The sequence below is a fragment of the Curtobacterium sp. ISL-83 genome, from assembly GCF_018613895.1.
In the GTDB taxonomy this organism is placed as follows: Bacteria; Actinomycetota; Actinomycetes; order Actinomycetales; family Microbacteriaceae; genus Curtobacterium.
Window position 1 is genome coordinate 1 of the sequence record NZ_JAGGPH010000007.1, and the last position, 227067, is coordinate 227067.

The 227067-nt window shown below is 70.5% G+C and carries 224 protein-coding genes, 2 tRNA genes and 1 riboswitch; of the genes, 77 read left to right on the top strand and 149 right to left on the bottom strand.

Annotated elements, in window-relative coordinates; all coding sequences use genetic code 11:
- Positions 1 to 128: 128 nt before the first annotated feature.
- The 6 genes from groL to J7E22_RS04460 all read right to left on the bottom strand — a co-directional run bounded on the left by groL (position 129) and on the right by J7E22_RS04460 (position 4884).
- Entirely contained in the window at positions 129 to 1751 is a 1623-nt protein-coding gene (groL, locus tag J7E22_RS04435; protein ID WP_214979364.1) for a chaperonin GroEL, read from the bottom strand.
- Positions 1752 to 1969: 218 nt separating this feature from the next.
- Positions 1970 to 2173 carry a cold-shock protein gene (locus J7E22_RS04440; RefSeq protein ID WP_017888049.1) on the bottom strand — a complete coding sequence of 68 codons (204 nt, stop codon included), beginning with the start codon at positions 2171 to 2173 and terminating at the stop codon, positions 1970 to 1972.
- A gap of 155 nt (positions 2174 to 2328) precedes the next feature.
- Entirely contained in the window at positions 2329 to 2934 is a 606-nt protein-coding gene (locus tag J7E22_RS04445) for a LytR C-terminal domain-containing protein (RefSeq protein ID WP_214979366.1), read from the bottom strand.
- On the bottom strand, positions 2931 to 3230 hold the full coding sequence (locus J7E22_RS04450) for a DUF3263 domain-containing protein (RefSeq protein WP_308159151.1): 300 nt from the start codon (positions 3228 to 3230) through the stop codon (positions 2931 to 2933). Before J7E22_RS04450 ends, J7E22_RS04445 begins: the two co-directional genes overlap by 4 nt.
- Positions 3231 to 3341: 111 nt before the next feature.
- The gene (locus tag J7E22_RS04455; RefSeq protein WP_214979370.1) at positions 3342 to 4388 is read right to left on the bottom strand and encodes a DUF2332 family protein; all 1047 of its coding nucleotides are present in this window, start codon (positions 4386 to 4388) and stop codon (positions 3342 to 3344) included.
- Between the two features lie 28 nt (positions 4389 to 4416).
- A complete protein-coding gene (locus tag J7E22_RS04460) occupies positions 4417 to 4884 on the bottom strand; it encodes a GNAT family N-acetyltransferase (RefSeq protein WP_214979372.1) in 468 nt (155 codons plus the stop codon).
- A 65-nt stretch (positions 4885 to 4949) separates the two neighbouring features.
- Here J7E22_RS04460 and msrB point away from each other — a divergent pair, with 65 nt between their 5' ends.
- Both msrB and J7E22_RS04470 read left to right on the top strand, forming a co-directional pair.
- Positions 4950 to 5351, top strand: a complete 402-nt coding sequence (msrB, locus tag J7E22_RS04465) for a peptide-methionine (R)-S-oxide reductase MsrB (protein ID WP_214979374.1) — start codon at positions 4950 to 4952, stop codon at positions 5349 to 5351.
- Positions 5352 to 5441: 90 nt separating this feature from the next.
- Positions 5442 to 5514, top strand: a tRNA-Thr gene (locus J7E22_RS04470).
- 121 nt (positions 5515 to 5635) lie between these two features.
- Here the strand turns inward: J7E22_RS04470 and J7E22_RS04475 are convergent.
- From J7E22_RS04475 to J7E22_RS04485, 3 genes are all read right to left on the bottom strand, one after another.
- Positions 5636 to 6343 (bottom strand): DUF3800 domain-containing protein, encoded by a 708-nt coding sequence (locus J7E22_RS04475; RefSeq protein WP_214979376.1) that lies wholly within the window; start codon positions 6341 to 6343, stop codon positions 5636 to 5638.
- A 218-nt stretch (positions 6344 to 6561) separates the two neighbouring features.
- Positions 6562 to 7593, bottom strand: coding sequence for an aldo/keto reductase (locus J7E22_RS04480; RefSeq protein WP_214979378.1), 1032 nt, complete (start codon positions 7591 to 7593; stop codon positions 6562 to 6564).
- An 87-nt stretch (positions 7594 to 7680) separates the two neighbouring features.
- Complete coding sequence (locus tag J7E22_RS04485) at positions 7681 to 8460, bottom strand: alpha/beta fold hydrolase (RefSeq protein WP_214979381.1); 780 nt, start codon at positions 8458 to 8460, stop codon at positions 7681 to 7683.
- Here J7E22_RS04485 and J7E22_RS04490 point away from each other — a divergent pair.
- Complete coding sequence (locus J7E22_RS04490) at positions 8459 to 9265, top strand: NAD(P)H-hydrate epimerase (RefSeq protein WP_251008736.1); 807 nt, start codon at positions 8459 to 8461, stop codon at positions 9263 to 9265. The genes J7E22_RS04485 and J7E22_RS04490 overlap by 2 nt on opposite strands.
- Positions 9266 to 9315: 50 nt before the next feature.
- On the opposite strand, the gene J7E22_RS04495 is transcribed toward J7E22_RS04490, so the two are convergent.
- Positions 9316 to 10233 carry a thioredoxin domain-containing protein gene (locus J7E22_RS04495; protein WP_214979383.1) on the bottom strand — a complete coding sequence of 306 codons (918 nt, stop codon included), beginning with the start codon at positions 10231 to 10233 and terminating at the stop codon, positions 9316 to 9318.
- 243 nt (positions 10234 to 10476) lie between these two features.
- Here J7E22_RS04495 and J7E22_RS04500 point away from each other — a divergent pair, with 243 nt between their 5' ends.
- Both J7E22_RS04500 and J7E22_RS04505 read left to right on the top strand, forming a co-directional pair.
- A complete protein-coding gene (locus J7E22_RS04500; RefSeq protein WP_214979385.1) occupies positions 10477 to 11577 on the top strand; it encodes an ABC transporter ATP-binding protein in 1101 nt (366 codons plus the stop codon).
- Positions 11578 to 11758: 181 nt separating this feature from the next.
- On the top strand, positions 11759 to 13057 hold the full coding sequence (locus J7E22_RS04505) for a DUF4032 domain-containing protein (protein WP_214979387.1): 1299 nt from the start codon (positions 11759 to 11761) through the stop codon (positions 13055 to 13057).
- 101 nt (positions 13058 to 13158) lie between these two features.
- Here J7E22_RS04505 and rlmB read toward each other — a convergent pair whose 3' ends face one another.
- From rlmB to J7E22_RS04525, 4 genes are all read right to left on the bottom strand, one after another.
- The gene (rlmB, locus tag J7E22_RS04510) at positions 13159 to 14169 is read right to left on the bottom strand and encodes a 23S rRNA (guanosine(2251)-2'-O)-methyltransferase RlmB (RefSeq protein WP_214979388.1); all 1011 of its coding nucleotides are present in this window, start codon (positions 14167 to 14169) and stop codon (positions 13159 to 13161) included.
- 91 nt (positions 14170 to 14260) lie between these two features.
- Positions 14261 to 15670 carry a cysteine--tRNA ligase gene (gene cysS, locus J7E22_RS04515; RefSeq protein WP_214979390.1) on the bottom strand — a complete coding sequence of 470 codons (1410 nt, stop codon included), beginning with the start codon at positions 15668 to 15670 and terminating at the stop codon, positions 14261 to 14263.
- 118 nt (positions 15671 to 15788) lie between these two features.
- Positions 15789 to 16967 carry a 2-C-methyl-D-erythritol 4-phosphate cytidylyltransferase gene (ispD, locus tag J7E22_RS04520; protein ID WP_214979392.1) on the bottom strand — a complete coding sequence of 393 codons (1179 nt, stop codon included), beginning with the start codon at positions 16965 to 16967 and terminating at the stop codon, positions 15789 to 15791.
- Positions 16968 to 17046: 79 nt separating this feature from the next.
- Positions 17047 to 17529: a CarD family transcriptional regulator gene (locus tag J7E22_RS04525; RefSeq protein ID WP_214979394.1), complete on the bottom strand. Its 483-nt coding sequence runs from the start codon at positions 17527 to 17529 to the stop codon at positions 17047 to 17049.
- Between the two features lie 140 nt (positions 17530 to 17669).
- Here J7E22_RS04525 and J7E22_RS04530 point away from each other — a divergent pair, with 140 nt between their 5' ends.
- Positions 17670 to 18377 carry a hypothetical protein gene (locus J7E22_RS04530; protein ID WP_214979396.1) on the top strand — a complete coding sequence of 236 codons (708 nt, stop codon included), beginning with the start codon at positions 17670 to 17672 and terminating at the stop codon, positions 18375 to 18377.
- 193 nt (positions 18378 to 18570) lie between these two features.
- Here J7E22_RS04530 and J7E22_RS04535 read toward each other — a convergent pair whose 3' ends face one another.
- The gene (locus J7E22_RS04535) at positions 18571 to 19251 is read right to left on the bottom strand and encodes a response regulator transcription factor (protein ID WP_214979398.1); all 681 of its coding nucleotides are present in this window, start codon (positions 19249 to 19251) and stop codon (positions 18571 to 18573) included.
- Positions 19248 to 20414, bottom strand: a complete 1167-nt coding sequence (locus J7E22_RS04540) for a cell wall metabolism sensor histidine kinase WalK (RefSeq protein ID WP_214979400.1) — start codon at positions 20412 to 20414, stop codon at positions 19248 to 19250. Before J7E22_RS04540 ends, J7E22_RS04535 begins: the two co-directional genes overlap by 4 nt.
- Positions 20415 to 20560: 146 nt before the next feature.
- Between J7E22_RS04540 and phoU the strand changes: the two genes are divergently transcribed.
- The 3 genes from phoU (at position 20561) to J7E22_RS04555 (ending at position 22743) form a co-directional block, all read left to right on the top strand.
- Complete coding sequence (gene phoU / locus J7E22_RS04545) at positions 20561 to 21223, top strand: phosphate signaling complex protein PhoU (protein WP_214979402.1); 663 nt, start codon at positions 20561 to 20563, stop codon at positions 21221 to 21223.
- 163 nt (positions 21224 to 21386) lie between these two features.
- Positions 21387 to 21929, top strand: a complete 543-nt coding sequence (locus J7E22_RS04550; RefSeq protein ID WP_214979404.1) for an ATP-binding protein — start codon at positions 21387 to 21389, stop codon at positions 21927 to 21929.
- A gap of 121 nt (positions 21930 to 22050) precedes the next feature.
- Positions 22051 to 22743 carry a hypothetical protein gene (locus J7E22_RS04555; protein WP_214979406.1) on the top strand — a complete coding sequence of 231 codons (693 nt, stop codon included), beginning with the start codon at positions 22051 to 22053 and terminating at the stop codon, positions 22741 to 22743.
- Positions 22744 to 22825: 82 nt separating this feature from the next.
- On the opposite strand, the gene J7E22_RS04560 is transcribed toward J7E22_RS04555, so the two are convergent.
- Positions 22826 to 23572: a phosphoglyceromutase gene (locus J7E22_RS04560; protein ID WP_214979408.1), complete on the bottom strand. Its 747-nt coding sequence runs from the start codon at positions 23570 to 23572 to the stop codon at positions 22826 to 22828.
- 44 nt (positions 23573 to 23616) lie between these two features.
- Between J7E22_RS04560 and J7E22_RS04565 the strand changes: the two genes are divergently transcribed.
- Positions 23617 to 24393 carry a class I SAM-dependent methyltransferase gene (locus tag J7E22_RS04565; RefSeq protein WP_214979410.1) on the top strand — a complete coding sequence of 259 codons (777 nt, stop codon included), beginning with the start codon at positions 23617 to 23619 and terminating at the stop codon, positions 24391 to 24393.
- Between the two features lie 158 nt (positions 24394 to 24551).
- Here J7E22_RS04565 and J7E22_RS04570 read toward each other — a convergent pair whose 3' ends face one another.
- The 3 genes from J7E22_RS04570 to J7E22_RS04580 all read right to left on the bottom strand — a co-directional run bounded on the left by J7E22_RS04570 (position 24552) and on the right by J7E22_RS04580 (position 26657).
- The gene (locus tag J7E22_RS04570) at positions 24552 to 25637 is read right to left on the bottom strand and encodes a folate-binding protein YgfZ (protein ID WP_214979412.1); all 1086 of its coding nucleotides are present in this window, start codon (positions 25635 to 25637) and stop codon (positions 24552 to 24554) included.
- Complete coding sequence (locus tag J7E22_RS04575; RefSeq protein ID WP_214979414.1) at positions 25637 to 26239, bottom strand: FABP family protein; 603 nt, start codon at positions 26237 to 26239, stop codon at positions 25637 to 25639. Before J7E22_RS04575 ends, J7E22_RS04570 begins: the two co-directional genes overlap by 1 nt.
- Positions 26240 to 26375: 136 nt before the next feature.
- Positions 26376 to 26657, bottom strand: a complete 282-nt coding sequence (locus J7E22_RS04580) for a hypothetical protein (RefSeq protein ID WP_214979416.1) — start codon at positions 26655 to 26657, stop codon at positions 26376 to 26378.
- A gap of 236 nt (positions 26658 to 26893) precedes the next feature.
- On the opposite strand from J7E22_RS04580, the gene J7E22_RS04585 reads away from it, so the two are divergent.
- The 8 genes from J7E22_RS04585 (at position 26894) to pstB (ending at position 36168) form a co-directional block, all read left to right on the top strand.
- Positions 26894 to 27577: a response regulator transcription factor gene (locus tag J7E22_RS04585; protein WP_214979418.1), complete on the top strand. Its 684-nt coding sequence runs from the start codon at positions 26894 to 26896 to the stop codon at positions 27575 to 27577.
- A gap of 26 nt (positions 27578 to 27603) precedes the next feature.
- On the top strand, positions 27604 to 28395 hold the full coding sequence (gene mshD, locus J7E22_RS04590) for a mycothiol synthase (RefSeq protein WP_214979419.1): 792 nt from the start codon (positions 27604 to 27606) through the stop codon (positions 28393 to 28395).
- Positions 28396 to 28480: 85 nt separating this feature from the next.
- Positions 28481 to 30646 (top strand): RNA degradosome polyphosphate kinase, encoded by a 2166-nt coding sequence (locus J7E22_RS04595; protein WP_214979420.1) that lies wholly within the window; start codon positions 28481 to 28483, stop codon positions 30644 to 30646.
- The gene (locus tag J7E22_RS04600) at positions 30643 to 31590 is read left to right on the top strand and encodes an NUDIX hydrolase (RefSeq protein ID WP_214979421.1); all 948 of its coding nucleotides are present in this window, start codon (positions 30643 to 30645) and stop codon (positions 31588 to 31590) included. The genes J7E22_RS04595 and J7E22_RS04600 overlap by 4 nt, the downstream gene beginning before the upstream one ends.
- A gap of 362 nt (positions 31591 to 31952) precedes the next feature.
- The gene (locus J7E22_RS04605) at positions 31953 to 33062 is read left to right on the top strand and encodes a phosphate ABC transporter substrate-binding protein PstS (protein ID WP_214979422.1); all 1110 of its coding nucleotides are present in this window, start codon (positions 31953 to 31955) and stop codon (positions 33060 to 33062) included.
- A 245-nt stretch (positions 33063 to 33307) separates the two neighbouring features.
- Positions 33308 to 34255, top strand: a complete 948-nt coding sequence (gene pstC / locus J7E22_RS04610; RefSeq protein WP_214979423.1) for a phosphate ABC transporter permease subunit PstC — start codon at positions 33308 to 33310, stop codon at positions 34253 to 34255.
- 13 nt (positions 34256 to 34268) lie between these two features.
- A complete protein-coding gene (pstA, locus tag J7E22_RS04615; protein WP_214979424.1) occupies positions 34269 to 35354 on the top strand; it encodes a phosphate ABC transporter permease PstA in 1086 nt (361 codons plus the stop codon).
- A 34-nt stretch (positions 35355 to 35388) separates the two neighbouring features.
- The gene (pstB, locus tag J7E22_RS04620) at positions 35389 to 36168 is read left to right on the top strand and encodes a phosphate ABC transporter ATP-binding protein PstB (RefSeq protein ID WP_214979426.1); all 780 of its coding nucleotides are present in this window, start codon (positions 35389 to 35391) and stop codon (positions 36166 to 36168) included.
- A gap of 262 nt (positions 36169 to 36430) precedes the next feature.
- Here the strand turns inward: pstB and J7E22_RS04625 are convergent, their stop codons facing one another.
- The 3 genes from J7E22_RS04625 to J7E22_RS04635 all read right to left on the bottom strand — a co-directional run bounded on the left by J7E22_RS04625 (position 36431) and on the right by J7E22_RS04635 (position 39108).
- Positions 36431 to 37342: an anti-sigma factor domain-containing protein gene (locus tag J7E22_RS04625; protein WP_214979429.1), complete on the bottom strand. Its 912-nt coding sequence runs from the start codon at positions 37340 to 37342 to the stop codon at positions 36431 to 36433.
- Complete coding sequence (locus J7E22_RS04630; RefSeq protein WP_214979431.1) at positions 37339 to 37935, bottom strand: sigma-70 family RNA polymerase sigma factor; 597 nt, start codon at positions 37933 to 37935, stop codon at positions 37339 to 37341. The genes J7E22_RS04625 and J7E22_RS04630 overlap by 4 nt, the downstream gene beginning before the upstream one ends.
- Positions 37936 to 38478: 543 nt before the next feature.
- A complete protein-coding gene (locus J7E22_RS04635; protein WP_214979432.1) occupies positions 38479 to 39108 on the bottom strand; it encodes a DNA-directed RNA polymerase subunit beta in 630 nt (209 codons plus the stop codon).
- A gap of 133 nt (positions 39109 to 39241) precedes the next feature.
- On the opposite strand from J7E22_RS04635, the gene J7E22_RS04640 reads away from it, so the two are divergent.
- The 3 genes from J7E22_RS04640 to J7E22_RS04650 all read left to right on the top strand — a co-directional run bounded on the left by J7E22_RS04640 (position 39242) and on the right by J7E22_RS04650 (position 40835).
- Positions 39242 to 39317, top strand: a tRNA-Lys gene (locus tag J7E22_RS04640).
- Between the two features lie 215 nt (positions 39318 to 39532).
- The gene (locus J7E22_RS04645; RefSeq protein ID WP_214979433.1) at positions 39533 to 40342 is read left to right on the top strand and encodes an SGNH/GDSL hydrolase family protein; all 810 of its coding nucleotides are present in this window, start codon (positions 39533 to 39535) and stop codon (positions 40340 to 40342) included.
- 172 nt (positions 40343 to 40514) lie between these two features.
- Positions 40515 to 40835 (top strand): hypothetical protein, encoded by a 321-nt coding sequence (locus J7E22_RS04650; RefSeq protein ID WP_214979434.1) that lies wholly within the window; start codon positions 40515 to 40517, stop codon positions 40833 to 40835.
- Between the two features lie 9 nt (positions 40836 to 40844).
- Here J7E22_RS04650 and J7E22_RS04655 read toward each other — a convergent pair whose 3' ends face one another.
- Together J7E22_RS04655 and J7E22_RS04660 are read right to left on the bottom strand one after the other, a co-directional pair.
- On the bottom strand, positions 40845 to 41780 hold the full coding sequence (locus J7E22_RS04655) for an aldose 1-epimerase family protein (RefSeq protein ID WP_214979435.1): 936 nt from the start codon (positions 41778 to 41780) through the stop codon (positions 40845 to 40847).
- Positions 41777 to 42673, bottom strand: coding sequence for a DeoR/GlpR family DNA-binding transcription regulator (locus J7E22_RS04660; protein ID WP_308159152.1), 897 nt, complete (start codon positions 42671 to 42673; stop codon positions 41777 to 41779). Before J7E22_RS04660 ends, J7E22_RS04655 begins: the two co-directional genes overlap by 4 nt.
- A 63-nt stretch (positions 42674 to 42736) precedes the next feature.
- Between J7E22_RS04660 and galT the strand changes: the two genes are divergently transcribed.
- Together galT and galK are read left to right on the top strand one after the other, a co-directional pair.
- Positions 42737 to 43834: a galactose-1-phosphate uridylyltransferase gene (gene galT, locus J7E22_RS04665; RefSeq protein ID WP_214979436.1), complete on the top strand. Its 1098-nt coding sequence runs from the start codon at positions 42737 to 42739 to the stop codon at positions 43832 to 43834.
- The gene (gene galK / locus J7E22_RS04670; protein ID WP_214979437.1) at positions 43831 to 44967 is read left to right on the top strand and encodes a galactokinase; all 1137 of its coding nucleotides are present in this window, start codon (positions 43831 to 43833) and stop codon (positions 44965 to 44967) included. Before galT ends, galK begins: the two co-directional genes overlap by 4 nt.
- A gap of 146 nt (positions 44968 to 45113) precedes the next feature.
- Here the strand turns inward: galK and J7E22_RS04675 are convergent, their stop codons facing one another.
- The 3 genes from J7E22_RS04675 to glyA form a co-directional block, all read right to left on the bottom strand.
- Entirely contained in the window at positions 45114 to 45557 is a 444-nt protein-coding gene (locus J7E22_RS04675; protein WP_214979438.1) for a hypothetical protein, read from the bottom strand.
- Between the two features lie 71 nt (positions 45558 to 45628).
- Complete coding sequence (locus tag J7E22_RS04680) at positions 45629 to 46564, bottom strand: tetrahydrofolate dehydrogenase/cyclohydrolase catalytic domain-containing protein (protein ID WP_214979440.1); 936 nt, start codon at positions 46562 to 46564, stop codon at positions 45629 to 45631.
- Positions 46561 to 47862: a serine hydroxymethyltransferase gene (glyA, locus tag J7E22_RS04685; protein WP_308159179.1), complete on the bottom strand. Its 1302-nt coding sequence runs from the start codon at positions 47860 to 47862 to the stop codon at positions 46561 to 46563. The genes J7E22_RS04680 and glyA overlap by 4 nt, the downstream gene beginning before the upstream one ends.
- Positions 47863 to 47939: 77 nt before the next feature.
- Positions 47940 to 48023, bottom strand: a riboswitch (ZMP/ZTP riboswitch).
- Between the two features lie 39 nt (positions 48024 to 48062).
- Here glyA and clpS point away from each other — a divergent pair.
- The 7 genes from clpS (at position 48063) to nagA (ending at position 53416) form a co-directional block, all read left to right on the top strand.
- Positions 48063 to 48350 (top strand): ATP-dependent Clp protease adapter ClpS, encoded by a 288-nt coding sequence (clpS, locus tag J7E22_RS04690; RefSeq protein ID WP_214979442.1) that lies wholly within the window; start codon positions 48063 to 48065, stop codon positions 48348 to 48350.
- The gene (locus J7E22_RS04695; RefSeq protein WP_214979444.1) at positions 48347 to 48823 is read left to right on the top strand and encodes a DUF2017 family protein; all 477 of its coding nucleotides are present in this window, start codon (positions 48347 to 48349) and stop codon (positions 48821 to 48823) included. The genes clpS and J7E22_RS04695 overlap by 4 nt, the downstream gene beginning before the upstream one ends.
- 192 nt (positions 48824 to 49015) lie before the next feature.
- Positions 49016 to 49438, top strand: a complete 423-nt coding sequence (locus J7E22_RS04700; RefSeq protein WP_214979446.1) for a MarR family winged helix-turn-helix transcriptional regulator — start codon at positions 49016 to 49018, stop codon at positions 49436 to 49438.
- 118 nt (positions 49439 to 49556) lie between these two features.
- On the top strand, positions 49557 to 50864 hold the full coding sequence (locus J7E22_RS04705; RefSeq protein ID WP_285439849.1) for an MFS transporter: 1308 nt from the start codon (positions 49557 to 49559) through the stop codon (positions 50862 to 50864).
- Between the two features lie 79 nt (positions 50865 to 50943).
- Positions 50944 to 51804 (top strand): formyltetrahydrofolate deformylase, encoded by an 861-nt coding sequence (gene purU / locus J7E22_RS04710; protein ID WP_214979450.1) that lies wholly within the window; start codon positions 50944 to 50946, stop codon positions 51802 to 51804.
- 8 nt (positions 51805 to 51812) lie between these two features.
- The gene (locus J7E22_RS04715; RefSeq protein WP_214979452.1) at positions 51813 to 52217 is read left to right on the top strand and encodes a YrdB family protein; all 405 of its coding nucleotides are present in this window, start codon (positions 51813 to 51815) and stop codon (positions 52215 to 52217) included.
- Complete coding sequence (nagA, locus tag J7E22_RS04720) at positions 52214 to 53416, top strand: N-acetylglucosamine-6-phosphate deacetylase (protein ID WP_214979454.1); 1203 nt, start codon at positions 52214 to 52216, stop codon at positions 53414 to 53416. The genes J7E22_RS04715 and nagA overlap by 4 nt, the downstream gene beginning before the upstream one ends.
- 38 nt (positions 53417 to 53454) lie before the next feature.
- Here the strand turns inward: nagA and J7E22_RS04725 are convergent, their stop codons facing one another.
- Positions 53455 to 55902, bottom strand: coding sequence for a GH92 family glycosyl hydrolase (locus J7E22_RS04725; RefSeq protein ID WP_308159153.1), 2448 nt, complete (start codon positions 55900 to 55902; stop codon positions 53455 to 53457).
- A gap of 121 nt (positions 55903 to 56023) precedes the next feature.
- Here J7E22_RS04725 and J7E22_RS04730 point away from each other — a divergent pair, with 121 nt between their 5' ends.
- Positions 56024 to 57193, top strand: coding sequence for a MalY/PatB family protein (locus J7E22_RS04730; protein ID WP_214979456.1), 1170 nt, complete (start codon positions 56024 to 56026; stop codon positions 57191 to 57193).
- A gap of 464 nt (positions 57194 to 57657) precedes the next feature.
- Here the strand turns inward: J7E22_RS04730 and nagB are convergent, their stop codons facing one another.
- Positions 57658 to 58443 (bottom strand): glucosamine-6-phosphate deaminase, encoded by a 786-nt coding sequence (gene nagB / locus J7E22_RS04735; RefSeq protein ID WP_308159154.1) that lies wholly within the window; start codon positions 58441 to 58443, stop codon positions 57658 to 57660.
- A gap of 61 nt (positions 58444 to 58504) precedes the next feature.
- Here nagB and J7E22_RS04740 point away from each other — a divergent pair, with 61 nt between their 5' ends.
- Positions 58505 to 58984, top strand: a complete 480-nt coding sequence (locus J7E22_RS04740; protein ID WP_214979458.1) for an NUDIX domain-containing protein — start codon at positions 58505 to 58507, stop codon at positions 58982 to 58984.
- A gap of 133 nt (positions 58985 to 59117) precedes the next feature.
- Here J7E22_RS04740 and J7E22_RS04745 read toward each other — a convergent pair whose 3' ends face one another.
- The 4 genes from J7E22_RS04745 to J7E22_RS04760 all read right to left on the bottom strand — a co-directional run bounded on the left by J7E22_RS04745 (position 59118) and on the right by J7E22_RS04760 (position 63362).
- Entirely contained in the window at positions 59118 to 60188 is a 1071-nt protein-coding gene (locus tag J7E22_RS04745; RefSeq protein WP_214979460.1) for an ABC transporter ATP-binding protein, read from the bottom strand.
- Positions 60185 to 61018, bottom strand: a complete 834-nt coding sequence (locus tag J7E22_RS04750) for an ABC transporter permease (protein ID WP_214979462.1) — start codon at positions 61016 to 61018, stop codon at positions 60185 to 60187. Before J7E22_RS04750 ends, J7E22_RS04745 begins: the two co-directional genes overlap by 4 nt.
- Before the next feature lie 107 nt (positions 61019 to 61125).
- Complete coding sequence (locus J7E22_RS04755; RefSeq protein WP_308159155.1) at positions 61126 to 62217, bottom strand: ABC transporter permease subunit; 1092 nt, start codon at positions 62215 to 62217, stop codon at positions 61126 to 61128.
- 5 nt (positions 62218 to 62222) lie between these two features.
- Positions 62223 to 63362: an ABC transporter substrate-binding protein gene (locus J7E22_RS04760; RefSeq protein WP_214979464.1), complete on the bottom strand. Its 1140-nt coding sequence runs from the start codon at positions 63360 to 63362 to the stop codon at positions 62223 to 62225.
- 226 nt (positions 63363 to 63588) lie between these two features.
- Here J7E22_RS04760 and J7E22_RS04765 point away from each other — a divergent pair, with 226 nt between their 5' ends.
- Entirely contained in the window at positions 63589 to 64026 is a 438-nt protein-coding gene (locus J7E22_RS04765) for a YdeI/OmpD-associated family protein (RefSeq protein ID WP_214979466.1), read from the top strand.
- A gap of 374 nt (positions 64027 to 64400) precedes the next feature.
- Here the strand turns inward: J7E22_RS04765 and J7E22_RS04770 are convergent, their stop codons facing one another.
- The 9 genes from J7E22_RS04770 to J7E22_RS04810 all read right to left on the bottom strand — a co-directional run bounded on the left by J7E22_RS04770 (position 64401) and on the right by J7E22_RS04810 (position 76071).
- Positions 64401 to 65261 (bottom strand): NAD(P)H-hydrate dehydratase, encoded by an 861-nt coding sequence (locus tag J7E22_RS04770; RefSeq protein WP_214979468.1) that lies wholly within the window; start codon positions 65259 to 65261, stop codon positions 64401 to 64403.
- On the bottom strand, positions 65251 to 65991 hold the full coding sequence (locus J7E22_RS04775; RefSeq protein ID WP_214979470.1) for a histidine phosphatase family protein: 741 nt from the start codon (positions 65989 to 65991) through the stop codon (positions 65251 to 65253). Before J7E22_RS04775 ends, J7E22_RS04770 begins: the two co-directional genes overlap by 11 nt.
- Before the next feature lie 51 nt (positions 65992 to 66042).
- A complete protein-coding gene (locus J7E22_RS04780) occupies positions 66043 to 66993 on the bottom strand; it encodes an endonuclease domain-containing protein (protein ID WP_214979472.1) in 951 nt (316 codons plus the stop codon).
- Between the two features lie 284 nt (positions 66994 to 67277).
- Positions 67278 to 70397: a glycoside hydrolase family 38 C-terminal domain-containing protein gene (locus tag J7E22_RS04785; RefSeq protein ID WP_214979474.1), complete on the bottom strand. Its 3120-nt coding sequence runs from the start codon at positions 70395 to 70397 to the stop codon at positions 67278 to 67280.
- Between the two features lie 87 nt (positions 70398 to 70484).
- Entirely contained in the window at positions 70485 to 71315 is an 831-nt protein-coding gene (locus J7E22_RS04790; RefSeq protein WP_214980605.1) for a carbohydrate ABC transporter permease, read from the bottom strand.
- Between the two features lie 68 nt (positions 71316 to 71383).
- The gene (locus J7E22_RS04795; RefSeq protein ID WP_214979476.1) at positions 71384 to 72334 is read right to left on the bottom strand and encodes a carbohydrate ABC transporter permease; all 951 of its coding nucleotides are present in this window, start codon (positions 72332 to 72334) and stop codon (positions 71384 to 71386) included.
- A 125-nt stretch (positions 72335 to 72459) separates the two neighbouring features.
- Complete coding sequence (locus J7E22_RS04800; RefSeq protein ID WP_214979477.1) at positions 72460 to 73815, bottom strand: extracellular solute-binding protein; 1356 nt, start codon at positions 73813 to 73815, stop codon at positions 72460 to 72462.
- Positions 73816 to 73973: 158 nt separating this feature from the next.
- Positions 73974 to 74813, bottom strand: a complete 840-nt coding sequence (locus J7E22_RS04805) for a PhzF family phenazine biosynthesis protein (RefSeq protein ID WP_214979478.1) — start codon at positions 74811 to 74813, stop codon at positions 73974 to 73976.
- Positions 74814 to 74829: 16 nt separating this feature from the next.
- Entirely contained in the window at positions 74830 to 76071 is a 1242-nt protein-coding gene (locus J7E22_RS04810; RefSeq protein WP_214979479.1) for an ROK family transcriptional regulator, read from the bottom strand.
- An 86-nt stretch (positions 76072 to 76157) separates the two neighbouring features.
- Here J7E22_RS04810 and J7E22_RS04815 point away from each other — a divergent pair, with 86 nt between their 5' ends.
- The gene (locus J7E22_RS04815) at positions 76158 to 76613 is read left to right on the top strand and encodes a GNAT family N-acetyltransferase (RefSeq protein ID WP_214979480.1); all 456 of its coding nucleotides are present in this window, start codon (positions 76158 to 76160) and stop codon (positions 76611 to 76613) included.
- Positions 76614 to 76642: 29 nt separating this feature from the next.
- Positions 76643 to 76966: an MGMT family protein gene (locus J7E22_RS04820; RefSeq protein ID WP_214979481.1), complete on the top strand. Its 324-nt coding sequence runs from the start codon at positions 76643 to 76645 to the stop codon at positions 76964 to 76966.
- 28 nt (positions 76967 to 76994) lie between these two features.
- On the opposite strand, the gene J7E22_RS04825 is transcribed toward J7E22_RS04820, so the two are convergent.
- From J7E22_RS04825 to sucC, 11 genes are all read right to left on the bottom strand, one after another.
- Positions 76995 to 77420 carry a DUF805 domain-containing protein gene (locus J7E22_RS04825; protein WP_214979483.1) on the bottom strand — a complete coding sequence of 142 codons (426 nt, stop codon included), beginning with the start codon at positions 77418 to 77420 and terminating at the stop codon, positions 76995 to 76997.
- 37 nt (positions 77421 to 77457) lie between these two features.
- A complete protein-coding gene (locus tag J7E22_RS04830) occupies positions 77458 to 79407 on the bottom strand; it encodes an ABC transporter ATP-binding protein (protein ID WP_251008739.1) in 1950 nt (649 codons plus the stop codon).
- On the bottom strand, positions 79404 to 81242 hold the full coding sequence (locus J7E22_RS04835; RefSeq protein WP_214979484.1) for an ABC transporter ATP-binding protein: 1839 nt from the start codon (positions 81240 to 81242) through the stop codon (positions 79404 to 79406). Before J7E22_RS04835 ends, J7E22_RS04830 begins: the two co-directional genes overlap by 4 nt.
- 322 nt (positions 81243 to 81564) lie before the next feature.
- Positions 81565 to 81753 (bottom strand): hypothetical protein, encoded by a 189-nt coding sequence (locus J7E22_RS04840; RefSeq protein WP_214979486.1) that lies wholly within the window; start codon positions 81751 to 81753, stop codon positions 81565 to 81567.
- Between the two features lie 196 nt (positions 81754 to 81949).
- A complete protein-coding gene (gene purH, locus J7E22_RS04845) occupies positions 81950 to 83587 on the bottom strand; it encodes a bifunctional phosphoribosylaminoimidazolecarboxamide formyltransferase/IMP cyclohydrolase (protein WP_214979488.1) in 1638 nt (545 codons plus the stop codon).
- Positions 83584 to 84177 (bottom strand): phosphoribosylglycinamide formyltransferase, encoded by a 594-nt coding sequence (gene purN / locus J7E22_RS04850; protein ID WP_214979490.1) that lies wholly within the window; start codon positions 84175 to 84177, stop codon positions 83584 to 83586. Before purN ends, purH begins: the two co-directional genes overlap by 4 nt.
- Before the next feature lie 29 nt (positions 84178 to 84206).
- The gene (locus J7E22_RS04855; RefSeq protein WP_214979492.1) at positions 84207 to 86255 is read right to left on the bottom strand and encodes a DUF6350 family protein; all 2049 of its coding nucleotides are present in this window, start codon (positions 86253 to 86255) and stop codon (positions 84207 to 84209) included.
- 79 nt (positions 86256 to 86334) lie between these two features.
- Entirely contained in the window at positions 86335 to 86850 is a 516-nt protein-coding gene (locus J7E22_RS04860; protein ID WP_214979494.1) for an SRPBCC domain-containing protein, read from the bottom strand.
- Positions 86847 to 87173 carry a helix-turn-helix transcriptional regulator gene (locus J7E22_RS04865; RefSeq protein WP_214979496.1) on the bottom strand — a complete coding sequence of 109 codons (327 nt, stop codon included), beginning with the start codon at positions 87171 to 87173 and terminating at the stop codon, positions 86847 to 86849. The genes J7E22_RS04860 and J7E22_RS04865 overlap by 4 nt, the downstream gene beginning before the upstream one ends.
- A 128-nt stretch (positions 87174 to 87301) precedes the next feature.
- On the bottom strand, positions 87302 to 88192 hold the full coding sequence (gene sucD, locus J7E22_RS04870; RefSeq protein WP_214979498.1) for a succinate--CoA ligase subunit alpha: 891 nt from the start codon (positions 88190 to 88192) through the stop codon (positions 87302 to 87304).
- A gap of 14 nt (positions 88193 to 88206) precedes the next feature.
- Positions 88207 to 89376, bottom strand: coding sequence for an ADP-forming succinate--CoA ligase subunit beta (sucC, locus tag J7E22_RS04875; RefSeq protein ID WP_214979501.1), 1170 nt, complete (start codon positions 89374 to 89376; stop codon positions 88207 to 88209).
- 312 nt (positions 89377 to 89688) lie between these two features.
- Here sucC and J7E22_RS04880 point away from each other — a divergent pair, with 312 nt between their 5' ends.
- From J7E22_RS04880 to J7E22_RS04925, 11 genes are all read left to right on the top strand, one after another.
- Positions 89689 to 90156 carry a DUF2087 domain-containing protein gene (locus tag J7E22_RS04880; protein WP_214979503.1) on the top strand — a complete coding sequence of 156 codons (468 nt, stop codon included), beginning with the start codon at positions 89689 to 89691 and terminating at the stop codon, positions 90154 to 90156.
- Positions 90157 to 90257: 101 nt separating this feature from the next.
- Positions 90258 to 90386: a hypothetical protein gene (locus tag J7E22_RS17855; protein ID WP_285439840.1), complete on the top strand. Its 129-nt coding sequence runs from the start codon at positions 90258 to 90260 to the stop codon at positions 90384 to 90386.
- Positions 90387 to 90987: 601 nt separating this feature from the next.
- The gene (locus J7E22_RS04885; protein WP_214979505.1) at positions 90988 to 91929 is read left to right on the top strand and encodes a YcaO-like family protein; all 942 of its coding nucleotides are present in this window, start codon (positions 90988 to 90990) and stop codon (positions 91927 to 91929) included.
- Positions 91930 to 91932: 3 nt separating this feature from the next.
- Positions 91933 to 93087, top strand: a complete 1155-nt coding sequence (locus J7E22_RS04890) for a hypothetical protein (protein WP_214979507.1) — start codon at positions 91933 to 91935, stop codon at positions 93085 to 93087.
- Between the two features lie 110 nt (positions 93088 to 93197).
- Entirely contained in the window at positions 93198 to 94829 is a 1632-nt protein-coding gene (locus J7E22_RS04895) for a RecQ family ATP-dependent DNA helicase (protein ID WP_214979509.1), read from the top strand.
- A gap of 220 nt (positions 94830 to 95049) precedes the next feature.
- Complete coding sequence (locus J7E22_RS04900) at positions 95050 to 95337, top strand: hypothetical protein (RefSeq protein WP_214979510.1); 288 nt, start codon at positions 95050 to 95052, stop codon at positions 95335 to 95337.
- An 89-nt stretch (positions 95338 to 95426) separates the two neighbouring features.
- Positions 95427 to 96218, top strand: a complete 792-nt coding sequence (locus tag J7E22_RS04905; protein ID WP_214979511.1) for an oxygenase MpaB family protein — start codon at positions 95427 to 95429, stop codon at positions 96216 to 96218.
- A gap of 5 nt (positions 96219 to 96223) precedes the next feature.
- Entirely contained in the window at positions 96224 to 96835 is a 612-nt protein-coding gene (locus J7E22_RS04910) for a hypothetical protein (RefSeq protein ID WP_214979512.1), read from the top strand.
- Entirely contained in the window at positions 96832 to 97425 is a 594-nt protein-coding gene (locus J7E22_RS04915) for an FHA domain-containing protein (RefSeq protein ID WP_214979513.1), read from the top strand. Before J7E22_RS04910 ends, J7E22_RS04915 begins: the two co-directional genes overlap by 4 nt.
- Positions 97426 to 97455: 30 nt before the next feature.
- Positions 97456 to 97875 (top strand): hypothetical protein, encoded by a 420-nt coding sequence (locus J7E22_RS04920; RefSeq protein ID WP_214979514.1) that lies wholly within the window; start codon positions 97456 to 97458, stop codon positions 97873 to 97875.
- Positions 97876 to 97878: 3 nt separating this feature from the next.
- Positions 97879 to 98424 carry an RNA 2'-phosphotransferase gene (locus J7E22_RS04925; protein ID WP_214979515.1) on the top strand — a complete coding sequence of 182 codons (546 nt, stop codon included), beginning with the start codon at positions 97879 to 97881 and terminating at the stop codon, positions 98422 to 98424.
- Here J7E22_RS04925 and J7E22_RS04930 read toward each other — a convergent pair.
- Positions 98421 to 102836: an FtsK/SpoIIIE domain-containing protein gene (locus tag J7E22_RS04930; protein ID WP_214979516.1), complete on the bottom strand. Its 4416-nt coding sequence runs from the start codon at positions 102834 to 102836 to the stop codon at positions 98421 to 98423. The genes J7E22_RS04925 and J7E22_RS04930 overlap by 4 nt on opposite strands.
- 108 nt (positions 102837 to 102944) lie before the next feature.
- Here J7E22_RS04930 and J7E22_RS04935 point away from each other — a divergent pair, with 108 nt between their 5' ends.
- The 10 genes from J7E22_RS04935 (at position 102945) to J7E22_RS04980 (ending at position 111580) form a co-directional block, all read left to right on the top strand.
- Positions 102945 to 103241, top strand: coding sequence for a WXG100 family type VII secretion target (locus J7E22_RS04935; protein ID WP_214979518.1), 297 nt, complete (start codon positions 102945 to 102947; stop codon positions 103239 to 103241).
- 104 nt (positions 103242 to 103345) lie between these two features.
- Entirely contained in the window at positions 103346 to 103675 is a 330-nt protein-coding gene (locus tag J7E22_RS04940) for a DUF6507 family protein (protein WP_214979519.1), read from the top strand.
- Positions 103676 to 103677: 2 nt separating this feature from the next.
- Complete coding sequence (locus J7E22_RS04945; protein ID WP_374193253.1) at positions 103678 to 105591, top strand: putative T7SS-secreted protein; 1914 nt, start codon at positions 103678 to 103680, stop codon at positions 105589 to 105591.
- Between the two features lie 107 nt (positions 105592 to 105698).
- Entirely contained in the window at positions 105699 to 106445 is a 747-nt protein-coding gene (locus tag J7E22_RS04950) for a hypothetical protein (protein ID WP_214979523.1), read from the top strand.
- A 16-nt stretch (positions 106446 to 106461) separates the two neighbouring features.
- Positions 106462 to 107124: an SseB family protein gene (locus tag J7E22_RS04955; protein ID WP_214979525.1), complete on the top strand. Its 663-nt coding sequence runs from the start codon at positions 106462 to 106464 to the stop codon at positions 107122 to 107124.
- 130 nt (positions 107125 to 107254) lie between these two features.
- A complete protein-coding gene (locus J7E22_RS04960) occupies positions 107255 to 107749 on the top strand; it encodes a hypothetical protein (RefSeq protein WP_214979527.1) in 495 nt (164 codons plus the stop codon).
- Positions 107750 to 107796: 47 nt separating this feature from the next.
- Positions 107797 to 108663: a phosphoribosyltransferase family protein gene (locus tag J7E22_RS04965; protein WP_214979529.1), complete on the top strand. Its 867-nt coding sequence runs from the start codon at positions 107797 to 107799 to the stop codon at positions 108661 to 108663.
- Complete coding sequence (locus J7E22_RS04970) at positions 108660 to 110228, top strand: nicotinate phosphoribosyltransferase (protein WP_214979531.1); 1569 nt, start codon at positions 108660 to 108662, stop codon at positions 110226 to 110228. Before J7E22_RS04965 ends, J7E22_RS04970 begins: the two co-directional genes overlap by 4 nt.
- The gene (locus tag J7E22_RS04975; RefSeq protein ID WP_214979533.1) at positions 110225 to 110926 is read left to right on the top strand and encodes an NUDIX domain-containing protein; all 702 of its coding nucleotides are present in this window, start codon (positions 110225 to 110227) and stop codon (positions 110924 to 110926) included. The genes J7E22_RS04970 and J7E22_RS04975 overlap by 4 nt, the downstream gene beginning before the upstream one ends.
- A gap of 18 nt (positions 110927 to 110944) precedes the next feature.
- Positions 110945 to 111580, top strand: coding sequence for a pyridoxal 5'-phosphate synthase (locus tag J7E22_RS04980; RefSeq protein ID WP_214979535.1), 636 nt, complete (start codon positions 110945 to 110947; stop codon positions 111578 to 111580).
- 89 nt (positions 111581 to 111669) lie between these two features.
- Here J7E22_RS04980 and J7E22_RS04985 read toward each other — a convergent pair whose 3' ends face one another.
- Entirely contained in the window at positions 111670 to 114129 is a 2460-nt protein-coding gene (locus tag J7E22_RS04985; RefSeq protein ID WP_214979537.1) for an ATP-dependent helicase, read from the bottom strand.
- A 109-nt stretch (positions 114130 to 114238) separates the two neighbouring features.
- Complete coding sequence (locus tag J7E22_RS04990; RefSeq protein WP_214979539.1) at positions 114239 to 115249, bottom strand: glycerophosphodiester phosphodiesterase family protein; 1011 nt, start codon at positions 115247 to 115249, stop codon at positions 114239 to 114241.
- Positions 115250 to 115413: 164 nt separating this feature from the next.
- Between J7E22_RS04990 and J7E22_RS04995 the strand changes: the two genes are divergently transcribed.
- Both J7E22_RS04995 and J7E22_RS05000 read left to right on the top strand, forming a co-directional pair.
- Entirely contained in the window at positions 115414 to 116439 is a 1026-nt protein-coding gene (locus tag J7E22_RS04995; protein ID WP_214979541.1) for a DUF817 domain-containing protein, read from the top strand.
- A 36-nt stretch (positions 116440 to 116475) separates the two neighbouring features.
- Positions 116476 to 117333 (top strand): Bax inhibitor-1/YccA family protein, encoded by an 858-nt coding sequence (locus J7E22_RS05000; protein WP_214979543.1) that lies wholly within the window; start codon positions 116476 to 116478, stop codon positions 117331 to 117333.
- Positions 117334 to 118252: 919 nt separating this feature from the next.
- Here J7E22_RS05000 and guaA read toward each other — a convergent pair.
- The 14 genes from guaA to J7E22_RS05070 form a co-directional block, all read right to left on the bottom strand.
- Positions 118253 to 119833 carry a glutamine-hydrolyzing GMP synthase gene (gene guaA / locus J7E22_RS05005; protein ID WP_214979545.1) on the bottom strand — a complete coding sequence of 527 codons (1581 nt, stop codon included), beginning with the start codon at positions 119831 to 119833 and terminating at the stop codon, positions 118253 to 118255.
- Positions 119830 to 120276 carry a DUF3817 domain-containing protein gene (locus tag J7E22_RS05010; protein ID WP_251008741.1) on the bottom strand — a complete coding sequence of 149 codons (447 nt, stop codon included), beginning with the start codon at positions 120274 to 120276 and terminating at the stop codon, positions 119830 to 119832. The genes guaA and J7E22_RS05010 overlap by 4 nt, the downstream gene beginning before the upstream one ends.
- Before the next feature lie 10 nt (positions 120277 to 120286).
- Positions 120287 to 121087 carry an SURF1 family cytochrome oxidase biogenesis protein gene (locus J7E22_RS05015; protein ID WP_214979549.1) on the bottom strand — a complete coding sequence of 267 codons (801 nt, stop codon included), beginning with the start codon at positions 121085 to 121087 and terminating at the stop codon, positions 120287 to 120289.
- Between the two features lie 5 nt (positions 121088 to 121092).
- On the bottom strand, positions 121093 to 122556 hold the full coding sequence (locus J7E22_RS05020) for a cation:proton antiporter (protein WP_214979551.1): 1464 nt from the start codon (positions 122554 to 122556) through the stop codon (positions 121093 to 121095).
- A 3-nt stretch (positions 122557 to 122559) separates the two neighbouring features.
- Positions 122560 to 123090: a cation:proton antiporter regulatory subunit gene (locus tag J7E22_RS05025; protein WP_214979552.1), complete on the bottom strand. Its 531-nt coding sequence runs from the start codon at positions 123088 to 123090 to the stop codon at positions 122560 to 122562.
- Positions 123091 to 123237: 147 nt separating this feature from the next.
- Positions 123238 to 125088: a glycerol-3-phosphate dehydrogenase/oxidase gene (locus J7E22_RS05030; protein ID WP_214979554.1), complete on the bottom strand. Its 1851-nt coding sequence runs from the start codon at positions 125086 to 125088 to the stop codon at positions 123238 to 123240.
- Between the two features lie 62 nt (positions 125089 to 125150).
- Positions 125151 to 126272, bottom strand: a complete 1122-nt coding sequence (locus tag J7E22_RS05035) for a GuaB3 family IMP dehydrogenase-related protein (RefSeq protein ID WP_214979556.1) — start codon at positions 126270 to 126272, stop codon at positions 125151 to 125153.
- A 9-nt stretch (positions 126273 to 126281) separates the two neighbouring features.
- Positions 126282 to 127442: an ATP-grasp domain-containing protein gene (locus J7E22_RS05040; RefSeq protein WP_214979558.1), complete on the bottom strand. Its 1161-nt coding sequence runs from the start codon at positions 127440 to 127442 to the stop codon at positions 126282 to 126284.
- Positions 127439 to 128632 (bottom strand): alanine racemase, encoded by a 1194-nt coding sequence (gene alr / locus J7E22_RS05045; protein WP_214979560.1) that lies wholly within the window; start codon positions 128630 to 128632, stop codon positions 127439 to 127441. The genes J7E22_RS05040 and alr (J7E22_RS05045) overlap by 4 nt, the downstream gene beginning before the upstream one ends.
- Positions 128633 to 128713: 81 nt before the next feature.
- Positions 128714 to 128911 (bottom strand): hypothetical protein, encoded by a 198-nt coding sequence (locus J7E22_RS05050; protein ID WP_214979561.1) that lies wholly within the window; start codon positions 128909 to 128911, stop codon positions 128714 to 128716.
- Positions 128912 to 129322: 411 nt separating this feature from the next.
- A complete protein-coding gene (locus tag J7E22_RS05055) occupies positions 129323 to 130114 on the bottom strand; it encodes an ABC transporter ATP-binding protein (RefSeq protein ID WP_214979563.1) in 792 nt (263 codons plus the stop codon).
- Positions 130111 to 131013 (bottom strand): ABC transporter ATP-binding protein, encoded by a 903-nt coding sequence (locus J7E22_RS05060; protein WP_214979566.1) that lies wholly within the window; start codon positions 131011 to 131013, stop codon positions 130111 to 130113. The genes J7E22_RS05055 and J7E22_RS05060 overlap by 4 nt, the downstream gene beginning before the upstream one ends.
- Positions 131006 to 131992: a branched-chain amino acid ABC transporter permease gene (locus J7E22_RS05065; protein ID WP_214979568.1), complete on the bottom strand. Its 987-nt coding sequence runs from the start codon at positions 131990 to 131992 to the stop codon at positions 131006 to 131008. Before J7E22_RS05065 ends, J7E22_RS05060 begins: the two co-directional genes overlap by 8 nt.
- A gap of 11 nt (positions 131993 to 132003) precedes the next feature.
- Complete coding sequence (locus tag J7E22_RS05070) at positions 132004 to 133356, bottom strand: branched-chain amino acid ABC transporter permease (RefSeq protein ID WP_374193263.1); 1353 nt, start codon at positions 133354 to 133356, stop codon at positions 132004 to 132006.
- Positions 133357 to 133726: 370 nt separating this feature from the next.
- Between J7E22_RS05070 and guaB the strand changes: the two genes are divergently transcribed.
- Together guaB and J7E22_RS05080 are read left to right on the top strand one after the other, a co-directional pair.
- Positions 133727 to 135229, top strand: a complete 1503-nt coding sequence (guaB, locus tag J7E22_RS05075) for an IMP dehydrogenase (protein WP_214979570.1) — start codon at positions 133727 to 133729, stop codon at positions 135227 to 135229.
- 352 nt (positions 135230 to 135581) lie between these two features.
- Positions 135582 to 136463 (top strand): hypothetical protein, encoded by an 882-nt coding sequence (locus J7E22_RS05080; protein WP_214979572.1) that lies wholly within the window; start codon positions 135582 to 135584, stop codon positions 136461 to 136463.
- A gap of 383 nt (positions 136464 to 136846) precedes the next feature.
- Here J7E22_RS05080 and J7E22_RS05085 read toward each other — a convergent pair whose 3' ends face one another.
- Entirely contained in the window at positions 136847 to 137647 is an 801-nt protein-coding gene (locus J7E22_RS05085; RefSeq protein WP_214979574.1) for an SDR family oxidoreductase, read from the bottom strand.
- Positions 137648 to 137861: 214 nt separating this feature from the next.
- Here J7E22_RS05085 and J7E22_RS05090 point away from each other — a divergent pair, with 214 nt between their 5' ends.
- Complete coding sequence (locus J7E22_RS05090) at positions 137862 to 139190, top strand: ABC transporter substrate-binding protein (protein WP_214979576.1); 1329 nt, start codon at positions 137862 to 137864, stop codon at positions 139188 to 139190.
- 324 nt (positions 139191 to 139514) lie between these two features.
- On the opposite strand, the gene rarD is transcribed toward J7E22_RS05090, so the two are convergent.
- A complete protein-coding gene (gene rarD / locus J7E22_RS05095) occupies positions 139515 to 140495 on the bottom strand; it encodes an EamA family transporter RarD (RefSeq protein WP_308159157.1) in 981 nt (326 codons plus the stop codon).
- A 157-nt stretch (positions 140496 to 140652) separates the two neighbouring features.
- Entirely contained in the window at positions 140653 to 140949 is a 297-nt protein-coding gene (groES, locus tag J7E22_RS05100) for a co-chaperone GroES (RefSeq protein WP_214979578.1), read from the bottom strand.
- Positions 140950 to 141109: 160 nt separating this feature from the next.
- On the opposite strand from groES, the gene J7E22_RS05105 reads away from it, so the two are divergent.
- Positions 141110 to 142312, top strand: a complete 1203-nt coding sequence (locus J7E22_RS05105) for a class I SAM-dependent methyltransferase (protein ID WP_214979580.1) — start codon at positions 141110 to 141112, stop codon at positions 142310 to 142312.
- A 14-nt stretch (positions 142313 to 142326) separates the two neighbouring features.
- Here J7E22_RS05105 and J7E22_RS18115 read toward each other — a convergent pair whose 3' ends face one another.
- The 4 genes from J7E22_RS18115 to tsaB form a co-directional block, all read right to left on the bottom strand.
- The gene (locus J7E22_RS18115) at positions 142327 to 143088 is read right to left on the bottom strand and encodes a DUF4190 domain-containing protein (RefSeq protein ID WP_214979582.1); all 762 of its coding nucleotides are present in this window, start codon (positions 143086 to 143088) and stop codon (positions 142327 to 142329) included.
- 143 nt (positions 143089 to 143231) lie between these two features.
- On the bottom strand, positions 143232 to 144287 hold the full coding sequence (tsaD, locus tag J7E22_RS05115) for a tRNA (adenosine(37)-N6)-threonylcarbamoyltransferase complex transferase subunit TsaD (protein ID WP_214979584.1): 1056 nt from the start codon (positions 144285 to 144287) through the stop codon (positions 143232 to 143234).
- Positions 144274 to 144837, bottom strand: coding sequence for a ribosomal protein S18-alanine N-acetyltransferase (rimI, locus tag J7E22_RS05120; protein ID WP_308159158.1), 564 nt, complete (start codon positions 144835 to 144837; stop codon positions 144274 to 144276). The genes tsaD and rimI overlap by 14 nt, the downstream gene beginning before the upstream one ends.
- The gene (gene tsaB, locus J7E22_RS05125; RefSeq protein WP_214979585.1) at positions 144834 to 145460 is read right to left on the bottom strand and encodes a tRNA (adenosine(37)-N6)-threonylcarbamoyltransferase complex dimerization subunit type 1 TsaB; all 627 of its coding nucleotides are present in this window, start codon (positions 145458 to 145460) and stop codon (positions 144834 to 144836) included. The genes rimI and tsaB overlap by 4 nt, the downstream gene beginning before the upstream one ends.
- Positions 145461 to 145527: 67 nt before the next feature.
- Here tsaB and J7E22_RS05130 point away from each other — a divergent pair, with 67 nt between their 5' ends.
- Complete coding sequence (locus J7E22_RS05130; protein ID WP_214979586.1) at positions 145528 to 145830, top strand: putative quinol monooxygenase; 303 nt, start codon at positions 145528 to 145530, stop codon at positions 145828 to 145830.
- Between the two features lie 31 nt (positions 145831 to 145861).
- Here J7E22_RS05130 and tsaE read toward each other — a convergent pair whose 3' ends face one another.
- The 5 genes from tsaE to glmS all read right to left on the bottom strand — a co-directional run bounded on the left by tsaE (position 145862) and on the right by glmS (position 150958).
- Entirely contained in the window at positions 145862 to 146350 is a 489-nt protein-coding gene (gene tsaE, locus J7E22_RS05135; protein ID WP_374193254.1) for a tRNA (adenosine(37)-N6)-threonylcarbamoyltransferase complex ATPase subunit type 1 TsaE, read from the bottom strand.
- A gap of 29 nt (positions 146351 to 146379) precedes the next feature.
- Positions 146380 to 147543, bottom strand: a complete 1164-nt coding sequence (gene alr, locus J7E22_RS05140) for an alanine racemase (protein ID WP_214979587.1) — start codon at positions 147541 to 147543, stop codon at positions 146380 to 146382.
- On the bottom strand, positions 147540 to 148643 hold the full coding sequence (gene alr / locus J7E22_RS05145) for an alanine racemase (protein ID WP_214979588.1): 1104 nt from the start codon (positions 148641 to 148643) through the stop codon (positions 147540 to 147542). Before alr (J7E22_RS05145) ends, alr (J7E22_RS05140) begins: the two co-directional genes overlap by 4 nt.
- Positions 148644 to 148710: 67 nt before the next feature.
- Entirely contained in the window at positions 148711 to 149103 is a 393-nt protein-coding gene (locus J7E22_RS05150) for a holo-ACP synthase (RefSeq protein ID WP_214979589.1), read from the bottom strand.
- 7 nt (positions 149104 to 149110) lie between these two features.
- Positions 149111 to 150958, bottom strand: coding sequence for a glutamine--fructose-6-phosphate transaminase (isomerizing) (glmS, locus tag J7E22_RS05155; protein WP_214979591.1), 1848 nt, complete (start codon positions 150956 to 150958; stop codon positions 149111 to 149113).
- 70 nt (positions 150959 to 151028) lie between these two features.
- Here glmS and J7E22_RS05160 point away from each other — a divergent pair, with 70 nt between their 5' ends.
- A complete protein-coding gene (locus J7E22_RS05160; RefSeq protein ID WP_214979592.1) occupies positions 151029 to 151514 on the top strand; it encodes a glutathione peroxidase in 486 nt (161 codons plus the stop codon).
- Between the two features lie 146 nt (positions 151515 to 151660).
- Complete coding sequence (gene coaA, locus J7E22_RS05165) at positions 151661 to 152605, top strand: type I pantothenate kinase (protein ID WP_214979593.1); 945 nt, start codon at positions 151661 to 151663, stop codon at positions 152603 to 152605.
- 123 nt (positions 152606 to 152728) lie between these two features.
- Here coaA and glmM read toward each other — a convergent pair whose 3' ends face one another.
- From glmM to truA, 6 genes are all read right to left on the bottom strand, one after another.
- On the bottom strand, positions 152729 to 154105 hold the full coding sequence (gene glmM, locus J7E22_RS05170) for a phosphoglucosamine mutase (RefSeq protein ID WP_214979594.1): 1377 nt from the start codon (positions 154103 to 154105) through the stop codon (positions 152729 to 152731).
- A gap of 22 nt (positions 154106 to 154127) precedes the next feature.
- A complete protein-coding gene (gene rpsI, locus J7E22_RS05175; RefSeq protein WP_017885499.1) occupies positions 154128 to 154613 on the bottom strand; it encodes a 30S ribosomal protein S9 in 486 nt (161 codons plus the stop codon).
- A 38-nt stretch (positions 154614 to 154651) separates the two neighbouring features.
- A complete protein-coding gene (rplM, locus tag J7E22_RS05180) occupies positions 154652 to 155098 on the bottom strand; it encodes a 50S ribosomal protein L13 (protein WP_214979595.1) in 447 nt (148 codons plus the stop codon).
- A gap of 339 nt (positions 155099 to 155437) precedes the next feature.
- Positions 155438 to 158224 carry an ExeM/NucH family extracellular endonuclease gene (locus tag J7E22_RS05185; protein ID WP_214979596.1) on the bottom strand — a complete coding sequence of 929 codons (2787 nt, stop codon included), beginning with the start codon at positions 158222 to 158224 and terminating at the stop codon, positions 155438 to 155440.
- A 79-nt stretch (positions 158225 to 158303) separates the two neighbouring features.
- Positions 158304 to 159071, bottom strand: coding sequence for an MBL fold metallo-hydrolase (locus J7E22_RS05190; protein WP_214979597.1), 768 nt, complete (start codon positions 159069 to 159071; stop codon positions 158304 to 158306).
- Entirely contained in the window at positions 159068 to 159979 is a 912-nt protein-coding gene (gene truA / locus J7E22_RS05195; protein WP_214979599.1) for a tRNA pseudouridine(38-40) synthase TruA, read from the bottom strand. Before truA ends, J7E22_RS05190 begins: the two co-directional genes overlap by 4 nt.
- 152 nt (positions 159980 to 160131) lie before the next feature.
- On the opposite strand from truA, the gene J7E22_RS05200 reads away from it, so the two are divergent.
- A complete protein-coding gene (locus J7E22_RS05200; protein ID WP_214979601.1) occupies positions 160132 to 161115 on the top strand; it encodes an ATP-binding cassette domain-containing protein in 984 nt (327 codons plus the stop codon).
- Positions 161112 to 161954: an ABC transporter permease gene (locus J7E22_RS05205; protein ID WP_214979603.1), complete on the top strand. Its 843-nt coding sequence runs from the start codon at positions 161112 to 161114 to the stop codon at positions 161952 to 161954. The genes J7E22_RS05200 and J7E22_RS05205 overlap by 4 nt, the downstream gene beginning before the upstream one ends.
- Before the next feature lie 141 nt (positions 161955 to 162095).
- Here J7E22_RS05205 and J7E22_RS05210 read toward each other — a convergent pair whose 3' ends face one another.
- From J7E22_RS05210 to infA, 7 genes are all read right to left on the bottom strand, one after another.
- Positions 162096 to 165299, bottom strand: a complete 3204-nt coding sequence (locus J7E22_RS05210) for a BTAD domain-containing putative transcriptional regulator (RefSeq protein WP_214979605.1) — start codon at positions 165297 to 165299, stop codon at positions 162096 to 162098.
- 205 nt (positions 165300 to 165504) lie between these two features.
- Complete coding sequence (gene rplQ / locus J7E22_RS05215) at positions 165505 to 166089, bottom strand: 50S ribosomal protein L17 (RefSeq protein WP_214979607.1); 585 nt, start codon at positions 166087 to 166089, stop codon at positions 165505 to 165507.
- Positions 166090 to 166152: 63 nt separating this feature from the next.
- Positions 166153 to 167148, bottom strand: coding sequence for a DNA-directed RNA polymerase subunit alpha (locus J7E22_RS05220; protein ID WP_214979610.1), 996 nt, complete (start codon positions 167146 to 167148; stop codon positions 166153 to 166155).
- A gap of 205 nt (positions 167149 to 167353) precedes the next feature.
- Positions 167354 to 167752, bottom strand: coding sequence for a 30S ribosomal protein S11 (gene rpsK, locus J7E22_RS05225; RefSeq protein WP_017885507.1), 399 nt, complete (start codon positions 167750 to 167752; stop codon positions 167354 to 167356).
- A 9-nt stretch (positions 167753 to 167761) separates the two neighbouring features.
- A complete protein-coding gene (gene rpsM / locus J7E22_RS05230; RefSeq protein ID WP_058728274.1) occupies positions 167762 to 168136 on the bottom strand; it encodes a 30S ribosomal protein S13 in 375 nt (124 codons plus the stop codon).
- Positions 168137 to 168333: 197 nt separating this feature from the next.
- Positions 168334 to 168450, bottom strand: coding sequence for a 50S ribosomal protein L36 (gene rpmJ, locus J7E22_RS05235; protein WP_022903266.1), 117 nt, complete (start codon positions 168448 to 168450; stop codon positions 168334 to 168336).
- A 70-nt stretch (positions 168451 to 168520) separates the two neighbouring features.
- Positions 168521 to 168742 carry a translation initiation factor IF-1 gene (gene infA / locus J7E22_RS05240; protein WP_017885509.1) on the bottom strand — a complete coding sequence of 74 codons (222 nt, stop codon included), beginning with the start codon at positions 168740 to 168742 and terminating at the stop codon, positions 168521 to 168523.
- A 290-nt stretch (positions 168743 to 169032) separates the two neighbouring features.
- Here infA and J7E22_RS05245 point away from each other — a divergent pair, with 290 nt between their 5' ends.
- Positions 169033 to 170373 (top strand): LCP family protein, encoded by a 1341-nt coding sequence (locus tag J7E22_RS05245; protein ID WP_214979612.1) that lies wholly within the window; start codon positions 169033 to 169035, stop codon positions 170371 to 170373.
- 271 nt (positions 170374 to 170644) lie between these two features.
- On the opposite strand, the gene map is transcribed toward J7E22_RS05245, so the two are convergent.
- From map to J7E22_RS05465, 44 genes are all read right to left on the bottom strand, one after another.
- Positions 170645 to 171478, bottom strand: a complete 834-nt coding sequence (gene map, locus J7E22_RS05250) for a type I methionyl aminopeptidase (RefSeq protein WP_214979614.1) — start codon at positions 171476 to 171478, stop codon at positions 170645 to 170647.
- 7 nt (positions 171479 to 171485) lie between these two features.
- Positions 171486 to 172076: an adenylate kinase gene (locus tag J7E22_RS05255; RefSeq protein ID WP_214979616.1), complete on the bottom strand. Its 591-nt coding sequence runs from the start codon at positions 172074 to 172076 to the stop codon at positions 171486 to 171488.
- Entirely contained in the window at positions 172073 to 173395 is a 1323-nt protein-coding gene (secY, locus tag J7E22_RS05260; RefSeq protein ID WP_214979618.1) for a preprotein translocase subunit SecY, read from the bottom strand. The genes J7E22_RS05255 and secY overlap by 4 nt, the downstream gene beginning before the upstream one ends.
- Before the next feature lie 144 nt (positions 173396 to 173539).
- Positions 173540 to 174004, bottom strand: a complete 465-nt coding sequence (rplO, locus tag J7E22_RS05265) for a 50S ribosomal protein L15 (protein WP_214979620.1) — start codon at positions 174002 to 174004, stop codon at positions 173540 to 173542.
- A complete protein-coding gene (rpmD, locus tag J7E22_RS05270) occupies positions 174001 to 174186 on the bottom strand; it encodes a 50S ribosomal protein L30 (protein ID WP_214979622.1) in 186 nt (61 codons plus the stop codon). Before rpmD ends, rplO begins: the two co-directional genes overlap by 4 nt.
- Complete coding sequence (rpsE, locus tag J7E22_RS05275; RefSeq protein WP_374193255.1) at positions 174186 to 175055, bottom strand: 30S ribosomal protein S5; 870 nt, start codon at positions 175053 to 175055, stop codon at positions 174186 to 174188. The genes rpmD and rpsE overlap by 1 nt, the downstream gene beginning before the upstream one ends.
- Positions 175052 to 175423, bottom strand: coding sequence for a 50S ribosomal protein L18 (gene rplR / locus J7E22_RS05280; RefSeq protein ID WP_214979623.1), 372 nt, complete (start codon positions 175421 to 175423; stop codon positions 175052 to 175054). The genes rpsE and rplR overlap by 4 nt, the downstream gene beginning before the upstream one ends.
- 2 nt (positions 175424 to 175425) lie before the next feature.
- Positions 175426 to 175962, bottom strand: a complete 537-nt coding sequence (gene rplF / locus J7E22_RS05285) for a 50S ribosomal protein L6 (protein ID WP_214979624.1) — start codon at positions 175960 to 175962, stop codon at positions 175426 to 175428.
- 6 nt (positions 175963 to 175968) lie between these two features.
- Positions 175969 to 176367 carry a 30S ribosomal protein S8 gene (gene rpsH, locus J7E22_RS05290; protein WP_214979625.1) on the bottom strand — a complete coding sequence of 133 codons (399 nt, stop codon included), beginning with the start codon at positions 176365 to 176367 and terminating at the stop codon, positions 175969 to 175971.
- A gap of 154 nt (positions 176368 to 176521) precedes the next feature.
- Positions 176522 to 177112 carry a 50S ribosomal protein L5 gene (gene rplE, locus J7E22_RS05295; RefSeq protein WP_214979626.1) on the bottom strand — a complete coding sequence of 197 codons (591 nt, stop codon included), beginning with the start codon at positions 177110 to 177112 and terminating at the stop codon, positions 176522 to 176524.
- On the bottom strand, positions 177112 to 177471 hold the full coding sequence (rplX, locus tag J7E22_RS05300) for a 50S ribosomal protein L24 (RefSeq protein ID WP_214979627.1): 360 nt from the start codon (positions 177469 to 177471) through the stop codon (positions 177112 to 177114). Before rplX ends, rplE begins: the two co-directional genes overlap by 1 nt.
- 3 nt (positions 177472 to 177474) lie before the next feature.
- A complete protein-coding gene (gene rplN / locus J7E22_RS05305; RefSeq protein ID WP_111083462.1) occupies positions 177475 to 177843 on the bottom strand; it encodes a 50S ribosomal protein L14 in 369 nt (122 codons plus the stop codon).
- 31 nt (positions 177844 to 177874) lie between these two features.
- Positions 177875 to 178159 carry a 30S ribosomal protein S17 gene (rpsQ, locus tag J7E22_RS05310; protein ID WP_092091219.1) on the bottom strand — a complete coding sequence of 95 codons (285 nt, stop codon included), beginning with the start codon at positions 178157 to 178159 and terminating at the stop codon, positions 177875 to 177877.
- On the bottom strand, positions 178159 to 178479 hold the full coding sequence (gene rpmC / locus J7E22_RS17860) for a 50S ribosomal protein L29 (RefSeq protein WP_022903278.1): 321 nt from the start codon (positions 178477 to 178479) through the stop codon (positions 178159 to 178161). The genes rpsQ and rpmC overlap by 1 nt, the downstream gene beginning before the upstream one ends.
- Positions 178479 to 178898, bottom strand: coding sequence for a 50S ribosomal protein L16 (gene rplP, locus J7E22_RS05320; RefSeq protein WP_214979630.1), 420 nt, complete (start codon positions 178896 to 178898; stop codon positions 178479 to 178481). Before rplP ends, rpmC begins: the two co-directional genes overlap by 1 nt.
- 2 nt (positions 178899 to 178900) lie before the next feature.
- Complete coding sequence (gene rpsC / locus J7E22_RS05325) at positions 178901 to 179713, bottom strand: 30S ribosomal protein S3 (RefSeq protein ID WP_214979632.1); 813 nt, start codon at positions 179711 to 179713, stop codon at positions 178901 to 178903.
- Positions 179713 to 180105, bottom strand: coding sequence for a 50S ribosomal protein L22 (rplV, locus tag J7E22_RS05330; RefSeq protein WP_214979634.1), 393 nt, complete (start codon positions 180103 to 180105; stop codon positions 179713 to 179715). The genes rpsC and rplV overlap by 1 nt, the downstream gene beginning before the upstream one ends.
- 25 nt (positions 180106 to 180130) lie before the next feature.
- A complete protein-coding gene (gene rpsS / locus J7E22_RS05335; RefSeq protein WP_214979636.1) occupies positions 180131 to 180412 on the bottom strand; it encodes a 30S ribosomal protein S19 in 282 nt (93 codons plus the stop codon).
- Between the two features lie 11 nt (positions 180413 to 180423).
- Complete coding sequence (gene rplB, locus J7E22_RS05340; RefSeq protein ID WP_214979638.1) at positions 180424 to 181263, bottom strand: 50S ribosomal protein L2; 840 nt, start codon at positions 181261 to 181263, stop codon at positions 180424 to 180426.
- Positions 181264 to 181281: 18 nt separating this feature from the next.
- A complete protein-coding gene (gene rplW, locus J7E22_RS05345) occupies positions 181282 to 181581 on the bottom strand; it encodes a 50S ribosomal protein L23 (protein ID WP_214979640.1) in 300 nt (99 codons plus the stop codon).
- A complete protein-coding gene (gene rplD / locus J7E22_RS05350; RefSeq protein ID WP_214979642.1) occupies positions 181578 to 182237 on the bottom strand; it encodes a 50S ribosomal protein L4 in 660 nt (219 codons plus the stop codon). The genes rplW and rplD overlap by 4 nt, the downstream gene beginning before the upstream one ends.
- Before the next feature lie 2 nt (positions 182238 to 182239).
- Positions 182240 to 182893, bottom strand: coding sequence for a 50S ribosomal protein L3 (rplC, locus tag J7E22_RS05355; RefSeq protein ID WP_214979644.1), 654 nt, complete (start codon positions 182891 to 182893; stop codon positions 182240 to 182242).
- A 13-nt stretch (positions 182894 to 182906) separates the two neighbouring features.
- A complete protein-coding gene (gene rpsJ / locus J7E22_RS05360; protein WP_022903286.1) occupies positions 182907 to 183215 on the bottom strand; it encodes a 30S ribosomal protein S10 in 309 nt (102 codons plus the stop codon).
- Positions 183216 to 183739: 524 nt separating this feature from the next.
- Positions 183740 to 184534 (bottom strand): DarT ssDNA thymidine ADP-ribosyltransferase family protein, encoded by a 795-nt coding sequence (locus J7E22_RS05365; protein WP_214979646.1) that lies wholly within the window; start codon positions 184532 to 184534, stop codon positions 183740 to 183742.
- Positions 184535 to 184615: 81 nt separating this feature from the next.
- Positions 184616 to 185593 carry a DNA topoisomerase IB gene (locus tag J7E22_RS05370; protein ID WP_214979648.1) on the bottom strand — a complete coding sequence of 326 codons (978 nt, stop codon included), beginning with the start codon at positions 185591 to 185593 and terminating at the stop codon, positions 184616 to 184618.
- Between the two features lie 154 nt (positions 185594 to 185747).
- Complete coding sequence (tuf, locus tag J7E22_RS05375; protein WP_214979650.1) at positions 185748 to 186935, bottom strand: elongation factor Tu; 1188 nt, start codon at positions 186933 to 186935, stop codon at positions 185748 to 185750.
- Positions 186936 to 187084: 149 nt separating this feature from the next.
- On the bottom strand, positions 187085 to 189202 hold the full coding sequence (gene fusA, locus J7E22_RS05380; RefSeq protein ID WP_214979652.1) for an elongation factor G: 2118 nt from the start codon (positions 189200 to 189202) through the stop codon (positions 187085 to 187087).
- 100 nt (positions 189203 to 189302) lie between these two features.
- Positions 189303 to 189773 carry a 30S ribosomal protein S7 gene (rpsG, locus tag J7E22_RS05385; protein ID WP_056121395.1) on the bottom strand — a complete coding sequence of 157 codons (471 nt, stop codon included), beginning with the start codon at positions 189771 to 189773 and terminating at the stop codon, positions 189303 to 189305.
- A 5-nt stretch (positions 189774 to 189778) separates the two neighbouring features.
- Positions 189779 to 190147 (bottom strand): 30S ribosomal protein S12, encoded by a 369-nt coding sequence (gene rpsL / locus J7E22_RS05390; protein ID WP_017885540.1) that lies wholly within the window; start codon positions 190145 to 190147, stop codon positions 189779 to 189781.
- A 273-nt stretch (positions 190148 to 190420) separates the two neighbouring features.
- Positions 190421 to 191635, bottom strand: coding sequence for a hypothetical protein (locus J7E22_RS05395; RefSeq protein ID WP_214979654.1), 1215 nt, complete (start codon positions 191633 to 191635; stop codon positions 190421 to 190423).
- Between the two features lie 37 nt (positions 191636 to 191672).
- Complete coding sequence (locus J7E22_RS05400) at positions 191673 to 192119, bottom strand: DUF6121 family protein (RefSeq protein WP_214979655.1); 447 nt, start codon at positions 192117 to 192119, stop codon at positions 191673 to 191675.
- A 67-nt stretch (positions 192120 to 192186) separates the two neighbouring features.
- Positions 192187 to 192747, bottom strand: a complete 561-nt coding sequence (locus J7E22_RS05405) for a hypothetical protein (protein WP_214979657.1) — start codon at positions 192745 to 192747, stop codon at positions 192187 to 192189.
- Between the two features lie 234 nt (positions 192748 to 192981).
- Entirely contained in the window at positions 192982 to 193827 is an 846-nt protein-coding gene (locus J7E22_RS05410; protein WP_214979659.1) for a hypothetical protein, read from the bottom strand.
- 3 nt (positions 193828 to 193830) lie between these two features.
- Positions 193831 to 194454 carry a hypothetical protein gene (locus J7E22_RS05415; RefSeq protein ID WP_214979660.1) on the bottom strand — a complete coding sequence of 208 codons (624 nt, stop codon included), beginning with the start codon at positions 194452 to 194454 and terminating at the stop codon, positions 193831 to 193833.
- Between the two features lie 134 nt (positions 194455 to 194588).
- Positions 194589 to 195641 (bottom strand): type IV pilus assembly protein PilM, encoded by a 1053-nt coding sequence (gene pilM / locus J7E22_RS05420; protein WP_214979662.1) that lies wholly within the window; start codon positions 195639 to 195641, stop codon positions 194589 to 194591.
- Positions 195642 to 195690: 49 nt separating this feature from the next.
- The gene (locus J7E22_RS05425; RefSeq protein WP_214980632.1) at positions 195691 to 196518 is read right to left on the bottom strand and encodes an A24 family peptidase; all 828 of its coding nucleotides are present in this window, start codon (positions 196516 to 196518) and stop codon (positions 195691 to 195693) included.
- 11 nt (positions 196519 to 196529) lie between these two features.
- Positions 196530 to 198323, bottom strand: coding sequence for a hypothetical protein (locus J7E22_RS05430; RefSeq protein WP_214979664.1), 1794 nt, complete (start codon positions 198321 to 198323; stop codon positions 196530 to 196532).
- A gap of 47 nt (positions 198324 to 198370) precedes the next feature.
- Positions 198371 to 199078 (bottom strand): prepilin-type N-terminal cleavage/methylation domain-containing protein, encoded by a 708-nt coding sequence (locus J7E22_RS05435; protein WP_214979666.1) that lies wholly within the window; start codon positions 199076 to 199078, stop codon positions 198371 to 198373.
- On the bottom strand, positions 199075 to 200448 hold the full coding sequence (locus tag J7E22_RS05440) for a prepilin-type N-terminal cleavage/methylation domain-containing protein (protein WP_214979668.1): 1374 nt from the start codon (positions 200446 to 200448) through the stop codon (positions 199075 to 199077). Before J7E22_RS05440 ends, J7E22_RS05435 begins: the two co-directional genes overlap by 4 nt.
- Positions 200449 to 200529: 81 nt before the next feature.
- A complete protein-coding gene (locus tag J7E22_RS17865) occupies positions 200530 to 200994 on the bottom strand; it encodes a type II secretion system protein (protein ID WP_285439842.1) in 465 nt (154 codons plus the stop codon).
- Positions 200995 to 201186: 192 nt separating this feature from the next.
- Positions 201187 to 202410, bottom strand: coding sequence for a type II secretion system F family protein (locus J7E22_RS05450; protein ID WP_214979670.1), 1224 nt, complete (start codon positions 202408 to 202410; stop codon positions 201187 to 201189).
- Positions 202410 to 204083 carry a type IV pilus twitching motility protein PilT gene (locus J7E22_RS05455; protein ID WP_214979673.1) on the bottom strand — a complete coding sequence of 558 codons (1674 nt, stop codon included), beginning with the start codon at positions 204081 to 204083 and terminating at the stop codon, positions 202410 to 202412. Before J7E22_RS05455 ends, J7E22_RS05450 begins: the two co-directional genes overlap by 1 nt.
- A 19-nt stretch (positions 204084 to 204102) precedes the next feature.
- Positions 204103 to 205773 carry a GspE/PulE family protein gene (locus J7E22_RS05460; RefSeq protein WP_214979675.1) on the bottom strand — a complete coding sequence of 557 codons (1671 nt, stop codon included), beginning with the start codon at positions 205771 to 205773 and terminating at the stop codon, positions 204103 to 204105.
- 181 nt (positions 205774 to 205954) lie between these two features.
- A complete protein-coding gene (locus J7E22_RS05465) occupies positions 205955 to 206977 on the bottom strand; it encodes a GNAT family N-acetyltransferase (RefSeq protein WP_214979677.1) in 1023 nt (340 codons plus the stop codon).
- Between the two features lie 89 nt (positions 206978 to 207066).
- Between J7E22_RS05465 and J7E22_RS05470 the strand changes: the two genes are divergently transcribed.
- Positions 207067 to 207432 carry a VOC family protein gene (locus J7E22_RS05470; RefSeq protein WP_214979679.1) on the top strand — a complete coding sequence of 122 codons (366 nt, stop codon included), beginning with the start codon at positions 207067 to 207069 and terminating at the stop codon, positions 207430 to 207432.
- Between the two features lie 33 nt (positions 207433 to 207465).
- Here J7E22_RS05470 and J7E22_RS05475 read toward each other — a convergent pair whose 3' ends face one another.
- The 7 genes from J7E22_RS05475 to J7E22_RS05505 all read right to left on the bottom strand — a co-directional run bounded on the left by J7E22_RS05475 (position 207466) and on the right by J7E22_RS05505 (position 219156).
- The gene (locus tag J7E22_RS05475) at positions 207466 to 207720 is read right to left on the bottom strand and encodes a hypothetical protein (RefSeq protein WP_214979681.1); all 255 of its coding nucleotides are present in this window, start codon (positions 207718 to 207720) and stop codon (positions 207466 to 207468) included.
- 267 nt (positions 207721 to 207987) lie between these two features.
- A complete protein-coding gene (rpoC, locus tag J7E22_RS05480; RefSeq protein WP_214979683.1) occupies positions 207988 to 211869 on the bottom strand; it encodes a DNA-directed RNA polymerase subunit beta' in 3882 nt (1293 codons plus the stop codon).
- A 47-nt stretch (positions 211870 to 211916) separates the two neighbouring features.
- Positions 211917 to 215405: a DNA-directed RNA polymerase subunit beta gene (gene rpoB, locus J7E22_RS05485; protein WP_214979685.1), complete on the bottom strand. Its 3489-nt coding sequence runs from the start codon at positions 215403 to 215405 to the stop codon at positions 211917 to 211919.
- Positions 215406 to 215838: 433 nt separating this feature from the next.
- Positions 215839 to 216396 carry a hypothetical protein gene (locus J7E22_RS05490; protein ID WP_214979686.1) on the bottom strand — a complete coding sequence of 186 codons (558 nt, stop codon included), beginning with the start codon at positions 216394 to 216396 and terminating at the stop codon, positions 215839 to 215841.
- A 380-nt stretch (positions 216397 to 216776) separates the two neighbouring features.
- On the bottom strand, positions 216777 to 217418 hold the full coding sequence (locus tag J7E22_RS05495) for a response regulator transcription factor (RefSeq protein WP_214979687.1): 642 nt from the start codon (positions 217416 to 217418) through the stop codon (positions 216777 to 216779).
- Positions 217415 to 218635: a histidine kinase gene (locus tag J7E22_RS18120; protein WP_214979688.1), complete on the bottom strand. Its 1221-nt coding sequence runs from the start codon at positions 218633 to 218635 to the stop codon at positions 217415 to 217417. The genes J7E22_RS05495 and J7E22_RS18120 overlap by 4 nt, the downstream gene beginning before the upstream one ends.
- Positions 218632 to 219156: a hypothetical protein gene (locus J7E22_RS05505; RefSeq protein ID WP_214979689.1), complete on the bottom strand. Its 525-nt coding sequence runs from the start codon at positions 219154 to 219156 to the stop codon at positions 218632 to 218634. Before J7E22_RS05505 ends, J7E22_RS18120 begins: the two co-directional genes overlap by 4 nt.
- 131 nt (positions 219157 to 219287) lie before the next feature.
- On the opposite strand from J7E22_RS05505, the gene J7E22_RS05510 reads away from it, so the two are divergent.
- The 6 genes from J7E22_RS05510 (at position 219288) to J7E22_RS05535 (ending at position 224596) form a co-directional block, all read left to right on the top strand.
- Positions 219288 to 220130 carry a spermidine synthase gene (locus J7E22_RS05510; protein ID WP_214979690.1) on the top strand — a complete coding sequence of 281 codons (843 nt, stop codon included), beginning with the start codon at positions 219288 to 219290 and terminating at the stop codon, positions 220128 to 220130.
- Between the two features lie 234 nt (positions 220131 to 220364).
- Positions 220365 to 221117 carry a hypothetical protein gene (locus tag J7E22_RS05515; protein ID WP_214979692.1) on the top strand — a complete coding sequence of 251 codons (753 nt, stop codon included), beginning with the start codon at positions 220365 to 220367 and terminating at the stop codon, positions 221115 to 221117.
- Between the two features lie 114 nt (positions 221118 to 221231).
- Positions 221232 to 222065 (top strand): hypothetical protein, encoded by an 834-nt coding sequence (locus tag J7E22_RS05520; protein ID WP_214979694.1) that lies wholly within the window; start codon positions 221232 to 221234, stop codon positions 222063 to 222065.
- A complete protein-coding gene (locus tag J7E22_RS05525) occupies positions 222062 to 222538 on the top strand; it encodes a SprT-like domain-containing protein (protein ID WP_214979696.1) in 477 nt (158 codons plus the stop codon). The genes J7E22_RS05520 and J7E22_RS05525 overlap by 4 nt, the downstream gene beginning before the upstream one ends.
- A 47-nt stretch (positions 222539 to 222585) precedes the next feature.
- A complete protein-coding gene (locus J7E22_RS05530; protein WP_214979698.1) occupies positions 222586 to 223281 on the top strand; it encodes a CGNR zinc finger domain-containing protein in 696 nt (231 codons plus the stop codon).
- A 49-nt stretch (positions 223282 to 223330) separates the two neighbouring features.
- Positions 223331 to 224596 carry an Nramp family divalent metal transporter gene (locus J7E22_RS05535; RefSeq protein ID WP_214979699.1) on the top strand — a complete coding sequence of 422 codons (1266 nt, stop codon included), beginning with the start codon at positions 223331 to 223333 and terminating at the stop codon, positions 224594 to 224596.
- Between the two features lie 101 nt (positions 224597 to 224697).
- Here the strand turns inward: J7E22_RS05535 and J7E22_RS05540 are convergent, their stop codons facing one another.
- Positions 224698 to 225000, bottom strand: coding sequence for a DUF427 domain-containing protein (locus tag J7E22_RS05540; protein WP_214979700.1), 303 nt, complete (start codon positions 224998 to 225000; stop codon positions 224698 to 224700).
- A gap of 66 nt (positions 225001 to 225066) precedes the next feature.
- Complete coding sequence (locus tag J7E22_RS05545) at positions 225067 to 225678, bottom strand: 2-phosphosulfolactate phosphatase (protein ID WP_251008742.1); 612 nt, start codon at positions 225676 to 225678, stop codon at positions 225067 to 225069.
- Positions 225679 to 225773: 95 nt separating this feature from the next.
- Here J7E22_RS05545 and J7E22_RS05550 point away from each other — a divergent pair, with 95 nt between their 5' ends.
- Positions 225774 to 226406 (top strand): GNAT family N-acetyltransferase, encoded by a 633-nt coding sequence (locus J7E22_RS05550; RefSeq protein ID WP_214979702.1) that lies wholly within the window; start codon positions 225774 to 225776, stop codon positions 226404 to 226406.
- A gap of 83 nt (positions 226407 to 226489) precedes the next feature.
- Complete coding sequence (locus tag J7E22_RS05555) at positions 226490 to 226972, top strand: hypothetical protein (protein ID WP_214979703.1); 483 nt, start codon at positions 226490 to 226492, stop codon at positions 226970 to 226972.
- The last annotated feature ends 95 nt before the right edge of the window (positions 226973 to 227067 follow it).

Here is a 227067-nt window from a genome sequence, read left to right on the forward strand (position 1 = left end):
CACGCGCGGCGAAAAGTGCCCGGCCCCCCCCCCCCCCCCCCCCCCCCCCCCCCCCCCCCCCCCCCCCCGCACGCAGAAGGGCCCCCGCACGCCGCAGCGTGCGAGGGCCCTTCTCTGACCAACCGGGACTAGAAGTCCATGCCACCCGTGGGGTCGCCGGCCGGCATGGCCGGGTTCTTCTCCGGCTTGTCGGCGACGACGGCCTCGGTCGTGAGGAACAGACCGGCGATCGACGCAGCGTTCTGCAGCGCCGAACGCGTGACCTTGGCGGGGTCGATGATGCCAGCGGCGATCAGGTCGACGTACTCACCGGTCGCGGCGTTGAGGCCCCAACCAGCTTCGAGCTCGCGGACCCGTGCGGCCACGACCCCCGGCTCGAGACCGGCGTTGAGCGCGATCTGCTTGAGCGGAGCGTCGATGGCGACGCGGACGATGTTCGCCCCGGTCGCCTCGTCACCCGTGAGCTCGAGCGACTCGAGCGCGACCTTGCCGGCCTGGATGAGCGCGACGCCACCACCCGCGACGATGCCCTCTTCGACAGCAGCCTTCGCGTTGCGGACGGCGTCCTCGATGCGGTGCTTGCGCTCCTTGAGCTCGACCTCGGTCGCGGCACCCGCCTTGATGACGGCCACGCCACCGGCGAGCTTCGCGAGGCGCTCCTGGAGCTTCTCGCGGTCGTAGTCGGAGTCGGTCGCCTCGATCTCGGAGCGGATCTGACGGACGCGGCCGGCGATCTGCTCGGCGTCGCCGGCACCTTCGACGATCGTGGTCTCGTCCTTGGTGATGACGACCTTGCGGGCACGACCGAGCAGGTCGAGCGTCGCGTTCTCCAGCTTGAGGCCGACCTCTTCCGAGATGACCTGGCCACCGGTGAGGATCGCGATGTCCTGCAGCATGGCCTTGCGGCGGTCGCCGAAGCCCGGCGCCTTGACGGCGACGGACTTGAAGATGCCGCGGATCTTGTTCACGACGAGGGTCGCGAGCGCTTCGCCGTCGACGTCCTCGGCGATGATCAGGAGCTGCTTGCCCGCCTGGATCACCTTGTCGACGACCGGCAGGAGGTCCTTGATGTTCGAGATCTTCGAGTTGACGATCAGGATGTAGGCGTCCTCGAAGACGGCTTCCTGACGCTCGGGGTCGGTGACGAAGTACTGCGACAGGTAGCCCTTGTCGAAGCGCATGCCCTCGGTGAGCTCGAGCTCGGTGCCGAAGGTGTTCGACTCCTCGACGGTGACGACGCCTTCCTTGCCGACCTTGTCGATCGCCTCGGCGATGAGCGCGCCGATCGTGGGGTCGGCGGCCGAGATCGACGCGGTGGCGGCGATCTGGTCCTTGGTCTCGATCTCCTTGGCGTCGGCGAGCAGCTGTGCGGAGACGGCCGCGACGGCCTTCTCGATGCCGCGCTTCAGGGAGATGGGGTCAGCACCGGCGGCCACGTTGCGGAGGCCTTCACGGACGAGCGCCTGGGCGAGCACCGTCGCGGTGGTCGTGCCGTCACCGGCGACGTCGTCGGTCTTCTTCGCGACCTCCTTGACGAGCTCCGCACCGATCTTCTCGTACGGGTCGTCGAGCTCGATCTCCTTGGCGATGGAGACACCGTCGTTCGTGATCGTGGGGGCCCCCCACTTCTTCTCGAGGACGACGTTGCGGCCACGCGGGCCGAGCGTCACCTTCACGGCGTCGGCCAGCTGGTTGAGGCCGCGCTCGAGGCCGCGTCGGGCCTCTTCGTTGAAAGCAATGATCTTTGCCATAGTGAGTTTCTCGTCCCTCCCGGACGTCGTGCATGGGGGTCGTGCTGGCACTCAGCGTGAACGAGTGCCAACGCCGATTCTGGCACTCGACGGGTGCGAGTGCAACACGATCGGGAGGCGCGGCCCGACTTCCCAGGACACGTCGCCCCCGCGGGCACGCACCGGACACAGCGAACGCGCCGCCCCTGAGGGGACGGCGCGTTCGCTGTGGTTCCGGCTCAGGCGGGTCGGACGGACTCGGCCTGCGGGCCCTTCGACCCGGTGCCGACGTCGAACACGACGGCCTGGCCCTCCTCGAGGACCTTGTAGCCCGACATGTCGATGGCCGAGTAGTGCACGAACACGTCCTGGCCACCCCCATCGACGGTGATGAAGCCGAAGCCCTTCTCGGCGTTGAACCACTTCACGGTTCCGTTGGCCATGTTCCTTGCTCCTTGCGGTACTGCTGATGCGATCGGCGGAGTCGCCTTTGTGTGACTCTTGCCCAACAACGCCCGCAGGGCAAGGGCTGTGACGCCGAATCCCGCAGAAATCAACGCGTTGGAAACACGCCCGTCACATTCGACGCCGACAGGCCTCAGCCGGCGTAGTCCGCACCGAGCACGACACTGACGGCGGCGTTCGGGAACGCGGCCGACTGCCGCACCGTCGCGACACCGAGCTGCTTGGCGATCCCCTGCGCCACGGCTGCCTGCGATGCCTGCTGGTAGTACACGATCGTCGCGGTCGCCCCGGTCGTGCCGGCGTCACCCGTCGAGGCCACCTTCCACCCGGCCGTGGTCAACGCACCGCTGGCCTTCGCCGCCAGCCCGGCCCGCGTGGTGCCGTTCAGGACCACGACGGTCGTGGTGCCCTGCTGGGCCGGCGTCGCGGCCGCTGGAGCCTGCGCCGCGCCGCCGCCGGTGGAGCCCGAACCCGAACCCGAGCCGGTCGACCTGGACGGGGATGCCGAGGAGGACGCCGGCGCGGACGCTGAGGACGACGGCGTCGTGCTGGTGAAGGAGTAGCTGCCGTTCAGCAGCGCGAGGACGAGCACCCCGATGCCCACGAGCACACCGGTGGCGAGGGCCGCCCACGCGAACGCGATCCAGCCACGACCGCGGCGCCGTGCCCCACGGTGCGCACCGACCCGTGGGCCGTCGGCGACGTCGTCGAACCGGTCTCGGGGGAATCTCGTGCTCATCGTTCCTCTTCACGTCCTTCGAGTACTGCGCCGGACGCCACGAAGCTCCGGGAAGCCCGGGCAGCAGTCCGTGCGCGGCGCAGTCGCTGCAGCCGGGTGACGAGCTGCGGGTCGTACGCGAGCGCCGCCGGCGAATCGATCACGCGGTTCAACACCTGGTAGTAGCGCGCCGCCGACATGTCGAACTCGACCCGGATCTCCGCTTCCTTCGTCCGGTCGTGCCGCGCCCGCTCGTGCTCGAACGCGAGCACGTGCTTGTCGAGCTCGCTGAGCTCGTCGGTGGGGAGGGCGGTCACTGCGGTTCCGATCGTGGAGGACACCGGCACAGCCGGGCTACGGGTCTCGCACATCGTAGGGGTGCGGGTGATCGGGACCCTGGCACGGTGCTGGACTGTCGTGAACTCCGGTCACAGGTTCGGGTCGCGGAGCCACCGGACGCGGGTCCCGAACGGATCGGAGACGGCCATCGCGACACCGTCCAGCGAGGCCGTCGCGAAGGCGTCGGGGTCGGACGGGTCGACGCCGTCGGGCAGCGTCGCCGCGACACCGGACAGGATGCCGGTCCGCTCGAGGGCGATCCAGTGCACGCTACGCTCGCGGATCCGGTCCACGAACCGCTGGCGGTCGGCACCTGGCACGTACACCAGCGTCCCGGTGGTCAGGACGACCGGCTCGCAGCCGTCCGGCAGGGCGTCCAGTGCGCGGTCCAGGTCACCCGGCAGCGTCCCGCGGATGCGGTCGGGAGGCTCGGCGAGCGCCGCGCGGGCCGCCTCGCGCATCAGGGCGGTGCGGTCCGTCGCCTCGGGCGGGACCGCCTCGACGAGCCGGTCGAACGCCTCCGGTGCCGCGAGGTCGATCGGGTTCGGATCGAGCAGCACGCGCGACCCGATCCGGATCGGTGCGCTGGCCGGGGGTGGCACCCGACCGCCGACGTCGGCGACCAAGCCGACCGCGGGCTCCGCCACCGCGGTGTGCATCCGCAGGACGGTCTCCGGTCGGGTGGTCTCGCTGACTCCGTCGGCTGTTCGGACGCCGTCCACGATCCGGTAGTCGAGCGTCACCCGGTCCGGGATCGAGCACAGCCCTGCCGCGCCGCCGGCGTCGACGAGGCCGAGCGGGCGCGACACCCGCGCGGCGAGCGCGGCGAACAGCGGGACGACGGGGGCGAGCCGACGGGGGTCGTTGGCCTGCACCGTGGCGGTGGTGAGGGCCGCGACCAGGGTGGGCCCTGCCTCCCGGCCGACGGTGCGGAGCGCACCCGGGTCCGACGGGTCCGCACCGAGCCGGCGCGCGACCGCGAAGAGCAGTTCCGGTTGCCGCTGCTGCTCCGGGACCTGGGCCAGGAGCGCGAGCAGGCCGTCGTCCACCGATCGCGCCCAGGCCGCGTAGGAGGGCGACTCCGGTGCGATGCGCTCGGCGTAGGCGGCGTACCGCGCGGCGGTGTCCGTGCTCATGGCGTCCGTTCTCGTGGGCGAGTGGCGCTCACGGGCGGTACATGCCGACGTGGCGGATGCCGGCCTCCACGTACGGTGCGCCGAACCGGACGAAGCCGTGCCGTTCGTAGAGGCCGGCGACGTACTCCTGCGCGTGCAGGACGATCGGCTCGTGCCCGTGCTCCGCCAGCACCGCCGCGACCAGGCCGTCGGCGATCCCATTCCCACGGTGGTCGGGGTCCGTCGCGACACGACCGATCACCCACGACGGCCCAGCGCTGTCGGCCGGGTGCACCTCGGCTGCGCCGGGCCGCAGGAGCCGCAGGTACCCCACCGGATCCGCGTCCGTTCCGAACCACCAGTGCTCCGTGTCCGGGTCGCGGTCACGGCCGTCGAAGTCCTCGGCGGTGACCCGCTGCTCGAGCGCGAACACCCGGTTCCGCAACCGCACGATGCCGTACAGTTCGTCCGTCGTCAGACGGTCCCAGCGGGCGCGGTGCACGGAATGCTCGGACATCGTCACGAGTTTAGTGAAGTGGTCGGAACCGCCCAGATCATCCCGACCGGAAGCAGGAGGAACACATGGCATACAACGTCGACAAGTCCGACGCCCAGTGGCGCGAGGAGCTCTCCCCGGACCAGTACGCCGTCCTGCGTCAGGCCGGCACCGAGCGTCCGTGGACCGGTGAACTCCTCGACGAGGAGCGCGCCGGCATCTACACGTGTGCGGCCTGTGGCTCGGAGCTGTTCAAGAGCGGCACGAAGTTCGACTCCGGCTGCGGCTGGCCGTCGTTCTACGAGTCGGTGGACCCCGACGCGGTGCAGCTCATCGAGGACAAGTCCCTCGGTATGGCCCGCACCGAGGTCCGCTGCGCGAACTGCGGCTCGCACCTGGGGCACGTGTTCCCGGACGGGTTCGGGACGCCGACGGGTGACCGCTACTGCATGAACTCGATCTCGCTGAACTTCTCAGCGGCCGAGTGATCCCTGGCGCACCCCGGTAGGCAGGGTGCGCCACGGTCGACGGGGCACACCCCGGGAGACCCGGCGCGTCCCGGTACACTGGGCGCGTCAGCCGGCATGGCGCAATTGGTAGCGCACCGTACTTGTAATACGGGGGTTGCGGGTTCAAGTCCCGCTGCCGGCCCGGTAAGATCGACCCGCAGGCCGCGGTTCTCCGCCGCCCGCACCGCCTTCAGCCTCGCCCCGCGCGGGGCTGTCGTGCGTCTGGCGCGTCTCGGCTGCCTTCCCACTCCGCGGCCGGCGACTCATGGCCACACGCCTGGCCGGTACGCCATGCGCTCGATCTCGCCGACGAGCGCCTCCATCACCCGGGCCTGCCGAGGGTCGGTCTCGACGACGGTGCGAGCCCGCACCCAGACGTACGCGAGGACATCGGCCGCTTGCAGCATGCGCGAGTGGTGGCTCGGCGCGAAGTGCACGGTGTCCAACAAACGGTCGAGTCGCGTGCGCATGTACGGGCCCGGGGTGCCGTAGGTCTGGTAGAGCGCGAACCGTTCGCGGTGCCGTTCTCGATCGTCGCGCTCATCGGCGATCACGAGGGCGCGGGTCGCACGGGTGGCCGCGAGTTGGTCCAGCCGCTGCAGGAGGTGCTGGAACGCGACCTGCTCAGGTGGAAACCGATCCGGGAGGGCTCGCGTCTCCTGGTAGCGGGCGAGTGCAGCCGGCGGTACCGCCCGCAGCAGGACCGTCGCGCCGGCAGCACGCACCGCGTCGACCACGTCGATGAAGACCTTCACGCGCGCCCGCGGCGGCACGGCGTCCCACCGTCCCTTGCCGTGGAAGATCGGGTGCGCGTGGATCTCGGTTCGTCCGTCGATCCCGAAGGCAGCGAGGGGCGCGACGACCTCGTGCAGTCGCTGGGTCAGCCAATGGGTCTGGTCGGCGTCCGCGACGATCGCGCCGAACCCGTAGAGGTCGTCCTTGAACGATTCGTCGACGAAGCAGAGCAGCACACTGGAATACTGCCGTACGCGCCGCACGATGGCGGTGAAGACGGAGCCCCGGGCGAGTGATCGCCCGGGGCTCCGGCGTCGCGGAACACGGATCAGGGAGTGTTCCCCGCGCTCGACGCGGTAACCAGCCGGTCGTGCGACGAGGATGGCACCGCTTCGACACGGATGTCCACGGTGCAGCCCAGATCCGCGGAAACCCGCACACCCGTGCAGCGGGTTCAGCGCCCGCCGGTGATCTTCCGCTCGCGCTGTGCGACACCGGCGGTGCCGTACGGGTAGTCGTCGATCCGCGGCGCGCTGGCCTTGTCCAGGGCGGCGAGCTCATCGGCGCCGAGGACGAGGTCCGCTGCACCCAGGTTGTCGCGGAGCTGCTCGACGGTGCGCGCACCGAGGATGACGCTCGTGACCGCCGACTGTGCGAGCAGCCACGCGAGGGCGACCTGCGACCGGGACGCCTCGTGCGCGTCCGCCGCTGCCGACACCGCGTCGAGGACGGCCCAGGTGCGCTCGTCGTTGTTGCGCGCCTCCCAGGCCTCCATGCCGCGCTGGGGGTTCTCGCCGAGGCGGGTCGCTCCGGTCGGGGCCTGGTCGCGCTGGTACTTGCCGGACAGCCACCCGCCGGCGAGGGGCGACCACGGGAGCAGCCCGATGCCGGCGTCGAGGCACGCCGGGACGACCTCGTGCTCGATGTCGCGCACGAGCAGGTTGTACTGCGGCTGCAGGGTGACGGGCGGTGCCCATCCGTGCGCCTTCGCCTCGTAGACCGCCTTCGTGATCTGGTAGCCGAGGTAGTTCGAGAACCCGTACGAACCGATCTTGCCGGCGGACACGGCGTCGTCGAGGAAGCGCAGGGTCTCCTCGATCGGCGTCAGGGCGTCCCACGCGTGCATCTGGTACAGGTCGATGGTCTCGACGCCGAGCCGGTCGAGCGAGGCATCGAGTGCACGGGCGAGGTGGCGGCGGGAGAGCCCGACGTCGTTCGGCCCGTCGCCCTGGGGGAAGCGCCCCTTGGTCGCGATGACGACCTGCTGCGCTTCGGTCGGGTGGTCCGCGAGCCACCGACCGATGATGCGCTCCGACTCGTTGCCGGAGTACACGTCCGCCGTGTCGATGAGGGTGCCACCCGCTTCGACGAACGCGTCGATCATGGCGTGGGAGGTGGGTTCGTCGGCTTCGCTGCCGAACGTCATGGTGCCGAGGGTCAGCGTCGACACCGATGTCCCGCTGTTTCCGAGGAGTCTGTAGTCCATGGCGGGGACGCTACGCCCGGGCCCCTCGGGCAGAGGGGACCTGCGAGTACCGGTCAGCGCTGCCTGGACAACGCCACGGCAGTCCCGTCAGGACCGCAGGAACGCGATCGCCGCGTCCCGGAAGGCGCGCGACGTCGGCGCGTTGAAGTGGTTGCGCCCCGGGATCTCGAAGAACGACGCGTTCGGGGCCGCCGCGGCGAGCCGGACGGCGCTGTCCCGGATGCCGTCCTCGCTGCCGGCAGCCATCAGGATCGGCTGCGCGGGCGCGTTCGCCGGGGTCGGCTCGACGCTGTCCCGCATCCCCTCGACCATCGCGACGAGCGCACCGAGGTCGTTGCCGTCGACGCTGGCCGCCATGGTGAGGTAGCCGTTCGTCACCCGGTCCTCCACCGGGGTCCCGTCGGCGATGTAGGCCTTCGCCTGGTCGACCCGCACGCGGCGCATCGGGTCGGCGTCTGGGATGCCACCGAGCACGGCGCGGGAGATCCGGTCGGGCAGCTGCTCTGCGGTGTGCCACCCCACGCGGGCCCCGAGCGAGTACCCGAGGAAGGCCACGTCGTCGAGCAGGTAGGTGTCGATGACGGTGGTGACGTCGGCGACGAGCAACTCCATCGAGTACGCGGTCGGGTCGTGCGGCTTCGACGAGGCCCCGTGCCCGCGCTGATCGAGCGCGACGACCCGGTAGCCCGCACGCACGAGGTCCCGCGTCCACCCGGAGGCGTGCCAGTTCAGGACGGCGCCGGAGGCGAACCCGTGCACCGCGATCACGACGGGTGCGTCCGGCTCGCCGAAGTCGTACGTCGCGAGCCGCAGTCCGTCCGGGGACATCACGGCACGGGGGCGGGGCGCTTCGGGGACGAGGGACATGACCTCACAAGCGTATCGGGGCAGTGTGGTGGGCATGGACGGGTACGGCGGCGATCAGATCCGGGCGGCGGAACGACCCCACCTCGAGGCGGGCGAGCCGCTGATGCAGCGTGCGGCCGAGGGACTCGCAGCGGTCGTCTCCGGGCTGCTCGACGACCCGGCGGTCCGGCCCGGCGAGGGCCCGGGCTCGGTCCTGCTGCTGGTGGGCAGCGGCGACAACGGCGGCGACGCCCTGTTCGCGGGCGCGCGCCTCGCCGCGGACGGGAGGCACGTCACGGTCCTGCGCGTCGGCTCACGTGTCCACGGGGCGGGCCTGGCAGCGGCGCTGGCTGCGGGGGCGACCCTGCTGGACGACCCGGACGACGACCGGTCCGCCGACGACCTCGCCGGTGCGGCCGACATCCTCCGGGCGGCGGAGGCGCACGGGAGTACCCGGCTCGCGGCCATCGCAGCCGAGGCGGCGCTCGAGGCCGACCTGGTGCTCGACGGGATCCTCGGCATCGGGGTGCACGGCGCAGCACCGCTGCGCTCTCCCGCTCGGGAGGTCGTCGGCGCCGTCCGCGAACTCGCTCGCGACCAACGCGCCCCGTTCGTCGTGGCCGTGGACGTCCCGAGCGGCATCGACGTGGACACCGGTGGCATCGCGGACGACCACGTCCTGCAGGCCGACGTCACCGTGACGTTCGGTGGCGTCAAGGCCGGGCTGCTCCGCGGGCCGGGTGCGACGCTCGCGGGTCGGATCGAGCTCGTCGACGTCGGCATCGGCGCCGAGCTGGCCGCGATGGAGCCCCTCGTGCGCAGTTGAGCGCCGGCGGGGTACCCGGCCGCTCGCACGGTCGGGCCCCGCAGCAGTGCTCAGGTGGCGGGCGTCGCGGAGGCCTTCGCGGACGGGCTCGGCGTCGGGGTCCCCGTCGGGGCGGTGGCGCCGGCAGCCGAGACCACGAACGTGCGGAAGTCGTCGTTCGTGATCGGGCTCGTCAGCTCGTAGCGCTGGCCGTTCACGAGCACGAGCGGCGTCCCGGGGAACGTCGACAGCTTCGTGCCGGGGATGTCGCCTCCGGACACCGCCGTGGTCCGGTCGTCGATCCAGCGGCCGAACGTCTGGTCCGCGATGCAACTGCGGATGGCCGCCTGGTGCTGCACGCCGGAGACCCCGGTGACGATGCTGGTGAGCTGCGCGTCCGTCAACCCCGCGGTGCCCTCGGCCGGCTGCTTCGCGAAGAGCGCCTTGTTCACGGCGAAGAACTGGTCGGGTGACTTGTCCGCGACGCACGCAGCGGCGTTCGCGGCACGCAGCGAGTACTTGGTGCCCTGGGACTTGTTCGCCAGGACCGCGATCGGGTGGATGTCGACCGTGGCCGCCCCGGAGTCGACGAGACTCTCGATGTAGTCGCCGTTGGCCTGCTCGAACGCCCCGCACGTCGGGCACAGGTAGTCGACGAAGAGCGAGATGCGGACCGTCCCCGCACCCTCGGGGCTGGTCGGGGCCGGCGACGACACCGTGACCGCCTTGAGGCCCTGACCGATCGTGATGCCGCCCTGCGAGGTGTTCTGCGGCCCGGGGCCGGTCGGCTGCCGGATCGTGTTCACCAGGACGAGCGTCACGATCGTCGCCGCGGCGAGCAGGACGACCCCGAGACCGATCTGGATCCCGAGTCGCACCCCCCGCTGCCGTCGCTTCTGCTGGGTCCGTGCTCGCTGCGCTCGCTGCCTGGCGGCTTCGCGGCGCTCGTTCCGCGCGGCGCGGGCGTCACCGTCGGGGCGGTGGGTCATCGAGTGTCGTCCTCCTGGTTCGGGCGTCCGCTGCACCTCACCCCCGTGCGGCGGACGGACCCGGCGATTGTAGTGGGGCGCTCTGGGAACCAGCCAACCAGGCGGACAGCACTGGCGTCGCGGCCCGAACTCGTGTTGTATGAACCACGGTGGTCGATGATGACCGCTCGGCGCCCTCGCGGGCTGCCGCTTCCACTACGGATCGTCCGGCACGTACCTGCCGGTGGAAAGGACTGAACGCTCATGGCGTCCGTCACCTACGACAAGGCAACCCGTCTCTACCCGGGCGGCAACCGCCCCGCGGTGGACTCCCTCGACCTGGACGTCGCCGACGGCGAGTTCCTCGTCCTCGTCGGCCCCTCCGGCTGTGGCAAGTCGACATCCCTCCGCATGCTCGCCGGCCTCGAAGAGGTCAACTCCGGCGCGATCCGCATCGGCGACCGCGACGTCACCGACGTCCCGCCGAAGGACCGCGACATCGCGATGGTGTTCCAGAACTACGCGCTGTACCCGCACATGACCGTCGCCGAGAACATGGGCTTCGCGCTCAAGATCGCCGGCGTCGGCAAGGAAGAGCGTGCGACCCGCGTGCAGGAAGCCGCGCGACTCCTCGACCTCGAGGACTACCTCGGCCGCAAGCCGAAGGCGCTCTCCGGTGGTCAGCGTCAGCGCGTCGCGATGGGCCGTGCGATCGTCCGTCAGCCGCAGGTGTTCCTCATGGACGAGCCGCTGTCGAACCTCGACGCCAAGCTCCGCGTCCAGACCCGCACGCAGATCGCGTCGCTGCAGCGTCGTCTCGGCGTCACCACGGTCTACGTCACGCACGACCAGACCGAGGCCCTGACCATGGGTGACCGCATCGCGGTGCTCAAGGACGGCATCCTGCAGCAGGTCGGCACCCCGCGCGACCTGTACGAGAAGCCGAACAACGTGTTCGTCGCCGGCTTCATCGGTTCGCCGGCCATGAACCTCCTGCCGGCCAACGTGGTCGAGGGCGGCATCCGCTTCGGGTCGCTCAACCACCCGATCGACCGCGACACGCTGTCGAACGCGAAGTCCGCACAGATCACGGTCGGCGTCCGCCCCGAGGACATCGTCGTCGCCCACTCGGGTGAGGGCCTGCCCGTCACGGTCGACGTCGTCGAGGAGCTCGGCGCCGACGGCTACCTCTACGGTCACGCCGACGTCAACGGCTCGCGCGTCGACATCGTCGCCCGTGTCGACGGCCGCGCCCACCCGTCGATCGGTGACACGATCGTCGTCTCCCCGAAGGAAGGCCACGTGCACGCCTTCGACACCGAGTCGGGCGAGCGCCTCAACGACAAGGTCGCGATCGGCGCCTGACGTCGCCAGATCCCCCGGGAGCCCGCCCCGCCTCACCAGGCGGGTGCGGGCTTCCGCCGTTCGCGTCCAGAATGAAGGCGCGTCCTGACGGGAGGCGCGGGGCGGGCCCGTCCCGCGCCTCCCGTCCGAACCCACCCACCGCCGCGACCGTGCGCTCCGCACGCCCCCAGAGGAACCAACCGTGTCCGACTCCCTGTCCATCACCGCAGCCACCGTCGACCCCGGACTCCTCGACCTGCCCTGGGACATCCCCCTCGAGGACTGGCCGGACGACACGATCGTCGCGCTGCCCAAGGGCATCTCGCGGCACCTCGTGCGGTTCGTGCACCTGAGCGGGTACGTCGCCGCCGTGAAGGAGACCGGCGAGGAGGTCGCACGATCGGAGTACGACATGCTCCGCACCCTGCAGCGCATGGACGTGCCGTGTGTCGACCCGGTCGCGGTCATCACGAACCGCATGGACGCCGACGGTGAACCCCTGCACCCCGTGCTCGTCACCCGGCACCTGCGGTTCTCGCTGCCGTACCGCGCCCTGTACTCGCAGACCCTGCGGCCGGAGACGGCGACCCGCCTCGTCGACGCCCTCGCGCTCCTGCTCGTGCGCCTGCACGTGATCGGGTTCTACTGGGGCGACGTCTCGCTGTCGAACACGCTCTTCCGCCGGGACGCCGGTGCGTTCGCCGCGTACCTGGTGGACGCCGAGACCGGCAAGCTCTACCCGGGCGGCCTGTCGAACGGGCAGCGCGAGAACGACCTCGAGGTCGCGCGGGTCAACATCGCCGGGGAGCTCCTCGACCTGGAGGCCGGCGGTCGCCTCGACGAGAACGCCGACGCGGTGGACGTCTCGAACCGGATCGTGGCGCAGTACCGGACGCTCTGGAAGGAACTCACCGGCACCGAGCAGTTCGACATCCGGGAGCGCTGGCGCATCAACGACCGCGTCGAACGCCTCAACGCGCTCGGGTTCGACATCGAGGAGCTGTCGATCCACACGACCGAGGGCGGGTCGCAGGTACGCATCCAGCCGAAGGTCGTCGACGCCGGGCACCACCAGCGGCGGCTGCTGCGCCTGACCGGCCTCGACGCCGGCGAGAACCAGGCCCGACGGCTGCTCAACGACCTGGACTCGTACCGGGCGCGCAACGGCCGCGACCTGCTGGACGAGGAGATGGTGGCGCACGAGTGGGTCTCTCGGGTGTTCGAGCCCGTGATCCGGTCGATCCCGCGGGAGCTCCGCGGGCGTCTGGAACCGGCCGAGATCTTCCACGAGCTGCTCGAGCACCGCTGGTTCATGTCGCAGCAAGAGGAGCGCTCGGTCTCGCTGCCGGAGGCCACGACCGCCTACGTGAACGACGTGCTGCGACACCGCCGCGACGAGAAGCTGCTCATCAACCCGCCGACGTCGTCGTTGAGCCTGCCGCTCACGGACGATGACGACGAGTCGGTGGACGACGTCGAGGACTGGCGCGCCTCCGTCTGACCGACGACTCTGCTCGCGCGGAACGGCCTTGCTCGCGCAGAACGGCCCCCGGGCTCCCAGCAATGTGGGGCCCGGGGGCCGTTCGCGACAGGCGGTGCGGACTACTCGGCGCGTCGGCGCCGAGCGACCTCCCACAGGGTGACACTCGCGGCGATGCCCGCGTTGAGGGACTCGGTCGCGCTCGAGATCGGGATCGACACGATGGCGTCGCAGGTCTCGGTGACGAGCCGCGACAGGCCCTTGCCCTCGGAGCCGACGACGATGACGATCGGACGGTCCGCCAGCTCGAGTGCATCGAGCTGCACGTCGCCGTCGCCCGCGAGCCCGAGGACGAAGAGGCCCATCGACTTGAGCGACTTGAGCGTCTGGGTCAGGTTCGGCGCCATCGCGACGGGGGTGCGGGCGGCGGCACCGGCGGAGGTCTTCCACGCCGAGGCCGTCACGCCGACCGAGCGACGCTGCGGGACGACGACACCGTGGCCGCCGAACGCCGCGGTCGACCGGATGATCGCACCGAGGTTGCGCGGATCGGTGATGCCGTCGAGCGCGACGAGCAGCGGGACCTCGTCCTTCGCGAACGCGCGCTCGACGATGTCCTCGGCCACGGAGTACTCGTACGTCGGGACCTTGAGCGCGACGCCCTGGTGCACGCTGTCGTGGCCGGTGATCCGGTCGAGCTCCGGACGCATGATCTCGACGATCGGCAGCCCGCGGTGGTTCGCGAGCGCCAGGATCTCCTTGACGCGGTCGTCGACCTCGATGCGCGACGCGATGTAGAGCGTCGACGACGGGGTCTTCGTGCGGAGGGCCTCGAGCACGGAGTTGCGGCCGGTCACGATCTCGGAGTCGTCCGACTTCCGTGTCGGCGGGCGGCTCGTCCGGCCCTGGGGCGTGCTCGAGGCGCCGTGGCGACCCTTGGCCGCCTCGAAGCGTTCCTTCGCCGCCTTGCGCTTGCCGGCGGGGTGGTAGGGACGGTCCTCGGCCTTCGGGGTCGGCTTCCGGCCCTCGAGCGCCTGCGCGCCCTGGCCGCCGGAGCCGACCTGCTTGTTGCCCTTGCGTCCGGAGCGGACGGCGCCGGGACGGCCCTTCCGGCTCCCAGAGACGTTCTTCATGCGGTTCTCCTGTTCGGCACTGCCGTGGTCAGGCGATGCTGCGATGTGTTCGCCGGAACGTTCACTGTGGTGTGGCCTCGATGACCGGTGGTCATGCGAGGCTCCAACGTGTTCCGGACGGGGTGTCCTCGATCGTGATGCCCGCGGCGGCGAGGTCGTCGCGCACGCGGTCGGCTGCTGTGAAGTCCCGTGCCGCCCGTGCGTCCGCACGTTCCTGCACGAGCCGCTCGACGAGCGCGGCGAGCGGTGCGGCCGACGCATCGTGACCACCGCCCGACCAGTGGGCGGCGCGCGGGTCGATGCCGAGCACCTCCACCATCGCAGCCACCTGATGGTACGCGGTCCCGAGGGAATCCGCATCGTCGGCGTCCAACGCGGCATTGCCGGCGCGGACGGTCTCGTGCAGGACGGCGAGGGCCTGCGGCACCGCGAGGTCGTCGTCCATGGCCGCGGCGAAGGCATCCGAGACGGCCGGGGCCTCGCGCGCGGGCACGCCGACGAGTCGCTCGGTGGCCCGCTCGAGGAAGCCCGCGATCCGGTCGTAGGCCGCTTCGGCCTCGGCGAGGGAACCGTCGTGGTGGTCGATCGAGGATCGGTAGTGCGCCGCGCCGAGGAAGTACCGGACGACGGCGGGACGAGCGGCACCGAGCAGATCGGCTGCGAACACCGAGTTGCCGAGCGACTTCGACATCTTCTGGCCGCCGACCGTGACGAGTCCGTTGTGCAGCCAGTACGAGGCGAACGGGTCACCGGCGGCCGTCGACTGTGCGAGTTCGTTCTCGTGGTGCGGGAACCGGAGGTCGAGTCCGCCGCCGTGGATGTCGAACGCCGGGCCGAGGTAGCGCCGGGACATCGCGGAGCACTCGATGTGCCAACCCGGGCGGCCGGGGCCCCACGGGCTGTCCCAGTTCGCGGAGGCCGGCTCGCCGGGCTTCTGGCCCTTCCAGAGCGCGAAGTCACGCGGGTCGCGCTTGCCCCGGGGGTCGGCATCCGCGGCGTCGACCATGTCCTCGCGGCGCTGACGCGTCAGGTCGCCGTAGTCGGGCCAGCTGCCCGTGTCGAAGTAGACGTCGCCCGAGTCGTCCGCGGCCGCGTAGGCGTGCCCCCGCTCGATCAGCCGGGCGATGATCTCGTGCATCTGCGGCACGCTCGCGGTCGCGCGGGGCTCGTAGGTCGGCGGCAGGATGCCGAGCGCGTTGTACGCCGCCGTGAACTCGAGCTCGACGCGGTAGGCGCGGGCGAACCAGGGCTCGTCGGTCCGGGCGGCCAGGTCGAGCACCTTGTCGTCGATGTCCGTGACGTTCCGCACGAGGGTGACTCGGAACCCGCGGTAGGTGAGCCACCGGCGCCAGAGGTCGTAGACCAGCGCGGAACGGAGGTGTCCGATGTGCGGCGACGACTGCACGGTCGGACCGCACACGTACACGCTCACCTGTCCGTCGACCAGGGGCACGAGGTCGACGACGGCTGCGGCACGGGAGTCGTACAAGCGAACGGTCACGGTCCCAGACTAGAGGGCACGACGCACCCGGGGCAGGTCCGTGACCCAGCGCACGCAGCCGCTCCGGGTCGCACGGTCGGGGCGGCCTGGGCGGTAGGAGCCGTCGGAGCCGTCCGCGTCAGGCTGGACGGACGAGCGCCGTCGCGATCGCCGCGAGGCCCTCACCGCGGCCGGTGAAGCCGAGGCCGTCCGTGGTCGTGCCGGACACCGCCACGGGAGCACCGACCACGGCGGCCAGCGCGTCCTGCATCTCGGCCCGACGAGCACCGATGCGCGGACGGTTCCCGATGACTTGCACGGTGACGGACACGGGCACCAGTCCGGCCTCGGCGAGCAGCGACACGGCGCCCCGGACGAACACGTCGCCGCCAGCGCCGGCGTACCGCGGGTCGGCGGTCCCGAAGCGACCGCCGATGTCGCCGAGCCCGCCGGCGGAGAGCAGAGCGTCGCACACCGCGTGCGCGACCGCGTCCCCGTCGCTGTGGCCGGACAGACCCGGTTCCCCCGGGAAGTCGAGCAGGCCCACGCGGCAGGCCGACGCAGGGTCGAACGCGTGCACGTCCACCCCGAGCCCGATGCGCGTGCCCTCGACGCGCGTGGTCCCGACCGGCCCGGCCGTCCGGGCGCGGACGATGGACTCGGCACGGCCGAGGTCCCACGGGGTCGTGATCTTGAAAGCGTCGGCATCGCCGGGGACGACCAGCACCGTGCCACCGGCCGCCTGGAACACCCCGGCGTCGTCGGTCTCGGGCCGCGCGGACCGCCGGTAGGCGTCACGGAGCGCGGCGAGCGGGAAGCCCTGCGGGGTCTGGACCCCGACGAGCGCCGACCGGTCCACCGTCTCGACCACGTGGTCGCCGTCCACGCGCTTGACCGTGTCGGTCACGGGGAGCGCTGGCACCACGCCGCCGCCCGACGCGGACACCGCGGTGAACACGCGCTCGAACTGGCTCGACGGCGTCAGACAGCGTGCGGCGTCGTGCACCAGAACGGTGTCGACGGAGTCCGGCAGGACGTCGAGGCCGGCCTGGACCGAACCGTGGCGATCCGCGCCTCCGGCAACAACGGCCGTGTACGCGACCGCGGCACCGGCGACCGAGGCGACCACGTCGCGACACGCGTCGAGGTGCGAGGCCGGCGCGACGACCACCACCAGGGTCGGCGTCGACAGCGCGAACAACGGGGCGAGCGCACGGGCGAGCACGAGCTCCCCGGCGACCGGCACGAACGCCTTGGCCGTGCCGAGGCCGAGGCGTGTGCCGGACCCCGCCGCAACGACGACGACCGCCCGGCCCACCCCGGAGGGGAACCGTGCGGTCGTCGTCGTGTCCAGTGCTGTTGCGTTCAGTGGTTCAGCGCGCTCAGTGGTCCCGCGCTCAGGACGCGAGGACCTCGTCGAGGACGGTCGATGCGCTGTCCTCGTCGGTCTTCTCGGCCAGGGCGAGCTCGGAGATCAGGATCTGCCTGGCCTTCGCCAGCATCCGCTTCTCGCCGGCGGACAGGCCGCGGTCCTGGTCGCGGCGCCAGAGGTCGCGGACGACCTCGGACACCTTGATGACGTCCCCGGAAGCGAGCTTCTCGAGGTTCGCCTTGTAGCGGCGTGACCAGTTGGTCGGTTCCTCGGTGAACGGTGCCCGCAGGACCTCGAACACCTTGTCGAGGCCTTCCTTGCCGATCACGTCGCGGACGCCGACGAGGTCGACGTTGTCCGCCGGGACCTCGATCGTCAGGTCACCCTGCGTGACGCGCAGCTTCAGGTAGACCTTTTCCTCGCCCTTGATGACGCGCGTCTTGACTTCAGAGATGGTTGCCGCCCCGTGATGGGGGTAGACGACGGTCTCGCCGACCTCGAATTGCATGTATCAGGCTCCGTTCCCAGACCTCCAGTTTACCACAAGCCCTGATCCGGTAAGGGGTGCTGGGCACGACCCCTCCCGGGTGATCGCTAGGATGGGGCCCGGGCCGTCTGGTCCGCATCGTGATCTTCCGGAGGAATCTCTTGCGAGCTCGGGTACTCGTGTCCGTCGCCGTTGCGGCATCCATCGCGCTCGGCGCCACCGGGTGCGAGTTCATGTCGCCCGCCCAGACCAAGGAGATCAAGCAGATCACCGACGGCGTGAACGTGACGACCGGGAAGCTCGACGTCCGGAACGCGCTGCTCATCTCCGACGACGGCACCGGAGCCCGGTTCGTCGGCACGCTGGTCAACTCCTCGGACTCGACCGACCTCACCGTCTCGATCGAGGTCGGCGACGACACCCAGACCGTCCAGGTCCCCTCGAACTCGCACGTGGACCTCGCGATGCCGTCGGCTACCCCCTCGGCCTCGCCGTCGGACGGTGCCGGCTCGAGCGCCGGCTCGAGCGCCAGTGCCGGCTCAAGCGTCGAACAGGGCACGACGGAGCAGGGCACCACGACCGCGCAGTCGACCGACGTCGTCTTCCCCAAGGCCCGCACCACGCCGGGCTCGCTCGTGAAGGTCTACTTCTCGTACGACGGCGCCGAGGGCGTCTCGGCACGGGTGCCGGTCCTCACCAGCACGCAGGAGGAGTACGCCACCCTCGCCCCGTCCCCGACCCCGTCCAGCACCGCGACCTCGCCCTCCGAGACCGGCACGCAGCCGACCGGCAAGGCCACGGCCCCGGGGACGCAGCCGAGCGGATCGTCGAACGGCCCCTCGAGCGGCAAGTCCGGCACGAACGGCTAGCACCCGACGGTCGCCGCGGTAGCGCGTCGACCAGCAGACCACCGGAGGCCCGGTGCCGGTTCCTGGAACCGGCACCGGGCCTCCCGTCTGTGCTCACAGGGCTGCGCCCAACGGGGCACACAGGGCTGCGCCCACCGGGCACACAGGGCTGCGCCCGCCGGTGGCGGGCCCGCCGCCGGCCCCGCGCAGGGCCTCAGGCCTCGATGCGGTAGCCGAGCCCCCGGACGGTCACCAGGATCTCCGGTGTGCTCGGCACCCGCTCGATCTTCGACCGAATCCGCTTGATGTGCACGTCCAGCGTCTTGGTGTCCCCGAAGTAGTCGGAGCCCCACACCCGGTCGATGAGCTGCCCACGGGTGAGCACCCGCCCGGCGTTCCGCAAGAGCAGTTCGAGCAGCTCGAACTCCTTGAGGGGCATCGCCGTCTCCGAGCCGTCCACCGACACCGTGTGGCGCTCGACGTCCATCCGGATGCCGCCGACCTGCAGGATGCCGGAGTCGGCCGGGTCGTCCTCCGTCCGGCGGCGGAGCACCGCACGGATGCGGGCGAGGAGCTCCCGCGTCGAGTACGGCTTCGTGACGTAGTCGTCGGCGCCGAGCTCCAGCCCGACGACGATGTCCACCTCCGAGTCCTTCGCCGTCAGCATGATGATGGGGGCGCTCGACCGCGTGCGGATCTGCCGGCAGACCTCGGTGCCGGACAGGCCGGGCAACATCAGGTCGAGCAGCACGAGGTCGGGGTTCTCGGCGTCGAACTTCGACAGCGCGGTCACGCCGTCGGCAGCGACGGAGATGTCGTACCCCTCGCGCTGCAGCAGGAACTCCAGGGGCTCGCTCAGGGCCGGCTCGTCGTCGACGATGAGGATCTTGGTCACGATTGCTGCTCTTCCAGTTGCTCTTCGAGTGCGGTGGTCAGTTCGGGATCCGCCTCGGGCAGGCGGATGGTGAAGGTGGAACCCTTGCCGGGCTGGGACCAGACACGGACGTCGCCGCCGTGGTTGCCGACGACGTGCTTGACGATCGCCAGCCCGAGGCCGGTGCCGCCCGTGGCTCGGGCGCGTGCGGGGTCGACGCGGTAGAACCGCTCGAACACGCGGTCGAGGTCCGCCTCCGGGATGCCAACACCCTGGTCGGTGACCGCGATCTCCACGAACCCCTTGGTCGACCGGACGCCGACGCCGACGCGGGTGTGGTCCGGGGAGTACTTGACCGCGTTCGCGATGAGGTTCGACACCGCGATCTGCAGCAGGCCCGGATCGCCCATCACCCGGAGCTTCGACTTCTTCGCCCGGACCAGTTCGATGTCGCGGGCACGGGCGACGACCTCGTTCGCGTCGATGGCGGCCTGCACGATCTTGTCGATGCCGGTCTCCTCGCTGTTCTCGAGCGTGTCGACCGACTGCAGCCGCGAGAGCTCGATGATGTCCTTCGTCAGGGCACCGAGCCGCTCCGACTCGGTGATGAGCTGCGAGGCGAACTTCCGGACGTGCTGCGGCTCGTCGGCCGCCGCCACGAGGGTCTCGGACAGCAGGCCGATCGCGCCGATCGGGGTCTTCAACTCGTGCGAGATGTTCGCCACGAAGTCGCGCCGGACCTCGTCGATGCGGCGACTCTCGGTGAGGTCGTCCGCCGTGACCAGGACGTACCGGTTGCCGAGCTGCGCGGCCCGGAAGCTCAGGTAGCCGATGAGCTCGCCCCGACGACCGCGCGGGAGCTCGAGGTCCTCCGCCCCCATCTCACCGCTCTGCCGGACCCGGTCGACCAGGTCGACGAGCTCCTGGTGCACGAGCCGGCGCCGCACCACGAGACCGACGGTGAGCGCCTGCGGGGACGCGGCGACCACGGTGTTGGACGGGTCGACCACGACGGCCGGGTTGTGCATGGTGGCGATGACCGCGGCGACGCCGTCCGGCAGCGTCCGCTCCGCCACGTCGGCGGCACGTGCCGTGCGCTCGGCGGTGATGATCAGCACCACGACGCCAGCGCCGAACACCCCGCCGAGGAGCATCGACAGTGGCACGAGCCACGCGTTGTCCATGCCGTCAGTGTAGGAGTGGTCACGCGGGGTTCGGGCACCGTTCACCCCCGCTGATGAGCCGGATCGCGAAGCGTTCAGCGGCACGTCACCGTTCGTTCACCTGGGCTGACGACACTCGTCCGGTACGCAGAGAGAGGTACTCCCCCATGCGCGAAGTGTTCCAGCAGGAACTCCAGGACGTCCAGGAACGGCTGACCGAGATCGCCGGTCTCGTCGAGTCCGCGATCACCCGAGCGACCCAGGCGTTCACCGAATCCGACGTCACCCTCGCCGAGGACGTCATCGCCGACGACGCGAAGATCGACGCCGCCGCGCAGGAGCTGGACGAGGTCGCGATCGACATCCTCGCCCGCCAGGCGCCGGTGGCCCGCGACCTGCGCGTCGTCGTCACCGCACTGCGGGTCAGCTCGTCGCTGGAGCGCATGGGCGACATGGCCGAGCACATCGCGCAGCTGACGCGGCAGCGCTTCCCCGAGAAGGTCGTGCCGAAGGGGCTCCGCAGCACCTTCAAGCAGATGGGCGCGCACGACGTCTCGATGGCGCAGAAGCTCACCCGCCTGCTCGCGACCGAGGACATCGCGCTGTCCGCGGAGATCCGTGACGAGGACGACGCCGTCGACGAGCTGCACGCGAGCGTCTTCGACTTCGTGCTCGGCGAGACCTACAAGGGCAACCCGGTGATCACCGTCGACGCGACCCTGGCGTCGCGGTACCACGAGCGCTTCGCCGACCACGCGGTGTCGATCGCGAAGAAGGTCGAGTACCTGGCGACGGGCGACTGGGCCAGCTCGGCGAGCGTCACCGCCTGACCCGACCGCTGTCGGTCCCCGACGCCCCGCGCTGCTCCGGCAGCGTGGGGCGTCGTGCTGTCGGTGCGTCGTGCCGTCGGAGCGTCGAACCGTCGGTGCGTCGCGCCCTCAGAACGTCGCGCCGTCGGAGCGTCGGGCCTCGGCCGGATGGGAGGATCGTGGCATGGCTCAGGTCGCGATCGTCGTCAACGGGATGCCCGGTTCGGGCAAGAGCACGGTGGGGGCCGCCCTCGCCGAGGTGCTCGGCTGCCCCTTCCTGTCGAAGGACCGGATCAAGGAACCGCTCGCGGACATCGCGGGCCCGATGATCGACTCGCGTGCACTCGGCGGGATCGCGATGGACACGATGTGGTCCATGGCGCGGGCCGTCGAGAACGGGGTGGTCCTCGACGCCGTCTGGCTGCCGTCGCGGGACCGGGACCGCCTGGAGGCAGGGCTCGCCACCGCCGGGTCGCCGCGCGTCGTCGAGGTGTGGTGCGACGTCGACCGCGCGACCGCCGAGGACCGGCTACGGGATCGCTACGACCCCGGTACCGTGCCGCTGCGACACGAGGTGCACGGAGAGCTGGCCGACGTCCTCGCGTTCTGGGACGAGCACGGTGTCGACGCCGGCCCCATCGGTGTCACGCCCGTGGTGCGCGTCGACACGACGCAGCCGTACGACGTCGGGGTGCTCGTGCAGGAGATCGCTGCGCACTTCGTCTGACCGCTGCGCCCGCGCGGAGGCACCGTGACACCGCGGCGAAACATCACACTCCGAATGTTTTGCAGCCGACCAGGCACACTCCTCGCTGCGGCACATCGCCGCAACGAGAAGGAGCACACCCATGAAGACCCCTCGACCCATCCTGGCCGTCCTCGCCGGTGGGACCCTCGCCGGTGCGATCGCCCTCGGTTCCGCCGTGCCCGCCTCCGCTGCCACCCTGTCCCTCGGGGCCGCGGGCATCGTGAACACCGCGAGCACCGGCACCAGCACCACGCCGACCCCGGGCATCACCGGCATCGACCGCAGCGGCGGCACCGTGGCGCTGGTCGGCACCGGCATCCCCAAGGCCTCGATCGCCATCCAGTACGGCGGCTCCACGGGGGCCATCGCCCTCGTGCAGGCGGACGGCTCGTGGCGCGCCACCTTCCGGAACGCCACGCCGAACCAGTTCACCGTGCAGCAGGGCGTCGGCGGGGTCCGCTCGCAGCCCGTCACGTGGCGCGTCGGCGACGCACCGATCGCCGCCGGCACCGTCACCACGCCCCCGGTCGCACCGCCGGAGACGTCCGCGCCGGCCGCGCCGGTCGTCGACGGCATCGTCCGCGAGGGCGGCCGCACGTACCTGGTGGGCTCCGGCATCGCCAACGGCTGGGTGACGGTCCGCACGACCTTCACCGGCGGCGTGATCAACGCGATCGCGGCCGACGGCACCTGGAAGGTCGACGTCACCACGGCGCGCGTCGACCTGTTCGAGGTGAGCCAGGCGGTGAACGGCAAGCGGTCCGCCTGGACGTCGTTCGACACGCGCGCCTGACCACGAGCGCCCGGAACGCGAGCGCGCCCCGTCACCGATCGGTGGCGGGGCGCGCTCGCGTGCGTCTGGCGGGGAGGGCTCGTTACTTCTTCGCGCCCTGGGCGGCGACGGCCGCGGCACCGGCCGCAGCGGCCTCCGGGTCGAGGTAGTACGACGGCTTCGTCGGGCGGAACTCGTCGTCGAGTTCGTACACGAGCGGGATGCCCGTCGGGATGTTGAGGCCCGCGATGTCCTCGTCCGAGATGCCGTCGAGGTGCTTCACGAGCGCACGCAGCGAGTTGCCGTGCGCGGTGACGAGGACGGTCTTGCCGGCGGCGAGGTCCTTCGTGATGTCGGACTCCCAGTACGGCAGCAGTCGCTCGATGACCAGCTTGAGCGACTCCGTCCGGGGCAGCTGGTCGCCGAGGTCGGCGTACCGACGGTCACCGGCCTGCGACCACTCGGCGTCGTCGGCGATGGGGGGCGGCGGCACGTCGAACGAGCGACGCCACTCCATGAACTGCTCTTCGCCGTACTGCTCGAGCGTCTGGGCCTTGTCCTTGCCCTGCAGGTCGCCGTAGTGCCGCTCGTTGAGGCGCCAGTCGCGCTTGACCGGCAGCCACGCCAGGTCGGCCTCGAGCAGCGCGATGTCCGCCGTCTGGATCGCACGGGTGAGGAGCGACGTGTACAGGACGTCCGGCACGATGCCCGAGCCGGAGATGAGCTCGCCGGCGCGCTTGGCCTCTTTCTCGCCGAGCTCGCTGAGTCGGACGTCGACCCAGCCGGTGAACAGGTTCTTCTGGTTCCAGTCACTGTTGCCGTGACGGAGCAGGACGAGCGTGGAGGTCATGCCGGGAGTCTACCGAGGCCCACCCGGCCCGTACCCTGGTCAGCATGCCCATCGGGAACGTGACACGCGGCACGACGGGCCACAACCGCCTCCGTCGCGTGGACCGGTGGATCGCGTCACTCCCGGTGCTCCGGGGCACCGACGACCCGCTCGTCGCGGACGTCGGCTACGGTGCCTCCCCGACCACCACGCTCGAGTTGCGGGACCGCCTGGCGCGCGTCCGACCCGACGTCGAGGTGACCGGGATCGAGATCGAACCGTCGCGGGTCGCGGTGGCGAACGCCGGGACGCGCGACGGCGTGACCTTCCGCCTGGGCGGGTTCGAGACACCCACCCCCGGAGGCCGCCGGCCCGCGGTGATCCGCGCCTTCAACGTCCTGAGGCAGTACGACGAGTCCGAGGTGGTCGCGTCGTGGCGGGTCATGCAGGACCGTCTGCAGCCGGGTGGTGCCCTGGTCGAGGGCACCTGCAACGAGGTCGGCCGGGTCGCCTCGTGGGTGACGCTCGACGACGTCGCGCCGCGGACGTTCACCGTCTCGCTGCGGCTCACCGGGCTCGACGTCCCCTCGGTCGTGGCCGAGCGGTTGCCGAAGGCGTTGATCCACCGGAACGTGCCCGGGGAGCGGGTGCACGCGTTCCTCCGCGACCTCGACCTGGCGTGGGCGGTGGCGGCGCCGCTCGGCACGTACGGCCCGCGGCAGCGGTGGATCGCGGCCGTCGGTGGGATGCGCGAGCGCGGGTGGCCGGTGCTGCACGGGGTGGGCCGGTGGCGGCTCGGGGAGCTCAGCGTGCCGTGGGAGGCCGTCGCCCCGTCGTCGTGACGGGCCCGGGGGTGGGGCGGGCTGGGCTGACACGCCCCCGTCTCCGCGGAACACGTTCGAGTCCCCGAGACGCACCCGAATACGGCGGCGTCTCACACGGAACACGGCGTCTCACCGAGACGGGGGCGTCTCGCCGAGACGGGGGCGTCTCGGCCGGACTACGAGCGGCGGACGGCGCCGAGCCGCGGCAAGCGCGGGACGTTGGCGGTCGCGCCGGCCTCGGGCGGGACGATGACCTCTTGCGTCGCGGCCACGACCACGTCGTCCGCGAGCAACTGCAGCGTCGCCGTCGGGTCGAGGGAACGCTTCACGACCGCGAGACCGATCGGACCGAGCTCGTGGTGGACGGCCGAGGCGGACAGCCGCCCGACCTCCTTGTCGTCGAGCAGCACCGGCGTCCCGGGGGCAGGCAGCACCGCGTCGGAGCCGTCCAGGTGCAGCATCACCACGCGACGCGGCGGGTGGCCGAGGTTGTGGACCTTCGCGACGGTCTCCTGCCCGCGGTAGCAGCCCTTCGACAGGTGCACGGCGGAACGGAGCCAGTCGAGCTCGTGCGGGATGGTCCGCTCGTCGACGTCACCCAGTGCCGGACGCCACGCGGCGATCCGCAGCGCCTCGATCGCGAGCAGCCCCGCGGCCGGTTCGTCGGACGCCGCGATCGCACCCGCGGTGCCGGGGGTGACCACGGCGATGCGGAGGGTCCAGTCGGAGCCGGGATGGGCCTCCAGGTCGGCGTAGCCCCACCCGCCGGGCGTGACGGACGACCAGGGGTCGACCCACTCGGTGAGTGGCGCGTCGGGCAGGTCGACCGCTGCGAACGGCGCCGCGGCGCCGAACCAGCCGAGCGTCACGAACTCCGAGGAGCGGTCCGTGACCTCCACCCGGAGCATGAAGCGCATCGAGTCGAGCCACGCGGCGAGCGGTGCGGCGTCGGTCGGCTCGGTGAGCAGCCACGTCGTCGACCCGTCGTCGACGACGCGTGCTGCGTGTTCGACCCGGCCGGACTGGTCGAGCACGAGCGTCTCGGTCGAGACGCCCGGCGCGAGACCGAGCAGCAGTTGCGACGTGATCGAGTTGAGCCAGGACAGCCGGTCCGGCCCGGAGACCGTCACGACGCCCAGGCCGAGTTCGACGACGGCGCGGCCCCGCGCGAGCAGTCGCTGCTCGCCGAGCGGGTTGCCGAAGTGTGCGGCGGGACCGAGATCGGACGCCACGAACCCGTCGCGAGCTGCGAACGCCGACATCAGTCGACCTTCGCGAGCTGCCCCGAGGCGTGCGAGGTGAGTTCCCGGCCGAGCGCGGCGATGTCCCACGCCCAGAAGAGCTTGCCCTCGACCAGGCCGTACAGCCGGGTCGCGGCCGAGTAGTCCTTGGCGTTCGGCGAGCGGAGCACGGCGTCGGTGGCCAGGTCGATGCGGCCCTTGAGCACGCGCCCGACGTACAGCTCGTTGACCCCGGTCGGGTGGATGATCGCGGCCTCGACGTCGAAGCCGTCCGCCGCGTTCCGCAGGGACTCGACGCTCGCGGTCGTGCTGAAGGGCGCAGGGCCCTCGCCGAGGAGCATCCCCGGGCCCCGGTCACCCGGCTCGACGGGACGGTCGATGCGCCAGTAGCCCATCTCCGCCGCCAACGGGGTGTGCTCGTCGTCGAGCAACCACGTCGTGGACGAGTAGTTCAGGTACGGCAGGCCGTCGTGGCTGAAGCTCACGCGCTGGCCGAACTCGTACTTGCGGGGTTCTTCGTCGTCGCCGACGGGGTACTCGACGACACCGGTGCCTTCCCAGACGCCGACGAGCCAGGAGAGTGGGACGAGTTCCGGGGCGAGGCCCTCGGGCAGTTCGATCAACGCTGGCCCTTGAAGAGCTTCACGACGACGGTCACCGAGACGAAGGCGATCGCGAGCGACGCCAGGCCCAGGAGACCGACGTAGAACAACTCGAGCGGGAGCAGCGAATCCATGCCCCGAGTCTACGCGGCTCGGCTCAACGCACCAGGAGCACCACGGCGGTGACCAGCACGACGACGAACGCTCCGGACGCGGCGGTGCTGATCCGTTCCACCAGACCGTCCTTCGTCGCGGTGATGAGCTGGAGCACGAAGCTCACGAGCACGCAGAGGACGAACACGAGCAGGAGCCAGGCGAACGAGTTGCGCTGGGTGAGTGCGAGGACGAGCACTGCGCCGACGACGGCCAGCACCCAGACCGGCAGGACGGACGTCAGCCGGAGGCGGCGCTGGTCGGTGGGCTGCACGGGCTCGGTCACGCGCTCCATCATGACAGCAGCACGTCCGGAGCGCCCCGCTCGCCGGTGGGACCGCCCGGAGCCGGGACCGCCCGCGGTGGGCGCCGTCCGTCGGGTCGGCGCCGGGCCACGTCCGACTGGTCCGCGCGGGGCACCGTCCGCCTGGTCCGCGGGGTGCACCGTCCGCCTGGTCGGCAGGGCCGTTCCCGAGCATCACTAGGATGTGTGCACGACGTCCCCCACGTTCTGGAGGTCCTGTGGCCCAGCTCCTGGTACTCACCTCTGCCGCGCCCGGCGACGTCCTGCCGAGTCTCGGACTCCTGAGCCACCGGATCCGCCACGTCCCCGCCGAGGCCGCCCAGCTCATCAACGCTCCGCAGAGCGACCTGATGTTCGTGGACGCCCGCACGGACCTCGCGAGCGCGAAGGCCCTCTGCAAGATCCTCGCGTCGAGCGGCTCGACCACCCCGATCATCCTCGTCGTCACCGAAGGTGGGCTCACCGCGGTGACGAGCGAGTGGAACGTCGAGGACGTCGTGCTCGAGACCGCCGGGCCTGCCGAGGTCGACGCCCGCATCCGGCTGAGCGCGGGTCGCGCCACGAAGAACCAGTCCAGTCCGAAGATCCAGGCCTCCGGCGTCGTCATCGACGAGGCCAGCTACTCGGCGAAGGTCCGCGGGCGGCCGCTCGACCTCACCTTCAAGGAGTTCGAACTCCTCCGCTTCTTCGCCACGCACCCGTCGCGGGTCTTCACGCGCGAGCAGCTGCTCAGCGAGGTCTGGGGGTACGACTACTTCGGCGGCACCCGCACGGTCGACGTGCACGTCCGCCGGTTGCGCGCCAAGCTCGGCGACCTCGAGTCGCTCATCGGCACGGTCCGGAACGTCGGCTACCGCTTCAACGTCTACGACGACGAGGCCGACCGGCTGTCGGCCCAGTAGTGGTCGCGCTCGAGCAGTTCACCGTCATGGGTGAACCGCGCGCCTTCTCCGACCAGACCCTGGTCGACGTGCGCGCGGGTCGCGCCACCGTCATCGGAGACGACCGCGGTGTCGCCGTGGTGCGCGGCGGGGAGCTCGAACTGGTCGTCAGCCTGGAGGCGCGTGGCCAGGGCCTCGGGACCGCGCTCGTCACACGGGCGCTCGGCCCGGACGACGCGCCCGGCGTTGCGCCGACCCTCGCGTGGGCACACGGGGACCACCCCGCTGCCCGGGCACTGGCGGCACGCTTCGGTTGGTCGCCTGTCCGCACGCTCCTGCAGCTCCGCGCCCCGATCGCCACCGTCGCCCCCGACCCCGCAGCGCCCGACGGGTACGCCCTGTCGTCGTTCCGCGCCGGCGACCCCGCGGACGAAGCAGACTGGCTCGCGCTCAACGCCGCCGCCTTCGCCCATCACCCGGAGCAGGGCCGGATGACGTTGGAGGACCTGCGCGCCCGCGAGGCCGACGCGTGGTTCTCCGGGGACGACCTGCTCCTGCTCCGCGATGCCGCGGGCGACCTGGCGGGGTCGTGCTGGCTCAAGGTCGAGGACGGCATCGGCGAGTTCTACGCCGTGGCCGTGCGGCCCGACCTGCAGGGGCACGGACTCGGCGGCGTGCTCATGCGTGCCGGGGCCGCGCGGTTGGCCGGTCGCGGCCTGTCGGCGGCGGCGCTCTACGTCGAGGGGGACAACGAGCCGGCGCTGGCGCTGTACCGGCGGTCCGGGTTCGAGCAGTACGCGATCGACGTGCAGTACGCCGCGCCGCCGGCTGGTTCGTAGTCCACACGGCACCCGTTCACCTCCGGTTTCCACAGGAGCCACCTCCTGCCCGCCTGTCGGAGGGACCGGGTGGCAGGATGTGGGGATGGACACCGAACCGCAGCTCGACGGCGAATCCGTCGCACCCGACCTGGACGACTTCGACGAGGTCGTCGAGATCGAGCACGAGTCGCTGCCGTCGGACCGCTACTTCGACCGCGAACTCAGCTGGCTCCGCTTCAACCAGCGCGTGCTGGAACTGGGCGAAGACCGCACGCAGCCGCTGTTGGAGCGCGCGAACTTCCTGGCGATCTTCGCGTCCAACCTCGACGAGTTCTTCATGGTCCGGGTCGCCGGCCTCAAGCGCCGCATCGACACCGGCATCGCCGTCCCGACCAACGTCGGCCGTGCACCGAGCGACGTCCTGCAGGACATCGCGAAGAAGGCGCACGAGCTGCAGGACCGTCACGCGCAGGCGTTCATCGGGTCGCTGAAGCCCGACCTCGACGCCGCGGGGCTCCACATCGAGCACTGGTCCGACCTGGACGAAGCCGACCGCCTGCGGATGCGCGAGTACTTCAACGAGCAGATCTTCCCGGTGCTCATGCCGCTTGCGGTCGACCCCGCGCACCCGTTCCCCTACATCTCCGGCCTGTCGCTCAACCTGGCGGTGCGCGTGCGGAACCCGAAGTCGCAGCGGCAGGAGTTCGCGCGCCTCAAGGTGCCGCAGAACTTCTCGCGCTTCATCAAGCTGCCCGACGACGGCTCGGGCCGCCAGCGCTTCATCCCGCTCGAAGACCTCATCGCGAACCACCTCGCCGACCTGTTCCCGGGGATGGAAGTGCTCGAGCACCACGTCTTCCGCGTGACCCGGAACGAGGACGTCGAGATCGAGGAGGACGAGGCCGAGAACCTCATCCAGGCCCTCGAGCGCGAACTGCTCCGTCGTCGGTTCGGCCCGCCCATCCGCCTCGAGATCACCGAGGACATGGACGCGGTCACGCTCGACCTCCTGGTGCGCGAGCTCGACATCACCGAGCAAGAGGTCTTCCGTCTCCCCTCGCCGCTCGACCTCGGCGGCCTGTTCGAACTCTCGAAGATCAACCGTCCCGACCTGCACTACCCGCGGCACGTCCCGACGACCCCCGTGCAGTTCCAGCCGGGCGAGCCGAACACGAAGCCCGACCTGTTCCGGGCGATCGCGTCGCGGGACGTCCTCGTCCACCACCCGTACGAGTCCTTCGCGACGAGCGTGCAGGCGTTCCTGGAGCAGGCCGCGGCCGACCCGAACGTGCTCGCGATCAAGCAGACCCTGTACCGCACCTCCGGCGACAGCCCCATCGTCGAGGCCCTGATCGACGCGGCGGCCGCCGGCAAGCAAGTCCTGGCGCTCGTCGAGATCAAGGCGCGCTTCGACGAACAGAACAACATCGGCTGGGCGCGCAAGCTCGAGAAGGCCGGCGTGCACGTCGTCTACGGCCTGGTCGGGCTGAAGACCCACTCGAAGCTGGTGCTCGTCATCCGGCAAGAGGGCGGGACCCTCAAGCACTACAGCCACATCGGGACGGGCAACTACAACCCGAAGACCTCGCGCATCTACGAGGACATGGGCCTGTTCACCTCGGACGACGTCGTGGGCAAGGACCTGACGCGCCTGTTCAACGAGCTGTCCGGGTACGCGATCGAGAAGAAGTTCAAGCGCCTGCTCGTCGCGCCGCTCCACCTGCGGAAGGGCCTGCTCAAGCGGATCCAGACCGAGGCCGACAACGCCCGAGCCGGCAAGCCCTCCGGCATCCGGATCAAGGTCAACTCGATGGTCGACGAGCAGATCATCGACGCGCTGTACCTCGCGAGCCAGGCCGGCGTCCCGATCGACATCTGGGTGCGCGGTATCTGCTCGCTGAAGCCCGGGATGGAAGGCGTGAGCGACACGATCCGCGTCCGGAGCGTCGTCGGGCGGTACCTCGAGCACTCCCGCACGTTCGCGTTCGCCAACGACGGCGACCCCGCCGTGTTCATCGGCAGCGCCGACATGATGCACCGGAACCTCGACCGCCGTGTCGAGGCCCTCGTGCGGCTGTCCGCGCCCGAGCACATCGCCGAGGTCCAGGAGATGTTCGACCTGGCGATGGCCGACACGTCGAGCTCGTGGCACCTGGAGTCCGACGGCGAATGGACGCGTCATTCGACCGATGCGGACGGGCGCCCGCTCGACGACGTGCAGAATGTCACCATGCGGAAGATCTCGGCGCGGAAGCGCTCGACTCGGTGAGCGGCGGTTCATCCGGCCCCGTCGTCGCAGCGGGCGCGGTCGTCTGGCGCGAGCAGGACGGCGTCCCCCTCGTGTTGCTCATCCACCGTGAGCACCACAAGGACGTCTCGTTCCCGAAGGGCAAGGTCGACGCGGGCGAGGCCGTCCCGACGGCCGCGGTCCGCGAGATCGACGAGGAGACCGGGTACCGCGTGCACCTCGGAGCGCCGCTCGGTGCCGCGGAGTACGTCCTGCCGAACGGCCGCGACAAGATCGTGCACTACTGGACCGCCCGGGTGTCGAGCAAGGAACTCGAACGAGCCGGAACGTTCCAGCCCAACGACGAGGTCGCCTCGCTGGAGTGGGTGACGATCGACGACGCCCGCAACCGGCTCACGTACTTCCGCGACGTGGCGATCCTCGAGCGGTTCGCCGAGCGCGCCGCCGTCGGAGAACACCGCACGTTCGCCCTCATCGCGCTCCGGCACGCGAAGACCGTGCCCGGCTCGGACTGGGACGGTCCGGACGCGACCCGCCCGCTGCTGCCCGTCGGCCGTTCCCAGGCCCGGGAGGTCGCTGCTCCCGTCGCCGCCTTCGGCCCGAAGAAGATCATCAGCAGCACGGCGGCCCGTTGCCTGGCGACCGTCGAGCCGCTGTCGGCACAGACCCACATCGGTGTGCAGAGCTCACCGGACATCAGCCAGGAAGCCCACGACCGCGGCGCCGCGGACGTCAAGGGCGTCGTCCGGAAGCGGCTCGACAAGGCGAAGAGCACCGTGCTCTGCTCCCACGGCCCCGTGCTGCCGGACATCATCGCCCGCATCGCCACGGCGACGGCGGACGACAGCGGGCGCTTCGACCTCCGTCGCGCGGCCATGCTGTCCGTCGGTGACTTCGCCGTGATGCACATCGCGGACGGCAAGCTGGTCGCCGTCGAAACGCACCGGAACGCCGTCGCCGCCTGACACGAGGCCGCGATCGACGTGACCCGCCCTGCGGACCCGACCCGAGCCTCCAGGCCGGCCTGACCGACCAGCCACGCGCCGGGCTGCGGCGGGTGTCGGTGTCGGTGGTGCCGGCACGGGTGTCCGCGTCGGTTCCGACCTCGACGTCGACGTCGACGGAATGCAGGCATGACGCCTCAGATCTTGCTCCTCGACCCGCTCCTCCGCGCGGTGAACCGTGCAGGACTCCCCCCACGTTCACCTTCCGTTCACCAAAGCGGGTCATTCGCGTCACCTCTCGTCCCTACAGTCACTCCCGGGTCGGCACCGGCCCAGGGACCCGCAGCGGTCCACCCTGCAATGACATTCCCGAAGGGACCCCTGTGAACATCAAGCGAATCGGTTCGATCGCAACAATCGCGATCGCCGGCGCAGTCGTGCTCTCCTCCTGCGCGGCGAACGAGGGCAGCACCGGCGCCAGCACGCCGACGTCCTCCTCCGGCACCGACTACTCGAAGCTCTCGGGTACGCTGACCGGCTCCGGCTCGTCGGCGCAGCAGACGGCCGAGGCCACCTGGGCCGCCGGCTTCCAGAACGTCGCCTCCGGCGTCACGGTCAACTACTCGCCCGACGGTTCGGGCGCTGGCCGCAAGAACTTCATCTCGGGTGCCGCGGACTTCGCTGGCTCCGACGCCGCGCTGAAGGACGAGGAGCTCTCGAGCACCTTCGCCCTCTGCAAGGCGGGCACGAAGGCCATCGACATCCCGGTCTACATCTCCCCGATCGCGATCGCCTACAAGGTCGACGGCGTCAAGGACCTCACCCTCGACGCGAAGACGATCGCCGGCATCTTCTCCGGCAAGATCACGAAGTGGAACGACCCGCAGATCGCGTCGCTCAACAAGAGCGCCAAGCTCCCGGCGTCGAACATCACCGTCGTGCACCGTTCGGACGACTCGGGCACCACGCAGAACTTCTCCCAGTACGTGTCGGCCAACGCCGGTGACGTCTGGACGCAGGCTCCGAGCCAGACCTTCCCGTACCAGGTCGGCGACAGCGCCAAGGGCACCTCGGGCGTCGCGTCGGCCATGGCCAGCGCGTCGAACGCGATCACCTACATCGACGACTCCGGTGCGGGCACGCTCGACAAGGCGAAGCTCGTCGTCGGCAGCGACACGACCGAGATCTCGGCCGAGGGCGCCGCGCAGGTCGTGACGGACTCCAAGGTCGTCGCCGGCCGCGCGGACAACGACCTCGCGATCGACATCAACCGCAAGGACACCGCGAAGGGTGCGTGGCCGCTGGTCCTCGTCTCCTACGCGATCGCCTGCCAGGAGTACAAGGACGCCGCCAAGGGCACGCTCGTGAAGGGCTACCTGGACTACGTCGTCTCGAAGGACGCGCAGGACGCGGCCGCGACGCAGGCCAAGTCGGCCGCGCTCTCGTCCGACCTGCAGACGAAGGCCGCGAAGGCCGTCGCCTCCATCAAGTAACACCCCCTGAGCGCCCGGACGCCGATCCCACCTGACCGGTCGGCGTCCGGGCTCTCGCCCGTCCAGGACGGACGGGCAGCACCACCCAACGCATCACAGCACCACCGCATCACAGCACCACCGCACCACTGCACCACCCGGCGCCCCACCACCCGGCGCCGCAGCACCACCGCTGCCCGAGTCGGGCGGCACCCGACAGACCCGAACCCGTCCGCCTCCCCCGGCGATCCTCCGACAGGAGTCCCATGACGACCGCTCCGGCCCAGCAAGGGGTCACCGTCATCCAGAAGCCGAAGCCCGTCGTGCGCATCGGTGACCGGGTGTTCTCCGCCGCTTCCGTCATCGCCGGCGGCCTCATCCTGTTCGTCCTCGTGCTCGTCGCCGCGTTCCTCGTGTGGCAGAGCATCCCGGCCTTCAGCGCCAAGGTCGGCGAGCTGCCGAACAACGCGACGAACTTCTGGGACTACGTCGGCCCGCTCGTCTTCGGCACGGTGTGGTCCGCGATCATCGCCCTCGTGATCGCCGTGCCGCTGTCCCTCGGGATCGCGCTCTTCATCTCCCACTACGCACCCCGCCGGGTCGCACCGGTGCTCGGGTACGTCATCGACCTGCTCGCCGCGGTGCCGTCGGTCGTCTACGGCCTGTGGGGCATCGTGGTGCTCGCCCCGTTCGTGAAGCCCTTCTACGGGTTCCTCAACGAGTACCTCGGCTGGGTCCCGCTGTTCTCCGGGCAGGTGTCCGGCACGGGTCGCACCATCCTCACGGCCTCCATCGTCCTGGCGGTGATGGCCATCCCGATCATGACGGCCGTCATGCGCGAGATCTTCCTGCAGGCGCCGCGCCTCAACGAGGAGGCCGCCCTGGCCCTCGGCGCGACCCGCTGGGAGATGATCCGCCTGTCGGTCCTGCCGTTCGCGAAGTCCGGCATCGTGTCCGCGATCATGCTCGGCCTCGGCCGCGCGCTCGGCGAGACGATGGCGATCGCCCTGGTCCTGTCGGTGTCGACGAACATCACCTTTCAGATGCTCACGTCGCTCAACCCCTCGACGATCGCCGCGAACATCGCGCTGCAGTTCGCCGAGGCCTCGGGCACGGCCCTGAACGCGCTGATCGCGTCCGGCCTGATCCTGTTCGTCATCACCCTGGTCATCAACATGCTCGCGCGGTACATCGTCCGCAACCGAGTCAGCTGAGAGGTACGCCCCGATGTCCCTCGCATTGCGCCAGTCCGGCGTCGCCGGCAACGTCTACGCCAACGGCAAGCTCCCCCGCTCCGTCCCGTGGCTGCTCCTGATCGGCAGCTGGGTCGCCCTGATCCTGATCTTCGCCCTGCTGAACGCCGGCGGGTCGGTGAAGGACTTCAACGTCGTCGCCGCGCTCTTCCTCGGCACGGTGCTGTTCGACGTGCTCATCGTGGTCGTCTCCCGGATCGTGGAGGGCGGTCGCAAGGCCGTCGACCGCCTGATCACGTCGCTCGTCGTCACCGCGTTCGTCGTGGCGGTGCTGCCGCTGGTGTCGCTGCTGTGGACGGTCCTCGCCGACGGGCTCGCCCGCTTCGACGCCGCCTTCTTCTCGTACTCGATGCGCGGGGTCATCTCCACCGGCGGCGGCGCCGTGCACGCCCTCATCGGAACGCTCGAGATCACCCTGTTCGCCGCGCTCATCTCGGTGCCGATCGGTCTGCTGACCTCGATCTACCTGGTCGAGTACGGCAAGGGTGCGCTCGCGAAGGGCATCACGTTCTTCGTCGACGTCATGACGGGGATCCCCTCGATCGTCGCCGGTCTGTTCGCGTACTCGCTCTTCGCGCTGTTCCTCGGCCCGGGCGCCCGCTTCGGGCTCGTCGGGTCGATCGCCCTCGCGGTGCTGATGATCCCGATCGTGGTCCGCTCCACCGAAGAGGTCCTGAAGATCGTCCCGATGGAACTCCGCGAGGCCTCGTACGCCCTCGGGGTGCCGAAGTACCTGACGATCCTGAAGATCGTGCTGCCGACGTCCCTCGCGGGCATCACGACCGGCGTGATGCTGTCGATCGCCCGCGTCATCGGCGAGACCGCTCCGCTGCTCGTCACGGCCGGGTTCACGACGAGCATGAACTACGACCTGTTCTCCGGCCCGATGATGACCCTGCCGGTGTTCGCCTTCACGCAGTACTCGCAGCAGGGCGCCAACCCGGTACCGTTCGTGGACCGTGCGTGGACAGCGGCGCTCGTCCTCATCCTGATCGTGATGGTGTTGAACCTGCTGGCCCGCTTCATCAGCCGTCTCTTCGCCCCCAAGCTCGCGCGCTGACGCGCGTCCGACCACCCAACCCAGAAGGATCCCCGTGTCCAAGCGCATCGAGGTCGACGGCCTCAACGTCTACTACTCGAAGTTCAAGGCGGTCGAGGGCGTCGACATCACGATCGAACCCCGCACCGTCACCGCGTTCATCGGCCCGTCGGGCTGCGGCAAGTCCACGTTCCTCCGCACGCTGAACCGCATGCACGAGGTCATCCCCGGCGCCTACGTCGAGGGGTCCGTCAAGATCGACGGCGACGACCTGTACGGCGCCGGTGTCGACCCGGTGCTCGTCCGCCGTCAGGTGGGCATGGTCTTCCAGCGTCCGAACCCGTTCCCGACGATGTCCATCAAGGACAACGTGCTCGCCGGCGTCAAGCTCAACAACAAGCGCCTCTCCCGCTCCGAGTCCGAGGACATCGTCGAGCGCTCCCTGCATGGCGCGAACCTCTGGAACGAGGTCAAGGACCGCCTCGACAAGCCCGGCATGGGCCTGTCCGGCGGCCAGCAGCAGCGCCTGTGCATCGCGCGGGCCATCGCGGTCCAGCCCGACGTGCTGCTGATGGACGAGCCGTGCTCCGCCCTCGATCCGATCTCGACGCTCGCGATCGAGGACCTCATCGAGGAGCTGAAGAAGGAGTACACGATCGTCATCGTGACCCACAACATGCAGCAGGCGTCGCGCGTCAGCGACAAGACCGCGTTCTTCAACATCGCGGGCACCGGGCACCCGGGCAAGCTCATCGAGTACGACGACACCGCCACGATCTTCTCGAACCCGTCGGTGCAGGCGACCGAGGACTACGTCTCGGGTCGCTTCGGGTGATCACCGCACGTCGCCCCGAGTGAGTCGCCCCGAGTGACGAACGGGAGGCCCGGGGCACGTCCGCCACGGACGGCACCGGGCCTCTTCCGGTATGCGCCTGCACCCATCGACCAACCACGCGTCGATCGTCGAGCGGATCGTCGAAGCATGCGCACGCAACGGATGAGCGCGCATCGAGCGACAGTGCACGAGTCGATCACCGGGTGCATCGTCGAACCATGCACACGCAGCCGGTGCGCCGGCGTGCAGCGACGCCGCCGGGTCAAGCGTTGGTCGGAACCGCCATCACCGGAGTGGTCGTGGGCTGCTTCGATCCACCCGCGGGCTCGACGGTCATCCCGATCGTCGCACCCTTCGCCATCGTGCCGGCCAGGACCGCGGAGTGGACGCCGTTCGACGCCTCGTCCACGAGCCCGGCACCGATGATCTTGTTCCCGGTGCCAGCCGAGTCGATGTACCAGAGCTGGTAGGTCTTGCCCGACGGCGGCTGCTGCACACCGTTCAGGATCACCGCGGACTTGCCGAGCCGGTTCGACCAGACGACCGTGGCCGTCCCGCCGCCGGAGACCTTGGCGGTGCTCCGCTGGAAGTCGGACGCCGCGTAGATGCGGTCGAGACCGCTCGACGCCTGCGAGGTCCCCGGTCCGGGCTCGTGGGACGGGGAGAACGCGCCGCCGACACCCAAGCCGACGCCGAGGAAGACAACGGCGACCGCGGCTGCGGCGGAGAGGGCTGCTGCAGGTCGCGTGAACCAGCGGCGACGAGCGGCTGCCGCAGCCGTTCCCTCGTTCGGGGCAGCGGCGGAAGCGGGCACGTGAGCCGGAGCGGTCGACGTGAACGGGGCAGGCTCGGCGACCCGGGTCTCGGACGCGAGGTCCGAGGCGGGGGCAGGGCGGGCCTCCAGGCCGGGGTGGGCGACCACGTCGCCTGCCGGAGCAGCCTGCGGGGTCCGCGCGATCTGGGCCATCAGCGACGCCTTGAGCGACGCGGGCGGCTGGATCGGCTGCACCGCGTAGGCGAGCTGCAGGGCCGTCTCGCGCAGGGAGTCGGTTTCGGACTGGAGCTCGGGCGAGGTCGTCAGGGCGTCTTCGAGGAGCGAGCGTTCCGTCTCCGAGAGGGCGTTCAGCGCGGCCGAACCGGTGAGCAGGGCCGGGTCGTCGTGGTGTTCCGTCATGACGTCACCCCCATCTCGTCTCGGAGTCGGATCATCCCGTCACGAAGGCGGGTCTTGACGGTGCCGATCGGGACACCGAGTTGTTCGGCCATCTCGCTGTGCGAGAAGCCGCCGTAGTAGGCGAGCTGCACGGCCTGGCGCTGGAACTCGGTGAGCTTGGCGAGGGCGCGGGTGACCCGCTCGTGTTCGATGCGGATCTCGACGGACTCGGAGACCTGGTCGAAGCCGGACTCGAAGTCACGGATGCCGATCTTCGTGTCACGGTCGTGGGAGGCCTGCGAGGCGCGGATGCGGTCGACGGCGCGGCGGTGCGCCATCGTCAGGATCCAGCTGGCCGCGGTGCCGCGCTTGCGGTCGAAGCGAGCGGCCTGCTGCCAGACCTCGAGGAAGATCTCCTGCGTCACTTCTTCTGACTGCGCACGGTCGCGCAGGAGGCGCGTCACAAGGCCGAGCACTCGTCCGGAGAGTTCGTCGTAGAGATCCGAGAAGGCTGCCTGGTCTCCGGTCGCCACGCGGCCGAGGAGTTCGTCAGCAGACACGGGTGCTGGTGCCGAGGAGGTCCAGCCGGTGTCGCGTTCCACGATGGCAAGCATTGCAGGTTTCCCTCCTCTCTGTGTCAGCGGACCGACACACGCGTCGGGGTCGCGTACCGGAGTGTGGCGAGGACCCCGCGTGACCCGCAGGGAATTGACCGCCAGGGAGCGGACCGGGTCGCACAGGACCCTCGCCTTCGTGACGGCTTTTCACGTCCGTCACGCTGATGATTCGGCGCCCTCGCCCCGATGGATTGGAGGGATGCGCACGGCATCCTCACAGCGCTGCCGGTCCGCCTGCTCTGTCGCCCGCCGGGACTGTCCGCGGCACGCCCGACGACGGTCCTTGTCCACCGTCAGTGAACACGGGTCGTGCGCCCAGCCGCGGTCTCGTACACTCGTACTCGCCGGGCCGCAGCAAGCCCCGGGCTCCAAAATTCGCCGCTCCGAGCGGCCTCGCGCCGAGAGGCGCTTCTGCGGCCCGGTTTTTCTCTGCCCGGATTCGGTGGCCAGCGCCCGTCCCGGTCTGGAGGCGCGGATCGCCTCCGCCAGAGAGCGCGCGCTCGCGCGGTCCGGTCCGGGTTCCCGTCCGGGATCCTCGGTTCAGTCGAGGCTGTCCCGACGCCACAGCGCTGCGGCTTCGGTGAGCTCCGCGGCGAGTTCGGTGAGCCGGAGTGCGCGCGTGGTCAGCTCGGACGCCCGCTCGTCCGCGATGGAGTCCGACGCGTCCGCCATCGCGGTGGCGCCCGCAGCCGTCAACCGGCAGAACGCCGCACCGCGATCGAGGGCGACCGCGAAGTCCCCCGTGTAGAGCCCGTGCAGGATGCGATCCGCCAGCGTGAGGATCTCCGCGGGGCCCGTCGGCTGCTCCGCGCCGGCGACGGCCTGGTCGATCGTGCCGATACGCTCGGCACCGCGCTCGAACAGGTAGGCGATCTCCTCCGGGTTCTGCCGGATGAGCGTCCGCACCAGGTAGATCCGCCACAGCGCCCCCGGCAGGGTGTGCGCGCCGACGCGGGCCCACAGCTCGGCGATGGCGTCGATGCCGTGCACGTCCGTGTACGTCACGAGACGCTCGACGACCTCGGGGTCCGGGTCCTCGCGGACGCGGTGCAACAGGGCGTGCGCGGTCTCGTGGGCGACACGGTTGACGACTGCCGGGTCCTCGCCGCCCTGGATGGCGGCGAACTCCTGGTCGGTGAAGTGGACGGGACGGTGGTGATCGCGAGGCACCGCGACAGTGTAGGCACGACGGGTGACGTCCGGGGGCGTCGGGAGCCGAGAACAGCGGGAGCCGTCCGGGGGTAGTGCGGTGGCGCCGTGCGCTGACGCCCGGGAGGCCTCCACCCGCTAGCCTTGATCGCGAGGGCCTCTAGCTCAGTTGGTAGAGCACCGGACTTTTAATCCGAGGGTCGTGGGTTCGAGCCCCACGGGGCCCACCACCTTCCTGAACACCGGCTTTTCATCCGAGGGTCGTGGGTTCGAGCCCCACGGGGCCCACCACCTTCCTGAACACCGGCTTTTCATCCGAGGGTCGTGGGTTCGAGCCCCACGGGGCCCACCATCTTCCTGAACACTGTCCCGCAGGCCCACCGGCCGCCGGGGCCTCGCTGCGCTCCGGAGCTTCGGCTCAGCGCCGGTCCCGTACGATTCCGTGGTGCCCCGCCGACCTCCCCACGAGCGAACGAGCACACCCCGATCGTTGCCCGCCCGGTGGCGGCCTCGACACTGGCTCCCGGCCATCGCCCTCGGAGCGATGGCGCTCGGTGTCGCCGGGCTCCTGGCCGTGCTCCCCGCCGTCTCCAACGCCTGCCAACCCGTCCCGGACCCGGCTCGTGTCTCGTCCTCCCGGATGGCCGCCGCCGTCGCCCCGGGCTCCCGGGTGCTCATCGTCGGCGACTCGTACACGGCGGGCAGCGGTTCGACGCGCAGCCAGCACAGCTGGGCCCGAGACCTGGTGGACGCGCGGGGATGGGACGCCGTCATCGACGCCGGGCCCGGCACGGGGTACGTGAACACCGGCCCCATGCGCGCATCGCACCTGACCTTCGGGTCACGGATCGCCCAGGACGCGACCCTCCACCCCGACCTGGTCATCGTGCAGGGCAGTCAGAACGACTGGGTCGTCCCGGAACCCCAACTGCAAGCGGCTGCCGAAGCGACGCTCGACCGAGCACGTCGGCAGTGGCCGAACGCCGTGGTGGTCGCGTTCGGCCCCTCCGCCCCGCAGCCCCGGGCCGAGTCGACGAAGGGAATCTCCGACGCCGTGGCCGCCGGTGCACGGGCCGCCGGTGTGACGTACATCGACCCGCTCGCAGAACAGTGGTTCACCGCGATGAACAGCGGTTCCTTCGCGACACCGGACGGCCAGCACCTGAACGACGCCGGGTACCGGTACCTGGCGGACAAGGTCGGGCGCGCGCTGGACCGACTCGCGGAGCCACGCCCGCACGAACAGTGCCGGTGACCTGATCAGCACGGTGCCGGGGTACAACCTCTCCACAGGCTCCTCTTGGTCTCTCTCCTCCATCGGACAGGTTCCCCCCAGCGGACTGCTGGCTTCCCGCGGATAGTGTCATCCCCGGATCCGACCACCGGATCCTGCAGCACCGCACCGCCAGGAACGAACGGGGTACACCGTGACCGAGCCCACCGACGCCACGCCGACCAGCACCACCGTGGACGCGCGTCACATCGTCGAGCTCGCCGCCGTGACCCACACCAGCATGAGCGACCAGCTGCTGCTCGACACGCTCCGCCGGAACGCGCAGGTCACGACCCGGCACATCCGCAAGGACTTCGTCGAGGTCTCGACCGCCACGACGGTGCTCGGCTACGTGTGCCGGCAGCGCAAGGACTTCATCGCGCTCCGCGGGGACGACCCCGCCTGGGCGCAGGAGGTCGGCCGGTACGCCACCGAGTCCCTCGCGGTCGAAGCACTCCGCATGCGCCGCCGCTGACGGTCCCGGTCAGGACCAGACGCGGCGGATCCCCCACGTCCCGGTCCAGGTCTCGTCGGGCTCGAGCCAGCGCAGGCCCTCGCCCGAGTTGAGGGCGTTCGCGGGCGCCGTCATTGGCTCGACCGCAACTGCCAGCCCCTTGCCGTCCCCGCGCGGGAACTCGCGGGAGGTGAACACCTGCACGTACGGGAACGACTCGTCCTGCCAGAGCTCCACACCGTCCCCCTCCGGCCCGTGCAACGTCGTCCGCCGCACACCCTCGGCGTCGGGGGTGACGTCCCGGTAGGCGGTGTCGAGGTCGGAGTCACCGGCGCGACGGCCGGCACGGAGGTCGTACTCGGTCCCGTCGACGGCCACCGTGCCGTTCGGGATCTTCTGCTCGTCGACCGTGAAGGCGGTCGCGGCGTCGAGCGTCACCACGAGGTCCTCCGCGGGGGTGTCGCCGGCACGGAGGTACGGGTGCGCTCCTACCGCGAAGGGCGCGCGGATGCCGGAGCGGTTCGTGATCTCGTGCGTCACGCGGATGCCGTCGTCGACGAGTTCGTGGTGGACCCGGGTCTCGAGGGTGAACGGCCAGCCGTGCTGCGGGTGCACGGTCGCCTCCTGCACCAGGCCGGTCTCCGTCTGCGAGACGAGTCGGTACGGCGCGAACCGGAGCAGACCGTGCGAGGCGTTGCCGTACTTCGGCTCCGAGATGTCGAGCTGCTGTCGCTTGCCGTCGAGTTCCCAAGCACCGCCGGCGACCCGGTTCGGCCACGGCACGAGCACGATGCCGTCAGCACCCGGGGGCTGCTCCGAGACGGGGAACGGCTCGGTCAGGTCGAAACCGGCCACACGCAGCTCGCGGATGCCTGCGGCGACCTCGGTGACGACGGCCTCGACGACCCCGTCCGGTCCGGCGTGGCGGAGGTGGTACTGGCCACCGGTGGGTGCTGCTGCGGTCATGGGGTGTGGTTCCTTCCGGGTCTGTCCGTGCGGTCCGTTCCCGGGGCCCCGGGGATGTCCGTGGCCGCCGGCGCGTCCGAGCCGTCTGCCACCACGACCTCGACCCCGGCCGCACGGATCGTGGCGACCGCGTCCGCCGAGGCCTCGGCGGTGACGACGACGTCGATGTCCTCGAGCGCGCGGACGACCCCGATGTGGGCCCGGCCGAACTTCGACCCGTCCGCCACGACGACGGTACGCCGAGCGGAGTCCGCGAGCATCCGTTTCGCCTCGGTCTCGGGCAGGTTGACGTTCGTCAACCCGTGGCGGACGTCCAGCCCTGTCCCGCCGAGGAACACGACGTCCGCGGCGATCATCGACAGCACCGTGCCGTTGAAGGGCGCCACGAGCGAGTGCTGCAGGGGGCGGAGGGTGCCCCCGGTCACGATGACGGTGAACCGCGGGACGGCTCGTTCGAGGGCGAGCGCGGTCGTCAGCGAGTTGGTGACGACGGTGACGTCGACGAGTTCGGTGCGGGCGACGAGCGCTTCGGCGACGGCTGCGGGGGTCGTCCCGACGTCGAGCACGACGCACTCCCCGGACCGCACGAGGGCCGCGGCCGCACGCCCGATCGCGGCCTTGGCGACCTGGTGCTCGACGGCGGTCTCCTCGAACGGCCGTTCGCCGGAACCGGCCCCGAGGCGGACGGCACCACCGCGCACCCGACGGATCCGGGCCTCCAGGTCGAGGGTGGCGAGGTCCTGCCGGACCGTGACCTCGCTGGTGCCGAGCGCCGCCGCCAGGGCGGCGGTGCGGACCGGGCCCGGCGCACCCTCGACGATGGCGACGATGCGGTCCTGCCGAAGCGGCGCTGGCAGCGATCCGGCCAGGAAGGAGAGGTCAGCATCGGTCACTCCCTCAGTTTCGCGCACTTGCGAAGACTTTCGCAACGCTTCGATCGGGGCTAGGCTTGTCCGGTGATCACCAAGCGCGTGACGAAGCTCGCCGACGGCCGCGAGCTCATCTACTTCGACGACGCGGACACGACGCTGCCCGCAGAGCGCCGCATCGACGAGCGCATCCTCGACCCCCGACCGGCCACCGCGACGATGCGGCAGGACGTCCTGACCGGCGAGTGGGTGTCCATCGCCGCGTCGCGGCAGAACCGCGTGTTCCTGCCGCCCGCCGACCAGGACCCCCTCGCTCCGCAGACGCCCGCGAACCCGTCCGAGATCCCCAGCACCTACGACGTCGCCGTCTTCGAGAACCGGTCGCCTTCCTTCGGGCCGTTGCTCGAGGCGGACGACGCTCCCGAGTCGCTCGAGTCCCTGAGCGACGTCGGCCTCAACCGCCAGCTCCGGAGCGTCGGCCGCTGCGAGGTCGTCTGCTTCTCCCCCGAGACCGCGGGCTCGTTCGCCTCGATCTCCGAGTCGCGCGCACGCACCGTGGTCGAGGCCTGGGCCGACCGCACCGCCGCACTGTCCGCGATGCCCGGGATCCAGCAGGTGTTCCCGTTCGAGAACCGGGGCGAGGCGATCGGCGTCACGTTGCACCACCCGCACGGGCAGATCTACTCGTACCCGTACATCACCCCGCGCACGCAGCGACTCCTGGCGAGCATCGAGCGGTTCGGACCGGACCTGTTCGAGCGGCACCTCGCGAACGAACAGGACTCCGACCGGGTCGTCCTGCGTGGTGAGCACTTCACCGCCTTCGTCCCGTTCGCGGCGCGCTGGCCCATCGAGATCCACATGCTGCCGCACCGGCACGTCCCCGACTTCGCCGGGCTGACCGATGCCGAGAAGGACGAGCTCGCGCACATGCACCTGCGGCTCACCCGCGGGCTGGACGCCCTGTACGGCGACCCGACCCCGTACATCGCCGCCTGGCACCAGGCGCCCGTGCACACCGCGCGCGACACCGTGCGGCTGATGCTGCAGATCACGTCGCCGCGGCGTGCGGCGGACAAGCTGAAGTTCCTGGCCGGCAGCGAAGCCGCCATGGGTGCCTGGATCGGGGACCTCGTCCCCGAGAAGGCCGCCGAGTTCATCCGAGGAGGGATCGAGCGCGCATGACGTTCCAGCAGGTCTACGGGTACGAGCCGTCCGTCCGGTACTCGGCGCCCGGTCGCGTCAACCTCATCGGCGAGCACACCGACTACAACGACGGCTACGTCCTGCCGTTCGCGATCGACCGGCGCACCACGGCGTCGATCGCCCCGCGTGCCGACCGGGTCATCCGGGTCGCGTCGGCGTTCGACGAGGCCGGGGGCATCGTCTCCCTGTCGCTGGACGAACTGTCGCCCGAGGCCATGGACGGCTGGTCGGCGTACGTCTTCGGCATCGCCTGGGCCCTCCGCGAACAAGGATCCGACCTGACCGGCAAGACGGGCTTCGACGTCTTCATCGAGTCGGACGTGCCGGTCGGCGCCGGCCTTTCCTCCAGCGCCGCGATCGAGTGCGGCGTCGCACTCGCCTTCAACGACCTGTGGGAACTCGGTCTCGACCGCAAGACCCTCGCCCGGGTCGGTCAGTACTCCGAGAACCACGCGGTCGGCGCCCCGACGGGCATCATGGACCAGTCGGCGTCGCTGCTCGGGGAACGGGACGCCGTCGTGTTCCTCGACTGCCGAACCCTCGACACCGCGGTCGTCGACCTAGCACTCGAAGCGAACGGGCTCGAGGTGCTGGTGATCGACACCCGGGTCGAGCACGCCCACGCGACCGGCGGGTACGCAGCGCGTCGCGCGTCGTGCGAGAAGGGCGCGCGGGTGCTCGGGGTCGAGGCCCTCCGCGACGTCTCGATCGAGGACCTGCCGCGCGCGCAGGAGCTGCTCGACGACGAGACGTTCCGCCGGGTGCGGCACATCGTCACCGAGGACCAGCGTGTCCTCGACACCGTGCGGACCCTGCGCGAGCACGGACCGCGGGCGATCGGGTCGCTGCTCGTCGCATCGCACGAGTCGATGCGTGACGACTTCGAGATCTCGGTGCCCGAGCTCGACCTCGCGGTCGCCACCGCCATGGAGCACGGCGCCGTCGGCGCGCGGATGACCGGCGGCGGTTTCGGTGGTGCGGCGATCGCGCTGGTCGACCGGGAGGCCCGTGATGCGGTCGCCGCGGCCGTCACCTCCGCCTTCGCTGCGGCCGGGTTCCGCGAGCCGAACACGTTCACGGTGCGAGCGGCGCAGGGCGCTCGTCGGGACTGACCGCTCCGCGCGCCTGCGCCTGCGTGCGCGCGCCTGCGTGGCCGAGACTCGCGCTCGGCGACAGTGTCCGCGCCCGATGCTGCGAGGACTGTCGCTCACTGTGAAACTCGGGCCACCCCAGCGCGCGAGCCGGGTTCACCGCCGATTCAGGGGGTGAAGCGCTCGATCGTCATCGCGACGTCCCCGATCGTGAACGGGTGCAGCACCCCGTGCTCGACGGCCCAGCCCACCCAGAAGAACTGGGCCAGCCCGACGGCCCACACGAACGCGGTCAGTCCACTCACGACGCCGAGGGTCAGCGCCAGGACGCGGTCCTGATCCCACCGTGCGGCTCCGCGTCGGGCGACTCCGACCAGGAACCCGGCGACGACGATCGCCACCGTGAGCAGGACCCAACCGGACCACGGCGTCGCGTGGAAGGAGACCTGCCCGGCTGGAGCCGCCGCGGTGCCACCCGGCAGGCGGGTCCCTGTCGACCAGTTCTGACCGATGGTCTGCAGGACGAGGCACAGGATCGTGATCCCGACGAGCTTGCGGCTGTCACGCGTGAACAGCGACTCTCGCGGACGATCGGGCGCGGTGGTGGTCACCGTCGAACCGTAGCGGACCGACGACCCGGGCGGCAGGTCCCCGTCCACGAGGTCCTGCCGCCCGGAGCACGTCACTTCAGGTGCCGCTCCGCCGCCTCGACGACGTTCTTCATGAGCATCGCGCGGGTCATCGGTCCGACGCCGCCCGGCGTGGGCGACAGGAAGCCTGCGACGGAGGCGACCTCGGGGTCGACGTCGCCGTGCAGCTTCGCCTTCCCCGTCTCCTCGTTCACAACGCGGGTGATGCCGACGTCGATCACCGCCGCGCCCGGCTGCACCCAGTCCGGTTTGACCAGCCCGGCCACCCCGGCAGCGGCGACGATGATGTCCGCGCGCCGGCACTCGGCCGCGACGTCCGCCGTGAGCGAGTGCGTGAGCGTCGCCGTGGCCTCGAGACGGGTGAGCAGCAACCCGAGCGGTCGACCGACCGTGAGCCCCTGCCCGATGATCGTCACGTGGGAGCCCCGGATCGGGACGTCGTACGCCTCGAGCATCGCGACGATGCCGCGCGGGGTGCACGGCAGCGGGGCGTCGATCGTGCCGGCACCACCGGGGACGGCGAGCACGAGCTCACCGAGGTTCGTCGGGTGCAGGCCGTCCGCGTCCTTCGCCGGGTGCATCAGCTCGAGCATGGGCGTCGGGTCGATGCCCTGCGGGAGCGGGAGCTGCACGATGAACGCGGTGACCCGGGGGTCGTCGTTCATCTGCAGGATCGCTGCCCGGATGTCCGCGGCGGAGGCCGTCGACGGCAGGTCGATCCGGTAGGAGTCGAGCCCGATCTGCGCCGAGTCGCGGTGCTTGCCCGCGACGTAGGACAGCGAGCCGGGGTTCTGCCCGACCAGGATCGTGCCGAGACCCGGACGGAAGCCGTGGTCGTGCAGTCGATCGATGCGGACCTTGAGGTCGTCGAGCGTGCGGGCGGCCAGGGCAGTGCCGTCGATGCGGATGGCCGAGCCCTCGCCCGCCCACCGCTCACGAGGGAGCGGTGGGAGCGCTGCGAGCGTCACGCGTAGAGCGGGAACGCGTCGGTCAGGGCCTTCACCCGCGCCGACAGGGCCGCGACGTCCGGGTTCGGCATGAGCGTCAGCGCGATGATGTCCGCGACCTCGGCGAACTCGGCGTCGCCGAACCCGCGGGTGGCGAGCGCCGAGGTGCCGATGCGCACGCCGGAGGTGACCATCGGCGGACGCGGGTCGAACGGCACGGAGTTGCGGTTCACGGTGATCCCGACGTCGTGCAGCAGGTCTTCGGCCTGCTTGCCGTCGACCTCGGACGTGCGCAGGTCGACGAGCACGAGGTGCACGTCGGTCCCCCCGGTCAGGACGTCGATCCCGGCGGCCTTGGCGTCCGGCTGCGTGAGCCGGGCGGCCAGCGCCTGGGCACCGCGGATCGTGCGCTCCTGGCGGTCCTTGAACTCCGGCGTGCCGGCGAGCAGGAACGCGGTGGCCTTGGCCGCGATGACGTGCATGAGCGGGCCACCCTGCTGCCCAGGGAACACCGCCGAGTTCAGCTTCTTGAACAGGGTCTCGTCGTTCGACAGGATCAGCCCGGAGCGGGGACCGGCGAGCGTCTTGTGCACCGTCGACGACACGACGTGGGCGTGCGGGACGGGCGACGGGTGGAGGCCCGCGGCGACGAGCCCGGCGAAGTGGGCCATGTCGACCCAGAGCTTCGCGCCGACCTCATCCGCGATCTCGCGGAACTTGGCGAAGTCGAGCTGGCGCGGGTAGGCGGACCAGCCGGCGATGAGGACCTTCGGCTGGTGCTCGATGGCCTTCGCGCGGATGTCGTCGTAGTCGACCTCGAAGGTCTCCGGGTCGACGCCGTACGACACGGCGTTGTAGATCCGGCCGGAGAAGTTCAGCTTCATGCCGTGGGTCAGGTGGCCGCCGTGTGCGAGCTCGAGGCCGAGGATCGTGTCACCGGCGGAGGCGATGGCGTGCAGGACCGCAGCGTTGGCCGTCGCGCCGGAGTGCGGCTGGACGTTCGCGTACTCGGCGCCGAACAGCTTCTTGGCTCGCTCGATGGCCAGGGACTCGGCGATGTCGACGTACTCGCAACCGCCGTAGTAGCGCTTGCCCGGGTAGCCCTCGGCGTACTTGTTCGTCAGGACGGAGCCCTGCGACTCGAGGATCGCGCGCGGCACGAAGTTCTCGGACGCGATCATCTCGAGGAAGTCGCGCTGACGACCGAGCTCCTGCTGGAGCACGGCGGCGATCTCGGGGTCGACCTCGCTGAGCGGGGCGTTGAAGGCGGCGCGGTCGCCGGCGGCCGGCGATGCGGTCACGGGGGGCAGATCGGTGATGGACACGGGACTCCTCGTTGTCTGGCCGCGCCGGAGCGCGACACCGCCAGCGCTCGCGCACGACGGGGTGGACGGGTGGTCGCGGCCCAGGCGTACGGCCGCGCACCGTGTCAGGTGTCGCTCCCCGATGGTGACCCATCCAACGCCAGTCGCGACCTGTCGATCGTACCGAGCGTGCCGGTTCGTGTCACCCTGGTTGCATGACGCTGGCCCACCCCGAACTCGACGAACGGACGGAGACCCGCGCCGACGTGCCATGGGTCGCCGTGGTGTGGGACGACCCGGTCAACCTGATGTCGTACGTCACCTACGTGTTCCAGCAGCACTTCGGGTTCACGCGGGCGACCGCGGAGCGCCTGATGCGTCAGGTGAACGACGAGGGCCGGGCCATCGTGGCGACCGGTCCACGTGAGTCGATGGAGGCCCACGTCGAAGCCATGCACGGCTACGGCCTGCAGGCGACGGTCGACCGGGCCCCGGCGCCGTGATCCCGTTCACCCGACGGTCCGACGGCATCCACCTCGGGATGTCCTCCGGCGAGCGCTCCGTCCTCACGTCGCTCACCGAGCAGCTGCAGCAGGTGCTCGGCGGTGACCTGTCCTCCGACCCGGTCTCCGGTCGCATGTTCCCGGACGCCTACCCCGACGACGTCGACGCCAGCGCGGAGTTCCGCCGGTGGACCGAGTCGGACCTCGTCACCCAGAAGACGACGAACGCCTCGACGGTGCACGAGTGGCTGACGGGGACCCGTGACGGCGCCTTCACCCCGGAGGACGAGCAGGCGTGGCTCCGGTGCCTCACGGACCTGCGGCTGACGATCGCGGACCGCCTGGGGATCGTGGACAGTGCCACCGAGGAAGCCTCGTACGGTGCCGACGCAGGTGTCGGCCTGCGCGATGTCTACGACTGGCTGGGCTACGTGCAGGAGCACCTGGTCACGACGCTGACGGGACGAGCGTGAGCGACGCGCCCGACGGTCGCATCGACGACTGAACGGCGGACGGGAGGCGCGTGGCGGCGCCGCCACGCGCCTCCCGTCGTCGGTCGATCACGCCGGTGACCGGTGGGGCAACACGGCGGAGGCGCGCGCATGCCGGACCGCGATCGACAGGATGCCTTGCAAGGTGACCTGGCGAAGGAGTACCGTCGCGGTGTGGAAGCACCGTCCGAGGACCTCGCCGAAGCGCTCCTCGCGCTCTACGGCCGGATCCGTCGCACCCTGCTGACGGGCAAGTCCGACGAGGTCACGGCGTCCCAGACCGCGGCGCTCGGTCGGCTCCTCCGGTACGGCGAGACGACCGTGGCCGACCTCGCCCGCGCCGAGGGCGTCCGACCGCAGTCGATGGGCGCGACGGTCCAGGCCCTCGTGGACCTCGGGTTCGTCGAACGTCGCCAGGACCCCACCGACGGGCGCCGGGCACTCGTGCGCGCGACGACCGAGGGTGCGCGCGCCCGGCAGGACGCCTGGTCTGCCCGCACGCACGTCCTGGCCGACCGGCTGGCGGCACTGCCCGAAGCGGACCGCGACACCGTCGCTCGCGCGGTCGCCGTCCTCCTGCCCATCACCGAAGCCTGAGCCCGGAAGAAGAAGCACCACCACGTCCACTGCAACCTCCGCCACCCCGACGACGACCGACGACGACTCCGGCAGCGGGTTCGGGCCGAAGCTGCTCATCCCCGTCCTCGTCGGCCCGCTGCTCAACCCGATCAACACGACGATGGTGTCGGTCGCCCTCGCGCCGATCTCCCACGACCTCGGGATCGGTGCGGCGCAGGCGATCTGGCTGGTCGCGGCCCTCTACCTGGCGAGTGCGATCGCACAACCGACGATGGGCAAGCTCGCCGACCGGTTCGGGCCGAAGAAGGTCTTCCTGACGGGGCTCGTGATCGTCGGCGTCGCCGGCGTCGTGCCCGAGTTCCTGACCGGCTTCGGCGGGGCCGTGTTCGCCCGGGTGCTCATCGGGATCGGGACGTCGTCGGCCTACCCCGCCGCGCTGACCACGCTGCGGCAGCACTCGGCACGGATCGGGAAGCCCACGCCGTCACTGGTGCTCGGCGCCCTGTCGATCACGTCGCTCGTGTCCGCCGCCGCCGGGCCGCCTCTCGGCGGTGCGCTCATCGCGGCCTTCGGGTGGCACGCGATCTTCCTGGTGAACGTCCCGCTCGCCGTGTTCGGCATCGTCGTCGCCGCGATGTGGTTGCCGTCCGACCGCTTGCGGCCGCGTGACGACGAGGGCGTGCCCGTCCTCACCGCGCTCGACCCGCTCGGCATGGTGCTGATGACCGGGTTCGTGTCCGCGCTGCTCGTGTTCCTGCTCGACCTCTCCGCCGGGCTCTGGTGGCTGCTCGGCGTCGCCGTCGTGCTGCTCGTGGCGCTCGTGCTCTGGGAGCTCCGGGCGACGAAGCCGTTCGTCGACGTCCGGCTGCTCGTCCGGAACGGCGCACTGTCGCGCACGTACATGCGGCTGTTCCTCACCTACCTGATGGCGTACACGATGACGTACGGGTTCTCGCAGTGGGTGCAGGACGTCGCGGGCTACTCGAGCGACGTCGCCGGGTACATGCAACTACCGGCAGCGGTCGTGGCCGGGGTGGCGTCGTTCCTCGTGGCGCGGAAGACCGCCGTGCGCGGGCCGCTCGTCGTGGCCGCGGTCGTCCCGATCGTCGGGGGCGCGCTGCTGCTGTTCCTCGGGGTCGGTTCGCCGTGGTGGCTGCTCGTGCTCGCACCGGCCCTGTTCGGGGTCCCGCAGGCACTGGCGTCGGTGTCGAACCAGGCGGCCCTCTACCGGGTCGTGCCCTCGTCGTACATCGGCACCGCCGCCGGGCTGTCCCGGACGGCCGTGTACACGATCGCGGCTTCCTCCCTGATCGGTGGTGTGTTCGGTCAGGCGCCGACGACCCCGGACCTGCACGTCCTGGCGTGGGTGATCCTCGGCGTCGCGGTGCTCCTCACCGTCCTGACGCTCGCCGACCGGGCCCTCGCCCGGCCGGCCGCCCGTTGACGCGACCGAGCGCACAGCGCGAGCCGGAGGCCGGGGCCGCACCGCGCCTCCAGACCGACGTGCCCGGTAGCCTGATCGGGTGACCGACCCGACCTCCACGCACTGGACCCTGACACTCGTCTGCGACGACCAGCCGGGGATCGTGCACGCCGTCTCCGGCGCGGTCGTCTCGGCCCACGGCAACATCACCGAGTCGCAGCAGTTCTCGAGCCGCGACACGAACACGTTCTTCATGCGCCTGCAGGTGATGGCGCCGGTGGACCGCGAGACGTTCGAGCTGGCGCTCGCGCCCGTCGTCGAACGGTACGACGCCCGCGTCCAGCTGGACGTCGTCGGACGGCCGATGCGGACCCTGGTGCTCGTGTCGAAGGCGGGGCACTGCCTGAACGACCTGCTGTACCGGCAGCGCGGTGGGCAGCTGCCCATCGAGGTGCCGCTCGTGCTCGCGAACCACGCCGACCTGTCCGAGCTCGCCGCGTTCTACTCCGTGCCGTTCGAGCACCGGCCCGTCAGCGACACGGAGAGCAAGCACGCGATGGAGCAGCGCATCCTCGAGGCGGTGGACGAACACGACATCGAGCTCGTCGTCCTCGCCCGGTACATGCAGATCCTGTCGCCCGGACTGTGCGCAGCGCTCGAGGGACGCGCGGTGAACATCCACCACTCGTTCCTGCCCGGCTTCAAGGGGGCGAACCCGTACCGGCAGGCACACGCCCGCGGGGTGAAGCTCATCGGTGCGACCGCGCACTTCGTGACGAGCGACCTCGACGAGGGGCCGATCATCGAGCAGAACGTCGTCCGGGTCGACCACACGAAGGACCCGGCCGAGCTCGTCTCGATCGGACAGGACGAAGAGTCCCGCACGCTGACCCAGGCGGTCCGTTGGATCGCCGAGGACCGTGTCCTCCGCGACGGCGCCCGCACCATCATCTTCAAGTAGGCACCACCATGACGAACCACCCGCAGTCCCCCGTCGACTGGGGAGACGTGCCGGACCCCGCCGCCGTGCGCGGTCGCCCGCGTGTCGACGCCTGGTCGGTCCTCCGCGTCCTGGTCTGCGCGTTCGGGTTGTTCTCGCTGGCGAACTGGGGCTACTGGTCGTGGCCGTTCCCGATGCCCGCGATCGTGTTCATGGTCGCTGCGCCGGCGTTCGCGGCGGTGGTCTGGTACTTCTTCCGCTCGCCGAGGTCGCCGATCGAGACCGACGTCGTCGGCAAGACCATCGTGGAGGTGGCGCTGGTCATCGCGGCCGGTGGCTCCTGGATCTCGATCGGGCACCCGGTCGTCGGGTTGGTCTTCATCGTGGTCGCGGCGTTGTCCGGCGTCGTCACCGCCCGGCGGGAGAGCGCATGACCGGCAGCGGGCCCGGCCTGGAGGCACGGCGCACCCTGATCCGGTCGGCCCGCGTCGTCGACGCGGCCGGCTCCACCTCGGACGGGTGGGTCCTCGTCGCCGGTGACACGATCGGGGCGGTGGGCTCGGGCTCGGGCTCGGGCTCCGGGCTCCCCGCTGCCGACGAGGTCGTGGACCTCGGCGACGCGGTGCTCACGCCCGGGTTCATCGACCTGCACGGGCACGGCGGCGCGGGTCAGGCCTACGAGGACGACGTCGTCTCCGCCGCGCTCGCCGTCCACCGGGCGCACGGTACGACCCGGTCCGTCCTGTCACTCGTCGCGAACCCGGTGCCGACGCTCGCTGCGTCGCTCGAACGGGTCCGCTCGCTGATGGCGTCGGACCCGCTCGTGCTCGGCGTGCACCTCGAGGGGCCGTTCCTCTCCCCGCACAACAAGGGCGCGCACAACGCGTCGTTCCTGGTCGACCCGTCGCCGGACCCGGTGTCGTCGCTGCTCACGGCGGGCGAGGGGGTCATCCGCCAGGTCACCGTGGCGCCCGAGCTGCCGGGGGCGCTCGACGCGGTCCGGCGCTTCGTCGAGGCCGGCGTCGTCGTGGCCGTCGGGCACACCGTCGCCACCTACGACCAGGCCCGGGCGGCGTTCGACGTCGGCGCGACGCTGCTCACGCACGCGTTCAACGCCATGCCGGGCCTGCACCACCGCGCGCCCGGGCCGATCGGTGCCGCCGTGGCCGACGACCGCGTGACCCTCGAACTCATCCTCGACGGGGTGCACGTGCATCCGGTCGTGGCCGAGACGCTGTTCCGTGCTGCCGCTGGACGGGTCGCGCTCGTGACCGATGCCATGGGTGCGGCCGGAGCTGCCGACGGTGCTTACCGGCTCGGTTCGCTCGACGTCACCGTGACGGACGGGGTCGCGCACGTCGCCGGGACGGACACCATCGCGGGGTCGACCCTCACGCAGGACGTGGCGTTGCGGAACGCCGTGACGCTCGCCGGGCGGTCGCTGCCCGAGGCCGTCGCCGCCCTGACGAGCGTGCCCGCGGCGGCGCTCGGGCTCGGCGAGCGCCTCGGGAGGATCGCGCCGGGGTTCGCCGCGGACCTGGTGGCGCTGTCGCCGTCGCTCGAGGTGCAGCGCGTGTGGGGTGGCGGGCGTGAGCTGCGCTGCGGCGCGGTCGGCAGCGACGAACTGATCTGAGCGGTCGAGACGAACCGTTCGCCGCGGTCGCGACGAGGTCAGCGGTCGACCGGACGCGCGTCCTCGCCGCTCGCCCACGACGGATCCGCCGTGGCTCCGACACGGAACGACAGCGTCCCGCCGCGCGTGACGAACGACGCCGGCACCCACGACCTGTCGAGCCGCCGCCCGTCGAGCGTCGTGCGCTGGACGTACGGATCGGTGCCCGACGACCGGATGACGATCCGCTGCCCGCTCGATCGTCGGATGTCGACCGTCCGGAAGGTCGGGCTGCCGATGAGCATGTCAGCCCGCCCCGGCGTCTGCGGGTAGAGGCCGATCGACGCGAACACGTACCAGGCGCTCATCGTCCCGAGGTCGTCGTTGCCCGGCAGGCCACCGGGGCCGGTGCCGTACGCGTCGTCGACGACCTGGCGCACGGTCTCCTGCGTCTTCCACGGCTGCCCGAGCGCGTTGTACATCCACGGCGTGTGGATGTCGGGCTCGTTCGTCGGGTCGAACTTCGTCGCGTCGCCGCCGGTGACCGCCCAGTTGCCCGAGGCGTCGTGGAAGAAGGCATCCAAGCGCGACACCGCTGCCGCGTCCCCGCCGAGCGCGGTCGACAACCCGCTGACGTCCTGGGGCACGAGCCACGTGTACTGCGCGCTCGTCCCCTGGGCGAAGCCGACGCCGGTGGACGGCGACCACCCGGGCGTCCAGGTACCGTCCGCCTGGCGCGCGGCCTGGTACCCGACGGCCGGGTTGAACGTGTTCTTCCAGTACGTCCCACGCTCCGCGAACACCCGGGCATCCGACCGCAGCCCGAGTGACGCGGCCCAGGACCCGAGCGCGCTGTCGGAGATCGAGTCCTCGAGCGTCTCGGCCGCGCCGCCCCAGCAGTCACAGTCGTCGTTCGCCGCGTAGTGGCGCTGCAGGTACTGGTCGAGCGCGGGCCGCTGTGCGACGCACTGTCCCGGGCACCCGACGTCGCTGAGCGCGTCGGCGTTCTGGACCGTGGCCTGCTTGCGGAGCGAGTCGTAGGCCGCCCGCACGTCGAAGTTCCGGACCCCCATGGCGTACCAGGTCGCGAGGGTCGCCGCCGAGGGGTCCCCCGTCATCACGTGGGTCGGCGCCCCGAGGTGGAGCCACCGGTCCCACACGCCACCGTTCTGCTCGGCGAAGCGGAGCATCGACTGTGCCATGTCCCCCGCGACGTCGGGCCGCAACAGCGCGAGCAGCTGGATCTGCGCGCGGTACTGGTCCCATCCGGAGTACGTGCCGTAGACCGCGGCGTGGCCGCGATCGATGTGGTGCACCCGCATGTCGGACCCGAGGTAGCGCCCGTCGAGGTCGTTCAGCGTGTTCGGCTGCATGAGCGCGTGGTAGACGGCCGTGTACAGCTGGGTGGTCCGGTCGGTGGTGCCGCCACCGACCCGGATGCGGGAAAGCTCCCGGTTCCAGGAGGCACGTGTCGCCGCCGCCACGCTCGTCACGGACGAGCGCTTCGTCAGCTCGCCGTCGCGGTTCGCCACCGCGCCTGCCGCGCTGACGTACGAGATGCCGATCCGCGCGTGCACCGTGGCTCCGTGCCGCGCGTCGAACCCGACCCACGCGCCGGAGCCGCGTCCGGCGCGGTCCGCGCCGGTCAGGTACCCCTCCCCACCGGAGGCGGACGTGCCTCCAGGCTGGACCGCACCGTCCTTCCAGGTGCCGGTGCTCGTGAAGTCACGGTCGAAGGTCGCCGTGAAGTACAGGCGGTAGTAGCTGCGCCGATCCGGGTTGGAGGCTCCCCCGCCGTTCGCACGTCGGCTGCAGAACCCGCCGGTCAGGACACTTCCACTCACCGTCCGCGTGCGGGCGTCGATGGTGGTGGTGGCGTCCTCGCTGCCGTTGATGGAGTTCGACGTGCGGAAGAGCAGATTCGCCGCCGGTCCGGCCGGGAACGTGAACGCACCGATGCCGGCGCGGGTGGTGACGGCGAGGTCGGTGTGGACCCCGTTGTCGAGCCGGACGCTGTACCTGCCGGGGCTCGCGGACTCCTGGTCGTGCGAGTAGCCCGCGGCGTAGACGGCGTCGGTGGTGTCGGCGGACGGCGAGGTCGTGACGGGGACGGTCACGGGCATGATCGGCACGTCGCCAGCGGCTCCCGGGGCGCATCCGGCGCCGTTCAGGTGCGTGAGGCTGAAGCCGCGCAGGCGGTTCACGTCGTAGGAGTAGCCGTTCGCGACCGGGGTCGACGTCTGGTCTCCGGCGGTGCCCGTGGGGCTCCACTGGACCATCCCGAAGGGTGCGGTGGCCCCGGGCCAGGTGTTGCCGCCGTTGCTCGTGCCGATGAACGGAACGACGTGCGCTGCGGGGTCGGTGACGGTCCGCGCGGTGGCCGGAGTTGCCACCGCGGTTGCCGGCGAGGCGACCACCGCGCTCCCGAGGAGGGCGGCGACCGTGGCCGCTGCAGCGAGCGGGACGGGTCGGAGGAGCGGGCGACGGTGCACGCGGGTTCGCTTCACGAGTGCGACGGTAGACCGCTCGGGCGACCGGCGTGCGGCGGGTCACCGAGGGGTCCGCCGTTGTTCACCTGTCGGCAGTCGATCCGGCCGGAGCACGCGGATCGCTGCGATGATGAGGCGCATGAGCGTCATGGTCTCCCTGTTCGATGCGCACCGCTCGCGGACGAGCGAGAAGTACACGGCGTTCCCGCCCGACGTCCTGCCGATGTTCGTCGCCGAGATGGACTGCATGCTCGCCGAGCCGGTCCGGGACGCCCTCGTCGCCGCCGTCACCGCGGGCGACACCGGGTACGTCGGACACGGGCGGGCACTGCCGGAGGCGTTCGTCGACTTCGCGTCGAGCCGCTGGGGATGGGCGGTCGACCCGGACCTCGTGCGCACGACCACGGACGTCTCGGTCGCCGCGGTCGAGGTGCTCCGCCGCATCATCGACCCCGGGGGCCAGGTCGTCATCATGCCGCCGGTGTACCCGCCGTTCTCGGAGTACGTGACCGAGGCCGGCGGCTCCGTGACCGAGGTTCCGTTGCTCGCTCCGGACGGTCCCGCCGACCCGTTCGACACCACCGCCGGATGGCGGATGGACCTGGACGGCATCCGGCAGGCGTTCGCGGACGGGGCCCGCACCGTGCTGCTCTGCAACCCGCACAACCCGCTCGGGCTCGTGCACGACCGGGAGTCGCTCGTCGCGCTCGCGCGGCTGGCCGCCGAGTGGGACGCCGTGGTGGTCTCGGACGAGATCCACGCCCCGCTCGTGCACGCGGACGCGGTGTTCACGCCGTTCCTCGACTCCTGCCCCGATGCCGCTGCCCTCGGGGTGGCACTGACGAGCGCGAGCAAGGCGTGGAACCTCGCCGGGACCAAGTGCGCGCTGATGGTCGGCGCCTCGGATCGCGCTCGCGCGTGGTTCGACGGCATGCCGACCGAGGTGGTCGAGCGGACCGGCATCCTCGGCTACACCGCGAGCGTCGCCGCGTTCAGCGAGGGCGGTCCCTGGTTGGCGTCGCTGCTCGCGGAACTCGCGGCGAACCGGCGGATCCTCGCGGAGGAGCTCGGTGGCGCGCTGCCCGGGGCGGGGTACCGGCAGCCGCAGGCGTCGTACCTGGCGTGGCTCGACCTGCGGGCGATGCCGTGGGGCGACGACCCGGCGCTGGCGCTGGTGGACACGGCGAAGGTCGCGCTGACGAACGGGCGGGACTTCGGGCGGCCGGGCATCGGGCACGCCCGGTTGAACTTCGGGTGCTCGGAGGAGACCCTGCGCGAGGGACTCGGTCGGCTGGCCGCCGCGCGCTGAGCGGCGGCCGCGGGGCGGGGGCCGCGGGGCGGGGGTGGGGCGCGCCTCCCGGCCGGGTCTGTGTGACAGGTGCTGGGTGCCGGGCGTCGGGTGTCGGGCGCCCGGATGCTGTGTCGGCTGAGGTGCAGCGGGGGCGGGTCGTCAGGACGACGCCGTCTTCCGGAGACACCTCGAGATGGGCGAGACGCCGCTGAATGCTGCAGCGTCTCGAGCGCTCGGCGGCGTCTCACGGGGACGCGCGCGTCTTTCGGAGACGGGGGCGTCCCGGGGTCACTCCGCCCCGGTCGCGAGACGCCTTCGGAAGTGCGAGACGCCGCCGAATGCTGCGGCGTCTCGAGCACTCAGCGGCGTCTCGTGTGCACGGCGGCGTCTCGTGTGCACGGCGGCGACTCGGGCGGACGCGCGCGTACCGCTGAGACGGCGGCGTCTCGGGCAGGATGGGGCTCGCGCCCGCAGCCGCACTCCTACTCGAAGCGCTGCCACTCCGGCTTGTTCTCGTACGTGTAGCGGTAGTAGTCGGCGAGCTGCAGGCCGGCCGCGGCTTCCTCGTCGATGACGACCGTCGCGTGCTCGTGCAGCTGCAGCGCGGAGCCGGGCACGAACGAGGACAACGGGCCCTCGACCGCGGCGGCGATCGCGTCGGCCTTCGCGGAGCCCTGCGCCACGAGGACGAGGTCACGGGCCTCGAGGATGGTGCCGAGCCCCTGGGTCATGCAGTGCGTCGGGACCTGGTCCGGCGAGTCGAAGAAGCGTGCGTTCGCCTCACGCGTGGAGGGCGCGAGGGTCTTGATGCGGGTCCGCGACGCGAACGACGACGTCGGCTCGTTGAACCCGATGTGACCGTTGGCCCCGATGCCGAGGATCTGGACGTCGACACCGCCGGCAGCGCGGATGGCGGCGTCGTACTCCTTCGCGGCGAACTCCAGGTCACCGGCGCGGCCGTCCGGCACGCGCACGCGATCGGCGTCGAACCCGAGCGGCGCGATGACGTCACGGGCGATGACCGATGCGTACGACTCCGGGTGGTCGAGCGGGATCCCGACGTACTCGTCGAGCGCGAACCCGCGGGCCTGGGCGAACGAGATGTCGCCGGCGTCGACGCGACGCTTGAGGTCGGCGTAGATGCCCTGCGGGCTGGACCCGGTCGCGAGACCGATGACGGCGGACGGCTTCTTCGCCACGACGGAAGCGATCTTGGCCGCAGCGACGCGACCGACCTCAGCCGGCGTGGGCATGATGATGATCTCCACACCCCCATCGTACTGGTCATGACCAGTCCGTGACAGGGGATTCGGGCGGTAGCGTGGCGACATGCCGACCCCCGACTTCGTCCTGTCCCTGCGCTCGAAGGTCGGGACCGACCCGCTGTGGCTGACCGGGGTGACGGCCGTGGTCACCCGCGGGGACGGACCGGACCGCGAGCTGCTGGTCGTCCGTCGCGCCGACACGGGGGCGTTCACGCCGGTGACCGGCATCGTCGACCCGGGCGAGGAGCCGGCCGTCGCCGCCGAACGCGAGGTCCTGGAGGAAGCGGCCATCGTCGCCGTCGCCGAACGCCTGGCGTGGGTGCAGGTCGTGCCGGAGATCACCTACCCGAACGGTGACCGGGCGCAGTACCTCGACGTGGTGTTCGCGTGCCGGTACGTCTCGGGGACCGCGCACCCGGCCGACGGCGAGAACACCGAGGCGTTCTGGGCACGGCTCGACGCGCTGCCCGAGATGGCGGCGAACATGCGTGCGCGGGTCGCAGCGGCGCTGGCCGACGAGTCGGCGGCGCGCTTCCAGCGCTGACGCGCGGCGCCGGACGGGCACGGCCGGCCGGGCAGTGCGGGGCCAGCCGGCCCACAGGTGGGCCGCTGGCCACGGGGCGGACGGGAGGCACGGCGCGCGTCCGCCACGCGCCTCCCGCCCACTGCGGGCCGCGCTACTCGATCGGGGCGACGGCCACGGGGGCGCCGAGCAACCGCACGGCCACGGCCTCACCCGCGGCGCGGCGGTCGCCGACCTCGTGCTGGACGGTGATCACCGTGTCGTCGTCGAGCCGGACCGTGGTGCGCCGGATCGACCCGAGGAAGCTCGAGGCCACGACGGTGCCGGTGACGCCCTCGGCCGCGAACGCGATGTCCTCCGGGCGGACGTAGGCGAGCACGGGGCCGTCTGGCACCGCTCGGTCGAGCACGGGAACGCGGAACCCGTACACGAAGACGTCGCCGTCGCGCAGGTCGCCCCGGAGCCGGTTCGACTGTCCGACGAAGTCCGCGGTGAACGCCGACGACGGGGAGCGGTAGAGCTCCTCGGGGGTGCCGATCTGCTCGATGTCACCCGCGTTCATCACGGCGATGCGGTCCGAGACGGCGAGTGCTTCCTCCTGGTCGTGGGTCACGAACACCGTCGTGATGCCGAGGTCGCTCTGGATGCGCCGGATCTCGTCGCGGAGTGAGACGCGGACCTTCGCGTCGAGCGCCGACAGCGGCTCGTCGAGCAGGAGCACGCGGGGCCGCGTCACGAGGGCACGGGCGAGTGCGACGCGCTGCTGCTGGCCGCCGGAGAGCTGGTGCGGGTACCGGTCCGCGAACTCGCCGAGGTGCACCATGTCGAGCGCCTCGACGACCCGCGTCCGCCGTTCAGCCGATGGCACACGGCGCATCTCCAGACCGAACGCCACGTTCTGCCGCACCGTCATGTGCGGGAACAGCGAGTACTGCTGGAAGACCATCCCGATGTCGCGACGGTTGACGGGGGTGGTGGCCACGTCCTCACCGTCGATGCGGATGGCTCCGGCGTCGATGGCCTCCAGGCCCGCGAGCGCCCGGAGCGCGGTCGTCTTGCCGCACCCGGACGGACCGAGGAGCGACAGGAACTCCCCCGGCGCGACACGGAGCGACAACCCGGCGAGGGCGCGGTGGGGTCCGTAGGACTTCTCGACCGCCACGAGTTCGACGAGCGCGCCGGTGGAGGACAGGGACGCGGGGGCGACCGGGGCGGTGGTGGTCATGCGGACTCCTTGGGGGCGGCGGTGCGACGGGGGCGTCGGACACCGGTGCGGCGCAGGCCGATCCGGCCGATGGCGACGAGCAGCAGGAACCCGAACACGAGCGCGCCGAGCGAGAAGATCGCGGCCACGTACGGGTCGGTCCCCTGCACGAGCAGGAGCGCCGTCTGGAACGTCGTGCGGGAGAGGAACGAGGCGAGCGTGTACTCGCCGAGGACGACCGTGATGGTGAGGAAGCACGCGGCCGTGATGCCACGACGGAGGTTCGGCAGCAGGATCCGCCACGTCACCGTCCACCACGAGGCACCGAGCGAGCGAGCGGCCTCGGACAGCACGATCATGTCCATCGCGGTGATGGCGGCGGCGATCGGGCGGAACGCGAACGGCAGCGAGACGATGCCGATCGCGAAGGCCAGCGTCCACGCGTCCGACCCGAAGACCTGCGCCACCACCTGGTACACGGGGATGAACCCGACGACCAGGACGACGACCGGCACGGTGATCGGGATGATGCAGACGAACTCGAGCACGCGACGCAGGCGCGGGTGGTGCAGCGCCGTGATGATCTGCGCCGGCAGCAGGACCAGCAGCACGATCGCCACCGTGATGAGCGCGATGAGGAGCGAGGCACCGAGTCCGTCGAACACCGGCTGGTAGGTCGCGGCGTTGACCGGGTCGGCGATCGCGCGGTAGTGCGCCGTGGTGAGGCCGCCGTCGGTGCCCTGGCGGAACGTGAACTGGGCGAGGGCGACCAGCGGGACGGCGAACACGAGGCCGACCACGATGAGCACGATCGCGGCGGTGCCCCGTGACGGGGCGACGCCGAAGTGCATGGGGCGAGCCGAGCCTCCAGGCCCGGACGGGCGGGACGCAACGGACCGAGCCGACTCCGACGGACTCGCCGGAGCGGCGGACGGCCGTCCCGCCGCGGGGACCGCGCTCATCGCTGCCACCTCGCGGCACGACGCTGGAGCAGCGAGTACCCGCTCATCACGACCGCCATCACGACGACCATGCCGAAGGCCAGCACGCCGGCCACGTTCTGCAGGCCGATGATCGTCTCACTCGTGAGCTGCGTGCGGATCGTCAGCGGCACGATCCCGCCCTGCGAGATGAGCGCGGCGGCCGTCGCGAACGACGAGAAGCCGTTCGCGAACAGCAGCAGGAGCGATCCCCAGAACGCGGGCGCCAGGACGGGCAGCCCGATGCGTCGCCAGTACGTGAGGCGGGAGGCGCCGAGGGTCGCGGCTGCCTCGCCCCACTGGGTCTTCACACCCTCGAGGGCGGGCATGAACGTGAGGACCATGAGCGGCACCTGGAAGTAGACGTACGGGATGACGAGCCCGGGGACGGTGTACAGGAACGTCCCGTTCGCGTTGAGGTCCCAGTGGAAGGTCGATGCGAGCCACGCGGTGACGAGGCCCTGGGTGCCGATCGTGGCGATGAACGCGAAGGCGAGCATGACGCCACCGAACTGGGCGAGGACGCTCGCGGCCGAGTCGATCATCGAGCGGATGAGCCCGTCCGGCCGGAGGGCCGAGAGCGACCAGCACACGATGGCGCCCACGACCGCGCCGATGACGGCGGAGACCGCGGAGATCCCGAAGGACCCGACGAAGGCGCGGAGGACGGAGGGGTCGGTGAACGCGGCGAGGTTCGCCAGCGTGAACGCACCGGTGTCGGTGAAGAACCCGCTGCCGACGGCGATGACGCCGGGGACCGCGAGGAACAGCAGCACGTAGGCCGCGAAGGGCGTGAGGCCGAGCCACGCCAGGCCGGGGCGGCGCCGGACACGGGGTCCGGCGCCGCTCGCGGTGGTGGCATCGGCAGCGGCAGGTGGGGCGCTGGTGACCGCGGGAGCGACGCTCGTCGCGGCGGGGGCGACGGTCGTCGCCGCGTTCGCGACGCTCGTCGCCCCGGGCCCGGCGCTGACCGGTCCGGCGCTGACCGGTCCGGCGCTGACCGGTCCAGCGCTGACCGGTCCGGCGCTGACGGGCCCGGACGCTCCGCCCGGTGCCGATGCTGTCGTCATGCTGGTCAGGAGCCCATCGTCGAGGACCACTTGGCGGCGAGCACCTTGGCGGCAGCGGTGACCTGCGCGTCGGTCAGCTCGACGTAGTCCTTCGGGGCACCACCGGCGGCGTCGAGGGCGGCCTTGTCGACCTTGCCCGACTGCTCCATCGCGGCGAGGGTCGCGGGGAACGCGCCGGCCTGCAGGTACAGGTTCTGCACTGTGGGGCTGGCGATGTACTCCTGCCACAGCCGGGCCGCCGCGGGGTGCGGGGCGTCCTTGTTGATCGCCTGCGAGTAGTACGAGCCGAGGGCCTGGCCCTCCGGGACGATCGTCTTCCAGTTCTTGTTGCCGCTCGCACCGGCGGCAGGGCCCCAGGCGAGGTTGTTGTACGACCACTGGACGACGACCGGCGTCTCACCCGAGGCGACCGTGGCCTGCGTCGGCAGCACGTTCTGGAAGTTGCCGGCCTTCTTGAGCTTGCCGAAGTAGTCGACGCCCTTCGTGATGTCGTCCGCGGAGCCGCCGTTCTCCAGCGCCGCCAGGTACACCGCGCTCGCGGCCTGGTTCGCCTGCGTCGGGTCGCCCGCGATGGAGACCTTGCCCTTGTACTCGGAGCCGAGCAGGTCGTTCAGGTCCTTCGGCGCGGTCGTCACCTTGCTCGAGTCGTACCCGATCGACATGAGGCCGGTGTAGTCGCGGGTCCACGCGCCGCCCTTGTCCTTCAGGGCGTCGGGGATGTCGCTCCAGTTCGCGACCTTGTAGTCGGTCAGCAGACCGAGGTTCTGCTGCAGGACCGCGTTGCCGAGGTCGAGCACGTCGGGAGCGGTCGCCTGCCCCTTCTGGGACTTCACCGCGGCGACCTCGTCGGCGCTCGAGCCGTTCGGGTTCGCGGAGTTGACCTTGATGCCGTACTGCTTCGTGAAGCCGTCGATGATCTTGCCGTAGTTGGCCCACGACGGCGGCAGCGCGATGACGTTCAGCTGACCTTCCGCCTTCGCGGCCTTCACGAGGGCGTCCATGCCGCCCGCGGACTGGGCGCTGGTGGCCGTCTTCCAGTCGGTGTCGCTCTTGGTGGCGGCGCTGCTCGTGGCGGAGCAGCCGGCGAGGGTGACGATCGCGGCGGCGGCCAGGGCGAGGCCGGCCAGGGTGCGCTTCTGCTGCACTGGGTGTGCCTTTCGGGTGGGGAGTCCCGGGGTTCGGGTTCTGGATGATCGTGGCGCCGGCCGGTTTCCGCTCCGTACTCCGGCGGTGAACGGTGGCGGAACAGCGGGTGCGGCGGTACGGTCGGGGGCGGTCGTGCAGCTGGGATCGGTTGGACGATCGGGATCGGCCCGCTTCGGGCGCCGCCCCTCCGGGCGCGGTGCGCCCACCACCTGCCTGGAGGCACGGATGCAGTTCAGGACGACGGTTCTGCAGGCACGGAAGACGGCCACCGGATTGCCCGTCCCGCCGGAGGTCATCGAGGCACTCGGCTCCGGGAAGCGCCCCGCGGTGATCGTCACCGTGAACGGGACCTACACGTACCGCTCGACCGTCGGCGTCATGAACGACCAGTTCCTGGTGCCGCTGTCGGGCGAGCACCGTGCGGCCTCGGGCATCGCGGGCGGGGACACCGTCGAGGTCACGATCGAGGTGGACACGCTCCCCCGGGTCGTCGACATGCCGGCTGACCTGGCGTCGGCGATCGAGGCCGCTGGCGTTCGGGCGGCGTTCGACGCGCTGTCGAACTCGCGGCAGCGGGCGCTCGTGGACCCGGTGGGGCAGGCGAAGGCGCCGGAGACCCGCCAGCGCCGGATCGACAAGGCCGTCGAGACCCTGCGGGGGTAGGGCGGGGTGGCGCTTCCGCGCGTACCCAGCGCTTCCGCGCCTACTGGGCCCGTCCGCGCGTACCCGGCACTTCCGCGCGTACCCAGTGCTTTCGCGCGTACTGCCTTCGACCGGCGCACTCAGTACGCGCGATTCCGCCTACCACCGCACCCGTTATGGGACGAAACGAGCGGGGCGGACGTGGGCGCGCCTCCCGAGCGAGAGCGCGCGAGCCGGGCGTACCGCGCTCATGGGTCCGCACCGAGCGTTGCCGGCGCTTTCGCGCGTACTGCCCGGGAACGGCACGCTCGGTACGCGCGATTCCGCGTACCATCGCCCCCGTCTCGGGGAGGACGCGCTGACCGGCGGTGAGCGCGAGTGCGGGACGCGACGGACTAGCCGCCGAGCTCGACCAGGACGCGCGGGATCTCGCCGAGCAACTCGCTCGCGAGGTAGCCCAGCGGCCCGACCTGCACTGCGAGCCGGTCCCCCGCAGCCGCGTGCACGTACGACGCCCATGCGGCCGCCTGCGCCGGGCCGGCTCCGCGCGCGAGCAACCCCACCACGGTGCCGGAGAGCACGTCGCCGCTGCCGCTCGTCCCGAGGCCGCCGGTCCCGGTCCCCTTCACCCACGACCGACCGTCGGGCGTCGCGATCACGTCGCCCAGCGAGACCACGGCGCCGAAGCGCTCGGCCACGGCCCGGGCGTCGGACTCGTCGTCGGTGCTGTCGCGGCCGAGGAGCCGTTCCGCCTCGCCACTGTTCGGCGTCATGACCAGACGCCCGCGCAGCGGTTCGAGTTCGCTGAGGACGTCTGCGGCGACCCCGAGCGCGAACGCGTCCAGCACGACGAACGCCTCGTCGCTGACGATCCCGGCGATCCCGCGGACGAGGTCCCGCGTGCCGTCCGGCGCGTCGAGGCCGGGTCCGATCAGCACCGCGTCAGCGCTCCCGGCGTCGGTCGCCAGGCCCTCGATCGCCCCGACCGCCACGTGTCCGTCGGCGTCCTCGTCCAGGGGTTCGACGCCGGACTCCGGGACGGCGACGGCGACCTCGTGGGCGACGCTCCGCGCGACGGCGAGGGTGAGCCGGCCCGCTCCGACGCGGAGGGCAGCGTGGGCCGACAGCATCGCGGCGCCGGGGGTGCGGGCAGCACCGCCGACGACGAGGACCTGGCCGCGGCCGTACTTGCTGCCCCCGGGCGCAGGGAGCGGCCACCCGCGCAGGAGGTTCGGGGTAATGGCCTCAGCTGACATGGACGTCGTCCTTCCGGCCGCTGTGCTCGGTGACCTCACTGTCGTCGAGGTGCCCGATCGCGGAGAACTCCTCGAGCGACCACGCCTCGCCCAGTCCGTCTCGCCGCAGTCGGGTGAGGGAGGCGTTCGCCACCGTGTGCGTGCCGGCGAAGTCCATCAGCGTCGGTTCGTCCAGGTCAAGGCAGACCGCGATGGCGAGCATGACGACGGCGTCGTGGGCCGCGACGACGAGCCGATCAGTCCCCTCGATCCGGTCGACATCGACCATCAGGGAGCGGAGCCGGAGCATGACGTCTGCCCACGACTCCCCACCGGCCGGCCGGTGGTAGTACTTGCCGAGCCACGCTCGGCGACGTTCTTCGTCCGGGTAGCGGTTGCGGACGCCCTGCCGCGTCAGCAGGTCGAGCACACCGAGCTCCCGGTCACGAAGCCGCTCGTCCACGCGCTTCGGCGGCTCCGGCAGGTCACCGGCGGCGAGCGCGATCGCGATCGTGTCCTGCGCCCGGCGGTACGGGGACGTCCACAGCGCGACGGCGACGTCGTCGACCCCACGGTCCGCCAGCTCGCGCCCGAGCGCGCGGGACTGCTCCTCACCCAGTGGGCTCAGCGGGACGTCAGCGTCCCGGTACCCCGCATCGATCACGTCGTCGCCCGCGGCTTCGGCACGGGCAGCCGCGACGTTCGCGACGGACTCCCCGTGACGCACGAGCCAGATCTCCCTGACAGCCATGCGGCCACCGTAACCACGCGCCCCTGGTGCCGTTCAGAACTGCCGCACGGTTCATCCGCGAGCACTCCGCACCGGACGGACGACACACGGCAGGCCAGCGCTCCGGAGCCGCAGTGCGAGGGCGTCGAGGTCCCAGAGGTCGCGCCATTCCAACCGGATGATGCGTCGGACGCCCGGCACGGTCAGGAGCAGTTCGTGCCGGCGCTTCTCGTCCAGGAAGACCTGCGTGGGCGTCCGCCCGTTCCGGTACCGGGCTTCGTCGTACTTCACCCGGCCGTCGACCTCGATGACCACGCCCTGCTCCGGGAACCAGAAGTCGACCGCGAACCGTCGGCCCGCCACCACGAACTCCTGCTGCAGCACCGGGACGGGTAGCCCGAGCTCACGGAAGACGACCCGGGCGAGGGACTCTGCCGGCGAAGCCGCTCTGCCGTCCGCGAGGTCGAGGACCAGCCTGGCGGTGCTCCTCGTCCGCGCATGCTGGTCCAGGGCCTCGTCGAGTTCTGCGCGACGCGTGCCGTTCCGGAGCGCAGCATCAGCCACCATGACGGCGCTCCGGACGTCGCCGGTCAGGGCGATGTCGATCACGGTCCTCGGCACGGTCGTGACGCTGATCGTGCCGGCCGGACGGCGCTCTGCGGGAGGGACGGGTCGGGTGTGCAGCACGAGTCCGGGCGTCCGTGTGCGGTACATGGACGCGGGGACCGACGCGTGCACGGGACCGAGCCAGCCGTGCAACGACGGCAGCCCGTGGATGGCGAGCGCTGACGTGTGCGACGCGACCGCGCGGGTGGAGAGCCGCCCGAGCCTGGCGTACACCCGGGTGACGTACCGGCGTCGTGGGGTGGCCGCGTCCCAGTCGGCACCACGGACGAAGGCGTTGGGACCGACTCGCACCAGTCGCCCGGGACCGTCGCTGCCCACCCGCCGTCGGAGCGCGGAGCCGCTGAGGCCGGCTTCTCGCATGGTGGAGGCCCGCAGGACGGGGAGCGCTTCGTACATGCTCCGATGGTGCCGACCGAACCATCCCGGAACGGGACTGATCCGACGAACTGTGGACGAGCCTCCAGGCGGGCCAGCCTGTGGAGGAACGCGATCCTTCCCAAAACGGCCGCGATGCAATGTGGTTCCGCGCGTACTCGGTGCGGGCGTTCCGCCGGGTACGCGCGATTCCGCCCGCTACGCGCGATTCCGCCAGGCACGCGCGAAACACCCCCCACCCCCGACACGGCGCCGGGCGGGACGCACCCGTGTCCCGCCCGGCGCCGCGGCCTCCCGGCCCGGCCTCAGGCCCGCCGCACCCGCAGCGTCACGATCTCGAACGGCCGCAGGGTGAGCACGACCGGCTCCCCCGACTCCCACTCCGACTCGTCCACCGCACGCTCGAGCAGGTCCACACGCGTGACCCCGGCCACGTCGAACCCGAAGTCCACGCCGACGTCCGACGCGCGCCCACCGGACGCCTCGTACAGCCGGACGACGACGTCTCCCGAGCGGTCCTCGGCGAGCTTCACCGCCTCGACGAACACCTGCGGTGACGACACCGTCACGAGCGGAGCCACCGGCGTCGACCCGGCAACGGCCCGGACCGGCAGGTTCAGCCGGTAGCCCGAGTCGGCGGCGTCCAAAACAGACGGCCCGACCCGCAGCACGGTCTGGAACACGTGGTGTCCCTGGTCGGCGTTCGGGTCCGGGAACGTCGGACCGCGCAGCAGCGACTCCCGGACCAGCGTCGTCGTGCCCCCGTCCGGTCGCGTCGCACGGGTGATGTCGTGCCCGTAGGTGGAGTCGTTCGCCACCGCGACCCCGAACCCCGGCTCACCGACGTGCACCCAGCGGTGCGCGGCGGTCTCGAAGCGCGCGATGTCCCACGACGTGTTCTGGTGCGTGGGCCGGTCGATGTGGCCGAACTGGATCTCGCTCGACGCGGTCGAGGCCCGGACGTCCAGCGGGAACGCGAGCTTCAGCAGCTTCTGGTGCTCGTGCCACTCGACCTCGGTCTCGATCCGGAGCTCGGGCTCGCCCGCGACGGCCGTGTACCGGGTGGTGAGGGTCGACGACTGGAAGGACCGCTCGACGACGAGTGCGTCGCCCTCGATCGTGACCGACGTCGCCTCGAGCACGGTGCCGCTCCGCTGGTACGCGCGGTCGATGTCCCACGCCTCCCACTGGTTCGGTGTGTCCCGGAACACGGTGTACTCGGCGGCCGCCGCACCCGGTGCGATGGCGTCGCGACCCGACGACGGGTCGACGAGCGACACGACGTGGCCGGCCGCGTCGATGGTCGCCACGACCGCGCCGGTGTCGAACACGACGTGGTCGCCGTTCCGGACGGGAGGCACGGCTCGCGGTGCGTCGACCGGCGCACCGCCCAGGGCGGTCACTCCCTCGGCCGCGACCGGGGACGCGTTGAACCGCACGACGGTCCCGATGTCGGCGCGGCCGCCGAGGGCATCGGCCGTCGGGGCGTCGAGCAGGGCGGAGCCGCCGGCGCCTCCTGCCAACGATGTGGAGGACGACGCGACCCCGGCGAGCGCCGCGGCGCCCCCGTTCGCGAGCGCTGTGGTCGCGTTCCCGATGAGGCCCTCCAGCACACCGGCGACCCGGGCGTAGTGCTCCTCGGCCACCTCGTAGACCCAGGCGATCGACGACCCCGGCAGGATGTCGTGGAACTGCTGGAGCAGCACCGTGTGCCAGGCCTCCTCGAGTTCTTCGTACGGGTAGTCGAGCCCGAGACGGACGGCGGCGGTGGCGGCCCAGAGCTCGGCCTCGCGCAGCAGGTGCTCGGAGCGACGGTTGCCCTGCTTCGTGCGGATCTGGGACGTGTAGGTGCCGCGGTGGAACTCGAGGTACATCTCCCCGGACCACACGCCGGGCGTCGGGAGCTCCCGTTCGAGCTGCTCGAACACCTGGGCCGGCGTGCCGAGGTCGACGCGGGGCGAGCCATCGAGGTCGTGCTGCCGTCGGGCGGCCGCGACCATCTCACGGGTGGGACCGCCACCGCCGTCGCCGAAGCCGTAGAGCAGCATCGAGGTGTTCGCGACGCCGCGCTCCTTGTTCCCGCGTTCGCCCCGGTGCAGGTCGGCGGGCGAGACGTCCGAGTTGTAGGTGTCGGCCGGGGGCAGGTGCGTCAGGATTCGGGAACCGTCGATGCCCTCCCAGTGGAACGAGGTGTGCGGGATGACGTTCGTCTCGTTCCACGACGGCTTCTGCGTGACGAACCACTTCGACCCGGCGGCGCGCACGATCTGCGGCAGGGCCCCGGAGTACCCGAAGGAGTCGGGCAGCCAGGCCTCGGGGGTGTCGATGCCGAACTCCTCGAGGAACAGGCGCTTCCCGGCGACGAACTGCCGGGCGAGGGCCTCGCCACCGGGCAGGTTCGTGTCCGACTCGACCCACATGCCGCCGACGGGGATCCAACGGCCCTCGGCGACGCGCTGCTTGATGCGCTCCCAGATCGTCGGGTAGCCGTCGCGGATCCAGGCGTACTGCTGGGCGCTCGAGCACGCGAAGGTGAAGTCGGGGTCGCGGTCCATCAGGTCGAGCACGTTCGAGAACGTCCTGGCGCACTTGCGGATCGTCTCGCGCACCGGCCAGAGCCACGCGGAGTCGATGTGCGCGTGGCCGACCGCGATGGCCCGGTGCGCGGCGGCGCTGGCGGGGACGGCGAGTGCCGGTGCCAGGACCTCCCTGGCGGCTGGGGCGGTCCCGGCGACGTCGTCGGGGTCGACTGCGTCGGCGGCACGTTCGAGCACGCGCAGGATGTCCGCACCGCGGGTGCCGTCGGTGGGGAGCTCGGCCATCAGACCGCGGAGGACCCAGAAGTCCTGCTGGAGCTCCCACACGGTGTCGTCCCGCTCGGCGAGCTCGATGGCCTGCACGTGGTAGATCGGCGTCGTGCCCGCCGTCGCCTTCGACCCGAGCGGGGTGGCGCCCTGGAAGTGGTCGCCGCCGATGTCGGGGTTCGCGGCGGCCTCGACGTAGACCTCGAACGACTCGCCCGGCCCGACCTCGAGCGGGAGGGTGTCGTTGAGCGGCTCGATGCCCTTGATCGTGGAGCCGTCCGGTCGCCAGGCGAGCCCTTCCGCCTGGAAGCCGGGCTGACGCTTCGTGAAGCCGAGGTCGACGAGCAGTTCCGCCGTGGTGCCCTCGGCCGTGCCGAAGTTGGACGGCACGGTCCCGCGGATCCGGAACCACGTGGTCCCCCAGGGCTTGCCGCCCCAGGCGTCGCCGACGTGGAAGGGCGTGTACTCGGCGTCGACGGCGACCGCGAACGGCACCGGTTCGTCGGGCACCTGCCACGCGTCGATCGTGACGGGGGCGGAGCGACGGTGCACGGCCGGGTCGATGCGGTCCCGGACGAGGCGGGCGATCCGGGCCTCGACGAGGGGTTCGTCGTGGTGCATGGAGGTGGTTCCTTTCCAGCAGGGGGCGAGCGTTCCAGCAGGGGGGCGAGCGTTCCAGCAGGGGGCGAGCGTTCCGGCGGGGAGCGGTCAGCCCTTGATGCCACCAGCGAGGGCACTGCCGCCGCCGAGGCCTCGGGACACGATCACGTAGAGGGCGATGACGGGCACGGAGTAGATGATCGAGAACGCGGCGAGCTGCCCGTACGCGACCGCCCCGTACTGCCCGAAGAAGTTGAAGATGCTCACCGCGGCGGGCACCTTCTCGGGCGAGAGCAACAGGACGAACGGGACGAAGAAGTTCCCCCACGCCTGGATGAACACGAAGATGAAGACGACCGCGATGCCCGGACGCATGAGCGGCACGACGATGCGCCACAGCGTGGTGAGCATCGAGGCCCCGTCGGTCCAGGCCGCTTCCTCGAGGGAGATCGGTACGGAGTCCATGAAGTTCTTCGCCATCCAGATCGCCATCGGCAGCGAGGTGGCGGCGAGGAAGAAGATGCAGCCCCACACGTTGTCGATCAGGTTCAGCGACACGAAGAGCGCGTAGACGGGCACCATCATCGCGGTGATCGGCAGGCCGGTCCCGAACAGCACGCTGTACAGGAACGGCTTGTTGACGCGCATCTTGTAGCGGGACAGCGGGTAGGCGGCCAGGATCGCGACGACCACGGTGATGACCGCGGTGCCGCCGGACAGCAGCAGGCTGTTGCCGAGCGGGATGAACGCCAGGTCTGGGGTGAGCACCTTGGTGAAGTTGTCGAGCGTGAACTGCGACGGCGCCTTCACCGACAGCGACGCCTGGGGGTCGACGGACGCGAGCACGAGCCAGAGCAGCGGCACCGCGAAGCACGCGGCGATGACGAGCAGCACGATGTTCGACACCCAGCGCATGGTCCGTCCCCGCGGGGAGGTCATGTGCAGGGAACCGGGAGCCGTGACGGCCCTGGTCGTGGTCGTGTCGGGACGAGCGGTGGCGAGTGCCATCAGTCAACCTCCGGCTTCAGTGCCCTGATGTAGATGATCGAGAAGACCGCACCGACGACGAGCAGGATCGTGGCGATCGCCGTCCCGAAGCCGAGCTGCGAGAACTTGAACGCCTCCTGGTACGCCAGGATCGGCAGCGTCGACGAGTCGGTGCCCGGGCCGCCGGCGGTCATGACGTAGATGAGCGTGAACACCGACAGGGTCTGCAGCGTCGTGAGCATCAGGTTCGTCGAGATGCTCCGACGGATGACCGGCAACGTGATGAAGACGAGCCGCTGCCATCCCGTGGCACCGTCGACCTCGGCCGACTCAGTGATCTCCTCGGGGACCTCCTGCACGGCGGCGGAGTAGACGAGCATCGAGAACGCGGTCCCGCGCCAGATGTTCGCCAGGATCACGGAGATCATCGGGAACGTGTACAGCCAGTTCGGCCCGCTGACCCCCACCGACGCGAGGATCTCGTTCAGAGTGCCCTTGTCGTTGAAGAACGCGTACGCCGCGAACGACGCCACGATCTCGGGCAGGACCCAGGCGGCGACGACGAACGTGCCGACGATCGCGCGGACGACGCGGTGGGCGCTTCGCATCAGGAGCGCGAGGCCGAGTCCGAGCACGTTCTGCCCGACGACGGCCGACGCCAGCAGGAAGACGATGGTCAGGACCACGGACTTCGGGAAGTCCGGGTCGGCGAACAGGGAGAGGTAGTTCTTCAGGCCGACGAACTGCTGGTTCGCCGCCCCGGCTCCGGTGAGCGCCGAGTTCGTGAACGATCCGTAGAACGACGACAGGACCGGCCCGAGCAGGAAGATGACGAGGAGCACCACGGCGGGCAGCAGCGGGACGGCCCGGCCCACGTTCCGCAGGGGGCGCCGCTTGCGCGGCGTGGGGGGATCGGTGTGCTTCGGCGCACCGGGCGCCGACAGCGTCGGCGCGAGGGGGGTTGTGGACACGGTGGATGCCTTCCGGGTGCGGAGGGGGTTTCCGAAGGTGGGCAGAGCCGGACGGGAGGCGCGGTGCGGGCGTGCACCGCCCCTCCCGTCCGTCAGTGGGTTGCGTTCCGAGGAACGGCCGGACGTCAGCCGGAGACGGTGTTCTTCTGGCCGACGATGCCGACCACCGACTTGTCGTAGGCGTCCGCCGCCTGCTTCGGCGACTCCTGCCCGGTCATCACGGATTCCATGGCGACCTGGATGGCGTTCGAGATCTGCGAGTAGTCACTCGTCGCCGGGCGGAAGTTCGTGTGTTCCACGAGCCCGGAGAAGAACTTGAACGTCGGGTTGGACGCGTCGTACGTCGGGTCCTCGGCGACGTCCTTGCGGACCGCGATCTGGCTGTTCTCGATGTCGTACTTCAGCGAGCCCTTCTGGTTCAGGAAGGTCGAGATGAAGTCGAACGCGGCCTGCGGGTTCTTCGAGTTCTTGCCCACCGCGAGCGTCCAGCCACCGGACATGCTGGTGTAGCCCGGGTCCTGGCCGTTCTGCGTCGGCATCGGCGCCTGCCCCATCGTCTTGGACCAGTCGGCCCACGGCGCGGTGCCGGACTTCAGCCACGTGCCGGACTGCCACGAACCGTCGAGGTCGATCGCGAGCTGCCCCTTCGGCAGCCACGTCTGCGCGATGGTCGTGCCGACGTTCGTGTCGAGCGCCTGCTGCGGTGTCGGGCCGAGACCGCCCTGGTACACGTCCTTGATGAACTTCAGCGAGTCCTGGAACTGCTTCGAGCCCGTGACCCACTTCTTGTCCTTGTAGAGCGTGTTGCCCGAGCCCTCCGCGCCGTACAGGAGCATCTCGAAGCCCTGCATCGTCGACGCCTCGCCCTGCGGCTTGCCGGAGTAGACGTTGAACGGGATGACGCCGGGCTTCTTCTGCTTGATGGTCTTCGCTGCCGCGAGGACGTCGGCCCAGGTCTTCGGCTGCCACGGCACGGGCAGCCCGACCGACTTGAAGATGTCCTTGTTGTACCAGAGCGCTCGGGTGTCGGTGCCCATCGGGACGCCGTAGACCTTGCCGTCGTCACCCTGCCCGGCCTGCTTGGCGTTGTCGTAGAACTGCGACCAGTCCTTCCACTTCGCCGTGTACTTGTCGAGCGGCAGCAGGTATCCGGCTTCGGCGTCGGCCTTGACCAGGAACGTGTCCTCGTACATGACGTCGGGGGCCGTCGCGGGCGCCTTGTTCATGAGCGCGAGCTTCGTGTAGTAGTCGTTCTCCTGCGCCTGGATGGGCACGAGTTGGACCTTCTTGCCCGGGTGCGCCTGCTCGTACTCCTTCTTGACGACCTTCATCTGGGCGTCGAGCTGCTGGAAGGAACCGAACTTCTGGTACGCGATCTTGATCGTGTCGCTCGAGGCGGACCCCGAGCTCGAGCAGCCGGACAGGCCGACGGCGGCGACTGCCACGGCTGCGAGTCCGGCGATGATGCGGGTGCGTTTCATCGGTGCTCCTTTGCACGGGTGACGTCCGCGGGCTCCGTCGCCCGCGCGCAGGATTAGTCCACCGTATTGACTTAACCGTGTCAAGGGTGTTTCCGGAGCAGATCGCTCACGTTCGCGATGGGACGATGCGGCGGTGCGGCGAGACGTGCCGCTGGCCGTCAGACCGGGGTCGCGCCGCCCGTGACCGTGATGCCGCCCACGGCCGGCACGTCGACGAGCAGCACGCTCGGACGCCCGACGTGCCGCCCCTGCCGGATCACCACGCGGTCACCCGCCGTCACGGCACCGACCTCACGCAGGTACGCGCCGGTCGCCGCCGCTGCCGAACCGGTCGCCGGGTCCTCGGTGATGCGGCCCACGGGGAACAGGTTGCGCGCCTCGTACTCGAGCGGCGCCGTCCCGTGCAGCACCGTGACGGTCCCGGTCCAGCCGGCCTCGAGCATGAGCTCGGCGAGGGGCGCCGGCGCGAACCGGAACTGGTGGAAGAGCTCCTCGTCGGCGAGCACCACGATCGGGTGCCAGTTGCCCGCGAAGGACTCCCGGACGCCGAACCCCTCGGCGACGTCGGCGGCCGTCAGCCCGAGCAGGGCGAACAGGCGGTCGAGCAGCCCCGGGTCGACCGCCCGCGATCGGGGTTCGACACTCGTCATCGCCACCTGGACCGTGCCGTCCGGCAGTGCGGTGGCATCGAGGGCCACGTCGCCCGCGGCGGTCGTGAACACCCGCTTCCCGAGACCGTCCCGCTCCGCCAGGACCACCGCGGTGGCGATCGTGGCGTGCCCGCAGAACGGGACCTCCGCGCCCGGGGAGAAGTACCGGACCCGCGGGCCAGCCGGGGTCTGCCCGACGACGAACGCGGTCTCGGGGTAGGCGACGTCGCGGGCGATGGCGAGCATCTCGGCGTCCGACAGGTCGGTGGCGTCGAGGACGACGCCCGCGGGGTTGCCGCCGCCCGGCTCGGAGGCGAAGGCGGTGTACCGGAGGATCTCGACGCGCATCCTGCGACCGTAGTCCTCAGCGTCGGATCAGCAGTCCGCTCGCCCGGGGCGACAGCGCCGCGTCGAGCACCAGGCACGCGGCACCGACCGCGGCGACGTCCGACCCACGGTCGCTCTCCACGACCGCGATCGGGTGCTTCGGCACGAGGAGCGGCGACCCGACGATCGCGGCGCGCGCCGCCGGCAGCGCCGCCGACGCGATCCGCGACCAGAACGGCCCGCCGAACACGACCCGGTCCATGTCGAGCAGGTTCACGATCAGCACGACGGCGTGGCCCATCACGGCGCCGGTCTCGGCGGCCAGCGCGACGGCGGTCTCGTCCCCGGCCTCGATCGCGGCCGCCAGGACGTCCCACGCGCGGTCCACGGCCTCCACGTCCGAGCGGTCGCCGAGCTGCAGGCCGCGGTCCGCCGCGATCTGCACGAGCCGCTCCGGCGCCACGGTCGCGCCGACCTCACCACGGGACCCCGAGCCCTCCGGCGTCCCGGCGAGGGCGCCCTGCTCCACCATGATGTGCCCGGCGTCCCCGGCGTTCGACCCCACCCCGCGCACGGGTTCGTGGTCGACGACGAGCCCCACGCCGAAGCCGGTGCCGAAGTACACGAAGGCGAAGTTGCGGGCCGAGGACTCCCCCGCCAGGAACATCTCGCCGACGGCGGCCGCGGTCACGTCCTTCTCGAGCAGCACGGGGTAGCCGGTGGCCTCGGCGACCGCGTCCCGGAGCGGCACGTCCCGCCATCGCGGCAGGAACGGTGGGTCCACGACGATGCCGGCGTCCACGTCGATCGGCCCCGGGCTCGCGATCCCGATGCCGAGCACCGCGTCGACGTCCACGTCCGCGTCGGTCACGAGCCGGTCGACCGCGGTGGCGATGGTCCGGATGACCCCGGACGGGTCGTCGGCGGTCGGCGTGGAGGTCGTCGTCTGCGCCACGACGTTCCCGGCGAGGTCGAGCAGGACGTACGTGACGACGGCCGGGTCGACGTGGACCCCGACCGCGTACCGGCTCCCGGGCTCGAGCCGCAGGATCGTTCGGGGTTTGCCGCGGCCCGACACGATCGTGCCAGACTCGGCGATCATCCCGGCCTCGATGAGGAACCGGGTGACGTTCGACACGGTCTGCGCGCTGAGGCCCGTCCGCGCCGCGAGCTCGACCCGGCTCAGCCCGTCGGGCGACCGCCGGACGGCGTCCAGGACGACGGTTCTGTTGAAGCCGCCGATCGACGGCAGGTTCGCCCCGCGCCGATGCTCTGCCATGTCGAGACGATACCGCGGCAACGGAGCGGTATCGGTCTCGTCATCTCCCTGGCCCCCACACGGGGAGCACCGTTACCCTGAGCGACATGACGGACCTCCGCCTCGAAGAACTCTCCGCGACGACCGCCGCTGCGGCCAACTCCCTGACGCTCAAGCCGGGGCAGGAGCAGTTCGTGCAGCCGACGACCTACGGGGTCGCCGAGTCCGACGTGAAGCCGAGCTCGGCCTGGACCCGGGTCGTGCTCGACGGGGACGAGGTCGTCGGTCTCATCATCGGCACCTTCGACACCGAGAACGCCGAAGAAGAACTGCGCAGCGCGATCTGGCGCGTGAACGTCTCCGCCTCGGCGCAGGGCCGGGGCGTGGGTCGGTTCGCGGTGCACGGGCTCGCCGACGAAGCACGGAACCGCGGGCTCGAGCGCCTGACCGTCGTCTACGAACCCGGCGGCGACGACAGCCCGGAAGCCTTCTTCCGCGCCGTCGGCTTCGAGGTCGTGCGCGAGACGCAGTACGGCGACCACTTCGCCGTCCTGACGCTCTGACCGGTCCCGGCATCCCCGGGAGCACGACCGTGGACGACGACTTCGGTGCAGCCGTCGCCGAGGTGGTGCGGCGCATCCCGACGGGGCACGTCATGACCTACGGCGACGTCGCCGCAGCACTCGGCTCCCGAGCGTCCCGCGCGGTGGGCAAGGTGATGGCCCACGAGGGCTCCGACCTGCCCTGGTGGCGGGTCGTCCGCGCGGGCGGACTGCCGCCGGCCCGGCACGAGGCCCGGGCGCTCGAGCACTACCGTGTGGAGGGCACACCGCTCGTGCAGGGCGCGTCGGTCTGGAGGATCGACATGCGTCGTGCGCGCTGGTCACCCGCCACGGACGCGGACGACCCGTTCTGACGCCACGCCGTCGGCGCCGAGCACGCCGTCACAGGTCGAAGCGCGTCCCCTTCGGGTTGGCGGGCAGCAGGAACATCACGAAGAGCACGAGCGACCCGATGCCGGGGAGCACGTGCAGGAACTGCCAGAACCCGGACAGGTTCACGTCGTGCAACCGCCGCGCACCGAGCGCGAGCGACCCGACGAGCGTCACCACGATCCACAGCACGAACAGGTACGAGCCGACCGGGTTCTCGAGCACGGGGGTGTCCGGCGTGAACACCTGCGGGACGAGCTGCAGCACCAGACCGATCGCGAACGACGTGATCCACCACCACCAGAACTCCGCCCGCGACGCCCGGCCGGTGAACACGGTGTACTTCCGCCAGAACCGCCGGACGGCCTCGGCGAAGGGCGCGCCGTAGAAGGGGTCGCGCAGGGCGACGCCGCCGGGCTGCACGCTGTCGTTGCTCATGGCACAAGCCAACCACGGCGCGCAGCCCGGAACGGCACTACACGAGCGAGTCGCGCCAGGCCGCGTGCAGCTGGGCGAACCGCCCGGTGCCGCCGATCAGGTCGGCGGGCGTGCCGTCCTCGACGATCCGACCGTGCTCCATCACGAGCACCCGGTGGGCGATCGCCACGGTCGACAGCCGGTGCGCGATGATCACCGCGGTGCGGTCGGCGAGCAGGGTCTCCAACCCCTCCTGCACGAGCCGCTCCGAGGGGATGTCGAGCGATGCCGTCGCCTCGTCGAGGATGAGCACCTTCGGGTCCGCGATGAACGCCCGCGCGAACGAGAGCAGCTGCCGCTGGCCGGCCGAGACCCGCCCGCCGCGCTTGTTCACGTCGGTGTCGTACCCGTCGGGCAGCGCCATGATGAACTCGTGGGCGCCGACCGCCTTCGCCGACTGCACGATCTCGTCGCGGGACGCCCCTGGCTTGCCGAGCGCGATGTTGTCCGCGACAGTGCCCGAGAACAGGTACGCCTCCTGCGTCACCATGACGATCGCGCGACGCATGTCCTTCGCGTCGAGGTCGCGCAGGTCCACGCCGTCCAACCGCACGGACCCCTGGGACGGGTCGTAGAAGCGCGCCATCAGCTTGGCGAGCGTCGACTTCCCCGCGCCCGTGGACCCGACGAGTGCGATGGTCTGCCCGGCCGGGATGTGCAGGTCGAACGCGGGCAGGACCACCTTGTCGTTGTTGTACGCGAACGAGACCCCGTCGAAGTCCATCCGCCCGGTGGCGTCCGGCAGCTTCGTGGGCCGTGCGGGGTCCGGCACGCTCGGCTGTTCCTCGAGGACGCCGGAGATCTTCTCCATCGCCGCCGACGCCGACTGGTACCCGTTGTAGAACATCGCGAGTTCCTGGGCCGGGTCGAAGAACCGCTTGGCGTACAGCGCGACCGCGAGCAGCGCACCGACCTCCAGCGACCCGCCGACCACCCGGAAACCGCCGACGACGACGACCGCGGCCAGCGTGGCGTTGCCGATCAGCACGAGCACCGGGTCGAACGTCCCGAACAGGTTGAACACGCGGGCGTTCGCCTGGCGGTAGTCCTCGACGTAGCCGCCGTACTCGTCCCGGTTCCGTGACTCCTTGCGGAACGCCTGGACCGCGCGGATGCCCGTCATCGTCTCGACGAAGTGCACGATCACCCGTGCCGAGGTGACCCGGGTGGAGCGGAACAGGGTCTGCGAGTTCGTCTGGAACCAGCGGATCAGGAACCACAGCGGCACGAGCGACACCGCGAGCACGATCCCGGACGTCGGGTCGAGCAGCACGAGCGCCACCGCGGTGAACACCATGTAGAGCACGCCCTGGATGAGCTGGTTCAGGCCGGAGTCGAGCAGCTCGCGGATGGAGTCGAGGTCACTCGTCTGGCGCGAGATGATCCGGCCCGACGTGTAGGTCTCGTGGAACTCCAGGGACAGCCGCTGCGTGTGCAGGAAGACCCGCTTGCGCAGGTCGAACAGGATCGCCTGGCTGATCCGCGCCGCGAGCACGGTGTACCAGGCGGTGAGCACCGCGCCGGCGATCGCCACGACGATGTACGTCCCGACGACCGTGTACGCGGGGACCCAGTCGTGGTGGTCGATCACCCGGGGCAGGGCGTTGTCGATGCCCCACGCGATGAGCGCCGGGCCGGCGACCGTGCCCGCGGTGGAGACCACGACCACGATGCCGAGCAGCACCAGCCGGGCCTTCAGCGGAGCGGCGAGCGACCCGAGCAGCGCGAGCGACCGCCGACGGAGGCGCTTGCTCTCCGCCTTGGTGAAGTCCTCGCGCTCCTCGCCGCGCACACCGAGGGTGGTGATCGAGGCCGTGACCGGCTCGGCCGGTCCACCAGCGGTGGTGGCTGCCGCGGCAGACTGCGTGCCGGGCGTCTCCTCGATGTCGGGATCCGCGCCTCCCGGCAGGTCGGCGGTGCCGACTGGACGGTTGTCCTGCTGGGTCATGCCATCGCCTCCTCTCGGGCGGGCGCGTCGTCCTCGTCGAGCGACGAGATGACGTAGCGGTAGTGGTCGTTCGTGGCCATCAGCTCCGAGTGGGTGCCGACGGCGGTGATGCGACCGTTCTCCATGAGCGCCACCCGGTCGGCGAGCGTCACGGTGGACGGCCGGTGGGCGACGATGAGCGACGTCGTCTCGGCCAGGACCCGGCGGAGTCCCGCCTCGACCCGGGCCTCGGTGTCGACGTCGAGAGCCGACAGCGGGTCGTCGAGCACGAGCACCGACGGCCGCGCCGCGATGGCACGGGCCAACGCGAGACGCTGTCGCTGCCCACCGGAGAGCGACAGTCCCTCTTCGCCGACGCGGGTGTCCACGCCGTTCGGCAGGTCGTCCACGAAGGACGCCTGCGCGATGTCGAGGGCCTCGCGCATGATCCGCTCGGCCTCGTCACCGGTCAGGTCCGGCCGACCGAGCAGCACGTTCTCGCGGACGCTCGACGAGAACAGGGTGGCGTCCTCGAAGGCGACCCCGACGTGGCGCCGGAGCTCCTCGCGCGTCAGGTCGCGGATGTCGACCCCGTCGATCGTCACCGTGCCACCGGTCACGTCGTACAGCCGGGGGACGAGCGACAGCAGCGTGGTCTTGCCGCAACCGGTCAGGCCGACGAGCGCCATGGTCTCGCCGGGCTGCAGGTGCAGGTCGACGCCGTTGATCAGGTCGGGGAACTGCGGCGGCGAGTCCTGGTACCGGAAGTGCGTCGCGTTGAACGACAGCGCACCGTGCGGCTCCGCGATCGTCTTCGGCTCCGCCGGGTCCTGGATGGTGTTCTCGGAGTCCATGACCTCGAAGAAGCGGTCGACGGCGGTGCGGGTGTCGAACGTCATCGAGAGCAGGAAGCCGATCGACTCGATCGGGAACCGCAGCACGGTCGCGGTCGCGAAGAACGCGAACAGCTGCCCCACCGAGAGCTCACCCTGCGATGCGAGCCAGATGCCCGCGAGCAGGCACAGCGCGAACGCGACGTCGGGCACGAGCAGCAGCCACAGCCAGATGCTCGCGATCGCCTTCGCCTTCTCGATCTCGGTGCCGCGGAGGGCCTCGGCCTGCTCGCTGAACTCGTCCAGCTTGTAGCGACCGCGGCCGAAGGCCTTGAGCACGCGGATGCCGTGCACCGACTGCTCGACGCTCGTGGCGAGGTCACCGACCTGGTCCTGCGAGCGCCTGGCGACCACCGAGTAGCGACGCTCGAACAACAGCCCGTTGATCCAGAGCGGGATCGAGGCGATCAGGAAGATCAGGCCGAGCAGCCAGCCGAAGGTGAACAGCACGACGAAGCCGACGATGATCGTGACGACGTTCACCACGAGCAGCACGACCCCGAAGGCGAGCCACCGGCGGATCAGGGACAGGTCCGACACCGAGCGGGACAGCAGCTGCCCGGACTCCCAGCGGTCGTGGAAGGCCACGGGCAGGTCCTGCAGCTTCGCGTACAGCGCGTTGCGCATCCCCGTCTCGATGCGGGTGGAGGGCCGCATCACCATCCGGCGGCGTGAGGCGATGAAGAACGCCTCGAGCAGCCCGAGGGCGAGGACCGCGAACCCGGCGGGCCAGATCTGTGCGGAGTCACGCGACGACAGCGGGCCGTCGACGAGCCACTGCAGCACGTAGGGGATCGCGAGCGCCACGAGCGAGGCGCCCATGGCTGCGCCCATGCCGCCGATGATGCGCCAGCGGTAGGGCTTCACGTAGGGGTAGATGCGTGCGATCGCGCGCACCGTGGAGGGTCGGTCGGTGGAGTGTCGGTCGGTGGACGGGCGCGCCTGGTCTGGCGTCTTGGACATGCGGTTGCGTCCTCGTGCATCGTGCCGGGTCCGTCGACCGGGTCCGTCGCGTGGTGCTGCGACAGGCCGGCCGGGAGGCCCGGTGTGGCGTTGCGTGGTGGTCGTCGGCCGAGCGGTCGGTCGCGTCTCGAGCCGTCCGCACCCTGGTCGGGTGCGTCCGGTCCGGTCGCGGTCGGCCGCCGCCGCTGGTCGCGGCGTCGGGTCGGTCGGAGTGCACCAGGGGACACGTGTCCCCTGGGTTCAGGCGTGGGCTCGCGCGGGCCCGTGGTCGGTGCCGCCGGCGGAGCCGACGGTCATCGTCCGGTGGCTGTGGGAGACAGCCCTACGCGGACAGCGGTGCCGCGACGGCGGGCGTACCCGTGAACAGGTACGGCGCGACGGGAGCGGTTCGCCGTCGAGCGCCCTGCTTCCGTGCGTCGGGAGCGGTCCCCACGAAGGACACGAGACCTGCACGGGCATCCGTCGCCGCGGTTCCGGTCGTCGTGTTCATCGTCACTCCAGTCGTCGTCATCGTCACCGTTGTGTCCGCGGTGCCGCCGACCCGGGTGTTCCTGTGGTGCGGGGTCGTCGGCGTGCCTGTCGCGGAGCCTTACAGACTATTCACAGTCACTCGTGGTGCGCAATGGCCCGGAGCAACTTGGCCGCGGATAGGTGGTGCTGGGCGCAGACGGTCGTGTTGCTGGGCGCAGATGGTCGTGTTGCTGGACTCAGTGGAAGAAGTGCCGCTCACCCGTGAAGTACATCGTCACGCCAGCGGCCTTCGCCGCCGCGATGACCTCGTCGTCCCGGACGCTGCCACCGGGCTGGGCGACGGCGCGGACACCGGCGTTGAGGAGCACCTGCAGGCCGTCGGCGAACGGGAAGAACGCGTCCGACGCCGCCACGCTGCCCGCCGCACGGGCACCGGCACGGTCCACCGCCAGGTGGCACGAGTCGACCCGGTTGACCTGGCCCATGCCGACACCGACGCTCGCGCCCTGGTTCGCGAGCAGGATCCCGTTCGACTTGACCGCCCGGGACGCCTTCCACGCGAACGCGAGGTCGGCCAGGGTGGCCTCGTCCGCGGGCGCACCGGCGACGAGGGTCCAGGTGGACTGGTCGAACGCCGTGAACCGGTCGGCGTCCTGCACCAGGAACCCGCCGGAGATCTGCTTGACCTCCCGCGCGGCCAGCGCGAAGTCCGCCGGCAGCGTGAGCAGGCGGATGTTCTTCTTGCGGGACAGGATCTCGAGCGCCTCGGGGTCGAACGCCGGGGCGACGATGACCTCGGTGAAGATGTCCTTGACCGTCTCGGCCATCGCGACCGTCACCGTCCGGTTCGCGGCGATGACCCCGCCGAACGCCGAGAGCGGATCGCACGCGTGGGCGGCTGCGTGTGCTGCGGCGATCGCGTCGGCCGCGTCCGCCGGGGCCGTGGCGATGCCGCAGGGGTTCGCGTGCTTGATGATCGCGACGGCCGGGGTGTCGAAGTCGTACGCGGCCCGGACCGCGGCGTCGGCGTCGACGTAGTTGTTGTACGACATCTCCTTGCCGTGCAGCTGCGTCGCCTGGGCGATGCCCGCGCCGCCGTCGCTCGTGTAGAGCGCCGCCGCTTGGTGGGCGTTCTCGCCGTACCGGAGCGTGGCGGCGAGCGTCCCGCCGAGCGCGAGCGTCGTGTCGAACGAGCCGGGCGTCGCGATGTCGCCGGCGACGGTCGGAGCCGAGGCCTGCGCGGCGACCACGTCGCTCGCGAAGTACGCCGCGACGGCGGTGTCGTACGCCGCGGTGTGCGCGAACGCCTGGGCGGCGAGCCTCTTGCGGAGCTCGAGCGTGGTGCCACCGGCCCGCACGGCCTCGACGACCTCGGCGTAGGACGACGGCGACACGACGATCGCGACGTTGGGGTGGTTCTTCGCCGACGCGCGGACCATCGCCGGCCCACCGATGTCGACGTTCTCCACCACGGTCGCGGCGTCGGCGCCCGAGGCCACCGTCTCGACGAACGGGTACAGGTTCACGACGACGAGTTCGAACGGTGCGATGGCCAGGTCGGCGAGCTGCTGCTCGTGCGACTCCAGGCGCAGGTCGGCGAGCAGCCCCGCGTGCACAGCGGGGTGCAGGGTCTTCACACGTCCGTCGAGGGACTCCGGGAAGCCGGTCACGCTCGCGACGTCCGTCACCGCGTACCCGGCGTCACGGATCGTCTGGGCGGTGGAACCGGTCGAGACGATCTCGACCCCCGCGTCGGCCAGGGCACCGGCGAGCTCGAGCAGGCCGGTCTTGTCGCTCACGGAGACGAGCGCGCGACGCACGGGCACGACGTCCCGGTCACGGTAGAGGCTGGGGTCGGCTGCGTGCACGCTCATGCGCTCGTGGTGCCCTTCAGTTCGGTGGTGCCGTTGGCGATGTCGAGGATGGTCTGGATGAGCAGCCGTCGCTCGACCGGCTTGATGCGGTCGTGCAGCGTCGACTCGGTGTCGTGCGGGAGCACGGGGACGCGTTCCTGCGCGAGGATCGGGCCGGTGTCGACGCCGTCATCGACGGTGATGACGCTCGCTCCGGTCTCGGTCACGCCCGCCGCGAGGGCGTCGCGGACACCGTGGGCGCCCGGGAACTCCGGCAGGTACGCCGGGTGGGTGTTGATGATCGCGGGCCCGAACTCGGACACGACCGCGGGCGGCAGGAGGCGCATCAGCCCGGACAGGACGAGCAGGTCGGGCGTCCACGGACGGATCTGCGCCGCGAGCTCGGCGCCCCACTCGGCGCGCGAGTCGAAGTTCGAGAACGGCACCGTGAAGGTGGGGATCGAGTACTCCTCGCCGAGTGCGAGCCCCTCGGCGTCGCGGTCGGCACCGATGGCGACGACCCGCGCCGGGTACTCCGCATCGAGGGTCGCCTCGAGCAGGGCTCGGAGGTTCGACCCGGTACCGGAGATCAGGACGACCAGTTCGAGCACGGGACAACCCTACCGGCGACCGGGCGGTGCTACGCCTGGCCGTCGTGCTTCGGTCGGCGCCACCACGGCAACTCGTCGTCCGGGATCTGGTCCGTCGCGTCCCAACGGGGTGCCGACGGCGCCGGTGCAGCGGCCCTGGGCTCGACCGGCGGCTGGCCGACGCGTTCGTCGTCGGCGTCGTCCCGCCCGGCGACGAACTCCTCGGTGCTCCACGGGAACGCCGGTTGGCCCTCGGTGCGGGACCCGGGCGCCACCGACGTGCCGGATCCCGGAGCGGACCCGATCAGACCCGCATCGTTCCGGGCCGCGTCCGACCCGCCGGTGCCGGTCCGCCCTGGTGCCGTGCCGTCGCCGGCACCTGTCACCCGGTCGCGCAGGTCTCCGGCACGGTCGCGGACGCCGTCCGCCGCACCCCGGAGACGCGCACGCAGCCCGGTGCCCCGTCCCCGGTCCGTGTGGTCGGGGATGCCCGTGACCCGCTCCGCCGCCACGGCGTCGGTCCGTGCCCACGCCGGCAGGTCGACGTCGGTGTGATCAACGTCGGTGTGGTCGAGGTCGGCGTGGTCGAGGTCGGTGTGGTCGAGGTCGGTGTGGTCGACGTCCGTGTGGTCGACCGGCGCCGTCGCGGCGTCGCTCGAGGGGCTGGTGACGTCCACGTCGCGTCCGTCCCGAGCGTCGCGAGCGTCGCGAGGACCTGCGGTCGAGCTGCCGGCGTGCGCTTCCTCGACGACGAAGCGGTGGACGTCGGTCGTGCGACCCGCTCCGGCCTGGTCGAGTGCGGCGAGCAGCGAGCCCTCGCGGTCGACGGGACCGGTCTCCGGAGACTCCGTCCAGCGGTCGCGCGGCCACGACCGCTCCGGCATCCGGACCAGGTCGCTCCCCACGGCCAGGGCGACGATGGCGGGGACACCGATCTCGAGCGCGGCGAACCCTCCGACCGCCAGCGCGTGCGGCCCGACGTCGGCCAAGCGGCCCGGACCGAACGACCCGGACGACACCCAGGCGACGAACCCCATCAGGACGCCGCCGACCAGTCCGGTCGCGACGCCCCCGAGCGCGCGGTGGAGGGCAGAGTCCGCGGTACCGAGGGCACGGACCAACCGCGGACGCAACAGGCCACCGGCGGCGAACCCGGCGAGCACCGGGACGAGCACCCAGACGAGGCCGAACGCGTGTCCCGCGCTCGGCAGCGCTCCGAACACCGGCAGCGCGGGGATCGGCCCGAGGACGGTCGCGACGGGCGACACGCTCGAGCCGGTCCCGATGGCGAAGCCCGGGCCGATGATCCACGAGGTCGCCCACCCGACGAAGTCCGGCAGGAACGCGAGCTGCCCGACGGTCAGCGCGATGCCACCGACGACACCGGCGTGCGACCGCTCGTACAGGGTGATGACCTCGGCGAAGGAACTGAAGAGCAGGAGCGTCACGAGGACGCCGGCGACCGCGACCACCATCGCGCTGGCGGCCGTCCCGGCACGCAGCCCGAACGCGGCGATGTCCCGCCACACCGCGGGGATGCGTCCGGTCAGTGCGAGGACCCGCTCCGCGACGGGGCCGTCAGCCTGCCCACGGCGGTGCCGGCAGACCTCGGACGCGGCGAGCGCGGGGATCCCGAACCACAGCGCGGGCAGGACGATCGCCTGCCAGAGCGTCGGCGAGGTGACCGCGGAGGTGGCCGAGAGCGCGACCGCGAGCCCGAGCAGCGCCACGACGGCGGTTCCGACGAGCAGGCCAGTGGTGCGGTGCTCGGTCTCCGCGAACCGCCGGCCGGCGCGGGCCCCGAGCCAGGCGGTGACGAGCGCGAAGCCGAGCGCGGCGAGCGTCACGTGGACGGGAGCCGCAGCGCCGCTCACCCCGGACGACTTCGCGAGCGCCGGACCGAGCAGGAACGAGACGTCGACGCCGTGCCCGACGAGCCAGACGCTGCCGGTCGCCTTCCAGAAGACGTCCCAGTCGATCTGCAGCCCGTACTCGAACCCCCACAGCAGGGTGAGCGGCACGAGGGCGATCCCGACGCCCACGCCGACCGTCACGATCCCCTCGACGGCGGCGAGCAGTGCGGTTCCCAGGCGGTTCATCGGAGCGAGGATACGTGCCGCCCCGCCCATCGCGGGCCAGCCGCGCGGCTCCTGTGGAGAGTTCCCCGGCCCGGGCCGGTCAGACCGCGGTGCTGGTCCCGCCGGGTACCGCAGCCAGGTACCCGGGGCGGAGCGCCCGCCACCGCGGCTCCCACGGCTCGGGCTCCCCGCCGTCGAGCACCGTCGCGAGGTCCTCCACGTGCACCTGCCACCCCGCCCCGTGGTCTGCGACCTCGTCCGCGCGGAAGCCCCGTTCCTCGAGCACCAGGCGGGTGTGGTCGGCATCGACGGCCGTCAACCAGGCCTCGGTGACCGTGGTGTCCTGATCGTCGAGCATCGTCACCCGCAGGTGCGCGGGCCGATCGCACTCGTCGATGCGGACGGACCCGTCCCAGCTGCTGGTGAACGCCGCACGGACGGTCTTGCCCACGGCGGGCACACCGTCGAGCTGCACCACGAGCCACCGGGCCAACCGCTCGGGCGTGGTGACCGCGTCCCAGAGGTCGTCGATCCCGGTCGGGTACACGCGGTCCATGTGCACCGTCCCGCTGCCGTCCGCTTCGATCCGGACCGTGCCGGTCGTCTCCGTCGTCATCGTCGTACCTTCCGTTCCCGGCGGCCCCGAGCGACCTCGGTGGCGAGCGCGTCCAGGCGCTGGTCCCACTGGTCCCGGTACGGCCGCAGCCACTCGTCGATCTCGGTCAGGGGCTCGTTCCGGAGCCGGTACACCCGGCGCTGCGCGTCCTGCTCGGACTCCACGAGTCCGGCCTCACGCAGCACCCGGAGGTGCCGGGACACACCCGGTCGCGCGATCGGCACGAGCTCGGCGAGCTCGTTCACCGTCCGCGGCCCCTCGCGCAAGGCGGCGAGCATCGTCCGGCGGTGTCCGTCGGCCAGCGCTCCCCAGATCGCGTCCATGCGTCGTGTGTACCACGATGGGTACGTAACCACAAGGGTACGAAAGGACGGCGGGAACGACGGGAGGCACGGTGCCAGCTGGCACCGTACCTCCCGTCCGCCTGCCGGTCACCCGGCGACGTGTGCCGCTACTTCGCGGCCGCGACCACCTCGCGCAGCAGCGCCGCCGTCTCGGACGGCGTCTTGCCGACCTTGACGCCGGCCGCTTCGAGCGCCTGCTTCTTGGCCTCGGCGGTGCCGGCGGACCCGGACACGATCGCGCCCGCGTGGCCCATCGTCTTGCCCTCGGGAGCCGTGAAGCCCGCGACGTACCCGACGACCGGCTTCGTGACGTGCGCCTTGATGTACTCGGCCGCACGCTCCTCGGCGTCGCCACCGATCTCACCGATCATCACGATCGCCTCGGTCTCGGGGTCGGCCTCGAACGCGGCGAGCGCGTCGATGTGCGTCGTCCCGATGACCGGGTCGCCACCGATGCCGATGGCGGTCGAGAAGCCCAGGTCACGGAGCTCGTACATCATCTGGTAGGTCAGGGTGCCGGACTTCGACACCAGACCGATCGGGCCCTTGCCCGTGATCGTCGCCGGCGTGATGCCGACGAGGGACTCGCCCGGCGTGATGATGCCGGGGCAGTTCGGGCCGATGATGCGGGTCTTGGCGCCGAGTGCCTTGGCGTGCGCCCAGAACTCCGCGGCGTCCTGCACGGGGATGCCCTCGGTGATGACGACGACGAGCGGGATCTCGGCGTCGATGGCCTCCATCACGGCGTCCTTCGCGAACGCCGGCGGGACGAACACGATCGAGACGTCGGCACCGGTGGTGTCGATGGCCTCGCGGACCGTGCCGAAGACGGGGAGTTCGACGTCGCCGTGGGTGACGGTGGTGCCGGCCTTGCGGGCGTTGACCCCGCCGACGACCTGCGTGCCCGCCTTGAGCATCAGGGCGGTGTGCTTGGTGCCCTCGCCGCCGGTGATGCCCTGGACGATGACCTTGGAGTCCTTGTTGAGGAAGATCGACATGTTCTTGGTGCCCCTTACGCCGCGGCCGCGGCGAGTTCGGCGGCCTGCTCGGCCGCGTCGTCCATGGTCTCGGCGATCGTGACGAGCGGGTGTGCCGCCTCGGTCAGGATGCGTCGGCCCTCGTCCACCTTGTTGCCGTCGAGACGGACGACGAGCGGCTTCGTGGCCGCGTCACCGAGGATCCCGAGGGCAGCGACGATGCCGTTCGCGACGGCGTCGCAGGCGGTGATGCCGCCGAAGACGTTCACGAAGACGCTCTTCACCTGCGGGTCGCCGAGGATGACGTCGAGCCCGTTGGCCATGACCTCGGCCGAGGCGCCACCGCCGATGTCGAGGAAGTTGGCGGGCTTCACGCCGCCGTGGCGCTCACCGGCGTAGGCGACGACGTCGAGCGTCGACATGACGAGCCCCGCACCGTTGCCGATGACGCCGATCTCACCGTCGAGCTTGACGTAGTTCAGGCCGTGGGCCTTCGCCTTGGCCTCGAGCGGGTCCTCGCTCGCGGTGTCCTCGAGGTCCGCGTGCCCCGGGTGCCGGAAGTCGGCGTTCTCGTCGAGCGAGACCTTGCCGTCGAGCGCGAGGATCTGCCCGTCGCCCGTGCGCACGAGGGGGTTCACCTCGACCAGGGTGGCGTCCTCGCCCTTGTAGACGTCGTAGAGCTTCGCGAAGACGTCCGCGACCTGCTCCTGCAGCGCCTCGGGGAAGCCGGCCTGCTGCGCGAGCTCGAGGCCCTTCGCGTGGTCGATCCCGGTCACCGGGTCGACCTCGACGCGGGCGAGCGCCTCGGGCTTCTCGACCGCGAGCTGCTCGATCTCCATGCCGCCCTCGACGCTGACGAGCGACAGGTAGCTGCGGTTCGCCCGGTCGAGCAGCACCGAGAAGTAGAACTCCTCGGCGATGTCCGCGCCCTGGGCGATCATGACGCGCTTGACCGTGTGGCCCTTGATGTCGAGGCCGAGGATCGCCTGCGCGTGCTCGAACGCTTCGTCAGGGGTCTTCGCGACCTTCACGCCGCCCGCCTTGCCGCGACCGCCGACCTTCACCTGCGCCTTCACGACGACGACGCCGCCGATCTTCTCGGCGGCGGCCCGGGCTTCTTCCGGGGTGTCCGCGATGATGCCCTGGAGGACGGGGACGCCGTAGGACTCGAAGAGGTCCCTGGCCTGGTACTCGAAAAGATCCACGCTGTTCTTCTTCCCGCACGGTTCGTGCGATCGGCATCGGTTTCCCGGTCGCGCTCTCCACATCGAGGGTCGCTCGATGTCGAGACAACGGCCGCGGGCCAGCCTAGCGCCGTCACATGGGCGCCGGTTCCGGCGGGTGGCACGCATCGGTCCGGCCGGGAGGCGCGACCCGGCTCCGCCACGTCGCCTCGCCGCGCACGTGCGCGGCGTTCGAGTGTCGTTCCGGCCGCCGCACCCTCGTCTCCACGTTCGGTACGGTGGCCGCCGAACCCGGCGACGTCGAACAACAGACCTCACGAAAGGCGCGAACGATTGAGCACACACGCTGGTCTCCGCCGTGCCAGGCAAGTCCTGGCCGCCGTCATCAACCCGAAGATGCGTCAAGCGCTTGGCGGCAGCGGCAGCGGCAGCGGCGGCCGGGGCGGGCTCGAACGATTCGACTGGGTTGATCCCGATGGACGAGTGGACGTCCCACAACTGCGCGAATCGATGGCCGTGATCGAGTCGCTGCTCGACGACACAGCGATCCTCCGGTTCGACCGCGTGTCCCAGCTCCCCAGCGACGACAGCGCACGCCGGAACCTGTCCCTCGAGATCGTTGCCCTCGTGCTCCGCCGTCTGGGGTCTCCACCCCGAGTCTCGGAGGAGCGACTCAACGCCGCGCTCGCGATGGTCGTGGAGGACTTCTCCGTGGTGCGACGCGACGCCGTCGACGCAGGCCTCCTCGATCGGACACCGGACGGCCGGACGTACTCGCTGCGACGCACGGCGCCCGAGTGACCCCAGGTGCGGCGCCCCGCTTGCCATACCGGAATTTCAGTGACTAGCATTCCAACGGGAGTCGCCCGGTTGTCGGGGGACCACGTTGAAAGGGGATCCACATGAACTCCACGCTGTTCCAGGCACAGGACCGCGCCGTCGGGGCGACGCGGCAGGCTGGCGGCTACGGGCCGAACGTCGTCGACGCCGACGCCGACCAGGCGCCCGTCCTCAGCGGTTCCGGCCGCTGAGGACCGCTGGAAGAGGGGTCCGCGACCACGTGTCGCGGACCCCTTCCTGTCCTCGGGACCATCCATGACCCTCCTGCAACAACTCGAGAACCAGCTCCCACAGCTTCGGGCGACGACGTGCGGCAACACGCGCATCCGAACGCGGACCATGCGACACCCGCATCAGCTGTCGCTGTTCGTGGTGTGGTCGCAGCCTGAAGACGCAAAGTCGGTGTGCGATCGATGCGTGGGTCGCAAGATCGAATTGCTGTTCAGCTCGGCGAGCTCCCGGACAACGGATCTCAGCGTCGGGGATGCCCGACGACTCACCGAAGACTGCGCAGGGCGCGGAGTCGGACTCGCTGCATCGAACGCCGACGTGTCACAAAACTGGTCCTTGCTCGCTCCGTGGCCGGACTGCGACGCGTGCGACCATTCCTTGACACACCTCGCAGCCGTTCTCTTGCCGCCCGAAGCCGATTCCGACGCCCCTGTTCTCACGGCCGCGGCAGACGGCAACGGCGTTCGGCGAGCGATGGACCCGTCTCGGTTCGCGGCAGCTCACCGCGGTCTCTTCGGCTTCGAGCGCTTCCACCTTGCAGCGCGAGGAGGTGTCAGTCGGTTGATCGCCGCCGAGTCGGCGCCCCGATGCACATGGGCCGGTGCCCGTGACTTCACGGGCGAGACCATCGAGTTGCCCGGCGGGAGCAGCATCGAGGTCCGCGACCTCGATCGCTTGGACCGCCCAGGAGTCCTCGCCGTACCGAACTCCTTGGTCAAGGCTCCGTACCTGCCGCCGACCACCGCTTCAGTCGTCGCTCCGACCTCCAGCAGCACGACGGGCGCGGCAACAGGAGGGAACGTCGCCGAGGCGAGCCTCCAAGCGATCCTCGAGATCGTGGAACGCGACGCGTTCTGGTTCGCCGCGCGCACCGGCCTTCCGCTGGCTCCGGCTCACGCTGCGCCGACGTCGGCCGACATCGCCTCCGTGGAGGAGACCTACGGCGTTCAGGTTGTCCTGACGTGGCTTCCCAATCCGCTTGCCCTGCCTGTCGCGCATTGTGTGCTCGTCGCCGGCGGCGACGGACACCCGGCATGCTCTCGCGGCATGGGCGTCTCGATCTCCCCCGATGAGGCACTCCGGAAGAGCCTCATCGAGGCCGTGCAGATGTGGCGCTCCCTCGCGACTGGCCTCGACGTCGGCGATTCCGACACGGACATGCGCGCCTTGTGGTGGACCGGGCAGGCACAGAACGCCTTCCCGGGCCTCTTCGGAGCGACAGCGGCGTCAACGGACCGCGATCAGTTCTGGGGGAAGGACCTGTCAGGATCCCCGGCGGACACGATCCTCGACGAACTCGTCCGCCATGCCGCACGGAACGGGCTGCACCTGAGCCGCGCCGTCCTGGCCGACAACCGGGCTCACGCCGTCGTCAGGTGCATCGCTGAAGAAGTTCTTCCCCTTGACGACCTCTCCTTCCCGAACCAACGAAGATTCGATGCGTGGCGGGCCTTCACTGGCTTCCACGGGCCTGTCTCGTACCGTCGATCCCTGTTCATGTAGACGATGATCCAACGCACCGGTACAGGCATTTGGCTCTTCCTTGGACTGAGCGGGATCGGCATTGGCTGCTTCAGCGCCTTCGACAACTTTTACTTCCATGGCCTCGGCTACTCAGTAGCGGTCATCGGCGCACTCACCGCAACCTTCAACATCTCGCTCGCGGTGGCAGAACTCCCGTCGGCGGTCATCTTCGATCGCCGCTCGCACTGGGCGGCGATCCAGATCGGCAACGGCATCCGGTTCGTCGGGATTCTCCTGTTCTTCTTCGCGTTCGGTCCCGTCGGTGACTTCGCCGGTGAAGCGCTCGCTGGTGTCGGAGCTGCCGCCATGAGTGGCACGTCGGTCGCGTACATGCTCAACCGGCTCGGGCCGGTGTCCGATCACGAACGGCGCCGCGCGCTCGGGTTCTCAGCAGCGCTCGGTGCCGGGACGTCTCTCATCGGCGGCGCGCTCGGCCTGATGTCGTTCGCGCACGACCCGATGCTCATCTGGGGCGCCGGGGCTGCGTGGGTAGGACTGGCCGGGATCGTCTTCTTCATCGGCCGCCCACGGGTCCGAACGCTCGCGGAACGCCCGACCGAGCCGTTGTCGTCGTACCTGGCTGCGCTCATCGCGATCAGCCGGCACCCGCGGGCGTGGCTGTCAGTGACGGCAGACGCGGCGCTCGTTGGACCGCTGCTGCTCTGGCAGCTCCGTCTCGGCACGACCAGCATCACTGCGATCTTCTTCGGCTTCGCAGTCATGAAGGCCGCGGGAGTACTCGGAGGGCAGCTCGTAACGCACCGGAAGGTCGACGGGCGACTCGTCCTGCTGTGCCTCGCATGCAACATCGCCGCGGTCATCACGTTCGCCTCCGTGAACGCAGCGATACTCATCGTCCTCTTCTTCGGCATCCACGTCTTGCTCCGCATCGCCGTCAGCGCCTACTGCCGCTCCGAACTCCATGCGGTGGTGGACGATGGTCGCCGCGCCGGTGCGAGCTCAGTGGTCTCACTGCTCGGTTCACTCGTCACCGCGCTCGCAGCGCTCCTCGTGGGACGCATCGCTGACGCCGGCGGGCCGCTTTTAGCGATGATCCCGAGCATCGCGTTGTACGCCTCCGTCGGAGTCATCACCCTCGCCTCTCGTCGCTCGGCGGAACCACTCGAGTCCGTCTGAACGGTGCATCGATCTCCGCCACGCCGCCTCGACGGTGCGACACGCCGACCGTTGGCCGCCCCGCGCATCGCGGTGTGGCCCCCCAGGGGGAGCCCGGCACCGTCGGTCTCATGGACGACGCACTCCGCTCCCACGCCACCGAGGTGTTCGGTTGGACCCTCCGCCCCGACCAGGTCTCCGTCATCGACGCCGTGCTGGAGGGCCGGGACGCCCTCGCCGTGATGCCCACCGGTTCCGGCAAGTCCGCGATCTACCAGGTCGCCGGACTCGTGCTCGACGGGCTCGTGGTCGTCGTCTCCCCGCTCGTGGCGCTGCAGGAGGACCAGGTGGTGGGCCTCGAGCACCACGAGGGCGCACCCCGTGCCGTGGCGATGAACGCGACGAAGAAGGCGCGGGCCGTCACCGAGGCGTGGGACGCCGTCGCTGCGGGCGAGGTCACCTACGTGTTCCTCGCACCGGAGCAGCTCGCGAAGGACGACGTCATCGACCGGCTCCGGGACGCCGGCGTCGCCCTCGTCACGGTCGACGAGGCGCACTGCGTCTCGTCGTGGGGTCACGACTTCCGCCCGGACTACCTGGCGCTCGGCGAGGTGATCGAGCGCCTCGGCCGACCGCCGGTCCTCGCGCTCACCGCGACGGGCTCGACACCGGTCCGCGACGACGTGGTCACCCGGCTCGGGATGCGCGACCCGTTCCTCCTCGCGACGGGGTTCGACCGGCCCGGCATCCGGCTCGAGGTCGTGCGGCACGCCGAGGACCGCGACAAGCGGGACGCCGTGGTCGAGCAGGTCGCGGCGCTCGACGGCCCCGCCGTCGTCTACGTCTCCACCCGCGCGGCGACGACCGAGTACGCCGACGCCCTCGCTGCTCGGGGACGACTGGCGCAGCCGTACCACGCGGGCATGCCGATCAGTGAGCGTGAGACCGTGCACACCGGGTTCCTCGACGGCGACGTCGAGGTGGTCGTGGCGACGAGCGCGTTCGGCATGGGCATCGACAAGCCCGACGTGCGGTTCGTCGTGCACGCGGACATCCCCGAGTCGTTGGACGCTTACTACCAGGAGGTCGGCCGCGCCGGGCGGGACGCGGAACCCGCCCTCGCGACCCTGCACTACCGCGCCGAGGACCTCGGTCTCCGCCGCTTCTTCGCCTCGGGATCGCCGCGCCCCGCGACCATCCGCGCCGCGTTCCGTACCGTGCCCGCGACCGGATCGATCCCGCGCGCGGCCCTCGTCGAGGCGTCCGGACTCGCTCCGCGCACCGCCGGGCGCGCCGTGAACGCCCTGATCGAGGCGGGCGTCCTGCAGGACGACGTCGACGGCATCTCCCGCGTGCCGGGCGCCGTCGACACCCCGGACGGTGCGGCAGCAGCGGCAGCGGCACGGGCCGCCGAACGGGAACGCGTCGAGGAGTCCCGGATCGCGATGATGCGCCAGTTCGCCGAGACCTCGGGGTGCCGTCGGCAGTTCCTGCTCGCGTACTTCGGGGACGAGATCCCGGAACCGTGCGGCAACTGCGACACGTGCGCCTCGGGCACGGCCTACGCCGAGGAGACCTCCGGGGTGGACGGGGCGAACGACGCCACCTGGCCGCCGGACGCGCACGTGGAGCACGCGGAGTGGGGCTCCGGGATCGTGATGAGCACCGAGGAAGACCGCATCACGGTGTTCTTCGAGGCGGCCGGCTACCGGACGCTCGCCCTCGCCGACGTCGAGTCGCGCGGGCTGCTCGAGCGCGTCTGACGACGATCGCGGTTGCTCGGGCGGGGGAAGGCGCGGTCGCTCGACCACCCGTCGGCGACCGCGCTCCACTCCCCCGAGCACCGCGAGTGTGCACGGCGTCCGTGACGGGCAGGTAACGTGCCGGTGAACACGACGCGAAGTCACCCGATCGCCGCGCCGACCGGACGTCTCCGCAGCCGACTGGGGTAAGCAGGAAGCCCCCAACCAGAAGGAGCACGCCGTGAGCGACCCCGGTATCACCCCGAACGACGGCAGCGACGAGTTCCGCGACGACGACGTGGACACCGAGCACGTCGGACCGGTCGAGTTCGACGACCGCGAAGAGGCCCTCGAGACCGTGACGAACGACGCCGTCGCGGGCGAGACCGTCGAACCGCAGCTCGGCGACGGCACCGACGATGGGCCCACCGGCGGCGCATCCCGTGAGGGCGCACCGGACATGTTCGAGCACGACTCCGACGAGGACGGCCGCAACCTCGCGACCGAGGACGGGTCCGGCCCGCTCTGAGTCGCGGAACCGACGACCGGCCCGGTCACGTGACCACGGGACGGACGGGAGGCACGGCGCACGACCCGCGCCGTGCCTCCCGTCCTCCTGTGGCCAGGTCCGCGAGCCGGGTCGCGGACCGCGACCTGCGACGGTTCCTGGCGGACAGCACCCCGGTGCTCGCCGGCGGCCGAGCCATCCTGCTGCAGATCGCGGACCCCGTGGTCGGCGCCGGGGTCCGGCGGCACTCCGACTTCGCACGCCGACCGCAGCAGCGCCTGGCCCACACGCTGATGTTCGTCTACGCCGTGGTGATCGGCACCGATGAGGACGCTGCGACCGCAGCGGGCTTCGTGCACCGGGCCCACCGCCCGGTCGCAGGCGCTGACGACCTCGACCGTCAACTCTGGGTCGCCGCGACGCTGTACGACTCCGCGCGGCTGGCCCACGAGCTGTTCGGCTCGCCGGTCTCCGAGGCGCGGGCCGCCGACGTCCTCCGTGCCTACGCGCCGATCGGGACGGCGCTCCGTGTCCCTGCCGCGCAGTGGCCGGGGTCCGTCGAGGCGTTCGACGCGTTCTGGGAGCGGTCACTCGCCGGGCTCGAGGTCACCGACGACGCCCGCGGGGTCGTCCGTGACCTGCTGCACCCGCGGTTCGCGCCGCTCTGGGTGCGGGCGGCGATGCCGCTCGTCCGGATCGTGACCGTCGGCATGTTGCCGGCCGCCGTCCGCGAGCAGTACGGGTTCCCCTGGGGCGCCGGCGAGGAGCGGCGCTTCCGGCGGGCCGTCCGGGGTGTCCGCGCGGTGCGCTCCGTCGTGCCCGGGTGGGTGCTCCGGCTTCCCGGTCCGCTGCTGCTGCGGGCGATGCGACGGGCGGCGCTCGACCGCCCCGCGGTACGGTGACGGGCATGCCGTCCGATCACTTCGCCATCACGGTGCCGGGTTCCTGGTTCGAACTGCCGGTCGACCCCGACCGGCGCGACGACCTGATCAGCGCACTCGTGCAGGACCGGATCGCCGAGCACCGCGAGCTCTGGGACCACCGCACCGAGATCGTGCGGGTCCTCCGCCGGTTCGCCCGGTCTGCATGGGACAGCGGCGCGCGGTACTGCGCCGCCTTCGCGGAGCCGAGCGAGGACGGCATCGTCTCCGGGGCGCTGACGATCACCGTGCTGCCCGCACCCGAGGCGTCGGAGGACCCGCTCGGGACCCTGACCGACCACGTCGCGTCGCTCGGTGCGGCCGATGACGGCATGCACGTCGACGTGCACGACGTCCCCCGAGCCGGTCGGGTGCCGCGCACGTGGGGCGTCTCGACGGTGCAGGCCCCGGACGGCCGCGGTTCGTTCGACGTCGTCCTCATGCAGACGTTCTTCCCGGCAGGCGAGCAGGTCGCCCTGGTCAGCGTGTCCTCACCCGCGACGGACCTCGCCGAACCGCTGCTCGAGCTCTTCGAGACGGTGACGGACACGTTCGAGCTCATCGACTCCGCCTCGGTCGGCAGCGGAGCCGACGCGTGAGGCTCTGGCCCTTCCGCCGGCGCCGGGTTGCCGAGCCCGTGGTCGAACGGGTCACCGCCGAGGACCTCGCCCACATGGCCCGGCGTGGTGAACTCGCTCGCTCCGTCGTGACGCCGCCGCCCGCGCCCCGGGCGTCCTCGGACCGTGTCCGCGCGACCGTCGCCCAGCTGCCCGGCCGCCCCCTGGGCGGCACGGTCACGGGGCACGCCCCGCCGGCTCGCCAGACCGCGGCGGCCGTCCTGCTCCTCGACGACCAGCGCCGCGTCACCGTGACCGGTCCGGGGCTGATCGGCCGCGACCCGGCGAGCACTCACCCTGACGTCGGGTACGCGCACGTCATCGCGCTCGAGGACCCGGACCGACTGCTCAGCCGCACGCACCTGGAGTTCGGGTTCGGTGCGGAGGGGTCCTTCTGGGTGCTCGACGCGGCGTCCGCGAACGGGGTCGAACTGCACCGGCCCGGGTTCCCGGCGACGATGCTCGCCCCGACCCAGCGCACCGTGGTGCAGCCGGGCGACACCGTCGTGTTCGGCGGCCACACGCTCCGGGCCGAGCCGGCCACCGGCCTCGTCGCCGAGTCCACCAACTGACCGCAGCCGAAGCGACCGGGAGGATCAGCGATGCGGGAACTCCGACTGACGACGGTCGAAGAACGACAGCTCGAGGCGCTGCAGGTCCGGCCCGAGGGGTTCGTGTACCCCGAGCGGTTCCAGCGGGTGCTCGCGCAACAGCCGCTGCCCCTGATCGATCCGTTCATGTGGACGTCCGAGCACCACGAGCAGGGGCGCAACTGGGCCGACATCGTCGCGGCGCAGTTCCCCGAACGGTCGCTCGTGCCGTTCGCCAAGCACCAGGACACGGACGACGTGTTCTGCTTCGAGGGCACCGACCACTCCGGTGATCCCCCGGTGCTCATCATCCACACCTTCACCACCCCCGGTTGGGAGTACCGCGGCCAGTGGGCGTCATTCGACGTCTGGTGGGAGGAGATGGAGGCGCAGCACGCCGAATGGCTCTCCGAGCAGGAAGCAGAGGACTGACGGGTGGCTCGTCGGGACACCGAGATCAGCAAGGCGATGTCGCACGCCCTCCGGCACGCCCCGGACTCCTACGGACTCACGCTCGGCGCGGACGGCAGCGTCCCGCTCAACACGCTGGTCGACGGCTTGCGGGGCGCAGGGGTCGAGGTCGACCCCGATGACGTCCGACGGGTGGTCGTCCAGTCCGACAAGCAGCGCTTCGCGCTCGAGGGGGACCGGATCCGCGCGCAGTACGGGCACTCCACCGAAGAGCGCATCGTGAAGCGGGCGATCACGCCGCAGCCGGTGCTCTGGCACGCCACCTCCCCGGAGGCCGCGGCCGCGATCCTCCGGGACGGCCTCCTGCCGATGGGGCGGCAGTACGCGCACCTGACGACGGATCGCGACCTCGCGCTGCAGGCGGGGCGCCGGAAGTCGGCACACCCGGTGCTGTTGCGGGTGGACGCGGCCAGCGCCTCGGCAGCGGGGATCGAGTTCGTGGAGGGCCACGACCGGGTCACCCTGGCGCTCACGGTCCCGGCGGCGTACATCGGGGCCGTGCCGCACTAGTCGCCCGCCGGCACCTGCACGAGCCGGAGCGTCTGGTCGGCGTCGTGCAGGAGCGCGCGGCCAGCCACACGGTCCTGCGTGATCAGGCTCTTCGAGAGCTTCGTGCCGATCAGGTCCCCGTCGATCGTGCTGAGCGGCGCGAGCAACATGCCGCGTCGTGCCCTCTTGGCGTCCACCTGCCAGCCGCGGAAGCCGCTCGCGACACCCTCCACGTCACCGCCGAGCACGAGACCGGTCGACCTGCCCCGGTCGGACTCCATGATCGTCCGGAACACCGGCTCTGCCGGGCTCTCCTTGAGCGCCTCCGCGTCGTCCACGAGCACGAGGGTGAACCCGCCCGCACCGGCGTCCACCGCCGCGGCGAGCGCCTCCGCCCCGATCGCCGGGTCGGTGAACACGGTCGCGCGATCGTGGGACACGAGGTCGCGGAGCGGGGACTCGCGCGGCGCGACCGCGACGACGGAACCCCCGGCGGAGAGCACGTGCCGGGCCATCGCGGTGAGCGCTGTGCTCTTGCCGGACCGGGCGCTCCCGCCGACGATGAACACCGGGGTGTCCTGCACGAAGTCGTGCGTGTGCAGGGTGAGCTCGTCCCCGCCGACACCGAGCGACACCCGGCCCACGGACCCGTCGCTCGCGGGCAGGTAGCGGAGCGCGTCGGAGAAGCTGATCTGCCGGGGCAGGACGTCGATGCGGAAGGGCTTCGGGACGTCGGCGCGGACATGAGCCCGCACCTCGTCGCCGATCCCACGCAGCGCCGCAGCCTGGTCCCGCCCGCCGAGACCGCCCGGCAGGACCGCCACGTGGGTCTCGGTCGCCGTGCCGTTCCGGAAGCCCCGCCCCGGCGGGATCTCCTCGGGGAGTTTCTTGCCGTTGATGCCCTCGTAGCTGTAGTCCCCGCGGTCGGCCAGCGCGAGCAGGAGCTTCCGCTCGACCTGACTCGACATCCGACCGGACGTCAGGGTGCGGTCGCCCGACACGACGAGGTGCACACCGACACCCACCCCCTCGCGGAGGAGCGTCTGCACGGCGTCGTGCAGTGCGCCGTTCTCGGCGTCGGCGAGTGTCGCCATGAAGCTCTCCCACTGGTCGAGGAACACGACGACGTGCGGCAGCGGGGTGGTGTGCTCGTCGCTCCGCTGCTCGGCGATCGACGAGTACCCGCCAGCGGCGAAGGCCGCCTGCCGCTCCTGCACGGTGCGGAGCAGGATGCCGAGGAGCCGCGAGACCCGGTCGGGCTCGTGCCGCTGGACGACGGCACCGCAGTGCGGCAGCGCGGCCAGTGCCAGCAGTGCGCCGTTGCCGCAGTCGATCCCGTACAGGTGCACGTCGCCGACGCCGAGCCGCAGCGCGAGTGCGCCGGCGAGCGTCCGGAGCGTCTGGCTGCGACCCGATCGCGGCGACCCGATGACGAACAGGTGACCGTCGTCGTCGAGGTCGAACACGGCCGGTCGCTGCCGCTGGTCGGCGGGGTGGTCCTCGATGCCCCAGGCGACCGCGAGCGGCGGCAGGTCCGCGGTGCCCGTGGCGTCGACGTCAGCGAGTCCGACGACCGTGCCGAGCGGCGGCAACCACGGCTTCCGCTGATCGGGCGTCCCGAGCGCGCGGGTCGCGGCACCGATCGACGCGACGAGCACGCTCAGGTCGGTGACCTCGACGTCACTGGCCGCAGGTTCGGCGGAGGCTGCACGCGGTGCCGGTTCGCTGAACGACGAGAACGTGAGCTCGCGGACCAGGGTGGGCCGCGCCTCCAGGCCGTCCGCTCCTGGTCGGCGTCCGCCGACCCGACCCGATTGGAACGGGAGCAGCGAGGCTGCGCCGAGCCGCACGTACGCACGTCCCGGGGTGGTCTTCGCGATGCGCGCGGCGTCGTTCGCGCCGATGACGTCCTGGCTCTCCGACTGGTCCGTCACGCGGAGCGCGATGCGCAGGTTGGTGTTCGCCCGGATCTCCGGCGACACGACGCCGCCCGGTCGCTGCGTCGCGAGGATGAGGTGGATCCCGAGGGATCGCCCACGCTGCGCGATGTTCACGAGCCCCTTGACGAAGTCGGGGAGTTCCCGGGCGAGCGACGCGAACTCGTCGATGACGATGAGCAGCCTCGGCAGGCTCGGGATCGGAGCACCTGCTCCGGCACGCTTCGCCTGCAGGTCCTGGTAGTCCTCGAGGTCCTTCGCGCCGACCTCGGCCAGCGCGTGCTCTCGTGTGCGCAGTTCCGCCCCGAGCGACTCGAGTGCTCGCTCGACCTGGTGCGTGTCGAGGTCGGTCACCATGCCGACCGTGTGCGGCAGGTCGACGCAGTCCTTGAAGGCCGCACCACCCTTGTAGTCCACCAGGACGAAGTTCATCTCGTCCGGTCGGTTCGCGACCGCGAGCGACGCGACGATCGTCTGCAGCAGCTCCGACTTGCCGGACCCCGTGGTCCCCGCCACCAGCCCGTGCGGGCCGTCGTTCCGCAGGTCGATCGCGAAGGCGCCGTCGATGGACTCGCCGACCACGGCCGTCGTGCTCCGACCGCCGAGCAGCCAGCGCGCCTGGACGGCCTCCGACGTCGGCGGCTCCAGGCCGAGTACGTCGAGCAGACGTGACGACGACGGGATCGCGCCGTCCTGCACGTCGGGACTCGCGTCGACGACCGGCGCGAGGGACCGTGCCACCCACTCCAGCCAGTCCTGGTCGACGAGGTCCGGGCGCGCGTCGTCGATCCGTTCCGAGCGCTGCTGCGTCACGCGCACCCGGTCGTCGCGCACGACGACGACGGCGTCGCACTCCTCCGGCAGGAGCCGCTCGTCGAGGTCCAAGCAGATGCTGAAGACACCGACCGCCGGCCCCTCCTTGAGCACCTGCACGAGTGACGGCATCGCGCGGAGGCGCCTGGCGCCGTCCATCACCACGACGATCTCGTCGGCTGGCGGGGTCTTCGGTCCGATCCCAGCCTCTTTCCGCGCGTCGATGATCGCGGCGAGCTCCGCGATCGCCCGCGCGGTGGACGTCGCGCTCGAGGCGATGCTGGTCATCGGCTGGTCAACGCCATCGCGACGGATGTGGGGCAACCACGACATCCACTCCCAGAGCGCCGTGCGGGTGGTGTCGGTCAGGAGGGTGAAGCGGACGTCCTTCGGACTCTGCAGGGTCGCCAGCTGCGCGACGACCCAGTTCGCCAACCGTCGGGCGTCGTCGTCCGGGCCGGCGATGCCGATCACGCCGCGCTCGGCGAGTCGGATCCGGACGGGCACGTCGGTGGCGTCCCACGCGACGGTGCGCTTGTGGGAGAGCTGCTCCGGGTCCTCGATGGTCACCTCGGAGCGCTGGGTGGCGGTCCCGACGCGGACCAACAGGTGGTCCGGGTCCGTCCGGCGCCGCTCCCACAGGCGTGGCAGCGGCGTGACCGCCGTCTCGTAGACGACGGCCGGATCGGGGGCGCTCGCGATCCAGCGCGCACGTTCGGACTGGAGGCTCTCGGTCGCGTCCGCCTCGATCCTCGCTCTGGTGTCCTCGTACTCGGCGACGCGCTGTCGGTACGTCTTCTTGCCCTGGCGGCGCCCCTGGAGCCCCGTGACGATCATGAGGATCGGCGACAGCAGGGCGATGAGCAGGTAGATCCAGCGCCCGGTGGTCGACACGAACATGACGGCCATGCCCATCGGTGCGAGGGCCATCAGGATCGGGAGGGCGCGTGCCGGCGGTTCGGCCGGTGGGGCGGGGAGCTGGTACCGCGTGTGTTCGTCCGGGGGCAGGATCCGGGGCGGACGGTTGTACTCGAGCGACATCCCGTCATCGGCGAGCGACAGGTGGGCACCGCGGTCGGCCGCACGCCCGAAACCGAGCAGCACACCCCCGATCGCGAGCTGAGCGGTCTCCGGCCAGTCGACCTGCTCGGTGACCGCGGCGCCGTCGAGCAACGCCCCGGCGTACCCGTTCGCGGGCCGCACGGTCGCCCCGTCCGCCGTCACCGTGACCAGAAGCGCGACCTCGGGCACGGTCTCCTGCCCCGTGACGTCCGCCTCGACCTGGTCCGTCGTGCTCACGGGGACCCGCACGTGGGCGTTCGGTGCGGTGCCGATCGTCACCGTTCCGGCCTCGACGCGCACGATCGTCCCGGCGTGCAGACCCGAGACGATCCGGATCTCCGCCGTGGTCAGTGGGCGGAGCGGAGCCGGCGGGACCTGTTCGGTGCTCCGGCTGACCACCACGCCATCGCGCACGCCGGACTCGGCGATCGGAGCACGAAGGTCCAACGGTCGCTCGCCGACGAAGTAGACGGGGGTCCGGTCGGAGGCCACGACATCGGTGGCGATGAGCCGCTCGGCCTCGGCCACGACCTCGCCGACCGGACGGGCGTCGTCCGCGTCGACGTGGACGTTCGCGGTCTGGCCGCTCTCACGGTCGACCATCGTGAAGGTGAAGGCCATTGGATCCCCCGAACGTGTTGACGTCACTGCGCATGCCGATGGTAGTGTCCCGTGCAACACGCCCCGTTGGGGGGAACCAAACACACTCCGGGGAAAGGGAGTCACACCGTGGCGAACATCAACGTCTCGTACGCAGACCTCGAGGCAGCGGCCTCCGACCTCCGCGCGGGCCAGGCGGACATCGAAGACCGCCTGTCCGCGCTGCAGCGCAAGATCCAGCAGCTCATCTCGGACGGCTACGTCACCGACAAGTCGTCGGTCGCGTTCGGCGAGTCCTACGACGAGTTCAACCGCGGCGTGACGCAGACCGTGCAGGGGCTCGACGGCCTCTCGAGCTTCCTGTCGAAGGCGTCGCAAACGCTGTCCGAGACGGACGAGTCGCTGGCCTCCGGCCTCAAGGGCTGACACCCGCCCACGACCCCGTGTCCCGCCGTCCGGTGGGCCACGGGGTCGACGCGGTTCTGGTCGGGCGACCGACCGTCGGTTCGTGATCGGGGAGGGATTGCTCCGTGGCAGACAGACTGCTCGTTGACCTGATGGGGCTCGGGGAGCTCCAGAACGACCTTTCGACGGTGCACAGCACGCTCGAGAAGGCGCACAAGCGCGTCGATGCGTCCGACGACGCCATCGGCTCCGGCACCGTGCAGAGCGCCCTGCACGACTTCGACCACCGCTGGGGCGACAAGCGCGACAAGATCAGTGACTCGACGAAGGCGCTCGCGGACATGCTGAGTTCCTCGATCGAGACCTACACGAAGACCGACGAGCAGCTCGCGCACGCACTCCAGGTCAACGACGAGAACGGTGGCGGCGGACCCGCTGCCGGGAGGGCGCAGTAGCCATGGGGCGGCCGTCGGGGTGGGATGTCGTCGATCAGGGAGACGACCCGGTCAAGGGTGACCCGGCAACGATCCGGATGATGTCCCGCGAGTACCAACGGATCTCCGACGCCGCCGACGACGCCTCCACCAGACTCCGCTCTGTGCAGGGCTCCGGCTGGCTCACGGACTGGCAGGGCGACGCCGCCGACGTGTTCGTTGACGCGATCAAGGACACCCCCACCGACCTCGGCAAACTCGTCGACTCCTACGCCCGCGCAGCGACCGCGCTCTCCGGCTGGGCCGACACCGTCGACGACACCCAGTACCGCGCCGACGGCGCCCTCGCCGACGCCAAAGACGCCTCCGGCGACCTCGCCACCGCGCAATCCCGCCTGTCCGACGCCCAATCGACGCTCACCCACTACCAGTCCGCCGCGTCCAAGCTGTCGACCGTCGCAGACCAGTACCCCGCCGGGTCCACCGTCCCGCCCGGCGTCGACGTCCCCACCCCCGCACAACTCCGAGCAGCGTCCGACAACGCCTCCGTCGCAGCAGGCTCCGTGTCCTCCGCGCAGGGCGACATCAGCGCCGCTCAATCCCGCATCGACGCCGCGAAACGGCTCGTCGCGGACGCGAAGGGCGACTGGGAAGACGGCGAACGGCGCACCGCGAAGGCAATCGGCGACGCCGCCGACGCCGGACTCGGAAAGCAGTCGTTCTGGGACAAGGTCTTCGGCTCCGAGACCTGGCAGACGATCGTGTCCGTCGCGAAGGTCGTCGTCGCCATCGGCGGCATCATCGTCATGATCATCGGTGGTCCGTTGGCGTGGGTCGTGCTCGGCGCAGCCCTGCTCGTGCTCGCGGACACCCTCTACAAGATGTCCAAGGGCACCGCTGACGGCTGGGACCTGGGGTTCGCGCTGCTCGACTGCATCCCGGGGATGAAGGGCATCACCACCGCTGCGAAGATCGGCGAGGAGTTCGCAAAGGGTGCGTCGCTCGTCGGGAAGCTCAGCTCGGCTGGTCGTCACGTCGCCTCGGAGAGCAAGCAGCTCTTCGCGCCGGGGATCCACCTCGTGAACAATTTCCGCCACGGAGCGACGCAGCGCTCGCTCGAATCGCTCCGCGCGTTCATCGTCCACGGCGGCTCGGCCGCGGTCCGGAGCATCGAGCGTCCGGGCAACGGTTTCATCGCATCGGTTCTCGCGGTGCCCGGTGCCGCTCGTTCCGGGACCAAGCTCTACTGGGACAACGGCGGGAGTTCACTCGCTGAGCTCGCTCGCCACTGGCAGGGCGGCAAGGGCGGCCTCTCCAGTGGCTACCTGGGCGTCGACCGTTGGGCCGACGGCGACCAGCACGCGCTCGTGGGCCAGCACGTCCAGATCAGTGGTCCTGGGCACGGCAACTTCTACGTCCCGGACGGCACGATCCACGCCGGTGACAGCGCGGCGCACTACAGCGAATCGGTCCAGGTCGGCGTGCAGTCTCCTGCGGGTCAGGACGGCGTCGACATCGCGACGTCCGTCCACCCGGACTACCGGTTCACCGGCGACCGTTATCTTGTCAACGAACCGTTGCCCCACGCGGAAGGCGTCGCACAGGCGAACACGCAGTTCGGACCGGGCGGCCAGCACCAGCTCTTCACGGATCGGACCACCGCTCAGCTCGTCAACGACGGCACGCTCAGCCCGGTTGACTCGGCCGGCACCGTCCTCCCGAACGATGGATGGGGCAACGCGGTCCCCAAGGGCGGCAACAAGGTGTACATGGACATGATGACGTTGCGGCCCGAGGCAGGAGTGATGACGACCCACCAGTACACCAACGCACTGCACGACCTCGGCACCCGTGGCGTCGCGGTCGGTGCCGGCGCCGCTACCGCCCCTTGGGACGTCTCTGAGGCGATAACCTCCGTGCACGAGCAGTTCCGTTGACCCGGACCGGCCTGACGCGGGCCGGTCAGGAGTTGCTCCCGCGATCGCCCTCGTGGACGGCCCTCCCGGGCCGAGGTGCCGACGGACGATGGACCGTCTTACCCGCGGTGGTACCGATGTGGCCGGAGTACGGAGGAGCACTCCCGCTCCTGAACGCCCTCGCCGCTGACGGGCACGACGTCGCGGATGTCGGCGGTTCCTTGTTCGAGCGGGGACGACAGACCGCCGTCGCGCACTTCGCGCACATCGGGACACCGGACGCGCAAGCAGTACTCGGAACGCTCGAGCTCGACCCGGCGTTCCACGTGGTGTCGATCGAGCGCGACGGACACCGCGAAGCGATCGTCGACGACGGCTGGACGAACGACTACGAACCACGGCGTTTCCGGCTCGTCCTGGCCCCGGAGCGCCCGCGGTTGATGTCCGACCGCCCCGGCGCCCGGCCGACACCGGTCGGACGGATCCGTCGAGAGCTGGAACCGCTTTCACCGGATCCGCGGGGCCGGTACGAGGTCCCCGAGTCGGGCGCCTTCGGCGAGGGGTGGGGCCGCCTGGCCGTCGTGGCACGCACCCTGATGAGCATCGGCGCCGACGTCCGCCCGACCTTCGAGGGGTACGAGGACCTCTCCGAAGTGGTGCACTTCGCGGGAGGTACGCTCGTCCGGGGCGACCTCGACTGGTCTGCGGTCTTGGGTGCGTTCGACTTCCCAGCCGGCGTCCACGTCGAGGTCTTGCCCGGCAGCCACGCGCTCGTCCGGGACATCCCTGAACCGTACGATCCCCTCCGCGCGACGTTCGCGCTCGTCTTCGCTCCGTCCCGACCCGCGTCGCTCCTGCGACGCATCTTCGACTGAGGTCACCGTGACACCCATGAGCTCCGCCAACCGACGCGCCTTCATGGTGCGCTCTCGATTCGCCTTCGCCGCCGCGGAAGTCATCGCCCTGCGCCAGGACGAGCACGGCACCCCACTCGGGATCGTCTCGGACGACCAGACGCCGTTCGCGATGGCCTTCACCAACCCGGAGGCCGCACGTGCCCGTGTCCCGGAGGGCGTCCGTGCGACGCCGCTCTCGTTGCCGATGCACCGGCTCGCGCGGCTCGTCCCCGAGACGTGGGGCATCGTGCTCGACGTGGACGACCCATACCCGCAGGTCGTCGCTCCTGCACAGAAAGCAGACGTGGTCGCCGCGAGCGGACCGTTCCCGGTCGGGGCAGACGTCTCGCTCGACGCCGTGCAGCGCGCAGATCACACATTCACGGAGTCGCTTCGAGAGCAGACGGCAGGGGCCGCCGGCATCAGTCGCGTCTGGGTCTTCCGCCACCGCGTGGACATCCTCCCAGACGACCTGATGGTCGTGGTCGCGTCCGACGGGCCCGAGTCGTCGCTCCGGTACGCAGACGCCGTCTTCTCGGTGGCCGAGCGCCTCCAGATGGACCTGCCCGTGACGACGGCCTGGATCGACGAGTTGCCCGTCGACCACGCGATGTGGATCCGGCAGCAACCGACCGTCCTGGCGCCCGGCGCCGAGTGACGTGGAAGCGGGCCGACACCGAGCAGCACACGGGACCACCCTCGCGGCTGTCCCGATCCCTGACTGCCTCCACCTCGCGGTCGATGACGTCGGACGCGCGGCGACGGATCCGTACGACCGCGGAATCCGCATGGCGTTCGCCTACTCCGTCGCCGCGGACCGCCCCGCAGCGCGCGGCACCGCGACGCGAGCGGTGTCTCTCGCCTCGCTCATCGAGGACGAACGGGCCGGACGGTACCTGGTCCAGGTCGACGTTGCCGACGGGCACGGCGACGGCCTGCCGGTGCTCCCACACCGCGCGCGGCGCGTCGGTCTGCTCCCACTCGCGCCGTCTGCGGTGCGCTGCATCGAGCTGTCCGCCGCGAGCGGGGTCTGGGCCGCCATCGTCCGCCGTGTCTCGCGTCCCCGTGCGGCATGGCGGCTGCTCGAGGCCGGACAGGACGGCGCCGCCCTCGACCTCGTGATCGATCCCGAGCCGGCGGCGTGGCGAGCGCGAGCAGCCGTTGAGCTCGCCGTCCGCCCGCACCCGGAGGTCGTCGTCGTCGACTCCATCCACGCCGTACCGCGCGTCTGGCGCAGGGCGGCGATCGAGCTGCTCCACGGCCCGGACGGGCAGCCGGGATGAGTACCCAGTTCTTGTCTTAGCGACAATTACCGTGCTACGGTCGAGTCATGGCAGTCGAACTCACCACCTGGGACACCCAGGGAACCCCGACGACACCGACCTTCACGACGATGCACTTCCCCGCCGGTGAAGCCCACGTCAAGATCACCGACGACCGCGACGACGACGCGGCCGACCGCAGCGACGACACCGCCGCCCGCCGCACCGAGATCGCGACCCTCCGCGGCACGAGCGGCGACGACCTCCTCATGCTCGGCATGTGGGCCGACGCCGTCCGCCAGCGCGGCTCGAAGTCCGTCGCCCTGATCCCGTACCTGCCCGGCGCCCGCCAGGACCGCGGCATCCCCTTCGGCGCGAAGGTCTACGCCGACGTCCTCAACGGCTTCCGGATCGACCAGGTCATCGCCTTCGACCCGCACTCCCCCGTGATCGTGGACCTCGTCGAGCGACTCACCGTCGTGACGAGCGAGCAGGTGGTGCGCGAGCAGGTCATCCACCGCGACGAACAGCACTACCAAGGGATCATCGCGCCGGACAAGGGCGCCGTCCCGCGTGCGACCGCCGTGGCCGAGGCCTCCGGGCTCCCGGTGTACCGCGCTGAGAAGCACCGCAACCCGGACACCGGCAAGCTCGACGGCTTCTCCTGCGAACCGCTCCCCGAGACCGGACGCTTCCTGGTGGTCGACGACATCTGCGACGGCGGCGGGACCTTCATGGGGCTCGCAGGCAGCACCGGACTGCCGAAGGAGCGCCTGGGCCTCTGGGTCTCGCACGGCGTGTTCTCCGGCCGTGCCGCCCAGCTGGCCGACCACTTCGGCGAGATCGTCACGACCGACTCGTACCCGGCGCAGAACCCGATCCCGGGTCTCCGCACCGTCCCGCTCACCCCGTACCTCACGAAGGAGATCCGATGACGAACACCGCCAGCGCCGTCACGACCGGCCTCGAACCCCGCATCACCACCGCGAGCCCGATCGCCCCGCTGCTCGCCGTCGACGGGTACAAGCACTCGCACCGGCAGCTCTACCCCGCCGGCACGACGCGGATCCTGATCAACTGGACGAACCGGTCGAACGCACACATGCCCGACTCGACGCACGCCGTGGTGTTCGGGCTGCAGGCGTTCATCCAGCAGCACCTGGTCGAGGCGTGGGCGCCGTTCTTCGCCGCCGACGAGGACGAGGTCGCCGACCTGTTCGAGCAGGCCCTGCAGGGCTACTTCGGTCCGAACCACATCGGCACGGACCACGTCCGCGCACTCCACCGACTCGGGTACCTCCCGCTCGAGATCCGGGCGCTCCCCGAGGGCACGCTCGCTCCGATCGGCGTGGCAACCCTGACGGTCGAGAACACGGTCGACGAGTTCTTCTGGCTCCCGAACTACATCGAGACCGCGTTGTCGGCCTCGATCTGGCACCCGTCCACCGTGGCGACGAAGGCGCTCGAGTACCGCGACCTCATGGAGGACTGGGCCGCCCGCACCGGAGCCGACCCGGCCAGCATCGACTTCGCCGCGCACGACTTCTCGTTCCGGGGCCAGTCCAGCATCGAGTCGGCTGCCGCCGGCGGCGCGGGGCACCTGCTGTCGTTCCTCGGCACGGACTCGATGCCGTCGCTCGACTTCATCGCCCGCTACTACCCGGGCGACAACGGGTGGGTGGCCGCGAGCGTCCCCGCCACCGAGCACAGCGTCATGTGCGTGCGCGGTGCGGACGGCGAGCTCGAGACCTTCCAGCAGATCCTCGACGTCTACCCGACCGGCATCGTCTCCGCAGTCAGCGACGGGTTCGACCTGTTCAAGGTGCTCACCGAGACGCTCCCGGCCCTGAAGGACCGCATCACCGACCGCGACGGCAAGCTCGTGATCCGCCCGGACTCCGGCGACCCGGTCGACATCGTGACGGGGACCGTGCACGGCGTCCCCACCGAGGAACTGCTGCGCGACGGGCGCTCGAACGAGGAGAAGGGTGTCGTCGAGCTCCTGGACGAGCTCTTCGGCCACACCGTCAACGAGGCCGGCTACAAGGTCCTCGACCGGCACATCGGCGTGATCTACGGCGACAGCATCACGCTCGACCGGGCCCGTCGGATCTACGAGCGCCTCGCCGCGAAGGGGTACGCGAGCGACAACATCGTCCTCGGGGTCGGGTCGTACACCTACCAGTACATGACCCGCGACAACCTCGGCAGTGCGGTCAAGGCGACCTGGGCACTCGTCGAGGGGCAGCCGGTGGACATCCAGAAGGACCCGAAGACCGGCAGCGGCAAGAAGAGCGCCAAGGGCCGCATCGCGCTGCACCGGGACGCGACCGGCGAGATCCGGCAGACCGACCAGGCGACCGCCGAGGACGAGGCCACCAGCCTGCTCCAGCCGGTGTGGGTCGACGGGCGCTTCACGCGCCTCCAGTCCTTCGCCGACGTCCGCGCGACGCTCCGCCGCGAACGCGCCGACCGTGCCGCTCGCCGGGAGCGCGCGTGACCGACGCCGCCACGGCGGCCCGCGAGCAGCCGCTCATCGCGATCGACGTCGTCCCGATGTCCTTCGCGCCGGGTGGCGGCCTGCGGGTCGCCACCGCGCGTCGGCCGTACGAACCGTACGCCGGACTGGAGGCACTGCCCGGCGTGCTCCTGGACGGTCCGGAACGCCTCGACCAGGGTGCGCGACGCGCACTGCGGACCAAGACCGGGATCGACGCGGCTGCGGTCCGGCACCTCGCGCAGATCGGGGCCTTCGACGGACCCGAGCGGGACCCGCGCGACGCCGCGATCAGCATCGCGTTCCTGGCGGTGGCGGCACCGACCCCGGCCGCACAGCCGGCCCCGGCGACCGGCACGTCGGGTGATGGCCCCAGGACCACGTCCGCGACCTGGCACGACGTCGCCGAGGTCCCCCCGCACCTCCCCTTCGACCACGACCGGATCATCACCGCTGCCCTCGACCACGTGCGCACCCGGATGTGGCGGGACCTGCCCCTGACACGTGCGCTGCTCGGCGAGGTGTTCACGACGTCCGACGCCGCCCGGCTGCACGCGGCGGTGACGGGAGCGGCTGCGGACCCGGGCAACCTCAACCGGGCGCTCCGCACCAACCCGGCACTCGAACGGACCGCGGCGGTCGGGCCGACCCCGGGCGGCCGGGGTGGGCGTCCCCCGGCGACCTGGGCGTGGCGGAACTGAGCACGGTTGGGTGGAGCCATGTCCTCCTCCCTGTCCGGTGACGACTCCCTCCGCCTGCCCGAGTTCGAGGCACCGCCCGCGTCTCCGCTCGACCTCGCTCGGCAGTGGCTCGACGACGCGGGCGAGCGGGACATCTCCGAACCGCTGTCGATGACGCTCGCCACCGCGGGGGCCGACGGCCGGGTGAGCGCCCGGACCGTCGACGTGAAGCGGATCGACGATCGCGGCCTGGTGTTCGGCACCTCGACGCTCAGTCCGAAGGGGCGGCAGCTCGCGGAGAACCCGCACGCCGCGCTGCAGGTCTACTGGCGGGAGACGATGCAGCAGCTCCGGTTCGAGGGGCGGGCCGTGCAGCTGTCCGACGACGAATCCGACGCGCTGTTCGCCGATCGGTCGCCGAAGTCACGGGCGGCGACGGCGATCGCCGACCAGTCCGACGTGCTCGAGCCGCGGACGCTGCAGGACCTCATCGACGACGCGAACGCGCTGCTCGAGGAGACCGACGACGACGTGGCCCGCCCTGCCGGGTGGGTGGCGTGGCGGCTGGAGCCCGACCTGGTGGAGTTCTGGCACGGCAGCCGCGACCGGATGCACCGGCGCCTGCAGTACGTGCATTCCGGTGCGGGGTGGGACACGGCGCGCTTGCAGCCGTAGCGGGCCCGTGTCGGTGCTCCTCGGGTCGCGGACGCCGCCACACGCCAGCGCAGCGGCCGACGCCAGCGCAGCGGCGCAGCGGCCGGCGGCTAGAGCTTCTCGATCGGGGCGATCTTGATCAGCAGCTTCTTGCGCCCTGCCGCGTCGAACGCGATCTCCGCGATCCGCTTCGCGCCCTGCCCACTCACGGCCGACACGGTGCCCTCGCCGAAGTCGACGTGCGAGATCCGATCGCCGGGGGCGAGTTCCATGTCCCCGTTGTCCCGGACCTGCCCGGACACCCGGTTCGCCCACTCGGTCTTCGGTCGGGTCTTCGCCGCGGCTGCTGCACGGTCGTAGGACCCACCGCCCCAGCCGCCACCACCGCGGTAGCCCCCACCGCCGCCGCCACCGCCCGAGCCACCGAACCCACCGTCGCGCTTCGCGTTGAGCGCCCGGGGCTGCGTGCCGCCACGACTGTTCGCCATGCCCGGCGACTGCTTCCACTCGATGAGCCCCTCGGGGATCTCCTGCAGGAACCGGGACGGCATCGCCACGTTCACGTCCCCGAACTGCGCGCGGGTCATCGCCAGCGACAGGAACAGGGACTTCTTCGCGCGGGTGATCCCGACGTAGAACAGGCGCCGCTCTTCTGACGGACCGCCCGGCTCGTTCGCCGACATCCGGTGCGGCAGCAGGTCCTCTTCGACCCCGGTCAGGAACACGGCGTCGTACTCCAGGCCCTTCGCCGTGTGCAGGGTCATCAGTGACACGGTGCCCGAGGAGTCGTCGAGCTCGTCCGCAGCAGCGACCAAGGACACCTCGGTCAGGAAGTCCGACAGCGTGCCCTCCGGGTTGTTCTTCTGGAACTCCCGGGTCACCGCGACGAGCTCGTCGATGTTGTCCGCGCGGGCCGCGTCCTGCGCGTCCGGCGACTTGCGCAGGTTCTCGAGCAACGCCGAGCCGTCGAGCAACTGCGTCAGGGTGTCGACCACCGGCTGGGTTGCTGCTCGCGAGGACACGTCGTCCAGCAGCGCCGCGAAGGACGTGATCGCGGTCCGCACCTTCGGGCCGAACCCGAGTTCGTCCGCGTGCCGCAGGGCATCGCGCATGGTGGTCTCGTGCTCGTCGGCGTAGCGCTGCAGCGTGGTCTCGGTGACGGCGCCGATGCCGCGCTTCGGCACGTTGAGGATCCGGCGCAACGACATCGGGTCGGCCGGGTTCGCGACGGTGATCAGGTACGCCATCGCGTCCTTGATCTCGGCGCGCTCGTAGAACTTCGTCCCGCCGAGCACCCGGTACGGGATCGCCGAGCGGATGAAGATCTCTTCCAGCGCACGCGTCTGCGAGTTCGTCCGGTAGAACACCGCCATGTCGCGGTAGTCCATGCCGTCCTCGTGCAGGCGCTGGATCTCGTCGGCGACGAACTGCGCTTCGTCGTGGCCGGTGTACCCGGTGAACCCGACGATCTTGTCGCCGGCGCCGACGTCCGTGAACAGGTTCTTCGCCTGCCGGTCGAAGTTGTTCGCGATGACGGCGTTCGCGGCGTCGAGGATGTTCTGCGTCGACCGGTAGTTCTGCTCGAGCAGGATGACCTTCGAGTTCGGGAAGTCCCGCTCGAACTCGACGATGTTGCGGATGTCGGCACCGCGGAACGCGTAGATCGACTGGTCGGAGTCGCCGACGACCGTGAGCGAGGCCGGGGCGATCGATCCGTCGGTCTCGCGCATGCGGGCGACGTGCTGACCGGCGTCCTCGAGCTTGTCGACCTGCTCGACGGGCACCGGGCGCGTGAGCTCACGGATCAGGGAGTACTGCGCGTGGTTCGTGTCCTGGTACTCGTCGACCAGGATGAACCGGAACCGCCGCTGGTACAGCGCCGCGATGTCCGGGAACGCACGGAACAGGAACACGGTCTGCCCGATGAGGTCGTCGAAGTCGAACGCGTTCGCGCGGCGCAGGTCGTTCGTGTAGCGGCGGAACACCTCGGTGAACATGACCTCTTGCGGGTCGTTCACGTTGATGTTGCGGGCGTACGAGTCGATGTCCTGCAGCTCGTTCTTGAGCTTCGAGATCTTCGACGCCGCAGCGCCCACCGTCAGCCCGAGCGAGTCCGCGTCGAGCTCCTTGATGATCCGCTTCAGCAGGGCCTTCGAGTCGGCCGAGTCGTAGATCGTGAACGACTGCGGGAACCCGAAGCGCTCGGCTTCGCGGCGGAGGATCCGGACGCACGCGGAGTGGAACGTCGAGATCCACATGCCCTCGGCCGTCTGCCCGACCAGTGCCCGGACACGCTCGCGCATCTCCGCGGCGGCCTTGTTCGTGAACGTGATAGCGAGGATCTGCGACGGCCAGGCTTCGCGGTTCGCGAGCAGCAGCGCGATGCGACGTGTCAGGACGCTCGTCTTGCCGGACCCCGCACCCGCGACGATGAGCAGCGATTCCCCGCGGTACTCGACGGCTTCCTTCTGCTGGGGGTTCAGACCCGCGGTGAACGGGTCCTCGTAACCGGCGCGGTTGCCCGCGCCCGGTTCGGGCGTCTGGTCGAAGGGGTCGAGCACGATCGTCATGTCCGGCCCAGTCTAGGCGCGACCCCCGACACCTCCGGGGTCGGTTCGCGCTCCGCGCAGCCGGTCTGGAGGCACGGCCCAGCTCCCGTCCCGCCGCCCGCGATCCGCGTCAGTCGCGGCCGCCGACGACTGCCCGGGCGAGGACCGCCAGGTCGGCGTGGTCCGCGAAGACGCCGTCGACCCCGGTCCGGATCACCGAGGTGAACCACCGCTCCCAGTCCCCGAACGCGGCGACGTCGCCACCGCGCCGGAGCGCAGCGGGCAGGAAACGGTTCTCCGGCCGGAGCGTCCACGTGTACACCGCCAGTCCGACGGCGTGGGCACGGTCGACGATCGCACTCCGGACGGGTGCCGGGTCATCGACGGCCACGCTGTCCACGCCCGCCATGAGCGTGTCGAGGTCCACGCTGATCCCGTCGAACTCGCTCGCGAACCCGGCGAGCGCCTCGTCCTTCCGCTCGGCGGCGTAGGTGGGAGCCGCCGACCCGTGGGAGGCGACCTCGTCCGCGGCGCTGCCACGGGCCTCCTGGAGGTACACGAACCGACCGCCGGTCCCCCGCGTCCGCAGGTCGCGCAAGACGCCCTTCTCGAAGGACTCGACCGTGAGACGCTCGTCGTGACGCCACCCGGCGTCACCGAGCGCGCTGTCGACCAGCTCGTCCATCCGGGACCCGGCCTGCGCGAAGTACGTGGCGTGCTTCACCTCGGCGACGAGGCCGACGCGTCGCGGTGCCGCGTCCAGGATCGCGAGCAGGTCCACCAGGCGCAGGATGCGGTCCTCGCCGTCGTGTGCCGCGGAGTCCGGTCGGAGCGCCGGCAGCCGTTCCCGGGTGCGCAGGGTCTCGAGTTCCGCCCACGTGAAGTCCTCGGTGAACCAGCCGGTCGTGGTCTGCCCGTCGACGGTCTTCGTCGTGCGCAGGTGCGCGAACTCCGGGTGGTCGGCGACGTCGGTCGTCCCGGAGACCTCGTTCTCGTGGCGGAGCACCAGCACGCCGTCCTTCGTCGGCACGAGGTCCGGCTCGATGGCGTCCGCCCCGAGTTCGATCGCGAGCTCGTACGCACTGCGCGAGTGCTCGGGCCGGTAGCCGCACGCGCCACGGTGGGCGATCACCAGGGTCATGCGCCGAACCCTACTTGTCGCGGGTGGCCGTTCCGGTTCGACGAGGGGCCGCCGCAGCGCGGGTCCGGGTCCGGGTCCGGGTCCGGTGTCCGGGTCCTGTGTCCGCCGACACATCCGCCGCACCGGACCCCGCCGTTCCCAGTCCCGCGTCCCACGATCGCGCCATGACCGTCCACTCGCTCTCCACCGCCGTCGAGGCCCGGATCGACCGTGCCGCGCGCCGCCTCCTCGACGCCGGCCCGCAGCCGCACCGACCCGGCCGGCTGTTCGTCACCGAGTTCCTGGTCTTCGGTGCGAAGCAGGCGTGGGCCTGCACGTTCGGGGCGCTGTTGCTCCTGACGATGGTCGTCGTCCGACTGACCTGGCCCTCCGGCACCGTGGTGGACCGGAACGACGTGCTGACCGTGACCGCCGTGCTCCTGCAGGTCGGCATGCTCGTGTTCGGGCTCGAGACCGTCCGGGAGCTCCGCGTGGTCCTGCTCTTCCACGTCGTCGGCACCGTCATGGAGGTCTTCAAGACCCACGTCGGCTCGTGGACCTACGAACCGGGCGGCGTGCTCGTGCTCGCCGGGGTGCCGCTGTTCTCCGGGTTCATGTACGGCGCGGTCGGGTCGTACATGGTGCGCGTCCACCGCTTGTTCGACCTGCGGTTCGACCGGTACCCGAGGCAATGGTGCGTCGCGGTGGTCGCCGCGGCGATCTACGCGAACTTCTTCACGCACCACGTCGCGTGGGACGCCCGGTCGGTCCTGCTGGCACTCGTCGTGCTGCTCTTCGCGCGCACGACGATGCACGTGCGCATCCATCGCTCCTCGGTCCGGATGCCGGTCCTGGTGGCGATGGGCCTGGTCGCGGTCGTCATCTGGCTCGCCGAGAACATCGCGACCTGGGCCGGCGCATGGGCCTACCCGACGCAGGCAGCGGCGTGGCACCCGGTCGCTCCGACGAAGATCGTCGCGTGGCTGCTCCTCATGATGATCTCGGTCGCGCTGGTCACGTGGCTCGTCCCGGCCACACCGCCTGGAGGCACGGCACCCTCCGGTCACCCGGCCCGCGTCCGGCGAACGGCTGGCTCTCCACGTCTTCGAGGCGCACATGCAGCAGATCCCCATAGGCTCGGCCCGTCGGGCTCTCCGGAGCCCCTTCCGCTCGCCGCGAATCCTCAGCCTTTCGCGTCGGAGCACCCCTAGGCTGAGAGGACACAAATCTCCCAGGAAGAGGACACCATGGCCTTCAAGCCCGGTTTCGACCAGTCCCCCGCCTTCAACGACCAGGGCCGCAACGCCTGGGGCGCCGGTGCCGGTCAGCGGCAGGCGGGCTGGGGACAGACCCCGCAGCAGGGCATGACCCCCGAGCAGCTGCAGTACATGTACGACCGCCCGGCCGCCAGCACGGTGGACACGGACCGCATGTCGTACGAAGACACCATCGTCAAGACGCTGCTCGCGTTCGGCGTGCTGATCGTCGGTGCGGTCGCGGGGTGGAACCTCCCGCCGGCCGTCTGGATCGTCGGGGCGCTCGTCGGGTTCGTGTTGGCCCTCGTGAACACGTTCAAGCGGAAGCCGTCGCCGGCGCTCGTCCTGGCGTACGCGTTCTTCGAAGGGTTGTTCGTCGGCGGGATCTCCGGCTACTACGAGCAGGCGTTCGGCGGCATCGTGCCGCAGGCCGTGTTCGGAACGCTCGGCGTGTTCGCCGTGACGCTGCTGCTGTTCCTCTCCGGCAAGGTTCGGGCGACGCCGAAGGCCACGCGGTTCTTCCTCGTCGCGATCGTCGGGTACATGGTGTTCCAGCTCGTGAACCTGGTGCTCATGTGGACCGGCGTCACCAACGGCACGTTCGGCATCATGAGCGCTCCGAGCTTCCTGTTCGGGATCCCGTGGGGCGTCGTGATCGGCCTGTTCGTCGTCGTGATGGCGGCGTACTCGCTCGTCCTCGACTTCGACCAGATCAAGACCGGTGTCCAGCGTGGCGCTCCCCGGATCTACGCGTGGACGGCGGCCTTCGGTCTCATCGTCACCCTGGTGTGGCTGTACCTCGAGATCCTGCGCATCCTCGCCATCATCGCGAGCAGCTCCCGCAACTAGTTCTCGCACTCCCGAAGGGCCCCGGCGCTGCCGGGGCCCTTCGTCGTGCCCGGGGTGTTGCTCGTCGCGCCCGACCGGATCCCGCACTGGCCGAAGTCGCACGCACTGCCGTCCGGAGGCTCGCTCAACGGCAGTTCGTGCGACCTCGGTGACCGACCCGCGGCGGGTCGTGCGACCTCGGCGCGCGGGGTGGTGCGCGCGGCCGAGGCTGGGCCGGCGAGCGGGCACGACTCCCCGCGCGCGTCCGCCGAGCGGGCGGAAACCGTCGCCACCGCCGGCCGAGCGAGACCCATTCGGCCCGCTCGGCAGAGCCCGACGCTGACGCTCCGAGCCGACACCCCCGGGCCGACCGCCAGGACTCCCCGCGCACACCCGCCGGCGGCCCGGCGACCGGGCAGGACTCCCCGCGCGCGTCCGCCGAGCGGGCGGAAACCGTCGCCACCGCCGGCCGAGCGAGACCCATTCGGCCCGCTCGGCAGAGCCCGACGCTGACGCTCCGAGCCGACACCCCCGGGCCGACCGCCAGGACTCCCCGCGCACACCCGCCGCTGGTCCGGCGAGCGGGCACGACTCCCCGCGCGCGTCCGCCGAGCGGGCGGAAACCGTCGCCACCGCCGGCCGAGCGAGACCAATTCGGCCCGCTCGGCAGAACCCGACGCCGACGCTCCGACCCGACCGCTCCGGGCCGACACCCCCCAGCCGACCGGCAGGACTCCCGCGCACGTCCGCCGCTGGCGGCCCGGCGAGCGGGCACGACTCCCCGCGCGCGTCCGCCGAGCGGGCGGAAACCGTCGCCACCACCGGCCGAGCGAGACCGATTCGGCCCGCTCGGCAGAGCCCGACGCCGACGCCGGCCGGCGGGACGCCAGAGGGCCCGGCACGCATCGCGCGCCGGGCCCTCCGAGAGGTCAGGGGAGCGTCACTCCCACTCGATCGTCCCCGGCGGCTTCGACGTGACGTCGAGCACGACGCGGTTGACGTCCGGGACCTCGTTCGTGATGCGGTTCGAGATCTTCGCGAGGGTGTCGTACGGCAGGCGCGTCCAGTCGGCGGTCATGGCGTCCTCCGACGAGACCGGACGCAGCACGATCGGGTGCCCGTACGTGCGGCCGTCACCCTGGACCCCCACGGAGCGGACGTCGGCGAGCAACACGACCGGGCACTGCCAGATCTCGTCGTCGAGGCCCGCGGCGGTCAGTTCCTCACGCGCGATCTTGTCGGCGGCGCGGAGCAGCTGCAACCGCTCCGCAGTCACCTCGCCCACGATGCGGATGCCGAGCCCCGGGCCGGGGAACGGCTGGCGACCGACGATGACCTCGGGCAGCCCGAGCTCGCGGCCGACGGCACGGACCTCGTCCTTGAACAGCGTCCGCAGGGGCTCGACGAGCTCGAACGTCATGTCCTCGGGCAGCCCACCGACGTTGTGGTGCGACTTGATGTTCGCCGTGCCCGAGCCACCGCCGGACTCGACGACGTCCGGGTAGAGCGTGCCCTGCACGAGGAACTTCACCTCGGCATCGGAGTCGGACGCCTGCGCTTCGAGCACCAGGGCTTCGGCGGCGCCCTCGAACGTGCGGATGAACTCGCGCCCGATGATCTTGCGCTTCTGCTCCGGGTCGCTCACGCCGGCGAGGGCGTCGAGGAACTGCTGCTCGGCGTCGATCGTGATCAGCCGGACCCCGGTCGAGGCGACGTAGTCCTCTTCGACCTGCTTGCGCTCGTCGGCGCGCAGGAGTCCGTGGTCGACGAACACGCAGGTGAGCTGGTCCCCGACGGCTCGGTGCACGAGCGCCGCGGCGACGGCGGAGTCCACGCCACCGGAGAGCCCGGCGATGACCCGTGCGGATCCGACCTGCTCCTTGATCCGGGCGACCTGCTCCTCGATCACGTTGCTCGAGTTCCAGTCCCCGGGGAGCCCGGCCGCCCGGTGCAGGAAGTTCTCGAGCACCGCCTGGCCGTACACGGAGTGCTTGACCTCGGGGTGCCACTGCACGCCGTAGAGCTTCCGCTCGTCGGAGGCGAACGCGGCCACGGGGGTGGAGGCGCTCGACGCGAGGACCTCGAAGCCCTCCGGAGCCTTGGACACGGAGTCGCCGTGCGACATCCAGGTCACCTGGGTCTCGGGCTGCCCGCCGAGCAGCACGCTGGCGGTGCCGGTGACGTCAACGGACGTCGCGCCGTACTCGCGGAGGCCGGTGTGTGCGACCTCACCGCCGAGCGCGGACGCCATGGCCTGGAAGCCGTAGCAGATGCCGAGCACGGGCACGCCGAGGTCGAGGATCTCGCCGTCGAGCGCGGGGGCGCCGTCCTCGTAGACCGACGACGGACCGCCGGACAGCACGATGGCCGCGGGGTCCTTCGCGCGGACCTCGGCCGCCGTGATCGAGTGCGGGACGATCTCGCTGTAGACGTTGGCTTCGCGGACCCGGCGCGCGATGAGCTGCGCGTACTGGGCCCCGAAGTCGACGACGAGGACGGGACGCTGTTCGGTCTCGCTCACCGGGCGGTCTCCTTCTCGCGCTGCTGGGCAGCGGTCAGCTGGTGGTAGGTGTCCATCGCGATCTTCTGCATGCGGTGCTCGACCACGAAGGACATGAACGGGATGATGCCGCCGAGCGCGATGAGCAGGAAGCGCGTCGGCCGCCAGCGCATGATGCTCCACAGGCGGAAGTCGGTGAAGAGGTACAGGACGTAGAGCCAACCGTGGGCGATCAGGATCCCGATCGACAGGTTGAACGTGCCCGGGTCCTTGCCCGCAGTGCCCTCGGGCACGAAGAAGGCGCCGCCGCCGAGCTGCATCTCGCGGTGGATCGGCGTGTACTTGAGCACCATCTCGAGCACGAGCAAGAGCAAGAGCACACCGGTGATGTACGCGGAGACGCGGTACCACCTCACCGCACCCGGGATCTTCGGGATGTCACGGGTTCGGACGGTCAGGGCCATATCCGCCATCCTACCGTCGGACCGAGGGCGCACCGGAGTCGGCCGCCGAGCCGTCGGCACCGAGCAGCGCGGCTTCGCGGGCCTCGTCCTGCTCGCGCTCCCAGGCGTCCTTCACGAACCGGTACCAGAGGAACACGGCGAACCCGGCGAACACGACCCACTCGACCGCGTAGAAGAGGTTGAGCCAGTCGAACTGGACCTCGCGCGTGGGTGCCCGGTCCGCGATGGTGCCGAGGTCGGCGGCCTTGGCGGTGGCTCCGTCGGCGACGACGTACCCGAGGTACATGCGGTCGTCGAAGGCCTTCCACGTGTTCACGAGCCGGGCGGGCGCGACCGCCGAGAACTCGCCCTTGGTGTAGGCGTCCTGGTCCGGCGACTCGGCCGGGTAGTACCGGCCCTGCACGGTCATGGTCGCGCCGTCCGTCAGGCGGTCGCCCCCGGTGACGGCGGCGGTGCGTCGGTCGGACCACCCGATGACGACCGGGAGGCTCGCCCCGCTTCCCGAGACCACCAGGTGTCCGATGGTCTGGTACGTCCCACCCCCGGTGCGGCCGGTCAGGACCGTGGTGTCACCGGCGACGAAGGTCCCCGTCACGGTGACCCGCTGCCCGGCGATCGTCTCGCCGGCGGGCTGGCCGGGGCGCGTCACCTGGTCGAGCGACTTCCGGGTCTCGGTGGTCTCCGGCAGCGGGGTGCCGTTGGCGATCGACCGCTCGAGCTGCCACTTGCCCAGCCCCGCGAACACCCCCGCGAGCACGAGCGCCAGCAACAGCAGCGCGATCCACCTCGGTCGTCGGGCAACGGCCCACATTCGTATCAGTACTCCGGATCGCGCTGGCGGACCGGGCGTTCGGGGCGCTCGGCGGGGATCTCGACCGACGCCGTCACGGGTTCGTCCACCGCGTCGCTCGTCGTTCCAGTCGTCCCATTGTCGCGCTCTTCCCTGCCCGCGGCCTCCACGAGGGCGAACTCCTCCGCGAACTGGCGGTCCCGGTCGGCCCGGCGAAGCGCGGCGGCCTCGTCCCGTTCGGTCTGCTCGGCCTCCCGGGCGGCCGTCTCGGCCGCGCGGAGGGCGGCCCGGCGCCCGCCGAGGCGCGTGCGCAACCGCGCGAGGCGAGCGGGACGGATCACCAGGCGGCCGATCCGGTCGGAGTTGACCGCGAGCAGCGGTCCCAGGATCGCCATGACGAGGACGTACAGCCCCGCGAACGCGGTGATCCGTGCCTCCAGTCCGGCGGCTGCGGAGAGCGTCGCGAGGATCAGCGCGAACTCGCCACGGTTCACCAGGATGACGGCGGTGTTGATCCCCTGCTGGACGTTGAAGCCGTTCATGCGCGCGACGAGCTGCCCGGCGACGGCGTTCAGCACGACGGTCATCGCGATCGCACCGAGGACGGGCCAGAGCACGTCGCCGAAGGTCATCAGGTCGAGCCCGAGTCCGAAGTTCACGAAGAAGAACGCGGCGAACACGTCGCGCATCGGCAGCGCGAGCTGCTCGATGCGGTCGCGGTAGCGGGTGGCGCCGCAGAGCAGGCCGATCACGAACGCGCCGATGGCGTCGGTCACCCCGAGCAGGTCACCGATGCCACCGAACATCACCGCGAGGCCGAAGAACAGCACGGTGAACAGCTCGTCGTCACGGGTCGCGAAGAGCTTCGACACCCACTTGCCGGCGAACCGCGCCAGCGTGAACATCACGATCAGGAACCCGAACGCCAGGCCGAGCTTGCCGACCACGGCCCAGACGTTCGTGTCACCGGACAGCACGACGGACACGATCGCCAGGTAGATCGCGATGAAGACGTCCTCGATGACGGTGACACCGAGGATCATCGGGGTCTCGTCGTTCGCCAGGCGCCGCAGTTCGATGAGCAGCTTCGTGACGATCGCACTCGACGACGTCGCCGTCATACCCGCGACGATCAAGGCCTCGCGGGTGCCCCAGCCGAGCGAGAACCCGAAGGCGAACCCGACGCCCATGTTGATCGCGACGTAGGTGCCGCCCGAGACCAGGAGCTTGCCGGCGTTGCCGTAGAACTCCTCCTGGTCGAACTCGAGCCCGAGGTTGAACAGCAGCAGGATGAGCCCGAACGTCGCGATCAGCTCGATCGTGTGCGACTCGACGCTCAGGCCGATCCACGGGGTGTGCGGGCTCGCGATGAGCCCGACGATCATGTAGATCGGGATCGCCGGGAGCCCGATGGTCTTGCCGAGCCGTCCGAGGACGTAGGCGATGACGAACAGCACACCGATGGTGAGCAGCTCACCACCCAGGTGCACGGACTAGCTCCCGCGCGGGGCCTCGGCCGCAGCGGCCGCAAGCTCTCCGCTGCGGTAGAACGAGAACGCCTTCGCGACCTTCTCCGGCGACCCCGCGACGACGATCGTGTCGCCGGGGAACACCACGAAGTCGGAGGACGGGGCCGGGTTGGCGCTGTCGCCGCGGACGACGGCGACGACGGTCAGGCCGATGAAGCCGGAGTCGTGCAGGTCGCCGAGGGGCTTGCCCGCGATGGCGTCGTCGTAGTCGACGCTGAACCAGTCGATCGACAGGCCGGGGATCTCGTCGAGCTTGTCCAGGCCCTCGGTGATGCGGGTGCCGCCGAGGAGCTCGGCGAGCGTGTGTGCTTCGTCTTCGCTGAGGCGCAGCGAGACCTTCTCGGACTTGTCCGCGCCGTCCGAGACGTCCGCGAACGAGATGAGGTCGGAGTGCCCCGACCGGTGCGTGATGACACCGCACTTGCCACCGTCGTCGGTGTAGAAGCTGTGCAGCACGCCGACTCCGGGGAGTTTGACGCGATGGACGTCGACCATGATGGCTCCCTTTTCGAGTACCCCGATGATAACCACCGGGCACCGTCGTCCATTCCGTCGGCCCGGATCGCGGGTCCGCCGGTTCGGATCGGACGGGAGGCGCGTGGCGGGGCCGCCACGTGCCTCCCGTCCGCCTGTCCCTGGTGTCTACTCGGGTTCCGTGGTCTTGTCGCCGACCACCTGCTCGTCGGATGCGGTGGCGCCCTCGGCGCCGCTCGAGCGGCCGCCACCGACGACGACGTCGTCCTCGTCGAAGCCGAAGGCGATGTCCGGCGCTTCGAGTCGCACCCGGTCGGCGGACTCGTCATCGGGCTGCAGCTGCGACTCCCGCTCGGCGGCGACGCGCTTGAGGTAGTTGGAGACCTCGTGCTCGGTCGTCTCCTGGTCCCAGCCGAGGACACCGGCCATCAGGCGCGCGGCGACCGGAGCTGCCGACTCACCGCGGTCCCACGCCTCGATCGAGATCCGGGTCCGGCGGGCCAGGACGTCCTCCAGGTGCAGGGCGCCCTCGTGCGAGGCGGCGTAGACCACCTCGGCGCCGATGTAGTCGTCGGCCCCCGGCAGCGGTTCGGCGAGGAACGGGTCCTGTTCGACGAGCTGCAGGACCTCGGTCGCGAGGGTGCCGTACCGGTTCAGCAGGTGCTCGATGCGGACCTTGTGCACCCCGAACGTCTTCGCGGTCCGCGCCCGCTTGTTCCACGCGGCGGGGTACCCCTCGGCCCCGAGCAGCGGGATGTCCTCGGTGGTCGACTTCGGGATCTTGCCGTCCATCGCCGCGACCGCCTCGTCGATGGCGTCCTTGCCCATCACGCGGTACGTGGTCCACTTGCCGCCGGCCACGACGACGAGCCCGGGCACGGTGTGGGCCACCACGTGCTCGCGGCTGAGCTTCGACGTCTGGTCCGACTCCCCCGCGAGCAGCGGCCGGAGCCCGGCGTAGACGCCCTCGACGTCCTCGCGGGTGAGGGGCACCCGGATGACCTTGTTGATGTGCTCCAGGATGTAGTCGATGTCCGCCGCGGTCGCCGCCGGGTGGGCCTTGTCGAGGTACCAGTCCGTGTCCGTCGTGCCGACCAGCCAGTGCCGCCCCCACGGGATCACGAACAGCACGCTCTTCTCGGTGCGGAGGATCATCCCCATGTTCGACTGGAAGCGGTCGCGGGGGATGACGAGGTGCACGCCCTTCGACGCCCGCACCTTGAACTGCCCACGGGTCCCGATCATGGCCTGCGTGTCGTCGGTCCAGACGCCCGTCGCGTTCACGACCTGCTTCGCCCGGATCTCGAACCGTTCACCGGTCTGGATGTCGTGCGCCTCGGCCCCGACCACGCGCTCCCCCACGCGGATGAAGCCCTCGATGCGGATGCGGCTGGCGGCGTGGGCCCCGTAGGACGCGGCTGTCCGGACCAGGGAGGCCACGTACCGGGCGTCGTCGACCTGCGCGTCGTAGTAGGTCATCCCGCCGACGAAGGCGTCCTTCTTGAGCGACGGCATCGAGCGGAGCACCTGCGTCCGGGACAGGTGCCGGTGGTGCGGCACCCCGGGCGGGCGTCCACCGGACCAGCTGAAGGCGTCGTACATCGCCATGCCGATCCCGATGTAGAAGCGTTCCCACACGTGGTGGTTCAGCGGGTACAGGAAGCGGACCGGCTTCACCAGGTGCGGGGCGATCCGCTGCAGCAGCAGACCACGTTCGATGAGGGCCTCGCGCACGAGGCCGAAGTTGAGCTGCTCGAGGTAGCGGATGCCGCCGTGCACGAGCTTCGACGAACGGCTCGACGTGCCGGAGCCCCAGTCACGGGCCTCGACGATCCCGACGCTCAGGCCGCGGGTGGCCGCATCGAGCGCACTGCCGGCTCCGACGATGCCACCGCCGACGACCAGGACGTCGAGCTCCTTGGACTTGAGCGCCTCGATCGCCGAGGCGCGCTCGTCCGGTCCGAGCTTCGTGTTCGGGTCGAACCCGACCCCCGAGGTGGTGCTGGGCTTGCCGGCCATCGTCGCCTCCGTGCGCCTGCGGGCGCCCGGGGACCACCCGTGCCGTTGCCCGGGTGCCAGCGTCAGTGCTGGTGGTACGGCGCCACGACCACTTCTACTCGCTGGAACTCCTTGACGTCGGAGTAGCCGGTGGTCGCCATCGAGCGGCGCAGGGCACCGACGATGTTCGCCCGGCCGTCGTGGGTCGGCGTCGGGCCGTTCAGGATGTTCTCGAGCGGTGCGATCGTGCCGACCTCGACCCGGCGGCCGCGCGGCAGCTCCAGGTGGTGGGCCTCGGCACCCCAGTGGAACCCGCCGCCCGGTGCTTCGGCAGCGCGCGCCAGGGCGGTCCCGAGCATGACGGCGTCGGCACCCATGGCGATGGCCTTCACCACGTCGCCCGCGGTGTCCAGCCCGCCGTCGGCGATGACGTGCACGTAGCGGCCGCCGGATTCGTCCATGTAGTCCCGACGGGCCCCGGCGACGTCGGCCACCGCCGTCGCCATCGGCGCGTGGATTCCGAGTGCGGCCCGTGTGGTGGACGCCGCGCCGCCGCCGAAGCCGACGAGCACGCCAGCGGCGCCCGTGCGCATCAGGTGCAGGGCCGCCGTGTAGGTCGAGGCGCCGCCGACGATGACCGGGACGTCGAGCTCGTAGATGAACTTCTTGAGGTTGAGGGGTTCCTGGTTCTGGGAGACGTGCTCCGCCGAGACCGTCGTGCCGCGGATGACGAAGAGGTCGACGCCGGCGTCGACGACGGTCTGCGAGAACTCCTGCGTGCGCTGGGGGCTGAGCGAGCCGGCGACCGGGACCCCGGCCGCGCGGATCTCGGCGAGACGCGCGGTGATCAGCTCGGCCTTGATCGGCTCCGAGTAGATCTCCTGCATGCGCTTCGTGACGTTGCCGTCGGTGAGGGTCTTGATCTCGTCGTAGTAGGGCGCCGGGTCCTCGTACCGGGTCCACAGCCCCTCGAGGTCGAGGACGCCGAGCATGCCGAGGCCGCCCATCTGGATCACCGTGGCCGGCGAGGAGACGGAGTCCATCGGCGCCGAGAGGATCGGCGACTCGAACGTGAAGGCGTCGATCGTCCACTGCACGCTCACGTCACGCGGGTCGCGCGTCCGTCGCGAGGGAACCACCGCGATGTCGTCGAACGCGTACGCCCGACGTCCGCGCTTGCCTGCACCGATCTCGACTTCGCTCACCCGGCAAGCCTACCGGGTGGCCCCCTCCACGAGCATGGCGAGCAGGTCGGGGTACTCGATGCCGATGCTCGCGAACATCGCCGGCACCTGGGAGTGCTCGGTCAGGCCCGGCATGGTGTTGACCTCGTTCAGCACGACCTCGCCCTCGGGGGTGACGAAGCAGTCGACCCGGACCACGCCGCGGCAGCCGAGGCGGTCCGCCATCGTGACCGCAGCGGTGCGGAGCCGGGCCGCGACGTCCGGGTCGAGGGGCGCGGGGAGGGCGAACCGGGCGGTGCCGTCGTACTTCGTGGAGGCGTCGAAGAAGCCGTCGGGGTCGTTCAGCACCTCGAGGGGTGGGCCGACGATGCGGCCGTGCGGGGCGCTCGCGGGATCGGGCTCGCCGTCCAGGGCCGTTCGCGGGCGGTTGCCGACGGGCCCGGGCTCGCCGTCCTGCAGGGCGGTCCGCGGGCGGTTGCCGACGGGCCCGGGCTCGCCGTCCGGTCGGCCGGTGCTGAGCACGGCGATGTCGATCTCGCGGCCGACGACGAGGCGCTCGACGAGGACCCGGTCGTCGTGGGCGAACGCCTCGGCGAGCGCACCCTCCAGGTCCGCGAGGGTGTCGACCCGGCTCACGCCGAAGCTCGATCCGCCGGTGACGGGCTTCACGATCCACGGGAGGGGCCCGACGGCGTCGGGGTCGACCTCGGGGACGGGCACGGTCGCGGGCCGTTCGAGGAGCACGCCAGGCGCCACGGACACCCCCGCCGCGACCGCCACGAGCTTCGTCACCCACTTGTCCATCGCGATCGCGCCAGCTGCCACACCCGATCCCACGACCCGGACCCCGGCGAGCGCGCCGAGGGCCGCGAGCGTCCCGTCCTCACCGCCCGGTCCGTGCACCGCGGGGAACAGCACGTCCGCCTGGGCGACGGCAGCCGCGGCCGCGGCGAAGGACAACGCCGTGCCGGTGTCGGGTGATGACCAGGTGCCGTCGTGCTCGATCGTCAGGCGGGAGACCCGGAAGCGGGCCGGGTCGAGCGCGGCGGCCACCCCGGCAGCGCTGGCGAGGCCGACCGCGTGCTCGCTGTTGGCGCCGCCGCCGATCACGACGACGTGGACGCGGCGGGTGCCGGCGTTCGTGCTCGTGCTCGCCGTGCTCGTGCTCGTGCTCGTGCTCGTGCTCGTCATGACTGGACCCCCTCGACGAGCCGGGCCCGACCCGGTGGGGCCACGGCGTCCCCCCGCTCAGCGGTCCTCCGGAGTCTCGGGCTCAGCCCGGTGAGGATCTCGTGGGGGTTCGTCCCCGCCCAGTCCGCCCACTCCTGCACGCTGGGCGCACCCCCGTCCGGACCGAACACGGTGGCCACGTCCCCGACCCGGACGGCCGCCGTCCCGACGTCGACGACGAGCTGGTCCATGTTCACGCGCCCGACGACCGGCATCCGCTGGCCGCCGAGGAGCACCGCGGCCCGTCCTGACGCTCCGCGCGGCACCCCGTCCGCGTAGCCCACGGGCACCACGGCGAGGCGACCGTCGATCGGCGCGACCCACGTACCGTCGTACCCGACGGGCGTCCCGGCGTGGACCCGGCGGACCGCGACGACCGGCGCGGTGAGGGTCATGGCGCCCTCAAGTCCGACGGACGTGGGCCCGATGCCGACCAGCGCGGCGCCCACCCGGACCGCGATCCCCGCCAGGTCCGCGCCCGCGAAGGCCGCCGGCGTCCCGCCGAGGTGCAGGTCGACCGGGCGTCCGAGCGGCCCCTCGACGGCGAGACCGGCGAGACGCAGGAGCATCGCCGCGCGCGACGCGGAGGCACGGTCGGCGTTCGGGACGTGCCCCATCACCGCGCGGACCACGACCGTACCGTCGTCATCGGCCGCGACGGCCGCGGTGACGAGGCCCTGCCAGTGGTCCGGCTCGGCACCCTCGCGCGCCATGCCGGTGTCCACGTGCAGGTGGACGACCACGGGCGTCCCGGTGCGCCGACCCGCGTCCGCCACCGCCGCGAGGGTGTCCACGTCCCCGACGGCGACCTCGATCCCGCGGCGCGCAGCCGCTGCGAAGTCCGTCCCGGGCAGGTGCAACCAGCAGAGCACCCGTGCGTCGATCCCCGCGTCACGGAGGGCCACGGCGTCCGGCAGCGTGGCGGTCCCGAGCGCCACCGCGCCGGCCGCGACCGCGATCCGGGCGACGGTGGTGGCACCGTGGCCGTAGCCGTCTCCCTTGACGACGGCGACGAGGTCCTGCCCCCTGGCGGTCACACGGCGGACGTTGCGGGCGATGGCCCGAGGGTGCACCGTGCGTTGGGGCACGGCGGCTCGCGTGGGGCTGCCGGTCGCGGTCTGCGGGGCGTCTGGAGGGACGGTGTCGGTCACCTGACAAGCGTCACCGTCACGGGGCGGCGGGGGAACGGGACCGGGAGTGATCTCCCCTCATCCCGCAGGATGAAGCCCGGGTCATCCCCGCGGTGGACGGGGTGTGCGAGGGCGCCGCTTCCGGAGGACCCGGAGGCTCAGACCGAGCAGGACCGCGAGCGCCACCAACACGACGAGGAGCGCTGCCGCGACCTTCACGAGCAGGGCCGCCCCGACGAAGAGCACGGCGAAGAGCACCCAGACGAGGGCGTCGAGCACGAGGGGGCCGGGAGTCCGCACGTCGGGAACGTTACCGAGTCGGCGGGGGTGGGTCGTGCCTCCCGTCCGGCCGTGTGCGTCGCGAGACGGACGCGTCTCGAGACCGACGCGTCGCGAGACGGACGCGTCGACCCGAGACACCGCGTCCCTCCCGAGACGCCGCCGGATACCGCGGCGTCTCACGCGCAAAGCGGCGTCTCAGGGAGACGGCGGCGTCTCACGGAGACGGGGGCGTCTCACGGAGACGGGGGCGTCCCACGGAGACGGACGCGTCCCACGGAGACAGGGGCGTCTCACGGAGACAGGGGCGTCTCACGGAGACGGCGGCATGTCTCGGAGACGGGAGCGGGGCCGTGCGGCGCGAAGCGTCCACGCACGACCCCACCCGGCGCGGATCCCACCCCCACAGCGGGACCCGCAGTCGACGGCCGCTCAGCGAGCGGCGTCGACGTCCTTGGCGAGCGTTCCCAGGTACAGCTCGATGACCTTCGGATCGTCGGCGAGCTCCTTCCCGGTGCCCGAGTACGCGTTCCGGCCCTGGTCGAGCACGTACCCACGATCGCAGATCTGGAGACAGCGTCGCGCGTTCTGCTCCACCATGACGATCGACACACCGGCCTTGTTGATCCGACGGGTCCGGATGAAGGTCTCGTCCTGGCGGACCGGAGACAGCCCCGCGCTCGGTTCGTCGAGCAGGAGCACCTTCGGGTCCATCATCAGCGCCCGCGCCATCGCCACGGACTGCCGCTCCCCGCCGGACAGGGACCCGGCACGTTGGTTCCGACGGTCGGCCAGGACGGGGAACAGGTCGTAGATCACCTCGAGCCGCTCCGCGAACTTGCGGGGCCGCAGGTACAGCCCCATCTGCAGGTTCTCCTCGATCGACAGGGAGGGGAAGACGTTGTTCGTCTGCGGCACGAAGCCGACACCGGCCTGCACGAGCTTGTTCGCCTTGAGGTTCGTGATGTCCTCGCCCTGCAGGGTGACCGAGCCCTCGCGGACCGACACCAGCCCGAACAGGGCCTTGAGGAGCGTCGACTTGCCCGCCCCGTTCGGTCCGATGATCCCGATGAGCTCCCCCGGGTAGCACTCCAGGTCGCAGCCGTTCAGGATGTTGACCCCGGGCAGGTACCCGGCGACCAGGTCCTTCGCCCGCAGGACGGGCTCCGCACCCTCCGGCCTGGAGGCGCTGCTCGCCACCGTCGCGCTGCTCGCGTCCGTCATCGGGTCGTCTCCTCTGCTGCGTCGGCCGCGTCTTCCTCGGCCACTTCCTCGGCCAGTTCCTCGTACGTCTCCTCGGTGAGGAGTGCGTCGTCGCCGAGGTCGGTGTCGTGGTGCGCACCGAGGTACGCGTCGATGACGGCCTGGTCGTCCATCACCGTGTCGGCCGGACCCTCGGCCACGACCTTGCCCTCGGCCATCACGACGACCCAGTCCGAGATGTGCCGGACCATGTGCATGTCGTGCTCGACGAACAGGACGGTCATGCCGTCGTCGCGCAGGGACTGGATGTGGCCGAGGAGCGACTGGGTGAGCGCGGGGTTCACGCCCGCCATCGGCTCGTCGAGCATGATCATCGTCGGGTCGGACATCAGCGCGCGGGCCATCTCGAGCAGCTTTCGCTGGCCCCCGGAGAGCGAACCGGCGTAGTCGTCCTGCTTGTCGAGGAGCTTGAAGCGCGCCAGGAGGTCCTCGGCCTTCGCCGTGATCTCCCGCTCACGCTTCGACCACACGGGCTTGACGAGCGCGGCGAAGAAGTTCTCGCCGGGCTGGTCCCGGGCGCCGAGGAGCATGTTCTGCATCACCGTGAGGCGGGACAACGCCTTGGTGAGCTGGAAGGTGCGGACCATGCCCTCCTTCGCGATGCGGGTCGCGCCGGTCTTCTGCAGGGTCCGGCCGTCGAAGGTCGTCCGCGCGCCGGGGCTCGGCTTGTCGAAGCCGGTGAGCAGGTTGAAGAACGTCGTCTTGCCGGCGCCGTTCGGGCCGATGAGCGCCGTGATCGATCCGCGCTGCACCTCGAGGTGGTGGACGTCCACCGCGGTCATGCCGCCGAAGTGCCGCTGGACCCCGTCGACGGTCAGGATCGGATCCGCCTTCGGGTGGGCGTACTGGGTGTCAGACACTGAACGTCAGCTCCTTCTTGTTGCCGAGCAGCCCCTGCGGGCGGAACACGATGAGGAGCATCAGCGCGACGCCCACGAGCACGTACGAGAACTGTTCGGCCTGCTGCGCGTTCATGATCGAGTTCGGGATGAAGTCACCGGCGAGGGTCCGGATCCCGAGCCGGAGCACGAAGAACAGCACCGAACCGAGCACCGGTCCGAACACGGTCGCGGCGCCGCCGAGGATCAGGGCCGTCCAGATGAAGAACGTCATCGACCGGCCCATCGCGTCGGGCTGCACCGAGCTCGGCAGGACGTAGATGATCCCGCCGAGCGCACCGAGCGCGCCACCGAACACGAGCGCCTGCATCTTGTACGAGTAGACGTTCTTGCCGAGGGACCGGACGGCGTCCTCGTCCTCGCGGATTGCCTTCACGACACGGCCCCACGGGCTGCGCATGAGCAGGAACAGCGCGAGCGTGAAGAGCGCCACGAGCGCCCACGCCGCGATCCGGATCCACCACCCGTTCACGCCGTTGTTCGCGTACGTGAACCACAGGACGGTCGTGGTGCCGTCGGGCAGCGGGCTGAGGGCGTTGAACGGGTCGCGGTAGCTCGCCCCGGTGATGCCGTTCGAGCCACCGGTCGTCGAGGTGAGCAGCGACGACCGGCCGACCATCCGGATGATCTCGGCTCCGGAGATCGTGACGATCGCCAGGTAGTCACCCCGCAGCCGGAGGGTCGGGACGCCGAGGATGACGGCGAACACGATCGACACCGCCAGGGCGACGAGGACCGCGACGACGAAGGGCAGACCGTTCGTGATCGAGATGGCGAACCCGTACGCGCCCAGCAGCAGGAACGCGGCCTGGCCCATGTTGACGAGTCCGGTCAGCCCGAAGTGGACGTTGAGCCCGATCGCGGCGAGCGCGAACGCCGCCGTGGTCGGGGCGAGGGCCTCCTGCGTGAGACTGCTGAGCAGGTTGAGGATGTAGTCCATTGCGCGCTCCCTTAACCGATGCGCTCGGCGCGGCCGAAGATGCCCTGCGGCCGGAACAGCAGGATGAGGATGAGGATCACGAGGGCCGTGGCGTACTTGAAGTCACCCGGCAGCACCAGGTTCGTGAGCTCGACGACGATGCCGATGATCATCGACCCGACGAGGGCGCCGTAGGCCGTCCCGAGACCGCCGAGGGTGACCGACGCGAACATGAGCAGGAGCAGCTGCAGGCCGGTCTGCCAGTTCACGCCGTTCAGCACGAGCCCGAGCATCACGCCCGAGAGCCCGGCGAGTCCCGCGGCGAGCGTCCACACGAACCGGATCACACGGTCGACGTCGATGCCGGAGGCGCTGGCGAGCGCCGGGTTGTCCGAGACCGCCCGGGTGGCCCGACCGAAGCGGGTCTTCGCCAGGAACAGGCCGGTGCCGACGAGCACGATGAGCGCGATCGCCATGGCCACGTAGGACTGCACCGTCAGCGTGATGCCCGCGAACGCGATCGTCTCCGGGTTGCCCTGCTGGATCCGGACCGTCGAGGCCCCGAAGACGTACTGGAACGCGTACTGGGCCGCGATGGACAGACCGATCGTGACGATCATCAGCTGCGTCAGGCTGATCCGCCGCCGACGCAACGGGCGCCAGATCACGGCGTCCTGCAGGTACCCGGTCAACGCGCAGAGCAGCGTGACGACGATGCCCGTCAGCCAGATGTTCCACCCGAGCTGGTTCGCGAACAGGTAGGCGAGGAGTCCGCCGAGGGTGACCTGCTCGCCGTGGGAGAAGCTCGACAGCCCCGTGGTGCCGTAGATCAGGGACAGGCCGACCGACGCCAGGGCGATGAGCAGACCGAGTCGGATGCCCGACGCGAACTGCTGCCAGGCCCGCGCTGCGGTGACGCCCGTGGACGCGTCGGTGGTCGTCGCACCCTTCTGGTCGGAGAGCTGGAAGATCTGCCCGACGTTGGCGTTCAGCGTCGCCTGCACGGTGCGCTTCGCGTCGGCCGCGTTCGTCAGGTACTGCCCCTTCGGCAGCGAGCTCTGGTCGACGCTCACGGTGTAGGTGCCCGCGGTGTCCACCCGAACGGACCACCGGCCGGTGGGCGAGGTGGTCGCGGTCTGCTGGAAGCCGGCCGGGCCGGCGACGACGACAGCGACCCCGACGGCGGGCTTCCGCGTCGAATCGGTGATCGTGCCCTGGATGCAGCCGTTCGTCGGGCTGACCGTGCAGGGTTGCGTGCTCGCCGGAGCCGACCCCGTGCCGGTGCTCGCGCTGCTGCTGGCACTCGGTGTCGCGGTGGCGCCGATGGCCGGCACGGTGGCAGCCCAGTCGATCAGGAAGGTCGCCAGGAACGCAGCGACGAGCACGGCCATCAGGACCGGTCGCCAGCGCCCCGGGCGGAGGCGGAACAGACGGGTCGACGTCTGCCCCGGAGGAGTGTTGGATCCCACGGTGGAGCCTCTCGTTCGGATGTCGAGTGACGCTAGGGGGGTTGTGTGACACCCGTGTTTCCATCGGGTTCCCTGCGTGATTCGTGCCGGAACTGTGACGTTGTGGAGGAATGGTGCGTGGCGGGGCCGCGCCGCGCCTCCCGTTCGTCCACAGGTGGCTCGACTGTCCACAGGGGCCACTGCGCCGGAATGGCGCGCGAGCCGCGGGCGTTACCATGTCCTATCCGGAACCCGCCGCCGCGTTCCCGGTGTCTCGACAACTGCACCTCGCCCACGAAGGGGAGCCATGGACCAGCCGGATCCGTTCGGATTCATCGGACTCACGTACGACGACGTCATGCTCCTGCCCGGGCACACCGACGTCATCCCGAGCGAGGCGTCCACGACGTCCCGGCTCACCAAGCGGATCGCGGTGAACGTCCCGCTGCTCTCCGCCGCCATGGACACCGTGACCGAGGCCCGCATGGCCATCGCCATGGCGCGCCAGGGCGGCATCGGCATCCTGCACCGCAACATGTCCATCGCCGACCAGGCCGCTGCCGTGGACAAGGTCAAGCGCTCCGAGTCGGGCATGATCACCAACCCGGTGACCACCACCCCCGACGCCACCGTGGCCGAGGTCGACGCCCTGTGCGGTCAGTTCCGCGTCTCCGGACTCCCCGTGATCGAGTCCGACGGCACGCTCGTCGGGATCATCACCAACCGTGACATGCGGTTCGTCGCACAGTTCGAGCACCAGACGACCCTGGTCCGGGACGTCATGACGAAGGCGCCGCTCATCACCGCTCCGGTCGGCATCGACCCCGAAGAAGCGATCGCGATCTTCGCGCAGCACAAGATCGAGAAGCTCCCGCTCGTCGATGCGGACGGGCGGCTCAAGGGCCTCATCACCGTCAAGGACTTCGACAAGAGCGAGCAGTACCCGGACGCCACCAAGGACGAAGCGGGCCGGCTGCGGGTCGGTGCCGCGATCGGGTTCTTCGGCGACGCCTGGCAGCGTGCCGTCGCCCTGCGCGATGCCGGCGTGGACGTGCTCGTCGTCGACACCGCCAACGGCGAGAGCGCCGGGGTGCTCGACATGGTCCGGCGCATCAAGGCGGACCGCTCGTTCGACGGCGTCGACGTCATCGGCGGGAACGTCGCGACGCGGGCCGGTGCGCAGGCGCTCATCGACGCCGGCGTGGACGCGGTCAAGGTCGGCGTCGGCCCCGGCTCGATCTGCACCACCCGCGTGGTCGCCGGTGTCGGCGTGCCCCAGGTGACCGCCGTGTACGAAGCGTCCCTCGCCGCGCGGGAAGCCGGCGTGCCGGTCATCGCCGACGGTGGTCTGCAGTACTCGGGTGACATCGCGAAGGCCCTGGTGGCCGGGGCGGACACCGTCATGCTCGGATCGCTCCTGGCCGGGACGGACGAGTCCCCGGGCGACATGGTGTTCCAGAACGGCAAGCAGTACAAGGCCTACCGCGGGATGGGTTCGCTCGGTGCGCTGCAGACCCGTGGCAAGAAGACCTCGTACTCGAAGGACCGGTACTTCCAGGCCGACGTCCCGTCCGACGACAAGCTCATCCCCGAGGGCATCGAGGGGCAGGTCCCGTACCGCGGCTCGGTGTCGAACGTCGTCTACCAGCTCGTCGGTGGGCTGCGACAGTCGATGTTCTACGTCGGCGGACGCACCGTGCCGGAGCTCAAGGCGCGCGGCAAGTTCGTGCGGATCACGGCGGCCGGTCTGAAGGAGTCGCACCCGCACGACGTGCAGATGGTCGTCGAGGCGCCGAACTACCGCAGCTGAAGAGGCTGGCCGGGCTCGCGGGGTTCGGGCCTGCGGGGGCTCGGGTCCGCGGGGGCTCGCCAGACGCCCCCCGCACGGCTGAGACGCCGCCCAATCATCGAGACCCCCCTGATCCGTCGAGACGCCGCCCTTTCCGGCGGCGTCTCGAGCGTTCGGGGGCGTTTCGCGCATCAGTGGGCGTCTCGCGCCGACCCGAGAGCCGTCTCGCGTCACGGAGACGCGGGCGTCTCGCGCCGACGGCCGCGTCTCGCCAGGACGGGGGCGTTCCCTCACAGGCGCTGAGGGCCGGGAGGCTCTCCACACCTCCGCCACGACGCCTCCCTCCGAACCTGGGTCGCGCAATCGTCGATCCATGGAGCGCACCCCACAGACCGTCATCACCGCACCGCCACTCGAGCTGGACGATCCCGTCCGGTTGTTCCACGGAGTCGGGGTCGAACGCCGGGACTGGGACGGACTCGACCCAATCGGGCGACGGCGCCTCGTCGTGCGAGCGAGGGCAGCACGACTGCAGCGAGACGCGGTCGTCTCGCACCGGTCCGCTGCGGCACTCTGGGGTCTGCCCGAGCACGACCGTGTCGACTGGCGGCTCCACGTGATCGACACCGCCGCGACGAAGACCCACAGCGGCTCCGGCGTGGTCCGGCACGTCGGCGCGCTCTCCGGGCACGAGACGGTGGTGCTCGACGGCATCCGGACGACCACGCTCGAGCGGACCCTCCTCGACCTCCTCCACACGATGCCGTTGGAGCACTCGGTCATCGTGCTCGACCACGCGCTCCGGAAGGGTGGTGTCACGCGGGAGGCGCTCGTGCAGGCCTCCGCGGTTCGTCGCGGTGGCCGGGGTTCCCGGCGTGCGACGCGGGCGCTCGAGTTCGCGGACCCGGCGGCCGAGTCTCCGGGTGAATCGCTCAGCAGGCTCACCGCGGATCGGCTCGGGGCTCCGGCTCCCGTCCTCCAGCAGGAGTTCGTCACGGAGGTCGGCCGGTTCCGCGTCGACTTCTGGTGGCCCGATGCCGGGGTCATCGGTGAGTTCGACGGTCGGGTGAAGTACGACGACCCGGAGGCACTGTGGGCCGAGAAACGGCGGGAGGACGCGCTTCGACGTGCACCCGGCGTCCGGAGCGTTGCCCGGTGGGGCATGTCGGAGGCGGAGGATCCCGTGCGCCTCGGGCGGATCCTGATCAGGGCGGGGGTTCCGCTCGCGCGGGGGTGGACACATCTCGCTTCGTGACCGCACGCGGCGCTCGCCCAGGGTTCATCGGGGCGTCAGCCGTCGCGGAACGCCCCCGTCGCCGCGGAACGCCCGCGTCGTGTCGAGACGCCCCCGTCTGTGCGGGACGCCCGAACGTGGGCAAGACGCCGCGAGATGCCGCGGCGTCTCGACGGAAAAGCGGCGTCTCGGCAGGTTGGCGTTGTCGCCGCGGAACGCCTGCGCCGTGTCGAGACGCCCCCGTCTGTGCGGGACGCCCGAACGTGGGCGAGACGCCGCGAGATGCCGCGGCGTCTCGACGGAAGAGAGGCGTCTCGGCAGGTTGGCGTCGTCTCGGCGAGACGGCGGCGTCTCGGCCGGAACGGGGTGTCTCGGCCGGAACGAGCCGCCTCGCGCGCGGGGACCTACGCGGAACGCCAGTCGTTCGAGGTGATGTGGCTGCCGCCGTGCGGGCCCATCTGCAGCATGCCGCCGTCGACGGGCAACGACACCCCCGTGATGTACGACGACCCGCGTGAGGCCAGGAACGCCACCGCGGCCGCGATCTCCCACGCGTTGCCCGGACGCCCCAGCGGGACACCCGGACGGTCGATGGTCTGCGGGTCCTCGTCCTCGGCGCCGGTCATCCGGGTGGCGATCTCCCCCGGTGCGACGGCGTTCGCGGTGATCCCGTACTGGGCGAGCTCGATGGCGACGGTCTTCAGGAGCCCTCCGAGCCCGTGCTTCGCGGCGTCGTACGCGCTCGACCCGTAGCGCGGCTGGTGCTCGTGCACACTCGTGATCCCGATGATCCGGCCACCGTTGCCCGCCGCGACCATGCGCTTCGCTGCGGCCTGGATCGTGACGAACGCCCCGTCGAGGTCCGTCGCGACGGTGTGCCGCCACTGCTCGATCGTCATCTCGAGGAGCGGCGTGTTGTCCCCGGTGCCGGCGTCGGCGACGAAGACGTCGACGCCACCGAGCTGGTCGGCGAGCCGGTCGATGACCGCTCCGGCGTGCTCGAGGTCGGCGACGTCGATCTGTTCGACGAACGCCTTGCGGCCGAGCGCCCGGACCTCGGCGGCGGTCTCCTCGGCGCGGTCCGGCTCGGAACGGTAGGTGATCCCGATGTCCATCCCGGCGGTGGCGAGGGCCACCGCGGTGGCACGCCCGATGCCGGACTCGGACCCGGTGATGATGGCTGTGGTGGGCTGGAAGTCGCTCATGCGGCGGACCGTACGCCGCGCCTCCCGGGCGGCTCACCGGACCATCCGCCGGACGCGAGACGCGAGACGCGAGGCCGAACACCGCACCAACCGTCACGGCTGCGTAACGAAACACTGTGCGTACCACCCCGTCACGCGGCGGAAACACCGGGACCCTACGTTCTCTCACATCCCCAGCGGAGCCCCGGCTCCGCGCAGAGAAAGGGCTCCACGGATGACCAGAACCACCCGTGCCACCACGGCACTGGCGTTGGCGGGAGCGGCAGCGCTCCTGCTCGCCGCGTGTTCCACCACGACCAGCGCCGACCCGACCGCCTCCGCTTCCGGCGGCCCGAAGAAGGACCCGGCCGCGAGCTGCAAGGCCCCGGCCACCCCCAGCACCGACGCGCTCAAGATCGGCACGATCCTGCCGCTCACGGGCTCCCTCGCGTACCTGAACCCGCCCGCCGAGGCGGGCGTCGGCCTGGCCGTCGAGGACATCAACTCCGCCGGGGGCGTCCTCGGCAAGAACGTCGCCATCTCCCCCGCGACGGACTCCGGCGACAGCAACGACATGACGGTGTCGAGCTCGGCGGCGACCAAGCTCGTGAACGCCAAGGTGCCGGTCGTGATCGGTGCCGAGTCGTCCTCCGTCACGCTGAACGTCATCGACCAGCTGACGAGCAACTGCATCGTCGAGATCTCCCCCGCCAACACGGCGACGGACCTGTCCGGGTACTCGTCGTACTACTACCGGACCGCTCCGCCGGACTCGGTGCAGGGTTCGGCGCTGGGCCAGCTCATCACGGGTGACGGCCACGCGAAGGTCGCGTTCCTGGTGTTCAACGACACGTACGGAACGGGCCTCCGCAACAGCGTGCAGACGGCCATCGAAGCCTCCGGCGGCCAGGTCGTCTACGGCGCCAAGGGCAAGGGGCAGGAGTTCCCGCCCGGGCAGACGACGTTCTCGTCCGAGGTGACCGCGGCACTCGCCACGAAGCCCGACGCGATCGTGGTCCTCGCCTTCGACGAGACGAAGTCGATCATCCCCGAGCTGAAGTCGCAGAACGCCGACATGAAGTCGATCTACATGTCCGACGGCAACACGGCGGACTACTCGAAGGACTTCGACAAGGGCACGCTCGCCGATGCCCAGGGCACCATCCCGGGCGCCTCGCCGAAGGGTGACCTGAAGCAGCGTCTCGCCGCGTTCTACAAGAAGTCGTCCGGCAAGGACCTCGCCGACTACTCGTACGCCGCGGAGTCCTACGACGCGACGACACTCGCCGCCCTCGCTGCCGTGAAGGGCAAGGGCACCGATTCGGGCACCATCCAGAAGAACATGGCGGCCGTGTCCGGTGCTGACGGTGGCACCGCGTGCGCCACCTTCAAGGCCTGTGCCGCCCTGCTGACCAGCGGGAAGGACATCCACTACACGGGTCCGTCCGGCATCGGTCCGTTCAACAAGAAGAACGACCCCTCGAGCGCCTACATCGGCATCTACAAGTTCGACGGGGACAACAAGCCGGTCTACAAGAGCGCGATCCAGGGATCCGCGAAGTAGCCACACCCCATCGCGAACGCGGCAGGTCCCACACGGGCCTGTCGCGTTCGTGCGTGTCGGCGGCACCCGGACGGGAGGCGCGGCGTGAGTTCGCCGGGCGGGTTGCGACACGATCCGGACGGGAGGCGCGGCACGGTCCGGCAGGGCGGGAACGGGTCAGCAGGGCGGACACGGTTCGGCAGCGCGGGTCCCGGTCGGCAGGCACCGCGGGTGCTGGGCCGCACCGCGAGCTCCGGTCGGCACCGACCGCGTCTGGCGCCGCTCAGGCCCGGCCCGACTACGTCGAGCGCCGCTCAGGGCCAGCCCGACCGCGTCGAGCGCGGCTCAGGCCGCGTCGGGCGCGCCGACCGCGGCGGTCCGGCGTGACGTCCGGTTCGCCGCGAAACTGTCCACCGTCAGGATGACGAGCGCCACCCACACGATCCCGAAGCCGACCCAGCGCGATGCCGACATCGCCTCGTGCTGCAGCAGCACCCCGACGACCAACTGCATGATCGGCGTGAGGTACTGCGTCAGCCCGAGCGTCGACAGGCTCAGTCGACGAGCCGACGACGCGAAGAGCAGCAGCGGCACCGCCGTCGCCGGCCCGGTCAGCACGGTCACGAGGGCGTGCACCCACCCGTCGCCGAGGAACGTCACCCCGCCGCCGAGCCCCGTCACGCCGAGCACCACCAGCGTGACGATCGCGAGCGGCAGCAACCACACGGTCTCGATCGTCAGCCCGCTGAGCGCGTCGACCGTCCCACCGACGCGCTTCTTGACGAGCCCGTACATGCCGAACGAGAACGCGAGCACCAGCGAGATCCACGGCACCTGGCCGTACCCGACCGAGATCACGATGACGGCCACGGCGCTGATCCCGACGGCCGTCCACTGCAACGGCCGGAGCCGCTCGCGGAGGACCACCACGCCGAGCGCGATCGTCACGAGCGGGTTGATGAAGTACCCGAGCGCTGCCTCGACCGTGTGCCCCGTGGTGGTCGCGAGGACGTACACGGTCCAGTTGACGACGATGAGCACGGCGGCGAGCGCCATCACGGCCATGACCCGACGCTGCGCCATCAGCGTGCGCGTCCGCCGCCACGACCGGGTCAGCGCGATGGCGACGGCGCAGAACACCAGGCCGAAGACGATGCGCCAGGAGACGATCTCGAACGCGCCGGCGGGGGCCATCGCCGCGAAGAGCAGCGGCATGAGGCCCCAGAGCCCGTACGCGACGATCGCCTGGACGACGCCGACCGATGCCTCGCTGCGCGCCGGTGTCGATCGCGCTGGGGTCGGTCCCGCCGGGGTCGGTTCGCTCACGGAACCATCCTAGGAACCCGCGCTGACGGACCGGGGCCGCAGCGCGCCTCCCGGAGGGTGCGGACGTCACCGCGGAGACGCGGGGAGCGCCCCCCGAACGCGAGAACGCCCCGTCGGCCGTGAGGCCGGACGGGGCGTCCGTGCTGCGAGCTGGGTCTCAGCGCTCGATGACCGCGAGGACGTCGCGGGCCGAGAGGACCAGCAGGTCCTCGCCGGAGTACTTGACCTCGGTGCCGCCGTACTTGGAGTAGATGACCTTGTCACCCACGGCGATGTCGAGCGGCACGCGGTTGCCGTTGTCGTCGATGCGACCCGGTCCGACGGCGACGACCTCGCCCTCCTGGGGCTTCTCCTTCGCGGTGTCCGGGATGACCAGACCGGAAGCGGTGGTCTGCTCCGCCTCGACCTGGCGGATGACGATGCGATCCTCGAGCGGCTTGATGCTGACGGCCACGGTGACCTCTTCTTTCTCGGTACGGACTCGGTACAGATGAAACCGGGTTGGCACTTCGCGCAGGAGAGTGCCAACGCCAACTCTAGGGGGCTGCTGGCACTCGGTCAATCCGAGTGCCAGCGCTTCCCGAGGTCGGGCCGTCACCTGGGAGGATCGGGGCATGGACGCCGACGAACTCGCCCAGCTGCTGACCCCCGACGGGATGGCGCTGCTCGACCGCACGCCGGGCGTCTCGGACGGCGGGGAGATCGTCCGGGTCGTCTCACGCCTGCGATCCGAAGGCCACGATCCCCGCCTGGTCGCCGCCGTGCTCACCCAGGCGCGGCTGCGACTGAAGGGCACCGGCAAGTTCGGCCCGTTCGCGGCCCGGATGCTCTTCACCGAGGCCGGCCTCGAGCAGGCAACCCGGCTGCAGGTCGCCGCGCAGCACGCCGGGCGCTTCGCCGCCGCCGGACTCACCCGGGTCGCCGACCTCGGCTGCGGGATCGGCGGCGACGCGATGGCGATGGCGGCGCTCGACCTCGACGTCACCGCCGTCGACCGCGACGAGGTGACCGCGGCGGTCGCCACGCACAACCTCGCGCCGTGGCCGCGAGCACGCGTGGAGCTCGGTGACGCCGCTTCGTTCGACGTCGGGCGTGTCGACGGGGTGTGGATGGACCCCGCGCGACGGACCTCAGGGCACTCGGACACCCGGCGGCTGGCGGACCCGGACGACTGGTCCCCCTCGCTCGACACCGTGTTCGCCACCGCGACGACGGTCCCCACCGGCGTGAAGCTCGGCCCCGGGATCGACCGCGACCTCATCCCCGACACCGCCGAGGCACAGTGGACCTCCGTCGACCGCGAGGTCGTCGAGCTCGCCCTGTGGTTCGGCCCCCTCGCGCGTCCGGGCATCCGACGGGCCGCGACCGTCATCGGGTCGCACGGGATCGCCGAGCTCACCGGACCCGAGGACTCCCCCGACGAGGCCGTCGGGCCGCTCGGAACCCACCTCTACGAGCCCGACGGTGCCGTGATCCGGGCGCGGCTGATCGGGGACCTAGCGCGCTCGCTCGACGGGCACATGCTGTCCGACGGGATCGCGTACGTCACCTCCGACCGGGCGGTGTCGACGCCGTTCGCGCAGGGGTTCCGGGTGCTCGACGTCCTGCCGCTCGACGTCAAGCGGCTCGCCGCCCGCCTGGCGGCGGACGGCATCGGCACGGTCGAGATCAAGAAGCGCGGGGTCGACGTGGACCCGGCACAGTTCCGGAAGCGGTTGCGGTTGCGCGGGACGGGTCGCGTCACGCTCGTGCTCACCCGCCTGGAGGGTCGGCACACCGCGATCCTGTGCGAGCGGCTCGCGGACGTGGCCGGGTAGGCGACCGGTGCCCGTCAGAGGATGAAGGCGCCGGAGTCCGTGCCGTAGTTGTAGCTCGAGGTCGAGCCGAGCGACGAGAAGACGATGATCGCGACGATCCAGAGGATCCAGACGGCGGCCATGATCCAACCGGCGATGATGCCGGTCAGCGCCAGGCCACGTCCGGCTTCGCCCGACTGCTTGATCTTCCCGAGCGCGATGTGTCCGAGGATCGCCCCGGCAGGTCCCAGGAGGATCGCCATGAACCACAGCGGAACCGCTCCGAGCCCGAACACGATCGACATGATGGCCAGGGTGTTCGTCTTCGGGCGCTGCGCGTAGGGCTGGTACCCGAGGGAGCTGTACGGGCCGGCTGCGTACGAGTTCTGCTGTTGGCCGTACGGGTTCGGCTGCTGACCGTACGGGTTCTGCGGCGCCGCGTACGGGTTCTGCTGGCCGTACGGGTTCTGCTGCTGGCCATAGGGGTTCTGGGGTGCGCCGTACTGCTGCCCCGGCTGTCCGTACGTCGGCTGCCCCGGCGCCTGCTGCGCGTACGGGTTCTGCTGCGCGTACGGGTTCGGCTGGCCAGGCTGGTACTGCTGCTGGCCAGGCTGGTTCTGCTGCTGCTGCCCGGGCTGGTCCGCGGTGTACCCGCCAGAGACACCCTGCGCCGCGGAGCCCTGTCCGGACTGCGCCCACGGGTCGGCCGGGCGGTTGGCCTGCGGATCCGTCTGCCCTGCCGAGTCGTCGCTCGGCGTCGTCTCGCCCGGCTTCGGCCACTGGTTCTGATCGGACACCGTCCACCCCTCTCGACGCCGGTTCGTCGACGCCCTGTGAATCCTCCCACACGCCCCCGGCAGCCGACCGGCCCCCGACCGGGGCAGGACGAGCACGGCGAACCCGCGGTGGACGGTCCGGTCCGGTCCGGACGTACCGGCGCTCAGACCTGGACGGTCGTGACCGGCAGCGTCGAGTCCGCCGCGATCCCGAGGTCGCTCGGAGCGTGCCCCTCGGCGACCAGTCGCGCTCCGACTGCGGCGATCATCGCGCCGTTGTCGGTGCAGAGATCGAACGGCGGGATCCGCAGCGCGACCCCGGCGGCCGCGCAGCGCTCCTCGGCGACCTGACGGAGCCGGGCGTTGGCGACGACACCACCGCCGAGCAGCAGCCGGTCGACCCCGGTGTCCCGACAGGCGTTCAGCGCCTTCGTCAGGAGCACGTCGACCACGGCCTCCCGGAAGCTCGCGGCGACGTCGGCCACGGGGACCTCGCGCCCCTCGTCGCGGCACTTCTCCACCCAGCGGGCGACCGCGGTCTTCAGCCCGGAGAACGAGAAGTCGTACCGGTGCGCGGCCATGTCCTTCGGCAGGGTCAACCCGCGCGGGAACCGGATCGCCTTCGGGTCACCGTCCGCCGCGGCCCGATCGATCTGCGGGCCGCCCGGGTACGGCAGCCCGAGCAGGCGCGCGACCTTGTCGAACGCCTCGCCCGCGGCGTCGTCGATGGTCTCGCCGAGGAGCTCGACGTCGCCGACCAGGTCGCGCACGAGGAGCAGGGACGTGTGACCGCCGGACACCAGGAGTGCCACCGTCGGCAGCTCGATCGCGCTGCCGTCCGCGCGGAGGACGTCCGCGCCGACGTGCCCCACCAGGTGGTTGACCCCGTACAACGGCTTCCCCGTCGCGACGGCGAGCGCCTTCGCCGCGCCCACCCCCACCATGAGTGCACCGGCGAGCCCCGGGCCCGCGGTGACCGCGACGGCATCGAGTTCGTCGAGCGTCACCCCGGCCTGCGCGAGCGCCTGTTCCAGGGTCGGGGTCATCGCCTCGAGGTGTGCCCGCGCGGCGACCTCCGGCACGACACCGCCGTAGCGGGCGTGCTCGTCCATGCTCGACGCGATCACGTTCGCGAGCGGGGTCGTCCCCCGGACGATCCCGACGCCGGTCTCGTCGCAGCTGGTCTCGATGCCGAGCACCAGCGGTTCAGCTGCGGTCATCGAGCGTCTCCTGTCCGATCGGGCCGACCGTCTGGGGCGTCGCCGGCACTGCCGGCGAAGCGGCCGGGATGCCGGCTCGCATCACCCACGCGTCGACGCCGTCCGGCTGGTAGTACCGGGGGCGCGTGGCGATCTGCTCGAACCCGAACGCGGCGTACATGGCCTGCGCCACCGGGTTGTCCGCCCGCACCTCGAGGAAGACCTCCTGCACGCCGCGGCGCTGTGCTTCGTCGAGCAGTTCGGTGAACAGCACCCGGCCGATGCCGGCACCGCGCTGATCGGCCGCGACGGCGATGGTCTGCACGTCGGCGACGGGGTTGCCCGCGAGGGACGAGAGCCCCGCGTAGCCGACCACCGTCGGGGCGTCCCCACCGGTCTCGGCGGTCGTCTCCACCACGACGTAGTACTCGTGCGGTGAGTACAGCTCCCCCGCCATCTGCGAGGCGGACCAGGCGTCGGTGGGGAACGAGGCGTGCTCGAGCCACATGATGTCGTCCAGGTCCTGGGGGTGGGCGCGCCGCAGGCGCAGCCCGTCCGGCAGACCGCTCACCGCGCCACCCGCTTCGGAGCGCCCGGCATCGTCACGTCGGGGTCCCGCAGGTAGAGCGGGGTGTCCGCGGCGAACCCCGTGCCGGACGCGAGCCGGCCTGCGGCGAGCGCCCCGAGCCTCCAGGCCGGGATGGACAGCGCGGTCACGCGGTCCCAGCCCACTGCGTCCGGACGGGAGGCGCGGATCGCCTCGTCGAGATCGGCGGGCTGCACGAGTCCGGGGCCGGCCACGCGGACGCCGCCGGCGTCGTACGCGCTCCAGTAGACCTCGCGACGACGGGCGTCGGTGACGACGACGACCGGGCCCTCGCCGTCGTGGTCGGCGGCGACCGCATCGTGGCTGACGAGTGGCAGGAACGGGACCGACCGTGCCGCGGCGAAGGTGCGGGCGGCCGCGATCCCGACGCGGAGGCCCGTGAACGGACCCGGGCCCATCCCGGCGACGACGCCGGTGACCCCGGCGCCGGTGATGCCGGCTTCGGCGAGGACGTCGGCCAGGAAGGGGCCGATCACCTCGGCGTGCCGGCGAGAGTCCTCGGTGCTGCGGGTCGCGAGCGCGGCGCCGGTGGTCGGGTCGACGACGGCGACGGAGGTACCGGCGGAGGTGTCGATCGCGAGCAGCACCCGTCCATCGTACGCGGAGTCGACCGGCCTCCCGGGGCCCGTCGACGCCCCTCGGTACGCTCGGGGCATGGTCTTCGCGAACGCGGGAACGCTCGGCACCGTCCCGGGCCGACGGGACGAACTGGTGGCACACCTCACGCGACGGAGTGAGACCCTCGCAGCAGCGGGGTGCCTGACGTACGAGGTCGGCGTCGACGACGAGCAGCCCGACGTGGTCTTCGTCGTGGAGCTCTGGACCAGCCGCGCCGCGCACCGGGCGTCCCTGGACCTGGCGGAGGTGCAGGAGTCGATCGCCGCAGCCCGCCCGCTGCTGTCCGGCGAGTTCGGCGGGTTCCGGTTCGACGTCGTCGGGTCACCGCTGCACGACTGACGAATCGCGGGTGACGGCTTCCGTTCGCCCGTCAGATGCTGACGTCGGCCCAGCGGGACCCGGTCGCGGTGACGATCACGCGTCGCGGTTCGTCCGGGACGTCGTCGGGGTCACCCTCGGCATCGTCGACGCCGTCCGCTCCGGTGGCCCGCACGATCTCCACGTCCAACACGTCGTCCGAGATGCCGTCGACGAACCCGCGTCCCCACTCGACGACGACGATCGAAGCGTCCCAGTCGAGGTCGAGGTCGTCGAGCTCGACCGGGTCGGACAACCGGTAGGCGTCGACGTGCACCAGGTCCGGTCCGGTCGTCGTGGGGTGCGTCCGGGCGAGGACGAAGGTCGGGCTCGACACCTGTCCCCGGGCGCCGAGCGCCGCGCCGAGTCCGCGGGTCAGCGTCGTCTTGCCGGCGCCGAGCGGGCCGGTCAGCACGACCAGGTCGCCCGCCCGGAGGACCGCGGCGATCCGGGCGCCGAGAGCGCCCATCTCGTCGGTCGTGGCGACCGTGGTGTCGAGCACGACCGTGCCTTGCTGGGGTCCCGACTCCGTCACGGCCGCTCCCCGCGCAGGTACTCCGCCACGTGTCCCTCGGCCTCGTGGCCCCGGTACTCCCGGGGGACGCGCGCGCCGATGCGGCAGACGATCTCCTCGCCGATGGTGCCGAGCGCGTCGCCCCACTCGAGGACCGTCATCTCGTCGTGCTCCCCGGTGCCGAAGAGCACGACGGTGTCCCCGGTGCGCACGTCGTCGTCGCCGACGTCCACCAGGAACTGGTCCATCGCGACGCGCCCTGCGATGGGGTAGCGCTTGCCGCCGATCGCCACCTCGATCCGGCCCTGGGCCAGCCGCGGCACGCCGTCCGCGTACCCGACGGGCACGAGGGCGAGGGTGCTCTCGCGGGCGGTCCGGTACGTGTAGTCGTACGAGACGCCGGTGTCGACCGGCACACGTTTCGTCTTCGCGACCGAGGCCGTCAGCGTCATCACCGGCTCGAGACCGAGGTCGGCAGCGGAGACACCGTCCGCCCCGGGGATGCCGAACAGGTTGGCGCCCATCCGCACCATGTCCTTGCGGAACTCCTTGCGCTCCAACCCAGCCAGTGACGCGGCGACGTGCTCCATCGGGATGTCGAGTCCCGCGTCCTCCGCCTGCTCCACGCACGCGTCGAACACGGCCACGGCGGCGCTGTCCTCGTCGTCGGAGGACTCGGCCAGGTGCGTGTACGCGGCGACGACCTCGATGCGGCCGGCGCGCTGGGCGTCCCGAGCGAGTTCGACGAGCGCCGGCCAGTCCGCCGGGGTCGCCCCGTCGCGGTGGAGCCCGGAGTCGACGCCGAGGTGCACGCGGGCCGGCCGCTGGTCGACGGCGTCGATGATGCGCTGCAGCTCCGCCGTGTTCGAGACGCCGAGGTCGACCGCGGAGTCGATCGCGTCGCGGAAGTCCAGGTCGGGCGCGTGCTGCCAGGTGAACAGGTGGACGTCCTCGCCCACACCGATGGACCGGAGCCGCAGCGCGGCGGCGACGGTGAGCACGCCGATCCAGCGGATGCCGGCGTCGACCGCGGCGAGCGCGATCGGCTCGAGGCCGTGCCCGTACGCATCGGCCTTCATGATCGCCATGAGCTCGACCGGGCGCATCCACCCGCGCACCAGGTCGAGGTTGGCGCGGTAGGCGTCCAGGTCGATCTCGGCGCGGCGCAGGGGGGCGTTCACGTCGTCCTCCGTTCCACGCTGCGGCCGACGCGCGCGACGACCTCGTAGTTGATGGTGCCGACCGCCGCTGCCCAGTCCTCGACGGCGGGGTCGCCGTGCTCCGGGTCGCCCCACAGCACGGCCTCGTCGCCGACCCGCACGTCGGCGTCGCCGATCTCGACGTGCATCGCGTTCATCGCGACCCGTCCGACGACCGGGAACAGCCGGTCTCCGATGCGGACCGAGACCCGGTTGCCGAAGTCGCGGTCGAAGCCGTCCGCGTACCCGAGGCCGATGACCGCGAGCCGCGTGTCGGTCGTCGCACGCCACGTGTAGCCGTAGCTGACGCCGTCGCCGGCACGGACCGGCACCGTCCGGAGCACCGCTGCGGTGAGCCGCATCGCCGGCCGGAGACCGAGGTCGGCGGAGGTGCGATCGGCGAACGGGCTGAGACCGTACAGGGCGAGCCCGACGCGGGCGAGGTCGTGCCGGGTCTCCGGGACGGCGATGCTGGCAGCGCTGGCCGCCAGGTGCACGACGTCGGGGACGATGCCGACCGCACGGAGGCCGTCGAGCGCCCGCTGGAGTGCGGAGTCCTGGTCGAGGTCGTCCGCGCGGGACGCGTTCGACAAGTGCGACATGAGCCCCTCGATGCGCAGCCGGTTCCCGCTGCGGGCCAACCGCGCTGCCGTCGTGAAGAGCTCCGGCCACTCCGACTCCACGGCGCCGTTGCGGCTCAGGCCGGTGTCGATGCAGAGGTGCACGGCCCGGACCTCGGAGTCCGCCGCGGCCGAGAGCTGCTCGACGCTCGACACCGCCGGCGTGACGTCGTACTGCGCGGCACGTCGGAAGTCCTCGTCGGGAGCGTGCAGCCACGCGAGGATCCGCACCCCCTCGTCGATGCCCGCCTGGCGCAGGGCGACGGCCTCGTCGAGATCAGCGACGCCGAGCCACTCCGCACCGGCGTCCACGAAGGCCCGAGCGGCGTCGACTGCGCCGTGGCCGTACGCGTTGGCCTTGACGACCGCGATGACGCCGGCCGGCGCCACGCGCTCGGCGACCGTCGCGTAGTTGGCGATCAAAGCCTCCCGATCGACCGTGATCCCGGTGAACGCGCTCATCGCGCACCCCCTGACTGGAGGCGCTGGTTCCGCCGCGCCGAACGGCGCGGCCCCCGCAAGTGGCTGGTCACTCCGTGTGTCCTTCCGAACGTTCGTTCCCCTCGATCACGACGAACGCCGTCGCGATCCCCCCATCGTGCGACAACGACAGGTGCACTGCCGTGACCCCGCGCGCATCAGCGACGTGTCGCGCGCCCTGGTGCAATGTCAGCGACGGGTTCCGCTGGTCGTCCGCGACGACCTCGAGGTCTCGCCAGCGCAGCCCGGCGCTCGACCCGAAGGCCTTGATGAGCGCCTCCTTCGCCGCGAACCGCGCCGCGAGGGACGCGGTCGGCCGCGGTTCCCCGTCCCGCTGCTGCTCGGCCTCGGTGAAGAGCCGCGCACGCATCGCCGGGGTCCGTGTCAGGACCCGTTCGAACCGCTCCAGGTCGACCACGTCCACCCCGATGCCGATGATCATCGCCGCACTACTCGACGGTGACCGACTTCGCGAGGTTGCGCGGCTGGTCGACGTCGAGGCCCTTGGCCGCGGCGAGTTCCATGCCGAACATGTGCAGCGGCGCCACGGCGAGCAGCGGCTCGAACAGCGGCGTCGCGAGCGGGATCCGCAGGACCTCGTCGGCGAACGGCAGCACCGCGGCGTCGCCTTCTTCGGCGATGGCGATCACCCGGGCCCCGCGTGCGCGGATCTCCTGGATGTTCGACACGACCTTCGGGTGCAGCGACCGCGGGTCACGCGGCGACGGCACGATCACGAAGACGATCTGGCCCGGTTCGATGAGCGCGATCGGCCCGTGCTTGAGCTCACCGGCAGCGAACCCCTCGGCGTGGATGTACGCGAGCTCCTTGAGCTTCAACGCCCCCTCGAGCGCGATCGGGTACCCGACGTGCCGGCCGAGGAACAGGACGCTGCGGGTGTCCGCCATCCAGCGGGCGAGGTCCTTGATGCCGGAGGCGTCCTCGATCGTCTGCTGCAGCTTCGGGGCGAGGCCCTCGAGCTCGGCGACCTGCTCGGCGATCTGCTCCGCCGTCAGCGTGCCGCGGAGCGTCGCCAGGTGCAGCCCGAGCAGGTACAGGGCGACGCCCTGCGCGATGAAGGCCTTCGTCGACGCCACGGCGACCTCGGGTCCGGCGTGCGTGTAGATCACCGCGTCGGACTCGCGGGGGATCGTGGCCCCCTGGGTGTTGCAGATCGACAGGACCTGCGCCCCCTGCTCGCGCGCGTACTTGACGGCCATCAGCGTGTCCATCGTCTCGCCGGACTGGCTGATCGAGACGACGAGCGTGCGCTCGTTCAGGACCGGGTCGCGGTAGCGGAACTCGTGCGCGAGCTCGACCTCGACCGGGACGCGTGCCCACTGCTCGATCGCGTACTTGCCGAGGATGCCGGCGTAGGCCGCGGTACCGCAGGCGATGACGATGACGCGGTCGATGGTCGCCAGCCCCTCGGCGATCGGGTCGAGGTCGGTCAGTGTGACGGCACCGTCGTGCACGCGGCCGAGCAGCGTCTTCGCGACGGCCTCGGGCTCCTCGCTGATCTCCTTCGCCATGAACGAGGACCAGCCGCCCTTGTCGGCGGCGGAGGCGTCCCAGTTCACCTCGAACTCGGTCGGCTCGGCGGGGGTGCCGTCGAAGTGGATGACGTCGACCGAGTCGGGGCGGATCGTGACGATCTCGTCCTGCCCGATGGACAGCGCCCGCTGCGTGTAGGCGACGAACGCCGCGACGTCCGAGCCCATGAAGTTCTCGCCGTCGCCCAGACCCACGACGAGCGGGGAGTTGCGACGAGCGCCGACGACCACGCCCGGCTGGTCGGCGTGCACGACGAGGAGCGTGAACGCGCCCTCGAGCCGCTGCACGGCCTGCTGCATCGCGGTCGTCAGGTCACCGGTCGAGCGGAAGGCACGGGCCACCAGGTGCGCTGCGACCTCGGAGTCGGTCTCGCTCACGAACACGATGCACTCGGCCTGCAGTTCGGTCCGGAGCTCGGAGAAGTTCTCGATGATGCCGTTGTGGATGAGCGCCAGCTTGCCGTCGTCGGCGAGGTGCGGGTGCGCGTTGCCGTCGGTCGGTCCGCCGTGGGTCGCCCACCGGGTGTGGCCGATGCCGGTCGTGCCGTCGGGGATCGGGTGGGCGGCGAGCTCGTCGACGAGGGCCTGGAGCTTGCCCGCCTTCTTGGCGGACACCAGGTCACCGGCGGGGTCGACGACGGCGATGCCCGCCGAGTCGTAGCCGCGGTACTCGAGCCGACGGAGCCCGCCGAGGAGCACGTCCTGGCTGCTGTTGCTTCCGACGTAGCCGACGATTCCACACATGGGTTCGATCCTACGGTCTGCCTGACCGAGCGCCCTGCGAAGCGACAGGGCTGGGGATAACGTTTGGGCCATGGGACGCTTCGACGACATCGCGATCACGACACTCCACGGCGAGCACACCACGTTCGGCGCGTACTCGGACAAGGCGGTGCTGGTCGTGAACGTGGCCTCACGCTGCGGTCTCGCGCCCCAGTACGAACAGCTCGAGGCGCTCCAGAAGGAGTACGGCCCCCGCGGCTTCACGGTCCTCGGGTTCCCGAGCAACCAGTTCCTGCAGGAGCTCGGTTCGTCCGAGGCGATCGACGAGTACTGCTCCACGACCTGGGGCGTCACGTTCCCGATGTCCGAGAAGGTCAAGGTCAACGGCAAGGGTGCCCACGAGCTGTACAAGGCACTCAAGGAGACCCCGGACGGCGACGGCAAGGCCGGTCGTGTGTCGTGGAACTTCGAGAAGTTCCTGGTCGCCCCGGACGGCACGGTGACCCGCTTCCGTCCCATCACGAAGCCCGACGCCCCGCAGGTCGTCGCCGCCATCGAGGCGGCCCTGCCCGCCTGAGCGAACCGGACTGGGCCCACGCCGCCGGTTCCGGGGCGACGCGCAAGCGGCGGACCGGCCGTGCCGGTGGGGAGAGGCGCGGATCACGTGAGCAGGTCTGCTCACGTCGGCCGTGCCTCCCGACCGACCTGACTACGCTCGTGGCCATGCCGATCCCGGAGACCACCGTCGCGCACCCCACCCCCTTCGTGGAGATCCCGCGTGGCGAGTGGTCGCAGCTCGCCCCGAAGGAGCACCTCTCCCTCACCGAGACGGAGATCGTGCAACTGCGCGGCCTCGGCGACCGACTCGACATGCAGGAGGTGCAGGAGGTCTACCTGCCCCTGTCGCGGCTGCTCACGCTGTACGCCGCCGGTGCGCGGGACCTGCACGCCGAGACGAGCCGGTTCCTCGGTGAACGCGCCGGCCGCACGCCGTTCGTGATCGGGGTCGCCGGATCCGTCGCGGTCGGCAAGTCGACGGTCGCCCGACTGCTGCGCGAGCTCACGAAGCGGTGGCCGGACACCCCGCGGGTCGAGCTCGTGACGACCGACGGGTTCCTGTACCCGAACGCCGAGCTCGAGCGCCGCGGGATCATGGACCGGAAGGGCTTCCCGGAGTCCTACGACCGCCGGTCCCTGCTCCGCTTCGTCAGCCAGGTGAAGAGCGGCGCAGTCGAGGTCCGGGCGCCGTTCTACTCGCACCTCGTCTACGACATCGTCCCGGACGCGGAGATCGTCGTGCGACAGCCGGACATCCTGATCGTCGAGGGCCTGAACGTGTTGGCGCCGCCCGTGCACGGACGCCTGGCCCTCTCCGACCTGTTCGACTTCACGATCTACGTCGACGCCAAGACCCGCGACATCGAGTCCTGGTACGTCGACCGGTTCCTGGCGCTCCAGGAGCAGGCGTTCTCGAGCCCGGACTCGTTCTTCCACCGGTTCGCCTCGCTGTCCCGCGAGGACGCGGTCCGCACTGCGACCGAGGTCTGGCGTGCGATCAACGAGCCGAACCTGCTCGAGAACGTGTTGCCGACGCGCTCCCGGGCCACCCTCGTGCTCCGGAAGGCGGCCGACCACAAGGTGTCGTCGGTCCTGCTCCGCAAGATCTGACGGGGGCCCACGGCGTGGCTGCGCGCGGGGGCGGCGGCTCGCGCCCCGGCACGGTCATCGCGCCCCGGAGGGCCGGGGCGCAATCCCCCACCGGGCGGCAGCGTCAGCGCGCGGCGCCGAGCGCTACGCGGCGTCGTCGAGCGCCAAGCGCTCCGACACGACGGCCGCGAGCTCCTCGGCGATGCGCTGGGCATCGTCCTGCGAGGCCGCCTCGACCATCACGCGCACGACCGGCTCCGTGCCCGACGGGCGCAGCAGCACGCGGCCGCTGTCACCGAGGGCCTCGGTCGCCGCGGCGATCGCGTCCTGCACGCCCTGGTCGGCGAGCCCGTGACGATCGACCCCGCGGACGTTCAGCAGCACCTGCGGGAACACGGTCATGCACGACGCGAGCTCCTGCAGCGACCGGCCGGTGCGTGCCATCTCCGCCACCAGGTGCAGCCCGGTGAGGATGCCGTCCCCGGTGGTGGCGAACTCGTTGAAGATGATGTGCCCGGACTGCTCGCCGCCGAGCGAGTAACCGCCCTCGGTCATCTTCTCGAGCACGTAGCGGTCGCCCACCCCGGCTTCGATGACCGTGATGCCAGCCGCAGCCATGGCGCGCTTGAGCCCCAGGTTCGACATGACCGTCGCGACCAGGGTGTCGTCGACCAGGCGTCCGCGCTCCTGCAACGACAGCGCCAGGATCGCCATGATCTGGTCACCGTCGATCGCGTTGCCCGCGGCGTCGACCGCCAGGCAGCGGTCGGCGTCCCCGTCGTGCGCGATGCCGACGTCGGCCCCGTGCTCGAGGACGGCTCGGGACAGGTTGTCGATGTGGGTCGAACCCACGCCGTCGTTGATGTTGATGCCGTTCGGATCGGCACCGATCAGCGTGACCTTCGCCCCGGCGTTCACGAACACCTCGGGTGAGACCCCGGCGGCGGCTCCGTTGGCGCAGTCGAGCACGACGTGGATGCCGTCGAGCCGGTGCGGCAGCGTGCCGAGCAGGTGCACGATGTAGCGGTCCTCGGCGTCGGCGAACCGGGTGATCCGGCCGACGTCGGCGCCGGTGGGGGTCGGCGCGGAGTGGTCGTGCATGGCCGCTTCGATGCGGTCCTCGACCTCGTCGGGGAGCTTCTGCCCGCCAGCGGCGAAGAACTTGATCCCGTTGTCGGGCGCGGGGTTGTGCGACGCCGAGATCATCACGCCGAAGTCGGCGTCGATGTCGGCGACGAGGTACGCGGCCGCGGGGGTCGGGATGACCCCGGCGTCGAGCACGTCGACGCCGGCGGAGGCGAGCCCGGCCGCGACGGCGGCACCCAGGAACTCACCGGAGACGCGCGGGTCGCGCGCGAGGACCGCGCGCGGGCGCGGTCGACCGGACGCCCGTCGGGCGTCGGCGTGGTGTCCGTGCGTGAGCACGGCCGCGCTCGCCTGGGCAAGACCCAGTGCGAGCGCGGCCGTCAACTCGCCGTTGGCGAGACCACGAACACCGTCGGTACCGAACAGACGCGGCATGGTGTTCCCTGCGGTCAGGCGATCAGCGCTTCGAGAACTGCGACGCCTTGCGGGCCTTCTTGAGACCGGCCTTCTTGCGCTCGATGACGCGGGCGTCACGGGTGAGGAAGCCGGCCTTCTTGAGGGCCGCGCGGTTGTTCTCGCGGTCGATCTCGTTCAGGGTGCGGGCGATCGCCAGACGCAGCGCGCCCGCCTGACCCGAGGGGCCACCACCGGTGATGCGGGCGACGACGTCGTACGAGCCGAGGAGCTCGAGCACCTTGAACGGGTCGTTGATCAGCTGCTGGTGCAGCTTGTTCGGGAAGTAGTCCTCGAGCGTGCGGCCGTTCACGACGAACGTGCCCGAACCGGGGACGAGGCGAACGCGCGCGATGGCCTCCTTGCGGCGCCCGACGGCACCGCCGGAGACGTTGAGGATCTGACGGGGAGCGGCCTCGGCAGCGGCGGGTGCGCTCTCCGTGGTGAAGCTCTCCGGGGTCTGGTCGAGGGAGTCAGCGATCTGAGCCATGAGTTTCTTTCGTGTCCTTGAAGTCGTCGTGGCCGGAACTACTGTGCGACCTGGTCGAAGATGTACGCCTTGGGCTGCTGCGCGGAGTGCGGGTGCTCCGCGCCGGCGTAGACCTTCAGCTTCTTGAGCTGCTCACGACCGAGGGTGTTCTTCGGGAGCATGCCGCGGATCGCCTTCTCGACGGCGCGGGTCGGGTGCTTCTCGAGCATCTCCGGGTACGAGGTCGCCGTGAGGCCGCCCGGGTAGCCCGAGTGGCGGTAGTAGACCTTCTTCGCGAGCTTGGAGCCGGTGAGGGCGACCTTGTCCGCGTTCACGATGATGACGTAGTCACCCATGTCCATGTGCTGGGCGAAGGTGGCCTTGTGCTTGCCGCGCAGGAGCGCCGCGGCGTGGGTCGCGAGGCGGCCCAGGACGACGTCGGTCGCGTCGATGACGATCCATTCGTGATGGACGTCTGCCGGCTTCGGTGAGAACGTGCGAGTCACAGGAGTGCTGCTTTCGTGTCGAGGTGAGGAGTCCGTGAATCCCGCTCCGGTGGGAGTTCGCGCTGACGATGTCGGCGAGAACGACCCGGTGGAGGGCTCATCTGACTGTCTGGCGCACGCGGCGCGCAGACCAAAACGAGAGCCTAGCCGACGCGGGTCCCGCCGGTCAAACGCGCCCACCGCGGACGGGAGGCACGTGGCGGGCGCGCACCGCGCCTCCCGTCCGGCAGGCGGTCACCGCACGCGACCGGCGCGGCCGACGCGACCCCGCCGACCGGCCCCCGAACGCGACATCCCCGCTGTCACCCGACAGCGGGGATGTCGTCCTGCGCCGGAGTCCTACTCGGCGCGACCGATCCGGCGTCGACGGACCACGAGGATGCCCGCACCCGTGGCGAGCAGCAGCAGTGCGGCCACCATGCCGACCGTCAGGTCGGCGCCGGTGAACGCCAGCGCGCCCGTGCCCGGGCTGACGGAACCGGGCGACGTGCCACCCGCGTCGCCTGCGCCTCCGGCGATCGGACCACCGGCGTCGCCTGCGCCACCACCGTCCACGGGCACCGGCGGCGTGCTCCCGCCGTCACCGGGCGTCGGCTCGGTCGCCGGGGCGCTGAGGTCGAAGCCGACGAGGATCGGGTCGTGGTCGCTCGCCCGGTAGACCTCGTCCGTGTACAGGTTCGTCACGTTGTAGTTGTAGCGGCTGTACTCCAGGCCGACCGACTCGACCGAGTTGATGTTCCAGATGTCCACGCCCCTGACGGTCGCGCGCGCTGCCGGTGAGGCGAACACGTGGTCGAGCGAACCGCTCAGCCCCGAGAACACGTACGAGTACTCCGACGCGTCGAGCGCCGGACCGAGGTCGGTGTAGCCGGCGTCGTCGAGGACGACCACCGGGTCCTCCTTGCTGTACGCGTTGAAGTCGCCGAGCATGAACACCTTGTCGGTGCCGTACTCCGCCTGCATCGCGGTGGAGAAGGTCACGAGCGCCTTCGCCTGCGCCACGCGCGACGCGTTCGACGCACCCTGCCCGTCGCCCTGGTCGGCGTTCTCACCGGTGCCGGAGCCCTTCGACTTGAAGTGGTTCGCGATCACCAGGAAGTCGTCGTCAGCCGTCCCACCGATCGGCCGGAACGCGTCCGCGACGGGCTGCCGCGCGTTCGAGAACGCCGCGTCGAGCAGGATTGTCGACTCCCCGACCGGCTGCACGCGGTCCTTCTTGTAGATGAGCGCCAGACGGATGACGTCCTCGCTCGCGGGGACCACGGCCGGGGACTTCACGTACGCCCAGGTGTCGGTCCCGGTCGCGGCGTTGAGCGCGGCCACGAGGGTCCCCACCGCTGCGTCGCGGTCCTGCCCGAAGCGGGCCGAGTTCTCGATCTCCTCGAGGGAGACCACGTCGGCGCCGAGCCCGTTGATGGCCGTGACGATCTTCACCTGCTGGCGCTGCAGGTCCTCCTGCTCGGCGGCACCGCGGGCGTCGCAGCCGGAGTTCACCGTGACCGGGTCCCCGGCGCGGTCGGTGTAGTACGTGCAGCCGATCAGCTCGTCGCCGGTCGTCGGGAAGTAGTTCAGCACGTTGAAGCCGGCGAGCTTCAGGGCACCGCCGACGTCACGCGGTGTCGCGGTGCGGACGTTCGAGAACGACACGGGCAGGCTCGCAGCGGGGGTCGCACCGGTGATCGGCGCGGTCGGCTGGAACTTCCACGCCGCGTTCCGGTAGTCGAGCACCACCGGCGCGTCGAAGGTGGCGCTCGCACCGACGGTGACGGGCCCCTGGGTGAGCCACGACACCGGGATGCCCTGGTTCGCCTTCGTCAGGAAGTTCGTGCTGGCACCGTCGTCGAGCGTGACCGACCGGGCGGCGTTGTCGGTGGCCACGGCCGTCGCCTCGGCGCTGCCTGGGCGAGCGACCTCGGTCGGCTGGACGAGGCGCTTCGTGCCGGTGGCCAGCACGACCTCGCCGTACTGGTTCGTCGTGTAGTTGTCCGCCACCGTGTAGGCGCCCTGGGGAGCGATGAGCATGCTCTCGAGCGGCTCGCGCTGCGCGTCCGTCCGGGGGAACGCGACGGCGGCGGGGACCGGCGCCGGGACGACCTCGGTGCGACGGGTCAACCCGGCCGCCGTCGGGACGGTGAGTTCGGTGAGGCCGTTGAACTCCGACACCGCGCCGGTGAGCTGCAGGTACTCGCCGACCTGCACCGTCGGGGCGGTGGCGGCGGAGTACACGAACACCGCGTCGGAGGACTTGTGCGTGGCCGGATCGACCACGCCGCCGGTACCCGGGGTCTGGATCGTGTAGCCGTTGAACCCACCGGTCGCGTACACCGCGGTGACGACTCCGGAGGTCGTCACGGTCTTGCCCGCGTACGGCGAGGTGTCGGTGGTGCCCTGCAGCTGCGCGACCGTCACCACGTCGGCGGGCGCGGGGTCGGTGGGGGCAGGGTCGGTCGGCGGTGCGTCGATCGGCCTCGCCGTCTGCCCCGCAGCGTTCGTCGGCGTGATCGTGGAGGTCTTCGTCACGTCGACGACGTTCGAGTCGGTGTCCGCGGTGCCCTGCCGGGCGAACGCGTCCGGCACGGAGTTCGCCGTGCCCGCCGTGGCCGCGGCCGTCTCGAAGGTGGAGGCGGTGCCGTACCCGATCAGGTCGACGACACCGGGCGTGGTGGCCCCCACCGGGCCGTCGGGCAGCACCACGGGCGCGGTCTGGTCCGCGAGCACGAGCACCCCGCCGGCTCCGCCCGGGTTCAGCGAGAGCGTCGCGTCCGGTTGCGGCAGGCGCGCGGTCTCGTTCGTGCCGTTCGACCCCGTGAGTGCAGCCAGGTACGTCCCGTGCGCCGGGATCACCCCGGTCAGGGCGGCGGCCGTGACGGTGCTCCCGCCCGCGGGTGGCCGGTACTGCAGCGACCAAATGCTCAGGTCGACGGGCGCGTCGGTCGGGTTCCCGAGCTCGACGAACTTGTTCCGGAACGGCTGGTTGGCGCTGCCGCCCTTGACGTACGCCTCGCGGATCACCAGACCGGTGCCGGCCGGGTTCGCGGTGGCGGCGGAGACGGTGACGAGCGGCGCTGCGAGGAGCGTGGCAGCGGCGGTGGCGCACAACAGGGTGCGGCCGAGCGTTCTGGGCATGACGACCTTCGGTCAGGACGAGCAGTGGTTGTCTGCACCGTACCGACCTGCGGAGTCGTTCAGGTTGCGGCCAGGTGAATCATCGGGAGCGCCCGCGCCGGGTCGGCTCGACCGGCACCCACCCGCGCCCCACCCGGTGCACCGCCGGTCCGTGCCCCGGCAGCACGATGGCCGGGATCGGCAGCGCCCGGGCCGACTCGAACGCCGTCGACGCGTCGGCGGTGAAGAACGGCGTGATCATCCGGGGACGTGGGTGCCACGAGGCCGGCTGGGTGTCGTGGTGCGAGACGACCGCGTCACCGGTCACGATCGCGTCCGCCGCCGGCAGCAGGTAGGCGGTCGATCCGGCGGTGTGCCCCGGAGCCGGCAGGGGTGCGATCGCCCGACCGACGAAGTCGGCGGCGGTGAACGCCCGGACGGTGGGCACCGTGGTGGGCCGCAGTGCGTCGGACCGGATGGCACGCACGAGCCAGCGGAGCACGCGCACCGATGCGAGTCGGCCGCCGATCTCGGCCGGGGTCACCTGTTGCCGTTCCGGGCCGCGGACGTTGGCGACCTCGTCGGCGTGCGCCAGGACCTCCACCCCCGGGTACCGCGCGAGGATGCCGGGTAGGCCACCGACGTGGTCGACGTGCCCGTGCGTGACGTACACACGGCGGAGGTCGGCGGGGTCGTGGCCGGCGTACCGCACGGTGTCGAGCACCAGGTCGGCGTCGGCCGGGTACCCGGCGTCGATGAGCGAGACGCCGTCCTCCTCGGCGAGGACCACCCAGTTCGAGACCGGCCCCTCGACGAAGACGACGCCGGGGGCGACCGAGACGACGGATCGGGCTTCGCGGGTGCTCATCCGTCGACGGTACCGTCCGCCGCACCGCGGCGAGCGCGGGTCTGGACGGCGCGTGCGGCGAGTTCGTCGTCGGCCGGGTACCCGACCTCGGTCAGGGTCAGGCCCTTCGCCGGCGCGACCTTGAACGCGCTGGTCCGGGTCTCGGCGCGGCGCAGCTCCTCGAGTCGGTCCGGCCCGTAGCGGCCCTCGCCGACCGCGATGGTCGCCCCCACCATCGCGCGCACCATCGAGTGGCAGAACGCATCGGCCTGGAGGCTCGCCACCAGTGTGCCGTCCGGCTCGCGGTCCCAGCGGAACTCCTGCAGCGTCCGGATCGTGGTCGCGCCCTCGCGCGGCTTGCAGAAGGTCGCGAAGTCGTGCAGCCCGAGCAGCGTCAGCGCACCGCGCTCCATCGCCGCCGGGTCCAAGCGCGTCGGGTGCCATACCGTGTGCCCACGACGACGGGGATCGCGCGGTGCCTCGGCGTCCGCGATCCGGTACTGGTAGCGGCGCCAGAGCGGCGAGAACCGGGCGTCGAACCCCGCGGGAGCCAGGGAAGCGCGGGTGACGACGACGTCCCCGTCCGGCGCCGCGATCCCGTTGACGCGCCGGACGAGTCCGTCCAACGCCGTCCGCTGCGCTGCGTCGGGCGCGGAACGCCTGGGGCGGGTGAGCGCGTCCCACTGGTCGGTCGTCAGGTCCAGGTGCGCGACCTGCCCGGTGGCGTGCACCCCCGCGTCCGTCCGGCCGGCCACGGTCAGGAGGGGCGGCTCGCCCCACCGGGTGAACACGGTCGCGAGCGCGGACTCGAGCGCACCCTGCACGGTCCGGAGGCCCGGCTGCCGCGCCCAGCCGGAGAACGCCGCCCCGTCGTACGCGATGTCGAGCCGCACCCGGGTCGCACCGCCCGACGTCCCCGTCTCACTCACGCGACCACCGTACCGGGGCCGCACCGTGCCTCCCGTCCGGGCCACCACCCGTCCGCCCCTGACGGCGCGACGACACCGGTGTCAGCGCCACGTCAGTGCCGCGTGAGCGGCCGGCGGCAGCATCGTCCACGACATCGACGAAAGGACCTGCGATGACCACGACACCCCTCGCGGTGGAGGCCATCGGCCTCGTGAAGACCTTCGGGACGAACCGCGCCGTCGACGGCGTGGACCTCCGGGTGGAGGCCGGCACCGTCTACGGCGTGCTCGGCCCGAACGGCGCCGGCAAGACCACCACCATCTCCATGCTCGCCACGCTGCTCCGACCGGACGGCGGCGAAGCCCGCGTCTTCGGCCACGACGTCCGCACCGAGGCCCAGACGGTCCGCAGCCTGATCGGCGTCACCGGGCAGTACGCCAGCGTCGACGACACGCTCAGCGCGACCGAGAACCTCGTCATCTTCTCGCGGTTGCTCGGCCTGTCCCGGGCCGAGTCGAAGCGGAAGTCGGTCGAGCTCCTGGAGCGCTTCGGGCTGACGGAGGCCGCGTCACGACCGCTCAAGGGGTTCTCCGGCGGCATGCGTCGGCGCCTCGACCTGGCAGCGAGTCTCATCGCGCAACCGCCGCTGATCTTCCTCGACGAACCCACCACCGGCCTCGACCCCCGGACCCGGGCGCAGATGTGGGACACGATCCGCGAACTCGTCACGACGGGCTCCACCGTGGTCTTGACGACGCAGTACCTCGACGAGGCCGACCAGCTCGCCGACCGCATCGCCGTGATCGACCACGGGCGGGTGGTGGCCGAGGGCACCGCCGACGAGCTCAAGGCGTCGATCGGCACCGCGTCCCTGCAGCTCCGGCTCACGGACGCGCTGCGGCTCGACGCCGCACGGACCATCGTCCGGACGACGCTCGGGGTGGACGCGATCGCCAGCCCCGAGGGGTCGCGCATCACCGCACCGATGACCGACCCGGACCGCGTGACCGACCTCCTGGTGTCGTTCCGCGAGGCCGCGATCTCCCTCGCCGAGCTCAGCGTGCAGAAGCCGACGCTCGACGAGGTCTTCTTGCAAATCACCGCCGAAGCGGGGGTCGCTGGCGCGTCCGCCGCCGCCGAACGGAGCATCGCATGACCACCACGACCCCTCCCGACCTGATCACCGGCACGTCCCGACCCCGGGTGACCCCGCGGCCCGGCGTCGGCGGCACGGGCCTCGCGGCGACCGTCCGGCAGTCGTTCACGATGGCCTACCGCGGCCTGGTGAAGGTCCGACGGACGCCCGAGCAGTTGTTCGACGTCACGCTCATGCCGATCGTCTTCACCGTGATGTTCACGTACATCTTCGGCGGGGCGATCGCAGGGGACATCGGCTCCTACCTGCCGATCATCATCCCCGGCATCCTGGTGCAGACGAACATCACGTCCTCCATCGTCACGGGCGTCCAACTCCGCGAGGACATGGACAAGGGCGTGTTCGACCGCTTCAAGTCCCTGCCGATCGCGCGGATCGCACCGCTCGCCGGCGCGCTCATGGCCGACACGGTCCGGTACGCGATCGCGACGACCATCACGTTCACGGTGGGCATCATCATGGGCCTCCGTCCCGCGGGCGGCGTCGGTTCGGTGGTCCTGGCGGGACTGCTCGTGATCGTGGTCGCCTGGGCCGTGAGCTGGATCTTCGCGTACTTCGGCGTGATCGCCCGGACCGCGTCGAGCGTCTCCGGCATCTCGAACCTCGTGCTGTTCCCGCTGACGTTCCTGTCGAACGCGTTCGTGCCGGCGAACACGCTGCCGGACTGGCTGCGCTGGTTCTCCGAGGTGAACCCGATCTCCCACCTGATCACCGCGGTGCGGGACCTCGTGAACCACGGGACCGTCGGGGGTGACCTGTGGATCAGCCTGGTCGGGGCCGCGGTCATCGTCGCGGTGTTCGCGCCCCTCACCGTGCGGGCGTACATGCGGAAGGCCTGATCGTCGGCGTCGGCGTCGGCGCCCGTCGGCGTCGGCGTCGGCGCCCGTCGGCGTCGGCGCCCGTCGGCGTCGGCGTCAGCGTCAGCGTCAGCGTCAGCGTCAGCGTCAGCGTCAGCGTCAGCGTCAGCGTCAGCGTCAGCGTCAGCTGAAGCGGAGTTCCTCGAGCAGTGCCCGCGCCTGCGCGACGGCCTCGGTCCGGTCCCACCCGGCCGAGGCCGTCTCGGCGTCCGTCAGCGCGCCGGCAGCCGCGGCGCCGCCCGCCGCCTCGAGCAGGGGCCGGATCCGCGCGTGCTCGAGGACCGCGAAGTCCTGGCGCGACCCGAAGCGGGTGGCGAAGGCCCAGCAGCGCGCGGCAAGGTCGGGTCGTCCGGAACGGGTGGCGGCGAGCGCCAGACCCAGCATCGCCGTCCCCACCACGGGCAGGTCGAGCCACCCGGGGTGCAGCCGCACCATCACGAGGGCCCGGACCCGGACCCGCCGGGCCACCTCCCGTTCGGGCGCCTGGAGGCCCGGTGCGGCACCGTCAGCGCGGCTCGCCGCCTCGTCCACCGCCGCGATGAGCGCAGCGCCCGCCATCAGGGCCCAGTGCGGTGCCCGCCCGTGCGACGGCTGCACGCGGTCCCACGCCTGCGCGTACTCGGCCGCTGCCTGCTCCGGGAACCCCTCGGCGCGCGCGCACTCCGCGCCCATCGCGACCACCAGCACGCCGATCTGGGCACGTTCCTCGTCGAACCCGCCGCGGGCCTCCAGCGGCCGGTGCTCGAGGTCCGCGGCGATCGACCGTGCGAGGACGACGTCACCGGTCGCCGCAGCGCAGAGTCCGACCGTCCACCCGATCTCGTACAGGTCGTCGTCGGCACCGAACAGCTCGAGGTGTTCCCGGGCGGCAGCGGCGGCGGCGAGGGCGTCGGCGTACCGGCCGTTCTGCGCGAGCAGCTGCGTCATCGACACCGCCCCGGTACCGGTCATCCAGGCGTCCTCGGCGACCCGGCCCAGGACCTGGGCGCGGTCGGCGTAGCGGAGGGCGTTCGCGGGCTCGCCGTCGTTCTCGGCGAGGGGTGCGCTGAGCATGTTCGCCAGGCATGCCACGCCGGCGTCCTGGTCGTCGCGCAGTCGTGCGAGGAGCGCCTTCCCGTCGTCGGGCCGACCGAGCGTCAGCAGCAGCGCGGCCTGCGCGTCGAGCACCGGGTACCCGGTGGGGTGGCCCCGCAGGACCCGTCGGAGCGTGGTGATCGCCCGTGCCGCCGTCCTCCGGTCGCCGAACGCCGCCGATGCCCCGGCGATCACGAGCGCGACGACCGTCGCCACGCGGTCGTCCTCGACCGGCGGCCTGGCACGCAGCACGGTGATGACGTCGGCGGCGACCGCGACGGCCTCGCCTTGCGACCCGCGGAGGGACCAGTAGGCGCCGAGGGCCGCGAACACCTGCGCGGTCGTGGGCGCGTCGTCCGCGCTGAGGCTCCAACGCAGGAGCGTGACGAGGTTGTCGGCCTCCCGCCGGACCTCGTGGAACGCACCGCGCTGCGGGGCCCCGGTGATCGTCAGGAGGTTCCGGGCCGCCGCGAACGAGCGCGCCCACCCCGTCATCGCGGACCGGACGGCCTCGGTCTCGCCCCGGTCGGCCAGCCGGGCGACCCCGAACTCGCGGACGGTCTCGAGCAGCCGGTACCGGACGGGTTCGCCCTCGTGCTCGATGAGCTGGACGAGCGACTGCTCGACGAGTTCGGCGAGGTCGTCGAACGCGTCGGTCCGGCCGGCGTCCGCCGCCACGGCCTCGACGGCGTCGATCGCCAGCCCGTCCGGGAACAGCGCGAGCCGGGGCAACAGGTCCTGGGCGCCGTCGCCGAGGAGGCGCCAGCTCCACTCGATCACCGCGAGCAGTGTGCGGTGCCGTTCCGGAGCGCTCCGGTCGCCGCCACGCAACAGGGCGAACCGGTCGTCCAGTCGCCGCTCGATCTCCTCGATGCTCATGCCCCGGATCCGTGCGGCCGCGAGTTCGATGGCGAGCGGTGACCCGTCGAGCCGCGTGCAGATCCGGCGGACGGCGTCGACCGGCAGGACCGCGCCCGGGCGTGCGGCCCGAGCCCGTTCGGTGAACAGCCGGACCGCGGCGCCCCCCGTCTCGACCGGCAGCGGCGCGAGGGGCGCAACGGTCTCCCCCGCGATGGCGAGCGGTGTCCGCGACGTCGTCAGGACCCGGAGCTCCGGATCGGCGGCGAGCAGGTCCGCCGCGAACCGGGCGACCGCGCCGACCAGGTGCTCGCAGTTGTCGAGGACGAGCACCGTCGGCCCGTCCGCCAGGGCGCCGACGACCCGGCCGTGCAGGTCCGTCACGACGGCGTCCCGCAGGGTCCGCGCGGACCGGACCTCGGCGATCCCGAGCAGGGCCCCGAGCGCGGGCACGATGTCCTCCGCCTCGGCGAGCGGTGCGAGTTCGAGCACCACGACCTGCACCGACGGTGACAACCCCCCGGCGACCTCCTGCGCGAGCCGCGTCTTCCCGAGGCCCCCGGCACCCAGGATCGTGACGAGCCGGTGGGCGGACAGCAGGTCCGCGACGGAGGCGACGTCCGCCTCCCGTCCGACGAGTGCGTTCGGCGCGGCCCGGAGGCCGATCCGGCGGACGCTGCCGACGCTCGGCGCCTGGCGGAGCAGGTGGGCGTTCAGCCGCACCAGGTCGCCGGACGGGTCGGCTCCGAGTTCCTCGGCCAGGTGGTCACGGTGGGCTGCGAAGCGGGCCAGTGCCTCGGGCACCCGGCCGGCGGCCGCGAGCGCTCGCATGGCGCCCCCGACGGCGACCTCGTCGAACGGGTCCGCGTCGGCCTCGGCTGTCCACACGTCGGCGGCCGCGGGGTCCCCGGCGTCGAGCAGTGCGGTCCCGAGCGATCGGTGCAGCGCTCGTCGAGCGGTCCGCGCGCGTTCCGCCAGGACGGCCCCGAGTGCACCGTCGACGTCCGCACCGGGGTCACCGCGCCAGAGGTCGAGCGCGGCACGGACGGTCCCCTGCGCCGCTCCGGGTCGCGCGGCCTGCTCGGCGCGCGTGAGGTCGACGTCCTCCGGCTCCACCGCGAGTGCGTACCCCGTGGTCGTGGACACGACCAGCCCCTCGGCGACGCTCCGTCGGAGCCGCGACACCAGCGTCTGCAGGGCCGCTCGAGCACCGCGTGGCTGGTCGTCCGGCCACAGCTCGTCGATGAGCGCGGTGGTCGGTGCCGCGTGGCCCCGTGCCAGGACGAGCGCGGTCACGAACGCCCGCGCGAGCGCCCCGGCGACGGGCGTCGGAGCACCGGTCGGTCCCTCGACCGTGACGGGTCCGAGGACGGCGATGCGGGGCGACGTGGGCACGGTGCGAGTCTGGCACGCCGGGCTGCCGCATCGGCTGACGCGGTACTGCCGACAGGGCGCGGGACGACCGACGGGGCCCGGGACGGCGGACGGGAGGCGCGTGACGGGCCCGCCACGCGCCTCCCGTCCGCCCGGTGGTGACGCCGCACACGACGACGCCCCCGCAACCAGCGTTGCGGGGGCGTCGTCGGGGTGGTGCGATCGACTACTTGCTGTCGTCCGACTTCTCGGCGGCGTCGGCCTCGACCTCGGCAGCAGCCGCGGTCTCGGTCTCGGCCTCCACGGGAGCGGACTCCTCGGTGGTCTCGGTCGACTCGACCGGGGCCTCCTCGGTGGTGTCCGCAGCGGCGGTCTCGTCAGCAGCCGGCTCCTCGACGGGCGCGGCAGCGGCCGGAGCCGCGGTGCGCTTCACCGGGGCGGGCGTGCCCGACACCGGCTCGAGGACGAGCTCGATCGACGCGAGGGGCGCGTTGTCGCCCTTGCGGAAACCGAGCTTCGTGATGCGGGTGTACCCGCCCTGGCGGTCGGCCACCTGCGGCGCGATCTCCGTGAACAGCGTGTGCACGACGGTCTTGTCGCGCAGCGCAGCGATCACGCGACGACGGGCGTGCAGGTCACCGCGCTTCGCGAACGTGATGAGGCGCTCCGCGACCGGGCGGAGGCGCTTGGCCTTCGTCTCGGTCGTGGTGATGCGACCGTGCGTGAACAGGGCGTTGGCGAGGTTGCTCAGGAGCAGGCGCTCGTGGGCGGGGCCGCCACCGAGGCGGGGACCCTTGGTGGGCTTCGGCATGTCAGTTCTCCAGTGGTGATGTGGTGCGCGCTGACCTCAGCGCGCGTGCGCGGCAGCGCGAGGTCAGTTGTTGGACTCGTCCTCGTCGTACCCGCTGTAGAAGTGGGCGCCGTCGAATCCGGGGACGGTGTCCTTGAGGGACAGGCCGAGCTCGGTGAGCTTGTCCTTGACCTCGTCCACCGACTTCTGGCCGAAGTTGCGGATGTTCATGAGCTGCGTCTCCGACAGGGCGACGAGCTCGGACACCGTGTTGATGCCCTCCCGCTTGAGGCAGTTGTAGCTCCGGACCGACAGGTCCAGGTCCTCGATCGGCGTCTGCAGCTCGTTCGAGAGCACTGCGTCGACCGGCGCGGGGCCGATCTCGATGCCCTCGGCCGCGGTGTTGAGCTCACGGGCGAGGCCGAAGAGCTCGACGAGGGTCCGACCAGCCGACGCGATGGCGTCGCGCGGCGTGATGGCCGGCTTCGACTCGACGTCGACGACCAGGCGGTCGAAGTCCGTGCGCTCACCGGCACGCGTCGCCTCGACGCGGTAGGTGACCTTGAGGACCGGCGAGTAGATCGAGTCGATCGGGATCTGACCGGCTTCGCTGAACTCGGAACGGTTCTGCGTCGCCGAGACGTAGCCACGGCCACGCTCGATCGTGAGCTCGAGCTCGAAGCGCGCGGTGTCGTTCAGGGTCGCGATGACGAGGTCCGGATTGTGGATCTCGACGCCGGCCGGAGCGGAGATGTCCGCTGCGGTGACCTGACCGGCACCCTGCTTGCGCAGGTACGCCGTGATGGGCTCGTCGTGCTCGCTGGAGACGACCAGGCTCTTGATGTTGAGGATGATCTCGGTGACGTCTTCCTTGACACCGGGAACGGTGCTGAACTCGTGGAGGACGCCGTCGATGCGGATGCTGGTGACAGCCGCGCCGGGGATCGAGGAGAGGAGCGTGCGGCGCAGCGAGTTGCCGAGGGTGTAACCGAAGCCCGGCTCGAGCGGCTCGATGACGAAGCGCGAGCGGAACTCGGAGATCGGTTCCTCGGTCAGGGTGGGGCGCTGTGCAATGAGCACTGTGGGATTCCTTTCGGCGAAGTGTCCGCTATATGACACTTGGCGGTACGACGGGGCCGACCGGGCCCCGACGGGTCTGTTGAGTTGTGATCACGCGTACTGAGGTACGCGATCGAACGACCAGGAATGGCCGCGGGCCCTGCCCGACCCCGCCGGGGTGAACCCGGTCAGGGGACGAGCAGGGCGCGGCCGGTTGCTCCTCGCGTCAGACGCGACGGCGCTTGGGCGGGCGGCACCCGTTGTGCGCCTGCGGCGTGACGTCGTTGATCGAGCCGACCTCCAGGCCAGCGGCCTGGAGCGAACGGATCGCGGTCTCGCGGCCCGAACCCGGGCCCTTCACGAACACGTCGACCTTCTTGACGCCGTGCTCCTGCGCCTGACGCGCAGCGGACTCGGCGGCGAGCTGCGCCGCGAACGGTGTCGACTTGCGCGAACCCTTGAAGCCGACGGCTCCGGAGGACGCCCAGCTGAGGACGGCACCCGACGGGTCGGTGATGCTGACGATCGTGTTGTTGAACGTGCTCTTGATGTGGGCCTGGCCCACAGCGACGTTCTTCTTCTCCTTGCGGCGCGGCTTGCGCGCGGCAGTCTTGGGGGTAGCCATCGGGGTCTCCTATCGAGCCTTCTTCTTGCCTGCCACGGTGCGCTTCGGTCCCTTGCGGGTACGCGCGTTGGTCTTCGTGCGCTGACCGCGCACCGGGAGACCACGACGGTGGCGAAGACCCTCGTAGCTACCGATCTCCACCTTGCGGCGGATGTCGGCGGCGACCTCACGGCGGAGGTCACCCTCGACCTTGAAGTTGCCCTCGATGAAGTCACGAAGGGCGACGAGCTGGTCGTCGGTCAGGTCCTTGACGCGGATGTCACCAGAGATGCCGGTTTCGGCGAGTGCCTGGACCGCGCGGGTACGGCCGACGCCGTAGATGTACGTGAGTGCGATCTCCACGCGCTTTTCGCGCGGGATGTCGACGCCTGCTAGACGTGCCATGTGATGGCTGCTCCTGTTGTTGGTGGAGGTGTGGCGCAGCGCCGGTGCTCGGGCCTCCGACCCGAGGTGTCCCCCGCTCTCCGGACTGAGGTCTGGGAAGCGGGTTCTGGTGCTGCGTGTTCGATGTTGAGTTGTGGTCCTGCGCAGGCCGTCCGAGGACGATCCGTGTCAGGCAGCGGGCCGGATCCCGTTGGGGACTAGCCCTGACGCTGCTTGTGACGCGGGTTGCTCTTGCAGATCACCATGACGCGGCCCTTGCGGCGAATCACTCGGCAGTGCTCGCAGATGGGCTTGACGCTGGGGTTGACCTTCATGTTCGTTTCCTCGTGCTCGCTGGCTTCGTGCTGGGCGGGTTCGCTCAGCCGTTCCTTTCCAGCTCGCGGATCACTTGTAGCGGTAGACGATCCGGCCGCGGGTCAGGTCGTACGGGCTCAGCTCCACGATCACGCGGTCCTCGGGGAGGATGCGGATGTAGTGCTGGCGCATCTTCCCGGAGATGTGCGCGAGGACCTTGTGTCCGTTGGTCAGCTCAACGCGGAACATCGCGTTGGGCAGAGCTTCGAGCACCGAGCCTTCGATCTCGATGACGCCGTCTTTCTTGGCCATAGCCTCACTGTCGCTTGATTGGATTACCGGTGTGATCCCCGAGCCGGTCTGCGGGTCGGGCGCCACGCCCGTAGGCATGGCACACCAAAGATCGATCTTATGTGATAGACCCGGGATTGCCAAGTGCTGGCCGTGTCGGCCCCACACTTGGGGCTTCCGCAGGCATGCTGAACGTTCCACAGTGGTTTGACGGCGCGTTCCGGGTCGTCCCCAGTGCGTGGTCCCTAGCGTGTCACGGCAGCCTCGTCCGTCGCACCCCGTGCACGACGGACCACCGAAACGGAGACCACGTGCCCGACGCCACCCCGAAGCGCCCCAGGACCGCCGGCATCGCGCGCCACGGTCGGCTCGCTCGCCGCCGCGGCTGGGGGACGCTCGCGTCCGTCGTCGCCTCCGTCGTCGCCGTCGCCCTGGTCAGCGGGACGAGCGTCGCCGCCATCGCCGGCGCACAGCTCGCCACGGCACCCACCACCGTGAAGCTGAGCACCGACGACCAGAGCACCGCGCAGACCGCGGACATCACCGCGATCAAGGGCGGGGCGAACATCCTGCTCATCGGCAGCGACACCCGCGTCGGGCAGTTCGACTCGAACGAGGCCGTCGAGGGCGCGCGCAACGACGTCACGATGCTCATCCACATCTCCCAGGACCACACGCAGCTCACCGCCGTGAGCTTCCCGCGTGACCTGATGGTGCCGATCCCCTCGTGCACCAACCCCGAGACGCACGCCACCTACCCGGCCGCCGCGTCCGCGCAGTTCAACACGGCCCTGGGCAACGGCGGGGTCTCGTGCGTCGTCGACACCGTCGAGAACCTCACCGGACTGAGCATCCCCTACGCCGGGCTCATCACGTTCGACGGCGTGATCGAGATGTCGAACGCCCTCGGCGGCGTGGACGTCTGCGTCGCGAAGGCCATCAACGACGACTACACCGGCCTGCACCTCACCCCGGGGTCGCACGCGCTCCAGGGGTCGGACGCCCTCGCCTACCTGCGGACCCGGCACGGCGTCGGCGACGGCAGCGACCTCGCCCGCATCAGCTCCCAGCAGGTGTTCCTGTCCGCACTGCTCCGGAAGGTCACCTCGGGCGACACCCTGTCGAACCCGATCACGCTCTACAAGCTCGCGGGCGCAGCCCTGTCGAACATGGTGCTCTCGGACGGCCTCGCCCAGGCGCGCACGCTCGTCGGGTTGGCCGGAACGCTCCGCGGGATGAGCACGTCGAACATGCTCTTCGTGCAGTACCCGGTCGCCGACGACCCGGCCAACAGTGCCCGGGTGATCGTCGACCAGGAGCCGGCGCACACGCTCAACCTCGCGCTGCAGCAGGACGTCAAGACCTCGCTGAGCGACTCGAAGACCGGTCGGGCGTCGGAGGAGTCGCCCGCCGGCACGGGCACCGGCGCCGGTGCTGCGACCGGGACGGGCACCGGGGCAGCGACCGGAACGGGTTCCGGGACCGGTACAGGCACCGGGGCCGGCACCGGGTCCGGGTCCGGGTCCGCCGCCACGCCGTCGAGCGGTCCGTCGGCCGGGACCACGACGGGCACGACGCCGAGCGCCACGCCGCTGCCGTCCTCCATCACGGGGCAGAGCGCCTCCGAGCAGACCTGCTCGGTCGGGAACTAGCCTCGCGCACCCGGCGGCGCCGCCTCGTGGCGCCGCCGGGTCGCGACCGGGTGGCGACGCGATCGCGGCGGCGCCCCACGTCCGGGCGGGGCCGGCCGGGGGCCGGAAGGACGAGACGGGCCCGCACCCGCGAGGCGGAGGCGTGCCGTGCCTCCAGTCCGTCAGGTCGCGACAGCGACACCCAGCACGAGGACAGCCAGCACCCCACGACCAGGCGAGCGGCTGGTGACATCGGGTGGATTCCCGGCGCCGGTGCGGGCGGGGCGGACCGCTACGCGATCGGGACCGGCGTCACCCCGAGGGACGCCAACGCCGCCGCACCGCCGTCGCTCGCGGTCAGGACCCAGATGCCCCCGCTGTGCACCGCGACGCTGTGTTCCCAGTGGGCTGCGTCCGAGCCGTCGAGCGTCCGGACCGTCCAGTCGTCGTCATCGGTGGAGCTGTCGATCGTCCCGGCGGTCACCATCGGCTCGATCGCGATGACGAGCCCCGGCTTGACCGCAGGGCCCGCGCCCCGGACGCGGTAGTTGAAGACCGGCGGATCCTCGTGCATGGACCGGCCGATGCCGTGTCCGGTGAAGTCCTCGACGATGCCCCACGTGCCGGTCTCGTCCACGGCGTCCTCGACCGCGGCACCGACCTCGTGCAGGTTCCGTGCCGTCGCGAGCGCCGCGATGCCGTGCCACAGCGATCGTTCCGTCGTGTCGCACAGGGCCTGTCGTGCTGCCGTGCGGGGAGCATCACCGCCCGGCACCACCATCGTGAACGCGCTGTCGCCGTTCCAGCCGTCGACCTCTGCTCCGGCGTCGACCGAGACGATGTCGCCAGGCTGCAGGACGCGGTCGCCCGGGATGCCGTGCACGATCTCGTCGTTCACGGACACGCACAGCGTGTGCCGGTAGCCCGGCACCAGCTGGAAGTTGGGGATCCCTCCACCGTCGCGGATCGTCCGTTCGGCGATCGCGTCGAGCTCACCCGTCGTGACTCCGGGGCGGACGGCCCGCCGGACGGCCAGCAGCGCCGCTTCGGTCAGGAGGCCCGGTCGGACCAGCGCTCGGAGTTCCTCGGGCGTCTTGTAGATCGAGGGCTTGCGGAACCGGACCACGCCGACGTCAGACGCCTGCGGTCAGCCCGCGTGCGGACAAGGCCGCCTGGATGCGGTCGCCGACCGCGTCGATGCCACCGAGGCCATCGACGTCGAGCACGAGCCCGCGCTCGCCGTACGCCGCGACGATCGGGGCCGTCTGCTCGGCGTAGACCTGCTGACGACGACGGATCGTCTCTTCGTTGTCGTCGCTCCGGCCCTGGTCCTCGGCGCGCTTCAGCAGTCGACCGACGAGCTCGTCCTGGTCCGCCACGAGCTGGATGACCGCGTCGATCCCGGTCCCCTGCTCGGCGAGCATCGCGTCGAGGTACTCGACCTGGCCCACGGTGCGCGGGTACCCGTCGAGCAGGAAACCGTGCTCCGCGTCGGCCTCGGCCAGACGGGCCTTCACGAGCTCGTTCGTCAGGGAGTCCGGCACGTAGTCACCGGCGTCCATGATCGCCTTCGCCTGGACCCCGAGCGGTGTCCCTTCCGCGACGTTCTTGCGGAAGATGTCACCGGTCGAGACGGCGGGGATCCCGAAGGACTCCGCGATCCGCCCGGCCTGCGTGCCCTTGCCCGCTCCGGGGGGTCCGACGATGATCAGGCGTGCGCTCAACGGAGAAGCCCTTCGTAGTGACGTTGCTGCAGCTGCGAGTCGATCTGCTTCACGGTCTCGAGACCGACACCCACGATGATGAGGATGCTCGCGCCACCGAACGGGAAGTTCTGGTTCGCGCCGAACAGCGCCAGTGCTGCCAGCGGGATGAGCGCGATGAGACCGAGGTAGAGCGCACCGGGCAGCGTCACCCGGGTGAGGACGTAGTCGAGGTACTCAGCCGTCGGACGGCCGGCCCGGATGCCCGGGATGAAGCCGCCGTACTTCTTCATGTTGTCGGCGACCTCTTCGGGGTTGAAGGTGATCGCGACGTAGAAGTACGTGAAGCCGACGATGAGCAGGAAGTACAAGACCATGTAGAACCAGTTGTCACCCGAGGTCAGGTTGCTCTGGACCCAGGTCACCCACGGCGCCGGCGCGGAGCCGTCCGAGGGCTGGTTGAACTGCGCGATCAAGGCCGGCAGGTACAGCAGCGACGACGCGAAGATGACGGGCACGACGCCGGCCATGTTCACCTTGATCGGGATGTACGTGTTGTTGCCGCCGTACGTCCGTCGGCCGACCATGCGCTTGGCGTACTGGACCGGGATCCGCCGCTGCGACTGCTCGACGAACACGACGGCCATCATGATCACCAGGCCGACCAGGATCACGAAGAGGAACAGCTCGAACGACTGCGACTGCTCGATCGCCCAGAGCGCCGACGGGAACTGCGCGGCGATCGACGTGAAGATCAGGAGGGACATGCCGTTGCCGATGCCGCGCTCGGTGACGAGCTCGCCCATCCACATGATCAGGCCGGTACCAGCGGTCAGGGTGACGACCATGAGCATGATCGCGTACCAGCTGTCGTTCGAGATGATCGACGAGCAGGAGGACGATGCGCTGGTACCGAAGAGGGCACCCGAGCGTGCGACCGTGATGAGCGTGGTGGACTGCAGGACACCCAGCGCGATCGTGAGGTACCGCGTGTACTGCGTCAGCTTCGCCTGGCCGGACTGGCCCTCCTTGTAGAGGGCGTCGAAGTGCGGGATGACGACGCGCAGCAGCTGCACGATGATCGACGACGTGATGTACGGCATGATGCCGAGCGCGAAGACCGACAGCTTCAGCAGCGCGCCGCCGGAGAAGAGGTTGATGAGGCCGTAGAGGCCGCCGGAGGACGACGCGCTGGCGAGACAGCTCTGCACGGCGGCGTAGTCGACGAACGGCGCGGGGATGTACGACCCCAGGCGGAACAGCGCGATGATCGCGAGGGTGAATCCGATCTTCTTGCGAAGATCCGGGGTGCGCATGATGCGCGCGACCGCTCTGAACACGATGACTCCGAACTTCTGGGACCGGCCGCCGAAGATGGTCGGACCCGGTGTCGGTCGGCACGCCGACCTGGCCGGCGGTGCCGACCTCCATCAAGGAAACCGTAACGGCGGCCCGTGCGCAAACGCACGGGCCGCCGACGGGGGTTACTGGGAGACGGTGCCGCCAGCAGCCGCGATCTTCTCGGCGGCGGACGCCGAGACCTTGTCGACCGAGACCGTGAGCTTCACGCTGATGTCACCCTGACCGAGAACCTTGACCTTCTCGTTCTTGCGGACGGCGCCCTTGGCGACGAGGTCCGCAACGGTGACGTCGCCACCGTTCGGGTAGAGCTCCGCGATCTTGTCCAGGTTCACGACCTGGTACTCGACGCGGAACGGGTTCTTGAACCCGCGGAGCTTCGGGGTGCGCATGTGCAGCGGCATCTGCCCACCCTCGAAGCCGACCCGGACCTGGTAACGGGCCTTCGTGCCCTTGGTACCACGACCGGCGGTCTTGCCCTTGGAGCCCTCACCGCGACCAACACGGGTGCGGTCCTTCTTGGCACCCGGGGCCGGGCGGAGGTGGTGCAGCTTCAGCACCTGCACGCGCTCGTTCTTCTCGTCGCTCATGCGTCAACCTCCTCGACCTTCACGAGGTGCGCCACCGTTGCGACGTACCCGCGGTTCTGGGAGTTGTCCTCGCGCAGGACCGTACGGCCGATGCGCTTGAGGCCCAGGCTGCGCAGGGTGTCGCGCTGGTACTGCTTCTCGCTGATAACGGACTTGATCTGCGTGATCTTCAGCATCGCCATCACGCACCTGCCTTCTCGGACGTGGCACGCAGTGCAGCTGCCTCGGCCCGCAGCAGACGCTCCGGGACGACCCGGTCGACGGGGAGACCGCGACGGCTCGCCACCGCGCGCGGCTCCTCGAGCTGCTGCAGCGCCGTGACGGTCGCGTGCACGATGTTGATGGTGTTCGACGACCCGAGCGACTTGCTCAGCACGTCGTGGATGCCGGCGCACTCGAGCACGGCGCGGACCGGACCACCGGCGATGACACCGGTACCGGCAGCGGCCGGACGCAGCAGCACGACGCCGGCAGCGGCCTCGCCCTGCACCGGGTGCGGGATCGTGTTGCCGACGCGGGGGACGCGGAAGAAGTTCTTCTTCGCTTCCTCGACGCCCTTCGAGATGGCGGTCGGGACCTCGCGGGCCTTGCCGTAGCCGACACCCACCAGACCGTTGCCGTCACCGACGACGACGAGCGCGGTGAAGCTGAAGCGACGACCACCCTTGACGACCTTGGAGACGCGGTTGATGGTTACGACGCGCTCGAGGAACTGGCTGTCGCCACCCCGCCCGTTGCGGTCGTTGCCACGGCCGCCACCCTGCTGACGGTCGCGTCCGCCACCACGGCGGCCACGGTTGTCAGCGGAGTCGCGGTTGTTCGATGCCGAACCCGCGGCGGTCTCGACAGGACGCTCGACGACGGGGACCTCGGGCTCCTTGGCCGCAGGGGCCTCGGCGCTCGTGGCGTCGGCGTCGGTCGCCTCGGTCTCGGTCGACTCCGTGGTCTCGGTCGACTCGGTGGTCGCCGTGGCCTCGGTTGCCTCGGTGGACTCGGTTGCCTCAGTCGACTCGACGTTGGCGTCTTCGTTGGTGTTCGCGATGTCGCTCACAGGTTCAGCCCTCCTTCACGGGCACCGTCGGCGATCGCGGCGACGCGACCGGCGTACTTGCTACCGCCGCGGTCGAAGACCACGGCCTCGACGCCGGCTGCCTTGGCGCGCTCGGCGAGCAGCTCGCCGACGCGACGGGCCTTGGCGGTCTTGTCACCGTCGAACGAACGGAGGTCGGCCTCCATCGTCGACGCGCTGGCGAGGGTGTGACCCTTCGCGTCGTCGATGACCTGCACGAACACGTGACGCGACGAGCGGGTGACGGCGAGGCGCGGACGCGCCTCGGTGCCGTTGATCTTCTTGCGAAGACGGTTGTGGCGGCGCGCCTTGGCGGCCGTCTTGCTCTTTCCTCGGATACCGAGAGCCATGATCACTTACCTGACTTTCCGGCCTTGCGGCGCACGATCTCGCCCGCGTAGCGGACACCCTTGCCCTTGTAGGGCTCCGGCTTGCGCAGCTTGCGGATGTTGGCAGCCACCTCGCCGACGGCCTGCTTGTCGATGCCGGTCACGGTGAGCTTGTTGTTGCCCTCGACGGCGAAGCTGATGCCCGCCGGCGGCTCGACCGTGATCGGGTGGGAGTACCCGAGCGCGAACTCGACGTTGTTGCCCTTGGCCTGCACGCGGTAACCGGTGCCGACGACCTCGAGGCCCTTCGAGTACCCCTGGGTGACACCAAGGATGTTGTTCGCGATGAGGGTGCGGGTCAGGCCGTGGAGGGCGCGCGAGGAACGCTCGTCGTCCGGACGGGTGACGAGGACCTGGTTCTCCTCGACCTTGGCCTGGATGGGCTCCGCCACGACGAGCGCGAGCTCGCCCTTCGGGCCCTTGACCGCGACGTTCTGACCGTCGATGGAGACGGTCACGCCAGCGGGGATGTCAATGGGAAGACGTCCGATTCGAGACATTGTCGATCACCACACGTAGGCGAGGACTTCCCCACCCACGCCCTTCTGCTCGGCTTCGCGGTCGGTCAGCAGCCCCGAGGAGGTCGAGAGGATCGCCACGCCGAGGCCACCGAGGACCTGGGGGATCTCCGTCGACTTCGCGTAGACACGCAGGCCCGGCTTGGAGACGCGCTTGATGCCGGCGATCGAACGCTCACGCTCAGGGCCGTACTTGAGGTCGATCTTGAGGGTCTGCCCGACTCGGGCGTCCTCGATCTTCCACTCGCTGATGTAGCCCTCGCGCTTGAGGATCTCGGCGATGTTCTTCTTGAGCTTGGAGCTCGGAAGCGAGACGGCGTCGTGGTGCGCCGAGTTCGCGTTCCGCAATCTGGTCAGCATGTCTGCGACCGGATCGGTCATCGTCATGATGGTTCATCCATTTCTCGCCTGGTTTCGACACCCGTTCCACGAATGCCGACCTGAGCGATCGAGTGATCTCGGAGCGATTCCCCGAGATCGGTGTGTTCGTGCGTGCGGGCCGGAGGACTTTCGCCCTCCGGCCCGCACCGCTCGAAGTATCTTAGACCGTCTGCTCAGCAGAACGGAACGGGAACCCGAGCTGACGGAGCAGCGCGCGTCCTTCGTCGTCCGTCTTCGCGGTGGTCACGACGGTGATGTCGAAGCCACGGACGCGATCGATGCGGTCCTGGTCGATCTCGTGGAACACGGACTGCTCCGTGAGACCGAACGTGTAGTTGCCGTTCCCGTCGAACTGCTTGTCGCTGAGACCGCGGAAGTCGCGGATGCGGGGCAGGGCGAGCGAGAGGAGGCGGTCGAGGAACTCCCAGGCGCGGTCGCCACGGAGCGTGACGTGGGCGCCGATGGCCTGACCCTCCCGCAGCTTGAACTGCGCGATGGACTTGCGGGCGTTCGTGACCTGCGGCTTCTGACCGGTGATCGCCGTGAGGTCCTTGATGGCCCCCTCGATGATCTTCGAGTCACGAGCGGCCTCGCCGACACCGGTGTTCACGACGACCTTGACCAGGCCGGGGACCTGGTGGACGTTCGCGTACCCGAACTGCTCGGTGAGCGCCGCGGCGATCTCGTTCTTGTACTTCTGCTTGAGGCGCGGCTGGATCTTGCCAGCCGGCACGGCAGTCGTGTCAGTCATCAGAGCTTCTCACCAGACTTCTTGGCGTAGCGGACGCGGACGGTCTTGGTGACGCCGTCCTTCTCCACCTGTTCGATACGGAAGCCGACGCGGGTCGGCTTCTTGGTCTTCGGGTCGACGAGCGCGACGTTCGACACGTGGATCGGGGCCTCGTGCTGCTCGATGCCACCGGTCTTCGAGCCACGCTGGGTCTGACCGACGCGGACGTGCTTCGTGACGAAGTTCACGCCCTCGACGACGACGCGGTTCTTCTCGCGCAGCACCTCGATGACCTTGCCCTGCTTGCCACGGTCACCGCCGCGCTCCTGCTTGGCACCCGTGATGACCTGGACCAGGTCACCCTTCTTGATGTTCGCCATGGCTTACAGCACCTCCGGCGCGAGCGAGATGATCTTCATGAACTTCTTGTCGCGAAGTTCGCGACCGACCGGACCGAAGATGCGCGTTCCGCGCGGGTCGCCGTCGGCCTTGAGGATCACTGCCGCGTTCTCGTCGAACTTGATGTAGGAGCCGTCCTGACGACGGGTCTCCTTCTTGGTGCGAACGATGACCGCCTTGACGACGTCACCCTTCTTCACGTTGCCGCCGGGGATGGCGTCCTTCACGGTGGCCACGATGACGTCACCGAGGCCGGCGTACCGACGACCCGAGCCACCGAGCACGCGGATGGTCAAGATCTCCTTGGCACCCGTGTTGTCGGCGATCTTCAGGCGGGATTCCTGCTGAATCACTGCTGTCTCCTATTCCGAAGCAGGCCGAGGCCTACTTGGCCTTCTCGAGGATCTCGACCAGGCGCCAGCGCTTGGAGGCGCTGAGGGGACGGGTCTCGCTGATCACGACGAGGTCGCCGACACCAGCGGTGCCGAGCTCGTCGTGCGCCTTCACCTTGGAGGTGCGACGGATGATCTTGCCGTAGAGCGCGTGCTTCACGCGGTCCTCGACCTCGACCACGATGGTCTTGTCCATCTTGTCGCTCGTGACGTAGCCACGACGGGTCTTCCGGTAGCCGCGAGTGGAGGCGGCGGAGGTCTTCTCTTCGTTCGCCATCAGTTCTCCTCGGCGGTCTCGGCCTCGGTCGACTCGGCCGGCTTGTCGGCCTTCTTCGTCGTCTTCTTGGCCTTGGTGGCGGTCTCGACGGGCGCGGGAGTGGCACGGATGCCGAGCTCGCGCTCGCGGAGGACGGTGTAGATACGGGCGATGTCGCGCTTGACGGCACGGAGGCGGCCGTGGCTCTCCAGCTGGCCGGTGGCCGACTGGAAGCGGAGGTTGAACAGCTCCTCCTTGGCCTTCTTCAGCTCGTCAGCGAGACGCTCGTTCTCGAACGTGTCGAGCTCCGTCGGACGGAGCTCCTTGGAACCGATCGCCATTATGCGTCGCCCTCCTCGCGCTTGATGATGCGTGCCTTGAGGGGCAGCTTGTGAATGGCACGGGTGAGTGCCTCGCGAGCGATCTCGTCGCTCACGCCGGAGAGCTCGAAGAGCACACGACCCGGCTTGACGTTGGCGACCCACCACTCGGGCGAACCCTTACCGGAACCCATGCGGGTCTCAGCGGGCTTCTTCGTGAGCGGGCGGTCCGGGTAGATGTTGATCCACACCTTGCCGCCACGCTTGATGTGACGCGTCATGGCGATACGAGCGGACTCGATCTGACGGTTGGTCACGTAGGCGGGGGTCAGCGCCTGGATGCCGTACTCACCGAACGACACCTTGGTGCCACCGGTGGCCTGGCCCGTGCGCTTCGGGTGGTGCTGCTTGCGGTGCTTGACTCGACGGGGAATAAGCATGGTTACGCCTCAACTCCTGCGCCGGCCGGCGCGTCCTGCGGGGCCTGCTGCGGGCGACGGTCGCCACGGTCGCCGCCACGACGGTCTGCACCGCGGTCGCTGCGCTCGCCACGGGGGCCGCCACGACGCTCGGGGCGCGACGAACGCTGGTTCGCCTGCTCGCGAGCGAGCTCCTTGTTCGTGATGTCGCCCTTGTAGATCCAGACCTTCACGCCGATGCGGCCGAACGTGGTCCGGGCCTCGTAGAAGCCGTAGTCGATGTTCGCGCGGAGGGTGTGCAGCGGCACACGGCCTTCGCGGTAGAACTCCGAGCGCGACATCTCGGCGCCGCCGAGACGACCCGACACCTGGATGCGGACACCCTTGGCGCCGGCGCGCTGTGCACCCTGCAGGCCCTTGCGCATGGCGCGACGGAACGCGACACGAGCGGAGAGCTGCTCGGCGATGCCCTGCGCGACGAGCTGGGCCTCGGTCTCGGGGTTCTTGACCTCGAGGATGTTCAGCTGGATCTGCTTCTTGGTGAGCTTCTCGAGCTCACCGCGAACGCGCTCCGCCTCGGCGCCGCGACGGCCGATGACGATGCCGGGACGCGCCGTGTGGATGTCCACGCGGACGCGGTCACGGGTGCGCTCGAGCTCGATGCGGGCGACGCCGGCACGGTCGAGGGTCTTCTTCAGGTACTCGCGCACCTTGATGTCCTCGGCCACGTAGTCGGCGTAACGCTGACCCGGCTTCGTGCTGTCGGTGAACCAGTGCGAGACGTGGTCCGTCGTGATCCCGAGACGGAAGCCGTACGGGTTGACCTTCTGGCCCATTACTTGCTCGCCTTCTTGCTCGTCGCGACGACCTCGGCCTCATCCGGCGTCGCGAGGACGACCGTGATGTGGCTGGTGCGCTTGTTGATGCGGAAGGCGCGGCCCTGGGCACGCGGCTGGAACCGCTTCAGGGTCGTGCCCTCGTCGACGAAGACGCGGCTCACGTAGAGGTCGCGCTCGTCGAGGAAGCTGTTGCTCGAGTCAGCCTTGACCCGTGCGTTCGCGATCGCCGAGGCGACCAGCTTGTACACGGGCTCCGAAGCGCCCTGGGGGGCGAACTTCAGGATGGCGAGCGCCTCGTGGGCCTGCTTGCCGCGGATCAGCTCGATGACGCGACGGGCCTTCTGAGGCGTGACGCGGATGTGACGCACGCGTGCGATCGACTCCACCATTTCGTTCCTCCTCTGCGTCGCCGCCCTAGCGGCGACGGCCCTTCTTGTCGTCCTTCACGTGACCACGGAAGGTGCGGGTCGGCGCGAACTCGCCGAGCTTGTGACCCACCATCGCCTCGGTGACGAACACCGGGATGTGCTTGCGCCCGTCGTGCACGGCGATCGTGTGACCGAGCATGTTCGGGACGATCATCGAACGACGCGACCACGTACGGATCACGTTCTTCGTGTTGGCCTCGTTCTGCGTGACGACCTTGCGGAGCAGGTGCTCGTCGACGAAGGGGCCCTTCTTCAGACTGCGTGGCATCTTCTGAACTCCTACTTGCGCTTCTTGCCGGCGTTACGGCGACGGACGATGAGCTTGTCGCTCGGCTTGTTCGGCTTCCGCGTGCGGCCCTCGGACTGGCCCCAGGGGCTGACCGGGTGACGGCCACCAGAGGTCTTGCCCTCACCACCACCGTGCGGGTGGTCGACCGGGTTCATGGCGACACCACGGACGGTCGGGCGAACGCCCTTCCAGCGCATGCGGCCGGCCTTGCCCCAGTTGATGTTCGACTGCTCGGCGTTGCCGACCTCGCCGATCGTGGCGCGGCAACGGGCGTCGACGTTGCGGACCTCGCCCGACGGCAGACGGAGCTGCGCGTAGGGGCCGTCCTTGGCGACGAGACGCACCGAGGCGCCGGCGGACCGGGCCATCTTCGCGCCGCCACCGGGACGGAGCTCGATCGCGTGGATCACGGTACCGACGGGGATGTTGCGGAGCGGCAGGTTGTTGCCGGGCTTGATGTCAGCCCCGGGGCCCTGCTCGATGACGTCGCCCTGCTTGAGCTTGTTCGGCGCGATGATGTAGCGCTTCGTGCCGTCCACGTAGTGCAGGAGCGCGATGCGCGCGGTGCGGTTCGGGTCGTACTCGATGTGCGCGACCTTGGCGTCCACGCCGTCCTTGTCGGAACGACGGAAGTCGATCACGCGGTACTGGCGCTTGTGTCCACCACCGATGTGACGGGTCGTGATCCGGCCGGAGCTGTTTCGACCACCGGTCTTCGGCAGCGGACGAAGCAGGGACTTCTCCGGAGTCGAACGGGTGATCTCGGCGAAGTCGGCGACCGAGGAACCGCGACGACCAGGGGTCGTCGGCTTGTAGTTACGAATAGCCATGATTTATCCCTCTGGTCCTCAGCCGACAGCCGTGAAGATGTCGATCGAACCGGACTTGAGCGTCACGATGGCGCGCTTGGTGTCCTTGCGCTTGCCCAGACCGAACTTCGTGCGACGGGTCTTGCCCGTCCGGTTCAGCGTGTTGATGCTCGCGACCTTGACGTCGAAGATCTTCTCGATGGCGAGCTTGATCTCGGTCTTGTTCGACCGGGGGTCCACGACGAACGTGTACTTGCCCTGGTCGATCAGGCCGTAGCTCTTCTCCGAGACGACCGGCGAGATGATGATGTCGCGCGGGTCCTTGTTGAAGCCGCTCATGCGGTGATCTCCTTCGCGGTCTTCGACGCGATGAAGGCGTCGAGGGCGCTCTTGCTGAAGACGATGGCGTCCGACTTGAGGACGTCGTAGGCGTTCAGCTGGCCGTACGAGAGCGCGTGGACGTTCGGCAGGTTGCGGATCGACTTGAGCGTGAGCTCGTCGTCCGTCTCGAGCACGACGAGCACGTTTTTGACGGGCGCGACCTTCTCGATGAGCGTCCGTGCGGTCTTGGTCGACGGCGCCTCGGCGACGACGAAGCTGTCGACCGCGGAGATGCGGCCACCGCGGGCGCGGTCCGAGAGCGAGCCGAGCAGCGCTGCGGCGATCATCTTCTTCGGGGTGCGCTGCGAGTAGTCACGCGGGGTCGGTCCGTGGACGACGCCACCGCCGGTGTGCTCGGGAGCACGGACGGAACCCTGACGGGCGCGGCCGGTGCCCTTCTGCTTGAACGGCTTGCGACCGGCACCGCGGACTTCGCCGCGGTTCTTGGTCTTGTGGGTGCCCTGACGCGCGGCGGCGAGCTGCGCGGTGACGACCTGGTGGATCAGCGGAACGTTGGTCTCGACGTCGAAGAGCTCGGCAGGGAGCTCGACGGTGCCGGACTTGGCGCCCGTTGCATCGAGGACGTCGATCGTGGTTGCAGTCGTGGTGGCCATGATCACTTACCCTTCACGGCGGTGCGGACGAAGACGGAGCGACCGCGGGCACCGGGGACGGCGCCCTTGACGAGCAGCAGACCCTTCTCGGCGTCGACGGCGTGCACCGTGAGGTTGAGGACGGTGACCCGGTCGCCACCCATACGACCGGCCATGCGCATGCCCTTGAAGACACGCGACGGGGTCGAGGAAGCACCGATCGAGCCGGGCTTGCGGTGGTTGCGGTGTGCACCGTGCGAGGCGCCGACGCCGTGGAAGCCGTGACGCTTCATGACACCCGCGAAGCCCTTGCCCTTGGAGGTGCCGACGACGTCGACCTTCTGGCCCGCGACGAACGTGTCGACGGTGAGCTCCTGGCCGAGCGCGTACTCAGCGGCGTCCGCGGTGCGGATCTCGGTGAGGGTGCGGCGCGGGGTGACCCCGGCGGCCTCGAAGTGACCAGCGGCCGGCTTGTTGACCTTGCGCGGGTCGATGGCGCCGGCGGCGATCTGGATCGCCTCGTAGCCGTCGCGCTCGACGTTGCGGATCTGGGTGACCACGTTCGTGCCCACCTCGATCACGGTGACGGGGATGAACTTGTTGTTCTCGTCCCACACCTGGGTCATCCCGAGCTTCTTGCCGAGGAGGCCCTTGACGGTCTTGAGTGAATTCGCCATCAGTGCAGCCCCCTTACAGCTTGATCTCGATGTTGACGTCGGCCGGCAGGTCGAGACGCATGAGCGAGTCGACGGCCTTCGGCGTCGGGTCGACGATGTCGATGACCCGCTTGTGCGTGCGCTTCTCGAAGTGCTCGCGCGAGTCCTTGTACTTGTGAGGGGAACGGATCACGGTGACCACGTTCTTCTCGGTGGGGAGCGGCACCGGGCCGACCACGGTCGCGCCGGCACGGGTCACCGTGTCGACGATCTTCCGGGCCGACGTGTCGATGACCTCGTGGTCGTACGACTTGAGCCGGATGCGGATCTTCTGTCCCGCCATGTGTGTGTGTCCTCTCTCTACGCCGCGCACCCTTCCGGGCCGCCTGACGTCGCCTATACTCCGGGCGGTGTGGTGCACCGCGCACGGGCTTGGCTGTTTTCCTGAACCAACCGGCCGCATCCGCTGGGGATGACCGCTGTTCTCCTGTCAACCGCGCGGGGCGACCAGGGCCGTCCAGCGTGGGCATGTCGACCGCTCCGCACGTCGGGCACAGCAGTGCCGTCCGTGGTGTTCGGAGGATCGAACGCGTTCTGCTGCCTGCGGCCCAACCCAGCCCTGCTGAACAAGGGGGTTGTGCACTGCCAGAGCAGTGATCCTGCGTGCGCGAGCGCCTGCGGAATTCGGAACTGGACAAGTTTCGCATAGGCACGCGATCCGTGCAACCCGGGCGTGTCGCGGTCGCGGGGACTCCGCCTCGGGCTGCGTTCCGCGGATCGACGGCGATCGGCGGCCGGGAGGCACGACCCGCCCCCGCAACGCGACATGCCCTCCGGAGATGGTCCGGAGGGCATGTCGGGGAGCGGCTACTCCTCGATCACAGGAGGCACGAACCACGGTGGGAAGACCGCCACCCGCGGTGCGTGTCCGCCGTACTCGGACAGGATCGCCTTGACGTCCTGTCGGATGCGGTCGTTCGGGACACCGACGACCGCGACGGCGGAGAACGGCACACTCGGCCCAGCCAGCAGCTCGAGCTCGTGCATCTCCGGGTCGGTGAAGTCGGTGCGGCGGATCAGGTTCGTCGCAGCCTCGGGGCCCACGGCGAACCGGGCGTCCTCGAGGTCGGCGTCCTTGTCGGCGACGATCACGGACGCTCCGAACGCGGACACCGGGACGACGAGCACGACGTAGTCCGTCGCACGGGTCCGACGAGCCGCGTCGGACCACCGCTCGCCCTCGGCACCGCGGCGGAGCTCGTCCCAGCGGGTCGCGTCGGGCGAGAGCGTGAAGGGCACGTGCGCGGCGACGGGCGTGCCATCGGGCGCGTACGTGGCTGCCCGCGCCGCACGGGTCTCCGGCGAACTGACGTCCACGGAGACGGGCGCCTGGTCCGCTGCGCTGATGGCGCCGTCGGAGACGATCGACGCGAAGTTGTCGACGTGCGTCACGTGGTGCGCCCGGAGCGTCGCGAAGACGCGCGGCTCAGCGAGGGCGGCCGCCGCGGCCCGCGAGGCGGACGCCGTCGGGGCCGATCGCAGGGACGTGGTGATGCGGGTTCGGCGCGGAGCGGGCACCGCGTCGAGCAGCGGATCGCGCTGCCTGGGGGAACAGATGTCGCAGAGTTCGGTGGGGAACCCGTGGATGCACTCGTCGGTCACGACTGGTGTGTGTCCTTCCGTGCCGTGTGGGGGTGGTCCGGCACATCGTCCAACGCTACGTCATCCTGGGCGCGCGCGGGGTCATTGTCGGTAGAGCAGGGCACGGACCTCGCTCTCGGCGGCTCGGAGCCGGTTGGGGTCGATCGTCTCGCCGTGGTCGTACGCGTCCAGGAGCCGCGGGTCGATGTAGCTCTGCCGGCACACCGTCGGCGTGTTCCCGAGCTCGTCACTGGCCGCCTTCACCGCGTGCGACACCGCCTTCTTGCGCTTGGCCTGGCTCGACTGCGGCCCGGTCTTCGCGAGGTCGACGGCCGCGGCCACCGTCCCGTGCAGCGTGCGGAAGTCCTTCGCGGTGAACTCGTCGCCCGCGCGCTCCTTGACGTAGGCGTTGATGTCCTCGGCGGCGAGCGGCTCCCAGTCGGCGCCGCGGGCCGCGCGGAACGACAGCAGCCGTGCGTTCGCCCCGCGACGCTTCATGCCGGCGATCACCCGTGCGAGGTCGTGGTCGTGGATGGTCGACGACCACTCCTGCCCGCTCTTGCCCGGGAAGTCCAGCTCGATGACGTCCCCGCGGACGTGGGCGTGCGCACAGAGCAGCGTGGACAGGCCCCGGCTGCCGTGTTCGGTGGCGTACCGCTCCGACCCGACACGCAGGGATCCCTGGTCGAGCATCCGGAACGCCGCCGCGAGTGCTCGCTGCCGGTCCGGCTCCGGTCGCCGCAGGTCCTGTGTCACCATCCGTCGCGCGGCCGGCAGGGACTCCGCCAGTGCCAGCGCACGGTCGTACTTGATCTTGTCCATGCGTTCGCGCCAGGACGGGTGGTACATGTACTGCCGCCGACCGGCGCCGTCGAGACCCGTGGCGAGGATGTGCCCGTTGTCGTAGGGCGAGATCCAGACGTCGTCCCATGCCGGTGGGATGACGAACTCGTCGAGGTGCTGCCGGATCTCCGGGTCGGTGACGGTCTGGCCGCTCGGGTCGCGGTACGAGTACCCGCGTCCGGTGCGGATGCGGCGGTAGCCGCGACCGTTGGTCGCGGAGCGGCGGAGACGAGTCACGTCTCCGAGCCAACTCGGCGATGCCTGGGACCGTCCCCGGTCGGACGGGAGGCGCAGTGCGGGCCCGCACCGCGCCTCCAGGCCGGTGGTGGGTGCGGACACGAAAGCGGGGCCGGACCCAGAGGCCCGACCCCGCTGCCGCAGGTAACCGGAGTTACTTGATGATGTTCTCGACCGTACCGGCACCGACCGTACGACCACCCTCGCGGATGGCGAAACGGAGGCCCTCTTCCATGGCGATCGGCTGGATCAGCTCGACCGTCATCGACACGGTGTCGCCGGGCATGACCATCTCGGTGCCCTCGGGCAGCGTGATGACGCCGGTGACGTCCGTGGTGCGGAAGTAGAACTGCGGGCGGTAGTTCGCGTAGAACGGGTTGTGACGCCCGCCCTCGTCCTTGTTCAGGATGTACGCGTTCGCGGTGAAGTTCGTGTGCGGCGTGACCGAACCCGGCTTCACGACGACCTGGCCGCGCTCGACGTCCTCGCGCTTGAGGCCGCGGATGAGGAGGCCGGTGTTGTCGCCCGCCTCAGCCTTGTCCAGCAGCTTGCGGAACATCTCGATGCCCGTGACCGTGGTCTTCTGCGTCGGGCGGATGCCGACGATCTCGACCTCGGAGTTCAGGTCGAGCGTGCCACGCTCGACACGGCCGGTGACGACCGTGCCACGACCCGTGATCGTGAAGACGTCCTCGATCGGCATGAGGAAGGGCTGGTCGGTCGCGCGCACCGGGTCCGGAACGGACTCGTCGACGGCGGCCATCAGGTCCTGGACGGACTTGACCCACTTCTCTTCACCGTTGAGGGCACCGACCGCGGAGACCTGCACGACGGGGGCGTCCTCGTCGAACTCCTGCGAGCCGAGGAGCTCACGGACCTCGAGCTCGACGAGCTCCAGGATCTCCTCGTCGTCCACCATGTCGGACTTGTTCAGCGCGACGACGATGTACGGCACGCCGACCTGACGGGCGAGCAGCACGTGCTCACGCGTCTGGGGCATCGGGCCGTCGGTGGCGGCGACCACGAGGATCGCGCCGTCCATCTGCGCCGCACCCGTGATCATGTTCTTCACGTAGTCAGCGTGACCGGGGGCGTCGACGTGCGCGTAGTGACGCTTCTCGGTCTGGTACTCGACGTGCGAGATGTTGATCGTGATGCCGCGCTGGCGCTCCTCGGGAGCGTTGTCGATCTGCGCGAAGTCACGGGCCTCGTTGAGGTCCGGGTACTGGTCGTGCAGAACCTTGGTGATCGCCGCCGTGAGCGTGGTCTTGCCGTGGTCGACGTGACCGATGGTTCCGATGTTGACGTGCGGCTTGGTCCGCTCGAACTTGGCCTTGGCCACTGTGGGTCCTCCTCAGGACTCGGATGCAACGCCCCCGGTCGGCCCTGGATGGGCCCGGGCCGTTGGCGCGCGGTGTGTGTGTCTTTACTGTACTTGGTGACGAGGGGCCCGTCGCCGGGCTCCCTCGCCTGTGGAGAAACGCTGGAGCGTTACTCCCCCGCGTTCTTCGCGATGATCTCCTCGGCGACCTTGGCCGGGACCTGGCTGTAGGTCTCGAAGGTCATCGAGTAGACCGCACGACCAGAGGTCTTCGACCGCAGGTCGCCGACGTAGCCGAACATCTCGGACAGCGGCACGCTCGCGCGGACCACCTTGACGCCCGAGGCGTCCTCCATCGAGGCGATCTGGCCACGACGGGAGTTCAGGTCACCGATGACGTCGCCCATGTACTCCTCCGGAGTACGGACCTCGACGGCCATGATCGGCTCGAGGATCGCCGGACCGGCCTTGCGGGCCGCTTCCTTGTAGGCGATGGACCCGGCGATCTTGAACGCCATCTCGGACGAGTCGACGTCGTGCGCCGCGCCGTCCTTGAGGGTCGCGCGGACGCCGACGGTGGGGTAGCCCGCGAGGACGCCGACCTGCATGGCGTCCTGGATGCCGGCGTCGACCGACGGGATGTACTCGCGCGGGACGCGGCCACCGGAGGTCGCGTTCACGAACTCGTAGACCTTCTCGGCGGTGACTTCCATCGGCTCGAGCGCGATCTGCACCTTCGCGAACTGGCCGGAACCACCGGTCTGCTTCTTGTGGGTGTAGTCGTAGCGCTCGACGACCTTGGTCAGCGTCTCGCGGTAGGCCACCTGGGGCTTGCCGACGCTGGCCTCGACGTGGAACTCACGCTTCATGCGGTCGACGAGGATGTCGAGGTGGAGCTCGCCCATGCCCTTGATCGTCGTCTGACCGGTCTCGGCGTTGAGCTCGACGCGGAACGTCGGGTCCTCTTCGGCGAGCTTCTGGATGGCCGTGGAGAGCTTCTCCTGGTCAGCCTTGGTGTTCGGCTCGATGGCGACCTCGATCACCGGCTCCGGGAACGTCATCGACTCGAGGACGACCTGGTGCTGCGGGTCGCACAGGGTGTCACCGGTGGTGGTGTCCTTCAGGCCGATGACCGCGTAGATGTGGCCGGCGGTCACGTTGGCGACCGGGTTCTCCTTGTTGGAGTGCATCTGGAAGATCTTCCCGATGCGCTCCTTCTTGCCCTTGGTCGAGTTGATGACCTGTGCACCGGACTCGATCGAGCCGGAGTACACGCGGACGTAGGTCAGACGACCGAAGAAGGGGTGCACCGCGACCTTGAACGCGAGCGCCGAGAACGGCTCCGTCGCGTCGGGCTTGCGGATGATCTCCTTCTCCTCGTCCTTGACGTCGTGGCCGATCATCGGCGGCACGTCGAGCGGGGACGGGAGGTAGTCGATGACCGCGTCGAGCATCGGCTGGACGCCGCGGTTCTTGAACGCGGAACCGCAGAGGACCGGGTAGAGCGTGCTGCTCACGGTGAGGGCACGGATCGCTGCCTTGATCTCGGCGACGGTGAAGTCGGTGTCGCCCTCGAGGTAGCGCTCCATGAGCACGTCGTCCGCCTCGGCCACGCGCTCGATGAGCTTCTCGCGGTACTCGGCGGCGCGCTCCTGCAGGTCGGCCGGGATCTCTTCGATGTCGTACTTCGCGCCCATCTCGACGTCACCCTTGGCGTCGCCGCGCCAGGTGAGTGCACGCATCTGGACGAGGTCCACGACGCCTTCGAAGGAGCTCTCGGCACCGATCGGCAGCTGGAGCACGAGGGGCTCCGCGCCGAGACGGTTCACGATGGTGTCGACGGTGTAGTAGAAGTCCGCGCCGAGCTTGTCCATCTTGTTGACGAAGCAGATGCGGGGGACGTTGTACTTGTCCGCCTGACGCCACACCGTCTCGGACTGGGGCTCGACGCCCTCTTTCCCGTCGAACACGGCGACGGCACCGTCGAGGACGCGGAGCGAACGCTCCACCTCGACCGTGAAGTCCACGTGACCCGGGGTGTCGATGATGTTGATCTGGTTGTTGTCCCAGAAGCAGGTCGTCGCAGCCGACGTGATCGTGATGCCGCGTTCCTGCTCCTGCGCCATCCAGTCCATCGTGGCGGCGCCGTCGTGGACCTCACCGATCTTGTGCGTGATGCCCGTGTAGAACAGGATGCGCTCGGTCGTCGTGGTCTTGCCAGCATCGATGTGCGCCATGATGCCGATGTTGCGGACCTTGTTCAGGTCAGTGAGCACGTCCTGTGCCACAGGTTCCTCCGGAAGAGTTGTAGGAGAGCTTGGCGGCCGTCCGGGTGCCGGTGGTTCTTGACCACCGGCACCCGGACGGTGCCGGGACTACCAGCCGGACTTACCAGCGGTAGTGGGCGAAGGCCTTGTTCGACTCGGCCATCTTGTGCGTGTCCTCGCGACGCTTGACCGCGGCACCGAGACCGTTCGACGCGTCGAGGATCTCGTTCATGAGACGCTCGGTCATCGTCTTCTCGCGACGGGCCTTGGCGTACGAGGTCAGCCAGCGGAGCGCGAGGGTGTTCGCGCGGTGCGGCTTGACCTCGACCGGGACCTGGTAGGTCGAGCCACCGACACGGCGGCTCCGGACCTCGAGGGTGGGACGGACGTTGTCGAGCGCCTTCTTGAGCGTCACGACGGCGTCCTGCTGGTTCTTGGCGGTGACCCCTTCGAGTGCGTCGTAGACGATGCGCTCGGCGAGGCCCTTCTTGCCGTCCAGCAGGATCTTGTTGACCAGCTGGCTGACGATCGGGGCGCCGTAGACCGGGTCGGCAACGACGGGACGCTTGGGGGCGGGACCCTTACGAGGCATCTAACTCAACCCTTCTTCGCGCCGTAGCGGCTACGAGCCTGCTTACGGTTCTTCACGGCCTGCGTGTCGAGCGCGCCGCGGATGATCTTGTAGCGGACACCGGGCAGGTCCTTCACACGACCGCCGCGCACGAGCACCATCGAGTGCTCCTGGAGGTTGTGGCCCTCACCGGGGATGTAGGCCGTGACCTCGGTACCGTTCGAGAGCTTCACACGAGCGACCTTGCGCAGTGCCGAGTTGGGCTTCTTGGGGGTGGTGGTGTAGACGCGGGTGCACACACCACGCTGCTGGGGGTTCGCCTTCAGGGCGGGCGCCTTGGTCTTGGTGACCTTCGGCGTACGACCCTTGCGAACCAGCTGCTGGATAGTAGGCAACTGTTCTCCTGGTTCTCGCTCGTGCTCTCTGGTCGGCGCGGACCGCCGACTTCCTCGTCCCACGCTGATCACCGCCGGAAGGCGGATGATGGAGGCGGGGACGGATTGGTCCGGCGAGGGACGTGATCCGTGCCGGACGATCAAGGCGCGCCCGAGGGCGCACACCCGAGCAAGACTACCTGCGCACCCGCGTGAAATCAATCCAGGGCAGGCCGGAGCAAGCTCGCGCGGGGCGCTCTGAGCGAACGTCGTCGACGGTTGCGGAGTCGCTCGTCAGGAACCGGAGTCGGAGGACCCGTTGCCGATCGCGGACCGGAAGGTCGCACCGCCGCTGGTGAAGCCCGTGATGTACCCGCTCGCGTTGACGTTCATCGGTCCCGCGGAGGCCGTGCCCACGCCCCCGGGCCCGGAGATGTCCGCCGTGAAGGTCGCCCGGCCGAAGGTCGTCGTGGTGATCAGCCAGCCGCCGGCACCCCAGTCACCCACGGAGACGACCGGCCTCGTCTGCAGCGTCCACTGCTCGTTCGAGTACGTGTAGGACGGGTCCTCGCCGTAGGCGTAGAAGCTGCAGCCGGACGGCGCCGGGTCCTTCGAGGCGATGCACCCGTTGACCCACGCGTCCACCGCGGCCTTCGCCGACTGGGCCCCCGCGGCCGTCAGCTTGGTCGCGAGCGTGACCGGCGCCGGCGCGGTGTCCCCGAAGCCCTGCACCGTCGCGGTGGTCGCATCGGCCGTGTACCACTTGCCCCCGTCGACGCCGACGTCGTAGGTCCCGGGCAGCACCTTGAGCGTGACCGAACCGTCCTTCGTGGTCGTCGCGGACTGGCCGCCGACCGTGGCGGTCGCGCCGGCGGGCCCCTGCACGGTGAGGTCGACCGTCCCGAGCCGCGGGGCCTCGAGCTTCCAGATCGGGAAGACCCCCCAGTCCGTGCCGGTCTTGTCGAGGGTGAAGGTCGCGGAGACGTCCTGACCGCCCTGCCGGAGGTACGCCCCCACGGTCGCCGTGTCGCCGTCCTCGCGCACGGCGGCGATCCGGTAGCCGGTGACCTTGCGTGTGGCCTTGGCGTAGGCGGCGTCCGTCAGCAGGACGTCGGTCTTGGTGTGGGCGACCCCCGCGTCACGCAGCGCCGCGTCGACCCGGCCCGCCGTGAGGTCGTCGAGGAACGCGCGGACGGGGCGGTCCGCGGAGTGGGTGCTCGTGCCGACGCCGTACCCGACGACACCCGCGACGAGCAGCAGGAGCACGACGGCGCCACCGGCGATGATCGAGACGAGCGCACCACGGCGGAGCTTCCGGCGGGGTGCGAGCCGGCCGTCCGGCACAGTCGACGCACCGTTGGGGACGCTCCACGCGCCTCCAGACCGGTCATGCGCGACGGCGGAGGCGACAGCCGCTCCCGCGCCGCTCGGTGGACCGTCAGTGGTCCCGCTGATCGAGTCGACGTGCGGGACGGATCCCCATCCGTCTCGCTGGTGCTGGTCCGTCATGGTTCCCCCGTGGCGTGGTACGGCGTGCCCCGCGATCCTACCGCTGGGCGGTGTCGCCCTGGCGGCGCTCCACGCCTCGCTGGTGACGGGCCATCACGACGCCGCCGATCACCGAGACCAGCGCCACGACCACCGCGCCGACCACGAACGGCCCGAGCGCGTACCCGGCCGGGAAGACCAGGAGTTCCGTGACGTCGCCACGGATCAGCGTGTAGCCGACCGCCCCGACGCCGAGCATCACGAGGTAGGCCGCTGCCGCGGCGACGAGTCCCGTCACTCCGGGGTTCCCCTCGCGGGCGCCGACAGCGGTCGCGAGGAACACCACGATCGCGCCGGCGACGACCATCGCGGGGCCGAGGTACGGGGTGGCGTCGGGCTGGGAGACGGGCTCGACGTCGGCGAGGAGCGCCTCGAAGCCGGTCACGGCGACGACGAGCGCGATGAAGAGGACCGACGTCATCGTCGCGATCAACCACCGGGACATGGGGCGATCGTAGCGCCGGGGACTCCGGGGCCGCTCGGGGAAGTGGAGGTACAGGCTGGCGGGTGCGCTATCGCAGCTGGTCGTGCTGCTGGTGCTCTTGCTGCTGTTCCTGCTCGTGCTGCTCGTGCTGTTGGTGCGCGGCAGCTACGAGGGCGAGCGCGATGGTCGCCGTGATCACGGGGACCGTCTCGGTCATCGGGGCCGGTGGCGCTCCGGCCGGTGACCCGATCTGGAGGACCGGGGTCGGCTCCGGCAGGGAGGTCGCGGTTGCTGCGGTTGCTGCGGGCAGGTTCACCGTCGCCGCCGCAGGGTCGGCGCCGTTCCCGTGATCACGGAGCGCAGGACCGACGACCCGGAGCACCGCGGTCGTCGCCGGTGGTTCCGCGAGACCGACGGCAGGGCTCGGCGCGGCCTGGCCGAGGTCGTGCGGCTGACCACGTCGCTCGGAGCGCCGAACGGCCGCGGTCCGGATGAGCACGACGAGGGCGACGATCGACCAGATGCCGTTCACCACCGTCGACGGGATCGCGTGGTGCGCCGCGACGTTGACCGCGATGGACAGGCCGCCGACCAGGTTGATCAGCTGGTAGACGGGGCCGTTCGAGAGCTTCCCTGCGGAGAAGAGCATGTAACCTGCCAAGACAGTTACAGCACCGAACCACCCAAGGAATTCGACGATTCCGACCAACACGCGCGACTCCGGGCACGACGATGGACGACCGATTTGGATCGACCGTCCGAGGGGTGACGAGCAACCGCGAGCGCGGCGCCGAGCAGCATCGTAATCAGGACGGTGAGCGGTGCGGAAGTCGATCGGCGTGGCGTTGCCACCCCAGTCCGTGGGGTGATGGAGAGCGCCGGATCAGCGCTTCGCGGCGGGGGTGGCGGTGCCGGTCGCCGCAGTACCCGGAGTGGTCGTCCCGGGGGTGTTCGTCCCGGTCCCTGTGGCGCCGGTGCCGGTCGCATCAGTGCCGGTCGCGCCGGTTCCCGTCGCCGTCGACGTCGACGTGTCGAGGACGTAGATCGAGCCGCCGAAGGTCCACGTGGAGTTGTTGCTCGCGGAACCGCCGTCACCGCTCGTCGCCGTCGATGAGATGGTCGTGATGAGGAAGAGCCGTGCACCACTCTGCATTCCTCTGACAAACGCGAGCGCCTGGTCGAAGGACCCATCCACAGCGACGGTGACCGGGATCACCGAGAGGTTCTCGCCGGTGATCGAAGGGTTCGTGACGGCGGTCGGAGCCACGGGAGCCACGGGAACCGCTGGTGCAGCACTGGCGCTGGTGCCGGTAGACGGTCCTGGACTCGGAGTGGCGGATGCTCCTCCTGCGGCAGCGCCCGCCGCCAACGCGGGGGTGGCCGGAGCGTAAGCCACTGCGTCGCTCGACGTGAACGAGGACACCTGCATGCCCGACGAGGCGGCGACTCCGTCGAGCTCGTCGATGAATGCGGGCAGATCCGCCCCGGCGGGCACCGAGGCAGTTCGAGCGGTCAGCTCGCGACGCATGGCTGGCAACTTCGCCGCTTGGGCGGAGAGGCGCGAGAGTTCGGCACGGTTCGCGTCGTTGGACGTCTGGACCGTACGCGTCTGAGCACGGGCAGCGGCACTCGCCGCGAGCTGTGGTTGGATCGCGAGGAAGAAGCCCCCGACGGCGACGATGGCCATCGCGACGACTGCGAGCAACAGGCTCATCCGGTTCCGCGACATCGGTCAGCCCTTCGTCGCGTTCGTGGCAGCGTATGCGCCGTCGAACGCTTTCTCGTTGAGGTGGATCGTCATGTTGACCCGGTAGCCGCTTCCGTCGTCGGCCCGAGCGACCGAATTCGCGTTTGCATCCACGAATCCCCGCATACTCCGAACCGACGTCAACCATTCTGGGACGGACGGCAGCGTCGAACTGGACGCGTCGAAGGTCAGGGTAGCGATGCGCGCGCCCTGGAGCGGGTCGTCCGACTGCGCGTAGGACTGCGTGGGCGATGCTGAGTCCACGGTCAGACCGGTGATCTTCACACCCGCCGGGAGCTTCGACTGGACCGATCGGAGCGTGGCCGCCCAATCGACCTCAGTCGAGCCGCCGACCTGTTGCGCGGCCTTGAGCAGCGTGGTGGCGCCCTCGGTAACCCGGACGTCCCGGTAGCGAAGTTGCTGCTGGAGGAGCGTGACGGTCTCGCCTTGCGCTGTCGTCAAGTCTTGCTCTGCTGCCATCCGGTCGAGCGAAGCCCAGCCCGCCAACAACCCCACTGCCACCGCCATCGCCACGACACCCGCCCAGACACGCCGGACCACTGCGCGCTGGCGCCGGCTGACGTGGACCTCGCCGGGGAGGAGGTCCACCCGCGGGACCCCGCCCACCACGAGCTGTCGTGCCTTGCCGCGGGCACGAGGCGCTCGAACCGGCTCACCACCTCTCCGAGCGCGCCCTCCCGGGTCGGAACGGGGGTGATCGGTCGTCGTGTCGATGATCTCGGTCATGCTGCTCGTCCTCCGACTGCGAGACTCCAGGCCACCGAGAGGGACGCGGCGCGCTCTCTGAGCACCTCGGGGCTGACACCACGGGCTGTCCGGGCTGAGACGAACGGGTCGCCGAGGGCGACGGGAAGTCCAGAAACGTCTCCAAGGCCCTCGCGGAACCCAGGGAGAGCCGCACCGCCGCCGACGACCACGATCCCCTGGATCGTCTCGTCAGGTCGGGTGTTGGTGTAGTAGGTCACGGTGTTGCGGATGCTCGTGAGGAGCTCGCCGACGGTCTCCCGCGTGGCGGCCACAGCCCGACTGTCGTCAGGCGTCCGTGGCTGCCCGACCAGGCCGAAGTACCGTTTGACCGCCTCTGCTTCGGAGACTGGGATTTCCAGCCGCGCAGCGATCGCCTTCGTGACGTCGTCACCACCGGTCGGGATGATCCGGACGAACCGCGGGACGCCATCGCGCGCGATGACGATCGAGGTCGTGTTGCCACCGCAATCCACGATCGCCACGGTGCCCGAGCCGGCCACCCGAGGAGCGAGGACGCGCGTGAGTGCGAAGGGGATCAGATCGACACCCACGGGGTTCAGGCCGGCGAGTTCTGCTGCGCGCACGTTTGCGAGCACCGCGTCCTTGATAGCCGCCACCAGGAGGCCGTGGACGACCGGGCCGCTTTCACCGATACCCTCGTCAATGGGGTAGAAGTCGAGGATTGCATCTCCGACGGGAACCGGGAGCATGTCCTGGACCTGGAACGGGAGCGACTCGCGGATCTGGGCAAGGGGGGCTTTGGGCACGGTCAGATCGCGCGACAGCACGCGTTGGTTACCCATCCCCAGGACCACGTCCTTGGTCCGGAAGCGCCCGATCGACCAGAGTTCGCGGAACGCCACCGAAACGGTGTTCGCTTGGAGCACCTCGCCATGCTTCGTCGCGTCGGTGGGCACGGGAACCTCAGCAACACGAACGATCGTCGGCTGGGCTTTGTCCGCGTCAGCGACTTCGACCGCTCGGATCGCTTCTGCTCCGATGTCGATGCCGACTATGTGCTTGCTCATGCCGTCTTCCTTCGGGGTTGGCCCGGGTCAGTTGAGGTGCATCGGGTCATCAGACCAGACCGAGGAGTCGGAGGTAGGCAGCCCAGACGGGGTCGCCCACGAACGCGCCCACCCACGCTCCGAGGAGCATCCACGGTCCGAACGGGATCCCACTGCCCCGACGGGCCCGACGGATCAGGAGGAGGACGATCCCGAAGCTACCGCCGAGGAGGAACGCTGCGAAAGCACCCACAGTGAGGGGTCCCCATCCGAGGTACGCGAGGAACAGTCCGAGCGCTCCGGCGAGTTTGACGTCCCCGAGTCCCATACCCCGCGGAACTGCCACCGCGAGGACGAGGTACGTACCACCGAGGATCACCATGCCGATCAAGCCCCGCACGAGGGCGCCCCAGTCGCCGGTGAACACGCTCGAGACCCCGAGGAGCACGAGGAGGAGCGGGTACAGAGGGAGCACGATCCGGTTGGGGAGCCGGTGCGTATCGATGTCGATGAGTGCAAGCGCGACACTCACCGCCATCACGTACAGCAGCGCGACGAGGAAGGCGATCTCACCGGCGAGCTCGGCACCAGAGACCGCGTGCCGCGGTCCGAACCTCAGCGCGACGGCGAGGAACAGGAGAGCGGTCACGGCTTCCACGAGCGGGTAGCGCGCCGAGATCGGCTCGCGGCAGTTGCGGCAACGACGACGGAGCAGGAACCACGACAGGATCGGGATGTTGTCCACACCCTGGATCAGCCGACCGCACCGCGGGCAGGAAGAGGCCGGCGCGATTACCGAGAGCCCCGCAGGCACTCGGTACACGACGACGTTGAGGAACGAGCCGATGGCGAGTCCGAGCACCGCGACGAGTCCGATGAGCACCGCCGCCAGCGACATGAGTGAGGTCGTCACGTGATGGGGGCCCCGTTCCCGTCGTAGGCCGTCTTCGACTCGACCTCTGTGGCGACGCGGTACGTCGTCACAGTCGGCTGCGGGAACTTTGGAGGGGTGTACGTGGAAAGGCTCGGATCGAACTTGTAGGACTTGTCGTACCCCTGCCCGCTGGCGAGCCCGACCGCTCCACGGAAGTTCTGAGCGATCGAGCCGCTCACCGTCAGGGTGCCGCGACCAGCTGAAGAACCCCTCGTCCAGTTCTGGACGACGAAGGTCCCGCTGTTCGACAAGATCGCCGCATCGATCTCGCGGTCATTCGGCAGGATCGCTCCGTTGCTCGGGTTGATGGGGTTCCAGACCCAAACGGCGCGCTGGCCGATGAGACCGAGGATGGTCGACGCCGAGCGCGTCGTGGGGTACTTGATGTCGCCGGTGACGTAGAGGTAGTTCTCGGCAGCGATCGTGACCGCCTTGTCGACCGTCCCTTGGACGAACGCGTCGCCGCGGTCACACCCGTAGGGGTTGGTGACCGCAGCACCTGCCCCGGCGGTGGGATCGACCTCGGATGTGGCCGTGCTGCTGCCGACGTAGGGGTACCCGACCCCGTTCGCCTTCAACGTCGTCGCCCCGTTCGGGCCACCAGCCGCTGACGTCGCATCGCATGCGGTCGCGGTGCTCTTCAGCTGGGCATTGCCCTTCCAGTAGTTGGGGTCCTGAACCGGACCCGGTCGGGCCGCCGGCTCGTTCTGGACGAAGATCAGGTTGTTCTTCGGGATGGCCACCCTCGCGCCGGTACTGCTCCGGAGCGCGGCAACAGGGCCGCACTTCGCCTCGGAGGTTGTGGTGTCACCGCCGGTGATCACCGCGCCCGCCGTCGGCGTCGCTCCGGTGACTTGCGAGAAGATCGTCATCGGAGACCGGACCGTCATCGTGCCGTCTCCGTTGAACACGATCTTGGTCGGCCCCGTGTACAAGCACCCCGCGCCTTCCACCGTCCCCGTGGTCGACGGAAGGTCCGTTCTCGTGAAGTCGCGGAGGTTGCCGATGGTCGCCGGCGGAGTCAACGTCGATGACGTGGTCGGGTTGGAAGCGTACCGACCAACGGTGCACCCGCTGCTCGAGACGCCGAACACGCTCTGCACGGTGCTCTTGAACTGCGCGCCGCACACCTTGATCTGGTCGTTCGACCGGACAGGGCCCTCCAGCACGTCGTTCCCGCCGAACTGGATCTGGTCGCACGTCGCGGCCGTGGCAACGGGCCGGTAGGCCGAGGTACAGGGAGTCGTTCCGGTCGAGGTCTCGTTCGTGACCGTGGGGTCGCCGGACTCGTAGTTGGTGAAGTACAGGTAGTTCGAGAACCCGTCGGGGCGGACGTTCGCGATGACCGTCCGCGTCGTGTTGCCCGAACGGCCCGTCGACTGCAGCCGGATGACGCCCTGTGATGACAGCTTGCTGTTGTCGACCGCGTACCGGAAGGACGAATCGCTGCCCGTCCCGTCCCCCGTGGGTACCGTGACCCACGGCTGCCCGGCCTGGTCGCTGAACGCTGGGTTCCCTCCGAGGCCTTTCGGGAAGTTGCTGAGCGAAGCGTGACTGAACGGGGCGGCAGGATCCCCGTAGTTGCCATAGGTGTTGTCGGCGTTCAGCCGAGACTGGTAGTCCGCGACACCGGCGTAGGCCGCTGCGATCGCACGGTTCCATGCGCGGTCCGTCGAGGTCACGCGAGCTCCGGACGTCGCCACCGCAACCATTGTGGCGACGAGGAGCATCACGACGGTGCCGATGCCGACCACGGCGACCAGCGCCATCCCCCGCTCGTCGTCGTGCCTTCTCATTGCACGGAGCAGACGGATCATCAAGACGCCCCCATCGCGATGTTCGGCAGGCTGGCTGAGTTCGTCAGCGTGACGGCGTTCGGGTCCGAGGTGGACGAACCCACCGTCAGAGCGATGTCGACGGTCCGGATGTTCGGGAGGTTCGCTGCTGAGACCGGCGAGGTGAGCGAACCGAGGACGTTCCCGACGCTGTCCTTGAAGCTGAAGGCCGTGGCGTTGACGGCAGAGGACACGAGGGTCCGTGTCGAGCTCGGCGTCACCGAGAGTGCGGCCGCTGACCCGAGGGGAAACGCGAAGTACGACGAATTCCCCGCGACGGCGGTTCCGTTCCACTTTGTCTCGGTGACGCGGTCGGCGACCGGGTCGAGCGTGAGCTGGACTTCCACGGCCTGGGAAAGCGTCGAGTCGAGGTTCACGTAGGCGAAGAACCGGACCGAGGTTGCGCTCGCGTATTGGAACGCGTACTGCGAATCATCGCCGGTCGGGACCGGGTTGTCAGTTGCTGCGCGGAGCATGCGTTCCATCTCGTTCATCCCTGCCGAAGCGGCACGCGTGTTTTGGCTGGTCGAACTCGCTGTGAGGGATGCCTTCTGCGCGGACACGAGAAACGAGCCGGCTACGGTGAGGACGATGAGCGAGAGCGCCATCGCGACCAGCAGCTCGACCAATGTCAGTCCACGCTCGTCCACTCGAGCGGCACGGAGGACTCGCCGGATGCAGGTGCTCATGACGCGGGCACCGTCCGCGGGTCGAGCGTGACCACGTTGCTCGCGGAGGTCACCTTGAGGTTGGTCACGTTCGGATTGGAACCGATCGTCGGCACAGCAGCACTCGGCTGCCCACCGACTGCGCTCGTCCCAGTGAGCGTCCACGTCCCGAAGGGAAGAGCGATGGTGGTCGCCGTGGCAGCGGTCATCCCGGTGAAGGTGTAGGTCGTCATCGCGCAACCGGGATCACCGTTCGGCACTGCCGTCGTGTTCTTCACGGTTGCCACGAGGACGGAGTCGCTACCGCCCATCTTGACGTTGAAGACGCCCATCGGCGCCCTGGCCGTCGCCGTGGTCGGCGTCGTCGGGTTGAACCCGGGGGTCGAACCGTCGGTCGCGTTGAAGATGTTCGGCGACACGCCGAGGTTGTTGGCCGTGGGCCATGCGGTCGGGTCGACGTTCTTGCAGGTGCTGCTGTAGGCGCCGGCGATCGTCGTCCACGCGTAGGGGAAGAGCGTCGTCGACATCGTCGACACGGTCTTCACTGTGTCGTTGTAGCGGTAGGTCGTCGGAAGCGACGTCGGGAGCTTCACCGAGACGCCGTCCTTGAGGTTCAGCGGGCTGCCCGTCGTCGCCGTCACCGCTTGGTCGTACTGGAAGGACTTGTTCCCCACCCCGCCAGGCGAGGTCGTGACGTCGTAGTACGGAGCGGTGGCGCCGGAGGGGTCGACGTCGCCCGCCTTCGTGATGGTGACCCGGTAGGTGCCGGGAGTGATGCCCACCGCGTAACTGCAGCCGTTCGCATCAGTCGCCGCGGGCGGATTGGACAGACCGGTCGCTCCTCCCGACAACGGAGCGATTGTCACCGCGACCCCTGTGTTCGGCCCTCCCGACGCTGTCTGCACTCCCACCACGATGGTCGACGCCGACGCGCTCGAGACGGCCGACGATGGTGAGATGAGCGAGTCGAGCACTACGTTCTTCTGTCGCGGCGACGTTCCACTCGTCCACGAGACGGTGATCGACACGCGCTTGTACGCCAGCACTCCGGTCCCCGCCCCGCAGGGGTTGTCGGACCCATCGGAGTTGATCCAGTTCGTCGTCCGCGTGACCGTGTAGTTCTGGTTCCCGACGGGCTGCGTCGACACGTCGTTGTCGAGCGTGAAGACGTCCTTCGTGCTCCGTGCCGAGTCGAGCGCCTGGTTCGCCAGGTTGAGAGCAGCTTCCCGAGAGCGATTGTCCTGCGTGAGGTAGAGCGTCGCGACGATACCTGCCGCGACCCCAGCAGCGATCATCGCGAAGATGGTCATCGCGACCATCACTTCGATGATCGAGAACCCCTCGTCAGATTCTCGGACCGCGCGGAGGCGATCGACGATGCGTAGCAGCATGCTCAGCCTCTCCAGGGCGACGGTTAGTAGGTCGACGACAGGCCGTGACGGTAACGTCACGGCCTGTCGATACGGCTTCGATCAGCAGGTGGAGCCGGTGACCACACCCGACGTGTCTGAAGCACAGAAGGTGGCGCCCGTCGAGCTGGTGCCCACGACCTGGAACGTTCCGGCAGTGGTCGACGTCCCAGCCGTCGTCGTGTACGCGAGCTGCGTGGTGTTGCCACTGAGGCTCGCACCCGCGCTCTTGAGGGTGGCGGGGAGCGCCGTGGCGCCAGTGCCGCTGCCATAGGTCCCGGCAGTCGGCAGCGAGCCCGTGTTGGTCTGGATGGCAACGACCGCAGTCTTGAAGTTGGTGACGTCCGACTTCGCACTCGAGTCCTTGGCGTTGTTCTGCACACCGATGTAGACCGGGATCGCGATCGCGGCCAAGATGCCGATGATGATCACGACGACGAGGAGTTCGATGAGCGTGAAGCCCTTTTCCTCGTCCTTGAGAAGACCCTTACGGCGAGCGTCGAGCTTGCCCATGAGAGCGAAGTACATGGTCGTTTCCATTCTTCCGGGAATGCGTGTGGGTGATTGCCGGGGACTGCTCCGCCGCCGAACCCAAGCGTATTCAGCCGTTTTTCCTGGCGGAATCCCGAGAACGGGGGGTCAGGGGGTACCAAAATGCCCCCAGTGCCGGGGGTGCGCGAACGCCGATCACCCCCATCGGAGGGTGATCGGCGGCCTGAGCTACTTGATGAGCGACGAGATCTGGAAGATCGGCAGGTAGAGCGCGATGATCATTCCGCCCACCACCACGCCGAGGAACCCGATCAGGAGCGGCTCGATGAGCGACGTGAGCGCCTCGGTCGACGCTTCGACTTCGTTGTCGTAGAAAGCGCCGATCCGCTCGAGCATCAATTCCATCGAACCGGCATCTTCACCGACGGCGATCATCTGCGAGACCATCGTCGGAAACACTGTTTCACGCTGGAGCGGCGCGGCGATGGATTCGCCCTTCCGAACCGATTCGGACACACGGTGCAATGCACGTTCGACCACGATGTTGTTCGAGACCTGCCCGGCGATCTGCAATGCCTCGAGAATCGGAACTCCTGCCCCGATCATGTTCGACAGGTTCCGCGCAAAACGCGCCATCACGATCTTCCGGTTGAGCAGACCGAAGACGGGCAACCGTAGTTTCAGGGGGTCGACGACACTCCGGAACCGGTCCGAGTTCTTGTTCGCACGCCACCACAACCAGGCGAGCACCGCGAGCACTGCGAGCACCGGGCCGACGTAGATCATGGCGTGCGAGAGGTAGACCAGCATCATCGTCGGGAGCGGCAGCTGGCCACCCAGCGACGCGAACATGTCCTGGAAGATGGGGACGATGAAGACGAGCATGATCACCACCGCGATCAGGGACATGCACAGTACGACGACCGGGTACGTCATCGCCGACTTGATCGTCGCGCGGAGTTTGTGCTCCTTCTCGAAGTTCGTCGCGATCGAGTCCATCGCCTGATCGAGGAACCCGCCGGTCTCCCCCGCGCGGATCATGTTGATCATGATCGGCGGGAAGTCCACCGGGAACTTGGCGACCGCGTCGGAGAACGAGACACCGCGTTCGACGTCATCGCGGACCTTGCTGATGATCTCCTTGAGCTTCTTGTTGTCCGTCTGGTCCGCCAGGATCGACAGCGCACGGAGCAGCGAGAGCCCCGACGACAGCATCGTGGACGCCTGCCGGGACATGATCGCCAGGTCCTTCAGGCCGACGCCCTTCTCGAACCCGGGGATCTTGATCTCGGTCTGCAGCCCGGTGCCGGCCTTCGCCTCGGTGATCGCGATCGGCGAGACGCCCATGCCCCGCAATCGCTGCACGACCGCACCCTCGGACGACGCGTCGAGCCGCCCCTTCACGAGCTTGCCCGCGCCATCGCGCCCTCGGTAGTCGTAAGCGAGCGACATCAGTGGCCTCCTGAGTACTTGTCACCGAAGTCGATCTCGGACGCGGCGATGGCCGCGGCGGACGAGTCGGAGGGGGATTCGACACGCTGCACCAGCCGGTCGAAGCCGTCGAGGTCGTGCACCTTCTCCATCGCCGCCACGCGCGTGATGGTGCCGACGTTCACCAGCTCGGCGAGGTCCTGGTCCATGGTGTGCATGCCCATGTCACGGCCCGCCTGCATGGCGGAGGTGATCTGGTAGGTCTTGCCCTCGCGAACGAGGTTGGCGATCGCCGGCGTGGTCTTCATGATCTCGGTCGACACGACGCGGCCGGCGCCGTTGGCCTTCGGCACGAGCGTCTGGCAGACCACGCCTTCGAGCGTGGCGGCCAGCTGCGTCCGGATCTGGCCCTGCTGGTGCGGCGGGAACACGTCGATGACGCGGTCGATGGTGCCCGGGGCGCTCTGCGTGTGCAGGGTCGCGAACACCAGGTGGCCGGTCTCGGCTGCGGTCAGCGCGACCGAGATGGTCTCGAGGTCGCGGAGCTCGCCGATCAGGATGACGTCCGGGTCCTGGCGCAGGACGTGCTTCAGCGCGGAGGCGAACGAGTGCGTGTCCGCACCGACCTCGCGCTGGTTGATGAGCGCCTTCTTGTGCTCGTGCATGAACTCGATCGGGTCCTCGACCGTCACGATGTGGTCGGCACGGGTCTCGTTCACCAGGTCGATGAGCGCCGCGAGGGTGGTGGACTTGCCGGACCCCGTCGGCCCCGTGATGAGCACGAGCCCGCGCGGGAGCTTCGCGAACTCCGCGACGTGGGCGGGGATCCCGAGCTGCTTGAGGGTCTTGATCTTGGTCGGGATGATGCGGAAGGCAGCACCCCAGTTGCCGCGCTGCTGGTAGAAGTTCACGCGGAAGCGGTAGTCCGCGGACAGCGAGTACGCGAAGTCGAGTTCCTGATCGCGGTCGAACTGCGCGAGCTGCTCCTCGGTCAGGAGTGTCCTGAGCGCCGCGACGACCTTGTGACGTGCCCACGGGCCTCCCGGCACGGCGGGTCGCAACGCACCGTCGACGCGCACCGTCGGCGGTGCGTCGGCGGTCACGTGCAGGTCGGACGCGCCCTGGTAGACCACCTGCGCCAAGGCGGTGATGAGGTCGGGGTCCGCGTCTTCACGCGCGTGGCGCGTGAAGCCGATCTCCGGCGAGCCGTCGGTGACGGTCGCGGTGCGCGCCGGGGTCGAGCCGGACGGGAGGATCGTGGTCGGTTCCGCGGGCACCACCGGCAGGTGGTGGGTCGGCGCGTCGGCGTACCCGTAGGAGGCGGTCGCCGGCGGGACGACGGCGCTCGGTGCTGCCGGGTCGGCGTACGGCTGCGCCACCGGGACCGCGACGGGGTGTCCCCCGGGGGCAGGCCAGCCCGACGCACCGGTGGGGGCCTGGACGGTCCCGTCCGGCTCGGCTGGGGCGACCGGGGTCGACCAGCCGGACGGGTCGGCCAACAGGTCCGTCGACAGGTCGTACACGGGCACGGGCACGGCCGGGGCGGTCACGGCCACGCCGGACTGCTCCGCTGCTGCGGCTGCGAGGCGCGCGGCGCGACGGCTGCCGATCTCGGTCCCGGGTCGGCCCGGGTGCCAGCTGTCGGCCGCCGGGTCGTCCCCGCCGGGCGAGAGGTCGTAGACGGATTCGTCCATGGTGTCTGCTCCCCGTCCGCTACGCAACCACGCGCAGGATCTCGTCGACGCTCGTCATGCCGAGCTTGACCTTCTCCCACCCGTCCTGACGGAGGGTGAGCATGCCTTGGTCCTGGGCGACGCGGCTGATCTCGGCACTCGAGGCCCGGCCGACTGCGAGCCGCTCGATCTCCTCGGTGACGATCATCACCTCGTGCAGGGCGATCCGGCCGCGGTAGCCCGTGTGCGAGCAGACGGCGCAACCGATGGGTGCGAAGAAGTCCGGCACGGAGGTGTCGGCCTCGGTCAGGAACCCGAGGGCCTGCAGCTGCTCGGTCTCGTACACCGCGGGCGCCTTGCAGCGGTCGCAGAGCCGGCGCGCCAGGCGCTGGGCGACGACGGAGTCGAGCGCGGACCCGACCAGGAACGGCTCGATGTCCATCTCGGTCAGCCGCGTGATCGCCGAAGGGGCGTCGTTGGTGTGCAGCGTGGAGAGCACGAGGTGCCCGGTGAGCGATGCCTCGATCGCGATCTGCGCGGTCTCGTGGTCACGGATCTCACCGAGGAGCACGACGTCGGGGTCGGACCGCAGGATCGACCGGAGGGCCGACGCGAACGTCAGACCCGCCTTCGGGTTCACCTGCACCTGGTTGATCCCGGCCATCCGGTACTCGACCGGGTCCTCGACCGTGATGACGTTGATCTCGGGCTTCGCGACCGCGTTCAGCGTCGTGTACAGGGTCGTCGACTTGCCCGAACCGGTCGGGCCCGTGACCAGGATCATCCCGTAGGGCTTCGAGTAGGACTTCTGGTACTTCCGGAAGTTCTGCTCGAGCAGGTTGAGGTCCTTCAGGGACATCGACGTGTTCGTGTTGTCGAGGATCCGCATGACGACCTTCTCGCCCCAGACCGTGGGCAGGGTCGCGACACGGAGGTCGATCTGCCGCCCACCGTGGCGGACCGACATGCGGCCGTCCTGCGGCTTCCGTCGTTCGGCGATGTCGATGTCGCTCATGATCTTCAGGCGGCTGATGACGCCGTTCTGGATGTTCTTGGGCGCCGGCGCCATCTCGTGGAGCACGCCGTCGATGCGGTAGCGGACCCGGACCTCGTGCTCACCCGGCTCGATGTGGATGTCCGACGCGTGGTCCTGGATCGCCTGCGAGACGAGCAGGTTGACGAACCGGACGATCGGCACGTCGTCGAGGGAACCCTCGGTCAGGTCGACCTGCTGCTTCGACTGTGCCGATGCCTCTTCCTCGAGGGAGCTCGTGAGGTCGTTGAGCTCGTCGTCCGCGCGCAGGTACCGGTCGAGCGCTGCGACGAGGTCGCGTTCGTCGACCTGGAGGGGCTTGATCGGACGCCCCGAGGCGGCCCGGGCGTCGTCGATCGCGAGGACGTTCGTGGGGTTCACCATGGCGAGGACGAGGACCTCACCCTCGAACCCGATGCCCAGCACGCCGTGCCGACGACAGAGCGCGGCCGGCAGCATGGACACCGCGGTGCCGTCGACCGGGTAGTCGGTGAGGGGGACGGTCTTCGAGTTGTGGGAGGCGGCGCGCGCGGTGATGTACTGCGCTTCGCTCACCAACCCCTGGTCGACGAGCGATCGGATGGACCGGTCGTCCATCTCTTCGTCGCCGGTCATCGAGTCGAGGTGCTCGATCGGCAGGGCTCCGTTGAGGATGAGGATCTCGGACAGCGTGGCCATGTGCCCCGGAGCCTCCAAGTGATCGCGCGTGGGTCGTCGATGACGGCGTCGCAGGGGTTCGACGCCCGTCCAAGGTATGTCTGCGTCCAACCGCAGCCGCAGTCCCACAACGAGGGGGCGACGGGGTTTCCCTGCCCCCAGTGCAGGGGGACGCGGTTGCCGGGCGGCGTGGTCCCCCGGTTCAGAGGGCAGTCGACGCGGTGACGTGCACCGATCCGGCGACGAACCCCAGCCGCTCGTAGATCCGGCCGGCACCGCTCGGGTTCTCGGCGTCGACGTCCAGCGCGGCGGCGGACAGCCCATCGTCGCGCATCGCCTGCAGCGCGCTGTCGAGCACGACGGGCGCGAGACCACGGCCACGAGCGGACCGGACGACCCCGACCCAGTGCACGTACCCGAAGCTGCGGCCACGAGCAGCGAAGGCAGCTGGATCGACCTCGACGATGGCGAACGCCAGGACGGCGCCGTCGGCATCGAGCACGACCCGTGAGAGGTCCAACCGGCACTTCTCCGCGGTGAGGAACCCCCGCCAGTCCGACGCCACCATCGGCTGCGACCCCCAGTGGTCGCGGAAGGCGTCGTTCTTGGCGAGCCGGAGGGGCTCGATGTCGTCCGTCGTCGCCGGACGGACGACGAGCCCCTCGGGAACGGCGGGCACGGCGACCGGGTGCTGGTCGTCGAACACGACCTGCATGTCGAGCCAGTGCCGTGTCGGGGCGAAGCCGAAGCGCGCGGCGAGCCCGAGGGCAGGGGACCCCTGTCGGGCACCCACCTCGATCGTTGCCGGGAGGTCGAGATCGACTGCTGCGAGCCGTTGGCGCCCGCGCTCGACCTGCCACCCGAACACCCGCCGCCCGATGCCCGCCCCGCGGTGGTCGGGCCGGACCGCGCCGTCGAGCACGATCCGGGCCGCGGTGACCGGGGAGGGAACGCCGATGACGATGCCGTACGCCTGCACATGCCCATCAGCATCGACGGCGACGATGGTGTCCCGGGCGACGTCGAGCCCTTCGGTGGACAACGTCCGCTCGAAGTCCGCTGTGGAGGGATGCGCGCCGGGATCGTCGAGCGCCGCGGCCTCGATCGCGACCCCGTGGACCGCCACGAGGTCCTCCGTCGAGCCTGCGCGGAACGTCACGCCGCCGATCGCCTCCGGCAGGTCGAGGTGTGTCGGGGCCGTGATCCGTTCGCGCAGCGTCGCCATCCGTCCACCCTGCCAGAGCAGCCGGAAACCCCCTGGCAGAGCAGCCGGAAACCCCTCGACGGACGGGCGCGCGCGGGACATGATGAGGCATGGACATCACGAGCGTGACCGTGGGGTTGCCCGTCACCGACATCGAGGCGTCCTGCCTCTGGTACGGCGCGGTCTTCGAGCGCACCGAGCCGGACCTCGAACCGGAGGAGGGCGTCGCCGAGTACGAGGTCGGCGGCATCTGGATCCAGCTGTACGAGGACGAGCACGCCGAGGAGAACCCGGTGAGCGTCCGGTTCGGCGTCGATGACGTCCGCGCCCAGCACGCACGGATCGGTGCGCTCGGCATCGACATCGGGCCGGTCGAGTGCGTCGACGGCGCCACGAACTGGTTCGACGTCCGCGACCCCGACGGCAACGTCCTCAGCCTGTACTCACTCGTCGACGAGAAGGGCCGCACCGCCTGACGCACCACGCGGTGCCCGGGGGGCGCTCGGCTGTCAGGTGCTCGCCCAGTGCAGCGCCAGTGCGGTGGCGATGATCCCGAGCACGACGAGGAAGGCAGCGGGCGCGCGCGCGTTCTCGCGGTCGATGATTCCCGCAAACGTACTGAGTGTCACACCAGCGGCGCCCGCCGCGACGGCGAGTGGGGTCTCGAGCACCACCGCGATCGGTGCCCAGAGCGACACCACCACCGCGATCACCGCGATCACGTCTGCGCTCCGCTTGCGCCGCCTGGCGCTCGTTCCGTCCATGGTCCATTCCTCGGCGAGGTGAGGAGGAGAACTCGACGCCGCCTCCTCGCACGGCGGCGCGGTCTTCTGGCTCCGCTCCAGGTCTGGACCTGGGCGCCATCACCGGCGCACCAACATATCAGGTACGGACGGACGGTTCTGGTTATGGCGATGACCGACTGGAGGCGCGTGGCGGCGCCGCACCGCTCCTCCAGACCGAGGGCGCAGCCACAAACGTGAACGGCCCCCGCATCCGAGGATGCGGGGGCCGTTCACGTCAGATCAGGCTCAGTTGTACGTGCCCGGCGTGAAGTCGTCCGACGAGAAGCTGTCGAAGTCGACGAAGCTCAGGTCGGCGTCCGAGAACGACGAGTCGTCCGCGAAGATGCGGTTGGGGTACCGCTCTGCCTTCGCTTCTTCCGTCGCGTTCACGTCCACGTCGCGGTACCGGCTGAGGCCCGTCCCGGCAGGGATGAGCTTTCCGATGATGACGTTCTCCTTGAGGCCGACGAGGTGGTCCTCCTTGCCCTCCATGGCCGCCTGCGTCAGGACGCGGGTGGTCTCCTGGAAGGACGCGGCGGACAGCCACGACTCGGTCGCGAGGGACGCCTTGGTGATGCCCATGACCTCCTGGCGGGCCGAGGCGGTCTTGCGACCCTCCTGCAGCGCCGCACGGTTGATCTCGTTGTACCGCGAACGGTCGACGAGCTCACCCGGGAGGAGGTCCGTGTCGGCGTGGTCGACGACCGTCACCTTGCGGAGCATCTGGCGGACGATGACCTCGATGTGCTTGTCGTGGATCGGCACACCCTGCGAGCCGTACACGTCCTGCACACCGTTGACCAGGTGCTTCTGGACCTCACGGACACCCTTGACGCGAAGGACTTCCTTCGGGTCGACGGTGCCGGCGATGAACTGCTCGCCGAGCTCGACGTGCTGCCCGTCCTCGATGAGGAGGGTCGCACGCTTGAGCACCGGGTAGATGAACGGCTCGTCGCCGTTGTCCGGCGTGAGGATGATCCGACGGCCCTTGTCCGTGTCCTCGATCGTGGCGCGGCCGGGGGCCTCGGCGATCGGGGACGCGCCCTTCGGGGTCCGCGCCTCGAACAGCTCGGTGACACGCGGCAGACCCTGGGTGATGTCGTCGGCCGAGGCCGAACCACCCGTGTGGAAGGTACGCATCGTCAGCTGGGTACCGGGCTCACCGATGGACTGGGCGGCGATGATGCCGACCGCCTCGCCGATGTCGACGAGGTTGCCCGTGGCGAGCGACCGGCCGTAGCACTGCGCGCAGACACCGACGGCCGACTCGCAGGTCAGGACCGAGCGCACCTTGATGCTCTCGACACCGGCCGCGAGCAGCTGGTCCAGCAGGACGTCACCGACGTCGGAGCCGGCGTCGGCCACCTGGTTGCCCGAGGCGTCCACCGCGGGCGTCGCGAGGGTTCGCGAGTACACGGTGTTCTCGACGCGCGGGTCGCGGACGAGCGTGCCGTCGGCACCCACGGTCGCGATCGGCAGCTCGAGGCCACGGGTCGTGCCGCAGTCGTCCTCGCGGATGATGACGTCCTGCGAGACGTCCACGAGACGACGGGTGAGGTACCCGGAGTCCGCGGTCCGGAGCGCGGTGTCGGCAAGACCCTTGCGAGCACCGTGCGTGGCGATGAAGTACTCCGCTACGGTCAGGCCCTCGCGGTACGAGTTGATGATCGGGCGGGCGATGATCTCGCCCTTCGGGTTGTTCACCAGACCACGCATACCGGCGATGTTCCGGACCTGGAGCCAGTTACCACGAGCACCGGAGGACACCATGCGGTTGATGGTGTTGTCCTTCGGGAAGTTGTCGCGCATCTCCTGCGCGATCTCGTTCGTGGCCTCGGTCCAGATCTTGATCAGGTCGGCGCGACGCTCGGAGTCGGTGATCAGACCCTTGTCGAACTCGCCCTGCACCTTGGCGGCCTGGATCTCGTAGCCCGCGATGATCTCCTTCTTGCGAGGAGGCGTCACGACGTCCGACAGGGCGACGGTCACACCGGAGCGGGTGCCCCAGTAGAAGCCGGCGTCCTTGATCCGGTCCAGCGCAGCGGCCGTCTCGGTCTTGGAGTAGCGCTCCGCGAGGTCGTTGACGATCGCGGAGAGCACGCCCTTGTCGGTGACCTTCTGGACGAACGGGTAGTTCGCCGGGAGGGTCTCGTTGAAGAGCGCACGGCCCAGGGTCGTCTCGACCAGGACGGTGTCGCCCTGCTCGTAGCCCTCGGGTGCTTCACCCTCGGCGAAGTAGACGTCCTTCATGCGGATCTTCGCGAGCGCGTTGAGGTGCAGCGTGTGCTGGTCGTTGGCCAGGATCGCCTCGGCGACCGAGGAGAACGCGCGGCCTTCACCGACGGCGCCCTCACGGACGGTCGTCAAGTGGTGCAGACCGATGATCATGTCCTGTGCGGGCAGGGTCACCGGACGGCCGTCCGACGGCTTGAGGATGTTGTTCGAGGCGAGCATCAGGATGCGGGCCTCGGCCTGGGCCTCGACCGACAGCGGCAGGTGCACCGCCATCTGGTCACCGTCGAAGTCCGCGTTGAACGCGGCACACACGAGCGGGTGGAGCTGGATGGCCTTGCCCTCGACGAGCTGCGGCTCGAACGCCTGGATGCCCAGACGGTGCAGCGTCGGCGCACGGTTCAGGAGCACGGGGCGCTCGCGGATGATCTCCTCGAGCACGTCCCACACCTGCGGGCGCGAACGCTCGACCATGCGCTTGGCCGACTTGATGTTCTGCGCGTGCGACAGGTCGATCAGGCGCTTGATCACGAACGGCTTGAAGAGCTCCAGCGCCATCTGCTTGGGCAGACCACACTGGTGCAGCTTCAGCTGCGGGCCGACGATGATGACCGAACGGCCCGAGTAGTCGACGCGCTTGCCGAGCAGGTTCTGGCGGAAACGACCCTGCTTGCCCTTGAGCATGTCGCTCAGGGACTTGAGGGCGCGGTTGCCGGTACCCGTGACGGGACGTCCACGACGACCGTTGTCGAACAGCGCGTCAACGGCTTCCTGCAGCATGCGCTTCTCGTTGTTCACGATGATCTCGGGAGCACCGAGGTCGAGCAGGCGGCGGAGACGGTTGTTGCGGTTGATCACACGACGGTAGAGGTCGTTGAGGTCCGACGTGGCGAAGCGGCCACCGTCGAGCTGCACCATCGGGCGCAGCTCCGGCGGGATGACCGGCACGACGCCGAGCACCATCGCGGCCGGCGAGTTGCCGGTGGCGAGGAAGGAGCTGACGACGCGCAGGCGCTTGATCGCGCGGATCTTCTTCTGACCCTTGCCCTCGGAGATCTGCAGACGCAGGGCCTCGGCCTCGGCGGTCAGGTCGAACGCCTCGAGCCGCAGCTTGATCGCCTCGGCGCCCATGTAGGCCTCGAAGTAGATCCCGAAGCGGTCCTGGAGCTCGTGGAAGACGGCGTCCTCGGGCTTGAGGTCGCCCACCTTGAGGTTGCGGAAGTCCTCCCACACACGCTCGAGACGGGTGATGTCCTCGTCGAACGACTTGCGGACCTGGGACATCTCCTTCTCGGCGGTGTCCTTGGTACGGCGCTTGACGTCGGCCTTGGCGCCCTCTTCCTCCAGCGCTGCGAGGTCGTCCTCGAGCTTCTTGAGGCGGTCGGCGATGATCGAGTCGCGCTGACCCTCGAGGTTCTTGATCTCGAGGCGCATCTCGTTCTCGAGACCCGGCATGTCCGCGTGACGGCCGTCCTCGTCGATGCTGATGATCATGTACGCGGCGAAGTAGATGACCTTCTCGAGGTCCTTCGGCGCCATGTCCAGCAGGTAGCCCAAGCGCGACGGAACGCCCTTGAAGTACCAGATGTGCGTGACGGGGGCGGCGAGCTCGATGTGGCCCATGCGCTCACGACGGACCGAGGACTTGGTGACCTCGACGCCGCAGCGCTCGCAGACGATGCCCTTGAACCGGACTCGCTTGTACTTGCCGCAGGCGCACTCCCAGTCGCGGGACGGCCCGAAGATCTGCTCGCCGAACAGACCGTCCTTCTCGGGCTTCAGGGTGCGGTAGTTGATGGTCTCCGGCTTCTTGACCTCGCCGTACGACCACTGGCGGATGTCATCGGCCGTGGCGAGGCCGATCCGCAGTGCGTCAAATGAAGTTGCTTCGAGCAATGTTCTTCTCTCTTGCTGAATTCGAAACGTGTTCGGGCTGGCGGGGATCAGATGTCGTCGACGGAGGACGACTCGAACCGCGAGGAGATGTTGATGCCGAGCTCTTCAGCGGCACGGAAGACCTCGTCGTCCGTGTCGCGGAGGCTGACCGCCTGGCCGTCCGCCGAGAGGACCTCGACGTTCAGGCAGAGCGACTGCATCTCCTTCATGAGGACCTTGAACGACTCCGGGATACCGGGCTCCTGGATGTTCTCGCCCTTGACGATCGCCTCGTAGACCTTCACGCGGCCGAGGATGTCGTCGGACTTGATCGTCAGGAGCTCCTGGAGGGCGTACGCGGCGCCGTACGCCTCGAGCGCCCACACCTCCATCTCACCGAAGCGCTGTCCACCGAACTGCGCCTTCCCACCCAGCGGCTGCTGCGTGATCATCGAGTACGGCCCGGTCGAACGCGCGTGGATCTTGTCGTCGACCAGGTGGTGCAGCTTGAGGATGTACATGTAGCCGACCGACACGGGCTCCGGGAACGGCTCGCCGGAGCGGCCGTCGAAGAGCTGCGCCTTGCCGGACGAACCGATCAGACGCTCGCCGTCGCGGTTCGGGAGGGTCGAGTCGAGGAGGCCCTCGATCTCACGCTCGTACGCACCGTCGAACACCGGGGTCGCGACCTTGGTGCCCGGCGCTGCGCTGTGCGCGGCCTCGGGGAGGTGCTCGGCCCACTCCTGGATGCCCTCGACCTGCCAGCCCTGCTTCGCGAGCCACCCGAGGTGGATCTCGAGGACCTGACCGAAGTTCATGCGTCCGGGGACGCCGAGCGGGTTGAGCACGATGTCGACCGGCGTGCCGTCCGCGAGGAACGGCATGTCCTCGACCGGCAGGATCGTCGAGATGACGCCCTTGTTGCCGTGACGACCGGCGAGCTTGTCGCCCGCGGTGATCTTGCGCTTCTGGGCGATGTAGACGACCACGCGCTGGTTGACACCAGAGCCCAGTTCGTCGTCGCCGTCCTGCGAGTCGAACACCTTGACGCCGATGATCGTGCCCTCTTCACCGTGGGGCACCTTCAGCGAGGTGTCGCGCACCTCACGCGACTTCTCGTTGAAGATCGCACGGAGGAGGCGCTCTTCAGCGGAGAGCTCGGTCTCGCCCTTCGGCGTGACCTTGCCGACCAGGATGTCGCCGGGGCGGACCTCGGCACCGATCCGGATGATGCCGCGCTCGTCGAGGTCGGCCAGGAGGTCCGGGCTGACGTTCGGGAGGTCGCGGGTGATCTCTTCCTTGCCGAGCTTGGTGTCGCGGGCGTCGACCTCGTACTCCTCGATGTGGATCGAGGAGAGCGTGTCGTCCTTCACGAGGTTCTGCGACAGGATCATCGCGTCCTCGTAGTTGTAGCCCTCCCACGGCATGAACGCGACGAGGAGGTTCTTGCCGAGCGCGAGCTCGCCGTTCTCCGTCGCGGGGCCGTCGGCGATGACCTCGCCCTGCTCCACACGCTCGCCGGCCGAGACGACCACGCGGTGGTTGTAGCTCGTGCCCTGGTTGGAGCGGTCGAACTTGCGCAGGTAGAAGGTCTGCGTGCCACCCTCGTCGAGCTGCAGGGTCACGGCGTCGGCCGAGACCTCGGAGACGACACCGGCCTTGTCGGCGATGAGCACGTCGCCGGCGTCGATGGCGGTGTAGCCCTCCATGCCGGTGCCGACGAGCGGCGACTCGGAGCGCAGGAGCGGCACGGCCTGGCGCTGCATGTTCGCACCCATGAGGGCGCGGTTCGCGTCGTCGTGCTCGAGGAACGGGATGAGCGAGGTCGCGACCGACACCATCTGGCGCGGCGAGACGTCCATGTAGTCGACCTCGTCCTTGGCGACGAGTTCGACCTCGCCGCCCTTCTTGCGGACGAGCACCTTGTCGTCGGCGAAGTGGAAGTCGCTCGTCAGCGGGGCGTTGGCCTGCGCGACGACGAACTCGTCCTCTTCCGAAGCGGTCAGGTAGTCGATGGTCTTCGTGACCTCACCGTTGACGACGCGACGGTAGGGGGTCTCGATGAACCCGAACGAGTTGATCCGACCGAAGGACGCGAGCGAGCCGATCAGGCCGATGTTCGGGCCTTCCGGGGTCTCGATCGGGCACATGCGGCCGTAGTGCGACGGGTGGACGTCACGGACCTCGACGCCGGCACGCTCACGGGACAGACCACCCGGGCCGAGGGCCGACAGACGCCGCTTGTGCGTCAGGCCCGCGAGCGGGTTGTTCTGGTCCATGAACTGCGACAGCTGGCTGGTCCCGAAGAACTCCTTGATCGCGGCGACGACGGGACGCACGTTGATCAGGGTCTGCGGCGTGATGGCCTCGATGTCCTGCGTGGTCATGCGCTCGCGGACGACGCGCTCCATGCGGGACAGACCAGTGCGGACCTGGTTCTGGATGAGCTCGCCCACCGCGCGGATGCGACGGTTGCCGAAGTGGTCGATGTCGTCCACGTCGAGGCGGAGCTGCACGGGCTCGCCGTCACGGATGCCGTCGATCGTGGTGCGCTCGGCGTGCAGCGACACCAGGTACTTGATCGTCGCGACGATGTCCTGGACGGTCAGCACCGAGTCGCTGAGCGGCGCGTCGATGCCGAGCTTGCGGTTGACCTTGTAGCGGCCCACCTTCGCCAGGTCGTAGCGCTTCGGGTTGAAGTAGAAGTTGTCGAGCAGCGCACGCGCGGCCTCGGCGGCGACCTGCTCGCCCGGGCGCAGTTTGCGGTAGATGTCCTTGAGCGCCTCTTCCTTGGTGAGGATGGCGTCCTTCTCGAGGGTCGACTCGATCGAGGCGAAGCCCTGGAACTCCTCCATGATCTCTTCGCTCGTCAGGCCGAGGGCCTTGAGGAAGACCGTGACCGACTGCTTGCGCTTGCGGTCGATGCGCACGCCCACCTGGTCGCGCTTGTCGATCTCGAACTCGAGCCAGGCACCACGCGACGGGATCACGCGAGCGGAGTAGATGTCCTTGTCGGACGTCTTCTCCTGCTGCCGCTCGAAGTACACGCCCGGCGAGCGGACGAGCTGCGAGACGACGACACGCTCGGTGCCGTTGATGATGAACGTGCCGCGCTCGGTCATGAGCGGGAAGTCGCCCATGAAGACGGTCTGCGTCTTGATCTCGCCGGTCATGTGGTTCATGAACTCGGCGTTGACGTAGAGCGGGGCAGCGTAGGTCTTGCCACGCTCCTTGCACTCGTCGATCGAGTACTTCGGGTCCTCGAGCTCGGGCGACGTGAAGCCGAGCTGCATCGTCTCGCCGAGGTCCTCGATCGGGGAGATCTCCTCGAAGATCTCCTCGAGCCCGGAGTGCAGTGCGAGGTCGGTGCGACCCTGCTCCTGCCCTTCGGCGAGGCGGGCCTTCCAGGCGTCGTTGCCGACGAGCCAGTCGAAGCTCTCCGTCTGGAGTGCGAGCAGATCGGGAACCGTGAGGGTGTCCGTGATCTTGGCGAACGAGAGTCGCGAGTGGTTGCGACCGTTCTTGGGGTTGGTGGATGCGTTGGGCGCAGCAGCCAAGGGTGTGACCTCCGGTAGGCCCCGTCGGGCCGGTACTGACGAGCAGCACGTAGGTGAGTGGATTGATCGCTCGGCGAACCCCGAGAAGAGAGCCCCGTGATCTCGACACACGATCGGGCACGGCAACACCGTGACCGGACACGTGGCATGATCTGGGTGAGCGGGTCCTGCCGCCATATACGGGACCGGCTGCACCGGGGCACGTTCTGAAGAACGTTGTGTCGACCGCAATATGACGACACGGATGCCAGGGAGCGCGAACTGTCATCATAAGTCGCTCCGGCGCGTGCTGTCCAGTCCTGGCTTGACCGGATTCGGCACTGGCGTGTATAAGCCCGTGGAACGGACCGGTATTCCCCCGATTCCGGGCGGTCACCGGGCCGGGTGCACGGCGCGGGTCGCCTGCTCTGAGCGGTCCCGGCCGCGGCCGTCCTCAGTCCGCGAGGGCCCGGAATGCGTCTTCTGGCCGATGCGTCCGGACGAAGGTCGAGCGCCCGCGGTCGTCGGTGAACTCGATCCCGAGTCCCGGCGTGAGGATGAGGGCGCGGACACCGTGTCGGCGCCGGAGTCCGAGTCCGCCGTACGTGGTGGCGTCGGCCTCCACCAGGTGTGCGTCCACGATCCGACGGCGTGCGATCCGTCGTGGCGGGAGCGGCCGGAAGTGCAGGACGACGGCGTCGTCGGTCACGTCGAACCCGGCCCGGGCGACGAGGAGCAGGACGCCGACGACCACGGCCACGAGTCCGGGCACCAGGAGCGCGGTCTCCGGGGCGTCGCCCGGCCAGCCGAGCACGGCCCCGCTGAGCGCGGTGCCCACGGCGAGGAGGACGCCGCCGGTCGCGCGCATCCAGATCGGCGCGCTGTCACGGTCGACGTGGAGCGGGCCGGTGCCGCCGGCGACACGGTCGGGACGGGAGGCGCGGGTCACCTCGGGCGGCCGGGTCGCGCGGACGACGCGGTGCGTGGGCACGTTCATGGTGTCGGCGGTCATGTCGGACTCCTGCGGGTTCGTGCCCCGTCGGACTCGTGGTCCGTCGGGTGGTGCTCGAGCGCTGTGCGGAGCGCGCGAGGGGACGCGGGCGGCACGGCGTCCTCGGCGGGCCAACACGGGCGGCGCACGGTGGGGTGTGCGTCGGCGGCGCGCACGCGTGGGCAGCAGGGCTGCGGACGGGGACGCCGCGGTCAGGACGCGGGCGGATCCGGGACGGGTGTGGGGCCCGCCGGGTCGACGCTCGCGAAGATGACGACTGCAACAACGGTACGTCGCGAGTCTTGGCGTCCGCTGTTCATCTCCCGTTCCCGTGGGTGAACGCCGCCTGGACAGCCGATGTGCGCGGGCCGGGGCGCTGCCCTCAGCCCACAGCGCCGCCCTCAGCCCAGGACGCGGGCGACCGCTTCGGCGCGGGTGCGGACGCCGAGCTTCGTGAAGACCTGGTTGACGTAGGACTTCACGGTCGGCACCGTGAGGAACAGCTCGGCCGCGATCTCCGGGTTCGTCCGGCCCCTGGCGATGCCCTCGAGCACGTCGGCCTCCCGCGGCGTCAGGTCCGGGAAGCGGTCGCGGAGACCCACCGGCTGCGCTGCCGGTGCACCCCCGGCGAGCTGCGCGACGAGCCGCGCGCCCACCGTCGCGTCGAACGTCGCCTGCCCGGAGGCCACCGACCGGATCGCGGTCGCGATCTCGGCCCGTCCGGCGTCCTTGGTCAGGTACCCGCGCGCGCCGGCGCGGAGGGCGGTCAGGATCGACTCGTCGTCGGCGAAGGTCGTGAGCACCAGGACCGCGACGCCGGGGTGTTCGGCCGTGATGCGGGCCGTCGCGGTGGGACCGTCGACGCCCGGCATCCGGAGGTCCATGAGCACCACGTCCGGCGGGTCCCGGTCGACCGCGGCGATGGCCTCCGCGCCGTCGGAGGCCTGGCCGGTGACCTCGAGGTCCGGCACGAGCGACAACACCGTCACCAGGCCGTCGCGCACGATGGCCTGGTCGTCGACGACGAGCACGCGGATCGTCACGGCGTCACCACCGGCAGGGACATCGAGACGACGAAGGACCCGTCCACCACGGACGCGTCGACGGTGGACGTGTCGTGCAGTTCGGCGAAGCGCTCCCGCATCCCGACGACCCCGCGACCGTCGGAGGCGAGCGGGTTCGTCACGGTGACCCGCACGGCGGAGCCGTCCCGGACCACCGAGACGACCACGGGGCGGCCAGGGGCGTGCCTGCGGGCGTTGCTCAGCGCCTCCCGGCTGACCGCCACGACCGCGTCGCGGTGGGCCGCGTCCAGGTCGGCGAGCGCCTCGTCGCCACGGACCGTGACCTCGCCGCCGAAGGAGCGGTGCGCGTCGACGAGGGCGGCGAGCGCAGCGGCCGGACGGGAGGCGCGACCCGCGTCCGCCACGTCGGCCGGCGTGGGTGGATCGTCGCGGAGCGTGCGGACGGCCCGTCGGGCCTCGGACAGCCCCTCCGCCGCGAGCGTCCGGGCCTCGGCGGCCCGGGTCGTCGCCTCGTCGACGCGGCCCGCCTCGAGCAGGGCCTCGACCGCGTCGAGCTGCAGGACGAGCCCGCCGAGCGAGTGCGCGAGGACGTCGTGCACGTCCCGGGCCGCCCGTGCCCGGCTCGCCAGGAGCTCCGCGCGCTGCTCCTCCCGCTCGCTGCGCCGCGCCTGTTCCTCGGTGAGCCGGAACTGCCGACGACTGAAGCCGATGAGGACCCCGAGCAGCACCCCGCCGCCCGTCCCCAGGACGAACTGGACCGACGTGTGCATCACCGTCGCGACCACCGCGATCACCACGATCGCGACGACGGCGGCCACGGTCGCGGTCCAGACCGGCAGGCGGAGGTCGGTGCCGAGCAGCACGATCCCGAGGATGACGGGGACGATCATCAGGGACTCGGTCGGCACCACGACCGCCGCGCCCGCCAGGATCATCACCGCGGCAGCCGACCGGACCACCCGGGTCGAGCGACTGGTCTCGCGGACCACCCACGCGGCGAGCGCCACCGCGCCGAGGACCCAGACCCACGCGGGGTGGTGCAGCGCGAGACCGTTGCGGGCGAACCAGAACGCGACGACCACGATGCCGAGGGCATTGAGGGCCCGGGACAGGCCCGGACGGGAGAGACCTCCCTCGCCGGTGTGTGCCGGGGGGAGGTCGGTCCGCGCGCGTTCACCCGGTCCGGGGGCGAACGGTGCGGGTTCGCCCGGTACGGGGTGCAGCGGCTGGGTCACCGGACCATCATGCCGCGGCCGTCGCGCGCACCGGTCGTCCCCGTGCCGCGCGGGATGCGCTGGTCGATGACGACGGCGCGGGCGGCGCGGTTCAGGGCGAGGGCCAGCAGGATCGTGCCGGTCGAGGTGAGCAGGTGGGCACCGAGGTGGCCACCGAGGACGTCGAGGCCGATGCGGACGACGATCAGGACGATCCAGAGGCTCGCACCGAGCCAGCCCGTGCGGGACTGCATCGTGCGGCCCCTGCCGTCCGGGGTGCCCACGATGCGGAAGCGGGTGATCGCGCCCATCGTCAGGCCGATCGCGATCGTGACCAGTGCCTCGATCCCGAGGAACACGATGTCGGCGGTCGTGATCGCCGCCTTCGTCTGTGCGAGGACCACCAGGCCGACCGCCCCCATCACGAGCGGCATGCGCCAGATGCGTGCCGGGTCGAGGTACTGCCAGGTCGCCTGACGGTAGGCGAGGAACGCGACCAGGGCGAGGCCGATGAGGACGTTGGCGAACAGCTGGACCGACATGGGGAGACCTTCCGGGAGCGGGGCCGGTGGGGTTCCCCGCCGGTGTTCCCATGCTCGTTCGGCGGCGTCGACCAGACCACCAACCAGGGGTGGGGACGCGGGTGGTGATCACGGTGGTGTTCCATTGGTGCATGGCTGATGCGTTCGACGGGTTCCGGATCGGTGCGGGCTACGCGGTCGTCGAACCGGACCGGCACCGGCCGGGGTCGTTCACCCTGGTGGTCGACGGGACGCCGCAGTCGCACGTCGACCTCGAGGACCCGACCCACCTGGCGTTCGAGTACATCCGGCGGATCGGGCACGCGATCGACCTGCTGCCCGCCGGGCCGATCACGGCGCTGCACCTCGGCGCGGGCGCGCTGACGCTCCCGCGCTACGTCGCGGTGACCCGGCCCGGCTCCCGGCAGCAGGTCATCGAGCTCGAGCGGGACCTGGTCGACCAGGTGCGCGAGGTCCTGCCGTTCCCGCGGGGCGCCTCGATCCGGGTGCGGTACGGCGACGCGCGCGAGGTCATGGAGAAGCTGCCCGCCGGCCTCCGCGGCACGGTGGACCTGGCGGTCGTCGACGTGTTCGGTGGGGCACGGATCCCCGCGCACGTGACGAGCGTGGAGTTCTACCGGTCCGTCGCGTCGTTCCTGTCGCCGACCGGTGTCGTCGCGGTGAACGTGGCCGACGGCGCGGGGTTGGCGTTCGCGCGGGGCCAGGCGTCCACGCTGCAGTCCGTGCTGCCGTCGGTCGCCGCGGTGGCCGACACCGGGATGCTGAAGGGTCGGCGGTTCGGCAACATCGTGCTGCTCGGGTCGCCGAGCCCGCTGCCGATCGAGGACATGCCGCGGCGGTACTCGTCCGACCCGATGCCGGCGAAGGTCGTGCACGGTGCCGAGCTGCGGGCCTTCACCGCGGGGGCGCCGATCGTCACGGACGCGACCGCGGTGGCGTCGCCCGAGCCGAACCGGAGCGTCTTCGGGGGCTGATCCGTGCGGCGGCGGCTGGCGCGGCGCGGCGCGGCGGCAGCGCGGCGTCCGCGCCCGCGCGCCGTCCCGGTGGTGCGAGGTGGATCGCCCCGTGCGCCGCAGGAACCGAGCACCGGCCGGGCAACGTCGCACCACGCACGACGCACCGGCAGCGCGCCTCGCACCGCACGGTGTCGAGCGGTCCGCGCCCCGCGCTGCCAGGATGGTCGCGTACGACCGAGCGATGGGAACCCGATGACGAACGACGACCGGAGCAACGAGGACCGGACGGGCGACGGCCAGCCCCCGCACTGGGGTGCCGCGCGCGACCAGGAGCCACCCCGCTACGGGGAGCGCACCGAGCAGGTCCCGCCGCGGTACGGCGAGCGCACCGAGCAGGAAGCGCCCCGCTACGGCGAGCGCACGGACCAGACCCCGCAGTACGGCGAGCAGTACGGGCAGCAGCCAGCGGCGCACCAGTACGGGCAGCAGTCGGGTGCGCCGACCTGGGGAGACCAGCACCAGGTGCAGCACCAGCCCCAGCACCCGTACGCGGCGTCCGCAGCACCTGCCAACTCCGGCCCGGCGTGGCAGAGCTACCAGGAGCCGCAGCGGAAGAAGAAGACCCTGGGCGTCATCGCGTTCGTCGTCGCGCTCGTCGCGCTCGCGCTGGCGATCGTCGCGGGCATCGTCTTCGGCTCCGCGTTCGGCGGGAACGACGCGATCCGCCAGGCGATCATGGACGGGTCGGCGGCCACGCAGTCCGGCCAGGAAGAACTCCAACGCCGCCTGGCGAACGACCCGGCACTGCTCGCGAGTGCCGGCGGCGGAGGCATCGCCGCGCTCATCGGCACCGTCCTCGGTCTGTGGGCGATCGTGCAGGGCATCATCGCGATCGTCACGAAGCGGGGCCGCGCCTTCGGCATCATCGCCCTGGTCGTCGCGGTCGTGTCGCCCGTCGTCCTGTACATCACGTTCGCGGTCGCGCTCGGCAGCCACCTCGCCTGACACCGGCCAGAACGGCCCGTCCCGCTCGTTCGGGACGGGCCGTTCTGCGTTCCGGACCACCCCCGTGCGCGTGGCACCGCCCGCTCTCGGGAGACCGCGGTTACCCTCGAACCGATGTCCCTCCCGCCCGACGACCGTCAGAACCCCGACCACGCCGACCGCTCCCGGGAACCGCGCCACGCGGCTCCCGCAACGGCCGGCGTCAGCCCGGGGAGCACGTTCGCGCCCATCAGCCTGCGCCCGGCCGTCGACGTCGACGTCATCCAGCAGCGCCTGCGGGACCTCGGGCAGAGCCGGAGCACCGAGGCGCTCGCCGAACGCGCCGAGCTCCTCCGCCTGCTCGGTCGACTGGACGAGTCGCTCGTGATCGCTGAAGAAGTGTTCCGACTGACGATGTTCACCGGGGAGCGCTCCGACAAGGTCGCCGCACGCATCCGCCGCGCGCACGTGCTGCACGACCTCGGCCGCCACGAGCGTGCCGCGACCGAAGCCGCCCTCGCCCGCGGCACCGCCCGGACCGAGGAGTGGCCGGAGCTCGAGGGCGCCGCCGCCGAGCTCGAGGGCTGGTCGCTGTTCGAGCTCTCCCGCTTCGAGGAGGCCCGTTCGGCGCTGTCCCGCGCCTATGAGGCGTTCCGACAGGCCGGGGCGCCGTCCGAGCGCACCGAGGCGCTCCGCACCGCCGTCGAGGCCGCCCTCCGCGCGTCGGCGAACCACCCGACCCCGTCCGCCGAGGACCGTCCCCGCACCGCCCGCGAGATCGCCGCCCGCCGTGCCACGGAGGACGAGCCGACGACCCGGGTCGCCGAACCCGTCAAGCAGGTCCCGCCGATCCGACGCCGTGTGCTCGGTGCGCCCGATGCCGCCCGCACCGACGCCGACGACATCTGGGGCCGGATCGCGACCCGCGCGGCGAAGAAGGGTCAGGCCGACCCCCACGCCGAGCAGTGACCTCGCTCGAGGCCGTCCGGGCGCGTGCGGAGCACCTGATCGCCGCGCACCTCGGCCGCGGCACGTGGAGCTTCGGGTTCGACCACGCGAAGACACGCGCCGGCCAGTGCGACTTCGCGAAGCGCCGCATCACGGTGAGTCGACACCTGGCCGTCCGCTTCACCGACGAGGACGTCGACCAGGTGCTGCTCCACGAGATCGCCCACGCGCTCGCCGGGGCCCGCGCCGGGCACGGGCCGACGTGGCGACGCACCGCCGTGGGACTCGGGTACACCGGCTCGCGTCTGCACGACGGGCCGATCGCGAGCGACCTCGCGCCCTGGGTCGGCACGTGCCCCGCTGGCCACGAGCACTTCCGGTACCGGACCCCGACGCGTCAGCTGGCCTGTGCGCGGTGCTCCCGCCGGTTCGACGCGCGCAACGTGATCACCTGGAACCGACGCATCACGCGGGAGCACGCGATTACCGCATGATCGGCCCGAGGCTCGGAGGCGCGCCGGTAACCCGTTAGCCTGGGCGGATGCACACGGGGCAGCACATCCGGACCGACGCCGGTTCCTCCTGGTTCTTCGACGCCGGCCGGATCGCCCTGGACTTCGCGCACACCGGCGGGTTCGCCGACGACCCCGACCACCGTCGGCCACGTGCCCAGCTCGGAGAGCTCCTGGCGACGCCGGCCGACCTCGACGAGTGGCTGAGCGACCACACCGAGCCGATCGACGTCGGTGCGGGGGCCCGCGAGCTGCAGGACGCACGGGCACTCCGCGCGGCGATCGCCCGGTTGGCCGTCGCCGCCGCTCCGGCACCGACCGCCGGCGCAGCCGAGCGCACCGCCGTCGCGGCGGGTCTCCGGGCCGGAGCCGGGCGCACGCGCCCCGCGCCCGACGACATCGACACCGTCAACCTGTTCGCCGCCCTGCCGGACGTGCCCCCGAGCCTCCCGGGCGGCCGCCGCCGGGCCGGAGCCAACCGCGTCCGACTGGCCCAGGCACTGTCGAGCGTCGCACGCGACGCCGTCGCGCTGTTCACTGAGGTCGGCTTCGACGACGTCGAGGCCGACGGCCGACCCACGCGGCTGAGCCGCTGCTCCGCCGAGGACTGCGGCCTCGTGTTCTACGACTCCTCGCGCGGCGGGACGCGGCGCTGGTGCTCGATGCAGCGATGCGGGAACCGGGCGAAGGTGCGGGCGCACCGAGCACGCCAGGCCATCGCCTGACCAGAACGCCACGACGAAACACTGGATTCGGCACGCCGAATCCTCTGGCATGCTGGACGGCGTGACCGACACCGCTGCCGGGCCGTCCGCCCCCGCACAGACCCCGCGGAAGCGCGCTGCCGGTCTGACGCTCCTCGGTCCGGCGTTCGTCGCGGCGATCGCCTACGTCGACCCCGGCAACGTCGCGGCGAACCTGACCGCCGGCGCCCGGTACGGGTACCTGCTGCTCTGGGTCCTCGTCGCGGCGAACGCGAGCGCGGTCGTCGTCCAGTACCTCTCCGCGAAGCTCGGCGTCGTCACCGGCAAGTCCCTGCCGGAGCACCTCGGCCTGCGGATGCGGCGCGCACCCCGGCTGCTCTTCTGGGCGCAGGCCGAGATCGTGGCGGCCGCGACCGACATCGCCGAGGTCATCGGCGGGGCGCTGGCCCTGCACCTGCTGTTCGGGCTGCCCCTCGTCGCCGGCGGGGTGGTCACGGGGGTGGTCTCGATGGCGGTCCTCACCCTGCAGAGCCGTCGCGGCACCCGGACGTTCGAGGCGGTCGTCACCGGGATGCTCGCGATCCTGACCGTCGGGTTCTGCGCCGGGCTGTTCGTCGCGCAGGTGTCGCCGGCGGACCTGCTCGGCGGGATCGTGCCGCGCTTCGACGGGTCCGGGTCGGTGATGCTCGCGGCCTCGATGCTCGGCGCGACGGTGATGCCGCACGCGGTGTACCTGCACTCCGCGCTCGCGCGTGACCGGCACGGGGACGTCCCCGCCGGACCCGAGCGCCGACGGGTCCTCACGGCGACCCGGTGGGACGTGGCCCTGGCCCTCGTCGTCGCCGGGGGCGTCAACATCTGCATGCTCGTGCTCGCCGCGACGACGCTGCCGGGTGTGGCCGGGACGGACTCGATCCCCGGGGCGCAACACGCGATCGCCGAGCACGTCGGGCCGGTCGTCGGCGTCCTGTTCGCGGTGGGGTTGCTCGCGTCCGGGCTCGCCTCGACCTCGGTGGGGTGCATGGCGGGGGCGGAGATCATGCACGGGCTGCTGCACGTGCGGATCCCGCTGCTCGCTCGGCGTGTGATCACGCTCGTCCCGGCGGTCGTGCTGCTCGCCCTGGACGCCGACGCGACGATGCTGCTCGTGGTGAGCCAGGTGGTGCTGAGCTTCGGGATCGCCTTCGCGATCGTGCCGCTGGTGGTCTACACGTCGCGGCGGAGCGTGATGGGGAGCGACGTCAACGCCGTGGGCACCCGGGTGGTGGCGGCGCTCATCGCGGTGGTCATCGTCGCGCTGAACGTCACGCTCATCGTGCTGACGCTGGCGGGGTGAGCGTCGGGGCTGGGCCCGGTGCGAGGTCGATCGCTTCGTGCGTGGTGACGACCGCGCACCGGGCCAGCTGTCTCGCACCGAGCGAGACGACCGCCGCCTGGCTACTCGACGACCTTGACGTCCTTCCAGAACGCCACGTAGCCGGAGTAGTCCTTGCCCACGCGGTCGAACGACGTCGGGATCGGCGTCGGGTACGACCACGCACGGTCCTGCAGCGCCTGCCCGTCCACGTTCACCGTGAAGTACTGGGTGTCGCCCTTCCACGGGCAGTGGTACTGCGTGGGGCTTTCGGTGAGGAGCTCGGTCTTCACGCTCGACGGCGGGAAGTACCAGTTGCCCTCGATCTGGATGAGGTCCTCCTTCGAGGCCTCTGCGATGACGGTGTCTCCGACGACTGCCTTCATGACGGTGCTCCTTCGTTCGTTGGGGCCCCGCGTCGGGTGACGCGTCTCCCGTGACGAGTGGGAACGCTACGCCCGGCGCCCGGATTCCCGCAGGACGACGAGTTCCGGTCCGGCGGCGAGCGCCCCGTGGACGGCGTCACGGCCCACCGCTGCACCGCTCTCGGAGGCGCTGACGAGGTGCTTCACGGCCCGTCGGAGTCCGGAGTACGCCGCACACGCCGCGGCCGCCTCGGGCGAGGTGTGGTCGATCCCGATGACGGCGAGCGCGTCGACCAGGGCGCCGGCGGCGAGGAGGTCCTCGACGGCGAAGTCGGGAGCGTCCGGAGCGTCGGTGCCCTCCCCCGCGTCCTCCGCGACGTCCGAGGCGCCCGCGTGGTCGCGTCCGGCGGCGACGATCGCGACGACGCACCGGTCGCCCAGTGCGGCCTGGAGGCGCGTGACCCGCTCCGCCACGGCCGTCGCGTTGCCGAGGTGGCCGAGCACGACCTCCGGCCCGTCCGGCAGGTGCGCCGTGACCGTGCGGAGGGCCGCGTTCCGGAGTCGGGGGCCCGCTGCGTGCACATCCCCGGGGAGCACGTCGACCCAGACGAGCAGGTGCGCGTCGGCGCCGATCCGTGCAGCACCCGTGCGCCCCCACGCGAAGCGGACCTGGTACTGCTGCTGGGAAGGTACGGCCACCGGTCCACGATAACCGGCGTCCAGCACCTGATCTTCTCCACAGATCGCGACCGCTCGGCTCGTCACCAGGGCGGGCGACCGTAGGATTCCATGCCATGGAGATCGCCCCCGCACCCACCCTGACCGGCGACCGCGTGACGCTCGAACCACTGGAACACGAGCACGCGGACGACCTGCGGGCGGCGGTCGCGGACGGCGACCTGTGGCGGACCTGGTACACCTCGATCCCGGCCCCGGCGGAGGTCGACGCCGAGATCGACCGGCGCCTCGCGGAGCACGCCGCGGGCCGGATGGTGCCGTTCGCGGTGCGCGACCGACCGACCGGCCGGGTCGTCGGGGCGACGACCTTCCTGAACATCGACGCGACGAACCGCCGGGTCGAGATCGGCGCCACGTTCCTGGCGAAGGCGTCCCAGCGGTCGGGGATCAACACCGAGTCGAAGCTGCTCCTGCTCTCGCACGCGTTCGAGACGTGGGAGTGCATCGCCGTCGAGTTCCGGACGCACTGGCACAACCTGCAGTCCCGCGCCGCGATCGCCGCCCTGGGCGCGAAGCAGGACGGCGTCCTCCGCAACCACTCCATCGGTCGTGACGGCACCCTCCGTGACACCGTCGTGTTCTCGATCACCGCCTCGGAGTGGCCGACGGTCCGGCTGTCCCTGTCCGAGCGGCTGCGCAAGCACGACCGGGCCGAGGGGTCGCGGCGGCGGGCGGCACGGCACGCCTGACCGCGCTGACCCGGCTGACCCGGCTGACCCGGCTGACCCGGCTGCACCTCGGCGTCCCAGCGGTCCCGGGTAGCGTCGCGCCCATGCACGTGGGTCTCCGGATCGTCCTCGATGCGCCGGTCGACGCCGTGCGCGACGCCCTCCTCTCGCCGTCGGTGATGGTCGCCGTGACCAAGCCGTTCCTGGTGTACCGGTCGCGGTCACCGGAGGGCTTCCCCGAACGGTGGACACCGGGTGCCCCGCACCCGATCACGGCGAGCGCGTTCGGGCTGCTGCCGAGCGGGGACACGCACGTCGACCTCGACCTGTACGAGGTGCACGGCATCCCCGTGCAGCGCGACAACGGCGGGGGGACGTCGGGGTTGTTCGGTCGGATGACCATGCAGCACCGGATGGCCACCGTCGACCGCGGGGACGGCACGACGATGCTCATCGACCGGCTGTCCTACCGGATGCGGCCCTGGGTCCTCGGCGTCGCGCTCTGGCCGGGCATGTGGGTGATCTGGCAGTGGCGGGCCCTGCGCATGCGTGCGCTCGCTCCCACGTGGCGGACGCGCGCCTCCTGACGGTGGCGCCGCCGCGACTCCCCGCTGACGGTCCGTGCTCGGTGGGGTGCGCTCGCGGACCGGCACCGCGCCTCCCGGCCGACGACGGTTCCGAC

Excerpts from the sequence above, each read along its gene's own strand:
- groL (WP_214979364.1), bottom strand. The coding sequence starts at position 1,751 with ATGGCAAAGATCATTGCTTTCAACGAAGAGGCCCGACGCGGCCTCGAG.
- J7E22_RS04440 (WP_017888049.1), bottom strand. The coding sequence starts at position 2,173 with ATGGCCAACGGAACCGTGAAGTGGTTCAACGCCGAGAAGGGCTTCGGC.
- J7E22_RS04445 (WP_214979366.1), bottom strand. The coding sequence starts at position 2,934 with ATGAGCACGAGATTCCCCCGAGACCGGTTCGACGACGTCGCCGACGGC.
- J7E22_RS04455 (WP_214979370.1), bottom strand. The coding sequence starts at position 4,388 with ATGAGCACGGACACCGCCGCGCGGTACGCCGCCTACGCCGAGCGCATC.
- J7E22_RS04460 (WP_214979372.1), bottom strand. The coding sequence starts at position 4,884 with ATGTCCGAGCATTCCGTGCACCGCGCCCGCTGGGACCGTCTGACGACG.
- msrB (WP_214979374.1), top strand. The coding sequence starts at position 4,950 with ATGGCATACAACGTCGACAAGTCCGACGCCCAGTGGCGCGAGGAGCTC.
- J7E22_RS04480 (WP_214979378.1), bottom strand. The coding sequence starts at position 7,593 with ATGGACTACAGACTCCTCGGAAACAGCGGGACATCGGTGTCGACGCTG.
- J7E22_RS04490 (WP_251008736.1), top strand. The coding sequence starts at position 8,459 with ATGACCTCACAAGCGTATCGGGGCAGTGTGGTGGGCATGGACGGGTAC.
- J7E22_RS04485 (WP_214979381.1), bottom strand. The coding sequence starts at position 8,460 with ATGTCCCTCGTCCCCGAAGCGCCCCGCCCCCGTGCCGTGATGTCCCCG.
- J7E22_RS04495 (WP_214979383.1), bottom strand. The coding sequence starts at position 10,233 with ATGACCCACCGCCCCGACGGTGACGCCCGCGCCGCGCGGAACGAGCGC.
- J7E22_RS04500 (WP_214979385.1), top strand. The coding sequence starts at position 10,477 with ATGGCGTCCGTCACCTACGACAAGGCAACCCGTCTCTACCCGGGCGGC.
- rlmB (WP_214979388.1), bottom strand. The coding sequence starts at position 14,169 with ATGAAGAACGTCTCTGGGAGCCGGAAGGGCCGTCCCGGCGCCGTCCGC.
- J7E22_RS04525 (WP_214979394.1), bottom strand. The coding sequence starts at position 17,529 with ATGCAATTCGAGGTCGGCGAGACCGTCGTCTACCCCCATCACGGGGCG.
- J7E22_RS04540 (WP_214979400.1), bottom strand. The coding sequence starts at position 20,414 with ATGGACAACGCGTGGCTCGTGCCACTGTCGATGCTCCTCGGCGGGGTG.
- phoU (WP_214979402.1), top strand. The coding sequence starts at position 20,561 with ATGCGCGAAGTGTTCCAGCAGGAACTCCAGGACGTCCAGGAACGGCTG.
- J7E22_RS04550 (WP_214979404.1), top strand. The coding sequence starts at position 21,387 with ATGGCTCAGGTCGCGATCGTCGTCAACGGGATGCCCGGTTCGGGCAAG.
- J7E22_RS04555 (WP_214979406.1), top strand. The coding sequence starts at position 22,051 with ATGAAGACCCCTCGACCCATCCTGGCCGTCCTCGCCGGTGGGACCCTC.
- J7E22_RS04560 (WP_214979408.1), bottom strand. The coding sequence starts at position 23,572 with ATGACCTCCACGCTCGTCCTGCTCCGTCACGGCAACAGTGACTGGAAC.
- J7E22_RS04565 (WP_214979410.1), top strand. The coding sequence starts at position 23,617 with ATGCCCATCGGGAACGTGACACGCGGCACGACGGGCCACAACCGCCTC.
- J7E22_RS04570 (WP_214979412.1), bottom strand. The coding sequence starts at position 25,637 with ATGTCGGCGTTCGCAGCTCGCGACGGGTTCGTGGCGTCCGATCTCGGT.
- mshD (WP_214979419.1), top strand. The coding sequence starts at position 27,604 with ATGGGTGAACCGCGCGCCTTCTCCGACCAGACCCTGGTCGACGTGCGC.
- J7E22_RS04595 (WP_214979420.1), top strand. The coding sequence starts at position 28,481 with ATGGACACCGAACCGCAGCTCGACGGCGAATCCGTCGCACCCGACCTG.
- pstC (WP_214979423.1), top strand. The coding sequence starts at position 33,308 with ATGACGACCGCTCCGGCCCAGCAAGGGGTCACCGTCATCCAGAAGCCG.
- pstA (WP_214979424.1), top strand. The coding sequence starts at position 34,269 with ATGTCCCTCGCATTGCGCCAGTCCGGCGTCGCCGGCAACGTCTACGCC.
- J7E22_RS04625 (WP_214979429.1), bottom strand. The coding sequence starts at position 37,342 with ATGACGGAACACCACGACGACCCGGCCCTGCTCACCGGTTCGGCCGCG.
- J7E22_RS04630 (WP_214979431.1), bottom strand. The coding sequence starts at position 37,935 with ATGCTTGCCATCGTGGAACGCGACACCGGCTGGACCTCCTCGGCACCA.
- J7E22_RS04655 (WP_214979435.1), bottom strand. The coding sequence starts at position 41,780 with ATGACCGCAGCAGCACCCACCGGTGGCCAGTACCACCTCCGCCACGCC.
- galK (WP_214979437.1), top strand. The coding sequence starts at position 43,831 with ATGACGTTCCAGCAGGTCTACGGGTACGAGCCGTCCGTCCGGTACTCG.
- clpS (WP_214979442.1), top strand. The coding sequence starts at position 48,063 with ATGACGCTGGCCCACCCCGAACTCGACGAACGGACGGAGACCCGCGCC.
- J7E22_RS04715 (WP_214979452.1), top strand. The coding sequence starts at position 51,813 with ATGACGAACCACCCGCAGTCCCCCGTCGACTGGGGAGACGTGCCGGAC.
- nagA (WP_214979454.1), top strand. The coding sequence starts at position 52,214 with ATGACCGGCAGCGGGCCCGGCCTGGAGGCACGGCGCACCCTGATCCGG.
- J7E22_RS04730 (WP_214979456.1), top strand. The coding sequence starts at position 56,024 with ATGAGCGTCATGGTCTCCCTGTTCGATGCGCACCGCTCGCGGACGAGC.
- J7E22_RS04740 (WP_214979458.1), top strand. The coding sequence starts at position 58,505 with ATGCCGACCCCCGACTTCGTCCTGTCCCTGCGCTCGAAGGTCGGGACC.
- J7E22_RS04745 (WP_214979460.1), bottom strand. The coding sequence starts at position 60,188 with ATGACCACCACCGCCCCGGTCGCCCCCGCGTCCCTGTCCTCCACCGGC.
- J7E22_RS04750 (WP_214979462.1), bottom strand. The coding sequence starts at position 61,018 with ATGCACTTCGGCGTCGCCCCGTCACGGGGCACCGCCGCGATCGTGCTC.
- J7E22_RS04755 (WP_308159155.1), bottom strand. The coding sequence starts at position 62,217 with ATGACGACAGCATCGGCACCGGGCGGAGCGTCCGGGCCCGTCAGCGCC.
- J7E22_RS04765 (WP_214979466.1), top strand. The coding sequence starts at position 63,589 with ATGCAGTTCAGGACGACGGTTCTGCAGGCACGGAAGACGGCCACCGGA.
- J7E22_RS04770 (WP_214979468.1), bottom strand. The coding sequence starts at position 65,261 with ATGTCAGCTGAGGCCATTACCCCGAACCTCCTGCGCGGGTGGCCGCTC.
- J7E22_RS04775 (WP_214979470.1), bottom strand. The coding sequence starts at position 65,991 with ATGGCTGTCAGGGAGATCTGGCTCGTGCGTCACGGGGAGTCCGTCGCG.
- J7E22_RS04780 (WP_214979472.1), bottom strand. The coding sequence starts at position 66,993 with ATGTACGAAGCGCTCCCCGTCCTGCGGGCCTCCACCATGCGAGAAGCC.
- J7E22_RS04785 (WP_214979474.1), bottom strand. The coding sequence starts at position 70,397 with ATGCACCACGACGAACCCCTCGTCGAGGCCCGGATCGCCCGCCTCGTC.
- J7E22_RS04790 (WP_214980605.1), bottom strand. The coding sequence starts at position 71,315 with ATGACCTCCCCGCGGGGACGGACCATGCGCTGGGTGTCGAACATCGTG.
- J7E22_RS04800 (WP_214979477.1), bottom strand. The coding sequence starts at position 73,815 with ATGAAACGCACCCGCATCATCGCCGGACTCGCAGCCGTGGCAGTCGCC.
- J7E22_RS04805 (WP_214979478.1), bottom strand. The coding sequence starts at position 74,813 with ATGCGCGTCGAGATCCTCCGGTACACCGCCTTCGCCTCCGAGCCGGGC.
- J7E22_RS04810 (WP_214979479.1), bottom strand. The coding sequence starts at position 76,071 with ATGGCAGAGCATCGGCGCGGGGCGAACCTGCCGTCGATCGGCGGCTTC.
- J7E22_RS04815 (WP_214979480.1), top strand. The coding sequence starts at position 76,158 with ATGACGGACCTCCGCCTCGAAGAACTCTCCGCGACGACCGCCGCTGCG.
- J7E22_RS04825 (WP_214979483.1), bottom strand. The coding sequence starts at position 77,420 with ATGAGCAACGACAGCGTGCAGCCCGGCGGCGTCGCCCTGCGCGACCCC.
- J7E22_RS04830 (WP_251008739.1), bottom strand. The coding sequence starts at position 79,407 with ATGACCCAGCAGGACAACCGTCCAGTCGGCACCGCCGACCTGCCGGGA.
- J7E22_RS04835 (WP_214979484.1), bottom strand. The coding sequence starts at position 81,242 with ATGTCCAAGACGCCAGACCAGGCGCGCCCGTCCACCGACCGACACTCC.
- J7E22_RS04840 (WP_214979486.1), bottom strand. The coding sequence starts at position 81,753 with ATGACGACGACTGGAGTGACGATGAACACGACGACCGGAACCGCGGCG.
- purH (WP_214979488.1), bottom strand. The coding sequence starts at position 83,587 with ATGAGCGTGCACGCAGCCGACCCCAGCCTCTACCGTGACCGGGACGTC.
- J7E22_RS04855 (WP_214979492.1), bottom strand. The coding sequence starts at position 86,255 with ATGAACCGCCTGGGAACCGCACTGCTCGCCGCCGTCGAGGGGATCGTG.
- J7E22_RS04860 (WP_214979494.1), bottom strand. The coding sequence starts at position 86,850 with ATGACGACGGAGACGACCGGCACGGTCCGGATCGAAGCGGACGGCAGC.
- J7E22_RS04865 (WP_214979496.1), bottom strand. The coding sequence starts at position 87,173 with ATGGACGCGATCTGGGGAGCGCTGGCCGACGGACACCGCCGGACGATG.
- sucD (WP_214979498.1), bottom strand. The coding sequence starts at position 88,192 with ATGTCGATCTTCCTCAACAAGGACTCCAAGGTCATCGTCCAGGGCATC.
- J7E22_RS17855 (WP_285439840.1), top strand. The coding sequence starts at position 90,258 with ATGAACTCCACGCTGTTCCAGGCACAGGACCGCGCCGTCGGGGCGACG.
- J7E22_RS04890 (WP_214979507.1), top strand. The coding sequence starts at position 91,933 with ATGATCCAACGCACCGGTACAGGCATTTGGCTCTTCCTTGGACTGAGC.
- J7E22_RS04895 (WP_214979509.1), top strand. The coding sequence starts at position 93,198 with ATGGACGACGCACTCCGCTCCCACGCCACCGAGGTGTTCGGTTGGACC.
- J7E22_RS04910 (WP_214979512.1), top strand. The coding sequence starts at position 96,224 with ATGCCGTCCGATCACTTCGCCATCACGGTGCCGGGTTCCTGGTTCGAA.
- J7E22_RS04920 (WP_214979514.1), top strand. The coding sequence starts at position 97,456 with ATGCGGGAACTCCGACTGACGACGGTCGAAGAACGACAGCTCGAGGCG.
- J7E22_RS04930 (WP_214979516.1), bottom strand. The coding sequence starts at position 102,836 with ATGGCCTTCACCTTCACGATGGTCGACCGTGAGAGCGGCCAGACCGCG.
- J7E22_RS04945 (WP_374193253.1), top strand. The coding sequence starts at position 103,678 with ATGGGGCGGCCGTCGGGGTGGGATGTCGTCGATCAGGGAGACGACCCG.
- J7E22_RS04955 (WP_214979525.1), top strand. The coding sequence starts at position 106,462 with ATGAGCTCCGCCAACCGACGCGCCTTCATGGTGCGCTCTCGATTCGCC.
- J7E22_RS04960 (WP_214979527.1), top strand. The coding sequence starts at position 107,255 with ATGGCGTTCGCCTACTCCGTCGCCGCGGACCGCCCCGCAGCGCGCGGC.
- J7E22_RS04965 (WP_214979529.1), top strand. The coding sequence starts at position 107,797 with ATGGCAGTCGAACTCACCACCTGGGACACCCAGGGAACCCCGACGACA.
- J7E22_RS04970 (WP_214979531.1), top strand. The coding sequence starts at position 108,660 with ATGACGAACACCGCCAGCGCCGTCACGACCGGCCTCGAACCCCGCATC.
- J7E22_RS04980 (WP_214979535.1), top strand. The coding sequence starts at position 110,945 with ATGTCCTCCTCCCTGTCCGGTGACGACTCCCTCCGCCTGCCCGAGTTC.
- J7E22_RS04985 (WP_214979537.1), bottom strand. The coding sequence starts at position 114,129 with ATGACGATCGTGCTCGACCCCTTCGACCAGACGCCCGAACCGGGCGCG.
- J7E22_RS04990 (WP_214979539.1), bottom strand. The coding sequence starts at position 115,249 with ATGACCCTGGTGATCGCCCACCGTGGCGCGTGCGGCTACCGGCCCGAG.
- J7E22_RS04995 (WP_214979541.1), top strand. The coding sequence starts at position 115,414 with ATGACCGTCCACTCGCTCTCCACCGCCGTCGAGGCCCGGATCGACCGT.
- J7E22_RS05000 (WP_214979543.1), top strand. The coding sequence starts at position 116,476 with ATGGCCTTCAAGCCCGGTTTCGACCAGTCCCCCGCCTTCAACGACCAG.
- J7E22_RS05010 (WP_251008741.1), bottom strand. The coding sequence starts at position 120,276 with ATGGCCCTGACCGTCCGAACCCGTGACATCCCGAAGATCCCGGGTGCG.
- J7E22_RS05015 (WP_214979549.1), bottom strand. The coding sequence starts at position 121,087 with ATGTGGGCCGTTGCCCGACGACCGAGGTGGATCGCGCTGCTGTTGCTG.
- J7E22_RS05025 (WP_214979552.1), bottom strand. The coding sequence starts at position 123,090 with ATGGTCGACGTCCATCGCGTCAAACTCCCCGGAGTCGGCGTGCTGCAC.
- J7E22_RS05030 (WP_214979554.1), bottom strand. The coding sequence starts at position 125,088 with ATGGCCGGCAAGCCCAGCACCACCTCGGGGGTCGGGTTCGACCCGAAC.
- J7E22_RS05040 (WP_214979558.1), bottom strand. The coding sequence starts at position 127,442 with ATGACGAGCACGAGCACGAGCACGAGCACGAGCACGGCGAGCACGAGC.
- J7E22_RS05055 (WP_214979563.1), bottom strand. The coding sequence starts at position 130,114 with ATGACGGACGCGAGCAGCGCGACGGTGGCGAGCAGCGCCTCCAGGCCG.
- J7E22_RS05065 (WP_214979568.1), bottom strand. The coding sequence starts at position 131,992 with ATGGACTACATCCTCAACCTGCTCAGCAGTCTCACGCAGGAGGCCCTC.
- guaB (WP_214979570.1), top strand. The coding sequence starts at position 133,727 with ATGGACCAGCCGGATCCGTTCGGATTCATCGGACTCACGTACGACGAC.
- J7E22_RS05080 (WP_214979572.1), top strand. The coding sequence starts at position 135,582 with ATGGAGCGCACCCCACAGACCGTCATCACCGCACCGCCACTCGAGCTG.
- J7E22_RS05085 (WP_214979574.1), bottom strand. The coding sequence starts at position 137,647 with ATGAGCGACTTCCAGCCCACCACAGCCATCATCACCGGGTCCGAGTCC.
- J7E22_RS05090 (WP_214979576.1), top strand. The coding sequence starts at position 137,862 with ATGACCAGAACCACCCGTGCCACCACGGCACTGGCGTTGGCGGGAGCG.
- J7E22_RS05105 (WP_214979580.1), top strand. The coding sequence starts at position 141,110 with ATGGACGCCGACGAACTCGCCCAGCTGCTGACCCCCGACGGGATGGCG.
- tsaD (WP_214979584.1), bottom strand. The coding sequence starts at position 144,287 with ATGACCGCAGCTGAACCGCTGGTGCTCGGCATCGAGACCAGCTGCGAC.
- J7E22_RS05130 (WP_214979586.1), top strand. The coding sequence starts at position 145,528 with ATGGTCTTCGCGAACGCGGGAACGCTCGGCACCGTCCCGGGCCGACGG.
- alr (WP_214979588.1), bottom strand. The coding sequence starts at position 148,643 with ATGAGCGCGTTCACCGGGATCACGGTCGATCGGGAGGCTTTGATCGCC.
- J7E22_RS05150 (WP_214979589.1), bottom strand. The coding sequence starts at position 149,103 with ATGATCATCGGCATCGGGGTGGACGTGGTCGACCTGGAGCGGTTCGAA.
- glmS (WP_214979591.1), bottom strand. The coding sequence starts at position 150,958 with ATGTGTGGAATCGTCGGCTACGTCGGAAGCAACAGCAGCCAGGACGTG.
- J7E22_RS05160 (WP_214979592.1), top strand. The coding sequence starts at position 151,029 with ATGGGACGCTTCGACGACATCGCGATCACGACACTCCACGGCGAGCAC.
- coaA (WP_214979593.1), top strand. The coding sequence starts at position 151,661 with ATGCCGATCCCGGAGACCACCGTCGCGCACCCCACCCCCTTCGTGGAG.
- glmM (WP_214979594.1), bottom strand. The coding sequence starts at position 154,105 with ATGCCGCGTCTGTTCGGTACCGACGGTGTTCGTGGTCTCGCCAACGGC.
- rpsI (WP_017885499.1), bottom strand. The coding sequence starts at position 154,613 with ATGGCTCAGATCGCTGACTCCCTCGACCAGACCCCGGAGAGCTTCACC.
- J7E22_RS05185 (WP_214979596.1), bottom strand. The coding sequence starts at position 158,224 with ATGCCCAGAACGCTCGGCCGCACCCTGTTGTGCGCCACCGCCGCTGCC.
- J7E22_RS05190 (WP_214979597.1), bottom strand. The coding sequence starts at position 159,071 with ATGAGCACCCGCGAAGCCCGATCCGTCGTCTCGGTCGCCCCCGGCGTC.
- J7E22_RS05200 (WP_214979601.1), top strand. The coding sequence starts at position 160,132 with ATGACCACGACACCCCTCGCGGTGGAGGCCATCGGCCTCGTGAAGACC.
- J7E22_RS05205 (WP_214979603.1), top strand. The coding sequence starts at position 161,112 with ATGACCACCACGACCCCTCCCGACCTGATCACCGGCACGTCCCGACCC.
- rplQ (WP_214979607.1), bottom strand. The coding sequence starts at position 166,089 with ATGCCGAAGCCCACCAAGGGTCCCCGCCTCGGTGGCGGCCCCGCCCAC.
- rpsK (WP_017885507.1), bottom strand. The coding sequence starts at position 167,752 with ATGGCTACCCCCAAGACTGCCGCGCGCAAGCCGCGCCGCAAGGAGAAG.
- rpsM (WP_058728274.1), bottom strand. The coding sequence starts at position 168,136 with ATGGCACGTCTAGCAGGCGTCGACATCCCGCGCGAAAAGCGCGTGGAG.
- rpmJ (WP_022903266.1), bottom strand. The coding sequence starts at position 168,450 with ATGAAGGTCAACCCCAGCGTCAAGCCCATCTGCGAGCACTGCCGAGTG.
- infA (WP_017885509.1), bottom strand. The coding sequence starts at position 168,742 with ATGGCCAAGAAAGACGGCGTCATCGAGATCGAAGGCTCGGTGCTCGAA.
- rplO (WP_214979620.1), bottom strand. The coding sequence starts at position 174,004 with ATGAGCGACGAGAAGAACGAGCGCGTGCAGGTGCTGAAGCTGCACCAC.
- rpmD (WP_214979622.1), bottom strand. The coding sequence starts at position 174,186 with ATGGCGATGCTGAAGATCACGCAGATCAAGTCCGTTATCAGCGAGAAG.
- rplR (WP_214979623.1), bottom strand. The coding sequence starts at position 175,423 with ATGGCTCTCGGTATCCGAGGAAAGAGCAAGACGGCCGCCAAGGCGCGC.
- rplF (WP_214979624.1), bottom strand. The coding sequence starts at position 175,962 with ATGTCTCGAATCGGACGTCTTCCCATTGACATCCCCGCTGGCGTGACC.
- rpsH (WP_214979625.1), bottom strand. The coding sequence starts at position 176,367 with ATGACGATGACCGATCCGGTCGCAGACATGCTGACCAGATTGCGGAAC.
- rplE (WP_214979626.1), bottom strand. The coding sequence starts at position 177,112 with ATGACTGACACGACTGCCGTGCCGGCTGGCAAGATCCAGCCGCGCCTC.
- rplX (WP_214979627.1), bottom strand. The coding sequence starts at position 177,471 with ATGGCGAACATCAAGAAGGGTGACCTGGTCCAGGTCATCACGGGTGCC.
- rpsQ (WP_092091219.1), bottom strand. The coding sequence starts at position 178,159 with ATGGCGAACGAAGAGAAGACCTCCGCCGCCTCCACTCGCGGCTACCGG.
- rpmC (WP_022903278.1), bottom strand. The coding sequence starts at position 178,479 with ATGGCGATCGGTTCCAAGGAGCTCCGTCCGACGGAGCTCGACACGTTC.
- rplP (WP_214979630.1), bottom strand. The coding sequence starts at position 178,898 with ATGCTTATTCCCCGTCGAGTCAAGCACCGCAAGCAGCACCACCCGAAG.
- rpsC (WP_214979632.1), bottom strand. The coding sequence starts at position 179,713 with ATGGGCCAGAAGGTCAACCCGTACGGCTTCCGTCTCGGGATCACGACG.
- rplV (WP_214979634.1), bottom strand. The coding sequence starts at position 180,105 with ATGGTGGAGTCGATCGCACGCGTGCGTCACATCCGCGTCACGCCTCAG.
- rpsS (WP_214979636.1), bottom strand. The coding sequence starts at position 180,412 with ATGCCACGCAGTCTGAAGAAGGGCCCCTTCGTCGACGAGCACCTGCTC.
- rplB (WP_214979638.1), bottom strand. The coding sequence starts at position 181,263 with ATGGCTATTCGTAACTACAAGCCGACGACCCCTGGTCGTCGCGGTTCC.
- rplW (WP_214979640.1), bottom strand. The coding sequence starts at position 181,581 with ATGAGCGGCTTCAACAAGGACCCGCGCGACATCATCATCTCGCCGGTC.
- rplD (WP_214979642.1), bottom strand. The coding sequence starts at position 182,237 with ATGGCCACCACGACTGCAACCACGATCGACGTCCTCGATGCAACGGGC.
- rplC (WP_214979644.1), bottom strand. The coding sequence starts at position 182,893 with ATGGCGAATTCACTCAAGACCGTCAAGGGCCTCCTCGGCAAGAAGCTC.
- rpsJ (WP_022903286.1), bottom strand. The coding sequence starts at position 183,215 with ATGGCGGGACAGAAGATCCGCATCCGGCTCAAGTCGTACGACCACGAG.
- rpsG (WP_056121395.1), bottom strand. The coding sequence starts at position 189,773 with ATGCCTCGTAAGGGTCCCGCCCCCAAGCGTCCCGTCGTTGCCGACCCG.
- J7E22_RS05395 (WP_214979654.1), bottom strand. The coding sequence starts at position 191,635 with ATGACGGACCAGCACCAGCGAGACGGATGGGGATCCGTCCCGCACGTC.
- J7E22_RS05400 (WP_214979655.1), bottom strand. The coding sequence starts at position 192,119 with ATGTCCCGGTGGTTGATCGCGACGATGACGTCGGTCCTCTTCATCGCG.
- J7E22_RS05405 (WP_214979657.1), bottom strand. The coding sequence starts at position 192,747 with ATGCTCTTCTCCGCAGGGAAGCTCTCGAACGGCCCCGTCTACCAGCTG.
- J7E22_RS05410 (WP_214979659.1), bottom strand. The coding sequence starts at position 193,827 with ATGTCGCGGAACCGGATGAGCCTGTTGCTCGCAGTCGTCGCGATGGCC.
- pilM (WP_214979662.1), bottom strand. The coding sequence starts at position 195,641 with ATGAGCAAGCACATAGTCGGCATCGACATCGGAGCAGAAGCGATCCGA.
- J7E22_RS05425 (WP_214980632.1), bottom strand. The coding sequence starts at position 196,518 with ATGTCGCTGGCGGCGGTGCTCATCGGACTCGTCGCGGTGCTCGGACTC.
- J7E22_RS05430 (WP_214979664.1), bottom strand. The coding sequence starts at position 198,323 with ATGGCGCTGGTCGCCGTGGTCGGCATCGGCACCGTCGTGATGCTCCTC.
- J7E22_RS05435 (WP_214979666.1), bottom strand. The coding sequence starts at position 199,078 with ATGAGCACCTGCATCCGGCGAGTCCTCCGTGCCGCTCGAGTGGACGAG.
- J7E22_RS05440 (WP_214979668.1), bottom strand. The coding sequence starts at position 200,448 with ATGCTGCTACGCATCGTCGATCGCCTCCGCGCGGTCCGAGAATCTGAC.
- J7E22_RS17865 (WP_285439842.1), bottom strand. The coding sequence starts at position 200,994 with ATGTACTTCGCTCTCATGGGCAAGCTCGACGCTCGCCGTAAGGGTCTT.
- J7E22_RS05450 (WP_214979670.1), bottom strand. The coding sequence starts at position 202,410 with ATGTCGCTCGCTTACGACTACCGAGGGCGCGATGGCGCGGGCAAGCTC.
- J7E22_RS05455 (WP_214979673.1), bottom strand. The coding sequence starts at position 204,083 with ATGGACGAATCCGTCTACGACCTCTCGCCCGGCGGGGACGACCCGGCG.
- J7E22_RS05460 (WP_214979675.1), bottom strand. The coding sequence starts at position 205,773 with ATGGCCACGCTGTCCGAGATCCTCATCCTCAACGGAGCCCTGCCGATC.
- J7E22_RS05465 (WP_214979677.1), bottom strand. The coding sequence starts at position 206,977 with ATGGCGACGCTGCGCGAACGGATCACGGCCCCGACACACCTCGACCTG.
- J7E22_RS05470 (WP_214979679.1), top strand. The coding sequence starts at position 207,067 with ATGGACATCACGAGCGTGACCGTGGGGTTGCCCGTCACCGACATCGAG.
- J7E22_RS05475 (WP_214979681.1), bottom strand. The coding sequence starts at position 207,720 with ATGGACGGAACGAGCGCCAGGCGGCGCAAGCGGAGCGCAGACGTGATC.
- J7E22_RS05490 (WP_214979686.1), bottom strand. The coding sequence starts at position 216,396 with ATGACCGCCGACACCATGAACGTGCCCACGCACCGCGTCGTCCGCGCG.
- J7E22_RS05505 (WP_214979689.1), bottom strand. The coding sequence starts at position 219,156 with ATGTCGGTCCAGCTGTTCGCCAACGTCCTCATCGGCCTCGCCCTGGTC.
- J7E22_RS05510 (WP_214979690.1), top strand. The coding sequence starts at position 219,288 with ATGGCTGATGCGTTCGACGGGTTCCGGATCGGTGCGGGCTACGCGGTC.
- J7E22_RS05515 (WP_214979692.1), top strand. The coding sequence starts at position 220,365 with ATGACGAACGACGACCGGAGCAACGAGGACCGGACGGGCGACGGCCAG.
- J7E22_RS05520 (WP_214979694.1), top strand. The coding sequence starts at position 221,232 with ATGTCCCTCCCGCCCGACGACCGTCAGAACCCCGACCACGCCGACCGC.
- J7E22_RS05530 (WP_214979698.1), top strand. The coding sequence starts at position 222,586 with ATGCACACGGGGCAGCACATCCGGACCGACGCCGGTTCCTCCTGGTTC.
- J7E22_RS05535 (WP_214979699.1), top strand. The coding sequence starts at position 223,331 with ATGCTGGACGGCGTGACCGACACCGCTGCCGGGCCGTCCGCCCCCGCA.
- J7E22_RS05540 (WP_214979700.1), bottom strand. The coding sequence starts at position 225,000 with ATGAAGGCAGTCGTCGGAGACACCGTCATCGCAGAGGCCTCGAAGGAG.
- J7E22_RS05550 (WP_214979702.1), top strand. The coding sequence starts at position 225,774 with ATGGAGATCGCCCCCGCACCCACCCTGACCGGCGACCGCGTGACGCTC.
- J7E22_RS05555 (WP_214979703.1), top strand. The coding sequence starts at position 226,490 with ATGCACGTGGGTCTCCGGATCGTCCTCGATGCGCCGGTCGACGCCGTG.